Origin of the sequence: Massilia sp. IC2-477 (genome assembly GCF_020707265.1) — a bacterium.
Taxonomy (GTDB): Bacteria; Pseudomonadota; Gammaproteobacteria; order Burkholderiales; family Burkholderiaceae_D; genus Telluria.
Genome location: NZ_JAJFEQ010000001.1, coordinates 1 through 225,669, shown reverse-complemented (window position 1 = coordinate 225,669; position 225,669 = coordinate 1). Strand labels below are relative to the sequence as shown.

The 225,669-nt window shown below is 65.3% G+C and carries 214 protein-coding genes, 1 other RNA gene and 1 pseudogene; 96 read left to right on the top strand and 120 right to left on the bottom strand.

Annotated elements, in window-relative coordinates; translation table 11 throughout:
- The first annotated feature begins 233 nt into the window (after positions 1–233).
- The 7 genes from LK542_RS01085 to LK542_RS01055 all read left to right on the top strand — a co-directional run bounded on the left by LK542_RS01085 (position 234) and on the right by LK542_RS01055 (position 5,529).
- Positions 234–1,649, top strand: coding sequence for a PLP-dependent aminotransferase family protein (locus tag LK542_RS01085; protein WP_374040104.1), 1,416 nt, complete (start codon positions 234–236; stop codon positions 1,647–1,649).
- A gap of 7 nt (positions 1,650–1,656) precedes the next feature.
- Complete coding sequence (locus LK542_RS01080; RefSeq protein WP_227810482.1) at positions 1,657–2,289, top strand: TetR/AcrR family transcriptional regulator; 633 nt, start codon at positions 1,657–1,659, stop codon at positions 2,287–2,289.
- Between the two features lie 28 nt (positions 2,290–2,317).
- Positions 2,318–2,881, top strand: a complete 564-nt coding sequence (locus tag LK542_RS01075; protein ID WP_227810481.1) for a GNAT family N-acetyltransferase — start codon at positions 2,318–2,320, stop codon at positions 2,879–2,881.
- Positions 2,882–2,892: 11 nt separating this feature from the next.
- Entirely contained in the window at positions 2,893–3,495 is a 603-nt protein-coding gene (locus LK542_RS01070) for an energy transducer TonB (RefSeq protein WP_227810480.1), read from the top strand.
- A gap of 127 nt (positions 3,496–3,622) precedes the next feature.
- The gene (locus LK542_RS01065; RefSeq protein WP_227810479.1) at positions 3,623–3,874 is read left to right on the top strand and encodes a hypothetical protein; all 252 of its coding nucleotides are present in this window, start codon (positions 3,623–3,625) and stop codon (positions 3,872–3,874) included.
- A gap of 3 nt (positions 3,875–3,877) precedes the next feature.
- A complete protein-coding gene (locus tag LK542_RS01060; protein ID WP_227810478.1) occupies positions 3,878–4,768 on the top strand; it encodes a sensor histidine kinase in 891 nt (296 codons plus the stop codon).
- Positions 4,768–5,529 carry a LytTR family DNA-binding domain-containing protein gene (locus tag LK542_RS01055; protein WP_227810477.1) on the top strand — a complete coding sequence of 254 codons (762 nt, stop codon included), beginning with the start codon at positions 4,768–4,770 and terminating at the stop codon, positions 5,527–5,529. The genes LK542_RS01060 and LK542_RS01055 overlap by 1 nt, the downstream gene beginning before the upstream one ends.
- A 4-nt stretch (positions 5,530–5,533) precedes the next feature.
- Here the strand turns inward: LK542_RS01055 and LK542_RS01050 are convergent, their stop codons facing one another.
- From LK542_RS01050 to xapA, 12 genes are all read right to left on the bottom strand, one after another.
- Complete coding sequence (locus LK542_RS01050; protein ID WP_227810476.1) at positions 5,534–6,202, bottom strand: DUF2076 family protein; 669 nt, start codon at positions 6,200–6,202, stop codon at positions 5,534–5,536.
- A gap of 111 nt (positions 6,203–6,313) precedes the next feature.
- Positions 6,314–6,970: an SH3 domain-containing protein gene (locus tag LK542_RS01045; protein ID WP_227810475.1), complete on the bottom strand. Its 657-nt coding sequence runs from the start codon at positions 6,968–6,970 to the stop codon at positions 6,314–6,316.
- 39 nt (positions 6,971–7,009) lie between these two features.
- Positions 7,010–7,768 (bottom strand): hypothetical protein, encoded by a 759-nt coding sequence (locus LK542_RS01040; protein ID WP_227810474.1) that lies wholly within the window; start codon positions 7,766–7,768, stop codon positions 7,010–7,012.
- A 127-nt stretch (positions 7,769–7,895) separates the two neighbouring features.
- Positions 7,896–8,633: a hypothetical protein gene (locus tag LK542_RS01035; RefSeq protein WP_227810473.1), complete on the bottom strand. Its 738-nt coding sequence runs from the start codon at positions 8,631–8,633 to the stop codon at positions 7,896–7,898.
- Position 8,634: 1 nt separating this feature from the next.
- Entirely contained in the window at positions 8,635–10,032 is a 1,398-nt protein-coding gene (locus LK542_RS01030) for a hypothetical protein (RefSeq protein WP_227810472.1), read from the bottom strand.
- Between the two features lie 9 nt (positions 10,033–10,041).
- A complete protein-coding gene (locus tag LK542_RS01025; protein WP_227810471.1) occupies positions 10,042–12,945 on the bottom strand; it encodes a type VI secretion system Vgr family protein in 2,904 nt (967 codons plus the stop codon).
- A gap of 152 nt (positions 12,946–13,097) precedes the next feature.
- A complete protein-coding gene (locus LK542_RS01020; RefSeq protein WP_227800144.1) occupies positions 13,098–13,502 on the bottom strand; it encodes a cytidine deaminase in 405 nt (134 codons plus the stop codon).
- A gap of 8 nt (positions 13,503–13,510) precedes the next feature.
- Positions 13,511–14,833, bottom strand: coding sequence for a thymidine phosphorylase (gene deoA / locus LK542_RS01015; RefSeq protein ID WP_227810470.1), 1,323 nt, complete (start codon positions 14,831–14,833; stop codon positions 13,511–13,513).
- Positions 14,834–14,961: 128 nt separating this feature from the next.
- Positions 14,962–17,340, bottom strand: a complete 2,379-nt coding sequence (locus tag LK542_RS01010; RefSeq protein WP_374040103.1) for an aldehyde dehydrogenase family protein — start codon at positions 17,338–17,340, stop codon at positions 14,962–14,964.
- 18 nt (positions 17,341–17,358) lie between these two features.
- A complete protein-coding gene (deoC, locus tag LK542_RS01005) occupies positions 17,359–18,315 on the bottom strand; it encodes a deoxyribose-phosphate aldolase (RefSeq protein ID WP_227810469.1) in 957 nt (318 codons plus the stop codon).
- The gene (locus LK542_RS01000) at positions 18,312–19,505 is read right to left on the bottom strand and encodes a phosphopentomutase (protein WP_227810468.1); all 1,194 of its coding nucleotides are present in this window, start codon (positions 19,503–19,505) and stop codon (positions 18,312–18,314) included. Before LK542_RS01000 ends, deoC begins: the two co-directional genes overlap by 4 nt.
- A gap of 18 nt (positions 19,506–19,523) precedes the next feature.
- Positions 19,524–20,366 carry a xanthosine phosphorylase gene (xapA, locus tag LK542_RS00995; protein WP_227800139.1) on the bottom strand — a complete coding sequence of 281 codons (843 nt, stop codon included), beginning with the start codon at positions 20,364–20,366 and terminating at the stop codon, positions 19,524–19,526.
- 286 nt (positions 20,367–20,652) lie between these two features.
- Here xapA and LK542_RS00990 point away from each other — a divergent pair, with 286 nt between their 5' ends.
- Genes LK542_RS00990 through LK542_RS00980 form a run of 3 tightly spaced genes read left to right on the top strand, consistent with a single transcriptional unit; the run spans position 20,653 to position 23,616 of the window.
- A complete protein-coding gene (locus LK542_RS00990) occupies positions 20,653–21,792 on the top strand; it encodes a PfkB family carbohydrate kinase (RefSeq protein WP_227810467.1) in 1,140 nt (379 codons plus the stop codon).
- Between the two features lie 2 nt (positions 21,793–21,794).
- A complete protein-coding gene (locus LK542_RS00985) occupies positions 21,795–22,703 on the top strand; it encodes a pseudouridine-5'-phosphate glycosidase (protein ID WP_227810466.1) in 909 nt (302 codons plus the stop codon).
- Positions 22,704–22,716: 13 nt separating this feature from the next.
- The gene (locus LK542_RS00980) at positions 22,717–23,616 is read left to right on the top strand and encodes a LysR family transcriptional regulator (RefSeq protein ID WP_227800136.1); all 900 of its coding nucleotides are present in this window, start codon (positions 22,717–22,719) and stop codon (positions 23,614–23,616) included.
- Here LK542_RS00980 and LK542_RS00975 read toward each other — a convergent pair whose 3' ends face one another.
- Positions 23,617–23,826: a hypothetical protein gene (locus LK542_RS00975; RefSeq protein ID WP_227800135.1), complete on the bottom strand. Its 210-nt coding sequence runs from the start codon at positions 23,824–23,826 to the stop codon at positions 23,617–23,619.
- Positions 23,827–24,037: 211 nt separating this feature from the next.
- Here LK542_RS00975 and LK542_RS00970 point away from each other — a divergent pair, with 211 nt between their 5' ends.
- Positions 24,038–24,445, top strand: a complete 408-nt coding sequence (locus tag LK542_RS00970; protein WP_227800134.1) for a hypothetical protein — start codon at positions 24,038–24,040, stop codon at positions 24,443–24,445.
- Positions 24,446–24,594: 149 nt separating this feature from the next.
- Here LK542_RS00970 and pcp read toward each other — a convergent pair whose 3' ends face one another.
- From pcp to LK542_RS00950, 4 genes are all read right to left on the bottom strand, one after another.
- On the bottom strand, positions 24,595–25,239 hold the full coding sequence (gene pcp / locus LK542_RS00965) for a pyroglutamyl-peptidase I (RefSeq protein ID WP_227810794.1): 645 nt from the start codon (positions 25,237–25,239) through the stop codon (positions 24,595–24,597).
- Positions 25,239–26,192, bottom strand: a complete 954-nt coding sequence (locus LK542_RS00960; RefSeq protein WP_227810465.1) for a DUF979 domain-containing protein — start codon at positions 26,190–26,192, stop codon at positions 25,239–25,241. Before LK542_RS00960 ends, pcp begins: the two co-directional genes overlap by 1 nt.
- Entirely contained in the window at positions 26,189–26,893 is a 705-nt protein-coding gene (locus LK542_RS00955; protein WP_227810464.1) for a DUF969 domain-containing protein, read from the bottom strand. Before LK542_RS00955 ends, LK542_RS00960 begins: the two co-directional genes overlap by 4 nt.
- 70 nt (positions 26,894–26,963) lie before the next feature.
- Positions 26,964–27,266 carry a YciI-like protein gene (locus LK542_RS00950; RefSeq protein WP_227800131.1) on the bottom strand — a complete coding sequence of 101 codons (303 nt, stop codon included), beginning with the start codon at positions 27,264–27,266 and terminating at the stop codon, positions 26,964–26,966.
- A gap of 160 nt (positions 27,267–27,426) precedes the next feature.
- Between LK542_RS00950 and LK542_RS00945 the strand changes: the two genes are divergently transcribed.
- The 7 genes from LK542_RS00945 to LK542_RS00915 all read left to right on the top strand — a co-directional run bounded on the left by LK542_RS00945 (position 27,427) and on the right by LK542_RS00915 (position 34,702).
- The gene (locus LK542_RS00945; RefSeq protein WP_227810463.1) at positions 27,427–27,969 is read left to right on the top strand and encodes a DUF2231 domain-containing protein; all 543 of its coding nucleotides are present in this window, start codon (positions 27,427–27,429) and stop codon (positions 27,967–27,969) included.
- A 118-nt stretch (positions 27,970–28,087) separates the two neighbouring features.
- On the top strand, positions 28,088–29,071 hold the full coding sequence (locus LK542_RS00940; RefSeq protein WP_227810462.1) for an alpha/beta hydrolase: 984 nt from the start codon (positions 28,088–28,090) through the stop codon (positions 29,069–29,071).
- A 363-nt stretch (positions 29,072–29,434) separates the two neighbouring features.
- Entirely contained in the window at positions 29,435–30,436 is a 1,002-nt protein-coding gene (locus tag LK542_RS00935) for a BMP family protein (RefSeq protein WP_227800128.1), read from the top strand.
- Between the two features lie 124 nt (positions 30,437–30,560).
- Positions 30,561–32,090, top strand: coding sequence for an ABC transporter ATP-binding protein (locus tag LK542_RS00930; protein WP_227810461.1), 1,530 nt, complete (start codon positions 30,561–30,563; stop codon positions 32,088–32,090).
- Positions 32,087–33,178 (top strand): ABC transporter permease, encoded by a 1,092-nt coding sequence (locus tag LK542_RS00925; protein WP_227810460.1) that lies wholly within the window; start codon positions 32,087–32,089, stop codon positions 33,176–33,178. Before LK542_RS00930 ends, LK542_RS00925 begins: the two co-directional genes overlap by 4 nt.
- Positions 33,179–33,184: 6 nt before the next feature.
- The gene (locus tag LK542_RS00920) at positions 33,185–34,150 is read left to right on the top strand and encodes an ABC transporter permease (RefSeq protein ID WP_227800125.1); all 966 of its coding nucleotides are present in this window, start codon (positions 33,185–33,187) and stop codon (positions 34,148–34,150) included.
- A gap of 198 nt (positions 34,151–34,348) precedes the next feature.
- Positions 34,349–34,702: a hypothetical protein gene (locus LK542_RS00915; protein WP_227800124.1), complete on the top strand. Its 354-nt coding sequence runs from the start codon at positions 34,349–34,351 to the stop codon at positions 34,700–34,702.
- 71 nt (positions 34,703–34,773) lie between these two features.
- Here the strand turns inward: LK542_RS00915 and LK542_RS00910 are convergent, their stop codons facing one another.
- The 10 genes from LK542_RS00910 to puuE form a co-directional block, all read right to left on the bottom strand.
- Entirely contained in the window at positions 34,774–35,634 is an 861-nt protein-coding gene (locus LK542_RS00910) for a MipA/OmpV family protein (protein ID WP_227810459.1), read from the bottom strand.
- 256 nt (positions 35,635–35,890) lie between these two features.
- Positions 35,891–36,952 (bottom strand): S1/P1 nuclease, encoded by a 1,062-nt coding sequence (locus LK542_RS00905; protein WP_227810458.1) that lies wholly within the window; start codon positions 36,950–36,952, stop codon positions 35,891–35,893.
- A gap of 20 nt (positions 36,953–36,972) precedes the next feature.
- On the bottom strand, positions 36,973–38,712 hold the full coding sequence (locus LK542_RS00900) for a bifunctional UDP-sugar hydrolase/5'-nucleotidase (protein WP_227810457.1): 1,740 nt from the start codon (positions 38,710–38,712) through the stop codon (positions 36,973–36,975).
- Positions 38,713–38,819: 107 nt separating this feature from the next.
- Entirely contained in the window at positions 38,820–41,192 is a 2,373-nt protein-coding gene (locus tag LK542_RS00895; protein ID WP_227810456.1) for a TonB-dependent receptor, read from the bottom strand.
- Between the two features lie 476 nt (positions 41,193–41,668).
- The gene (locus LK542_RS00890; RefSeq protein WP_227810455.1) at positions 41,669–43,162 is read right to left on the bottom strand and encodes an adenosine deaminase; all 1,494 of its coding nucleotides are present in this window, start codon (positions 43,160–43,162) and stop codon (positions 41,669–41,671) included.
- A 177-nt stretch (positions 43,163–43,339) separates the two neighbouring features.
- A complete protein-coding gene (gene guaD, locus LK542_RS00885; protein ID WP_227810454.1) occupies positions 43,340–44,650 on the bottom strand; it encodes a guanine deaminase in 1,311 nt (436 codons plus the stop codon).
- Positions 44,650–45,741, bottom strand: a complete 1,092-nt coding sequence (gene xdhC, locus LK542_RS00880) for a xanthine dehydrogenase accessory protein XdhC (RefSeq protein WP_227810453.1) — start codon at positions 45,739–45,741, stop codon at positions 44,650–44,652. The genes guaD and xdhC overlap by 1 nt, the downstream gene beginning before the upstream one ends.
- On the bottom strand, positions 45,741–48,083 hold the full coding sequence (xdhB, locus tag LK542_RS00875; protein ID WP_227810452.1) for a xanthine dehydrogenase molybdopterin binding subunit: 2,343 nt from the start codon (positions 48,081–48,083) through the stop codon (positions 45,741–45,743). Before xdhB ends, xdhC begins: the two co-directional genes overlap by 1 nt.
- A 10-nt stretch (positions 48,084–48,093) precedes the next feature.
- Complete coding sequence (gene xdhA, locus LK542_RS00870) at positions 48,094–49,554, bottom strand: xanthine dehydrogenase small subunit (protein WP_227810451.1); 1,461 nt, start codon at positions 49,552–49,554, stop codon at positions 48,094–48,096.
- Between the two features lie 117 nt (positions 49,555–49,671).
- Complete coding sequence (gene puuE / locus LK542_RS00865; RefSeq protein ID WP_227810450.1) at positions 49,672–50,613, bottom strand: allantoinase PuuE; 942 nt, start codon at positions 50,611–50,613, stop codon at positions 49,672–49,674.
- Positions 50,614–50,718: 105 nt separating this feature from the next.
- Between puuE and uraH the strand changes: the two genes are divergently transcribed.
- The 9 genes from uraH (at position 50,719) to LK542_RS00820 (ending at position 60,554) form a co-directional block, all read left to right on the top strand.
- Positions 50,719–51,072, top strand: a complete 354-nt coding sequence (gene uraH, locus LK542_RS00860) for a hydroxyisourate hydrolase (protein ID WP_227810449.1) — start codon at positions 50,719–50,721, stop codon at positions 51,070–51,072.
- A gap of 64 nt (positions 51,073–51,136) precedes the next feature.
- Positions 51,137–52,948 (top strand): DUF4153 domain-containing protein, encoded by a 1,812-nt coding sequence (locus LK542_RS00855; RefSeq protein ID WP_227810448.1) that lies wholly within the window; start codon positions 51,137–51,139, stop codon positions 52,946–52,948.
- A gap of 38 nt (positions 52,949–52,986) precedes the next feature.
- Positions 52,987–53,544, top strand: a complete 558-nt coding sequence (locus tag LK542_RS00850) for an ATP-dependent Clp protease proteolytic subunit (RefSeq protein ID WP_227800111.1) — start codon at positions 52,987–52,989, stop codon at positions 53,542–53,544.
- Positions 53,545–53,730: 186 nt separating this feature from the next.
- A complete protein-coding gene (locus tag LK542_RS00845; protein ID WP_227810447.1) occupies positions 53,731–54,993 on the top strand; it encodes a hypothetical protein in 1,263 nt (420 codons plus the stop codon).
- Between the two features lie 10 nt (positions 54,994–55,003).
- A complete protein-coding gene (locus tag LK542_RS00840; protein ID WP_227800109.1) occupies positions 55,004–55,411 on the top strand; it encodes a hypothetical protein in 408 nt (135 codons plus the stop codon).
- 68 nt (positions 55,412–55,479) lie between these two features.
- A complete protein-coding gene (locus LK542_RS00835) occupies positions 55,480–57,042 on the top strand; it encodes a methyl-accepting chemotaxis protein (protein WP_227810446.1) in 1,563 nt (520 codons plus the stop codon).
- 190 nt (positions 57,043–57,232) lie between these two features.
- Entirely contained in the window at positions 57,233–57,394 is a 162-nt protein-coding gene (locus tag LK542_RS00830) for a hypothetical protein (protein WP_227810445.1), read from the top strand.
- Between the two features lie 182 nt (positions 57,395–57,576).
- A complete protein-coding gene (pilB, locus tag LK542_RS00825) occupies positions 57,577–59,304 on the top strand; it encodes a type IV-A pilus assembly ATPase PilB (protein ID WP_227810444.1) in 1,728 nt (575 codons plus the stop codon).
- A 14-nt stretch (positions 59,305–59,318) separates the two neighbouring features.
- Positions 59,319–60,554 carry a type II secretion system F family protein gene (locus LK542_RS00820; RefSeq protein WP_227810443.1) on the top strand — a complete coding sequence of 412 codons (1,236 nt, stop codon included), beginning with the start codon at positions 59,319–59,321 and terminating at the stop codon, positions 60,552–60,554.
- A 58-nt stretch (positions 60,555–60,612) separates the two neighbouring features.
- Here LK542_RS00820 and LK542_RS00815 read toward each other — a convergent pair whose 3' ends face one another.
- Positions 60,613–61,515: a LysR family transcriptional regulator gene (locus LK542_RS00815; RefSeq protein ID WP_227810442.1), complete on the bottom strand. Its 903-nt coding sequence runs from the start codon at positions 61,513–61,515 to the stop codon at positions 60,613–60,615.
- Between the two features lie 101 nt (positions 61,516–61,616).
- Between LK542_RS00815 and LK542_RS00810 the strand changes: the two genes are divergently transcribed.
- The 4 genes and pseudogenes from LK542_RS00810 (at position 61,617) to LK542_RS00795 (ending at position 65,820) form a co-directional block, all read left to right on the top strand.
- Positions 61,617–62,045 carry a TerB family tellurite resistance protein gene (locus LK542_RS00810; protein ID WP_227800098.1) on the top strand — a complete coding sequence of 143 codons (429 nt, stop codon included), beginning with the start codon at positions 61,617–61,619 and terminating at the stop codon, positions 62,043–62,045.
- 32 nt (positions 62,046–62,077) lie between these two features.
- Positions 62,078–63,063 (top strand): annotated as a pseudogene (locus LK542_RS00805) (TerC family protein).
- A gap of 210 nt (positions 63,064–63,273) precedes the next feature.
- Positions 63,274–64,758, top strand: a complete 1,485-nt coding sequence (locus tag LK542_RS00800) for an MFS transporter (RefSeq protein WP_227800096.1) — start codon at positions 63,274–63,276, stop codon at positions 64,756–64,758.
- A 24-nt stretch (positions 64,759–64,782) separates the two neighbouring features.
- Positions 64,783–65,820: a glycoside hydrolase family 43 protein gene (locus LK542_RS00795; RefSeq protein WP_227800095.1), complete on the top strand. Its 1,038-nt coding sequence runs from the start codon at positions 64,783–64,785 to the stop codon at positions 65,818–65,820.
- On the opposite strand, the gene LK542_RS00790 is transcribed toward LK542_RS00795, so the two are convergent.
- Entirely contained in the window at positions 65,817–66,302 is a 486-nt protein-coding gene (locus tag LK542_RS00790; RefSeq protein WP_227810441.1) for a type II secretion system protein, read from the bottom strand. The genes LK542_RS00795 and LK542_RS00790 overlap by 4 nt on opposite strands.
- 147 nt (positions 66,303–66,449) lie before the next feature.
- On the opposite strand from LK542_RS00790, the gene udk reads away from it, so the two are divergent.
- On the top strand, positions 66,450–67,091 hold the full coding sequence (udk, locus tag LK542_RS00785; protein WP_227810440.1) for a uridine kinase: 642 nt from the start codon (positions 66,450–66,452) through the stop codon (positions 67,089–67,091).
- Positions 67,092–67,103: 12 nt separating this feature from the next.
- On the opposite strand, the gene LK542_RS00780 is transcribed toward udk, so the two are convergent.
- The 4 genes from LK542_RS00780 to LK542_RS00765 form a co-directional block, all read right to left on the bottom strand.
- Positions 67,104–68,651 (bottom strand): alpha-N-arabinofuranosidase, encoded by a 1,548-nt coding sequence (locus LK542_RS00780; protein WP_227810439.1) that lies wholly within the window; start codon positions 68,649–68,651, stop codon positions 67,104–67,106.
- A 34-nt stretch (positions 68,652–68,685) separates the two neighbouring features.
- A complete protein-coding gene (locus LK542_RS00775) occupies positions 68,686–69,477 on the bottom strand; it encodes an SDR family NAD(P)-dependent oxidoreductase (RefSeq protein ID WP_227810438.1) in 792 nt (263 codons plus the stop codon).
- Positions 69,478–69,538: 61 nt separating this feature from the next.
- Complete coding sequence (locus LK542_RS00770) at positions 69,539–71,923, bottom strand: glycoside hydrolase family 3 N-terminal domain-containing protein (RefSeq protein WP_227810437.1); 2,385 nt, start codon at positions 71,921–71,923, stop codon at positions 69,539–69,541.
- Positions 71,924–71,936: 13 nt separating this feature from the next.
- Positions 71,937–74,888 carry a TonB-dependent receptor gene (locus LK542_RS00765; protein ID WP_227810436.1) on the bottom strand — a complete coding sequence of 984 codons (2,952 nt, stop codon included), beginning with the start codon at positions 74,886–74,888 and terminating at the stop codon, positions 71,937–71,939.
- A 359-nt stretch (positions 74,889–75,247) separates the two neighbouring features.
- On the opposite strand from LK542_RS00765, the gene LK542_RS00760 reads away from it, so the two are divergent.
- Entirely contained in the window at positions 75,248–77,452 is a 2,205-nt protein-coding gene (locus LK542_RS00760) for an alpha-glucuronidase family glycosyl hydrolase (protein WP_227810435.1), read from the top strand.
- Positions 77,453–77,506: 54 nt separating this feature from the next.
- On the opposite strand, the gene LK542_RS00755 is transcribed toward LK542_RS00760, so the two are convergent.
- A complete protein-coding gene (locus tag LK542_RS00755) occupies positions 77,507–78,766 on the bottom strand; it encodes an SGNH/GDSL hydrolase family protein (protein ID WP_227810434.1) in 1,260 nt (419 codons plus the stop codon).
- 95 nt (positions 78,767–78,861) lie between these two features.
- Between LK542_RS00755 and LK542_RS00750 the strand changes: the two genes are divergently transcribed.
- Entirely contained in the window at positions 78,862–80,229 is a 1,368-nt protein-coding gene (locus LK542_RS00750; RefSeq protein ID WP_227810433.1) for an enolase C-terminal domain-like protein, read from the top strand.
- Positions 80,230–80,373: 144 nt separating this feature from the next.
- On the opposite strand, the gene LK542_RS00745 is transcribed toward LK542_RS00750, so the two are convergent.
- Positions 80,374–81,756 (bottom strand): hypothetical protein, encoded by a 1,383-nt coding sequence (locus LK542_RS00745; RefSeq protein WP_227810432.1) that lies wholly within the window; start codon positions 81,754–81,756, stop codon positions 80,374–80,376.
- A gap of 236 nt (positions 81,757–81,992) precedes the next feature.
- On the opposite strand from LK542_RS00745, the gene LK542_RS00740 reads away from it, so the two are divergent.
- The 4 genes from LK542_RS00740 (at position 81,993) to yacG (ending at position 84,540) form a co-directional block, all read left to right on the top strand.
- On the top strand, positions 81,993–82,865 hold the full coding sequence (locus LK542_RS00740; protein ID WP_227810431.1) for an A24 family peptidase: 873 nt from the start codon (positions 81,993–81,995) through the stop codon (positions 82,863–82,865).
- Between the two features lie 2 nt (positions 82,866–82,867).
- The gene (gene coaE, locus LK542_RS00735; RefSeq protein WP_227800083.1) at positions 82,868–83,497 is read left to right on the top strand and encodes a dephospho-CoA kinase; all 630 of its coding nucleotides are present in this window, start codon (positions 82,868–82,870) and stop codon (positions 83,495–83,497) included.
- A gap of 93 nt (positions 83,498–83,590) precedes the next feature.
- A complete protein-coding gene (zapD, locus tag LK542_RS00730) occupies positions 83,591–84,346 on the top strand; it encodes a cell division protein ZapD (protein WP_227800082.1) in 756 nt (251 codons plus the stop codon).
- A gap of 11 nt (positions 84,347–84,357) precedes the next feature.
- Positions 84,358–84,540 carry a DNA gyrase inhibitor YacG gene (yacG, locus tag LK542_RS00725; RefSeq protein WP_227810430.1) on the top strand — a complete coding sequence of 61 codons (183 nt, stop codon included), beginning with the start codon at positions 84,358–84,360 and terminating at the stop codon, positions 84,538–84,540.
- A gap of 156 nt (positions 84,541–84,696) precedes the next feature.
- Here the strand turns inward: yacG and LK542_RS00720 are convergent, their stop codons facing one another.
- The 3 genes from LK542_RS00720 to argJ are packed head-to-tail and all read right to left on the bottom strand — an operon-like array spanning position 84,697 to position 87,233.
- Complete coding sequence (locus LK542_RS00720) at positions 84,697–85,107, bottom strand: NUDIX domain-containing protein (protein WP_227810429.1); 411 nt, start codon at positions 85,105–85,107, stop codon at positions 84,697–84,699.
- On the bottom strand, positions 85,100–85,990 hold the full coding sequence (locus LK542_RS00715) for an ATP-binding protein (RefSeq protein ID WP_227800079.1): 891 nt from the start codon (positions 85,988–85,990) through the stop codon (positions 85,100–85,102). Before LK542_RS00715 ends, LK542_RS00720 begins: the two co-directional genes overlap by 8 nt.
- A 4-nt stretch (positions 85,991–85,994) precedes the next feature.
- Positions 85,995–87,233 (bottom strand): bifunctional glutamate N-acetyltransferase/amino-acid acetyltransferase ArgJ, encoded by a 1,239-nt coding sequence (argJ, locus tag LK542_RS00710; RefSeq protein WP_227810428.1) that lies wholly within the window; start codon positions 87,231–87,233, stop codon positions 85,995–85,997.
- Positions 87,234–87,581: 348 nt separating this feature from the next.
- Between argJ and LK542_RS00705 the strand changes: the two genes are divergently transcribed.
- The 3 genes from LK542_RS00705 (at position 87,582) to LK542_RS00695 (ending at position 90,482) form a co-directional block, all read left to right on the top strand.
- Positions 87,582–88,313, top strand: a complete 732-nt coding sequence (locus LK542_RS00705) for a transglycosylase SLT domain-containing protein (RefSeq protein ID WP_227810427.1) — start codon at positions 87,582–87,584, stop codon at positions 88,311–88,313.
- Positions 88,314–88,339: 26 nt separating this feature from the next.
- Positions 88,340–89,344, top strand: coding sequence for a peptidoglycan-binding protein (locus tag LK542_RS00700; protein ID WP_227800076.1), 1,005 nt, complete (start codon positions 88,340–88,342; stop codon positions 89,342–89,344).
- A 115-nt stretch (positions 89,345–89,459) separates the two neighbouring features.
- Positions 89,460–90,482: a MerR family transcriptional regulator gene (locus tag LK542_RS00695; protein ID WP_227810426.1), complete on the top strand. Its 1,023-nt coding sequence runs from the start codon at positions 89,460–89,462 to the stop codon at positions 90,480–90,482.
- Between the two features lie 22 nt (positions 90,483–90,504).
- Here LK542_RS00695 and LK542_RS00690 read toward each other — a convergent pair whose 3' ends face one another.
- The gene (locus LK542_RS00690) at positions 90,505–90,990 is read right to left on the bottom strand and encodes an Lrp/AsnC ligand binding domain-containing protein (RefSeq protein WP_159696317.1); all 486 of its coding nucleotides are present in this window, start codon (positions 90,988–90,990) and stop codon (positions 90,505–90,507) included.
- Between the two features lie 111 nt (positions 90,991–91,101).
- Between LK542_RS00690 and LK542_RS00685 the strand changes: the two genes are divergently transcribed.
- Positions 91,102–92,391: a D-amino acid dehydrogenase gene (locus tag LK542_RS00685; RefSeq protein ID WP_227810425.1), complete on the top strand. Its 1,290-nt coding sequence runs from the start codon at positions 91,102–91,104 to the stop codon at positions 92,389–92,391.
- A gap of 7 nt (positions 92,392–92,398) precedes the next feature.
- Positions 92,399–93,502, top strand: a complete 1,104-nt coding sequence (gene alr / locus LK542_RS00680; RefSeq protein ID WP_227810424.1) for an alanine racemase — start codon at positions 92,399–92,401, stop codon at positions 93,500–93,502.
- 66 nt (positions 93,503–93,568) lie between these two features.
- Here the strand turns inward: alr and secA are convergent, their stop codons facing one another.
- The 3 genes from secA to LK542_RS00665 form a co-directional block, all read right to left on the bottom strand.
- Entirely contained in the window at positions 93,569–96,352 is a 2,784-nt protein-coding gene (secA, locus tag LK542_RS00675) for a preprotein translocase subunit SecA (RefSeq protein WP_227800072.1), read from the bottom strand.
- Between the two features lie 160 nt (positions 96,353–96,512).
- Positions 96,513–97,703, bottom strand: a complete 1,191-nt coding sequence (locus LK542_RS00670) for a hypothetical protein (protein ID WP_227810423.1) — start codon at positions 97,701–97,703, stop codon at positions 96,513–96,515.
- Positions 97,704–97,706: 3 nt separating this feature from the next.
- The gene (locus LK542_RS00665; protein WP_227810422.1) at positions 97,707–99,113 is read right to left on the bottom strand and encodes an MBOAT family protein; all 1,407 of its coding nucleotides are present in this window, start codon (positions 99,111–99,113) and stop codon (positions 97,707–97,709) included.
- Positions 99,114–99,263: 150 nt separating this feature from the next.
- On the opposite strand from LK542_RS00665, the gene LK542_RS00660 reads away from it, so the two are divergent.
- The gene (locus LK542_RS00660) at positions 99,264–99,731 is read left to right on the top strand and encodes a DciA family protein (RefSeq protein WP_227800069.1); all 468 of its coding nucleotides are present in this window, start codon (positions 99,264–99,266) and stop codon (positions 99,729–99,731) included.
- Positions 99,732–99,775: 44 nt separating this feature from the next.
- Here the strand turns inward: LK542_RS00660 and lpxC are convergent, their stop codons facing one another.
- The 5 genes from lpxC to ftsZ form a co-directional block, all read right to left on the bottom strand.
- Positions 99,776–100,711 (bottom strand): UDP-3-O-acyl-N-acetylglucosamine deacetylase, encoded by a 936-nt coding sequence (gene lpxC, locus LK542_RS00655; RefSeq protein ID WP_227810421.1) that lies wholly within the window; start codon positions 100,709–100,711, stop codon positions 99,776–99,778.
- A gap of 51 nt (positions 100,712–100,762) precedes the next feature.
- Positions 100,763–101,605, bottom strand: coding sequence for a DMT family transporter (locus tag LK542_RS00650; RefSeq protein WP_227810793.1), 843 nt, complete (start codon positions 101,603–101,605; stop codon positions 100,763–100,765).
- Positions 101,606–101,640: 35 nt separating this feature from the next.
- Positions 101,641–102,090 carry a GNAT family N-acetyltransferase gene (locus tag LK542_RS00645; RefSeq protein WP_227810420.1) on the bottom strand — a complete coding sequence of 150 codons (450 nt, stop codon included), beginning with the start codon at positions 102,088–102,090 and terminating at the stop codon, positions 101,641–101,643.
- Between the two features lie 46 nt (positions 102,091–102,136).
- Complete coding sequence (locus tag LK542_RS00640) at positions 102,137–102,640, bottom strand: peroxiredoxin (RefSeq protein ID WP_227810419.1); 504 nt, start codon at positions 102,638–102,640, stop codon at positions 102,137–102,139.
- Positions 102,641–102,855: 215 nt separating this feature from the next.
- Entirely contained in the window at positions 102,856–104,052 is a 1,197-nt protein-coding gene (gene ftsZ, locus LK542_RS00635; RefSeq protein WP_227800066.1) for a cell division protein FtsZ, read from the bottom strand.
- On the opposite strand from ftsZ, the gene LK542_RS00630 reads away from it, so the two are divergent.
- Positions 103,963–104,187 carry a hypothetical protein gene (locus LK542_RS00630; protein WP_227800578.1) on the top strand — a complete coding sequence of 75 codons (225 nt, stop codon included), beginning with the start codon at positions 103,963–103,965 and terminating at the stop codon, positions 104,185–104,187. The genes ftsZ and LK542_RS00630 overlap by 90 nt on opposite strands.
- Positions 104,188–104,226: 39 nt before the next feature.
- On the opposite strand, the gene ftsA is transcribed toward LK542_RS00630, so the two are convergent.
- Genes ftsA through mraZ form a run of 14 tightly spaced genes read right to left on the bottom strand, consistent with a single transcriptional unit; the run spans position 104,227 to position 119,992 of the window.
- Complete coding sequence (gene ftsA, locus LK542_RS00625) at positions 104,227–105,459, bottom strand: cell division protein FtsA (RefSeq protein WP_227800065.1); 1,233 nt, start codon at positions 105,457–105,459, stop codon at positions 104,227–104,229.
- A gap of 13 nt (positions 105,460–105,472) precedes the next feature.
- Positions 105,473–106,294: a cell division protein FtsQ/DivIB gene (locus LK542_RS00620; protein WP_227800064.1), complete on the bottom strand. Its 822-nt coding sequence runs from the start codon at positions 106,292–106,294 to the stop codon at positions 105,473–105,475.
- Between the two features lie 6 nt (positions 106,295–106,300).
- Positions 106,301–107,305 carry a D-alanine--D-alanine ligase gene (locus LK542_RS00615; RefSeq protein WP_227810418.1) on the bottom strand — a complete coding sequence of 335 codons (1,005 nt, stop codon included), beginning with the start codon at positions 107,303–107,305 and terminating at the stop codon, positions 106,301–106,303.
- Complete coding sequence (murC, locus tag LK542_RS00610; protein ID WP_227810417.1) at positions 107,292–108,680, bottom strand: UDP-N-acetylmuramate--L-alanine ligase; 1,389 nt, start codon at positions 108,678–108,680, stop codon at positions 107,292–107,294. The genes LK542_RS00615 and murC overlap by 14 nt, the downstream gene beginning before the upstream one ends.
- Positions 108,677–109,753 (bottom strand): undecaprenyldiphospho-muramoylpentapeptide beta-N-acetylglucosaminyltransferase, encoded by a 1,077-nt coding sequence (gene murG, locus LK542_RS00605; RefSeq protein WP_227810416.1) that lies wholly within the window; start codon positions 109,751–109,753, stop codon positions 108,677–108,679. Before murG ends, murC begins: the two co-directional genes overlap by 4 nt.
- Positions 109,750–110,967 carry a putative lipid II flippase FtsW gene (ftsW, locus tag LK542_RS00600; protein WP_227800060.1) on the bottom strand — a complete coding sequence of 406 codons (1,218 nt, stop codon included), beginning with the start codon at positions 110,965–110,967 and terminating at the stop codon, positions 109,750–109,752. Before ftsW ends, murG begins: the two co-directional genes overlap by 4 nt.
- On the bottom strand, positions 110,967–112,478 hold the full coding sequence (murD, locus tag LK542_RS00595) for a UDP-N-acetylmuramoyl-L-alanine--D-glutamate ligase (RefSeq protein ID WP_227810415.1): 1,512 nt from the start codon (positions 112,476–112,478) through the stop codon (positions 110,967–110,969). Before murD ends, ftsW begins: the two co-directional genes overlap by 1 nt.
- A 4-nt stretch (positions 112,479–112,482) precedes the next feature.
- Complete coding sequence (gene mraY / locus LK542_RS00590; RefSeq protein WP_227800058.1) at positions 112,483–113,652, bottom strand: phospho-N-acetylmuramoyl-pentapeptide-transferase; 1,170 nt, start codon at positions 113,650–113,652, stop codon at positions 112,483–112,485.
- A gap of 1 nt (position 113,653) precedes the next feature.
- Positions 113,654–115,021, bottom strand: coding sequence for a UDP-N-acetylmuramoyl-tripeptide--D-alanyl-D-alanine ligase (murF, locus tag LK542_RS00585; RefSeq protein WP_227810414.1), 1,368 nt, complete (start codon positions 115,019–115,021; stop codon positions 113,654–113,656).
- Positions 115,021–116,553 carry a UDP-N-acetylmuramoyl-L-alanyl-D-glutamate--2,6-diaminopimelate ligase gene (locus LK542_RS00580; RefSeq protein WP_227810413.1) on the bottom strand — a complete coding sequence of 511 codons (1,533 nt, stop codon included), beginning with the start codon at positions 116,551–116,553 and terminating at the stop codon, positions 115,021–115,023. Before LK542_RS00580 ends, murF begins: the two co-directional genes overlap by 1 nt.
- A complete protein-coding gene (locus LK542_RS00575; RefSeq protein WP_227800055.1) occupies positions 116,553–118,328 on the bottom strand; it encodes a penicillin-binding protein 2 in 1,776 nt (591 codons plus the stop codon). Before LK542_RS00575 ends, LK542_RS00580 begins: the two co-directional genes overlap by 1 nt.
- On the bottom strand, positions 118,325–118,597 hold the full coding sequence (gene ftsL / locus LK542_RS00570) for a cell division protein FtsL (protein ID WP_227800054.1): 273 nt from the start codon (positions 118,595–118,597) through the stop codon (positions 118,325–118,327). The genes LK542_RS00575 and ftsL overlap by 4 nt, the downstream gene beginning before the upstream one ends.
- The gene (rsmH, locus tag LK542_RS00565; protein ID WP_373889524.1) at positions 118,594–119,577 is read right to left on the bottom strand and encodes a 16S rRNA (cytosine(1402)-N(4))-methyltransferase RsmH; all 984 of its coding nucleotides are present in this window, start codon (positions 119,575–119,577) and stop codon (positions 118,594–118,596) included. The genes ftsL and rsmH overlap by 4 nt, the downstream gene beginning before the upstream one ends.
- Positions 119,564–119,992: a division/cell wall cluster transcriptional repressor MraZ gene (gene mraZ, locus LK542_RS00560; RefSeq protein ID WP_159696337.1), complete on the bottom strand. Its 429-nt coding sequence runs from the start codon at positions 119,990–119,992 to the stop codon at positions 119,564–119,566. Before mraZ ends, rsmH begins: the two co-directional genes overlap by 14 nt.
- A 474-nt stretch (positions 119,993–120,466) precedes the next feature.
- Here mraZ and LK542_RS00555 point away from each other — a divergent pair, with 474 nt between their 5' ends.
- Entirely contained in the window at positions 120,467–121,417 is a 951-nt protein-coding gene (locus LK542_RS00555) for an AAA family ATPase (protein ID WP_227810412.1), read from the top strand.
- A gap of 2 nt (positions 121,418–121,419) precedes the next feature.
- Here the strand turns inward: LK542_RS00555 and LK542_RS00550 are convergent, their stop codons facing one another.
- The 5 genes from LK542_RS00550 to rnpB all read right to left on the bottom strand — a co-directional run bounded on the left by LK542_RS00550 (position 121,420) and on the right by rnpB (position 124,728).
- Complete coding sequence (locus LK542_RS00550) at positions 121,420–121,686, bottom strand: hypothetical protein (RefSeq protein WP_227810411.1); 267 nt, start codon at positions 121,684–121,686, stop codon at positions 121,420–121,422.
- Between the two features lie 202 nt (positions 121,687–121,888).
- Positions 121,889–122,149: a hypothetical protein gene (locus tag LK542_RS00545; RefSeq protein WP_227810410.1), complete on the bottom strand. Its 261-nt coding sequence runs from the start codon at positions 122,147–122,149 to the stop codon at positions 121,889–121,891.
- 47 nt (positions 122,150–122,196) lie between these two features.
- Complete coding sequence (locus tag LK542_RS00540; protein ID WP_227810409.1) at positions 122,197–122,733, bottom strand: DUF6622 family protein; 537 nt, start codon at positions 122,731–122,733, stop codon at positions 122,197–122,199.
- 128 nt (positions 122,734–122,861) lie between these two features.
- Positions 122,862–124,349 (bottom strand): glycerol kinase GlpK, encoded by a 1,488-nt coding sequence (gene glpK / locus LK542_RS00535; protein ID WP_227810408.1) that lies wholly within the window; start codon positions 124,347–124,349, stop codon positions 122,862–122,864.
- Positions 124,350–124,389: 40 nt separating this feature from the next.
- Positions 124,390–124,728, bottom strand: an RNA gene (gene rnpB, locus LK542_RS00530) — RNase P RNA component class A.
- 146 nt (positions 124,729–124,874) lie between these two features.
- Between rnpB and LK542_RS00525 the strand changes: the two genes are divergently transcribed.
- Positions 124,875–126,578 (top strand): thiamine pyrophosphate-binding protein, encoded by a 1,704-nt coding sequence (locus tag LK542_RS00525; protein WP_227810407.1) that lies wholly within the window; start codon positions 124,875–124,877, stop codon positions 126,576–126,578.
- Positions 126,579–126,677: 99 nt separating this feature from the next.
- Here LK542_RS00525 and LK542_RS00520 read toward each other — a convergent pair whose 3' ends face one another.
- A complete protein-coding gene (locus LK542_RS00520) occupies positions 126,678–126,869 on the bottom strand; it encodes a hypothetical protein (RefSeq protein WP_227800046.1) in 192 nt (63 codons plus the stop codon).
- A gap of 250 nt (positions 126,870–127,119) precedes the next feature.
- On the opposite strand from LK542_RS00520, the gene ftsY reads away from it, so the two are divergent.
- The 4 genes from ftsY (at position 127,120) to rpoH (ending at position 131,287) form a co-directional block, all read left to right on the top strand.
- The gene (gene ftsY / locus LK542_RS00515; RefSeq protein ID WP_227810406.1) at positions 127,120–128,277 is read left to right on the top strand and encodes a signal recognition particle-docking protein FtsY; all 1,158 of its coding nucleotides are present in this window, start codon (positions 127,120–127,122) and stop codon (positions 128,275–128,277) included.
- Positions 128,278–128,283: 6 nt separating this feature from the next.
- The gene (locus LK542_RS00510; protein WP_227810405.1) at positions 128,284–128,961 is read left to right on the top strand and encodes a cell division ATP-binding protein FtsE; all 678 of its coding nucleotides are present in this window, start codon (positions 128,284–128,286) and stop codon (positions 128,959–128,961) included.
- Positions 128,958–129,872 (top strand): permease-like cell division protein FtsX, encoded by a 915-nt coding sequence (gene ftsX / locus LK542_RS00505; RefSeq protein WP_227810403.1) that lies wholly within the window; start codon positions 128,958–128,960, stop codon positions 129,870–129,872. Before LK542_RS00510 ends, ftsX begins: the two co-directional genes overlap by 4 nt.
- A 524-nt stretch (positions 129,873–130,396) precedes the next feature.
- Entirely contained in the window at positions 130,397–131,287 is an 891-nt protein-coding gene (gene rpoH, locus LK542_RS00500; RefSeq protein ID WP_227800042.1) for an RNA polymerase sigma factor RpoH, read from the top strand.
- Positions 131,288–131,344: 57 nt separating this feature from the next.
- On the opposite strand, the gene LK542_RS00495 is transcribed toward rpoH, so the two are convergent.
- Positions 131,345–131,959: a hypothetical protein gene (locus LK542_RS00495; protein ID WP_227810402.1), complete on the bottom strand. Its 615-nt coding sequence runs from the start codon at positions 131,957–131,959 to the stop codon at positions 131,345–131,347.
- 213 nt (positions 131,960–132,172) lie between these two features.
- Here LK542_RS00495 and yghU point away from each other — a divergent pair, with 213 nt between their 5' ends.
- The 6 genes from yghU (at position 132,173) to LK542_RS00465 (ending at position 137,284) form a co-directional block, all read left to right on the top strand.
- Entirely contained in the window at positions 132,173–133,009 is an 837-nt protein-coding gene (gene yghU / locus LK542_RS00490) for a glutathione-dependent disulfide-bond oxidoreductase (RefSeq protein WP_227810401.1), read from the top strand.
- Between the two features lie 103 nt (positions 133,010–133,112).
- Complete coding sequence (locus LK542_RS00485) at positions 133,113–133,592, top strand: VOC family protein (protein WP_227800039.1); 480 nt, start codon at positions 133,113–133,115, stop codon at positions 133,590–133,592.
- 324 nt (positions 133,593–133,916) lie between these two features.
- Complete coding sequence (locus tag LK542_RS00480; RefSeq protein ID WP_227810398.1) at positions 133,917–134,504, top strand: exopolysaccharide biosynthesis protein; 588 nt, start codon at positions 133,917–133,919, stop codon at positions 134,502–134,504.
- A 238-nt stretch (positions 134,505–134,742) separates the two neighbouring features.
- Positions 134,743–134,958 carry a hypothetical protein gene (locus LK542_RS00475; RefSeq protein WP_227810397.1) on the top strand — a complete coding sequence of 72 codons (216 nt, stop codon included), beginning with the start codon at positions 134,743–134,745 and terminating at the stop codon, positions 134,956–134,958.
- A 68-nt stretch (positions 134,959–135,026) separates the two neighbouring features.
- On the top strand, positions 135,027–136,748 hold the full coding sequence (locus LK542_RS00470; protein WP_227810392.1) for a GMC oxidoreductase: 1,722 nt from the start codon (positions 135,027–135,029) through the stop codon (positions 136,746–136,748).
- A 26-nt stretch (positions 136,749–136,774) separates the two neighbouring features.
- Positions 136,775–137,284, top strand: coding sequence for a gluconate 2-dehydrogenase subunit 3 family protein (locus LK542_RS00465; RefSeq protein ID WP_227810391.1), 510 nt, complete (start codon positions 136,775–136,777; stop codon positions 137,282–137,284).
- Positions 137,285–137,302: 18 nt separating this feature from the next.
- Here LK542_RS00465 and LK542_RS00460 read toward each other — a convergent pair whose 3' ends face one another.
- From LK542_RS00460 to pstS, 4 genes are all read right to left on the bottom strand, one after another.
- The gene (locus LK542_RS00460) at positions 137,303–137,866 is read right to left on the bottom strand and encodes a manganese efflux pump MntP family protein (RefSeq protein WP_227810390.1); all 564 of its coding nucleotides are present in this window, start codon (positions 137,864–137,866) and stop codon (positions 137,303–137,305) included.
- Positions 137,867–137,926: 60 nt separating this feature from the next.
- Positions 137,927–140,620, bottom strand: coding sequence for an EAL domain-containing protein (locus LK542_RS00455; protein ID WP_227810389.1), 2,694 nt, complete (start codon positions 140,618–140,620; stop codon positions 137,927–137,929).
- 73 nt (positions 140,621–140,693) lie between these two features.
- Positions 140,694–141,338 (bottom strand): response regulator transcription factor, encoded by a 645-nt coding sequence (locus LK542_RS00450; RefSeq protein WP_227810388.1) that lies wholly within the window; start codon positions 141,336–141,338, stop codon positions 140,694–140,696.
- A gap of 57 nt (positions 141,339–141,395) precedes the next feature.
- Positions 141,396–142,424, bottom strand: coding sequence for a phosphate ABC transporter substrate-binding protein PstS (pstS, locus tag LK542_RS00445; protein ID WP_227800031.1), 1,029 nt, complete (start codon positions 142,422–142,424; stop codon positions 141,396–141,398).
- 189 nt (positions 142,425–142,613) lie between these two features.
- Here pstS and LK542_RS00440 point away from each other — a divergent pair, with 189 nt between their 5' ends.
- The 5 genes from LK542_RS00440 to LK542_RS00420 all read left to right on the top strand — a co-directional run bounded on the left by LK542_RS00440 (position 142,614) and on the right by LK542_RS00420 (position 148,154).
- The gene (locus LK542_RS00440) at positions 142,614–143,018 is read left to right on the top strand and encodes a hypothetical protein (RefSeq protein ID WP_227810387.1); all 405 of its coding nucleotides are present in this window, start codon (positions 142,614–142,616) and stop codon (positions 143,016–143,018) included.
- 16 nt (positions 143,019–143,034) lie between these two features.
- A complete protein-coding gene (gene ggt / locus LK542_RS00435) occupies positions 143,035–144,777 on the top strand; it encodes a gamma-glutamyltransferase (RefSeq protein WP_227810386.1) in 1,743 nt (580 codons plus the stop codon).
- A gap of 133 nt (positions 144,778–144,910) precedes the next feature.
- Positions 144,911–146,155 carry a diguanylate cyclase gene (locus LK542_RS00430; RefSeq protein WP_227810384.1) on the top strand — a complete coding sequence of 415 codons (1,245 nt, stop codon included), beginning with the start codon at positions 144,911–144,913 and terminating at the stop codon, positions 146,153–146,155.
- Between the two features lie 48 nt (positions 146,156–146,203).
- The gene (locus tag LK542_RS00425) at positions 146,204–147,163 is read left to right on the top strand and encodes a hypothetical protein (protein ID WP_227810383.1); all 960 of its coding nucleotides are present in this window, start codon (positions 146,204–146,206) and stop codon (positions 147,161–147,163) included.
- A 100-nt stretch (positions 147,164–147,263) separates the two neighbouring features.
- Positions 147,264–148,154, top strand: coding sequence for a bile acid:sodium symporter family protein (locus tag LK542_RS00420; protein WP_227800026.1), 891 nt, complete (start codon positions 147,264–147,266; stop codon positions 148,152–148,154).
- 7 nt (positions 148,155–148,161) lie between these two features.
- Here the strand turns inward: LK542_RS00420 and LK542_RS00415 are convergent, their stop codons facing one another.
- Genes LK542_RS00415 through LK542_RS00405 form a run of 3 tightly spaced genes read right to left on the bottom strand, consistent with a single transcriptional unit; the run spans position 148,162 to position 150,709 of the window.
- Positions 148,162–149,541 (bottom strand): hypothetical protein, encoded by a 1,380-nt coding sequence (locus tag LK542_RS00415; protein WP_227810382.1) that lies wholly within the window; start codon positions 149,539–149,541, stop codon positions 148,162–148,164.
- 23 nt (positions 149,542–149,564) lie between these two features.
- Positions 149,565–150,314 carry an ATP-binding cassette domain-containing protein gene (locus tag LK542_RS00410; protein ID WP_227810381.1) on the bottom strand — a complete coding sequence of 250 codons (750 nt, stop codon included), beginning with the start codon at positions 150,312–150,314 and terminating at the stop codon, positions 149,565–149,567.
- Positions 150,311–150,709 carry a GntR family transcriptional regulator gene (locus LK542_RS00405; RefSeq protein WP_227810380.1) on the bottom strand — a complete coding sequence of 133 codons (399 nt, stop codon included), beginning with the start codon at positions 150,707–150,709 and terminating at the stop codon, positions 150,311–150,313. The genes LK542_RS00410 and LK542_RS00405 overlap by 4 nt, the downstream gene beginning before the upstream one ends.
- Positions 150,710–150,908: 199 nt before the next feature.
- Between LK542_RS00405 and LK542_RS00400 the strand changes: the two genes are divergently transcribed.
- Entirely contained in the window at positions 150,909–152,795 is a 1,887-nt protein-coding gene (locus tag LK542_RS00400) for an ATP-binding protein (RefSeq protein ID WP_227810379.1), read from the top strand.
- 144 nt (positions 152,796–152,939) lie between these two features.
- On the opposite strand, the gene LK542_RS00395 is transcribed toward LK542_RS00400, so the two are convergent.
- From LK542_RS00395 to LK542_RS00380, 4 genes are all read right to left on the bottom strand, one after another.
- Entirely contained in the window at positions 152,940–153,524 is a 585-nt protein-coding gene (locus LK542_RS00395) for a TerD family protein (RefSeq protein WP_227800021.1), read from the bottom strand.
- Between the two features lie 27 nt (positions 153,525–153,551).
- The gene (locus LK542_RS00390; RefSeq protein ID WP_227800020.1) at positions 153,552–154,247 is read right to left on the bottom strand and encodes a TIGR00266 family protein; all 696 of its coding nucleotides are present in this window, start codon (positions 154,245–154,247) and stop codon (positions 153,552–153,554) included.
- Positions 154,248–154,301: 54 nt separating this feature from the next.
- Positions 154,302–154,877, bottom strand: a complete 576-nt coding sequence (locus LK542_RS00385; protein WP_227800019.1) for a TerD family protein — start codon at positions 154,875–154,877, stop codon at positions 154,302–154,304.
- A gap of 234 nt (positions 154,878–155,111) precedes the next feature.
- Positions 155,112–156,158 carry a DUF475 domain-containing protein gene (locus LK542_RS00380; RefSeq protein WP_227800018.1) on the bottom strand — a complete coding sequence of 349 codons (1,047 nt, stop codon included), beginning with the start codon at positions 156,156–156,158 and terminating at the stop codon, positions 155,112–155,114.
- Positions 156,159–156,290: 132 nt separating this feature from the next.
- Between LK542_RS00380 and nhaR the strand changes: the two genes are divergently transcribed.
- The 7 genes from nhaR (at position 156,291) to LK542_RS00345 (ending at position 163,258) form a co-directional block, all read left to right on the top strand.
- On the top strand, positions 156,291–157,199 hold the full coding sequence (nhaR, locus tag LK542_RS00375; protein ID WP_227810378.1) for a transcriptional activator NhaR: 909 nt from the start codon (positions 156,291–156,293) through the stop codon (positions 157,197–157,199).
- A 60-nt stretch (positions 157,200–157,259) separates the two neighbouring features.
- The gene (locus tag LK542_RS00370; protein WP_227800016.1) at positions 157,260–158,606 is read left to right on the top strand and encodes a hemolysin family protein; all 1,347 of its coding nucleotides are present in this window, start codon (positions 157,260–157,262) and stop codon (positions 158,604–158,606) included.
- A gap of 107 nt (positions 158,607–158,713) precedes the next feature.
- Positions 158,714–159,517 (top strand): alpha/beta fold hydrolase, encoded by an 804-nt coding sequence (locus LK542_RS00365; RefSeq protein WP_227810377.1) that lies wholly within the window; start codon positions 158,714–158,716, stop codon positions 159,515–159,517.
- A 3-nt stretch (positions 159,518–159,520) separates the two neighbouring features.
- Positions 159,521–161,086 carry an ATP-binding protein gene (locus tag LK542_RS00360; protein WP_227800014.1) on the top strand — a complete coding sequence of 522 codons (1,566 nt, stop codon included), beginning with the start codon at positions 159,521–159,523 and terminating at the stop codon, positions 161,084–161,086.
- Positions 161,087–161,174: 88 nt separating this feature from the next.
- Entirely contained in the window at positions 161,175–161,390 is a 216-nt protein-coding gene (locus LK542_RS00355; protein ID WP_227810376.1) for a hypothetical protein, read from the top strand.
- Between the two features lie 9 nt (positions 161,391–161,399).
- Positions 161,400–161,822 (top strand): HIT family protein, encoded by a 423-nt coding sequence (locus LK542_RS00350; RefSeq protein ID WP_227810375.1) that lies wholly within the window; start codon positions 161,400–161,402, stop codon positions 161,820–161,822.
- Positions 161,823–162,502: 680 nt separating this feature from the next.
- A complete protein-coding gene (locus LK542_RS00345) occupies positions 162,503–163,258 on the top strand; it encodes a TerC family protein (protein ID WP_227800010.1) in 756 nt (251 codons plus the stop codon).
- A gap of 18 nt (positions 163,259–163,276) precedes the next feature.
- Here LK542_RS00345 and map read toward each other — a convergent pair whose 3' ends face one another.
- The 3 genes from map to LK542_RS00330 all read right to left on the bottom strand — a co-directional run bounded on the left by map (position 163,277) and on the right by LK542_RS00330 (position 165,114).
- A complete protein-coding gene (gene map, locus LK542_RS00340) occupies positions 163,277–164,044 on the bottom strand; it encodes a type I methionyl aminopeptidase (RefSeq protein WP_227810374.1) in 768 nt (255 codons plus the stop codon).
- Positions 164,041–164,283 carry a ParD-like family protein gene (locus LK542_RS00335; protein ID WP_227800556.1) on the bottom strand — a complete coding sequence of 81 codons (243 nt, stop codon included), beginning with the start codon at positions 164,281–164,283 and terminating at the stop codon, positions 164,041–164,043. The genes map and LK542_RS00335 overlap by 4 nt, the downstream gene beginning before the upstream one ends.
- Positions 164,284–164,355: 72 nt before the next feature.
- Positions 164,356–165,114, bottom strand: coding sequence for an alpha/beta hydrolase (locus tag LK542_RS00330; protein WP_227810373.1), 759 nt, complete (start codon positions 165,112–165,114; stop codon positions 164,356–164,358).
- 125 nt (positions 165,115–165,239) lie between these two features.
- Between LK542_RS00330 and LK542_RS00325 the strand changes: the two genes are divergently transcribed.
- Positions 165,240–165,794 (top strand): DUF2975 domain-containing protein, encoded by a 555-nt coding sequence (locus LK542_RS00325; protein ID WP_227810372.1) that lies wholly within the window; start codon positions 165,240–165,242, stop codon positions 165,792–165,794.
- On the top strand, positions 165,794–166,030 hold the full coding sequence (locus LK542_RS00320) for a helix-turn-helix transcriptional regulator (protein ID WP_227810371.1): 237 nt from the start codon (positions 165,794–165,796) through the stop codon (positions 166,028–166,030). The genes LK542_RS00325 and LK542_RS00320 overlap by 1 nt, the downstream gene beginning before the upstream one ends.
- Here the strand turns inward: LK542_RS00320 and LK542_RS00315 are convergent.
- The 6 genes from LK542_RS00315 to LK542_RS00290 all read right to left on the bottom strand — a co-directional run bounded on the left by LK542_RS00315 (position 165,985) and on the right by LK542_RS00290 (position 171,398).
- Positions 165,985–167,106, bottom strand: a complete 1,122-nt coding sequence (locus LK542_RS00315; protein ID WP_227810370.1) for an AI-2E family transporter — start codon at positions 167,104–167,106, stop codon at positions 165,985–165,987. The two genes, LK542_RS00320 and LK542_RS00315, sit on opposite strands and share 46 nt — an antisense overlap.
- A gap of 193 nt (positions 167,107–167,299) precedes the next feature.
- Positions 167,300–167,890: an SCO family protein gene (locus LK542_RS00310; RefSeq protein ID WP_227800004.1), complete on the bottom strand. Its 591-nt coding sequence runs from the start codon at positions 167,888–167,890 to the stop codon at positions 167,300–167,302.
- 3 nt (positions 167,891–167,893) lie between these two features.
- The gene (gene cyoE, locus LK542_RS00305; protein WP_227810792.1) at positions 167,894–168,787 is read right to left on the bottom strand and encodes a heme o synthase; all 894 of its coding nucleotides are present in this window, start codon (positions 168,785–168,787) and stop codon (positions 167,894–167,896) included.
- 68 nt (positions 168,788–168,855) lie between these two features.
- The gene (locus tag LK542_RS00300; RefSeq protein ID WP_227810369.1) at positions 168,856–169,992 is read right to left on the bottom strand and encodes a heme A synthase; all 1,137 of its coding nucleotides are present in this window, start codon (positions 169,990–169,992) and stop codon (positions 168,856–168,858) included.
- 52 nt (positions 169,993–170,044) lie between these two features.
- The gene (locus LK542_RS00295; RefSeq protein ID WP_227810368.1) at positions 170,045–170,662 is read right to left on the bottom strand and encodes a cytochrome C oxidase subunit I; all 618 of its coding nucleotides are present in this window, start codon (positions 170,660–170,662) and stop codon (positions 170,045–170,047) included.
- Complete coding sequence (locus LK542_RS00290; protein ID WP_227810367.1) at positions 170,631–171,398, bottom strand: SURF1 family protein; 768 nt, start codon at positions 171,396–171,398, stop codon at positions 170,631–170,633. The genes LK542_RS00295 and LK542_RS00290 overlap by 32 nt, the downstream gene beginning before the upstream one ends.
- Before the next feature lie 33 nt (positions 171,399–171,431).
- On the opposite strand from LK542_RS00290, the gene LK542_RS00285 reads away from it, so the two are divergent.
- Positions 171,432–171,632, top strand: a complete 201-nt coding sequence (locus tag LK542_RS00285) for a twin transmembrane helix small protein (protein WP_159696392.1) — start codon at positions 171,432–171,434, stop codon at positions 171,630–171,632.
- 138 nt (positions 171,633–171,770) lie between these two features.
- On the opposite strand, the gene LK542_RS00280 is transcribed toward LK542_RS00285, so the two are convergent.
- From LK542_RS00280 to LK542_RS00250, 7 genes are all read right to left on the bottom strand, one after another.
- Entirely contained in the window at positions 171,771–172,628 is an 858-nt protein-coding gene (locus LK542_RS00280) for a cytochrome c oxidase subunit 3 (RefSeq protein WP_227810366.1), read from the bottom strand.
- A 59-nt stretch (positions 172,629–172,687) separates the two neighbouring features.
- Positions 172,688–172,909 carry a DUF2970 domain-containing protein gene (locus LK542_RS00275; RefSeq protein ID WP_227810365.1) on the bottom strand — a complete coding sequence of 74 codons (222 nt, stop codon included), beginning with the start codon at positions 172,907–172,909 and terminating at the stop codon, positions 172,688–172,690.
- A complete protein-coding gene (locus LK542_RS00270; protein ID WP_227799998.1) occupies positions 172,910–173,488 on the bottom strand; it encodes a cytochrome c oxidase assembly protein in 579 nt (192 codons plus the stop codon). It abuts the gene before it with no gap.
- 1 nt (position 173,489) lies between these two features.
- The gene (locus LK542_RS00265; protein WP_227799997.1) at positions 173,490–173,600 is read right to left on the bottom strand and encodes a cytochrome oxidase small assembly protein; all 111 of its coding nucleotides are present in this window, start codon (positions 173,598–173,600) and stop codon (positions 173,490–173,492) included.
- Positions 173,601–173,602: 2 nt separating this feature from the next.
- Positions 173,603–175,216, bottom strand: coding sequence for a cytochrome c oxidase subunit I (gene ctaD, locus LK542_RS00260; RefSeq protein WP_227810364.1), 1,614 nt, complete (start codon positions 175,214–175,216; stop codon positions 173,603–173,605).
- A 28-nt stretch (positions 175,217–175,244) separates the two neighbouring features.
- Positions 175,245–176,432, bottom strand: coding sequence for a cytochrome c oxidase subunit II (gene coxB, locus LK542_RS00255; protein ID WP_227799995.1), 1,188 nt, complete (start codon positions 176,430–176,432; stop codon positions 175,245–175,247).
- A 343-nt stretch (positions 176,433–176,775) separates the two neighbouring features.
- Positions 176,776–177,693: a methyltransferase domain-containing protein gene (locus LK542_RS00250; RefSeq protein WP_227810363.1), complete on the bottom strand. Its 918-nt coding sequence runs from the start codon at positions 177,691–177,693 to the stop codon at positions 176,776–176,778.
- Positions 177,694–177,754: 61 nt separating this feature from the next.
- On the opposite strand from LK542_RS00250, the gene LK542_RS00245 reads away from it, so the two are divergent.
- The 3 genes from LK542_RS00245 (at position 177,755) to LK542_RS00235 (ending at position 179,690) form a co-directional block, all read left to right on the top strand.
- On the top strand, positions 177,755–178,489 hold the full coding sequence (locus tag LK542_RS00245) for a ComF family protein (protein WP_227810362.1): 735 nt from the start codon (positions 177,755–177,757) through the stop codon (positions 178,487–178,489).
- A gap of 18 nt (positions 178,490–178,507) precedes the next feature.
- Entirely contained in the window at positions 178,508–178,978 is a 471-nt protein-coding gene (gene trmL / locus LK542_RS00240; protein WP_227810361.1) for a tRNA (uridine(34)/cytosine(34)/5-carboxymethylaminomethyluridine(34)-2'-O)-methyltransferase TrmL, read from the top strand.
- 148 nt (positions 178,979–179,126) lie between these two features.
- Positions 179,127–179,690 (top strand): PEP-CTERM sorting domain-containing protein, encoded by a 564-nt coding sequence (locus tag LK542_RS00235; RefSeq protein WP_227810360.1) that lies wholly within the window; start codon positions 179,127–179,129, stop codon positions 179,688–179,690.
- 7 nt (positions 179,691–179,697) lie between these two features.
- Here the strand turns inward: LK542_RS00235 and LK542_RS00230 are convergent, their stop codons facing one another.
- The 6 genes from LK542_RS00230 to soxR form a co-directional block, all read right to left on the bottom strand.
- Positions 179,698–180,660 carry a fasciclin domain-containing protein gene (locus LK542_RS00230; protein ID WP_227810359.1) on the bottom strand — a complete coding sequence of 321 codons (963 nt, stop codon included), beginning with the start codon at positions 180,658–180,660 and terminating at the stop codon, positions 179,698–179,700.
- A 157-nt stretch (positions 180,661–180,817) separates the two neighbouring features.
- Positions 180,818–182,938, bottom strand: a complete 2,121-nt coding sequence (locus LK542_RS00225; RefSeq protein WP_227810358.1) for a prolyl oligopeptidase family serine peptidase — start codon at positions 182,936–182,938, stop codon at positions 180,818–180,820.
- Positions 182,939–183,007: 69 nt separating this feature from the next.
- Positions 183,008–183,412, bottom strand: a complete 405-nt coding sequence (locus tag LK542_RS00220; RefSeq protein WP_227810357.1) for a YgiW/YdeI family stress tolerance OB fold protein — start codon at positions 183,410–183,412, stop codon at positions 183,008–183,010.
- Positions 183,413–183,471: 59 nt separating this feature from the next.
- Positions 183,472–184,830: an ATP-binding protein gene (locus LK542_RS00215; RefSeq protein WP_227810356.1), complete on the bottom strand. Its 1,359-nt coding sequence runs from the start codon at positions 184,828–184,830 to the stop codon at positions 183,472–183,474.
- Positions 184,823–185,485, bottom strand: coding sequence for a response regulator transcription factor (locus LK542_RS00210; protein WP_227799986.1), 663 nt, complete (start codon positions 185,483–185,485; stop codon positions 184,823–184,825). Before LK542_RS00210 ends, LK542_RS00215 begins: the two co-directional genes overlap by 8 nt.
- Before the next feature lie 58 nt (positions 185,486–185,543).
- Entirely contained in the window at positions 185,544–185,996 is a 453-nt protein-coding gene (gene soxR, locus LK542_RS00205; RefSeq protein ID WP_227810355.1) for a redox-sensitive transcriptional activator SoxR, read from the bottom strand.
- 76 nt (positions 185,997–186,072) lie between these two features.
- Here soxR and LK542_RS00200 point away from each other — a divergent pair, with 76 nt between their 5' ends.
- Entirely contained in the window at positions 186,073–186,522 is a 450-nt protein-coding gene (locus tag LK542_RS00200) for an ester cyclase (RefSeq protein WP_227810354.1), read from the top strand.
- Here the strand turns inward: LK542_RS00200 and LK542_RS00195 are convergent.
- Complete coding sequence (locus LK542_RS00195) at positions 186,519–187,355, bottom strand: metallophosphoesterase (RefSeq protein ID WP_227810353.1); 837 nt, start codon at positions 187,353–187,355, stop codon at positions 186,519–186,521. The genes LK542_RS00200 and LK542_RS00195 overlap by 4 nt on opposite strands.
- A 129-nt stretch (positions 187,356–187,484) precedes the next feature.
- Between LK542_RS00195 and LK542_RS00190 the strand changes: the two genes are divergently transcribed.
- Positions 187,485–188,054 carry a hypothetical protein gene (locus LK542_RS00190; RefSeq protein WP_227810352.1) on the top strand — a complete coding sequence of 190 codons (570 nt, stop codon included), beginning with the start codon at positions 187,485–187,487 and terminating at the stop codon, positions 188,052–188,054.
- Positions 188,055–188,057: 3 nt separating this feature from the next.
- Here LK542_RS00190 and LK542_RS00185 read toward each other — a convergent pair whose 3' ends face one another.
- Positions 188,058–188,534 carry an adenylyltransferase/cytidyltransferase family protein gene (locus LK542_RS00185; protein WP_227810351.1) on the bottom strand — a complete coding sequence of 159 codons (477 nt, stop codon included), beginning with the start codon at positions 188,532–188,534 and terminating at the stop codon, positions 188,058–188,060.
- Positions 188,535–188,542: 8 nt separating this feature from the next.
- Positions 188,543–189,727 (bottom strand): PilT/PilU family type 4a pilus ATPase, encoded by a 1,185-nt coding sequence (locus tag LK542_RS00180; protein WP_227810350.1) that lies wholly within the window; start codon positions 189,725–189,727, stop codon positions 188,543–188,545.
- Between the two features lie 160 nt (positions 189,728–189,887).
- On the opposite strand from LK542_RS00180, the gene LK542_RS00175 reads away from it, so the two are divergent.
- Positions 189,888–190,829, top strand: a complete 942-nt coding sequence (locus LK542_RS00175) for a hydrogen peroxide-inducible genes activator (RefSeq protein ID WP_227799979.1) — start codon at positions 189,888–189,890, stop codon at positions 190,827–190,829.
- Positions 190,830–190,968: 139 nt separating this feature from the next.
- Here the strand turns inward: LK542_RS00175 and LK542_RS00170 are convergent, their stop codons facing one another.
- From LK542_RS00170 to LK542_RS00160, 3 genes are read right to left on the bottom strand one after another with little or no spacing between them, the layout of a single operon-like run.
- Complete coding sequence (locus LK542_RS00170) at positions 190,969–191,451, bottom strand: YaiI/YqxD family protein (RefSeq protein WP_227810349.1); 483 nt, start codon at positions 191,449–191,451, stop codon at positions 190,969–190,971.
- Positions 191,452–191,503: 52 nt separating this feature from the next.
- A complete protein-coding gene (locus tag LK542_RS00165) occupies positions 191,504–192,073 on the bottom strand; it encodes a PEP-CTERM sorting domain-containing protein (protein ID WP_227810348.1) in 570 nt (189 codons plus the stop codon).
- Between the two features lie 27 nt (positions 192,074–192,100).
- Positions 192,101–193,603 (bottom strand): PhoX family phosphatase, encoded by a 1,503-nt coding sequence (locus tag LK542_RS00160; RefSeq protein WP_227810347.1) that lies wholly within the window; start codon positions 193,601–193,603, stop codon positions 192,101–192,103.
- Positions 193,604–193,786: 183 nt separating this feature from the next.
- Between LK542_RS00160 and ubiA the strand changes: the two genes are divergently transcribed.
- The 4 genes from ubiA to LK542_RS00140 are packed head-to-tail and all read left to right on the top strand — an operon-like array spanning position 193,787 to position 195,675.
- Positions 193,787–194,641 (top strand): 4-hydroxybenzoate octaprenyltransferase, encoded by an 855-nt coding sequence (gene ubiA, locus LK542_RS00155; RefSeq protein WP_227799975.1) that lies wholly within the window; start codon positions 193,787–193,789, stop codon positions 194,639–194,641.
- 44 nt (positions 194,642–194,685) lie between these two features.
- The gene (locus LK542_RS00150) at positions 194,686–195,006 is read left to right on the top strand and encodes a YqjD family protein (RefSeq protein ID WP_227799974.1); all 321 of its coding nucleotides are present in this window, start codon (positions 194,686–194,688) and stop codon (positions 195,004–195,006) included.
- Positions 195,007–195,008: 2 nt separating this feature from the next.
- Entirely contained in the window at positions 195,009–195,386 is a 378-nt protein-coding gene (locus tag LK542_RS00145; protein WP_227799973.1) for a phage holin family protein, read from the top strand.
- Positions 195,376–195,675 (top strand): hypothetical protein, encoded by a 300-nt coding sequence (locus LK542_RS00140; protein ID WP_227799972.1) that lies wholly within the window; start codon positions 195,376–195,378, stop codon positions 195,673–195,675. Before LK542_RS00145 ends, LK542_RS00140 begins: the two co-directional genes overlap by 11 nt.
- Before the next feature lie 26 nt (positions 195,676–195,701).
- Here the strand turns inward: LK542_RS00140 and proC are convergent, their stop codons facing one another.
- Together proC and LK542_RS00130 are read right to left on the bottom strand one after the other, a co-directional pair.
- A complete protein-coding gene (gene proC, locus LK542_RS00135; protein ID WP_227810346.1) occupies positions 195,702–196,520 on the bottom strand; it encodes a pyrroline-5-carboxylate reductase in 819 nt (272 codons plus the stop codon).
- A 9-nt stretch (positions 196,521–196,529) separates the two neighbouring features.
- The gene (locus tag LK542_RS00130) at positions 196,530–197,231 is read right to left on the bottom strand and encodes a YggS family pyridoxal phosphate-dependent enzyme (protein WP_227810345.1); all 702 of its coding nucleotides are present in this window, start codon (positions 197,229–197,231) and stop codon (positions 196,530–196,532) included.
- 80 nt (positions 197,232–197,311) lie between these two features.
- Between LK542_RS00130 and LK542_RS00125 the strand changes: the two genes are divergently transcribed.
- The 5 genes from LK542_RS00125 (at position 197,312) to LK542_RS00100 (ending at position 202,799) form a co-directional block, all read left to right on the top strand.
- Complete coding sequence (locus tag LK542_RS00125) at positions 197,312–198,355, top strand: type IV pilus twitching motility protein PilT (RefSeq protein WP_227810344.1); 1,044 nt, start codon at positions 197,312–197,314, stop codon at positions 198,353–198,355.
- 8 nt (positions 198,356–198,363) lie between these two features.
- Positions 198,364–199,500 (top strand): PilT/PilU family type 4a pilus ATPase, encoded by a 1,137-nt coding sequence (locus tag LK542_RS00120; RefSeq protein ID WP_227799968.1) that lies wholly within the window; start codon positions 198,364–198,366, stop codon positions 199,498–199,500.
- A gap of 311 nt (positions 199,501–199,811) precedes the next feature.
- Positions 199,812–200,279 carry a chemotaxis protein CheW gene (locus tag LK542_RS00115; protein WP_227810343.1) on the top strand — a complete coding sequence of 156 codons (468 nt, stop codon included), beginning with the start codon at positions 199,812–199,814 and terminating at the stop codon, positions 200,277–200,279.
- Positions 200,280–200,301: 22 nt separating this feature from the next.
- Positions 200,302–202,014, top strand: a complete 1,713-nt coding sequence (locus LK542_RS24865; RefSeq protein ID WP_307728848.1) for a methyl-accepting chemotaxis protein — start codon at positions 200,302–200,304, stop codon at positions 202,012–202,014.
- Positions 202,015–202,157: 143 nt separating this feature from the next.
- A complete protein-coding gene (locus tag LK542_RS00100) occupies positions 202,158–202,799 on the top strand; it encodes a hypothetical protein (protein ID WP_227810342.1) in 642 nt (213 codons plus the stop codon).
- A gap of 40 nt (positions 202,800–202,839) precedes the next feature.
- Here LK542_RS00100 and LK542_RS00095 read toward each other — a convergent pair whose 3' ends face one another.
- On the bottom strand, positions 202,840–205,185 hold the full coding sequence (locus LK542_RS00095) for an outer membrane beta-barrel family protein (RefSeq protein WP_227810341.1): 2,346 nt from the start codon (positions 205,183–205,185) through the stop codon (positions 202,840–202,842).
- Positions 205,186–205,317: 132 nt separating this feature from the next.
- Positions 205,318–209,220, bottom strand: coding sequence for a DUF4214 domain-containing protein (locus tag LK542_RS00090; protein ID WP_227810340.1), 3,903 nt, complete (start codon positions 209,218–209,220; stop codon positions 205,318–205,320).
- Between the two features lie 168 nt (positions 209,221–209,388).
- Here LK542_RS00090 and LK542_RS00085 point away from each other — a divergent pair, with 168 nt between their 5' ends.
- Positions 209,389–209,871 (top strand): glutathione peroxidase, encoded by a 483-nt coding sequence (locus LK542_RS00085; RefSeq protein WP_227810339.1) that lies wholly within the window; start codon positions 209,389–209,391, stop codon positions 209,869–209,871.
- A gap of 110 nt (positions 209,872–209,981) precedes the next feature.
- On the opposite strand, the gene LK542_RS00080 is transcribed toward LK542_RS00085, so the two are convergent.
- From LK542_RS00080 to LK542_RS00055, 6 genes are all read right to left on the bottom strand, one after another.
- On the bottom strand, positions 209,982–212,021 hold the full coding sequence (locus tag LK542_RS00080) for a glycoside hydrolase family 97 protein (RefSeq protein ID WP_227810338.1): 2,040 nt from the start codon (positions 212,019–212,021) through the stop codon (positions 209,982–209,984).
- 116 nt (positions 212,022–212,137) lie between these two features.
- Positions 212,138–212,452, bottom strand: a complete 315-nt coding sequence (locus LK542_RS00075) for a hypothetical protein (protein WP_227810337.1) — start codon at positions 212,450–212,452, stop codon at positions 212,138–212,140.
- A 131-nt stretch (positions 212,453–212,583) separates the two neighbouring features.
- Complete coding sequence (locus LK542_RS00070) at positions 212,584–212,964, bottom strand: hypothetical protein (protein WP_227799960.1); 381 nt, start codon at positions 212,962–212,964, stop codon at positions 212,584–212,586.
- A 119-nt stretch (positions 212,965–213,083) separates the two neighbouring features.
- A complete protein-coding gene (gene glcF, locus LK542_RS00065; protein WP_227810336.1) occupies positions 213,084–214,304 on the bottom strand; it encodes a glycolate oxidase subunit GlcF in 1,221 nt (406 codons plus the stop codon).
- Between the two features lies 1 nt (position 214,305).
- Positions 214,306–215,352: a glycolate oxidase subunit GlcE gene (gene glcE / locus LK542_RS00060; protein ID WP_227810335.1), complete on the bottom strand. Its 1,047-nt coding sequence runs from the start codon at positions 215,350–215,352 to the stop codon at positions 214,306–214,308.
- A gap of 2 nt (positions 215,353–215,354) precedes the next feature.
- Positions 215,355–216,848 carry an FAD-linked oxidase C-terminal domain-containing protein gene (locus LK542_RS00055; RefSeq protein WP_227810334.1) on the bottom strand — a complete coding sequence of 498 codons (1,494 nt, stop codon included), beginning with the start codon at positions 216,846–216,848 and terminating at the stop codon, positions 215,355–215,357.
- A 91-nt stretch (positions 216,849–216,939) separates the two neighbouring features.
- On the opposite strand from LK542_RS00055, the gene LK542_RS00050 reads away from it, so the two are divergent.
- A complete protein-coding gene (locus tag LK542_RS00050; RefSeq protein ID WP_227810333.1) occupies positions 216,940–217,494 on the top strand; it encodes a cob(I)yrinic acid a,c-diamide adenosyltransferase in 555 nt (184 codons plus the stop codon).
- A gap of 4 nt (positions 217,495–217,498) precedes the next feature.
- Entirely contained in the window at positions 217,499–218,197 is a 699-nt protein-coding gene (locus tag LK542_RS00045) for a 2OG-Fe(II) oxygenase (RefSeq protein WP_227810332.1), read from the top strand.
- A 108-nt stretch (positions 218,198–218,305) separates the two neighbouring features.
- Here LK542_RS00045 and dxs read toward each other — a convergent pair whose 3' ends face one another.
- Genes dxs through LK542_RS00030 form a run of 3 tightly spaced genes read right to left on the bottom strand, consistent with a single transcriptional unit; the run spans position 218,306 to position 221,301 of the window.
- Positions 218,306–220,177, bottom strand: coding sequence for a 1-deoxy-D-xylulose-5-phosphate synthase (gene dxs / locus LK542_RS00040; RefSeq protein ID WP_227810331.1), 1,872 nt, complete (start codon positions 220,175–220,177; stop codon positions 218,306–218,308).
- Positions 220,178–221,065 (bottom strand): polyprenyl synthetase family protein, encoded by an 888-nt coding sequence (locus LK542_RS00035; RefSeq protein ID WP_227810330.1) that lies wholly within the window; start codon positions 221,063–221,065, stop codon positions 220,178–220,180.
- Positions 221,062–221,301, bottom strand: a complete 240-nt coding sequence (locus LK542_RS00030) for an exodeoxyribonuclease VII small subunit (protein WP_227799952.1) — start codon at positions 221,299–221,301, stop codon at positions 221,062–221,064. Before LK542_RS00030 ends, LK542_RS00035 begins: the two co-directional genes overlap by 4 nt.
- 334 nt (positions 221,302–221,635) lie before the next feature.
- Between LK542_RS00030 and LK542_RS00025 the strand changes: the two genes are divergently transcribed.
- Genes LK542_RS00025 through LK542_RS00005 form a run of 5 tightly spaced genes read left to right on the top strand, consistent with a single transcriptional unit; the run spans position 221,636 to position 225,497 of the window.
- Complete coding sequence (locus tag LK542_RS00025) at positions 221,636–222,736, top strand: aromatic ring-hydroxylating dioxygenase subunit alpha (protein WP_227810329.1); 1,101 nt, start codon at positions 221,636–221,638, stop codon at positions 222,734–222,736.
- Between the two features lie 3 nt (positions 222,737–222,739).
- Positions 222,740–223,660, top strand: coding sequence for a DMT family transporter (locus tag LK542_RS00020; RefSeq protein WP_227799950.1), 921 nt, complete (start codon positions 222,740–222,742; stop codon positions 223,658–223,660).
- An 8-nt stretch (positions 223,661–223,668) separates the two neighbouring features.
- Positions 223,669–224,523, top strand: a complete 855-nt coding sequence (locus LK542_RS00015; RefSeq protein WP_227810328.1) for a sulfurtransferase — start codon at positions 223,669–223,671, stop codon at positions 224,521–224,523.
- A 47-nt stretch (positions 224,524–224,570) separates the two neighbouring features.
- On the top strand, positions 224,571–225,122 hold the full coding sequence (locus LK542_RS00010) for a hypothetical protein (RefSeq protein ID WP_227810327.1): 552 nt from the start codon (positions 224,571–224,573) through the stop codon (positions 225,120–225,122).
- A gap of 6 nt (positions 225,123–225,128) precedes the next feature.
- Positions 225,129–225,497: a Fur family transcriptional regulator gene (locus LK542_RS00005; RefSeq protein ID WP_227810326.1), complete on the top strand. Its 369-nt coding sequence runs from the start codon at positions 225,129–225,131 to the stop codon at positions 225,495–225,497.
- Positions 225,498–225,669 lie beyond the last annotated feature (172 nt).

Below are 225,669 nucleotides of genomic sequence, written 5' to 3'. Positions count from 1 at the left end.
GCCTGTACAGTCCGGGCGCCTCGAAAAACCTGCTGCGCGTTGCACTGGCGGTCTGCGATGCTCGCTGTACTCCTCGTACAGCTGCGCTTCTCGACCACCATTGCTGCCGCTCGCGACGGTTTTTCGAGGCGCCCTTCAACCCCGTGGATGGAGTGGTGGCGATGGAAGAAGCTGTGTTAACAGAGGTCATTCCTTGTAAAACCTTGCGATCTGCCGCCAGTATGGCACCCGGTGTGGCGTGGCCACTACTCGGTATCGACCGGAACCGGCGCGGCAGCCTGGTCGACCAGATCGTCGCGACTATCTCGACGATGGTAAACGAGCGCCAGCTCGGTGCCGGTACGAAAATGCCCTCGGTTAGACAATTCGCAAAGTGCAATGGCGTCAGCACATTCACGGTGGTCGAAGCCTATGAGCGCCTGCTGCAGCTGGGGCTGCTTTCCTCGCGCCGTGGGTCAGGTTTCTTCGTGGCGCGCAGCCTGCCCCAGGCGCCGTGCGCACCAGCTGCCAGCCAGCCCAGCCTGCAATCCGAGATCGACGCCCTCGCCCCCGACCTGTACAGCGGCCAGGCTGAAACCCTGCCGGTGGGCGCCGGCTGGCTGCCGCCCGAGTGGTATGGCGAAAACACGATCCTGGACGCCGTGCGCCACGCCATGAAGATTCCGGCCAGCCGCCTGCGCGGCTATGGCCACCCGCTCGGCTTTCCCTCGCTGCGCCAGCACCTGGCCGCCACCCTGTCGAGCGAGCTGTTCCCCGTCGAGCCCGACCAGCTGCTGCTCACCAACGGCGCCACCCACGCCTTCGACCTGGTGCTGCGCACGCTGACGCGCCCTGGCGACGTGGTGCTAGTCGAAGATCCCGGCTACAGCAACCTGCTGTCGCTGGTGCGCCACCACGGCTGCATCCCGGTCGGGATCGCGCGCGGCGAAGCCGGCCTGGACATGGAAGAGCTGGCGCGCCAGGCCGCGCTGCTGCATCCGAAACTCATGTTCGTCAACACGGTGCTGCAGAATCCGCTCGGCACCTCGCTCTCGCAGGCCCAGGCGCACCGGCTCCTGGGGCTGGCCGAGCAGTTCGATTTCTGGCTGGTGGAAGACGACATCTACCGCGAACTGGCGCAGCCCGGCGAGGCCTCGCTGGCGGCGATGGACGGCTTGCGCCGCGTGATCCGGGTCGGCAGCTTTTCCAAGACCCTGTCGCCGGTGCTGCGCGTGGGTTCGCTGTGCGCCTCGCGCTCCCTGGTGCCGGAACTGCTGCGCGTGAAGATGGTGGCGGGCCTGACCACATCCGAGATCAACGAGCGCGCCGTATTCCACGCCATCGGCACGCGCGGCTACCGCCGCATGGTCGAGCGCCTGGCGAGCCAGCTCGATGACGCCCGCGAGCGCACCCTGGACGCCCTGCGCGGACTGGGCATGGCGCCGCTGGCGCAGCCGCGCGGCGGCATGTTCGTCAGCGCCGGCTGGGACGATCTCCCGACGGCCGCACGCAATGGCCGCACGATCGCCGACGCCGCCCTGAAGTGCGGCATCCTGCTGGCGCCTGGCGAGTTCTTCACCCAGCGCGAAGCGCAGGGCATCTGGTTCCGTTTCAACGCCGCCTACGCGGCCAACCCGCAACTGCTCGAGTTTTTGCGCGCCCAGCGCTGAGGACAGCATGGACATTCACGTCAACGACAGCAGCACGCGCCGCGACAAGCTGGAAAACGCGATCCTCGGCGCCGCCACTCGCCTGTTCGCCGAGTGCGGCTTCGAAGGCACCAGCATCGCCGCCGTCGCCGAGCGGGCCGGCATCTCGAAGCAGAACCTGCTCTACTACTTCCCGACCAAGAACGCCCTGTACCAGCGCGTGCTGGACGACGTGCTGGACGACTGGCTCGAGCGCATGGCCCACCTGGCCGATCCAGCCGCCGAACCCGCCGACGTGCTGCGCGCCTATGTGGCGGCCAAGCTGCGCTTCTCGCGCGAGCAGCCCTGGGCCTCGCGCGTGTATGCGATGGAAGTCATCGGCGGCGCCAAGTTCTACGGCGACCAGATCCGCGCACGCGTGGTACCGCTGCTGCGCCGCGACATCGAGGTGTTCGAGGGCTGGATGGCAGACGGCCGCATCGCCCGCGTCGACGCCACCCACCTGCTGTTCGCGCTGTGGGCCATGACCCAGTCCTACGCCGATTTCTCGGCCCAGATGGCGCTGGTGCTCGACAAGCCGGAACTGGACGCGGGCGACTTCGAGCATGCGCAGCAGCTGATCGGCGACATGGTGGTGCGGGCGGTGGTCACATCTGTCTGAGCTCGGCGGCAGTGCTATCATCTTCGTCATGTCGAGCTACCCAACCCCCATCCTGACTACCAGCCGGCTCACCCTACGTCCCATGACGATGGAGGATGCCGCCGACCTGTTCGCCGTGTTTTCCGACCCGGCGGTGGTGCGCTACTGGAGCGCTCCGACCTGGACGTCGATCGCGTTCGCCGAACAGAACATCGAGCGCGCGCTCGAGAGCTACCGCGAACAGTCCGAGGTGCGTTTCGGAATCGAGCTTGCCGAAACCGGACAGCTGATCGGCACCGCCAATCTGCACCATTTCTTCCCGCAGAACCGGCGCTGCGAAATCGGCTACGCCCTCGGCAGCGCCTATTGGGGCAAGGGCTTCGCAAGCGAAGCGCTGGAAGCGGCCATCGATTACGCCTTCCACGAACTGCGTCTGAACCGCATCGAAGCCGACATCGACCCGCGCAACGCCGCCTCGGCGGGCGTGCTGGAACGGATGGGCTTTCGCAAGGAAGGCTACATGCCCGAGCGCTGGTTCGTGCATGGCGAGATGGCCGACACGATCAACTATGGACTGTTGCGCAGCTACTGGGACGAACGCGGCCGCCGCTAGGGCGACACCTCATGAAAGACTTCGCTCTCGCCCTGCTGGCTGTTGCGGCCCTCCCCTGTGCTTCGGCTCAGATGATGGAAGGCGACACGGTGGTGTACCCAAGGGACGCCGCCTATCCCGCCGGCCTGGCTGAGCGCGGCGTGCAGGGCCGCGCCGTGGTGCGCGTCACGGTCAGCCCGGCAGGCAAGGCCGCCGCCGCCGCGATCACCGAGTCCTCGCGTTCGCCTGAACTGGACAAGGCCGCGCTGGCGCTGGCCCGCAGCTTTCCGTACACGCCGCCACAACCGAACGTGGCGCCGGCACAAGTCCTGGTGCCGATCCGCTTCAGCAAGGACAGCATGGCTGACCTGCCGCGCAAGACCTGCGCGGATTTCAATATCGACAAAGCCTGGTTCATGGCCACCTTCCCCGAGCTGCAAGCCAGCGACATGGAGGTAGTGAAGATGGCAAGGGATGCGCTGATCTTCACCCTGCCCGGACCACAGCAGATGCCCTACGCGCAACACAGCAGCGCCGTCGCGGCCACCGCCATTGCCGCATGCGCAACACAGCCTCGGGAAACCCTGTTCGGCAAGATGCAGCGCGAAGCAGCGAAGCTCCCTCCAAAGCAATAAGGGCCCGACCGTTTATCGGCCCTTCTTACCGTCAAAACCGGGATTTCGACCGTTCGTCGGATTGCCATGGCGCATTGCAGGCTGCAGGCCTACAGTGGCGTCATCGACTCAACCGAAGGACGCACACATGAAAACCTCCCGCTTCGATTCGTTCACGACCGACTTGAAAGACATCGCCCGCAAGACCAACCGCGCCTTGCGCACCGGCGCCCGCACGCTGGCGGCCCTGCCCTGGCCCTCGCTGCTGGCGGTCTCGATCGGCCTGGCGCTGATCCTGAGCATCGTCCCGCTCGCGCTCACCCTGTTCGTTGGCTTCCTGCTGCTGAAATTCGTCGCCGCGGCCCTGTTCGGCCGCCGTCCGGCCCAAATCGTGGAGTAAGCCATGGTCGCCGCCCCGATCAACCGCGCACTCGACTTCGTGCGCGAGGCCGTCAGCGAAGCCAGCGCCCTGTGGTGGGGCTTCTTCGACTGGCTGGCCCTGGTCGAGTGGCGCAAGCTGTACGTGACCTGGTTCCTGGCTTTCGTCTTCGGCATCTCATTCAACCTGACCGAACCGGCGGTGTGGTTCATCCTGCTGTCCTTCGGTGTCAAGGTCCTGGCCGGCGGCAAGCGCCGCGCCGAGCTGACGGCACGCGAAGCGTCCGACAAGGCCAATGTGGCCACCCTGGAGCGCCGCCTGATGGAAGCGAAGATGGCGACGCTGCAGGCCCAGGTCGAACCGCACTTCCTGTTCAACACGTTGGCGCTGATCGGCCAGCTGATCGAAACCGACCCGAAGGAAGCGGCGCGCGTTCACGCGCACCTGATCGAATACCTGCGCTCCTCGCTGCCGCAGATGCGCGCAGGTGGCGGCGGCACGCTCGGCAAGCAGGTCGAACTGTCGCGCGCCTACCTGGCGATCATGCAGGCGCGCATGAAGGAACGCCTGACGGTGCGCTTCGAGGTGCCGGACTTCCTCGGCAGCTCGCCCTTCCCGCCGATGATGCTGCAGACCCTGATCGAAAACTCGATCAAGCATGGCCTGGAGCCGAAGGTGGCCGGCGGCACCATCACGGTGCGCGCCCACGTCGAAGTCGCCACGCTGCACGTCGACGTGTGCGACGACGGCATCGGCATCGACGTCCATGCCGACGAAGGCGTGGGCCTGGCCAACATCCGCGAGCGCCTGGCCCTGCTGTACGGGAAGGATGCCGAACTGGTGATCGAAATGCCGCCGGGCGGCGGCGCCTGCGCCTCGATCCGCCTGCCCTACCGCATGACGGAGTTCGACTGATGACTGTCACTGCCCTGATTGCCGATGACGAAGCGCCGCTGCGCGACCAGCTGCGCGCACGCCTGCACGAAGCCTGGCCCGAATTGCGCATCGTGGCGGAAGCAGCCAATGGCGCGGAAGCGCTGGCGCTGGCCGCGCAGCACAAGCCTGACATCGCTTTTCTTGACATCCGGATGCCGGGCATGGGCGGCATCGACGCCGCGCGCCAGCTCTACGACCGCTGCCACATCGTGTTCGCCACCGCCTACGACCAGTACGCGCTCGACGCTTTCGAGCAGGGCGCGATCGACTATCTGCTCAAACCGGTGACGCCGGCGCGCCTGCAGACCACCTGCGAACGGCTGCGCACGCGCCTGAACCGCAAACCGCAGGACATCGGCGCGCAGCTGCTCGAGCTGGGCACGCTGCTCAAGCAGGGCGGCGCGGCCAAGCCGAATTACCTGCGCTGGATCCAGGCCCAGGTGGGCGGCAGCCTGCGCATGGTCAGCACGCGCGAGATCCTGTATTTCCAGGCCGACGACAAGTACACCTGCGTGCAGACCGCCACCACCCAGCTCCTGATCCGCAAGACGCTCAAGGAACTGGCGGACGAGCTGGACCCGGACGAATTCTGGCGCATTCACCGCTCGACTCTGGTACGGGTCGATGCCATCGCCGAGGTTTACCGCGACCTGCGCGGCCGGCAGATGTGCAGGCTGCGCGACTTCCCGGGCGAGCTGGAGGTGAGCCGCAATCACGGCCACCTGTTCCAGCAGATGTAAGGGTTCAGCCGAACAGGCCTTCGTCAGAACCGTCGCCGTCGAAGAAGCCGCCGCTACCTTCGGAACCGAGGTCGTCGGCGAGCAGACTGTCGCCGCCGCCGATGTCGCCCAGGCCGGCCTGGTCGGCCAGCGAACTGCCGGACAGGTCGCCGCCGCTCAAGCTCTCCCCGCCCAGCAGATGGGCGCCGCCTGCGTTGCCGTCGTGGTCATGGAACAGGTTGTCGAGACCGTGGAACAGGAAGCTGCCCGCTGCCACGCCCGCCGCCGTCGCCGCGATCGACCCGAGCAGCCCGCCGCCTCCCCCACCGCGCAGGAAACCACCCATGCCGCGGCTCATCGAGCCCGGCATGGCGTGCTGGTAATGCATGTGGTGGGATTGCGGATGGCTGACCTGGCGCCGGCTGCCCCAGGAATACGGGTCGAGGAAGCCGCCGCCGCTGCTCTGGTTCTGATGCTGGTGCAGCTGGTTTTCGAGCGCGGCAATCTGGGCGCGGGCGCTGTCCAATGCCTGATCCATCAGCAGCGCACGCTGGACCAGCAGGTAGGCGGCATCGGGCTGCTGCGCAACTGCACGCTGGATGAGCGCGTCGGCTTCAGGGTCTTTCTGGATGCCTCGGGCCTGGATGAGCTGGCCGAGGAAGTCATGCAGTTTTTGAATGTCGGATGGGCTCATGGTGGCGCTCCTCATCGAAAAAGTGGTCACTTCTGCATGTTGTGTGCTTGGCAGCGATTTCAAGGCCAACGCACTAGGATGGGCGATAACCGGAGAGAGCCGTCGAGGTGCTTACGGCTGAACCGTATCAGACTTTCTGATCCATCCCATAGTCTCCCTTTTCCCATTGTCGTATCGAACAAAATACCAGTCAGGCCGTTCTTTATACACGTAGACTACGTCGCCTCGGACCAAGTACGCGTTCTTCAATAAAGTACTCACAGGTTCACCGTAGAGCTTAGCTTTTTTCGTGCTGATCACATATACACCGATCCAGTCGCCGGAATTCTGAACGTTCATACTTACAACGAATTCGTCTCCGATTTCTCGCTCCGGCGAAGCGAGCACAAAAGGAAGAATCCAGTCACATTCGCCGCCTAACGATTCTGTATGGAACTTCAAAACAGGCTCATTCCTTTCTATTTTGATAGAAGTTCGCTGGTCGGATTGAGGCGCGTCTTCGCGCACCCTTGTTCCTGCTAAATATTTCACCGACAATTCATTTGCACTACCTTTGAATGCCATCTTGCACTCATCCGTCCTTCCAGGAGCTGTCCTGAGTGCTACCAGATAGCCACTAATGACTTTGGTTGTTGGGTTGAACCCATATGCCAAGAATGGGTTATCCAAGAAATCCCCTTTCGCGGAGCCGGGAAACCCTGACGCGAATGCTTGAGCGCCGGTACACGAAATAAGTATTGCAATGCTTAATGATCCAAGGTTATTCATCTCTTCTCTGCCTGCGATTTCAGTTCGTCCATCCAAACTTTATGAATTTGTAATACCTCTATCTTGAGGCTTAAGACGGTTCGCACGAAATATTTTCCTGTCTAAAGCCTTATGCTTGCTTACCACGTCTACCAACACTTCCTTCCCTGTCGCACGCCGGATTTTAGCGGGATAGAGGTAACAAACTAGATAGCCTCGAAAAGAAAAACCGAAACTCATCCAGCTTACAGGAACCATTGCAACCACAAGAAAAGCATGCGTGAATGGAATTCCCGTAAATTCTCGAACGCTGCGCGTCATCGGCATCAACGCTAACGCAAGCACAATGAATATCGCAAAATATCTATCACGCGGCATTTGCGTAAATTTGTAATATTTATCAAGAAGATATTGGTCTCCATTACGCATATAATAAACGCCATTCAGCTCTTCTTCATACAAGACCTCGCGCAGCGCGTCGTTCTCAAATGCGTCCTTGTACAAGGCCGAAAACTTTCGACACCACACTACGTGGCTGATGACATAAAACGCTAGCACAAATAACTTTAGCCATAGCGCGAGGCTTCCGTATATCATCAAGGCTAATAAAGGAACGATGGCAAAGAGCGAAATACTCGCACCGAACATTAGCGATATCCCGTAATATTTCGTTCGCCAATCCCAGCGCAGAGCGAACGATAAGAAGGCCAGAAGCAGCGAAATCGCCAAGACTAGAAAAACTAACCGCGCGACTGGATTTGCTGTAAGTGGAATGTGTGGTGCAGCACCATAAGCGAGAGGCAGAGTGACAAAACTCATGAGAAACGGAAGGCACGCGCAGATGCCGACGAGCCTCGATGGGCGCATCCCTTTTGGGTTGATATCATCTAAATTTCTCAAAATGGGGAAGTTACTTCCACATGTCGCGCGGTCATAGTGAAACGCTTTAACTTGTTTTTCCGGGAAATGCTAGCCTAAGAACTTTATCGTTTTTTCTCTCAAGCTCACTCAAAACCGAGAGTTGACCAATCGCAATCCCTACGATCTGCAAGATTGTTGCGATAACAATCAAGGACGGGATACTCCAGGCAAATATACTGAAGATTGGAAAAACCTTCCTAAGTGTGAATCCAGCGAGCATCGATATGACCAGCGATGTCGACACAACTGGATCCATTTTTGCTGGAATTCCAGGGATGTAGATTGAGGCTGATAATTTCAAGCTTTCTATGATTCTGTTCCAATCGATCACGCCTTGGCCTGCCTTGTAGTGTCGATCTAGAATCCGCTCACCTTTCTGCCCCCATTGCTCGCGAAACTTACTGACTCCCTCCGCAACGTTCGCATAAAAAACCACAAATGAAAAAAGGCATAAAATCGATTTTCCAATGACACCGATCGAACCAGCCCAAAATATCGGAAGCACTAAACACATCATCAACCATAAGACACCAAATCCAGCCGAAATATTAAACATTATCAGGGCTCGCACCCGATCTTCGCTCCTTGAAAAAAGCACAATCTGAATAACCAGGGCGCCTACGGTTATCGGAACACTGAAGTATAAGAAGGATAGCGCAGCACTATCTCCTCCAAATTTTGCGGTGATTGCCCATCCTCCAAGGGTCGCGCCTGCCGACAAGAGCGCAGAAAAATAAATTCTAGAGACGGATCTGCTTAACATGTTATCTCGCCAATTCAGCCACTGATTGCTTGATTTTGAAGGCGTTGTCCAGTTTATCGACTGCATACGCTGCTGCGATATAGCCGCCAACCACTACTAGAACTACTGCAGCAACAGGTACGGCTACTCCGCCGGCTAGAGCAGTCAGCCCTGCTACGCTGATTGCTGCAATAGCGCTACCAATCGCCGCAGTCGCCCCAGCCTTCGCAATCGAGACACCAGCGCGGCCGAGAAACTCGGATAGGTCCCTGCTGCCTTTTTCATCAACGTAGACGTTGTGCGCATCGACAAACAGATCGATGATCGTCCCCACAACCTGTATTTTTAAACCGCCTTTAAAATTATTGACCGTCGTCAACATAATGCGACGCGCGCCGCCAAATCGCGCCATGCCCGTCCTTCCGAAGCCGCCATCAAGGAATTTGGTCGCTTCGGATCCTAGGGCAGCGCTCTTATGGACGGTTTTGGACGTTTTTATGAGACCGGCGGATTCAGCAAGAAACCTCGATATGGGCTTCCCTTTCAGTATCGCCTTATATGCACCTTTCGTTTTCTTCTCAATACGGACAACCATTGAAAGCTTGTCCAGAGTTCTCAAATTCTCCTGAAGATAGCCAGCAGTTTCCTTGAACTCATTACTTGTAACAAAGGAGCTCCCAGCAATGGCCGTCGCTGTGGCAGCCAGGGCATCAATAAGTTTCGAATCGTCACGCGTTTTGTCAGAGATCGTAAAAACCTGACTCGGGGTACCTGTCACCGCGCCGCTCTCGAGCTGCTTCAAAACCTCCGGACGAATCTCCTGCTGTTCTACATCGACAACCGCTACATACTCCGCTATCTCTGGAGGTTCGGGAGTATAGGAATAGTCGAAGCGGCTGCGCCCTATGTCAGTGAGAAGTGGCAGTTTTGGCTCGAGCGAAGAGAAAATGCTTAATTGGGGTTGCGCCACTCCTAGGGGGTCAGCTGCGGTACAGGAGAAGCTCTCTTTTCTTGCCCCGATTGCAACTAACAGAGGCTCAGGCTTTTCTTTAGGATCGCTTCCATAGCGTGAGGAGTCGAGTATGGATACCTCATATCTTCCGATAACGGCACCATCGGCGCTAAGAACAAGATGCCCTTTGAAGTCTCGCCCCACCCAAAGGTGAAACCGCTCGCCATCGAGGAACAGCGCGGTCTTCAACAGTTTCTTTTCTCTCGGACTATAAAATGCTGACTGCGACTCGACGGTATAAATGGCATTGCTCTTAAGATTGATATCGAAAAAGACATCGCGGTGCTTGCGCAAAATGACTTTTACGTTGTCGGCCGAGCGCCAGCACTGCACACGCTCTCCAGGCAGATCAATACATACCTCTTGCGCCGTCGGCTTCGATGTGGAACCTGTGTTCTTAGCACCCATTCACTGGCCTCACTTGCGTCGCGGCTGATTTGCGCCAAACGGCCCTAGCGGGACGTTCTTGATCACTGCCTTCCCACTCCCATCCAGTACAGCCTTTTTCTCTGAACCAGAGGAGAACGCCAAGCTGATTGGCTCATCGGTGAGAGCATTGCCATCGGCATCGACATACTCGATCTCAAGGTCACGCTTTATGTTGAGCTCGGACACTTTCATAGCTAGCTCCGGGCTGGATACACTGACCGGCCCAGCCAGCTCTTTCTTACTCGCCTTGAACTCCACATTCCCCGGCGCGTGCACCTCGATGTTCCCCCCTTCCAGCTTGATGTAGGCCCCCTGTGCAGTCAGCAGCACATGTTTCTTCGGCGCCGCAATCGTCACCGATTTCGTCACGCTGGCCACCGTGATCTTCTTGTCCGCCGTCAGTCGCGTCGGTCCAGACTGGCTCTGGCAGCTCAGCTTCCCGCTGGCCGCGTGCAACTTGATCCCCACCTCCTGATTCGGCTTATCCTTATTGGTCGCTTTCCCGTACGTGAACAAGCTGATGCCCTTCGCAACCAGCATGGACGAACTTCCCTGCGCGACCATGTTGATGTCCTGTCCCGCCACGATGGAGCTGCTGGTCCCCGCCGACAGCACGGCATCCGCCGGCGTAGTCACCACAATCCCTGCTGGACTCGACAATTGCAGCTGCGGCTCGCTGAACGCCGCCGCCCCGCCTTCTTCTGCAGCGATCACCTCCGCGCTGTGGCGCATCTCCTTGATCGCTGCGATCTCTTCCGGCGCCGGCTCCCCCTCGAGCTTGGCGTTATGCTTCTGCGCCAAACCAGCCATGTCCACCTGCAGCTGATGGCTCTCCTCGATCTGCGCCACCGCTTCGCGCGCATCGAGTTGGCTGCCGCTGGCGCCTGCTCGAGCATCCGTCGACAGCAGCATGCCCTTCCCAGCCCGCATCGCCAGGCTGTGCGCGGTCTTCAGCTCGGCGCCGAAACCGACCGTCGCCAGACGTTCGTTATCGGTCTGGTGCACCAGATGCCCCAGGTTCAGCTCGGCCGTTCCCTGATGTACCTTCATGTGACACTGCAGCGCGATACGCGCCCGCCCCGGACTGTCATCGAACACCAGTTGGCTGTAGGCCCCAGTGCCGGACTGGCTGTCGCCCATGCTCTGCGACTTGAACCCTGACAGCACGGCCGCATGACCATGTCCCCCGCCCTCGCCGGGGAACCATGGCGGCGCATTTCCGGTCATCGCACCAGGGCCGCTCGCCACCTGGTTGTGCTGCGCATCCGGCTGCCCGCGCCCGTTGTACAGGGCGCCAATAACCACCGGCCGGTCTATGTCCCCTTCGATGAAATCGACCAGCACTTCCTGTCCCACGCGCGGCACCATGTTGCTGCCCCAATTGGCGCCGGCGACCGGTGTCGCGATCCGCACCCAGGTCCCGGCCGTGTCGTCGCCGGGCGCGCCGGTATGGCCCTCGGCTGACGGATGCGACATGCGGCTGTGGCTCGCCGCACCGCGCTGCCAGTGGAACTGCACCTTGATGCGGTGATCCCGGTCGGTGTGGACCACCGCCCCCGGCGGACCGACGACAATCGCGGTCTGCTGCCCGCGCACAGTCGGGCGGGGATGCAGGAAGCGTCCGTGCTCTTCCTGCCCGGTGCTGCGATACGGGACGCTGGCGGGCATGGCTTCGATCCGGTTGCGGTACAGCGGCCGTTCGCCGTCGAGCTGTCGCGGGATCCTGAGCTCGGCGTCGTGCGCACCGATGCCGGCGACCGGGCCGCGTCCCAGCAGCTTCTCGACCGTCTGCAGCATGTCCGCGGTGAGGTTGTTATGCATGAGGTGCCGGGCGCCGACGATGATGAAGCGGCGCGCATCGTCGCCGTCGAGTGCGTCGAACCGGGCATGTCCGTGCAGCGTGAAGCTGGTGCCCGGCGCGAAGCTGCGCACGGTGCCCGCGGCGACGTGGAGCTGGCGTGCGGCCTCGCAGGCCTGAATCTGGTTTTCCGCGAGCCGCTCGCCCTGCTCACGCATCTCCCAGGCGTACACGCCAGGCGCGTCGCGGCTGAGCAGCAGGTCGCCTGACACGTCGGCACCGGAGGCCGAGACCTGACGCTGGCGTACCGTGCGATAGTCCCAGCTCCCCAGCTCGATGGCATTTGTCAGCAGGCGCGATTCGGTGCGCCAGCGGTCGATGCTGTCGGCCTTCATGACGGCGCCGGGCCGCGTGAAGTCGACATCCGATTGCAGGTTCGGCTGGAACGCCCCATTGTGGTCGGCGATCACCATGGTGTGCTGGCCGAGCGTGGCGCTGTCCGCATCGCCTTCATGCTCGAAGAAGTAGAACAGCCCCTCTTCGTGCATCAGGCGCTCCACAAAAGCCAGGTCGCTCTCCTGATACTGCGTGGTCAGGCTGCGCTTCGGATAGATGCTGCGGTCGGCGATCTCCAGCCGCCATTGCGGCGCCAGCCTGGCCCGTCCCGCATAGCTGCCGAACACGACGTCCAGGATGTCGAACACCGACATGTCCTGGAAGATGCGGCTATCCCGGCCCAGCGCCAGAAAGCCGGTCCACGGTTCCAGCGTCAAGGTATAGCGCACGAAGCCGCCGTTCGCGCCGCTCATCTCCATCGTGCTGACGTAGCCGTGGAAGGGCCGCAGCACGCTCGTGTCGGCGGTGAGCAGCTCAAGCAGCGCCGGCTGCCCGACCAGCGATTTCAGCGGAATGCCGACGTCCGTAGAGAGCGCGTCGATGGCGAAGCGGAAGCCGCGGCTGATCCCCTCCTCGCCGCGCATGCATTCCGCCAGCAGTTCGGTGCCGAGCGGCGTCGTGAGCCTGAGCAGGCGGGTGTCCTGCGTGTAGCTACCAAAGGCAGCCAACAGGCTGGCAATCTGGGCGTGTTCCAACATCGTTTCCTCCCACGCGATGCAACGCGATCAGGCGATTACACGCCCGGATCGCACATCTGCTTTTGAGGAAGCTCAGTCTGCTTGCTGTTCGGAAAACAAAAAAGCGCTGCCGTGTTGCCACGTGCAGCGCTTCGTGATCAGAGAGTGAGGTCTCAGGTGTTCAGGTCGCGGCCGCCGAAGGCGTTCGGCAGTTGTTCCGCGGCGGTGGTCTCGAACACGTCGCCCTTCAGGTTGGTCAGCACCACCGGCAGCGCATTGCCGCCCAGTTCCAGGATCACCTGGCGGCAGGCGCCGCAGGGAGCGATCGGGCCGTCGGTTTGGCCGATCACCGCCAGCGCGGTGAAGTCGCCCGGCTGGTAGCCCTGGGCGATCGCACTGAAGAAGGCGGTGCGCTCGGCGCAGTTGCACAGGCCGTAGGACGCGTTCTCGATATTACAGCCGCGGAAAATGCGGCCGTCCTTGCATTCCAGGGCCGCGCCCACCTTGAACTTCGAGTACGGGGTGTAGGCCAGTTCGCGCGCGGCGCGCGCTTCGTCGATCAGTTTTGCGTATTTCATCTGGGGCCTCAAGGACGGATGGTCTTGTAGATCATCGGCTCGGCAGCCGGCTTCGCGGCGCCGATCTGGTAGGCCGCCTGCACCTGGCGCACCGCCCGCTCGGCAGCCTCCACGGAGCGTGCGTGAACCATCGCCAGCGGCTGGCCGACGGCGATGCTGTCGCCCAGTTCGACCAGGTTGGTGAAACCGACGGCGAAGTCGATCGAGTCCTGCGGACGCACACGGCCGCCCCCCAGGGCCACCACGGCCAGGCCCAGGCCACGGGTGTCGACCGAGCTCGCAAAGCCTGCCTGCAGGCTCGGCGCCGGCACAATGACCGGCGCGGTTTCCAGGTGCGCGTCCGGCTTGTCCATCAGGTCGGCCGGGCCGCCCAGGGCGCTGACCATGCGCGCGAAACGCTCGGCCGCTTCGCCCGAATCCAGCGCCGCCTGCAGCTTGGCGCGGGCTTCGCCATCGTTCGCGGCGATACCCGAGATGACCAGCATCTCGGCGCACAGCGCCATCGTCACTTCGTGCAGGCGCGCGGGGCGCGACTTGCCGGTCAGGTAGTCGATGGCGACGCGCACTTCGACGGCGTTGCCGGCGGCGTGGCAGAGCGATTCGTTCATGCCGGTCAGGATTGCCGAGGTGCGGGTGCCGGCGCCATTGCCGACGTGGACGATGCTCTCGGCCAGCTCCACCGACTTTTCATAGGTCGGCATGAAGGCGCCGCTGCCGACCTTCACGTCCATCACCAGCGCGTCCAGGCCGGCGGCCAGCTTCTTCGAGAGGATCGAGCCGGTGATCATGGCCACCGATTCCACGGTCGCCGTGGTGTCGCGGATGCTGTAGAAGCGCTTGTCGGCCGGCGCCAGCTGCGCGGTCTGGCCGATGATGGCCACGCCCACGTCTTTCACCACCTTGCGGAAGGTGTCCGGATCCGGCACGGTGCTGTAGCCGGGGATCGAATCGAATTTATCGAGGGTGCCGCCGGTGTGGCCCAGGCCGCGGCCCGAGATCATCGGCACGTAGCCGCCGCAGGCGGCGATCATCGGGCCGAGCATGAGCGAAACCACGTCGCCGACGCCGCCGGTCGAGTGCTTGTCGACCACGGGGCCCGGCAGGTCCAGGGATTTCCATTCCATCACCAGGCCGGAATCGCGCATCGCCAGCGTGAAGGCGACGCGTTCGTCCATGGTCATGTCGTTGAAGTAGACGGCCATCGCGAGTGCGGCGATCTGGCCTTCGGTGGTGCTGCCGTCCGGGATGCCGCGCACGAAGAACTGGATCTCTTCGGCGCTCAGGATGCCGCCGTCACGCTTTTTGCGGACGATTTCTTGGGGGAGGAACATATCAAACCTTTTCTATAACGTAGGGTGGGCGGGTCTCCCGCCCACGCGGTGATAGTTGGCATCTGCCCCACCGCGTGAGCGGCAAAGCCGCCCACCCTACCAATGCGCCATGCAAGCGCTAACGATACTTAAACGCCGTACGGAATCCAGACGTTCTTGACTTGCGAAGCGTGCTGCAGCACGGTGCGGCCGCAGGCCTGCTTCGCATCGAACCAGTCACGGCCCTTAGCGCCGCCGACCCAGGTGCGCTTGAGCGATTCAGCCGACAGGCGTTCCACTTCCGCGCAGCCTTCCGCCGAACCATCATGACGCCACACCGCATCCACGTCCGAGTGCGACGCCAGCGTGCGCGCCAGTTCGGAAGCCGAACCAGTGACGATGTTCAGCGCACCACCCGGCAGGTCCGAAGTATCCAGCACCTGGTACAGGTCGGTCGCCGACAGCGGTGCGGCCTCCGACGGTACAGCCACCACACGGTTGCCCAATGCCAGCGCCGGGGCGACCAGCGAGATGAAGCCCAGCAGCGGGTTCTCGTTCGGGCAGATGATGCCGATCACGCCGACCGGTTCGTTCAGGGCCACGGTGATGCCGTGCATCGGCGGCTGGTGGGCCTGGCCGTCGTACTTGTCGCACCATGCGGCCCAGTAGAACAGGCGCTCGATCGAGGCCTGGACTTCGCGAGCGGCGTCTTTCGCACCGGTCTGCGCGGCGATGCGCTGGGCGAATTCGTCGGCGCGGATCGCCAGGTTCTCGGCGATGTAGTACAGCACCTGGGCGCGGTTGTGCGCGGTGGCCTTGGACCAGCCGGATGCCTTGTGCGCCGCTTCCACCGCGTTGCGGATGTCCTTGCGATTGCCTTCGCCGACGTCGGCCAGGAAGGCGCCGTTGGCGCCGTTGATCGCGCGGCTGTAGGCGCCGTCCGGGCGCGCCTGCTTGCCGCCGATGTACAGCTTGGCGGTGCGGTCGACGGCAAACGGGCTGCCCTCTTCCGATGCCTTGACGCGGCCCTTTTCAGGCGCCACCGGCGCGGCCGGGCGTGCATCTTCCGACAACGGGGTCAGGTATTCGTACATGCCCTCTTTGCCGCCTTCGCGGCCGAAGCCCGATTCCTTGTAGCCGCCGAAGCCGCAGGCTGCGTCGAACTGGTTGGCGGTGTTAATCCACACCACACCGGCCTTGATCTGCGGCGCCACGTCCAGCGCCAGCGAGATCGATTCCGACCACACGCAGGCGGCCAGGCCGTACACGGTGTTGTTTGCCAGCTGTACCGCTTCGCTCGGGGTGCGGAAGCTCATCGCCACCAGCACCGGGCCGAAGATTTCGGCTTGCGCGACGGCGGCCGAGGTCGAGGCGCCGGTGATCAGGGTCGGCAGGTACCAGGAACCGGCGGTCGGCGCTTCGCACGAAGGCTGCCAGATTTCGCAACCTTCGGCGCGTGCCGATTCCACCAGACCGTGGATGCGCTGCTGCTGGATCGGATCGACCAGCGCGCCGATGTCGTTCGATTTATCCAGCGGCGAGCCGACGCGCAGGTTCTGCATGCGTGCCTTGACCTTGGCGATGAAGCGGTCATACACCGATTCCTGCACCAGCAGGCGCGAGCCGGCGCAGCAGACCTGGCCCTGGTTGAACCAGATCGAATCGACCAGGCCTTCGACAGCGGCGTCGAGGTCCGCATCGTCGAACACGATGAAGGGCGACTTGCCGCCCAGTTCCAGCGACAGCTTCTTGCCGGTGCCGGCCGTCGCCTTGCGGATGATGCGGCCGACTTCGGTCGAGCCGGTGAAGGCCAGCTTGTCGATGCCCGGGTGGTTGACGATGGCTTCGCCCACGGCGCCGTCGCCGGTGACGATGTTGACCACGCCCGCCGGCACGCCGGCCTGCTGGCAGATCTCGGCGAACAGCAGTGCGGTCAGCGGCGTGAACTCGGCCGGCTTGAAGACGATGGTGTTACCGGCGGCCAGCGCCGGAGCGATCTTCCATGCCAGCATGAGCAGCGGGAAGTTCCACGGCACGATCTGGCCGACCACGCCCACGGCGCGGTAGTCGGCGAATTCTTCTTGCTGCAGCTGGGCCCAGCCGGCGTGGTGGTAGAAGTGGCGCGCGGCCAGCGGCAGGTCGGCATCGCGGGTTTCGCGGATGGTCTTGCCGTTGTCCAGGGTCTCGAGCACGGCGAACAGGCGCGAGTGCTTCTGCAGCAGGCGCGCCAGCGAATACATGATCTTGGCACGGCCATGGCCGCCCAGCGCCACCCAGCCCGGCTGCGCGCGGCGTGCGGCCTGCACGGCGCGTTCCACGTCGTCCGCGGTGGCTTGCGTCACTTGCGCCAGTTCGCTGGCATCGGCCGGGTTGTTGGTGGCGAAGGTGGTCGCAGCTTCCGTCCATGCGCCATCGATGAACAGGCCAAAACGGCGTCCATGCTGGTCCAGCCACGCATTCGCTTCCTTGGTGCTTTCTGGTGCGGGGCCGTAATCCATAGTCTGAAGAATCTCTTTAATAGTTGGCATGACGAATCCGTTGCTGTTTTATGGTTGCGCGTGGCGATGGGCGGCCGAGTAGTTGCCGGTCACGTAGTGTTCGAGCTGGCGTTCGATGTCGGTCATCAGGCTCGAGGCGCCGATGCGGAACAGGTGCGGCCGCAGCCAGTCGTTGCCGAGTTCTTCCTTCATCACGGTCAGGTACTGCAGCGCGGCCTTGGCAGTCGAGACGCCGCCGGCCGGCTTGTAGCCGACCTGGAAGCCGGTCTGCTCGTAGTAGTCGCGGATCGCGCGGGTCATCACCAGCGACACCGGGATGGTGGCGTTGACGCCCTCTTTACCGGTCGAGGTCTTGATGAAATCGGCGCCGGCCATCATGCAGACCATCGAGGCCTTGGCCACGTTGTCCAGGGTGACGATGTCGCCGGTGGCAAGGATCGCCTTGACGTGCGCTTCGCCGCAAGCCTGGCGGTAAGCCACCATCTCGTCGTACAGGGCTTGCCAGTTGCCGGTCAGGACGTGCTGGCGGGTGATCACGATGTCGATCTCGGTCGCACCGGCGGCCACCGACAGTTCGATCTCGCGCAGCTTGGTTTCCAGGCTGGACAGGCCGGCCGGGAAGGCGGTCGACACCGCAGCGATCGGCAGGCGGCCCTGCAGCACCTTCACGGCCGGCCCGATCATCTCGTGGTACACGCAGACGGCGCCGGTGGTGAGCGATTCCAGGCCGAGGGCCTGCATCAGGTCGGAACGCAGCGGGCGCATCGCCTTCATGCACAGGCGCTCGACGCGGCCCGGGGTGTCGTCGCCGCCCAGGGTGGTCAGGTCCATGCACTCGACGGCGCGCACCAGCCAGGCAGCCTGGTATTCCTTCTTGACGGTACGACGGTTCGCCAGGCTGGCGGCGCGGCGGTCGGCCGCGTTGCGGTTCACCTTGACGTGCTTGACCAGGCCGAGGTCGAGGCCGACGGCGGTGTTACGTTTGAAATCCAGGGGCTGGGTCATAGCAGTGCGGTTCCGTTCGAAAGGGGTTTGACGCCAAGGTGCTTGGCAAGGGTTGCGCCAATATCAGAGAAGGTATTCGCGGTCGGCAGTTCCTGCGGGGCGACGTTCGGGCCGAAGAAGATCATCGGGATGTGCTCGCGGGTGTGGTCCGAGCCCGGCGCGGTCGGGTCGCAGCCGTGGTCGGCGGTGATGACGACCAGGTCGCCGTCCTTCAGCTTCGCCATGAATTCCGGCAGGCGCGCGTCCAGCTCGTGCAGCGCATTCGAGTAGCCGGCGACGTCGCGGCGGTGGCCGAAGTGCATGTCGAAGTCGACGAAGTTCACGAAGGTCAGGGACTTCGACGACGCGGTGTCGGCCACTTCGACCAGGCGATCGAACAGGGCCATGTTGTCGGCGCCCTTGATCAGCTGGGTCACGCCCTGGGCCGCGAAGATGTCGCTGATCTTGCCCAGTGCGATCACCTCGCCGCCCGCATCCTTCACGTGATCCAGCAGCGTTGGAGCGGTCGGCGGCACGGCGTAATCGTGGCGGTTGCTGGTGCGCTTGTATTTGCCGTTCTCGCCCAGGAAGGGACGCGCGATCACGCGGCCGATGTTGTAGGGCTTGACCAGTTCATACGCCGCTTCGCAGACTTCGTACAGGCGCTCGAGGCCGAAGTGCTCTTCGTGCGCGGCGATCTGCAGCACCGAGTCAGCCGAGGTGTAGAGGATCGGCTTGCCGCTGGCGACATGCTCGTCGCCGAGTTCGTCGATGATGGTGGTGCCCGAAGCGTGGCAGTTGCCCAGCCAGCCCGGCACGCCCGTCAGCGCTTGCAGCTTGTCGGTCAGCTCTTTGGGGAAGGACGGCACGGTCTTCGGGAAGTAGCCCCAGTCGAACAGCACCGGCACGCCGGCGATTTCCCAGTGGCCGCTCTGCGTGTCCTTGCCGGTCGACTGCTCGCGCGCGACGCCCCAGGCGCCCTGGAAACCGTCGCGCTGGCTGAAGCCCGCGGCCCATTCGCCGCTGGCCTTGTGCGCGGCTGCGGCCAGGCCCAGGCGCTCGAGGTTGGGCAGCGACATCGGCTTGCCCTCTTTCGCGGCCCAGGCAGCGATGTGGCCGAAGGTATTGGCGCCTGCGTCGCCGTACTTGTCGGCGTCGGGCAAGGCGCCCAGGCCGAACGAGTCAAGCAGGAGGATGAATGCGCGTGACATGGGATCTCGCTAAAGGGTTTAAGCGGCGCTGCGCGGGGTCGAACCGAAGCGCTCGATGAAGGAATGGATCAGGGTGACCAGGTCCTTGGCCGCGATCGCGGCGTACTTCAGGGTCTGCTCGTGCGACAGCGGGAACGGGCTCAATCCCTCGGCCAGGTTGGTAATCGCCGAGATGCCGGCGACCTTCAGGCCGCAGTGGCGCGCCGAAATCACTTCCGGCACCACCGACATGCCGACCACGTCGGCGCCGAGCGCCTTGAATGCGCGGATTTCGGCGGCCGTTTCGAAGTTCGGGCCCGGGCAAGCCAGGTACACGCCTTCGTTCAGGGTAATGCCCTTGCTTGCTGCGGTTTCCTTGATCAGGGCGCGCAGCTCGGCGTCGTAGGCGTTGGCCATGCTGAAGAAGCGCGGGCCGAAGCGTTCGTCGTTCGGGCCGGCCATCGGGCTGCCCGGCAGCAGGTTGATGTGGTCGTTCAGGACCACGACACTGCCCGCATCCACTTCAGGGCGCAGTGAGCCGGCGGCGTTCGTTACCAGCAGCATTTCGCAGCCGATCAGCTTGAAGGTGCGCACGGCCGAGGTCATGACGTTGGCGCCGTAACCTTCGTAGAAGTGGCCGCGGCCCTTCATGCACACGACCGGCACGCCAGCCAGGGTACCCAGCACCAGTTCGCCGGCGTGGCCATGCACGGTGCTGATTGGGAAGCCCGGCAGGTCGGCGTAGCTGATCGAAACGGCATCAAGCATCTGCTCGGCCAGCACGCCCAGGCCGGAGCCCAGGATCAGTGCAGCGCGCGGTGCGAAACCGGGCTTGCGGGCCTTGATGACTTCTGCTGCTTCGAATGGGGTATTGCTGAACATGGTCGTCCTTGTGTGCGGAATCGGGAGATGGTGTGAGGAGGCTGGACACAGCTTTGCTACAGAACAGTAAGCAAGGGGCACATATCAGCCGGAATATTATAACTATGCATGAGGGCGAATATGTATGGCAAATACCATTTTTCTTGTCGATTTATTGGTTTAAAAAATAAATCAAACGGTGTATTGTTGACATGCAGATACAGCACACCAAGATTGTTTTGACAGTTGCAAAACATTTACCTAGTATCGATAAACATTTGTTTATCGGAAACCTCCGCCGACGACCGTGACCGAGCTGCCCAAAAAAGAACAGTTGTACGAGTTGATCCGCGCGAACCCCTTCATTTCGCAGCAGGACCTTGCCACCCAACTGGGCTTGTCGCGCTCGGCGGTAGCGAACTACATCGCCACCCTGGTGCGCGAACGCCGCATCCTGGGACGCGCCTACGTGCTGCCGGACCAGCGTCCGATCCTGTGCATCGGCGCCTCCAACCTGGACCGCAAGCTGCGCACCCTCGACAGACTGGTGCTCGGCACCTCGAACCCGGCCAGTCAGGATGAATCCTTCGGCGGCGTGGCGCGCAACATCGCGGAAAACCTGGCGCGCCTGGGCGCCCCCACGGCCCTGATCACGGCGGTCGGCAATGACGCTTCCGGCCGCGCCCTGCTCGCCCATGCCGAGGACGCCGGCATCGACACCCGCGGCGCACTGCGCCTGGACGGCGTCGCCAGCGGCGCCTATACCGCGGTGCTGGACCAGGACGGCGAGATGGTCGTGGCGCTGGCCGACATGGCGCTGAACGACCGCCTGAACCCCGCCTTCCTCGCCACCCGCCAGCAGCAGCGCGCCAGCGCCGCCCTGGTGGTGGCCGACCTGAACCTGCCGCGTGACAGCATCGCCGCCCTGCTCGACGATTCGGTGCGCGACGGCGTGCCGCTGGTGCTGGTGGCGGTGTCGGAGCCGAAGATGGCGCGCCTGCCGCACAACCTGCTCGGCCTGCGCCTGCTGATCCTGAACGAAGGCGAGCTGGCGGTACGCGTCGGCCGTGAATTGGACAGCGACGCCGCCATCGGCGCCGCCTGCGTCGAGGTGCAGCGCCAGGGCGCGCAGGACGTGGTCGTCACACGCGGCGCGCGCGGCGTCATGTATACCTCCCCCACCGGCGTGATGCGCCTGGACGCGCCGTCAGTCGACGTGGTCGACGTCACCGGCGCGGGCGACGCCTTTGCCGCCGCCGTCGCCTGGTCGCTGCACAGCGGCAGCGAAGGTGCCAGCGAAGGCGCGGACCTGGGCCTGGCCTGCCGCCGCGGCCTGCAGTTGTCCGCCCTGACCATCGAATGCGAGCAGACCGTCTGCCCGGCGCTCGAACCCGGCCAGCTGGACGTCCCGTCTGCCATCCCCCTCAACGAATCCGTACTGGACTGAGCATGCAATCCTTCCTCCTGTTCTCGCCCGAAGTGGCAAGCGCGCGCGCTAGCGGCAAACCCATCGTGGCGCTCGAATCGACCATCATCTCGCACGGCATGCCCTATCCGCAGAACGTGCAGACCGCACGCGAAGTGGAAGACGTGATCCGCGCCGCCGGCGCGGTGCCGGCCACCATTGCCATCATCGACGGCAGGATCTGCGTCGGCCTGTCCAACGAGCAGCTGGAGCTGCTGGGCTCCTCGCCCGACGCCATGAAAGTCAGCCGCCGCGACCTGGCCTACGTGCTGTCGCAGAAGCGCCTGGGCGCCACCACCGTGGCCGCGACCATGATCTGCGCCCAGCTGGCGGGCATCGAAGTCTTCGTCACCGGCGGCATCGGCGGTGTGCACCGCGGCGCCGAGACCAGCTTCGACATCTCGGCCGACCTGCAGGAGCTGGCCCACACCAGTGTGGCCGTGGTCTGCGCCGGCGTGAAATCGATCCTGGACATCGGCCTCACCCTCGAATACCTGGAAACCCACGGCGTGCCGGTGCTGAGCGTCGGCCAGCCGGGCTTCCCGGCCTTCTTCACGCGCGAGAGCGGCTTCAAGGCCGACTTCCAGCTCGACACGCCGGAAGAACAGGCAGCTTTCATCCGCACCAAGTGGCAGCTCGGCCTGGCCGGCGGCGTGGTGGTGAGCAATCCGGTGCCAAGCGAATCCGCCATGCCGACCAAGGAGATCGACACCATCATCAGGCTGGCCCTGATCGAGGCGGACCAGCAGGGCGTGAAAGGCAAGGCGGTCACGCCCTTCCTGCTCGGGCGCATCAAGGAACTGACGGAGGGCCGCAGCCTGGCGACCAACATCGCGCTGGTCAAGCACAACGCCCTGGTCGGCGCGCGCCTGGCCGTGGCGCTGAACGCCTGATCGTTCACGCGCCATGTCGATCGACCTGAAACAGCTGCGCTACTTTCTCGCGGTCGCGGAAGAAAAAAGCTTTTCGCGCGCCGCCGAGCGCCTGCACATCTCGCAGCCGCCGCTGAGCCAGCAGATCATGAAGCTGGAAAGCGAACTCGGGGTGCGCCTGTTCACCCGCACCACGCGCAGCTTCGAGCTGACGGTGGCGGGCAAGGCCTTGATGACGGAAGCGGCCGAGCTGCTGGCCAAGATGCGCATGACGATCGACACCATCCGCCAGATCGACCGCGGCGAAGTGGGCCGCTTGCGGGTGGGCATCGTCGGCTCAGCGATGTGGGGGCCGATCCCCGCCCTGCTCGAACGCTTCCAGAGTCAATATCCGCGGGTGACCTGGACCATCCACGAGCTCGGGCCGAACGACCAGTGGGAAGCGCTGCGCGCCAGGCAGATCGACGTCGGCTTCTGGCGCGAACCGCGCATCGAGGGGGACGTGCTGAAACAGGCCGGCCTGCGCCAGGACCTGTGCTTCCAGGAGAACGTGTGCGTGGCGATCAACGAGAAGCATCCGCTGGCGCAGCAGGATGCGATCGAGCTGACCGACATTGCGAGCGAACCGATGCTCACCCTGCACCTGGACCAGTCGGCCGAGCCGCGCTACCTGATCCAGTGCTGCGTCAACGCCGGCTTCCAGCCGACCATCTTCCAGGAAGCGGCCGAGCCGCAGACCCTGCTGGCCATGGTCGGCGCGGGCCTGGGCGTGGCGCTGCTGCCGCAAACCACCAGCCGCATCGGCTGGCCGGGCGTGCGCTTCCTGCCGATCCGGACCGATCCGCCGTCGGCGAATCTCTATATAGCCTATCCGGTGGAGGGCGATGCGCCGGTGGTGCGGGCCTTCCTGAACATCCTGTTCCCGGAAGAGTAATTACTGGCGCTTGATCTCGACCGCCACCGTGCTGAGCGAGGCGATCTGGTGGCGGCGTTCCACCGGGCGGGTCAGTACCCGCATCGTGACTTCGAGCGGCACGCCCATTTTCGCCAGCTCGGTAGCGGCGCGGGGACGGCCTTCGCTGGCCGCCTCGTGGATGGCGGCGTCGATGAGCAGTGCAGTCTTGTAATCAGTTCGTCGGTCCATTGATTGATCCTAACATTCCCCTAGCCTGCACTCCAAGGCAAACCCTTTTAAGAGAACCAATCACAACACCCGATCCCATAAATTTTGTTACTGAGGCAATTATTTCTTTATTCTGCGTTACTTCGCGCACCGTTCTCGGCAGCCTACTAGTGCAAACTCTTGTCAAAAGATGAACAACAACCTGAACAAAACCTTTTACAAGGAGCACACCATGAAAACCACCGCTACCCTCTCCGCCCTGATGCTGGCTGTTGCTGTGATGGCCACCGGTTGCAAGAAAGCCGACAACGATCCAAGCACCGGTCCTGCCCAGGAAGCCGGCGCCGCGATCGACGCAACCGCAGCTGCTGCTGCCCAGAACACCAAGGAAGCCGCACAGAACGTCGAAAACGCAACCGAAAACGCTGCTGCACGCGTCGACGCCGCTGCTGACCGCGCTGGCGAAAACATCGAGCAGGCTGCCGACAAGGCCGGCCAGAACATCAAGGAAGCCGGCGCCGAAGTGAAACAGGAGTCGAAGGAAGCCGCCGCTGAAGTCAAGGCTGCTTCGGACAAGGTCGGCGACAAGACCGGCGCCGCCCTGGAGCGCGCTGGCGAGAAACTGCAGGAAAAGCGTTAATTCCTGAAGTACTGAAGTAGGAGCGTCTAACAAAACCCCGAGGGCAAGGCGCAGCGTCGAAGACAGTACGCTAGTACGGCGAGACGATGCAACGCAGTCATCGGGGGAATTGTTAGGCGCTCAAGACGTGGCGCAGCCCGGCGGGCGACTCAGTGGGTCGCCCCGCCGGCCTGCGCCACGTCGCGTTCCACCCTGGTCGCTGTCTCCACCGCCGTCATGATGCCCAGGATGATGTCGTCCAGCGCCATCGCCGGCGGATCGTCCGGCCGCTCCTCGACCTGCTCCGGCAGGTAGGGCACGTGGATGAAACCCGCCTTCACCGGCTTGCCCGCCGTGTGATGCATCAGCCCATAGAACACGTGGTTGCACACGAAGGTGCCCGCGGTCTGCGACACTCCCGCCTTCAAGCCCTTTGCGCGCATCTTCGCCACCATCGCCTTGATCGGCAGGGTGGTGAAGTAGGCCGCCGGTCCGTCGGCGCGGATGGCGCGGTCGACCGGCTGCTGGCCGGCGTTATCGAGGATGGACGCGTCGTCGATGTTGATCGCCACCCGCTCCACCGAGATCTCGGCGCGCCCGCCGGCCTGGCCGACGGCGATCACGATGTCGGGCTGCAGCTCGTCGACCAATGCGGCCAGCACGCGGTTGGCCTCGTCGAACACGCAGGGCAGCTGGCGCGCTTCGACCCGAAAGCCCTCGCCGCTCCAGCCTTCGAGCGCGCGCACGGCCTCCCAGGCCGGGTTGATTGACGCCTTGTTGAAGGGTTCGAAACCAGTGAGCAGGACAGTTTTCATCATTGGTTCATCAGGAAGTACAAGAGGAAGATGTTCGCCACCAGCAGCGGCAGCGCGGTCGGGATCTGGGCCCGGATCACGGCATTCTTGTCGGGCAGCTCGAGCAGCGCGGCCGGCACGATGTTGAAGTTCGCCGCCATCGGCGTCATCAATGTACCGCAATAGGCGCTGAACATGCCGATCGCCGCCATCACTGCAGGGTTGGCGCCATACACGCCGACCAGCACCGGAATGCCGACGCCGCCCGCCATCACGGGGAAGGCGGCGAAGCCGTTGCCCATCACGATGGTGAACAGCGCCATGCCGATGCAGAACACCGCTACCGCGACGAAGCGCGAATCCAGGCCGATATAAGAGGTGCTCACGTGGGCCACCGCCTTGCCCACCCCGGCCTCGGTGAACAGCAGGCCGAGCACGGCCAGCATGTGCGGCAGCACCACGGCCCAGCTCATCGCATCGACCAGGCGCCGCGCTTCGCGCACGCCCTGCAGCGGGGTGGAACGCGTCAGCCAGCAGGCGGCAAGCAGCGCCACCAGCGCGGCGATGCCGAGGCTGACCAGGGTCAGGTGCTTCTGGTCGAGCAGCGGCAAGCCGCCTACCTGCACGTCCTTGAAGACGGTCGCGCCCAGCATGGTCACCAGCGGCAGCAGCAGCGCCGGGATGAACAGGCGGTTGCCCAGGCGCGCGCTGGCGGCGCGGCGTTCTTCTTCCGGCAGCACGGCCGCCTTGCCGGCGGTGACACCCTTGAAGCCGGCGACCAGCGCCATCAGGATCATCAGGGCGCCTACCAGCGCAGGCGGCAGGAGCTCGCCGGCCAGGTAGAGCAGCGCGTACAGGCCCCAGAACAGCGCGGTGCTGAAGCGGCGCGGATTGCTGCGGTCGACCAGGTTCATCGCGGCCACCGCCACGAACAGCAGGCCGACCAGCACATAGAAGTGTTCGAGCGTGATCATGCCGCCTTTTCTCCCGCGGTCATCTCGCGGCGGATGCGCGCGTCTAACCTACGCAAGTTCCAGGCGTGGATGATGAAAGCGCTGACCGCGGTCGGAATGCCCCACAGCGCGATGTGCAGCGGGTTCACCTCGATGCCCTCGGCGTTCAGGATGGTCTGCATCAGCACGATGGCGCCGAAGGCCACGAAGATGTCTTCGCCGAAGAACAGGCCGACGTTGTCGGTGGCGGCCGACATCGCGCGGATGCGGTGGCGCAGCGCGTCGGGCAGGCTGCCATAGCGGGTTTCTGTCGCGGCTTCGGCCATCGGCGCGACCAGCGGACGCACCATGTTCGGATGGCCGCCCAGGCTGGTCAGGCCGGCGGCGGCCGACGTCTCGCGGGCGAACAGGTAGACAATCAGGAGCCGTCCGGCGGTAGCCGACTTCACCTTCGCGATTGCCGCCTGCGCGCGTTCGCGCAGGCCGAAGCGCTCCAGCAGGCCGATGGTGGCCAGCGGTAGCAGCAGGATCAGCGGCAGGTTGCGTGTCTTCACAAACGCGGCGCCGAGCGAAGCAAGGATGGCTTCTACCGGCATTGCGGCGGCCAGGCCGGTGACGCCGCAGGCGGCGACCACCACCAGCACGGGATGCGCGCGCAGCAGGAAGCCCGCGACGATGACCGCGACACCCAGCAGCGGCCACAGGTTGACGGCAGTTTGCATGAACTCTCCGGCTCAGTTGAAAGCCGGGCAATCTTACCGCAAGTCTAGTCCGAATTTACTATTGGAAAGCTCAGCCGGGACGGACCGGGTTGAAGGCGTCGTCGCCGACCACCGTGTTCCACTGGCGTACGTGGAAGGCGCGCACCAGGCCGTGGGTGACGTAGGGGTCCTTGGCGGCGAACATCTGCACCGGTTCGGGCGTATCGCAGCTGAACATCAGGACGGCGTGGTCGCTCGGGTCGGCCAATGCGCCGGCAATTACGAGCTCGCCGCGCTGCTGCGCTTCCCAGGCCAGCTTCAGGTGCTCGTCGCGGAACTCGCCGCGGCGTTCGAGGTAATCGGGGGCGAGGTCATACATGAGCAGATAGTGCACGAGATCTCCGAGGGTAGGGGCCCGTTGGGCGGAATATCGATCTTACTTGATCGCGGCGAACCATGGCGGCGCTTGTGTCGGGCTCTGGCCCAAGCGTGCGTTCCCCTCCTCCGGCCTATGCCACACTCATCCCGACAGCAACCAACGCATGGAGCACGCCATGAACAAGATCACCATTGCCGGCCAACCTCTGCATTCGGTCCTGAGCGCGGCGCCGGCCATTCTCATTCCCTTCGGTTTCATCCTCGACGCCATGCATAGCGCCACCGGCGACGAGGACTATGCGAAAGCCTCCTACCTGAGCATGGGCGCGGGCATCGTCGGCGGGCTGGCGGCCAGCGTGGCGGGCGTGGCCGACTACGTGGCCGAGAAGCCGCAGGCGGCCGAGGCCAAACGCGAAGGCCAACTGCATGCTGCGCTGACCGGTGCGGCCCTGCTGGTAGGCGCGGCCAACCTGGTGCTGCGGCGCCAGGGCAGCCATGCCCGTGGCGGCTCGCTGGCCCTGACGGCGCTGTCCGCGGCGGGCGTGTTGGCGTCGGAATACCTGGGCAAGCGCATGTCGACGGACACGGGCACGGGCGGCACCGAACACGCCGAAGCGGGCGTCCATACCGACGCCGACAAGGTCCGCATCGACCATACGGTGACCGACGTCGAACAGTACGTCACCGCCGGCCCATCGACGAAACACGCGCCGGAGTAAGCACCTTTCCCTGCTTGCTGTTGTAATAAGCCAACTGTTCCGCTACTCAGCAGTAACGCTATCCACTGAGCGAAGTGCCGCACAGAACAAACGTTCGCGGCAGGGGTAGACTGGAACCATGGACACTTCAAAGAAAATGGCAGCGGGGATTACGGGTTTCGCCAGCTTTCTCTGGTTGACCCTGACGGCCGCCGTGGCGGCCAATCAGCGCCGCCTCGTGTTCAACCCCTGCATCACCCCGGAAGTGGAAAGCCCGCGCAGCACCGGGCACCGCACCCGTCCGATCGTCCTGCGCGCCAAGGATGGCACCCGCCTTTGCGGCTGGCTGCTCACGCCCCTGGTGCCGGGCCCGCGTCCCGCCGTCATGTACTTCGGCGGCCGCTCCGAGGAAGTGTCCTGGGTCGCGCGCGACGCCGGCAAGCTGTTCCCCGGCATGACCGTGCTGGTCATGAACTACCGCGGCTACGGCCAGTCGCACGGCGTGCCGGAAGAAATCAACATGATCGAGGACGGCTGCACCCTGTTCGACTGGCTCGCCGCCCTCGGCCAGGTCGACGCCGCCCGCATCGCCGTGGTCGGCCGCAGCCTGGGCTCGGGTGTCGCGGTGCAGGTGGCCAAGGAACGGCCGGTGCACTCGGTGGTCCTGATCACCCCCTACGATTCGATCCTCGCGATCGCCAAGCGGCGCTTCCGCGTGATGCCGATCGAGTACATGCTGCGCCACCGCTTCGAGTCGATCAAGTACGCGCCCTCGCTCAAGGCCCCGACCTACGTGCTGCGCGCGCTTGAAGACGACGTGGTGCCGCACTCGCACACCGACCAGCTGGTGCAGAAGCTGGCCACGCTGGTGGGCGACGACACCGTACCAGGCTCGGACCACATGAACATCCCCTACCTGGAAGCGACCCAGGCCCTGATCGCCAGTTTCCTCACGCGCCAGTTCGCCAAGCCGGCCGCCACGCCGCAACTGCCGGCCGGCGACGCGCCGCAGGTCGTGGCCGAAGTGGGCAAGGAAGTCGGTCCCAAGCCGGAGCCCGTTGCCACGACTACCCTGCCTGCGACCGCATCCGCCGACGATGCATTGAGCGCAATCGCAAAATAATCCCGCGTTTTGGCGGCACTTATATTTCCTTGGAATAAATTGCCAAGTAAAATGGTATTTGTCATCAAACTGTCGCTTGATGCATATTTGACAGGCTGAGCTGCGAGCATTCAGATTCCTGAGAAAGCGCGGCGTCGCGGCGGTGTTCGCCTCCGGGCCTGTTGCAATCAAGCTACATGCAGCAAGGCCTGTCGAGAGAATCACCACCGCGATACAAATCGTAACCCCTCGGGCGCCGTCCGGCTGACACAATGCGCATCGCATTGCCAGGCTCTACGGCGCCGTTGGCGATGCAGCTTGCGCAGCCCGTTCCTCGCCTACGGTTGGGCCGGGTACAATACCGAAATTCCAGGAGCCTCATTCATGAAATTCAAGCAACTCACCATGACCATTGCGGCGCTGTGCGTCGCCGGCAGCGCAGCTGCAGCACCGGCCGCGCCGAAGCTGGGCATGGTCTACGATGCGGGCGGCAAGTTCGACAAATCGTTCAACCAGTCGGCCTTCGAAGGCCTGCAGCGCTTCACCAAGGAAACCGGCATCAAGGTGCTCGAAGTCCAGGCCAACAGCGACACCCAGGCCGAACAGGTGATGCGCGGCCTCGCACGCAAGAAGGTCGACCTGATCGCGGCGATCGGCTTCTCGCAGACCCAGGCAGTGCAAAAGGTCGCCAAGGAGTTCCCGAACGTGCGCTTCGTGCTGATCGACAGCATCGCGCAGGGTAACAACATCAACTCGGTGATGTTCAAGGAACAGGAAGGCTCCTACCTGGTGGGCGTCGCCGCCGCCATGGCCTCCAAGTCGAAGAAGCTGGGCTTCGTCGGCGGCATGGACATCCCGCTGATCCGCGCTTTCGCCTGCGGCTACAGCCAGGGCGCCAAGGCCCAGTTCCCGAAAGTCGAGATCATGCAGAACATGGTCGGCACCACCGCAGCGGCCTGGAACGATCCGGCCAAGGGCGGCGAGCTGGCGCGTGCGCAGTTCGACCGCGGCGCCGACGTGGTGTTCGCGGTGGCCGGCGGCAGCGGCATGGGCGCGCTGCAGATGGCCAAGACCAAGGGCAAGCTGGCGATCGGCGTCGACTCGAACCAGAACTACCTCCACCCGGGCAACATGCTGACCTCGATGGTCAAGCGCGTGGACAACGCCATCTACGAATCCTTCATGGCGCAAAAGAACGGCACCTGGAAGGGTGGCGTCACCTACAAGGGCCTGAAGGAAGGCGGCGTGGACTGGGTCCTGGACAAGGACAACCGCGCAGTCGTCACGCCGGAGATGGAAAAGCGCGTGAACGCTGTGCGCACCGACATCATCAACGGCAAGATCAAGGTCGTCGACTACCGTACCGCAGGCAGCTGCCCGGTCTGATTCACCTATCCCCATGAAAAAGCGCGCCGCGCCGGTCAACCCGGTCCGGCGCGCTTTTGAATGAAATGCAGGCTTTTTATTGCGCATCATCGATGCGCACCACCAACCATTTACTCTGATCGCAATGCAGCCAGCCGTAGAATTTCGCAACATCAGCAAGGCCTTCGGGGCCGTGCAGGCGAACGCTGACGTCAGCTTCCCGATTGCCAAAGGCTCGATCCACGGTGTGATCGGCGAGAATGGCGCGGGCAAGTCCACCCTCATGAGCATCCTGTACGGCTACTATCACGCCGACAGCGGCCAGCTCCTGATCAACGGCCAGGAGCGCCACATCCGCTCCTCGCAGGAAGCGATCGCGCTCGGCATCGGCATGGTCCACCAGCACTTCATGCTGGTCGAGAACATGACCGTGCTGGACAACGTGATGCTCGGCACCGAGGGCGGATTCAAGCTGGCTGCCAAGCGCAAGGAAACCGAAGCGAAGCTGCGCGAGATCTGCGCGCGCTACCGCCTCGATGTCGACCCGCTCGCCACCATCCACGACCTGTCGGTGGGCGCCCAGCAGCGCGTCGAGATCCTCAAGCAGATCTACCGCAGCGCCGAGATCCTGATCCTGGACGAGCCGACCGCCGTCCTCACCGCCCAGGAAACCGCCTCGCTGTTCGAGATCCTGCGGCTGTTCAAGGAACAGGGCAAGACCATCATCCTGATCACCCACAAGCTGGGCGAGATCATGGAGATCACCGACCAGGTGACCGTGATGCGGGCCGGCCGCGTGGTCGGCGCGGTGAGCACCGCCGAGACCTCCAAGGAGCAGCTGGCCAACATGATGGTTGGCCGCCCGATCGAGGGCAACCTGCCGCGCAAGCCCTTCAATCCGGGCGCGCCGGTGCTGCAGGTCTCGAACCTGCAGCTGGAAGACAAGCAGAAGGTCAAGCTCCTGGCTGACATCGACCTCACCGTGCGCGCCGGCGAGATCGTCGCGATCGCGGGCGTGTCGGGCAACGGCCAGAGCGAACTGATGGAAATCCTGTCGGGCATGCGCCTGCCGACGTCGGGTCGCGTCGAATTCCTCGGCAAGGAACTGCCCTATGCCGGTCGCTCCAACGCCGACGGCCTGCCGGCCGAATTCCGCGACCTCGGCATCGGCCACGTGCCGGAAGACCGCCTGCGCGATGGCGTGATCAAGGATTTCTCGGTCATGCAGAACACCGTGTTCGGCTACCAGGACCGCGTCACCAACAAGATGGGCCTGTTCGACTTCGAGGCCATCGCCAAGCGCTGCGCCCACCTGCTGGAAGCCTTCGACGTCCGTCCGAAGAACCCCGACCTGCGCATCGGTCTTCTATCGGGCGGTAACCAGCAGAAGGTCGTGATCGCGCGCGAAGTGTCGGCCGCACCAAAACTGATGCTGGTCGGCCAGCCGACCCGCGGCGTCGACATCGGCACCATCGAGAGCATCCACACCCAGCTGCTGCGCCTGCGCGACGAAGGCGTCGCCATCCTGCTGGTGTCGACCGAGCTGGAAGAAGTGCGCGCGCTGGCCGACCGCATCGTGGTCGTCTCCGGTGGCCGCATCACCGGTGAACTGAATGTTGAAGAATTCGATACCACCCGCATCGGCCTGCTGATGGGCGGGATGCACAAATCATGAAAACAACTGAACTCCCACGCTGGGCATCCGGCTTCGTCCTGCCCATCCTGAACCTGTTGTCGGCATTGCTGGTTGCGGCCCTGGTGATCCACCTGCTGGGCGAAAGCCCGGTCGAGTCGATGCAGATCCTGATCAACAGCGCCGTCATCAATCCGGAAGGCCTGAGCTACACGCTGTTCTACGCTTCCACCTTCGTGTTCACGGGCCTCGCGGTCTCGGTGGCGATGAAGGCGGGCCTGTTCAACATCGGCGCCGAAGGCCAGATGTACCTGGGCGGCTTAGGGCTAACCCTGGCGATGCTCGCATTCGACGCCTCGCTCTCGCCCTGGCTCCTGATTCCGCTGGCGATGATCGCCAGCGCCGTGTTCGGCGCCGGCTGGGCCTTCCTGCCCGGCTACCTGCAGGCCAAGCGCGGCAGCCACGTGGTGGTCACGACCATCATGTTCAACTTCATCGCCGCCAGCCTGATGAACTTCATCATCGTGAAGTACCTCATCCCCGAGGGCGACCAGAATCCGGCCAGCCGTACCTTCAGCGAAGCATCCTGGATGCCGCGCCTGTTCGACTGGTTCCCATCGATGGGCGATACCCCGCTGAACATCTCCTTCGTGCTGGCGATCCTCGCGCTGGTAATCTACGGCCTCGTGATGTCGCGCTCGAGCTGGGGCTACAAGCTGCAGGCCACGGGCCTGAACCAGCACGCCGCCCACTACGCCGGCGTGCGCATCAGCCGCACCATCATCGTCGCGATGCTGATCTCGGGCGCCCTGGCGGGCCTCGCCGCCGTCAACTCGATCCTCGGCTCGACCCACTACCTGAGCCTGAATTTCCCGGCCGGCGCCGGTTTCGTCGGCATTGCGATCGCGCTGATGGGCCGCCAGCATCCGGTCGGCATCTTCCTGTCCTCGGTGCTGTTCGGCGCCCTGATCCAGGGCGGCTTCGACCTGTCGCTGGAAAAGCCGAACATCCCGCAAGAGACCTTCATTTTCATTCAAGGCCTAATCATCCTGTTCTGCGGCGCGATGGAAAACCTGTACGCGCCGGCGGTCCTGAAACTGATCAATGCAACTAAGGCTCGTAAAGGTTAATACGCCATGGAAGACTTCCAGTTCGCCAGCATCGTCGTCTCGACGATCCGCAATGCGCCGGTCCTGATTTTCGCGGCCATGGCCGGCCTGTTCGCCGAGCGCAGCGGCGTGATCGACCTCGGCCTCGAGGGCAAGATCCTCGCCTCCGCCTTCGTCTCCGCCGGTGTTGCCTACTCCTACCAGGACCCGTGGCTCGGCATCGCCGCCGGCATGCTCGCCTCGGTCGCCCTGGCGCTGGTGCAGGCCTTTGTCGCCATCACCCAGAAGGGCAACCAGCTGGTGGCGGGCATGGCGATCAACATCGCCATGAGCGGCCTGACCTTCGTGGTCGCCCAGTACTTCTTCCAGCAGGGCGGCCGCACGCCCGACCTGGGCGAAGCGCGCCTGGCCGACGTGATCCTGCCGGGCACCGCCGCCATGGACAGCATCCCCTTCATCGGCTGGCTGTATGGCCACGTGATCGGCGGCCATTCGGTACTGGTCTACCTTGCCTTCCTGCTGCTGCCGGTGGTGCACTGGACCCTGTACCACAGCCGCTTCGGCCTGCGCCTGCGCGCCTGCGGCGAGAACCCGCATGCGGCCGATGCTGCCGGCGTGTCGGTCCAGAAGACGCGCTACACGGCGATGCTGATTGCCGGCGTGCTGTGCTCGTTCTCGGGCGCCTATCTGTCGATTGTCCAGAGCGGCTTCTTCCTGCGCGACATGTCGGCGGGCGCCGGCTACCTGGCGCTGACCGCCATGGTGTTCGGTAACTGGCGTCCGCTGCACACGGTGCTGGGTTGCCTGATGTTCGGCTTCTTCGGCGCGGTGCAGATCCAGATCGAAGGCGTGGACCTGCCGGTCGTGGGCCGCATCCCGGGTTCGCTGATCCAGATGATCCCGTATGTGCTGACCGTGGTTGTGCTGGCCGGCCTGATGGCCAAGTCAGTGGCGCCCAAGGCGCTGGGACGACCCTTCGTCAAGTCACGCTGAGTTTCAGTAATCTTAAGAATGGCCTGCTTCCGCAGGCCATTTTTTTTGCTTCAAGCCAGCGCCTGTTGCCATGGTTGTTAGCAAATGTGACTACCGTAAGCCTTTGTAAAGGCCGTCAACAAGGCTCATCGGCGAGCCGTTGATTGCTTAGGTGACACGATAAACGTACGCCAGAACCGAACCGGAAAGGATTTATCCATGAAGAAAGCACTTGCTACCCTGATCGTCGCTCTGTCGGCTACCTCGGCATTCGCCCAGACCACCTCGCCTACGACCGCAACCCCGGCCACCCCGGCGACTCCGGCCACCGCCGCTACCCCAGCCGTGCCGGCTACCCCGGCAACTTCGGCAGATACCGCCGCCTCGACCACCGATACCTCGGGCGGCACCGGCGCCACCTCGGCAACCGCGGCTTCGCCGGCTACTGCCGCAACCCCGGCCACCCCGGCGACCCCGGCCACTCCGGCAGACAAGACCGACACCAAGCAGGACAAGCAAGCCAAGCACGACAAGAAGTCCTCGCACAAGGACAGCAAGTCAACCGGCAAGTAAGCCATCACCGACCCGGGAAGCCGCGCGCTCTCCGGGTTTTCATGGGAGCGTCGTGCGGCCCCGCACGGCGCTTACTGGATCGCCGGATCCACCGTCTCCGCCCCGCTGGCGCGGCGGCTGGAACGCTTGAAGGTCCACATCACCCCTATTCCTCCCGACACCCCGCTGTCCTTCACATGCAGGGGACTGTCGCGGTTTGCCGCTCCCTTGTAGCTTTCGAAACGCAGATAGCCGAACACCCGCAGGTCCTCGTCGATGCGGCGCGAGCCGAACAGGCCCAGGCGCGTTGCCATCAGGCCGGAATCGGCCAGGTACGCGGGCCGGAGGGCCTTCGCGTACTGCGGCGCCACCTCGTAGAAGTGGCGGTTGATGCGGCGGTCGCCCAGCACGACGGAGAGATTCGTTTCCAGCGTCCATAGTCCGCGCTCGCCCGCCATCTCGTAGGCCAGGCGCGGCTCGAAAGTGGCGCCCCGATGGTGCAGGCCGCCGCGCGCCTCGATCACGGCGCGCAGCGGGAATTCGGCGCGCAGGCGGCGATTGTTGCCGAGCTCAAGTAGGCGCAACTTCAGGCGCGGACCGAATTCGACCAGCGGGCCCAGGTCCGGCATGCCGGCGCGCTCGTCGACATCGTCCGAGTCCGAGGGCAAGGCGCCGGCAAAGCCGACGTCGAGTTCGGCCCGGTCGCTGCGGAACACGCGCGCGTTGACGCCGGAACGGTCGGCGCGCAGGATCTCGCCGCGGTAGACGATGTTGGGGAAGACCAGCAGGCGCGATTCGCGCTCGTCGGAACCCGGATAGGACGGAGTCGAGATGGCGGCGGCGCCGACGCCGATTTCCCACAGGGGGAGCTTGCGCTCGGGGCTGGTCTGGGCGCTGGCGGCGCTGGAGAGGATCAGGCAGCCGCAGCAGGCGGCCTTAAGGAGAGGGCTCATGGTCTTGGCGTAGGTTCCGGTGAAGCGGATTCTATCCAAGACCAGGGAGTGGACGCGCCGCGCACGCTGAGCAGCGTCAGCTTTGATGAAAGTCGCCTGCTCGTAAACGTCATCCCGGCGAAGGCCGGGATCCAATTCTGTAGCACAGTGTGAACGTCACTCTGCGCAGCGAACTTGGATCCCGGCCTGCGCCGGGATGACGGTCTTACTTCTGGCGGTGCAAACTACTTTTGCGGTCTGAGGAAGCCGCCGACAATCAACCCTTGTCCGGGAAAATCGCCTGCAGCACCGCCGCCAGGTTGTACCCGCCCTTGATCAGCTGGGTCTTCGCAATCGCCGAGCTCGGCACTGGGTAGTTCTGCGGCACTTCCAGTGCGAAGGTGTAGTAGGTCTCGCCCTTCTTGCTGGTCTGCGGGGTCAGCTTGCCCGGCACCACGTCCTGGTAGGCCAGCTTGGCCACCACCAGGGCGTCGTCCGCCCACTGGTAAGGCCAGGTGATCGGGTCGCCCTTGGCCTTGGCCACCTGCGGGTTGCCGGCGATGGCCGCGTCCGCGAACTGTTCCGGGGTCCTGGTCTTGATGCGGCGGAAGGCGTAGTCCACCGTGGTGCTGTCCCAGTACGAGTGGAAGGGCTTGGTCAGGGCCTTGGGGACGCCTTCGCGCACCGGGGCCGGTTCGCCTGGGCCGATCAGGCCATCGGCCAGCGCGCTCACCTTGGCGTCGTCCAGCAGCAGGTTGTTGCCGCCGCGCGAATCGAAGATCGCGGTCTCGTCGACCTCGGCATGGGTTTTCGGCACCACGAACTTGCCGTCCTTGCTCACAAAGGCGGCGCCCACGTGCAGCGGCTGGTGGATGTCGCCGGCGAAGTGGGTCAGCAGGATCAGGGCCTGGCGCTTGGTGAACTTGTGCGGGTTCAGGGCTGGGTCGGTCTTGCCCTGCAGGACCGCGATGCACTGCTTCAGGGTCTGGACGATGTCCACGTCGGCCGTGCCGACGCCGTGGTCATGGTACTTCTCGAGCTGGAACGGAACGTCGGTGTAGTGGTACTCGCTGTGCTTGGGATTGCCGCCCACGTAGTCCACCATCTCCTGGGTCTGCGGGCCGCAATAGCTGCCCTTGACGCAGTCGGCCCAGTTGGCGATCGACTCGAGCGATTCGCCCGGCAGCAGCAGGGCCTGGATCTGCTTCTGGGCGTTCGAGCCCTTGAGCAGCTTGTCGGCGATGGCGCCGACGGCGCGGTGGCCGTCACGGCCCCAGGCCGCGGCGTCGAACGATACAAAGGCGCCGGTCAGCGCGAGTACACAGGCGAGTTTTTTCATGGTCATCCTTGGTTGAAGGCTCATTGGGCCTTGATGATGCGTGGCGCGCTCGGGGCCAGCGCGGCGCCCTGCCCCTCGGTCTTGCGCAGGTAGTCGGTAAAGGCGTCGAGGTCCATCAGGCCAGTCTCGAGGCGATTGCTGCCCTTGGCGAATTCGGGGAAGTTGTCGCCGCCTTCGGCCAAGAAGTTATTCGCGACGATGCGGTAGGTCTTGTTCGCTTCCAGCGGCTTGCCGTTCAGCGTGACGGCGGTGACGCGGCTGCCGGCCGGGCGCTTCTCGTCCCAGGTATAGCTGAAGCCATTGGACACCTGCAGCATCGAGCCGTTGCTGGATGCCGAACGCCACTGCTGCTCGAGCAGGGTGCGGATCTGGGCGCCGGTCAGGTCCATCACCACCAGCGTGTTCCCGAACGGGAGCACGGCCTGGGTCTGGCCGAAGGACGCGACATTGTCCACGCCCGCTTCCAGGTCCTTGCGGATGCCGCCTTCGTTCATGAAGCCGATCTGGGCGCCCAGGTTGCGGGTCGCGGCCAGGACGGCGTCGGCGATCAGGTTGCCGAGCGGCGCTTCGCCGGCCTCGTTCTGCTTTTTCAGCACCGGCGCCGCGGCCAGGCGCGCCACCGGGCGATTCAGGGCCGCGCGGCTGCTTTCCTTGACCTTGGCGATGAAGGCGACCATCTTTTCGTCGGCCGGGAAGTCGCCCGCTTTCATCAGGACGTTCTCGACCTTGATCTCGCCGACGCTGCCCACGCCCTTCTGCACTTTCATGGCGATGCGGGTCAGCAGGTGGCCATAGGACGAGGCCTGGGTCACGGTACGGCCGTCGACCTTGCACAGGTAGCCCTCGTGGGTGTGGCCGGTGATGACCAGCTTGATCTCCGGATCGAGCTTTTTCACGATGTCGACGATCGGGCCTTTGAGCTGGCTGCAGCCGGGAGTCATCGCGCTTTCCTTGGTACTTCCGCCCTGGTGCACCAGGGCCACGACCACGTCGGCGCCCTCACGGCGCATGGCGGGAATGGCGCGGTTGATGGCCGCCGCCTCGTCGCCGAATTCCAGGCCGGCGATCCCGGAGGCCATCACCACCGAGCGGGTGTCCTGCAGCACCACGCCGACCAGGCCGACCTTGATGCCCTTGGCTTCGATGACCCTGAAGGCCGGGATGAAGGGCTGGCCGGTGGCCTTGTCGACCACGTTGCCGGCCAGGTAGGTGAAGTTCGCGCCGCGGTAATCCTTGGCCATCTGGCAGGCCTTGTCCGGACGCGGCGAATCGCAGCCGCCGTGCTGCTGGCGCAGCAGTTCCTTGCGGCCGGCATCGAATTCATGGTTGCCGACCGCGGACACGCGCAGGTCGAGCATGTTCATCGCCTCGATGGTGGGCTCGTCGCCCCACAGCGAAGACATCGCCGGGCTGGCGCCGACCAGGTCGCCCGCGGAGACGAACAGCAGGTCCTTGTCCTGCTTGCGCCAGGCCTGCAGCGCGGCTGCCACCGCCTCGGCGCCGCCGGCGCGAATCGGGCTCGCCTTGCTGCCGTCAGCGTTGGTCGGGGTGTAGCGGCTGGGTTCCAGGTTGCCGTGGAAGTCGTTCAGGGCAACCAGGTTGATCGTGACAGGGTCGTTCGCAACCGCGTTGCGGCCCGATTGCGTGGAATAGTTGGCGACGGCGCCGAGCCAGGTACAGCCGGAGACAGCCAGGGGAAGCGCAAGCGCCAGCGCGACACGGGAAAGCCGTGCCGGGGCACGCGGGAAGTCGGTCGTCATATCGATGTCAATACTGGAGGTTGGATGTAAAAACAGGCCCTTGCGGGCCTGTTCGGTACTGCACGCTACGCCTGCCGCGTGAGGCAGCGGCAGGCATTGTAGCGTTATTAGATGTCCACCGACAGGGTGACCGACGCGAAGCGCGGTGCGCCCAGGTAGTAACGCAGGGTGCCGACGCTGGTCACGCCCGGGAACGGGGTGGTGTTGTTGACAGTCGACGACGACGGGTTGCGATACTGCTTGTTGGTGATGTTGCTGATGTTGAACTGCAGCTTCGGACGCTTGAAGACACCCCAGTTGTCGAAGGTGTAGCCAGTATCGAAGCCGTAGGTGGTGTAACCCGGTGCCCACTCGTCGTTCACCAGGGTGCCTGCCTGGCGGCTGGTTGCCTTGGCTTTCACGCGGGCGTAGAACGTGCCCTGGGTGTATTCCAGCGACAGGCCGGCCTTCAGCTTCGGCGTCAGCGGCATTTCCTTGCCGGCGGTCGGCAGGGTACCCGTGGCGCTCACGCGCAGGTTGTCTTCGATCTTGCTGCGGGTGTAGCCGAACGAACCGTAAGCTGCCCAGCCGTTGATCGGAGTGTTGCCCAGTTCGATCTCGAGGCCGTGGTTCTTCACGTTGCCAGCGTTGGTGTAGCTGCTGGTGTTGGTGATCGGGTCGAACGCGGTCGCCTGGCGGTTCTTGAAGTCGACGTAGAACGCGGTCACGGTCGCGATCAGGTTGTTGCTCTGGTGGCGGTAGCCGATGTCGGTGTTCCACGAGGTCTCTTCCTGCACGTCGCCGCGCAGGGTCGCCTGGTTACCAACCAGGGTCACGTTGGTGCCGACGTTGCTGAACACGAAGTTCGGCGGGGCTTTCATGTTCTTCGCCACCGACGCGAACAGCTGGTCGTCGTTGGTGATGCGGAAGCGGGCGCCCAGCTGCGGCAGCACGTCCTTGTACTTCTTGACGATGTTGTAGGTCGGGTTCTGGTTGCCTTCGCTCGCGAAGTTGGTGAAGTCACGCTCGATGTTCGGCGTACGCAGACCCAGGTTCAGGGTCAGCTTGTCGTCCATCATCGTGATCGTGTCCTGGATGAAGAACTGGTACGCGGTCGAGATGGTGTCCCAGTCGCGGCTCATGAACAGCGAACCGTCCGGACGGCGGATCTGGTAGATCTGCAGGTACGGATCGTACGGACGGCCGTCGGCGGTCACCGGGACCATCGGGCCGGTCTGACGGTGCTTGGCGCGCTCGTACCAGAAGCCACCCAGGATGTTGTGGTTGTTCCACTGGTAGTTCAGCGACGAAGTGATACCCGGACGCTTGGTGTCGGTGTGCGACGCGTTCGCCATGATGATGGTGTCGAGCGTATCGCCGTCGCCGTTCAGGTCGACCGATGCGCCGAGGCGGTTGGTCGTGGTGTTCAGGAAGCTGCCGCTTTCGCGCTGGACGCGCTGCTGCAGGCCACCGTTACCGAAGCCATACCAGAAGTACGGCAGCACTTTCAGGTCGAGGTTTTCGCTCAGGCGGAACTTGGCGGTTGCCGAAGCAATCGCGTTCTTGAACGGGTTGATGTACAGGCCGTGGTACAGCGGGGTCTGGGTAGCTTCGGTCTGGGCAGTGCCTGCACGCGGGGTCAGGTGGCCGACGAAGTAGTCGCTAGTGTCGTAGTAGTAACCACGGGTGTTGATTTCGGTCAGCGTCAGGTTGTTGATGCTGTTGTTCAGCGCTTCGTTCCACAGCAGGGTGGCGTGGATGTAGTTGAAGCGATCCCAGTCGTAGTTGAAGCCGGCGTCGATGTGGTTACGCTCTGCCTTGCCCTTGCCCTTCCACTTGTCCGACATGGCGCGCGAGAACGACACGAACAGCTTCGAGCGGTTGTCCGGCAGAATGCCGCTGTCGTAGCGGACGAAGGACTTGAACATGTCCAGCTGGCCGAAGGTCTGCATCACGCGCACGCGCTGCTTGTTTTCCGGGTTGCAGGTGTTGATGCCGAAGTTACCGCCGGTCGCGCCGACCTGCGGCGAGTCGACGTCGGTCGAACCCTGGGTCACGAACTGCGAGCAGGTGTTTTCCTGGTCAACGTATTCTTGCGGGTACACCGAGAACGAACCCGAGTCGTTCACCGGCACGCCGTTGATGGTGGCGCCGATCTGGTCGCTGTTGAAACCGCGCAGGGTCAGGCCGCCGCCGAACAGGCCGGTTGCATCGTGGTTGTAGCTGTTCACTGCCGGCAGCAGTTCCAGTGCCTCATAGGCGTTGCCGGTCGGGCGCTGCTTTTCCAGTTCCGCTGCGGTGACGGTCGAACGCGCTTTCGGCGCTTCTTCGAAGACCATCAGACCCATACCCAGTTTCTTGCCGGTGATAACAACTTCCGAACGAACCTGGCCTTCGTCAGACGTTGCCGTCTGGGCTTGGGCGACGCCGGCGCATGCCAGGCATGCCAGCGCGATCGCGCTCAGGCGCAGCTTCGGTTGTTGGTTAAAAGCGGATTGCATTCAAAACTCCCCTAGAGTGTCATTATGAAAACTACAACAGCAAGTGCTACACCTGCATGAATTCTTGCCAAAAGTTCTAGACTTTTGCAGCGGCATGGCAGTGTAAGGTCTGAATATGTCCGGTTGATGACGCCACCGGAGTCACGATGAGGCGTGGACCAAGTAGAAAAAAAGTCTTTCCTAAATAGTCACTCGCCGACTATGCATGAGTGCATCTAGCGTGACAAATACCATTTCGCTTACAAATTTATACGTATTTCGTATAAGTCCCCGTGGCTGTCCCGTGTCGGTTGTCCGCAACACGGAGTTCACCTGTGGAAATTGCTGCGGCGCGATTATAAGAGGACTAATTCAGCAGCGAAACGAATTAATTTGTAAATCCGTTTTGCCAAGGAGATGGATGGGCAATGTGTAGCGCGGTGGCCACACATTGCCCTTTTGGAAGAGGTTGGCACTGTCAAGTGCCGTTTTTTTGATCAGCGCTTGGCTGCGGGGGCGCTGCGGGCGAGTTCGGCGATCCGGGCTTCGAACGCCGCGAAACGCTCTTCCAGCTGACGGGTCAGGCGTTGTTTTTCTGCTACCGACAGAAAGGCGTAGCGGATGCTGTTGTACGAAGTGCGCTTCATTTCCGCGTAGTCCGGCTTGTAGCGGCTGGCGAACAGCACGTACTCGTTCGACAGGGTGTGACGGGTCACGCCGGCGTCGTCGGTCGAGATCACGTAGGGCACGCCATATTTACGGTACAGGGTGATCGGGTGGTTGGCCCCTTCGATGCCGCTGATAAAGGCATTCGAGGTCAGGTTGATCTCGACCGGGATATCGTCCTTGCGCATCTTCGCCATGATGGCCGGGGCATTGGTCTCGTGCGCCAGGTCGATGCCATGGCCGATGCGATTGGCGCCCGCAACCACCAGGGCCTGGTCGATGTGGAACTTCAGGCCTTCCGGCGGCACGTCGCCCAGCGCCAGCTCGCCGGCATGCATGGCGATCTTCACTTCCGGATAGCGCGACTTCAGGAAGCGGAACATCTTCATGTGCAGCGCGTAGTCGCGCATCGACACCATGGTGCTTTCCTGGCCGACGATATTGACGCCGACGATCTTGTCGCTCATGGCCGCGGCCTTGAAACCCGAGACCATCGACGAGAACACCTGCGAGGGGTTCAGCAGGCGCAGCACATAGGTCTGGTAACGCATGGTGAAGCGCTCGTCGTCGATGCCTTCGGCCGACTCGTGAATCTTGTTGACGAAGTCTTCAAGGGACTTGCGGAAGCCGGCGTCCTGCTCCAGCACCGCCAGCCAGGCGCCCATCTGGGCTTCAAAAGCCTTGTCGTCATTGGCGTTCTGCCAGGCCTGGGTGTCGAACTCCTTGTTCACGACGAAGGGCGACATCTTGAACATGGTCTCGATGTAGCTGACGTTTTCCGCAATGGCGCGCTTCTTGAGTTCCTGCAGGCCTTCGCGGAAGTTCGCGTTCGAGACCGGGCCAAAGAAACCGAAGGTCTGGAAGAACAGACGGTCCGGCGGCGGCTGGATCGCGCCGTGGTTGTTGAAGTCCTTGTTCGACCAGCGCTGCAGCAGTTCGCGGTAGGTGTAGTCGTCGGCATACACTTCGCTTGTGGACAGGCAGTTGCGGTCCTTGGCCGGCTTGGCGCGCTCGGCCTCGACGACTTCCTTCCTGGTCTCGATCTGGTAGGTCTGCTTGTTGACGCAGTAGCCCTGCTTGTCGAGGAAGTCGACGTACTGCTCGGCGTAGACCGAACCCGAATAATGGTGGTGCAGGTCGCCACCCTTGGGCATCTGGGTGAAGAACAGGGTCAGTTCGGACAGCTTCGGCTCGCCGGCGATCAGGCTGGCGTAGTGGCGGGCGGTGGCGGCTTCGTTCGCGGTCGACGCCGGGCCTTTGGCCAGGGCCGGGGCGCCGGCGACAGCCAGGGCCAGCAGGACGCTGCTGGTCAGTTTCTTGTACATGGGTGTGACTTTCTGGTGCGGTGGACCGCGCAACTCTATACGGTTGAGTTGGCCTTTGCAATATGGCACGTAGGGTGGGCGGGTCCCCCGCCCACGCGGTGATAGCTGGCGGCGAGATCATCCGGCACGATGGTGGAGCCCTCGACAATCACCGCGTGGGCGGTCAAGCTGCCCACCCTACGCGCTGCGGCGATGAACGAGGGCGCCGCCCGAATAGGTCGCCTTGACCGCACGGTCGTCGCCCAGCAGCGCCAGCGCGAACAGCAGCTCCTCGAGTGACTCCAGCTGCGCCGTGCGGCGCGCCAGCAGCGGCGTGGCCTTCGGGTCGAGCACGATGAAGTCCGCTTCCGCACCCGGGACAAAGCTGCCGATCGTGCCCTCCAGGTCCATGGCGCGCGCCGCGCCCAGGGTGGCGAGATAGAACATGCGCAGCGCAGGCAGGTAGCTGCCCTTCAGGCGCGCCACCTTGTAGGCTTCGTTCATGGTCTGCAGGATCGAGAACGAGGTGCCGGCGCCGACGTCGGTGCCGAGCGAGAGCAGCGCGTTCGCCCCATCCGCCTTTTCGAAGTCGAACAGGCCGCTGCCGAGGAACAGGTTGGAGGTCGGGCAGACCGCCACGGCGCTGCCGGTGGCCGCCATGCGCGCGAAGTCTTCGTCGTCGAGCCAGATGCAGTGGCCGAACAGCGCGCGCGGGCGCATCAGGCCAAAGCGCTCATACACGTCCAGGTAGCTGCGCGACTGCGGATGCAGTTCGCCCACCCACTTGCACTCGTCCTTGTTTTCCGAGACGTGGGTCTGGATGAAGGTGTCGGGCCAGGCCTTCGCCAGTTCGGCGGTGGCGCGCAGCTGGGCGTCGGTCGAGGTCGGGGCGAAGCGCGGCGTGATCGCATACAGCTGGCGCCCGCGCTTGTGCCACTTTTCGATCAGGGCGGCGCTGTCACCCACGCTGCCCTCGCAATCGCGCAGGAAATCCGGGCAGTTGCGGTCCATCAGCACCTTGCCGGCCACCATGCGCAGGTTGCGCGCCTCGCTGGCCTCGAAGAAGGCGTCGACCGATTGCGGATGCACGGTGCAGTAGACGACCGCGGTGGTGGTCCCGCAGCGCAGCAGTTCGTCGAGGAAGAACTCGGCGGTCGCACGGGCGTGCGCCGGGTCCTCGAAGCGGCGCTCGGTCGGGAAGGTGTAGGTCTCCAGCCAGGGCAGCAGGCCCTCGCTTGGCGAGGCAATCATGTCGGTCTGCGGGTAATGCAGGTGGGTGTCGATGAAGCCCGGGGTGATGAGCTGGCCACGGTAGTCGTGCGGCGTCACGCCGTCAGGCAAGCTGCCGATCAGCGCAGCATAATCGCCGGCGGCCTTGACGCGGCCATCCTCGACCACCAGCAGGCCGTCTTCGTGCCAGGCGTGGGCATCGCCGTGGAATGCCGGGTCGGCGTGAAAATGCAGCAAGCTCGCACGATAGGCTTGCACGTTGTGAGGTGCGGTGGACATCAGTGTATTTCCGTTGAAACTTCAATTGGGCGGGCTGCCGCTTCCCATACGGTGAGCAGCTGGGCCGCCACGGAGGCCGCGATCACGGCCGGGGCCTTGCCCTCGATGCCGGGAATGCCGACCGGGCAAACCATGGTGGCGAGGCGCGCATCATTGACGCCGCGTTCGCGCAGGCGGTGCTCGAACTGGCGGCGCTTGGTAGCGGAGCCGATCAGGCCGAACCAATCCTGGGCGCCGGGGCGGGACAGTATCGCGTGCGACAGGCTCAGGTCAAGGGCATGGCTGTGGGTCATGACCAGAAAGGTGGTGCCCTGTGGTGCGTTTTCAACAAGCGCTTCGGGCGTGTCGGTCGCTTCGACCGTCACGTTGGCCGGCATGGCGGCCGGGAACAGGTCCTCGCGCTCGTCGACCCAGGTCACGCGGCAAGGCAGCTCGGCCAGGGCGCGCACGATGGCGGCGCCGACATGGCCGGCGCCGAACAGCATCAGGTGGGCGCGCGGGGCGAGGACAGCGTCGGCCAGCCAGAGACGGCCTGCGTCGTCCTGGAAGACGTGGGTGCCCTGGGTGCGATCAAAGGCAGGGGCCTCGCCGCAAGTGAGCTGGCGCCCGCTTCCGTCGAATATACCCGTAGGGTGGGCGGCTTCGCCGCCCACGCGGTCAACTGGCGGACGCACAGGCTGTCCCTCATCTTTCGCCGACCGCGTGGGCGGGTGACCGTGATCTGGTCCACTGGACCAGATCACCCCTACACAAACCACCCGCCAGGTGTCCTCATTGCGCCGACTGTCGAGCAGTGACAGCTGCTGCGCATCGGCAAACTCGAACGCCAGCCAGGCGATACCACCGCAGCACTGTCCCAGCTTTGGCCCCAGCGGAAAGCGTTCGACGTGCGCGGCCCCGCCCTGCTCCAGCATCGCGCGCGCCATCTCCAGCGCCCGGTGCTCCAGGTGGCCGCCGCCAATGGTGCCCCTGAAACCCTGGGCATCCACCAGCATGCGGGCACCCGGCTCGCGCGGGACGGAACCCTCGACGCGGGCGACCGTCACCAGCACTGCCGGCGCGTGCAGCTCGGATGGAAGCCAATCGCTCATCAGGCACTCGCCGATTCGACGTAGGCCACCGCCTTGAGGATTTCCTCACAGGTGGCCGGCGCGTTCAACGGCGGATTCACGCGATGGCCGCCCACGCTCGAGATGGCATCGCGAATCGCAAAGAACACCGAGAACGGCAGCAGCAGCGGCGGCTCGCCCACCGCCTTGGAGCGGTGGATGCTGTCGGCGACATTGCGGTTCTTGAAGAGGCGCACGCGGAAGTCTTCCGGGCAGTCGGAGATACCAGGAATCTTGTAGGTCGACGGCGCGTGCGTCATCAACTTGCCCGCCGGGTTCCACCACAGTTCTTCGGTGGTGAGCCAGCCCATGCCCTGGATGAAGGCGCCTTCGACCTGGCCGATGTCGATCGCCGGGTTCAGCGAGTTACCGGCGTCGTAGAGGGTGTCGGCGCGCAGCAGCTTCCATTCGCCGGTGAGGGTGTCCACCACCACTTCCGACACCGCGGCGCCGTAGGCGTAATACGAGAAGGGATTGCCGTTCATGGTCTTCGGATCCCAGTGCAGGCCGGGGGTGGCATAGAAGCCGTCCGACCACAGCTGCACCCGCGCCAGATAGGCCTTGGCCACCACTTCGCCGAAGCGCAGCGCCTGGCCGGCCACGAAGACGGTGTCGTCGGCGAAGCGCACCTCGGACGGCTCGCCGCCGAACTGCGAGGCCACGAACGCAGCCAGGCGCTCGCGGATCTTGCGCGCGGCGTCCTGCGCCGCCTTGCCGTTCAGGTCCGCGCCGGTGGACGCTGCCGTGGCCGAGGTGTTGGCGACCTTGCTGGTATTGGTGGCGGTGGCGCGCACACGCTCCAGGTCCACGCCCAGCTCGTGCGCGATCACCTGCATCACCTTGGTGTTGATGCCCTGCCCCATCTCGGTGCCGCCGTGGTTCACGAGGATCGAGCCATCCACGTAGACGTGCACCAGCGCGCCGGCCTGGTTCAGGTGGGTGACGTTGAAGGCGATGCCGAATTTCACCGGGGTGAGCGCCAGGCCCTTCTTCAGCACCGGGCTGCAGCGGTTGAATTCGTTAATTGCGGTACGGCGGGCGCGGTAGTCGCTGGTCTGTTCCAGCTCGGCCACCAGTTCGTGGATCACGTTGTCGACCACCGCCTGGCCGTAGGGCGTGACGTTGCGATCGGCCTTGCCGTAGAAATTCAGGCGCCGGATGTCGAGCGGGTCGCGGCCCAGATTGCGGGCGATCTCGTCGATCACGTATTCGATCGCGATCGCACCCTGCGGCCCGCCGAAGCCGCGGAAGGCGGTGTTCGACTGGGTGTTGGTCTTGCCGCAGGCGGCGCGGATCTCGACGTCGGAGAGGTAATAAGTATTGTCGAAGTGGCAGACGGCGCGCGTGGCCACGGGGCCGGACAGGTCGGCCGAGAAGCCGGCGCGCGTGACCATGTCGACTTTCGCCGCAACGATGCGCCCTTCCCCGTCGTAGCCGACTTCGTACTCGTAGTGGAAGCAGTGGCGCTTGCCGGTGACGAGCATGTCGTCGTCGCGGTCGGCGCGCAGCTTGACCGGGCGGCGCAGGTGGGCGGCCGCGATCGCCGCGCCGGACGCCCACAGCGCCGACTGCGATTCCTTGCCGCCGAAGCCGCCGCCCATGCGGCGGCACTCGACCACCACGTGGTGCGAATGCAAGCCGAGCGCGTGCGCGACCACGTGCTGCATTTCGCTCGGATGCTGGGTCGAGCAGTAGACATGCATGCCGCGGTCCTCTCCCGGGATCGCATAGGCGATCTGGCCTTCGAGGTAGAACTGTTCCTGGCCGCCAACGTACAGCTCGCCTTTCACGCGGTAGGGGGAAGAGGCAAAAGCGCTTTCGGCATCGCCGCGCGCGAGGCGCATCGGCGGCAGCACATACGATTGCGCGGCGCGCGCCGCCTGCGGCGTGAGGATGGCCGGCAGGTCTTCGTACTCGACCTTCGCCAGTTTCGCGGCGCGGCGCGCGTTGTCGTGGCTGTCGGCGACGACGATGAACATCGGCTGGCCGACGTACTGGACCAGGCCGTCGGCCAGGATCGGGTCGTCGTGGATGATCGGGCCGCAATCGTTGGTGCCCGGGATGTCGCGCGCCGTCAGGACCGCGACCACGCCGCGGCTGGCGCGCACGGGTTCCAGGTCGATGCCGAGGATGCGCGCATGGGCGTGGGAGGACAGGCCGAGTGCCGCGTGCAGGGTGCCGGCAGTCTCAGGGATGTCGTCGGTATAGGTGGCCTGGCCGAGCACGTGCAGTACGGCGGATTCGTGCGGCCGCGCGCGGCCGACTTCGGTCCACGCAGTGTCCAACTGCCTTGCGTCGAGGATAGGGATGCCTGCGTCGTTCATGTCGCTCTCCTCAACCGGCCGCGAAGGCATTGACCGCCGTTGACGGCAGCGGATTGTCGACGCGGGTCTCGAGCCAGAAGCGGCGCAGCAGGTTCTGCGCCGCCTGCATGCGGTAGCTGCTGGAAGCGCGCATGTCGCTCAAGGGGGCGTAATCCTGCGCCAGCATGCTCATGGCCGCGCGCATGGTGGCCTCATTCCAGGCCTCGCCGACCAGTGCCGCTTCGGCTTGCGCCGCGCGCTTGGGCGTGGCCGCCATGCCGCCAAACGCGATGCGTGCGCTGGCGATGCTGTCGCCATCGAGCGTGATGGCGAAGGCCGCGCACACGGCCGAAATGTCCTGGTCGAAGCGCTTGGCCAGTTTATAGGTACGCATCCGCAGCCCCTCACGGCGCAGTGGGATGCGCAGGCCCTGGACGAATTCGCCGGCCTGCAGGTCTTTCTGCTGGTAGCCGAGATAGAAATCTTCCAGCGCCAGCACGCGCTCGCCCGCAGCGCCGCGCAGCACCACCTGGCTGCCCAGGGCGATCAGCCAGGGCATCGAGTCGCCGATCGGCGAGCCGTTGGCGACGTTGCCGCCCAGGGTGCCGGCGTTGCGGATCGGGAGCGAGGCGAAGCGCTGCCACATCTCCGACAGCTCGTCGGGGTAATGGCGGCAGATGGCGGCGTAGGCGTCGTTCAGCGTGACGCCGGCGCCGATCTCGAGCATGCCGTCGCTTTCCGCCACGACCTTCAACGCGTCCACCTGGCCCAGGTAGATGATGTCGTTCAGCTCGCGCATGTGCTTGGTCACCCACAGGCCGACATCAGTGGAACCGGCCAGCAGCAGCGCGGCCGGGTGTTCGGCGCGCAGCTGGACCAGTTCGTCCAGCGTGCGCGGGATGTGGAAGCGTCCGCCCTTCGCTTCATAGCTGAAACCATGGGTGCGCTGAAGCAGCTGCAGACGTTCGGCCAGCGCGGCGCGGTCAAAAGCAGCCGGCGGCAGCTCGACCATGCGCCGGGCAGCATCGATGATCGGACGGTAGCCGGTGCAGCGGCACAGGTTGCCCGACAGGGCGTCGTCGATCTGGCAGCGCGTGGGTGCGCCATCCTGTTTCAGGTACATGCCCCACAGCGACATGGCAAAGCCCGGCGTGCAGAAGCCGCACTGGGAACCGTGGCACTCGACCAGCGCCTGCTGCACCGGGTGCAGCGAACCGTCCTGCTGCTGCAGGTCTTCCACCGTGAACAGGGCCTTGCCGTCGAGCGTGGGGGTGAACTGGATGCAGGAATTGACCGCCTTGAGTTCGAGCTGCCCGCCTTCCAGCGAGCCGAGCACCACCGTGCAGGCGCCGCAGTCGCCTTCGGCGCAGCCTTCCTTGGTGCCGGTGCAGTGCAGGTCTTCCCGCAGGTGCTGCAGGATGGTCTGCGTGGGCTGCGCATCGCGCACTTCCCGCAGGGCGCCACGGTAATAGAATCGGATCGGCTCGGACATGGTGTTCTCATTCTCAGGCAAGGGCGGAAGGCTAGCACCCAAAGGCATTTCATTTATAAGACAATCTATATATTACTTATCAATATATTCGTATATCTTATGAATCCTTCCACGCTTTCATTTTAGGAAAGGATGCACGCTTTTCCAGTGCCGGGCGATGTCGATGCGGCGCGAGATCCAGACGCCCTCGTGTCCTTGCACGTAATCGAGGAAGCGCGCCAGCGCCGCGGCGCGCGCCGGCCGTCCGACCAGGCGGCAGTGCAGGCCGATCGACAGCATCTTCGGCCGGTCCAGGCCGTTCGGGTCGCCTTCCACGTACAGCACGTCGAAGGCATCCTTTAGGTAGTCGAAGAACTGGGTCCCCGAATTGAAGCCCTGCATGGCGGCGAAGCGCATGTCGTTGGTGTCGAGGGTATAGGGCACCACCAGGTGCGGCACCGTTTCGCCCCCGCTCACCGCCACCTCCTGCCAGAACGGCAGGTCGTCGCCGTAGTGGTCGGCGTCGTAGGCGAATCCGCCGTGTTCGACCACCAGGCGGCGCGTGTTGGGCGAGTCGCGTCCCGTGTACCAGCCGAGCGGCGCTTCTCCGGTGAGCTCGCGGATGATCTGCACCGCTTCCTGCATGTGGGCACGCTCGGTGGCCTCGTCCACGTTCTGGTACGAGATCCAGCGCAGGCCGTGGCAGGCGATCTCGTGGCCCAGTTCGCGGAAGGCGCTCACCGCCTCCGGGTTGCGCTTGAGCGCCATCGCCACCCCGAACACCGTCAGCGGCAGCCCGCGCTCTTCGAACAGGCGCAGCACCCGCCACAGGCCGGCGCGCGAGCCGTATTCATACAGCGACTCCATGCTCATGTGGCGCATCGGGAAGGCTTGGGCGCCGATGATCTCGGATAAAAAGGTCTCCGAGGCCGGGTCGCCGTGCAGCACGCAGTTTTCCGCCCCTTCCTCGTAGTTCAGCACGAACTGCAGGGCGACCCGGGCGCCGCCGGGCCAGCGGGCATGGGGCGGCGTGCGGCCGTAGCCAACCAGGTCGCGCGGATAGTTCTGGTAGGTGTCCATGAGCGTCATAGAAAAGGAGGTATATCGGCGATCATATATTGCAGGAAGCACAACGGTATATGATTCGTCGCATACTCCGACTCATCCTTCACATATGGGAGCCGCATGGGCAAACTTTCCACCCACGTCCTCGATACCGCCCATGGCCGCCCGGGGGCCGGCGTGCGGGTCGAGCTGTATGCCTTTGCCGCCGGCGGGCGCACCCTGATCAAGACCGAGCTTACCAACGGCGACGGCCGCTGCGGCGCCCCGCTGCTGGAAGGCGATCTGATGCGCCCGGGCCAGTACGAGCTGGTGTTCCACGCCGGCGACTATTTTGCCGCCCAGGGCGTGGAACTGCCCTCCCCCCGTTTCCTCGACCGCATCACGATCGCCTTCGGCATTGCCGACAGCGCGCAGAACTACCACGTGCCGTTGGTGATGACGCCCTGGTCCTATTCCACTTACCGGGGCAGCTGAGCAAAACTATCGCCGGCCGGGTTGAACCGCAGTAATATTTACTGAACAACAACCAGGAGCCGCCATGCACGCAGCCGCCCTCGAGACGCCCGACCTGGCCCCGCGGCCGGGACTTGCCGCCACCCGCATCGCGATCGGGCTGGTCCAGGGCCTGCTTCTCTATTTCCTGTACCGCGCCGGCATGGAACTGCACTGGCCGGCGACGGTGCCGCGCCTGTTCGTGCCCCTGCTCCTGCTGTGCGTGCTGGCGCCGGTCATCGCCATCAGCGGCCTCGGGCAACTGACGCGGTCTCAGTTGCTGCTGTGGACCGCGGCCGCGGCCGCCATCATCGTCATTCTCGCCTTCCACGACGTGTGGCGCATGGAGGGCGCCTGGCGCCCGCCGGCGCCACCGAGGCCGCGCGCACCGGAGCCATCGTCGCAACTCAACCTTGCCCTGGTCGGCGGCCTGTTCATCGCCCATGCCATGGTGCTGGCCGGCGCACTCGAGCGGCGCCGCATCGTCTCGTACGGCGCCTATTTCGAGACCGCCTGGAAGCTGGGCGTGCAACTGGCTTTCAGCGGCCTGTTCGTTGGCGTCACCTGGCTGGTGCTGCACCTGGGTGCCCAGCTCTTCCTCCTGATCAAACTCGATTTCCTCAGCAAGGCGATCCGGGAATCCTGGTTTTCCATTCCCGTCACCACCTTCGCCTTCGCCACCGCCCTGCACCTGACCGATGTGCGTCCGGGCATCGTGCGCGGCATCCGCAACCTGCTGCTGGTGCTGCTGTCCTGGATCCTGCCGGTGCTGACGCTGCTGGTGGCCGGCTTCCTGGCCAGCCTGCCGTTCACGGGGCTGGAACCGCTGTGGGCCACGCGCAGCGCCGCCGCCTCCCTGCTCGGGGCGGCGGCCGCCTTCGTGGTGCTGATCAACGCCGCCTGGCAGAACGGCGCAGTCCAGGTCGCGCGGCCGATCGCGCTGGCGGCCCGTGCCGCCTCGCTGCTGCTGGTGCCGGTCACGCTGCTCGCGATCTACGCCCTTGCCCTGCGCGTGCAGGACCACGGCTGGACCGAAGACCGCGTCGTCGCCGCGGCCTGCCTGCTGGTGGCCGCCTGCTATGCAGGCGGCTACGCGGCCGCCGCGCTGCGCAAGGGCTGGCTGCCGACCCTCGCCGGAGTCAACATCGCGGCTGCCTTCATGGTCCTGGCTGTGCTGCTGGCCTTGTACACGCCGCTGCTCGACCCGGCGCGCCTGTCGACGGAGGACCAGCTCGCGCGGCTGGCGTCGGGCCGGGTGTCGGCAGCGCGCTTCGACGTCGGCTACCTGCACTTCGATGGCGCGCGCTACGGCGCCGAAGCGCTGGCCCGCCTCGATGCGCAGGGCGGGGCCGCACTGCGCGAGCGTATCGCGGCGGTGCGCAAGCTGCAGAACCGCTATTACCAGGGACTGCTGGCCAACGCTCCCGACCTGGCCGCCAACCTGCGTATCTGGCCCGAAGGTACCCGCCTGCCCGACAGCTTCAGGGCGATCAACTGGGTCGATCTGGCCGTCGGCCCGAACCTGCCCGACTGCCTGCGCCTCCGGGGCCGGACCTGCGATGCGCTGGTACGCGACGTGATTGGTGATGCGCGGCCGGAAGTGCTGCTGTTCGGCGACGATGCCTGGAATTCGGTGATCGCAAGCGAGGAAGAAGGCGGCCGCTGGCGTATCGCCGGCCGCATCCGCGCGGTATGTCCGGCATACCGCCAGGCCCTGCGCGAAGGAAAGCTCAGCGCCGTGCAGCCGCTGCGTCCCGAGCTGGAAGTCGCGGGACGGCGCATCCGGGTCGACTGGACGGCGGAAGACGCCCCCTGTCCGCCTGAAGCGACCCCTCAGCCGGACGCGCCGCCGAAGTGAATCTTGCTATGCTTGGGCTCACCACGTCGGGAGAGCCCATGGCATTGCATATCGTTCATTTCATCGGACCGATCAACCACAATTCCGCCAGCGCCATCCGCAACAACTGTCTGCAGGCGCTGCAGAACGGCGCAACCGAGATCGAACTGCACATGTCGAGCGAAGGCGGCAACATGACGGCCGGCTTCGCGCTCTACTTCTTCCTCAAGTCGCTCCCGGTACCGCTCACCACCCACAACATCGGCAGCGTCGAATCCGTCGCCGTCGTGATCTTCCTGGCCGGGCAGAAGCGCTATGCCTGCCCCGGCACGCGCTTCCTGATCCACCCGCTGCACTGGGGCTTCGGCAGCCTGGTCGCAGCCGACCACTCGCGCGTGTCCGAGTGGCGCGACTGCCTCGATTTCGATGCCGAGCGCTATGGGCGCATCTTCCTCGAAGCCACCACCGAAGCGGGTTCTCCAACTGACATCCGCAGCAACCTGACGGGCAATGCGCGCATCTTCGACGCCGAGGAAGCGGTCAAGGCCGGCATCGTGCATCGCGCTCAGCAGGCTCAACTGCCGCCTGCAGGAAACACTTGTCATTGGTGGAATTAATTCTGACAACATGCTGTTTCAGAACCGCAACAATTGAAGAGAATAAATAGAACTTTGTCACTAATTGTAATCATTATTGTTGATGTAAATATTGCTCGCTGGATAGAATGATTTCCAGTTTTCACGGCGCTGCATGTTTGCTGCCTTTTCAGCGCCGCCCTTCCCGAGCAGCTTTACGCAACAAGAATGATGATGAAGAAAAGTGTGATTGCTTGTCTGCTGGCGCTTCCGCTGGCAGTCTCGACGGCCTACGCGCAAGACGGCGCAGGCTTCCCCGCCGTGAAAGTCAGTGGCTTCGGAACCGGCGCCCTCACCTACGCCGACAGCGACAAAGCCGAATTCGCCCGCCCGAACCAGGCCAGCGGTTCGTCCAAGGACTACCGTACCGGCATCGATTCGAACCTCGGCCTGCAGGCCGACCTGCCGGTCAACAGCTGGCTGTCCTTCACCGCCCAGGGCCTGGTGCGCCGTGACGCCGAAGACAGCTACGGCGCCGAACTGAGCTGGGCCTTCGCCAAGGCCAAGCTCGCGGACAACCTGAGCCTCCGCGTCGGCCGCGTTGGCCTGCCGGTCTTCATGATCTCCGACTACCGCAACGTCGGCTACGCCAACACCATGCTGCGTCCGCCGGCGGAAGTGTATTCGCAGGTGCCGTTCAACAGCGTCGATGGCGCCGACATCACCTGGCAGCACGGCTTCGGCGACACCACCGTGACCTCGCAGCTCGCCTACGGCAAGGTGAAAGCTCCCCTGACCGGCGGCATCCACGCCCGCGGCAAGAAGCTGGCCGCCCTGAACATCAGTGCCGAACACGGCCCGTTCACCGTCCGCGCCGGCCACGCAACCGGTGAGATCACCATTGCCGATTCGACCTCGCTGAACACCCTGGTCGGCGGCCTGCGCGCAGCCGGCACCGGCTACCGCTTCCCGCAGCTCAATACCCTGGCCGGCGAAATCGAACCCAAGGAAAAGCGCGCTACCTTCAGCTCGCTCGGCCTGTCGATGGACTGGAACAACGTCGTCGTGCAAACCGAATTCGCCAAGCGCAAGACCAAGGCCTACATCAACGACACCAGCGCCTGGTACGTGATGGGCGGCTACCGCATCGGCAAGTTCCTGCCCTACGTCACCCACGCCAACCTGAAGATCGACAGCGCCATCGTGAACACCGTGCCGGCAACCTGCCCGCCGGGCTACCCGGCCGCATGCACCCCGACCCTGCAGCAGCTGGGCGCCGGCGTGCGCCGCCTGCCGAACTCGGGCGTCGGCCAGGGCGAGCAGTCGACCAATTCGATCGGCGTGCGCTGGGACTTCGCCAGCTCGGTCGCGCTGAAGGCGCAGATCGACCGCGTCAAGCCGAAGAACGGCACCGGCCTGTTCGTGGCCGCGCAGCCGGGCTTCAACGACACCGTGACCGTCGGCGCCATCGCCCTCGACTTCGTGTTCTAAGGAGCGAGCCATGAACAAGATGATTGCAAGCCTGTTCACCATCGCCGCCATCGGCGCCTCGGTCCCCGCCATGGCCGAAGTGGTCGTGGTGGTCAACAAGAGCGCCGCCGAAAGCACGATGAGCAAGGAGCAGGTCGCCCAGTTCTTCCTCGGTAAGTCCTCGAGCATGACCCCGATCGACCAGGCCGATGCGAGCCCGGTCCGCGCCGAGTTCTACAAGAAGGTGGCGGACAAGGATGTCGCCCAGGCCAAGGCACTGTGGTCCAAGCTGGTGTTCACCGGCAAGGCCACGATGCCGAAGGAGGTCGCCGACAGCGCCGCCGTGAAGGCCGCCGTCGCCGCCAACCCGAAGGCCATCGGCTACATCGACAAGGGCGCAGTGGACGGCAGCGTCAAGGTCGTCTACACCGCGCAGTAAACCGTAACAGCTAGCACCCGCCGCCGGCATCACGCCGGCGGCGGTTTATGCATTCTGGAGACATCACAATGAGCATCAAGCGCAGGATCTGGGCACTGCCCGTCATTTCCGCCATTATTTTCGGCCTTGGCGCCGGCGCCAGCGCGATGATCGCGAACGGCGCACTGAACTCGATCACCACGACCGCCAGCGTCGATTATCCGGTGCTCGATGCCTCCAAGGCACTCATTCTCGACGTGGCAGCCATTACCGACGGGCTGCAGGAAGCTGTCGCCGAAGGCGACAAGGAGAAAGTCGGCCAGATGGGCGCGGAAGCGGACAAGCTGCGCGCCAAGCTGGAGAAGTTCAAGCAGATCCCGGGGCAGGCTGAAGTCGGCGCGCGCCTGGGCAAGGAATTCGACGCGTATTACGCGCCGGCCCTGTCGGCCGCGCGCATCATGCTGGAAATGGAAGAAGGCGATCCGCAGGCCGTGGTCGGCAAGATGCAGTCGACCCTCGCCACCCTGAATGGCGACCTGGCCAAGGTCAACGAAGCGGCCCAGCGCCAGTTCGCGGCCGGCATCGAGGCCAGCAAGCACAGCGTCAACCAGGTCGTGATCTCGATGATCGTCACCGCGCTGGTCGTCATCGCCATCCTGGCCGTGGTGTCCTGGTTCGTGGTGCGCACCATCTGGCAGCAGCTGGGTGGCGAGCCTGAATATGCGCGCGAGATCGCGCAGGCCGTGGCAGCCGGCGACCTGTCGACCGAGATCCGGGTAGAAGCCGGCGACACCGGCAGCCTGCTGGTGGCGCTGAAGGAAATGCGCGGCCGCCTGTCGACCCTGGTGGCCGAGATCAAGCAGTCGGCCGACACCATCGCCAATGCCAGCTCGGAAATCGCGAGCGGCAACGCCGACCTGGCGCGCCGCACCGAATCCCAGGCCGCGAGCCTGGACCGCACCACCCGCTCGATGGAAGAACTGACCGGCGCCGTGCGCGAGAACGCGACCGCCGCCACCCAGGCCAACACACTGGTGGAAACCGCGACCAGCATCGCGACCCGCGGCGGCGAAGTGGTCGGCGGCGTGGTCACGACCATGGGCGACATCAACAGCTCGGCCAAGAAGATCGTCGAGATCATCTCGGTCATCGACGGCATCGCCTTCCAGACCAATATCCTGGCGCTGAACGCCGCGGTGGAAGCGGCGCGTGCCGGCGAACAGGGCCGCGGCTTCGCGGTCGTCGCAGGCGAAGTGCGCAACCTGGCCCAGCGCTCGGCGGCGGCGGCCAAGGAAATCAAGGAATTGATCGGCGACTCGGTGTCCAAAGTGGAAGCCGGCAGTGCGCTGGTGGACGAAGCCGGCGTGACCATGGGCCAGATCGTGGAATCGGTGCGCAAGGTGCAGACCATCATGGCCGAAATCAGCGCCGCCGGCGCCCGCCAGAGCGCCGGCATCGACGACATCGGCCGCGCGATCGGCAGCATCGACGAGATGACCCAGCAGAATTCGGCGCTGGTGGAAGAAGCGTCGGCAGCGGCGGAATCGCTGACGGACCAGACCACGCAGCTGACGCATGCGCTGTCAGTGTTCAAGCTGGAGGCGGCGCAGGCGGTTGTTTCCGGTGGCACCAAGCGTCTGGCGCTGCGTTGATGTAGATAAGTCCGTAGGGTGGGCGGCTCCACCCTGCATCCGGGCACACCGGTAACGCTGGCGCCGCCCACGCGTTCAAGCGGCCGGTGAATAGCCGTTCTCGCTGCTCACGGGAGATTTGAACGCGTGGGCGGCGTCAACGTCACCGATCAATCGCGTCGATGGGTGGAGCCGCCCACCCTACGGCTGGTTGCTGAAGCACACCCACCGCTTCCTGTTCCTGGTGGTGATCGCGACCACCCCGCTCAAGGTCGGCGCCTGCGCTATCGAGGTAGTGCAGCTGAAGAACCAGGCCGTGAAACAGGTCAAGCTGCTGCGCCCCGACCCGTCAAGACGCTCCCTTGTCGCCTGAACCATAATCATTGTCGGCCCGCTCACACCCGTTGTAGAACGGGCCATAAAAGGCGTCACGACAGGCTGTCTTCGTGGCGCATACGCATCTCCCAAGGTCGGAATCCTTTACAAATTTGATGCCTGTAGGCATCATCCAAAGAATCCTTCCCGGGTAAATCCCCTTTTTCGGCCTCGTTTTCTATGGCAGCAGTTCTCCCCAACACGATCACTGGCGCGCCCCTGTCGGGGCTGGCGCGGGCGCTCGTGCAGGCGAACCGTTTGAGCGCCGCCCAGGCCGATGCGCTGCACAAGAAGGCGTCCCTTGATAAGACCGCCTTCATCGATGCCCTGCTGGAAAGCGGCATCATCGATTCCGCCAGCCTGGCCGCCTTCTGCGCCGACACCTTCGGCTACCCGCTGCTCGACCTGTCGAGCTTTGCGCCGGACGCCATTCCCAGCACCGCCATCGACGCCAAGCTGATGCAGGCGCAGCGCGTCATCGCCCTGGCCAAGCGCGGCAACAAGATGTCGGTGGCCTTATCGGATCCGACGAATATCCAGGCCCTGGACCAGATCAAGTTCCAGAGCGAGTCCTCGGTCGAGCCGGTGATCGTGGCCCACGACGTCCTGCTCAAGCTGCTGGGCAGCCTGGCCAAGAGTGCCGAAGCAAGCCTGAACGACCTGGTGGGCGAAGAAGGCGAGATCGAATTCGCCGACGACGACGCGCAGCCGGTCGCGCCGCCCGAAGCCACCAGCGACGTCGAGGACGCGCCGATCGTGCGCTTCCTGAACAAGATTCTGATGGACGCGGTGCAGCTGGGCGCCTCGGACATTCACTTCGAGCCCTACGAGAAGTACTACCGCATCCGCATGCGCGTGGACGGCGTGCTGCGCGACCACGCCACCCCGCCGCTGTCGATCCGCGAAAAGCTGGTCTCGCGCATCAAGGTGCTGGCCAAGCTCGACATCTCGGAAAAGCGCGTGCCGCAGGACGGCCGCATGCGCCTGATCGTCGGCCCGACCCGCACCATCGACTTGCGCGTTTCCACGCTGCCCACGCTGTTCGGCGAAAAGACCGTCATGCGTATCCTCGATGCCACCCAGGCCCAGATGGGCATCGACGCGCTCGGCTACGAGCCGGAGCAGAAGGAACTGCTGCTGGACGCGATCACGCGCCCGTACGGCATGGTGCTGGTGACCGGCCCCACCGGCTCCGGCAAGACGGTGTCGCTGTACACCTGCCTGAATTTGCTGAACAAACCGGGCATCAACATCTCGACCGCGGAAGACCCGGCCGAGATCAACCTGCCGGGCGTGAACCAGGTCAACGTCAACGACAAGGCCGGCCTCACCTTCCCGGTGGCGCTGAAGTCCTTCCTGCGCCAGGATCCGGACATCATCATGGTCGGCGAGATCCGCGACCTGGAAACCGCGGACATCGCGATCAAGGCCGCCCAGACCGGCCACATGGTGTTCTCGACCCTGCACACCAACGACGCGCCCTCGACCCTGACGCGCCTGATGAACATGGGCGTGGCGCCCTTCAACATCGCCTCGTCCGTCATCCTGATCACGGCGCAGCGCCTGGCGCGCCGCCTGTGCAACTGCAAGCAGCCGCTCGAGACCTCGCGCGAGGTGCTGCTCGCGGCCGGCTACCGCGAGAGCGACCTGGAAGGCGACTGGAAGCCCTACGGTCCGGTGGGCTGCGACCGCTGCCTCGGCTCGGGCTACAAGGGCCGCGTCGGCATCTACCAGATCATGCCGATCACCCCGGCGATCGAGGCCCTGATCCTCACGCACGGCAACTCGATGCAGATCGCCGAACAGGCCGAGAAGGAAGGCGTGAACTCGCTGCGCCGCTCCGGCCTGATGAAAGTAAAACAGGGGCTCACCAGCCTCGAAGAAGTGCTTGGCTGCACCAATGAATAGGAACGAGTGACGATATGGCAAGCCTCCTCCCCACGAAAAGCCAGGGCGGCGCCCAGGTCAAGGAAAAGGTCTATGCCTGGGAAGGCAAGGACCGCAGCGGCAAGACCGTGCGCGGCGAACTGCGCGCCGGCGGCGAGGCGATCGTCAACGTCACCTTGCGCCGCCAGGGCATCCTGGTCACCAAGGTCAAGAAGAAGGCCTACCGCAGCGGCCGCAAGATCACCGAGAAGGACCTGACCCTGTTCACGCGCCAGCTGGCCACCATGATGAAGGCCGGCGTGCCGCTGCTGCAGGCCTTCGACATCGTCGGCAAGGGCCACGCCAATCCCTCGATGTCCAAGCTAATCATGGACCTGCGCAACGACGTCGAGACCGGCACCAGCCTGAACAACGCCTTCCGCAAGTACCCGCTGTATTTCGATGCGCTGTTCTGCAACCTGGTGGGCGCCGGCGAACAGGCCGGCATCCTGGAAGACCTGCTCACGCGCCTGGCGATCTACAAGGAAAAGACGCTGGCGATCAAGGCCAAGATCAAGTCGGCCCTGATGTACCCGATCTCGATCATCGCGATCGCCTTCGTCGTCACCGCGGTCATCATGATCTGGGTGGTCCCCGCCTTCAAGGAAGTGTTCAAGAGCTTCGGCGCCGACCTGCCGGCGCCGACCCTGATGGTGATGGCGATCTCGGAATTCTTCGTGGCCTGGTGGTACGTCATCTTCGGCGGCCTGTTCGCCGGGCTGTACTTCTTCTTCCAGTCCTGGAAGCGATCCAGGAAGATGCAGCAGGCGATGGACCGCATCCTGCTGCGCCTGCCGATCTTCGGCGCCGTGATCCGCAAGGCCACCATCGCGCGCTGGACCCGCACCCTGTCGACCATGTTCGCGGCCGGCGTGCCGCTGGTCGAAGCCCTCGACTCGGTCGGCGGCGCCTCGGGCAATGATGTCTACCTGGAAGCGACGCGCAAGATCCAGACCGAAGTCAGCACCGGCACCAGCCTGACCATCGCGATGCAGAACGTGAACGTGTTCCCGAACATGGTGATCCAGATGGTCCAGATCGGCGAAGAATCCGGCTCGCTCGACGCCATGCTGGGCAAGGTGGCGGACTTCTTCGAAGAGGAAGTCGACGAGGCGGTGGCTGGCCTGTCCTCGCTGATGGAACCGCTGATCATGGTGATCCTGGGCGTCCTGATCGGCGGCCTGGTGATTGCGATGTATCTGCCAATCTTCAAGCTGGGGGCGGTGGTGTAAGGCTGCGGGCCTGCTGTCCTGCCCGACGGGCCGGTCACATGACCGGCCCGTTTCTTTTTTAGGCCGGGTCCTGCGTGAAGACGCGCCCTGCCGCATCGAGGATACGGCGCACCGCCGGATGCCCTTCGCGGCGCTCGACCGACACGGCATAGAAATGCTCGACGATGCTGTCGATGGTGCCCACTGCCACCAGGCCGTTTTCCGCCTGCACGCTGCTTGACAAGACCGTGGGTGCAACCATGAAGCCGGTGCCGGCGCAGGCGAAGGATTTCAGCAGCGCGCCGTCGTCGAATTCGCCGACCGTGATCGGACGCAGGCCGTGGGTCTCGAACCAGCTGCCCAGCTGGCTGTGAATGGCGGCGTCCTGGCCCGGCAGCAGGAAGGGTGCGTTGCGCAGACACTCGGGGAAGCGCCCGGGCCAGGCTTTGCACAGGTCGGGATGGCCGAATACGGTCAGCGTGCTGGAGCCGAGCAGCCGCGTATGGCCGCGCACCGCACCGCCGGTCGGCAGGCCCTGGTCGGAGATGACGAGGTCGAGCTTGTGCGCGGTGAGATCCACCACCAGGTCCTCGAAGCGGCCTTCGCGGCAGATCAGGCGCATCGCCAGGCCGGCGTCGCGCGCCGGCTGCAGCAGGCGGAACACCAGGTTCTTGGCGATCATGTCGCACACGCCCACCCGCAGCGTCTCGTCTCCCTTGAACACGCCGCGCCGCACCGCCTGCTCCAGCTCGTTGCCGAGGTCGAAGATCTGTTCCGTGTAGCGCAGCACGGTCTTGCCGGCCTCGGTCAGCTCCAGCACCCGCCCCTTCTTCTGGAACAGCTCTTCGCCCAGCTGGTCTTCCAGCACTTGCAGCTGCATGCTGATCGCCTGCGCCGTCACGTGCAGCTGCTCGGCGGCGCGCGTCACCGTGCCTTGCGTGGCAACCGCGTGAAAGTAATGCAGGTGCTTGTAGTTGATCATGAAAACCTCAATAAAACTTACGCATCACTAAAGATTAATCGATTTTACTTTAGTTTTGTGCGCTCCTATAGTGGATTCACTTTCCACTCAACGAGGTCAACATGCACGCTTATCCCGCCAATAGTCCTGAAGCCGTCAGCCGCATCTTGGCCCTGTCCATGATCGTCGATGGCCATGTCAGTCCGTCCGAAGTGCACGCCATGCACCGCGCTCCCTTCCTCGAGCAGGTCAAGGTCGATGACGACACCTTTGATCGCACCCTGCGCGAATTGTGCGAAGACCTGCTCGATGCAGCGTCCAACCGCCGTGCCGGGGTGGTCGAGATCGATCCGAAGCTGCTGGACGCCTTACTGCTCGACATCCGCGATCCGCTGCTGCAGATCTGCCTGTGGAAGACCATGGTCGACATCGTCCAGGCCGACGGTCACCTCGACGGCCGCGAGACCACCCTGGTGCGGCGCGCCGCCCGCGCCTGGTTCGGCCAGGACCGCGCCGAGGATTCCTTTTCCACGGCGGCGCTGAGCACCTGAGTCCAGCCCATCCAGACTAAACGGAGGACATCATGGAAATGCTCAATGCACTCTGGCTCGGCACACCGGCCTGGACCTGGCTGGTGTTCCTCGCGATCGTCGTCATCCTGCTGGCCTTCGACCTCGGGGTCCTGAACAAGAAGGACCACGTCATCGGGGTCAAGGAAAGCCTGAAGCTGTCCGCGCTCTACCTGAGCGCGGGCCTGCTGTTCGGCCTCTGGGTCTGGCATGAACTCGGCGGCGAGAAAGGCATGCACTTCTACACCGGCTTCCTGATCGAAAAGAGCCTGTCGCTGGATAACATCTTCGTGATCTCGCTGATCTTCGCGACCCTGGCGATCCCGCCGCTGTACCAGCACCGGGTGCTGTTCTGGGGCATCGTGGGCGTCATCGTCACGCGCGGCATCATGATCGGCGCCGGCACGGCCCTGGTGGAAAGCTATTACTGGACCCTGTACATCTTCGGCGCCTTCCTGGTCTTCACCGGCATCAAGATGTTTTTTGTGGATACCAGCAGCGACGATATCAAGGAAAGCAAGGTGCTGTCCTGGCTGAAGCGCCACCTGCGCGTCACGCCTGAACTGCACGGTAACCACTTCCTGGTGCGCCAGCCCGACCCGAAGGCGCCCGGCAAGACGCTCCTGTGGGCGACGCCGCTGTTCCTGGCGCTGTGCATGGTCGAGATCACGGACGTCGTGTTCGCGGTCGACAGCGTGCCGGCGATCTTCGCGATCACCAGTGACCCGTTCATCGTCTACACCTCGAACATCTTCGCAGTGCTGGGCCTGCGCGCCCTGTATTTTGCGCTGGCGGCGATGGTGGCGCGCTTCCACTACCTGAAGTATTCGCTGGCCGCAGTGCTGGTGTTCATCGGCTCGAAGATCTTCCTGGGCGACTTCGTCTTCGGCGGCAAGGTGCCGGCCGGGCTGTCGCTGGCGATCACGGTCTGCTCATCGCGTCGGGCATCCTGTACTCGCTGTGGAAGACCCGCAAGGACCCGCCGGCCGTGGCGGGCTGACATCCCTTGCCGAAGCACGAGGGCGCGCCATCACGGCGCGCCCTTTTTTATTGTCCAAGCATTTCTGCCGCTTGCCTTATGGGTTGACTCCGTTACAAGCCTCAGCCATACTGGACTTGATGATAGCGCAATCATTTTGTGGTAAAGGATGATAGCCGGTCAGGCCGGGCAGGGACATGCCCGTACAAGTACAACGACGAGTGAGACACCATGAGCAATCCGAGCACCACGCCTTCGCGGCTGGGGGTGGTCGAGAAGCTTGGCTACAGCCTGGGCGACCTGGCCGCCAACCTGATCTTCCAGACCCTCCTGACCTTCATCGCCTTCTTCTACACCGACGTGTACAAGGTCCCGCCAAGCGCGGCGGCCTCGATCATCTTCGTTGGCGGCATCGTCGGCGCCTGCTTCAATCCCCTGATGGGCCTGCTGGCCGACCGCACCCACACCCGCTGGGGCAAGTTCCGCCCCTGGATCCTGTGGACCTCGATTCCTTTCGGCCTTACCGCGCTGCTGGCCTTCAGCACGCCCGACCTGGGCGAGCGCGGCAAGATCATCTACGCCCTGCTCACCTACATCATGCTGATGCTGGTGTACTCGGCCAATAACCTCCCCTATTCCGCGCTGAGCGGGGTCCTGACCGGCAATATGGCCGAACGCAACAGCCTGTCGGCCTACCGCTTCACCGCCGTGATGGTGGCCCAGTTCATCATCCAGGTCCTGCTGCTGCCGCTGGTGCTGATCCTGGGCGACGGCGACAAGGCGCGCGGCTTCGAGAACACGATGACCGTATTCGCCATCGTCGGCACCATCTTCTTCCTGGTTACCTTCTTCACGACCCGCGAGCGCATCGTGCCGGCGCCGTCGCAGCGTTCCAGCATCGGCCAGGACATCGTCGACCTGCTCGGCAACCGTCCCTGGGTGGTGATGCTGGTGCTGACCATCCTGGTGTTCGTCACGCTGGCGCTCAAGGGCGGCATGTACGTCTTCTACTTCAACTCCTACCTGGACGAAGCCCGGCTGGCCGCCTTCCTGGAAGGGATCGGCTTCAACGCCTTCATCGGCGGCCTGAATGCGCTGCTGGCCGGCCTTGGCCTGACTGCCTTCCACTGGCCGAAGGACGCCGCCACCTCGGGCTTCAGCCTGTTCAACGCGGTCGGCATCATCATGATGATCGTCGGGATCGGCTTTTCCAAGCCGCTGGCGGACCGCTACGGCAAGCGCGATGTGTTCGGCGCCGCGCTGCTGGTCTCGACACTGTTCCTGCTGGCCCTCTACTTCTTCCCGCCCACCTCGATCGCGCCGGTGTTCCTGTGCCAGCTGCTGCACGGCTTCTTCTACGGCATCACGATCCCCCTGCTGTGGGCGATGATCGCCGACGTCGCCGACTATTCGGAGTGGAAGAACAACCGCCGCGCCACCGCCCTGCTGTTCTCCGCCATGATCTTTGGCCTCAAGGCGGGCCTGTCCATCGGCGGCGCCCTGGTCGCCGCCCTGCTGTCCCACTACGGCTACGACGCCGCGCTGCCCGCCCAGTCTCCCGAAACGGCAAACGGCATCCTGCTGTCGGTGAGCATCTGGGCCTCGATCCCCTTCCTGCTCGGCGTGGCCAGCCTGGCCCTGTACGGCATCCGCAGGAACGTCGAGCTGCAGATCGAGCGCGAACTCGGCGAACGGCGCGCTTCGGCCCAAACCTGATCCCTTAACGACAACAGGCTAGTCATGTCCGAAATCATCGACAAGGAAAACGTGCGGGCGCTGAAGGCGCGCGCCATCTCGGCTCCGCTGGTGGAGCACATCTATACCGCCGACCCGTCGGCCCACGTGTTCGACGGCCGCATCTACATCTATCCCTCGCACGACATCGAAGCCGGCATTCCGTTCAACGACAACGGCGACCACTTCGCGATGGAGGACTACCACGTGCTCTCGCTCGCGCACCCCGGCGCCGAAGCGGTCGACCATGGCGTGGCCCTGCACGTAAAGGACGTGCCGTGGGCGGCGCGCCAGATGTGGGCGCCGGACGCGGCCTGCAAGGATGGCAAGTACTACCTGTACTTCCCGGCCAAGCGGCCGGACGGCATCTTCCAGATCGGCGTCGCGGTCGGCGAGCATCCCGCCGGGCCCTTTGTGGCCGAGCCCACACCCATCGAAGGCAGCTATTCGATCGACCCGGCCGTGTTCGAGGACGGCGACGGCGCCTTCTACATGTATTTCGGCGGGATCTGGGGCGGACAGCTGCAGCACTACCGCGACAACGTCCACGACCCAGCCAATACCGAGCCGGCACCGGACCAGGAAGCGCTGGCGCCGCGGATGGCGCGGCTCACGGCCGACATGAAGGGGTTCGCGGAAGCACCGCGCGCGGTGCAGATCCTCGACGAGCATGGCGAGCCCCTGCGCGCCGGCGACCACGAACGCCGCTACTTCGAAGCGCCGTGGCTGCACAAGCACAAGGGCAAGTACTATTTTTCTTACTCGACCGGCAACACCCACCTGCTCTGCTATGCGGTCGGCGACAGCCCCTACGGCCCCTTCACCTACCGCGGGACGATCATGACGCCGGTGATCGGCTGGACCACGCACCACTCGATCTGCGAGTTCGAAGGCCGCAGCTACCTGTTCTACCACGACAGCAGCCTGTCGGAAGGCGTGACCCACCTGCGCAGCGTGAAGATGACCGAGCTGCACTACGACGAAGCGGGCGATATCGTGACGATTTCGCCTTATGGAGAAACTGGGGAAGCTGGAGAAGCCTAGGCGCAGGTGTCGGCGCTCGCGCCGTCGCCGAGACTGATGCGCGGCACCGGCCTGGCGGCCGATGCCTGTTCGTAGATCAGGAAGCAGTGGGCTGCCTTCGGTGTGCCGGCGATCGCCCTGGGCACCAGCGTCATCGCGCCGGCCTGGGCGAGCACCACATAATGCGCGCCCAATCCCGCCGCCTCTGCCGTTGCCTGGCTTGCCGCTGGATAGCCGTGCGCCAGGGTCACCGCGCTGTCCTGGAAGCTTTGCGTGGCCTGCCCGTTGATCAGGAACTTTGCATGCGCCATTGTCGCAACGCTAGCCAGCGCTCCCCGCGCATTGTCGAGCGCAGCGTAGCGTGCTTCGCCAGTCAGGCCGACCATCCTCGGCAGTGCGGCAGCGGCCAGGGTGCCCATGATGGCAATGACGGCAGTCGTTTCGATCAGGGTGAAACCGCCTTCTCGAGAGCGTGGCCAGGCGCCGGTTCGGTTCGATTTCATATAAAAATGTTAACAATCGATGGCGCATCCTAAACCGAAAATCCGGCAGGCGGCGCTCGCTTGCGTAACCAGCGCGGGGCCGGCGAAAGCGTGGCTCCCGCGCACCCCGCCCTGTCGGTTCGGCCGCCGCTCCGGTATCATGCGGGGATGAATCAGATTTCCTTCCAACCGTTTGTCATTGGCGTCGCCGGCGGAAGCGGCAGTGGCAAGTCGACGGTGACCCAGCAGGTGCTGGCTTCGTTTGGCGCCGAGATGGTGTCGGTGGTGATGCAGGACGATTACTACCGCGACCAGTCCGACCTTACCCCCGAAGTGCGCCGCAAGCAGAACTACGACCATCCGCAGGCCTTCGACTGGCCGCTGCTGGTGGAGCACGTCCAGGCCCTGCGCAATGGCGAAACGATCCAGATGCCCGAGTACGACTTCACGGTCGACAACCGCTCCAGCAAGACCATTCCCGTCAAGCCGGCCCCGGTGATCGTGATCGAAGGCCTGTTCGCGCTGTATGACGCCGACCTGCGCAAGATGATGTCACTGAAGATTTTCGTGGACACCGCCCCGGACGTGCGCTTCATCCGCCGCATGCAGCGCGACATCGCCGAGCGCGGCCGCACGATGGAGAGCATCGTCAACCAGTACCTGGAAACGGTGCGCCCGATGCACAAGCAGTTCATCGAGCCGACCAAGCGCCACGCCGACGTGATCCTGCCCCACGGCGCCAACGGCCCGGCGGTCGACGTCATCACCACCAAGGTGGCCAGCGTCATCGGCCAGCTGCAACGTCCCTGAGGCGCCCGCCCGTCAGGGCTCGAGCGCGACCACCAGTACCGACTTGGCCGGCAGCGTCAGGCGCAGCTTGCCCTCGCTCGCGCTTGCCCGGTAGGGTTGGGGCGTCACTGCCTGCGGCTGGCGGAAGCTATTGTGGGCGTCCATCGCCTCGGCGGTCAGCACCTGCCCCACGGCGCGCGAGGCCTGCTGGCCGATCACCTGCAGGTCCACCTGCCGCGCCTCGCGCGGATGCGGATTGACCATCGCGACATGCACCTTGCCGTCCCTGGCCCGGGCGGCCGACACGCTCAGCCCGGGGACGCTGGTCGCGCCCAGCACGTAGGGCTGGTCCCGCTCGACCGTCGCCGCCAGCGAGACCGCCCCCTGGAACGGGACGTACATCCGGAACGCGTGATAGGTCGGCGTCAGCAGCATCCGGTCCTTGTCGGTCAGGATCATCGCCTGCAGCACGTTGACCATCTGCGCGATGTTCGTCATGCGCACGCGCTCCGCGTGGGCATGGAAGAGGTTGAAGTTCAGCGCCGCCACCACCGCGTCACGCAGCGTGTTCTGCTGGTACAAGAAGCCCGGGTTGCTGCCCTCTTCGACGTCGTACCAGGTTCCCCATTCATCCACGAACAGGCCGATTTTCTTCTGCGGGTCATTACGGTCGAGGACCGCGACGTTGCGCTTGATGTAGTTCTCCATCTCGAGCGTACGCGCCAGCGTCGAGATCCATTCCTCTTCGGGGAAGCCGGTCGCCGCTCCCTTGCGCTTCCAGTCTCCGGTCGGCAGCGTGTAGTGGTGGAAGCTGATGCCGACCGTTCCCTCGGGGGCATCCTTGCTGAGGAGATCGGTCCATTTGGTGTCCTCGCCGTTGCTGGTGCCGCCGCTGGCGATGATCCCCGGCTTGAGATGGGGCGGCGCCTTCAGGAAGGCGGCCGTGTTGCGGTACAGGTTCGTGTAGTGTTCGGGACGCATCTGGCCGCCGCAGCCCCATGCTTCGTTGCCGACCGCGAAATAGGCCAGCTTGAAGGGCTTGTCGCGGCCATTCTTGCGGCGCAGCTGGGCCAGGCTCGACTTGCTGTCCGAGGTCATGTACTCGAGCCACTCGGACATCTCCTGCACGCTGCCGCTGCCGAGGTTGCCGTTGACATAGGCATCGGCGCCGATCTGCTCGACCAGGTCGAAGAACTCGTGCGTGCCGACGGCATTCGATTCTTCGACACCGCCCCAGTTGGTATTGACCCTGACCGGGCGCCGTTCGCGCGGGCCGATGCCTTCGCGCCAATGGTATTCGTCGGCGAAGCAACCGCCCGGCCAGCGCACCAGCGGCACGTGCAGGTCGCGCAGCGCGCCCACCACATCCTTGCGCCAGCCGCGGACATTCGGAATCTTCGACGAGCTGCCTACCCACATCCCGCCATACACGCCGCTGCCCAGGTGTTCCGCGAACTGGCCGTACACGTCCTTGTGGATGGCGGCGCCGGGGCGGGTGGTATCGACTGTCACGCTGAGCTGGGCCCAGGCCGGGGCGGCGAGCATGCCGAGCGCGAGGATGCAACTACGGAAGCGTTTCATGGGTTCTCCTGTTCAAAAGCCGGCAAGCGGGTGTTCATGCACCGTACCAGCCCGCATCGACGAAGTATTCGCGTCCGCTGCAGCGGCGCCCGTTGTTCGAGGCCAGGAACAGGGCCAGCGCCGCCACGTCCTCCATCTCGACGCGCTCCGGCAGGCACTGGCCGGCCAGGATGCGCGCCTCTTCTTCCGGGTTGTGCCAAAGGGCCTGCTGGCGCGGCGTGCGCACGGCGCCCGGCACCACGGTGTTGGCGCGGATGCCGTGCGGGCCGAGCTCGCGCGCCAGCGCACGCGTCATGCCCTCGATCGCGGCCTTGGCGGTCATGTACAGCGACAGCTGGGTGTGCGGGATGTGCCAGGAGATCGAGCCGAAGTTCAGGATCACGCCATCTCCGCGCTGCTTCATGCCCGGAATCACCGCCTGGCTGGCAAAGAACTGGTGGCGCAGGTTGACGTTCATCCGGTTTTCCCAATACGCCGGGGTAATGTTCCCAATCTCGTGGCGGTCGTCGTTGGCGGCATTGTTGAGCAGAATGTCGATGCCGCCTGCCTGTTCCTCGATGGCGGCGAGGGCGCGCGCCAGCGCGTCCAGGTCGGTCAGGTCGCAGCGCACGAAGCGCGGTGCGTGCGCTGCGCCGGCCAGGCGTGCTTCCAGCTCGCGCGAAGCGCTGTCGGCGATATCGAGGAACCAGACCTGCGCGCCCTGCCCGGCAAAGGCGGAGGTCAGCTCGCTGCCGATGCCGCTGCCGCCGCCGGTGATGACGACACGCTTGCCCGCCAGGTCCGGATAGGTGGCGTAGGTAAATGGATGTGATCTGTTTTCAGGCATGGAATTCTCTTGGCTGTCTTGTAGTTGAGCGGCGGCGCCGGCCGACAGCAGGCCGCGCCCCTTATGCCACCGTCAGGGTCGTCTTCTTCAGGTCGACACTGTTCGGCCCGGCGAAAATGGTGAAGGTGCCCGGTTCCACGACGCGCTTCATGTCGGTATTGAAGAAGCACAGGTCGGAACGCCCGATAGCGAAGCTCAGCACGCGCGCCTCGCCCGGCGCCAGGCTCACGCGCTGGAAGCCCTTCAGTTCCAGCAGCGGACGGGTCACCGAGCTGACGTCGTCGCGGATGTAGAGCTGCACCACTTCGTCGCCGCGCAGCTTCCCGACATTGCGCACCTCGACCAGCGCGCGGGTGCTGCCATTCATGCCGATCCAGCTGTGCTCCAGCCTCGGCGCCGAGATCTCGAAGCGCGTATAGGACAGGCCGAAGCCGAACGGGAACAGAGGTTTCGTGCTGCCGTCGATGTAGCCGCGCCGGCTACTCGGCTTGCGGCTGTAGTGGATCGGCAGCTGGCCCGGCTCGCGTGCGATCGACACCGGCAGCTTGCCGCCAGGGTTGGCGCGGCCGAACAGCAGGTCGGCCACCGCATGGCCGGTTTCCTGGCCCAGGTACCAGCATTCCATCAGGGTCTCGGCGCGTTCGGCCAGGTAGTTGACCGACAGCGGGCGCCCGTTCAGCAACAGCACCACGGTCGGTTTGTTCAGCGCGAAGATGGCGCGCGCCAGGTCGTTCTGCTGGCCCAGCAGGTCGAGGGTGCTGCGGTCGCCCAGGTGGGTGTCGGCCCAGGCTTCGCGCGCCGTCATCTCGTTGTCGCCCAGGACCATGACGATGGTGTCGGCCGATTTGGCCGCTTCCACCGCCTCGGCGATCAGGCGGGCGTTGACGTCTGGCGGCGTGAAGCGGATCTCGTCCTTGCCCGGGTTGCGCTCCTCGGTCAGGCGCACGCCTTCGGCATACGCCAGCGTGAAACCGAGCTCGCCCGCGGCGCGCTGCAGGCCCTCGTGGATCGACACCACATGGCGCGGTTCGTTCGAATAGCCGCCCAGCGGCGTGTCCTTGGCATGGGCGCCCAGCAGCAGAAGCCTGCCCACCTTGGTCGGCTGCAGCGGCAGGAGGCCCTTGTCGTTCTTCAGCAGCACCGCGCTTTTCACCGCCGCCTCGCGCGCCAGCGCCAACGCTTCCGGGGTCGCCGTCAGCGCGTCGGCGCGGTCCGCGTCGACGTAGGGGTTCTCGAACAGACCGGCGTCGAACTTGAAGCGCAGGATGCGGCGCACCACGGCATCGATCTCCTTCACGGAGACCTGGCCTTCGCGCACCAGCTCGGCCAGCCTGAGGTAGCCCAGCGGATCCGGCGTCTCGATGTCGACGCCGGCCTTGAGCGCCCGCAGTGCCGCCTCCTTGGGTGAGGACACCAGGCTGTGGCGCGTGATCAGTTCATTGACCGCCATGTAGTCGGAGACGGTCAGGCCCTTAAAGCCCCATTCCTCGCGCAGCACTTTGGTGAGCAGCCAGCGGTTGGCATGCGAGGGCACGCCGTCGATCTCGTTATACGAGGGCATGACGGCGGCGATCCTGGTCTCCCTGATGATCTTCTCGAAAGGCGGGAAGAAGTCCTCGCGCAGGGAGCGCTCGCCCAGGTTGGCCGGCCCGATGTTGGTGCCGCTTTCGGGCTGGCCGTGGCCGGTCATGTGCTTCAGGGTGGCATACACCTTGTCCTGCGCCAGCGGCAGCGCATCGCCGGAAAAGCCCAGCACCGCGGCCTTGCCCATGACGCCGCACAGGTGGGGATCCTCGCCATAGGTTTCCTCGAAGCGCCCCCAGCGCGGATCGCGCGCCACGTCGACCACCGGCGCCAGCGCGATGTTGGCGCCGCGCGCCCGCATTTCGCGCGCCGCCACGGAGAAGATGCGGGTGATCAGCGCCGGGTCGAAGCTGGACGCCAGCGCGATCGACTGCGGGAAGCTGGTGGCCTCGCGCGCCGCGTAGCCGTGCAGGGCTTCCTCGTGCATCAGGAGCGGGATGCCGAGGCGGGTCTGCTCGACGGCCCATTTTTGCACCGCGTTCACGTAGTCGGCGGTCTCGCGCGGGCCGCGATGCCGCACCCGGCCGGTGTCGCCGGCCACGCCGCTCTTGCCCACCTGGCGGTCGGACGGGCGGCCCAGCATGCCCATCCCGTGCGGCCAGGCCGCCGCCATCTTCTCCGGCGCGAAGCTGGTGTCGGCGTTCTGCACCTCCACCTTCTTCTGCCACAGGCACTGCATCTGGGCGATCTTCTCGTCCAGCGTCATGCGGCGCAGCAGGTCCTCGACGCGAGCGCTGACGGGCGCCCCGGCCTGCCGGTACAGCGGCTGGCCTGCCGCCGGCGCGGCGCCGGCCGACGGCAGTGCCGCCATGCCAGCCAGGGCGCCGGCCGCGGCGAGGAACTCCCTGCGCTCGATAGCCACGCGCGCCCTCCGCTCAGAACTTCGCGCGCAGGCCGACCGCGATGGTGCGGCCCGGCTTGTAGCTGGTGAAGGTCGCGTTCGGGAACTGGAAGTAGGTGCGGCGCACCGTGTCCGTCGCGTTCACCACGTCGAAGGTCAGAGTCGGCAAGCCGTCACGGTCGAGCAGTTTCTCCAGGTCGAACTGCGACGAGAAGTCGAGCTGCTTGAAGTCGTCGCTGTACAGCGCCGCCGCGGCGATGCCGTTCTGGTTCAGGCCGGAGACCTGGCTGCCCTGCGAGTAGGTGTGCGACAGGCGCGCCATGAAACCATGGTTCTCGTAGTAGAGCTGGAAGTTGTTGCTCTTCTTCGGCACGCCCAGCGCCACGAAGCCCTGGGTGCCCTCGCCCGTCGCCTTCTGGTCGATCAGGGTCAGGGTTTCCGAGAAGCCGAAGCCGCGCCACGGCAGCAGGCGGTCGAGCGGCTGCACCCAGCCCAGTTCGAGGCCGGTCACCTTCAGCTGGCCGCCCGCATTGCGCTGCGAGGTCATCACCACGGTGGCCGAGTTCGGGCCGCCGCGGGCGTCGAGCGCCTGCTGCTGGGTCGGGGTCAGGCTGTCGTAGGTGACGCCGTACTGTGCCAGGTCGGTGAAGGGCAAGGTGTTGTTCTGGTTGACCGTGAAGCCGTTCAGCTTCTTCTGGAAGACCGTGGCGGCCACGTAGCCTTCGCGGCCGGTGTACCACTCGATGCCGAGGTCCAGGTTGTCCGAAATGTAGGGCGCCAGGTTGGGCGCGCCCAGGCTGCCGATGTCGGCCGACGGGTTCGAGAAGTTGATGCCGGGGCGCAGGGCTTCCGGATTGGCGCGCGTCATCGAGCGCGAAGCCGAGGCGCGCAGCACCAGGTTCTTGGCCAGGTCGAGCGCGGCGCTGGCCGACGGCAGCGTGTTGCTGTATTCCTTGTCGACGTAGACCCACTGGTTCACGTTCGGGAACGGGGTGGCGCCGGCCGGCAGGTTGGCATTGCGCGGATCGGCCACCGAGTTGTAGGCGCCCACGCTCTGCTCGGTGCGCACGTAGCGCACGCCGGCGTTGTAGCGCAGCTGCATGCCGGCCAGCTGGGTGACGCCGTCGGTCTGCAGGAACACGCCCTTGGTCTTCTCCTGGATGAAGCCGGTGGCCGCGCCGGTATTGGCCGCGCCCGTGATCGGGGCCTGCTCGAGCAGCTGCTGGTAGTTGGTGTCGCCGGCGAAGCGCTGCCAGTCGACCTCGATCAGGCCGTTCGGGCCGCGCCGCAGGTAATCGCCGACGCGCGCGCCGATGGTGCCGGCGCCCTGGCAGCCCGCCACGTTGCCGCAGATGAGGTTCTGCCACGCGGTCGAGTTGTCGCGCGCGGTGATGCGGCGCAGGATGTCGTCATAGGCAAAGCCGCCCTTGATGCTGAAGGCGCGGTCGCCCCAGGTCAGGTCGGAGCGCACGCCCTTGGTGCTGGTCTCGCGCACTTCCTGCTGCAGGTTGACACGCGCGCCGTTGGCGGTGTCGAGGCGGTAGTTGGCCGGGTTGCTGATATCCAGCGAGCTGACGATACTCGGCACCGCGCCGTTGGTGAAGGTCACGGTGTTGCCCGAATTGACCGCGGTCACCGGCAGCACGGTCGGCGACTCGCGCGTGAACTCGGACTTGGTGTAGTTCAGCTGGGCGTTGAGCTTGAGCCTGTCGCCGATGTCCCATTCCATACCCGGGTTGATGCCCTTCAGGCGCACTTCCTCCATGTAGGGACGGTATTCGGCGAAGAACTGGGCATTGGCGAAGGTGCCGCTTTCGACCACGCAGCCGGCGTTGCAGTCGCTGCGGTCGACCTTCAGGTTGAGCGGGATGATGGCGCCGTTGCGGCCGATCCAGTTGGTGTCGATGCGCTGCAGGTCATTGTCCTTCTCGCTGTACATCGTGTCGACGTAGAAGCGCAGGCTGTCGCTCGGGCGGAATTCGCCGGACACGATGGCGGTGACCTTGTCCTTGTCGCCGTACTGCGCCATCTGGCGGCCCAGGCGCGGGATCAGGGCATTGTCGATCTGGCCGATGTTCAGGCCCGGGTTGCGCGCCAGCAGGAAGGCCTGGTCGATCGCGGCGCCCGGGGTCAGGCCGTTGCCGGCATTGCTCGGCACCGTGGCCGGAATGGTCCAGTTGCCGCCGCCGGTGTTGTTGCGGGTCGGGCTGCTGCTCTGGGCCGCGGTCAGGTTGGGGTTGGTCAGGCCGATGGTCTCGTAGCCGGTGGCCTGCACCCTGGACTTGCTCCAGGCGACGCCGCCCAGGATGCCCCAGGTATTGTCGAAGGTCTTGCTGGCCAGGACCGAACCCTTGTTGCCCCACTTGCCGGCGACCTGGTTGCGGGTACCGCCGACGTTGGCGGCGACGTAGGCGCCCTTGCGGTCGAACGGGCGCGCGCTGCGCATGTCGACCACGCCGGCGGCGCCGCCTTCGAGCAGCGAGGCCGCCGGGCTCTTGCTGACGGTGAGCTTGGTGAACAGGTCGGTCGGCAGCAGGTCGAGGTCGACCTCGCGGTTGGTGTTCTGGCTGTCGGTGCTGCCGGTGGAAGCGACTGCGATCGGCGCGCCGTTGAGCAGGACCTTGGTGAAGCTGGTGCCCAGGCCGCGGATCTGGATATTGACGCCCTCGCCCGTGATCTCGCGCGAGACCTGCACGCCCGGAATGCGGTTCAGCGATTCGGCAATGTTCGTATCGGGGAATTTGCCGAGGTCTTCGGCGAAGATCGAATCCTGGAAGCCGGTGGCCTCGCGCTTGGCGCGCGCCGAGGTCTCGAGGCTGCCGCGATAACCGGTCACCTGCACGGTCTGGATCGGGCCCTGGCTGGCCGGCGCGGATGTCTCTTGCGCATAGGCTGCCGAGACCAGCCCGGCAAGAATCGTCAGTTGAAGAAGGCGGCCGCCGGTATGACCGGGGCGCAGGAACGTGCTGCCTCGCTGCTGGTGCATGGATTGTCTCCTAAATATTTTTATGCAACATGTTGTGGGCGATACATACAACATTCCAATAACATAAATGTTATCGCAATCATTTCAGTCTAAACGGCAAGTTTCAGACCTGTCAACGAAAATCTGGCAAGCGGCTGGACCAAATTTGACAAGCGTTCATGCCACATTGTTAGCGCGAACAAGACGGAGCGTGAAACACCCCGATGGTTGTCGGCGATCGTGGACTAGGCATGCATTTCGCTGCTGTCATTACAGGGCGAATCTACAAGAAACCATTTTCTATTTGAAAAAGTTTGCGCTAACATCGTAGCTCGACAGGCCTGGCGTACGACCAGCCGACAATTACCAAGGAGACTAGCTTGCAGCCTTCCCTCCCATTTGCGCTGGTGCGCATGCTGGCAGCATTGCTGCTGGGCGCCCTGTTCGCAGCCAGTGCGCACGCCGACGAAGATGGCTACCAGCTCTGGTTGCGCTATCGCCCCCTGCCCCCGGCCGCGGCGCTGTCCGCGCGCACTGTGGTAAGCCTGGCACCCGAGACCCCGACCGTGGCCGCCGCCCGCGCCGAACTGCTGCGCGGCCTGGGCGGCATGCTGGGGCGTCCGCTTCAAGCCGCCGCCAGCATCGGTCCCGCCAGCGTGGTCCTGGCGCGCCTCGACCGCCTGCCCGCGGGACTGCCGCCCTCCTTGCGCACCTCGCTCGACCAGGTCGGGCCCGAGGGCTACCTGCTGGCCCGTACCACGTCGAACGGCCGGCAACTGACGCTGGTCGCGGCCAGGTCGGACATCGGCCTGCTGTACGGCAGCTTCGCCCTGCTGCGCGGCCTGCAGGACGGCAGCGCAGCGGGCCTGGCGCGTGCGCCGCTGGTCTCGAACCCTGCGCTGCCGCTGCGCGTGCTGAACCACTGGGACAACCTGGACCGCAGCGTGGAGCGCGGCTACGCCGGGCAATCGATCTGGAACTGGTGGGAGCTTCCCGCCATCATCGATCCGCGCTACCTGGACTATGCGCGCGCCAACGCCTCGCTCGGCATCAACGGCACGGTGCTCAACAACGTCAACGCCAAGGCCGAGGTGCTGAGCCCCGCCTTCATCGCCAAGGCCGCCGCCGTGGCGAAGGTCCTGCGCCCCTACGGCATCCGGGTATTCCTGTCGGTGCGCTGGTCGACGCCGCTGGACCTGCGCGAGACCGCCAGCGCCGATCCGCTCGACCCGGCGGTGGCCGCCTGGTGGCGCCGCAAGACCGACGAGATCTACCGCAGCATCCCCGACTTCGGCGGTTACCTGGTGAAGGCCAATTCGGAAGGACAGCCCGGGCCGCAGGACTACGGCCGCAACCACGTCGACGGCGCCAACATGCTGGCGCGCGCGCTGGCGCCGCACGGCGGCACGGTGATGTGGCGCGCCTTCGTGTACGAGCCGCCGGAAGCGCGCAAGCGCAAGGGACAAGGCGACGATCCGAAGCACGACCGCGCCGCCCATGCCTATGACCAGTTCAAGCCGCTGGACGGCAAGTTCGACCCCAACGTGCTGGTGCAGGTGAAGAACGGCGCCATTGACTTCCAGCCGCGCGAGCCCTTCCACCCGCTGTTCGGCGCCATGCCGGACACGCGCCTGATGATGGAATTCCAGATCACCAAGGAGTACCTGGGCTTCGCCACCCACCAGGCCTATCTCGGCCCGATGTTCCAGGAGACCCTGCGCGCCGATACCCGCGCCGGCGGACGCGCGCTGAGCGTGGCCCAGTCGCTGCAGGGCGTCCAGAAAGGGCGCGTCGGCGGCATCGCCGGCGTGGCCAACATCGGCAGCAGCCGCAGCTGGTCCGGCTCGGTCTTCGACCAGGCCAACTGGTATGCCTTCGGACGCATGGCCTGGGACCCGCTGCTGGACGCCCGCGCCGTCGCACGCGAGTGGGCGGCCCAGACCTTCGCCGCGGATCCGCGCGTGCTCGATCCGGTGCTGGCCATGATGATGGCCTCGCGCGAAGCCGTGGTCGACTACATGACCCCGCTCGGCCTGCACCACCTGATGGACACCGGCCATCACCACGGCCCCGGCCCTTGGGTCGACAACCTGGAACGCCCTGACTGGAACCCGGTCTACTACCACCGCGCCGATCGCGACGGCATTGGTTTCGACCGCACGGCGCGCGGCAGCAATGCGGTAAGCCAGTATGCGCCGGAAGTGGCGCGGCGCTTCTCCGATCCCGCCACCACCCCGCCCGAGCTGCTGCTGTGGTTCCACCACCTGCCCTGGGACTACCGCATGCCTTCCGGCCGCAACCTGTGGGAAGAGCTGGTCGCCCGCTACGACCGCGGGGTAGCCGAAGTGGAACGCATGCAGGAGCGCTGGAACAGCTTGCGCCAGGTAGTCGACGCGCAGCGCTGGAACGATACCGCCCAGCGCCTGGCCCAGCAGCGCGCGGAGGCGCAGTGGTGGCGCGACGCCTGCCTGGCTTACTTCATGCACGTCTCCGGACGTTCGCTGCCGGCCGGCGCCAGGCCGCCCGCGCAGACGCTCGAGTATTACCGCGCGCTGCGCTTCCCCTACGCGCCCGGCAACGGCTGATTCCACCTGCCCTGGTCGCGGCGGCCCTGGCCGCCGCGACGCCGCGTGCTCGTCCTAGCGCCGGCACTGGCCCAGCATCTCCAGCGGCACGGCCTGCGCCATCGCCCGGTAGCCGGCCATGTTCGGATGCAGCCCATCGTTGTCGTACTCCTTGCGAATACGGTCGGGCCGGGTCGGATCGCGCAGCGCCGCATCGAAGTCGATCACCCCGTCGAACGTGCCCGAGCGGCGGATCCAGTCGTTGTAGGCCAGGCGGTCCTGTTCGTTGTCCTTCTCCGGGTGGTAGTACTCGCTCCCGCCATAAGGCGTGATGGTGGCGCCGATCACGCACACGCCGCGCGCCTGGGCGCTGGCCGTCACCTGGCGCAGGGCTTCCTGCATGTCGGCCAGCAGCTGCCGGCGCATGGCGGGACTGTCCTCGGTGTTGCGGTGCTGGGTGCCGAAGTCGTTCACGCCGATCAGGACGATCGCATGCCGTACGCCGGGCCGCGCCAGCACGTCGCGCTCGAAGCGCGCGGCCAGGTTGGGGCCCAAACCGTCGCGCAGCAGGCGTCCGCCGCCGATGCCGGCGTTGACCACGCCCACCGAATGCATGCCGGCCGTGCGCAGGCGCAGCGCCAGCGCATCCGTCCAGCGCAAATTGGTGTCGGGTGCGACGCCGTAGCCGTCGGTGATCGAGTCGCCGATCGCCACCACCGCGTGCGCACCTGGTGCGGCTTGCACCTCGACCCCGGCCAGCTGGTACCAGCGCGCGAAGCTCACCGCCCCCGGCAGCTCGGCCTCCGCCAGGCGCCGGCCTTTGGCCATGAAGCTGGTGGCGCGCGAACCCGGATGGGCGGTCTGGCGCGCCGGCTCTTCCGTGAAATGCATGGACACCGCCAGATCCGCGCCGGCCGCATGCTTGAACAGCACCGGGTCGCTCAGGTATTCGGCGCCGGCGGGAATCGTCACCGAAGCGGCGCCGCCGAAGCGCAGCTCGCGCGCGCTGGCGGGATCGATCGTGGCGCGTCCTGGTCCGCTCGCAAGCGCCACGCTGGCGCCGCTGATGACCAGCGGCGCGCTGCCGAAGGCATTGCTGAAACGGACCCGCAGGCGCTCGCCGCCGAGCGACACACGCAGCACCTGGCGCAGGGTGGCATCGCGCCAGTCGGCGGCCGGCAAGGCGTCCTTGCTCTCCGGCGCGAGCTGGGCCGTGCCCCAGGAAGCCACCCAATGCTCGCCGATGGCGGGACTCCCTACGGTGCCGCAGGCGGCCAGCAGGCCGGGCAGGATGGCGAGGGCAAGGGCCCGTGCCGGAATCGTTTGACGCGCCATCGGGTTTCCTTCAGACTGGTTATGTTTGCGCAATCATTTTATTTTAGAACAATGTTACGAGCAAGCCGCGCTTGTTCGCCAAGGAGACCCGACCGATGATGCCGATCCAGCGAAACACCAGCCCTACCGTCACGAGCATGCGGGTCATTCCGGTCGCCGGCTACGACAGCATGCTGCTCAACCTGTGCGGCGCCCATGCGCCCTTCTTCACCCGCATCCTGGTCCTGCTCGAGGACAGCGCCGGCAATGTCGGCATGGGCGAGGTGCCAGGCTCGGACGGCATCCTGCGCGCGCTGGAGCGGGGCGCGGCGCTGGTGGTGGGCAGCGAGATCGGCAAGTACAACCGTACCCTGAACGCCCTGCGCGCCGCCATCGCCGGTCCCAGCCACCAGGTGACCTCGAGCGCCGAAGCGGCGGTCCTGAAGCAGCCGCACGAAATCAACCTGCGCCTGGAAAACGTGATCACGGCGGTCGAAGCCGCCCTGCTCGACCTGCTCGGCCAGCACCTGGGCGTGCCAGTCTGCGAGCTGCTCGGCAGCGGCCAGCAGCGCAGCCACGTGCCGATGCTTGCCTATCTGTTCTACATCGGCGACCGGCGCCGCACCGACCTGGCTTACCTGGCCGGCAGCGGCGGCAGCGACTGGTACGGCCGCCGCACCGAGGAAGCGCTCACCCCGGAACAGATCGCCGACCTGGCCGAGGCCAGCGTCGACAAGTACGGTTTCCGCGACTTCAAGCTCAAGGGCGGCGTCATGCGCCCCGAAGAAGAGATCGCGGCGGTGGCAGCGATCAAGCGCCGCTTCCCGGATTTGCGCGCGACGCTCGATCCGAACGGCGCCTGGTCGCTCGCCGAGGCGATCGCGGCCTGCCGTGGCCAGGGTCACATCCTGGCCTATGCCGAAGACCCCTGCGGACCGGAGAACGGCTATTCCGGTCGCGAGATCATGGCGGAATTCAAACGCGCCACCGGCATCCCGACGGCGACCAACATGGTCGCCACCGACTGGCGCCAGATGGCCCATTCGCACCTGCTGGGCGCGGTCGACATCCCGCTGGCGGACCCGCACTTCTGGACCATGCAGGGTTCAGTCCGGCTGGCCCAGCTGTGCCACGACTGGGGCCTGACCTGGGGCTCGCACTCGAACAACCACTTCGACGTGTCGCTGGCCATGTTCACCCATGCCGCCGCCGCGGCGCCCGGCAAGATCACTGCCATCGACACCCACTGGATCTGGCAGGAAGGCCAGGAGCGCCTCACACGCGAGCCCTTGCAGATCGTCGGCGGCCAGGTCGCGGTGCCCGAACGGCCGGGGCTGGGCATTGAGCCGGACATGGCGCGCATCGAACAGGCGCACCAGCTGTACAAAAAGATCGCCACCGGCGCGCGCGACGATGCAATGGCCATGCGCTATCTCCTTCCGGAGTGGACCTACGACCCGAAGCGGCCAAGCTACGCGCGCTGAAGCAGGTGTAGGGTGTTCGTCATTCAGTCCACTGGACTGAATGACCGCCGAACGCGCGTTCAAGCGATGCATGAATAGTTGCTCGACTATGCATGAGCCTGCTGAACGCGCGGTCGGCACAGCCGACCACCCTACTACGCTGATTCAGCGCAGCGCCGCCTGCAGCTGGCGCGCCATCCTTCCCACCAGGGCGCGCCACAGGTAGCCGCCCATCTTGAGCGGCCGGCGCCGGTCAGCGCCACGCCGACCCATGCGCTGGGGCAGGAAAAAGCGCCCGAAGGTCGACAGCCCGCTGCGCCGCAGCGTCCAGAAGCAGCCGCCGGCATACACGGTATCGAAGCCGTCCTCGGCGCGCAGCAGCTGCAGGGCCGTGCCCGAGAACATCGCCACGTGGGCGGCGCGCTGTTCGCCATCCATGCGCGGCCGCAGCCGGAAGCCGTGGCGGTAGGACAGCTCCACGGTCTGGCGCAGGTCGGGCAGGTGCAGCACGAGCGGTCGCAGCGGACCGACCGCTTCCAGCAGCCGCGGCAGCACGTGCATGCCGGCCGTCACCCGCTCGCAATAGCGCGCGAACGCCGCCTTCAGTTCGCCCAGCGAAGCTTGCGGGGGACGCGGCAGCGGCGGCGGGCGCTTGCGCCAGCGCTCGGTCCAGTGTTCCAGCGCCCGCTCGTGCACGGCCGCCAGCGTGCCGGGTGTGTCGCGCTGCAGGTCGATGCTGGCGCCGGGCGGCAGGAAACGCACGACCCCGCGCACGCCGTCCAGGCGCGAGGCCTCCAGCAATTCGCGCGGCGCCATCCGGCCGCCGTTGAGCCAGACGTTGTCGGCCCGCGCAAAGCGGGCAAACGAGGCGATCGGCAGCACCAGTTTCGGCCGGAAGCGTTCGACCTGCGCCGCCAGGCGTTCCACCGCAGCCTTGGCCGCCCCCTCGCGCAGCGCGAACTGCTCCGGGTTGCCGCACCAGCCCATACTGCCGAAACCGGTGAGCAGCAGGTCGATGCGCGAAGTGGCCTTGCCGATGCGCGGTGCCGCGGCCTGGCACTCGGCCGCCGTGGCAAGGGCACGGTCGCCCAGGTTGAGGATGCTGCGCCCGGCGCAGTCGATCAGGCAGGCGGTGTCGCCGTCGCCGTTGGCCAGTGCGGTCAGGCGCAGGTCGCCGGCCAGCGCCACCGTGACGCCGTCCGGACATTCGGCCAGCGGCAGGCGCAGGCGGCGCAGTTCTTCACCGATGCGCATGTCGCGCCCGGGCCGGTAGAGAAAGGTGGCAATGCCGCGAAATTCGGAGCGGAAGCGCCGCAGGAAAGGCAGCGGGAAGTGGTCCGGCTGGGCGCGCGAACACCATATATAGACGGGCACGCCGGCCGCATTGAGCGTTTCCAGCAGGGCGGCATTTCTGCTGGAGTCGTCCACCAGGCTCCAGGCGTCGTCCAGTACCGGGCCTTCGAGCCAGGGATCGCAGACCAGGAGCGCAGCCTCGGTACGCACCATGAAGCAGGCATGATTCAGGAAAGTGAATGTTGCGCGGGGCATTGCAGGCACCATGGCGGCGGCCGAAAAGCGGCCAATGAGGTGCAGCGTAGCCGCGCGCCGGGATCACGGCATGATCCGTCACAATCGTGCGCCAGCACTGTGCCGGCCGTAAAAGCCACGCATGGCGGCAGAAACTTCGCCAAATTGCAGGAAATCTCTACAATAAGATTGACGTAAAGCATCTTTTTTACCGAAACTAGCTGTTATTGCCCGCTTTCTGACCGGACCCTGCCGCCATGCCCCTGGAATCCCTGCTGTTCGCCCCACCCGCCACACTCAGCGCCACCCTCGTGGCCGCCCTGTTCGGGCTGCTCGTGGGCAGCTTCCTGAACGTGGTCATCCACCGGATTCCGCAGATGATGCAGCGCGAGTCCGACAACTACGTGGCCCAGGAAAGCGGCAAGGAGCCTCCCCATACCGACCGCTACAACCTGATGGTGCCCCGCTCCGCCTGCCCGCACTGCGGGCACCAGATCACGGCCATGGAAAACATCCCGGTGATCAGCTGGCTCGCATTGCGCGGCAAGTGCCGCAAGTGCAAGGCGCCGATCTCGCCGCGTTATCCGGCCGTCGAACTGCTCACCGGCGTGCTCGCAGGCGTGCTGGTCTGGACCTTCGGCAGCGGCCTGGCGGGCCTGGCCACGCTGCTGTTCCTGTTCCTGCTGGTCGCCATGACCTTCATCGACATCGACACCCAGCTGCTGCCGGACGACCTTACCTATCCGCTGCTGTGGGCGGGCCTCTTGGTGAACCTGCACGGCACCTTCGTTCCGCTGCAGGACGCCGTGATCGGCGCCGCCGCCGGCTACCTGGTGCTGTGGGCCGTGTACTGGCTGTTCAAGCTGGTGACCGGCAAGGAAGGCATGGGCTACGGCGACTTCAAGCTCCTGGGCGCCCTTGGCGCCTGGCTCGGCTGGCAGATGCTGCCGACCATCATCCTGCTGTCCTCGGTGGTGGGCGCACTGGTCGGCATCAGCCTGATCGTGTTCGCCAAGCGCGGCCGCGACAAGCCGATTCCCTTCGGTCCCTACCTGGCGGCGGCCGGCCTGATCGCCCTGCTCTACGGCGCCGGCATCAGCGCCGGGCTGCAGACCGTCGTCACCGGTTGACAATGGACGCGCCGCATAAGCTCGCCTTCTCGGTCGGCCTCACCGGCGGCATCGGCTGCGGCAAGACGACCGTGGCCGACATGTTCGCCGCGCTCGGCGCCTCGGTCATCGACACCGACCAGATCGCGCACGCGCTGACTGCCCCGCACGGCGCGGCGATGCCGGCCCTGCTGTCGGAGTTCGGCGATGACTTCGCCACGCCCGACGGCGCCCTCGACCGCGCCAAGATGCGCGCCCTTGTATTTACGGACGATACCGCCCGCGCGCGCCTGGAGGCGATCCTGCATCCGCGCATCCGTGACGCCACCGCGGCCGCCGCCGCCATCGCTACCGGCGACTACGTGATCTTCGTCGTGCCCCTGTTGATCGAATCCGGCACCTGGCGCCAGCGCGTGACCCGGGTGCTGGCGATCGACTGCCCGGAAGAGCTACAGGTGGCGCGGGTGATGGCCAGGAGCGCCATTTCCGAGGCCCAGGTCCGCGCCATCATGGCGGCCCAGGTGTCTCGCGAACAGCGTCGCGCGGCGGCTGACGATATCATTCTGAACGACGATGGACTGGACGCGCTGCGCCCGCAAGTGGAGGCTTTGCATGCGCTGTATTTATCCCAGAGTAAATCTAAGCAAAACTAAATTGAATTAAGTCAATGCGGGATTTGTAATTTTGCGCAGCATGGTTCAGAATCACGGGGTTGCTCGCCAGCCTACATTCAGAGGAATGTCATTTTGATCGTCTACGAATATCCTTTCAACGAGCGCATTCGCACGTTGTTGCGGCTGGAAGACCTGTACGACAAGTTCAAGTTCTTTGTGCAACAAGAGCACCCGATGCAGCATCACGTGGCCCTTGCCACGATTTTCGACATGCTGGAAGTGGCCGGCCGCGCCGACCTGAAATCCGACCTGCTGCAGGAACTCGAGCGGCAGAAGCAAAGCCTGCTCTCCTACCGCAGCAATCCGAACGTCGCCACCGAAACGCTGGACGCCGTGCTGGCCGAGCTGGACGCCGTCAGCGGCGCCCTGGTAGCTAGCCAGGGCAAGACCGGTCAGAACGTGCGCGACAACGAGTGGCTGATGAGCATCCGCGGCCGCACCATCATCCCCGGCGGCGCCTGCGAATTCGACCTGCCGTCCTACTACGCCTGGCAGCACCACTCGGCCGAGCAGCGCCAGGCCGACATCCTGGGCTGGTTCGCGCCGCTGGCGCCGCTGTTCGAAGCGCTCGCGCTGGTGCTGCGCCTGCTGCGCGACTCCGGCGGCCCGGTCAAGATGATCGCCACGGGCGGCAGCTACCAGCAGATGCTGCAGGGGAAGGTGTACCAGATGCTGCGCCTGTCGATCGACGATTCGCTTGGCGCGATCCCCGAGATCTCGGCCAACAAGTATATGCTGTGGGTGCGCTTCACCACCCATGATGGTGACTGCAAGCCGAAGGCACTCGAAGAAGACGTGCCCTTCAACCTCACCCTCTGTAATTTTTGACTGGTATTGACATGACTGTTGTAGCCTGCCCGACCTGCGGCAAGAAGGTCGAATGGACCCCGGCGAACAAGTATCGCCCGTTCTGCTCGGAGCGTTGCAAGCAGATCGACCTGGGGGCCTGGGCCGAAGAGAAGTATACGATTCCTGGGGCGTCGACGAATGATCCGCAGGATGATAAGCCGGCCGATAACTAAGCAACAGCGGCAAGACCCATGCGCTGTTCTTTCCACTAACTTGAAGACCGTCGTTCCGGCGTAGGCCGGAACCCAATTTGACGTTCGTGGCGTATCACCAAAATTGGATCCCGGCCTTCGCCGGGATGACGTTCCATCGCAGGTGGTCCTAATGAGTTAAAGCTGGTATCTCACACGATCCAGCCACTCCAGCAACGGAATGGTCGCCGGCAACAGCGGACTGACGCTATACCCACCCTGCCACGCGAACGCCTGCCCCTCGAGGCTTTGCGGCTCCCCTTCCCACTCGCGGCAGATGTAGAAGTAGAGGCGCACGTGCGCGTGCTCGTACACGTGCTCGACGCAGCACCAGGCCTCGCCGCTCAGCACCCGCACGCCGAGTTCTTCGACGAACTCGCGCTGCAGCGCGTGGAAGATGTCCTCGCCCTGCTCCACCTTCCCGCCCGGGAATTCCCAGTAGCCCGCATAGGGCTTGCCTTCGGGGCGCTGGCCGAGCAGCACGTCGCCGTTCGCGCGCATCAGGATGCCGACCGCGACGTCGACCGGTTTTGCCTTCACTTCACTCATGAGTCTCTTCATCCGGCAGCCTGCCGGCATAGTCCTTCGCAAATTGCCAGGCCACACGGCCCGAACGCGAGCCGCGCTGCAGGGCCCACTGCAGGGCCTCGGGGCGTGCGCCCTCGATTTGCTGCGGGGTGCAGCCGTAGCTGGCCAGCCAGTGCGCCACGATGTCGAGGTAGTCGTCCTGGCGGAACGGGTAGAACGACAGCCACAGCCCGAAGCGCTCGGACAGCGAGATCTTCTCTTCGACCGTCTCGCCCGGATGCAGGTCGCCGTCGTCGCCATGCGTGTAGCCGGCATTGTCGGACATCTTTTCCGGCATCAGATGGCGCCGGTTCGAGGTCGCGTAGATCAGCACATTGTCCGAGGCCGCCGCGATGCTGCCGTCGAGCGCCACCTTGAGCGCCTTGTAGCCCGCCTCCCCCTCCTCGAAGGACAGGTCGTCGCAGAAGACCACGAAACGCTCGGGGCGTCCCGCCACCAGCTCGACGATGTCCGGCAGGTCGGCCAGATCCGCCTTGTCGACCTCGATCAGGCGCAGGCCCTGGTCGGCGAAACCGTTCAGGCAGGCCTTGATCAGGGACGACTTGCCGGTGCCTCGCGCGCCGGTCAGCAGCACGTTGTTGGCCGGGCGGCGCAGCACGAACTGGCGGGTGTTCTGCTCGATCTGGCGCTTCTGCGCGTCGACGTGCTGCAAATCTTCGAGCCGGATGGCGGAGGCATGCAGCACCGGCGCCAGGTACTTGCCACCCCCATTGACCCGTTTGCGCCAGCGGAAAGCGAAGCTGCGCTTCCAGTCCGGCTCGCGCGGCACCGCCGGCGGCAGCACCGCTTCGACCCGCGCCAGCAGGGCCTCGGCGCGGTGAAGGAACTGCTCGAGTGGCGTCATTGGATCAAGAGCGGTAGTCGGCGTTGATCGACACGTAGTCGTGCGACAGGTCGCAGGTCCAGACCGTGGCGGTGGCCTCGCCGCGGCCCAGCGTCACGCGGGTCGTGATCTCGGACTGCTTCATGACGCGCTGGCCGTCTTCTTCCTTGTAATCCGGATTGCGCCCGCCGGCCTTGGCCACCCACACGTCGTCCAGGTAGAGGTCGAGTTTGGTGGTGTCGAGGTCGTCCACGCCGGCGTAGCCGATCGCGGCCAGGATACGGCCCAGGTTCGGGTCCGAGGCAAAGAAGGCGGTCTTGACCAGCGGCGAGTGCGCGATCGAGTAGGCGATCTTGCGGCACTCTTCGACGTCGCGCCCGCCCTCCACCGTGATGGTCATGAACTTGGTGGCGCCTTCGCCGTCGCGGATGATCTGCTGCGCCAGGTTGCGCGAGATGTCGGTGACGGCCTCCTTCAGTGCTTCGTATTCAAGGCCGGATGCGGCGTCGATCGCCAGGCTGCCGGCGCCGGTGGCGACGATGATGAAGGAATCGTTGGTCGAGGTGTCGCCGTCGATCGTGATGCTGTTGAAGGAGTGGTCGGCCGCATGCTTGACCAGCTCGTCGAGCACCGGTTGCGCGACGCGCGCGTCAATTGCCAGGTAACCGAGCATGGTCGCCATGTTCGGCTTGATCATGCCGGCGCCCTTGCTGATGCCGGTCATGGTGACCGCGTGGCCGCCAATGGTGACAATACGCGAGGCCGCCTTCGGCTGGGTGTCGGTGGTCATGATCGCCTCGGCGGCGTTGAACCAGTTGTCCGCCTTCAGCTTGCTCACCGCTGCCGGCAGGCCCGCGACGACCTTCTGGATCGGCAGCTGCTCGAGAATGACGCCAGTGGAGAACGGCAGCACCTGCTGCGCGTCCAGGCCGAGCAGCTTGGCGACTTCCGCGCAGGTGGCCTGCGCATTGGCCAGGCCCTGCTCGCCGGTGGCGGCGTTGGCATTGCCGGTGTTGACCACCAGCGCACGGATCGGCTTGCCGCCGCTCTGCACGGCCGCGAGATTGGCCTTGCTCACCTGGACCGGCGCGGCACAGAAGCGGTTCTTGGTGAACACGCCGGCCACGGTGGCGCCTTCAGCCAGCCGCATGACCAGCAGGTCCTTGCGGTTGGGCTTCTTGATACCGGCTTCGGCATAGCCGATCTCGATACCGGCGACGGGTTTCAGGTCGGCTGCGACTGGCAGGGGGGAATTGACGGCCATGGCGATCTCATGAAAGAAAAGATAGGTAATCCGATATTGTACTGCCAGCGGCGTCCACGGCGAGCAGGCCTGTCCGGCGCGGGTTTTGCGCCCGCATGTATGCCGATCGCATAAGTCGATAACCTGCGCTCACACCTCCTTAATCGGCGTGTATGTACCGACTTTCAGTGGCACCTTGCGCACGATTCATTTCTACCGAAATATTGTTCTAAATCAAACGCTTAGCGTTTGCTCATCCGCAGTGTGCATATACTCGACAGGCCCGGAAACGACATGTTTTTTTGCAGGATCCTGGCGCCTTTCCCGGCCTTAGTCGGAGTCATTCCAACAACAATCTGGAGACAAACAATGAAACCAAGCGTCAAGGCGCGATTGCTGGTCGCGCTATGTGCAGCACTTGCGGGAGCGGCCGCATCGCCACTCGCCTTCGCCGACGGCAAGCCGGTCGAGCTGACCGTGTCGGCGAAACAGTACAAGCAGTATTTCAAGGAAGCCTCGAACGAGTTCAACGTGCCGGTCGAACTGCTGCAGTCGATCGCCTACGCCGAAACGCGCTGGCATCCGCACGTCCCCAAGGGCAAGCTGAAGAAGAACGGCGAACCCGAGGTCGAGGTGGAATCGCACGAGGGCATGCCGATCAGCTACGGGATCATGGGCCTGCGCGACGACAACCACTTCGGCCACTCCCTGCGCGAGGGCGCGGCCCTGATCCGCGTGACGCCCGAACAGGCGGCGTCGGACACGCGCTCCAACATCCGCGCCGCCGCCGCCCTGCTCGCACAGTACGGCGCCCGCAAGAACAAGGCCTTCCCGCTCGAGGACTGGGAAGCCGCGGTGGCGCGCTACAGCGGGATCCCGCAGCCCGAGATCGCGAAGATCTACAGCTACGAAGTGCTGACCGCAATCCGCCAGGGACGTCGCAGCGACAGGTTCGAAATCGACCAGAAGCACGTCGAGATGGAGAAGGTCTACGGCAAGGACAAGCTGCGCAAGCTGTCCGCGCGCCGCATCACGATCGAAACCGGCACGCCCGATCCGAAGATTTCGGCGCCGGACTTCGCAGCCACCCCGAACAAATAATAACGAGCAGAATACGGAGACAATCTATGAAGACCTTGATGCGCAGCCTACTCGCAGGCCTGTGTTTCGTCGCGTCGGCCCAGCCGGCGCTTGCGTCGACCGACTACCCGCCGGCCATCTGGAACCCGGCCGCCAGCTGCAATTATTCCGCCCGCACCGCCGCGGTCAGCCACGTGACCGTGCACACCACCCAGGGCTCCTACGCGGGCTCGATCTCCTGGTTCCAGAACTGCAGCGCCGGCGTCAGCGCCCACTACGTGATCCGCTCTTCGGACGGCCAGGTGACCCAGATGGTGCGCGAGGCCGACAAGGCCTGGCACGTGGGGAACTCGAACGGCTACACCATCGGCATCGAGCACGAGGGCTACATCGCCAACCCGTCCGCCTGGTACACCACCGCCATGTACAACGCCTCGGCAGCGCTGACCAAAGACATCCTCGCCTCGCGCGCGCTGGCGCAGAAGGTCTACGATGGCAGCAGCGGCTGGAACGCGGTACCGTCGGACTCGCTGTACAACGTCAAGGGCCACGTCAACTACGCGAGCCAGAGCCACACCGACCCGGGTTCGGGCTGGGACTGGCCACGCTACAAGTCGCTCGTGGCCGGCAGCAGTTCGGGCGGTGGCACCACCGCTACCTGGCCCCTGGTCCAGTACGGGAACACCGGCGAACGGGTGCGCACCATCCAGTACCTGCTGCAGCAGTGGGGCTATACGCTCACGGTGAACGCCAGTTTCGACACCGCGACCCAGAACGCGGTCAAGAACTTCCAGTCCTCGCACGGCCTGGGCGCGGACGGCATCGTCGGCAACGCCACCTGGCCGGCGCTGGTGATCCTGACCCAGCAGGGCGATTCGGGCGCCAAGGTGCGCGCGGTGCAGAGCCAGCTCAACGAGAGCGGCGCGGGCATCACGGTGGACGGCGCCTTCGGGCCGGCCACGGCAACGGCGGTGAAGAACTTCCAGACTTCGAAGGGCCTGAGCGCCGACGGGGTCGTCGGTGACAACACCTGGAACAAGATGGTCTGGTAGTGCTCCCGGGACCTGCCTGCCCTTATCATGGCTTGCAGGTCCGACAAAGCGCTTGACCCTCACGCAAGGTGAGGCTCCAGAGTAGCGCTACGCATGAAGAACAGGGAGAAGCTCGATGCTGAAAGTGGGAGAACTCGCGGCGCGCGCCGGCCTGACGGTCCGCACGCTGCACCATTACGACAGCATCGGGCTGCTCTCGCCTTCTGCGCGTTCCGATGCCGGCTACCGGCTCTATGACCGCGACGACGTGGCGCGCCTGCAGCAGATCCAGGCACTGCGCGCGTTCGGCATGGCGCTCAGCGACATCGGGGCTTACCTGGACAGTCCGGAAGCCTCGCCGCTGGCCATCGTCGAGCGCCAGCTCAAGGCCCTTGACCAGCAGATCGCCGAAGCCGCGCAGATGCGCGAGCAGCTGCTGCGCCTGCGCTCACGCCTGGCCGCCGGCGACGAAACGGACATGTCCATCTGGCTAACCACTCTGGAGCAGATGACCATGTACGAAAAATACTTTACGAAAGAAGAACTGGCGCGCCTGCCGCTGTACCAGAACCCCGCGGCGCAGGCCGAATGGCGGGAACTGGTCGCGCATGCGCATGGACTAATGACGAAAAACGTGGCGCCCGGCTCGCAGGAAGCGAACGCCTTTGCCGTGCGCTGGCTGGAACAGCTCGAACGCGACACCGGCGGCAACCCGGCCTTCGTCCTGCAGCTGACCGCCATGACCTCACAAGACCCGGAAGTGCAACAGCAAACCGGCATGTCGCCCGCGCTGCAGGCCTATATGCGCTCGGTGCTCGCGGAACTGCGCTTCACGATCCACGCGCGCTACCTGCCGGCGGAAACCGTCGAGCGCATGCGCCGCCACGAAGCCGCACACGCGGACGAGTGGATCGTGCTGGCGACCCGGATCCGCGCATGTCTCCAGCTCGACCCCGAGGCCCGATCCATGGAAGCCCGGCAGCTCGCGCGCAGCTGGTTCGGGCTGTTCACCGACATGGTGGGCGACGATCCGGAAGTGATCGCGCAGTTCCGCCTCGCCACGAGGTCGGAGCCGCTGCTGCGCCTGGGCACGGGCATCGGTGACGAGGTCATCGAGTTCCTGCGCAAAGCCATGGAAAACCTGCACGCCCAGGCTTGATTGGCGGGGAACGCGGCGTTGCTCAGCGTGGGATCGACAGCGCCAGCGTTTCCTTCAGCTCTTCCATCACCACATAGCTCTTCGATTGGCCGGCGTCGGCCACATGCAGGATTTCGCCCAGCAGGCGCCGGTATTCCGACATTTCCGGAATGCGCGCCTTGATCAAATAGTCGAAGTCCCCAGATACGAGGTGGCACTCCATCACCTCGGGAATGCCCAGCATCGCACGGCGGAAACGGTCGAAAGCCTTTTCCGATTTCTGGTGCAGCGTGATCTCCACGAACACCAGGATCTGCAGGCCCATGGCCTGGGGATTCACGCGCGCGTGGTAGCCGGTGATGACACCGTCGCGCTCCATGCGCTTGACCCGCTCGATGCAGGGCGTCAGCGACAGGCCCACCTGTTCGGCCAGGTCTTTCATGACGATGCGCGCATCGTCCTGCAGGACCGACAGGATGTGGAGGTCGATCTTGTCGAGGACGCGGTTGGAATTCTTCTGGACGCGCATGAATTTTCACTGAAAACGTGTGTAATAACAGAAACCATTATTCCATTAGCGGCGGTAATATGGCAATCTTTTCTAAATCCCGCATCATTTACTTCAGGACCTGGGCATAACATGCGCGTTCTCGTATTGGGCAGCGGCGTGGTCGGCGTGACCACCGCTTACTATCTGGCCAAGGCAGGCCACGACGTCACCGTCATCGACCGTCAACCCGGCCCTGCCCTGGAGACCAGCTTCGCCAACGCCGGCCAGATCTCGCCGGGCTATGCCTCGCCCTGGGCGGCGCCGGGCATTCCGCTGAAGGCCGCGAAATGGCTGTTCCAGAAGCACGCGCCGCTGGCCATCCGTCCGGACGGCTCGCTGTTCCAGTTGCAGTGGATGTGGCAGATGTACCGCAACTGCACGGCTGACCGCTATGCGGTGAACAAGGAGCGCATGGTGCGCCTGGCCGAGTACAGCCGCGATTGCATCCGCGAACTGCGCGCCCAGACCGGCATCGAATACGAAGGCCGCAGCTTGGGCACGATCCAGCTGTTCCGCACCCAGCAGCAACTCGACAGCGCCGCCAAGGACATCGAAGTCCTGAAGCAGGCCGGCGTGGAATACGAACTGCTGCTCGGCCATGACCTCGGCAAGGCCGAGCCGGCGCTGGGCACGCACGGCACCCTGGTGGGCGGCCTGCGCCTGCCGAACGACGAGACCGGCGACTGCCAGCTGTTCACCACGCGCCTGACCGCGATGGCGCGCGACCTGGGTGTGCGCTTCGAGTTCGACACCGACATCCAGGCCCTCGACATTGCCGGTGGCCAGATCACCGGTGTGCGCACCGCCAGGGGCACGCTCATGGCCGACCGCTACGTGCTGGCGCTGGGCAGCTATTCGCGCCTGCTCCTGAAAGACCAGTTCCAGCTGCCGGTCTATCCGCTCAAGGGCTACTCGATCACCGTGCCGATCACGGATGAGAGCCGCGCGCCCGTATCGACCATCCTGGACGAGACCTACAAGATCGCTGTCACCCGCTTCGAAGACCGCATCCGCGTCGGCGGCATGGCCGAGATCGCGGGCTACAGCAAGGCCCTGAACCCGGCGCGCCGCGAAACCTTGGAGATGGTCGTCAACGACCTGTTCCCGGGCGCCGGCGACACCCGCCAGGCCTCGTTCTGGACCGGCCTGCGCCCGATGACCCCGGACAGCACCCCGGTGGTCGGCGCCACGCCGCTGCGCAACCTGTTCGTCAACACCGGCCACGGCACCCTGGGCTGGACCATGGCCTGCGGCTCGGCCAGCGTCATCGCCGACCTGGTGAGCGGCAAGCAGCCGGCCATCCGCGCCGACGACCTGGCGGTGTTCCGCTACGCCGGCACGCCGCAAGGCGCCGCCGCCCCCGAACTGGTCAAGGCGTAAGCGTTCGATGGCAGATTCCGTGGATGCGTCCCGCGCCGGGGCGCGGCTCACGATCGACCTCGGGGCGATCCGTGACAACTACCGGCTGCTGGCCGGGAAGGCCAAGGGGGCCTGCGCGGCCGTCATGAAAGCCGATGCCTACGGCCTCGGCATGGAACAGGTGGCGCCCGCGCTGGCGCTGGAAGGCTGCCGCGTCTTCTTCACCGCCCACCTGGACGAAGGCATCCGCCTGCGCCAGCTGGTGCCGGACGGCTGCGCCATCTACGTGCTGCACGGCCCGCCGCCGGGCACGGCGACGGATTTCTTCCAGTACGACCTGCGTCCCGTGCTGAACGACCCAAGCCAGGTGCAGGAATGGCGGCAGCTGGCGCGCAAGCTCGGGCGCGTGCTGCCGGCCGCGATCCAGGTCGATACCGGCATGTCGCGCATGGGCATCGCACCAGGCGACCTGATGGCATTGTCGGGGGAGAAGGACTGGCTCGCCGGCATCGAGCCCACCCTCGTGATGAGCCACCTAGCCTGCGCCGACGAGCCGGGCCATCCGCTCAACGACACCCAGCGCCGCCGTTTCGACAGCATGCGCGAGCTGTTCCCCGGGATACCGGCGAGCCTCGCCAATTCCTCGGGCGTGTTCCTCGGATCGGCCTATCATTACGACCTGCTGCGTCCAGGCGCAGCCCTGTACGGCATCAACCCGCAGCCGGGCATGGAGAATCCCCTCAAGCAAGCCGTGTCGCTGCACGCCCGCATCGTGCAGGTGCGCACGGTGCGCGAGGGCGACGTGGTCGGCTACGGCGCCTACCACCTGGTTCCGAGCGAGCGCCGCATTGCGACTGTCGCGGTGGGCTATGCCGACGGCTGGCAGCGTTCGCTGTCGGGGCGCGGCTTCGCGTTTGTCGACGGAGTCGCGGCGCCCTTTGTCGGACGGGTGTCGATGGACAGCATCACGCTGGACGTCACGGGCATCGCGCCGGAACGCGTGGTGCCGGGGGCGGAGGTGGAGCTGATGGGCGAGCACCAGCCGGTGGATGAAGTCGCCGCGCTGTCGGGGACGATCGGGTATGAGGTGCTGACGCGCCTCGGCAGCCGCTTCCATCGACGCTACGTTTGAACATGCAGACATGAAAAAACGGCCGGGTTACACACCCGGCCGTTTCCGTTTACACGCTGCAGCAGCTTACGCCAGCTTGCCGTGGCACTGCTTGAACTTCTTCCCGCTGCCGCACGGGCACGGATCGTTGCGGCCGACCTTCACACCCATGTAGGTGCTGTGGTCTTCCGCCGCCACCGGCGCCGCCCCGCCGCCCACCGGGTTCGGGTTGAGCAGCTCTTCCGGCGCGGCCGAGGGGTTGAAGTCGGCGTGCTGGTAGTTGACGTTTTCCAGGTGCGACAGCTGGGCCGCCATCGCGGCTTCGGCCGCTTCGACTTCCTCGCGGGTCTGGATGCGGACCGTCATCACGGTGCGGATCACTTCGTTCTTGATCATGTCCAGCATGTTGCTGAACAGCTCGAAGGCTTCGCGCTTGTACTCCTGCTTCGGGTTCTTCTGCGCATAGCCGCGCAGGTGGATGCCCTGGCGCAAGTGGTCCAGCGCCGCGAGGTGCTCGCGCCAGTGGGTGTCCAGGCTCTGCAGCATGACGTTGCGCTCGAAGCCGCCGAAGGACTCGGCGCCGACCACCGCCACCTTGGCGTTGTACGACTCTTCGGCAGCCTTGAGCACGCGCTCGAGGATGTCGTCGTCGTTCAGGTTCGGGTCGTCCACCAGCATCTTTTGCAGCGGAATGCTCAAGCCCCATTCGGCGCCCAGGACCGACTCCAGCGAGGCGATGTCCCACTGCTCTTCCACCGACTCGGCCGGCACGTACTGGCGCACCAGGGCCGTGAACACGCCCACGCGCAGCGAGGCGATCAGCTCGGCCATGTCGACCGACTCCAGCAGCTCGTTACGCTGGGTGTAGATCACCTTGCGCTGGTCGTTGGCGACGTCGTCGTATTCCAGCAGTTGCTTACGGATGTCGAAGTTGCGGGCTTCCACCTTGCGCTGGGCGGTCTCGATGGAACGGGTCACGATGCCCGCTTCGATCGGCTCGCCTTCCGGCATCTTCAGGCGTTCCATGATGGCGCGCACGCGGTCGCCGGCGAAGATACGCAGCAGCGGGTCGTCCAGGCACAGGTAGAAGCGCGAGGAACCCGGGTCGCCCTGGCGGCCCGAACGGCCGCGCAGCTGGTTGTCGACCCGGCGCGATTCGTGGCGCTCGGTACCGATGATGTGCAGGCCGCCGGCGCCCACCACGTGGTCGTGCAGCGATTGCCATTCGTCGCGCAGCTGCGTGGCCTGCGCCGCCTTGTCGGCGTCCGACAGCTCGGCATTCGCCTCGATGAGCTGGATCTGCTTCTCGACATTGCCGCCCAGGACGATGTCGGTACCGCGGCCCGCCATGTTGGTGGCGATGGTGATCATCTTCGGACGGCCGGCCTGGGCGATGATTTCCGCTTCACGGGCGTGCTGCTTCGCGTTCAGGACGTTGTGCGGCAGGTTGGCCTTGTTCAGGATGCCGGACAGGAGTTCCGAGTTCTCGATCGAGGTGGTACCCACGAGCACCGGCTGGCCGCGCTCGTAGCAGTCGCGGATGTCGTTCAACATCGCGTTGTACTTCTCTTCGGCCGACTTGTACACCTGGTCCTGGCGGTCCTTGCGCTGCGACGGCTTGTTCGGCGGGACCACCACGGTCTCCAGGCCGTAGATCTCCTGGAATTCGTAGGCTTCGGTGTCCGCCGTACCGGTCATGCCGGCCAGCTTGGTGTACATGCGGAAGTAGTTCTGGAAGGTGATCGAGGCCAGGGTCTGGTTCTCGTTCTGGATGCGCACGCCTTCCTTGGCTTCCACGGCCTGGTGCAGGCCGTCCGACCAGCGGCGGCCCGTCATCAGGCGGCCGGTGAATTCGTCGACGATCACGACTTCATTGTTCTGCACCACGTAGTGCTGGTCCTTGTGGTACAGGACGTGGGCGCGCAGCGCCGCGTACAGGTGGTGGACCAGGGTGATGTTGGCGGCGTCGTACAGCGACGCGCCTTCCGGCAGCAGGCCCCATTCGGTCAGGATGGCTTCGGCCCGCTCGTGGCCGCTTTCCGTCAGCAGCACGGTGTGCGCTTTCTCGTCCTTGGTGTAGTCGCCCGGGACTTCGATCTTGCCCTTGCCGTCCGGGGTTTCTTCGCCGATCTGCAGGGTCAGCAGCGGCGGCAGTGCGTTCAGGCGCTGATAAAGGTCGGTGTGGCTCTCGGCCTGGCCCGAGATGATCAGCGGCGTACGGGCTTCGTCGATCAGGATCGAGTCGACCTCGTCGACCACGGAGAAGTTCAGGCTGCGCTGCACGCGTTCGCGCACGTCGTAGACCATGTTGTCGCGCAGGTAGTCGAAGCCGAATTCGTTGTTGGTGCCGTAGGTGATGTCCGAAGCGTAGGCTTTCTGCTTGCTGTCGTGGTCGAGCTGCGACAGGTTCACGCCGGTGGTCAGGCCCAGCCAGCCGTACAGGCGGCCCATCGACTCGGCGTCACGCTGGGCCAGGTAGTCGTTGACGGTAATGACGTGCACGCCCTTGCCGGACAGGCCGTTCAGGTAGACCGGCAGGGTTGCCATCAGGGTCTTGCCCTCACCCGTACCCATTTCGGCAATCTTGCCCTGGTGCAGGACCATGCCGCCGATCAGCTGGACGTCGAAGTGGCGCATCTTCATGACACGCTTGGCCGCCTCGCGGCACACCGCAAACGCTTCCGGCAGGATGTCGTCGAGCGTCTCGCCCTTGGCCAGGCGGTCCTTGAATTCCGGCGTCTTGGCCTGGAGTTCGGCGTCCGACAGCTTTTCCATCTGGGGCTCGAGCGCGTTGATCTGGCGCACGGTCTTTTGGTATTGCTTGAGCAGACGCTGGTTACGGCTGCCGAAAATCTGGGTCAGGAATGACATTGCTGTGTTCTAGAAAATTACGCCGCAAAAAGAGCCAGGGCGAGCACTACATGACTCGCCGAAGACCGCCTATGGCAAAAAGCTACTGATTTTATCATGCGATCCGGCCACACTTGAGGGCGACAGTTCAGATAACAAGATGTTACCAAGCCGACATTTATTATTTTTGTTGCTGTATTGACAGATTCTTCAGGTCGTACTCGATGCGGTCGGACAGCACGGTGGCGTCATGATAAAGGAACAGGACTTCATCTCCGCTTCCCGGTACGAACAGCAGCTTGCGCAGCTGCGCCATCTCGGCGGGGTCGAGCCGCGCCATATTATTGGTCGACACATAGACCACTTCGCGGTGGTAGCGCGAGAACATCGGGGCGCCGGCATTGCCGAAGGAGTCGGCCAGCACCACCAGGCGCGGTCCCAGTCCCGGGGCCGAATTCAGGAAGCGGCCGACGTCGCCGAGCTTTTCCATCGCCGTCTTCGCCTCGGGGAAGCAGTCGGCGCCGCGGCAGGGGCTGATCGTGGTGCCGCCGAAGTTCGGGTCGTCCGTCATGCTGTCGTGCTGGATGCCGGGGAACAGCCAGCCGACGTCGGACGGCGACATCCGCTGCACCAGCGGAATCGGGGTGGTGTTCGCACCGCGGCCCCAGAAGCGTTGCTCGGCCAGGCCGGCCACGGCCGCGGCGCCGGAGGCGTTCCAATGGAAGAAGGTCTTGGGGAAGAATTCGACGCGGTCGCGCATGGCCCGCATTTCGCTCAAGGGGAAATAAACCAGTTCGCGTGCCTCGGGCGCCAGCGCCGGCGAGGCCAGGATGCGGCGCAGCGGCACCGCGTCCGGGCGGCAGCGCTCGGCCTGCCAGGGCTGCATCTGTTCGCTGTACACCACCGGCCCCGACGGCACGATCAGCAATCTGGCGGCAATGCCCTGGGCCTTGAAGGTGGCGATGAAGCCGTTGATCTGCTGGACGATCTCGGGCTCGCGCCTGAATTTCCAGCCGCAGGCGACCAGCGCCGTGTAGGGCTCTCCCCTGCCGCGGTCATTGTGGGCGGCCAGGAAGATCCGTCCCTCGCGTCCCATCATCATCTGGTTGGTCGGGAAGCGGCCGAACAGGTCATGGTACAGGCGTGCGTTGAACGCGACCATCTGCGAACGCCAGCCGAAATGGTCGTTGACCCAGGCTTCGGCCGCGGCCGGCCAGGCGCGCGCATCGCTCCAACTGTGCGGCACGCTTGGCGCGGCCGCCAGTGCGCGCTGTTCGACGCTATCAAGGCTGGGCCAGGCGAAGGTGGCGACCAGCGGCAAGGCCAGGAGACCGGTAATCACCAGTTTGGCGGCATGTCGGAAGATCTTCATGGCTCAGAACCGGTAATAGAGGAAGGGATTGTAGGTGCCGCCCGCCAGGCTGCAGGCGCACAGGGCGACGCAGGCCACGGCCAGCGGCAGCCTGGTCCAGCGGCCCGCCATGAGGGCCGGCGGGGTGCCGCTCGATGCCACCGGCGCGCGGCCGGTCGGCATCACGGCAAACGCCAGGCCGACCGCGAGCGCCACCAGTTCGAGCGAGGCGATCTCGGCCTGCCACGGATGGCCCGATGGGTTGGCCGAGCTACCCGCCAGGGCCGCAAAATAACTCAGTGCGGCATCCATGTCGGCCGCGCGGAACCAGACCCAGCCCAGCATCGCCACGGCCAGCGTCCATGCCTGCGCCAGCGGCCAGGGCAAACGGTCCAGCAGCTTGCGCAGTCCCATGCGCTCGACGATCAGCCAGGCGCCGTGCCAGGCGCCCCACACCACGAAGGTCCAGGCCGCGCCGTGCCAGAGGCCGCACAGCAGGAACACGAGGCCCAGGTTGAACCAGGTGCGCACCGGGCCGCGGCGGTTGCCGCCGAGGGGGATGTACAGGTAGTCGCGGAACCAGGACGACAGGCTGATGTGCCAGCGCTGCCAGAACTCGGTCAGCGAACGCGCCGAATACGGGCGGTCGAAATTGGGCGGGAAGCTCAGGCCCAGCATGTGCCCGAGGCCGATCGCCATGTTGGAATAGCCGGCGAAATCGTAATAGATCTGCAGGGTGTAGCACAGCAGGCCGAGCCAGGCGGTCAGCGCGGACAGCTCGGCGTGGTCGGCGCCGAACAGGCGGTCGGCGGGAAACGCCAGGGTATTGGCGATCAGGACCTTCTGCGCCAGGCCAAGCGCGAACAGCTGGAAGCCGGCCAGCAGGCGCTCGTTCGACAGCACGCGTTTGCCCATCTCGTCGGCCACCTGGCGGTAACGCACGATGGGGCCGGCAATCAGCTGGGGAAACAGTGCCTTGTAAGTGGCGAAGCGCAGGAAGCTGGACTGGGCCGCGACTTCGCCGCGGTACACGTCGACCAGGTAGGAAATCCCCTGGAAGGTGAAGAAGGAGATCCCGAGCGGGAGCGTGATGTGCGGCACCGGCAGACCGGCCGCGAGCGCGCTGTTGATCGCCTCGGCCAGGAAGCCGGCGTACTTGAACCAGATGAGCAGGCCCAGGTTGGCCGAGACACCCGCCGTCAGCCAGATCCGTGCGCTGCGCCGGTCTGCGGCGGCACCGGCCAGCGCCAGGCCGACACCGTAGTTGAGGGCGGCCGACAGCAGCAGCAGCGGCAGGAAGCGCGGTTCGGCCCAGCCGTAGAACACCAGGCTGCCGATCAGCAGGACCGCGTTCTTCCAGGGCAGCAGGTAATACAGGGAGAGGAAAACCGGCAGGAAAAAGAACAGGAAGATGATCGATGAGAACAGCATCTGGCGTAGGCGTGAGGCGACAGCGGCGCGCCATCGAATCGAGGCATTATAAAAACTATATTACCCACACGCAAGCTTGTTACCGTGGCATTGCAAACGCCATCCACTATGGTAAGGTGCGCCCATCACGCATTCGCCTTCCCTCATCACGTGCACATCTACGGTACCAAGAACCGGCAGACATCGATCGTCGCGACCGATTTCCTGCGCAAGAACGACCGCATGGCCAGCCTGCTGCCTGCGGCGATGCGCATGGCGCGCCTGCAGTCCGACTGCGCCGCCATCCTGCCCGTCCTGGCCGGCAATACCGACGTGATTTCGTTCCAGGACGGCGTCCTGGTGCTGGCCGTGCCCAGCTCGGCCGTGGCGGCGCGCATGAAGCAGATGCTGCCCAAGCTGCAATCCTCGCTGGCAGGGCGCGGCTGGGCGGTGGAATCGGTCAAGCTGAAGGTGCAGGTGGGTCGCGCCATGCCGGACGACAAACCGCAGATGCGCACCCTGGAGTTGCCGAAGACGGCGGTGCAGGCTTTTGAAGAGCTGGCGGAATCGCTCGAGGAGACCAGCCAGAACAAGGATCTGGTGGCGGCGCTGCGGCGCCTGGCGGAGAAGCGTAAGTAGGGTCCGGGGCCGGCCAGGCAGACCCTCAAGAACCTATATAGGCGCTAAGTCTGCGCCCATTCCCGCGTCATCTGCCGCAGATACGACGGCGGCGCCTCGCCCAGCGAATCGAACTCCACCCACTCGTAGGCATCCGTTTGCGCCAGCAGCTTGCGCAGCAGTTCGTTGTTGAGTGCGTGCCCCGACTTGTGGGCGGTGTAGCTGGCCAGCAGCGGGTGGCCGACGATGTACAGGTCGCCGATCGCATCCAGGATCTTGTGGCGCACGAACTCGTCTTCGTAGCGCAGGCCGTCCGCATTGAGGATGCGGTACTCGTCCATCACGATCGCGTTTTCCAGCGAGCCGCCGCGCGCCAGGCCCATGCCGCGCAGGGTTTCGACGTCCTGCATGAAGCCGAAGGTGCGGGCGCGCGCCACGTCGTGCACGTAGGAGACGTCGCCGAAGTCGACCGCGGCGCGCTGCATGGTGCCGTCCACGGCCGGGTGGTTGAATTCGATGAAGAAGTCGAGCTTGAAACCGTCGTAGGGCGACAGGCGCGCCCACTTTTCGTTCTTGCCCTCGCCCTGGCGGATCTCCACATCCTTCAGCACGCGGATGAAGCGCTTCGGTGCGTCCTGCTCTTCCAGGCCGGCCTGCTGCAGCAGGAACACGAAGGAAGCGGCCGAGCCGTCCATGATCGGGATTTCTTCGGCCGTGACGTCGACGACCAGGTTGTCGATGCCCAGGCCGGCGCAGGCCGACATCAGGTGCTCGACGGTGGAGACGCGCGCGTTATCCTTGATCAGGACCGTGGCCATGCGGGTCTCGCCGACCACGTCGGCTGCGCTCGGAATCGCGACGATCGGGTCGTAGTCGACGCGGCGGAAGGTGATGCCGGCGCCGGGCGGCGCCGGACGCAGGGTCAGTTCGACCTTGGTGCCCGAGTGGACGCCGACACCGGTGGTGCGCACGACCTGCTTGATAGTTCTTTGTTTCAACATGAAAACGATTATAGCCCACGCCTCCGGGCCTTGCTGACCGCTCGCCGGCTTCTACGGGTGGTCCGACTCGACGTGGACTTTTTCGTGGCGAATCAGATACATACCGCTGCCGATGATGATCGCCGCACCCAGCAGGGTCCAGCCGTCCGGCAGGGTTTGCCACAGCAGCCAGTCGAGGCAGACCGCCCAGGCCAGGGCCGTGTATTCGAAGGGCGCGACGCTCGAGGCGTCGCCCTTGGCGAAGGCTTCGGTGATCGCTAGCTGGCCGATGAAGCCGGTGAGCGCCAGGCCCAGCAGCAGCGGGATGTCGCCGGTGCTCATGCCCACCCAGCCGGGCGCCGCCAGCGCGGTCGCACCGATCGACATCATCACCATCAGCCAGAACACCATGTACTCGCTGCGGTCGGTCTTCGCCAGCACGCCGACCGTGATCGCCGAGATCGCGTACATCGCGGCGGCGCCCAGCACGGCCAGGCCGCCGATGGTGAGGAAACCGGCGCCGCTGGGGCGTAGCACCACCAGCACGCCGGCCAGGCCGACCCCGATGGCGATCCAGCGCGCGGCGTCGACGCGCTCCTTGAGGAACCACACCGACAGCGCGGTGATGATCGACGGCGCGATGAAGAAGATCGTATAAGCCTCGGCCAGCGACAGCTTGCGGATGCCGAAGGCGAAAAAGCTCAGCATCGCGATGCCCAGCACCGCGCGCAGCAGGTGCAGCGGCCAGCGGATGCGCAGGATGCCGCCGTAGCCGACCTTGATGCCGACGTAGATGGCCACCAGCGGCAGCGAGGTGAGCGAGCGCAGCGCCGCCACCTGGATCGCCGGGTAGCGCTGCGACAGCAGCTTCATCACCGTGTCCATCAGCGCGAACATGAACACGGCCAGCACCATCGCGTAGATGCTGTACAGGTTACCTTGAGGACGCTTCAAAGGCGTTTTTCCATGAAGAGGCTGAGCGGATCCGGCTGGTACTCGCCGAAAGGCTCGATGCGCACGAAACCGCTGCGCTCGTACAAGCCGATCGCCTCCGGCTGGTGGATGCCGGTCTCCAGCTTCAGGGACTGCAGGCCGGACATGCGCGCGAACATGGTCAGCTGCTCCAGCAGCTGGCGGCCGGTGCCGCGCCCACGGCCGGCATCAATGACGTACATGCGCTTGACCTCGCCGTAGCCGCCGCGGTTGACCAGCGCCGCGCAGCCGACCGCTTGCCCGCCGACGTCGCGCGCGACCAGGAACAGCACCTCGCCCGTCATCAGGGAAGCGATGTCCATCAGGTGATTCGATTCGGCCGGGTACAGCGCGGCGCAGTAGGCGTCGAGCTTGTCCAGCATGGCCCGTACTTCGGGCTGGTCGGGGGTTTCGGTATTGATGATCATGTGACAAAAAACGGCGCCGCGGCGCCGTTTGCAGGGAGTAGTTCGATCAGCCCAGTTGTTCCAGCATCTTCTCGGCGCTCGAGACTTCGAAGCCGGCGGTTTCCACGTTCAGCCCCTTGACGACGCCGTCTTCGACCAGCATCGAGTAGCGCTTCGAGCGGGTGCCCATGCCGTGCTTCGAGAAGTCGGCGTCCAGGCCCAGGGCCTTCGAGAACGCGCCGTTACCATCGGCCATCATGCGCACGATGCCGGTCGATTTCTGGTCGCGGCCCCAGGCGCCCATCACGAAGGCGTCGTTGACCGAGATGCACCAGATCTCGTCCACGCCCTTGGCGCGCAGCGCGTCGGCGTTCTGGACGTAACCCGGCACGTGCTGGGCCGAGCAGGTCGGGGTGAAGGCGCCCGGCAGGCCGAAGATGACAATCTTCTTGCCCTTGACGAGGTCTGCGACCTGGAAGGTATTCGGGCCGAGCGAGCAGCCTGCGGTTTCGGTTTCGATGAATTCCGACAGGGTGCCTTCCGGCAGGCGGTCGCCGATCTGGATGGTCATGGGTGCTCCTTCAGTGTTTTTGATAATCTCGCAATTATCGCCGAAGTCAGGTGAGTCTGCAGAACCAGCTTTCGTAGGGTGGGCGGCTATGCCGCCCACGCGGTGATACGCATCAGTGCCAGGGATCGGCAGCCGCGTGGGCGGGAAAACCCGCCCACCCTACAAAGCAAAAGGGCCAGCTTGCGCTGGCCCTTCCCTATTCAACTGATTCTGAATCAGTCAGCCTGCTTACGCAGGAACGCCGGAATGTCGTAAGTCTCGACACCGTTGCGCTGCATTGCCTGCACCTGCTCGGATGCCTGCTCGCGGCGCCATACGGCCGGCTGCTTCATGCCGCCCATGGCGTCGCCGCCTGCCTGGCCCATGGTCAGGCCGCCGGCGACTGCCGAGGAACCGGACATCATCGGCGCATTGTAGGTGCCGGTCTTGAGCACCTGCTGCGGCTGCACCAGCTGCATCTTCTTGTTCTTGCCCAGGCCGGTCGCGACCACGGTCACGCGCAGCTCGTCGCCCATCGCGTCATCGTAGGCGATGCCCTGTGCGATCGACGCGTCCGGAGCGGCAAAGGCGCGCACGGCGGCCATGACTTCCTTGATCTCCTTGCCTTTCAGGCCACGGCTTGCGGTCACGTTGACCAGCACGCCCTTGGCGCCCGACAGGTCGATACCGTCCAGCAGCGGCGAAGCCACGGCCTGTTCGGCGGCGATGCGCGCGCGGTCCACGCCCGACGCGGTCGCGGTGCCCATCATGGCCTTGCCCTGCTCGCTCATGATGGTCTTCACGTCGTTGAAGTCGACGTTGATGTGGCCCGGGACGTTGATGATCTCGGCGATACCGGCAACGGCGTTGTTCAGGACGTCGTCGGCGTGCTTCATCCAGTCGAGCATCGACTCGTCTTCGTAGATGTCTTCCAGCTTCTCGTTCAGGATGACGATCAGCGAATCGACGTGCTTGCTCAGCTCTTCCAGGCCCTGCTCGGCGACCTGCATGCACTTGTCGCCTTCGTAGGAGAACGGCTTGGAGACCACGGCCACGGTCAGTGCGCCCATGGTCTTGGCGACTTCGGCGACGATCGGTGCGGCGCCGGTACCGGTGCCGCCGCCCATGCCGGCTGCGATGAAGACCATGTGCGCGCCGCGCAGTGCGTCTTCGATGCGCGAACGGGTCTGCTCGGCCAGCTGGCGGCCGACTTCCGGACGCATGCCAGCGCCCAGGCCCGATTCGCCGATCTGGATGATGTTGTTTGCGCTCGACGCGGCAAGTGCCTGCGCATCCGTGTTAGCGGCGATGAACTCGACACCGGACACACCTTTGGTGATCATGTGCTGAACCGCGTTGCCACCGGCGCCGCCGACGCCGACAACTTTGATAACGGTTCCCAGTGCTGCGTTATCGACCATATCGAACTCCATATCGAACTCCCAATTTTCAAGATGCCGCTTCCGTTTCAGGCCTGGTGCCAGGCCCCTGGCAGAGCCCTGAAACCGGAAGTAGCGATTGTATTTAAAAAATCTTTACCCGTGAACGTTTTGTTGCTGTCGTACTGAAAAAAGTTCGTGCCGTGATGCGAATACCAATGCCCTTCTTTAGAAGTTCCCCGCTATCCATTCCTTCATGCGTTGCCAGACTGCCTTCACCGAACCATCCTGACGCGTGACGATGTGCCCGCGCAGGTACTGCTTCTTCGCTTCCAGCAGCAGGCCGAGCACCGTGGCGTAGCGTGGGCTGCGCACGACGTCGGCCAACTGGCCGCGGTAGTCCGGCGTGCCGAGGCGCGCCGGTTTGAGGAAAATGTCTTCGGCCATTTCGATCATGCCCGGCATGATCGAACTGCCGCCGGTGAGCACGATGCCCGACGAGAGCACGCCCTCGTAGCCGGACTCGCGCACCACCGTGTGGACCATCGCGAACAGTTCTTCGACGCGCGGCTCGATCACGGCCGCCAAGGCCTGGCGCGACAGCGCGCGCGGGCCGCGGTCGCCCAGACCCGGCACTTCCAGGGTCTCGCCCGGATCGGCCAGCACCTGCTTGGCCACGCCATAGCGGATCTTGATGTCCTCGGCTTCGCCGGTCGGGGTGCGCAGCGCCATCGCGATGTCGCTGGTGATCTGGTCGCCGGCGATCGGCAGCACGGCGGTGTGGCGGATCGCGCCGTCCGAGAACACCGCGATGTCGGTGGTGCCGCCGCCGATGTCGATCAGGACCACGCCGAGTTCCTTCTCGTCCGGGGTCAGCACGGCGTCGGCCGATGCCATCGGCTGCAGGATCAGGTCCGAGACCTCGAGCCCGCAACGGCGCACGCACTTTACAATATTCTGGACCGCGGACACCGCACCGGTGACGATGTGCACGCGCACTTCCAGGCGGATGCCGCTCATGCCGATCGGCTCGCGCACGTCTTCCTGGTTGTCGACGATGAATTCCTGCGGCACGGTGTGCAGCAATTGCTGGTCGGTGGGGATGTTGACCGCCTTGGCGGTCTCGATCACGCGCGCCACGTCGGTGGCGGTGACTTCCTTGTCCTTGATCGCAACCATGCCGCTCGAGTTGAACGAACGGATATGGCTGCCGGCGATGCCAGCATAGACATTGCGGATCTTGCAGTCGGCCATCAGCTCCGCTTCTTCGAGCGCGCGCTGGATCGACTCGACGGTGGCCTCGATGTTGACGACCACGCCTTTCTTCAATCCTTTCGACTCGTGCTGACCGAGGCCGATCACCTCGTGGCGTCCATCGGACATCACTTCGGCCACGACCGCCACCACCTTCGAGGTGCCGATGTCGAGGCCGACGATCAGGTTCTTCGCGTCTTTTGTCATTGCTGTTGCCTGCTTATGTTTGCTTGGTTGTTTTGTTGGGTTGATTCGGTTTCTTCTTTGCCGGCTTCACCGGTTTCGACGCGTCTTCCGGCACTGCCAGCGCCGCCGAGGACAGCGCCAGGCCGTTCGGGTAGCGCATGTCGATGGTGTCGATGCGCCCTTCCTGCAGCCGCGCGACCAGCTGCGGGTAGACGCCCACCAGCCGCTGCACGCGCTTTTTCAGCGTATCCCGGTCCTGCTCGCGGCCCAGGGCCACGCTCATGCCGTTGTCCAGCCTGACGGTCCAGGCATAGCGCTCCGACAGCGACAGCGCCTGCGGCGCCAGCTTGACCGGCGCGAACCAGGAGCGCAGCTCGGTGAAGCGGGCCAGCACATCCTTCTCGCTGCCCTTGGGGCCGTCGAAGGCCGGCAGCTCGTGGTCGTCGTCGGCCTCGGCCAGGTTGGCGGTAAACACGTCGCCCTTGACCGACAGCAGGCGGCCTTCGCCCCAGGTGCCGAGCGCCTCGTGCTCTTCGACCTCGACGATCAGCTGGTCCGGCCACTCGCGGCGCACCGTGGCGCGGCGCACCCAGGGCACCGTCTCGAACGTGGCGCGCACCTGGTCCAGGTCCGTGGTGAAGAAATTCCCGCGGATCTTGCCGATCACGCCATTGCGCACCGTGAGCTCGTTCACGTGGCGCAGCGGCAGCTGGTACATGCTTTCCACCGTCACCGCCTTCAGCGAGAACATGGGACGCTGCGACAGCCACCACACGCCGGACGTGATGCAGGCGAGCACCACCAGCGCCACCAGGCTGCTGGCGGTCGTGTTGAGGGCGCGGGGGTCATGCCACATGCGTGCTTAGCCCTTTGCCTTTGCCATCTTCAGGCGCGCCGACGCCAGGATTTCCAGGCACAGGTCTTCGTAGCTGATGCCCACCGCGCGCGCCGCCATCGGCACCAGCGAGTGCGAGGTCATGCCCGGCGAGGTGTTCACCTCGAGCAGGAAGGGACGCATGTCCTCCTTGCGCACCAGCACGTCCACCCTGCCCCAGCCTTCGCAGCCGAGCGCACGGTAGGCGTTCACGGCATGGCGCTGGATCTCTTCCGTCAGGGCCGGGTCCAGCTGCGCCGGGCAGTGGTACTGCGTGTCGTCGGTGAAGTACTTGTTCTGGTAGTCGTAGTTGCCTTCCGGGGCCACGATCTCGACGATCGGCAGGGCGCGCGCGTTCTTGCCGGTGCCCAGCACGGCCACGGTGAATTCGCGGCCGGTGACGAATTCCTCGGCCAGCACGACCGGGTCGAAGCCCATCGCCAGCTCGACTGCCGCCTTCAGCTCGTCGGCCTTGTTCACCTTGGTGATGCCGATGGTGGAGCCTTCGAGCGGCGGCTTGACGATCAGCGGCAGGCCGAGCGCCACCAGCACCTCGTCGAGGTCGGTGGTCGGATCGATCGACATGTAATCCGGGGTCGGGATCTCGTCCATCTTCCAGATCTTCTTGGTGGTGATCTTGTCCATACCGACGCTGGACGCCATCACGCCGCTGCCGGTGTACGGAATGCCGAGCTGCTCGAGCGCGCCCTGCAGGCTGCCGTCTTCGCCGTAGCGGCCGTGCAGCGCGATGAACACGCGGTCGAACTTCTGTTCGGCCAGCTCGGCCAGGCTCTGGGTGCCCGGATCGAAGGCATGGGCGTCGACGCCGCGCGATTTCAGGGCATTCAGCACGCCGGTGCCGGACATGATCGACACGTCACGCTCGGCGGAGCGGCCGCCGAACAGCACGCCAACCTTGCCGAAGGCGGCCGGGTCGAAGGTGGCGAGGTTAGAGTTCACCTTGGTAGCGTTCACTGTATTAAGCCTTTGCATTGGTGAGTTGGTGCGGGACGCCGCTGATCGAGCCGGCGCCCATGGTCATGACGACGTCGCCGTCGCGCACCGCATTCAGGATGGCGGCGGGCATGTCGGCGATCGTCTCGACAAAAATCGGTTCCACCTTGCCGCCGGTACGCAGCGCGCGCGCCAGGGCGCGGCCGTCGGCGGCCACGATCGGCGCTTCGCCGGCCGGGTAGACGTCGGCCAGCAGCAGCACGTCCGGGGTCGCCAGCACTTTCACGAAATCTTCGAACAGGTCGCGCGTGCGGCTGTAGCGGTGCGGCTGGAAGGCCAGCACCAGGCGCCGGCCCGGGTAGGCGGCGCGCGCGGCGGCCAGGGTCACCTCGGTCTCGACCGGATGGTGGCCGAAGTCGTCCACCAGGGTGAAGCTGCCGCCGCCCGGGATCGCCACCTCGCCGTAGCGGGTGAAGCGGCGGCCGACGCCGCTGAAGTTCTGCAGGCCCAGGTTGGTCTGCTCGTCGCTGATGCCGATCTCGCGCGCGATCGCGATCGCCGAGCAGGCGTTCAGCACGTTGTGCATGCCGGGCTGGTTCAGCACGAACTTCGCGTCCGGGTAGCCCTGCTGGCGCACGGTAAAGTGCATCTGCACGCCTTCGGCATGGGCGTCAAAAGCGCGCACTTCGGCGTCTTCCGAAAAGCCGTAAGTGGTCACCGGCTTGGTCACCTGCGGCAGGATGGCGCGCACGTGCGGGTCGTCGATGCACAGCATGGCGCGGCCGTAGAACGGCAGGCGGTGGGTGAAGTTCACGAACGCCGCCTTCAGCTTCTCGAAGTCGTGCTCGTAGGTGTCCATGTGGTCGGCGTCGATGTTGGTGATCACCTCGATCATCGGCGACAGGTTCAGGAAGGAAGCGTCCGACTCGTCGGCCTCGGCCACGATGTAGTCGCCCGAGCCCAGCTTGGCGTTGGCGCCGGCCGCGGTCAGGCGTCCGCCGATCACGAAAGTAGGATCCAGGCCGCCTTCGGCCAGCACCGAGGCCACCAGGCTGGTGGTGGTGGTCTTGCCATGGGTGCCGGCGATGGCGATGCCGCGCTTCAGGCGCATCAGTTCGCCGAGCATGATCGCGCGCGGCACCACCGGCACCTTGGCGGCACGGGCGGCCATCACTTCGGGGTTGGCTTCGTTGACGGCGGTCGAGGTCACGACCACGTTGGCGCCCGTGACATGTTCGGCCGAGTGGCCGGTGAACACGCGGGCGCCCAGTTCGGACAGGCGCTGGCTGGCGGCATTGCTGGCCAGGTCCGAGCCCGACACGTTGTAGCCGAGGTTGAGCAGCACTTCGGCAATGCCGCTCATGCCGCTGCCACCGATACCGACGAAATGGATGTTCTTGATCTTGTGTTTCATTGTCCCGCCAGTCGTTCGAGTTCTCTAGCGATCGCTTCGTTCGCGTCGCGCTTGCCCACGCCGTAGGCCGCCTGCGCCATCGCCAGGCAGTCTTCACGGGTCGTCGTTTGCAGCAGGCTTGCCAGCCGCTGCGGATTCAGTTCGCCCTGCGGCAGGTGGATCGCCGCTTTCTGTTCGTGCATCCAGATCGCGTTGTCGCGCTGGTGGCTGGTGGTGCTGGCAACGAAAGGCACCAGCACGCTGGCCACGCCGGCCGCGGTCAGTTCCGACACGGTGATGGCGCCGGCGCGGCAGATCACCAGGTCGGCGTTCGCATAGGCGGCGGCCATGTCGTCGATGAAGTCGACCACGTTGGCGGATACGCCGGCCTGCGCATACGCAGCGCGCAGGGCGTCGATGTTCTTCTTGCCCGACTGGTGGGTCACGATCGGACGCACGCCCGGATCGATCGTCGCCAGGGCTGCCGGCACGCTGTCGTTCAGCACTTTCGCACCCAGGCTGCCGCCCACCACGAGAATGCGCAGCGGACCGCTGCGCCCCCCGAAGCGCTCGCCCGGTTGCGGCAGGTCGAGGATTTGCTGGCGCACCGGGTTGCCGGTGACGACGGCCTTGCCGGCCGCCTTGCCGAAATCGGCCGGGAAGCCGAACAGCACGCGGTCGGCCATCGGCGCCAGGGTCTTGTTCGACAGCAGCAGCGCCGCGTCGGCATTCACCAGCGCCAGCGGAATGCCGCGCGAACGCGCCATCATCCCGCCCGGAACGGTCACGTAGCCGCCCATGCCCAGCACCACGCTCGGCGCGCGCCGGCCAAGGTAGCGGCGGCAGGCGACGAATGCACCCAGCATCTTGAAGGCGCCCTTGACGGTGTGGGCCAGGCCCTTGCCGCGCAGGCCGGCGAAGTCGATGCTGTCCATCGGGATGCCGGCTTTCGGCACCAGTTCGGTTTCCATGCCGTGCGCCGTACCCAGCCACGACACTTCCCAGCCGCGCGCGCGCATGGTCTGCGCGATCGCGATGCCGGGGAAGATGTGGCCACCGGTGCCGGCCGCCATGATCATCAGGCGCTTGGTCATGTCCGCCCTCCCCGCATGCGCACCCGGTTCTCGTAGTCGATCCGCAGCAGGATCGCCAGGCCGACGCAGTTGAACAGCACGCCCGAGCCGCCAAAGCTCATCAGGGGAAGCGTCAGGCCCTTGGTCGGCAGCAAGCCCAGGTTCACGCCCATGTTGATGAAGGTCTGGGCGCCGATCCAGATGCCGATCCCTTTTGCCGCCAGGCCGGCGAAGATCTGGTCCAGGGCGATGGCCTGGCGCCCGATGTCGAAGGCGCGTTTCACGAGCCAGTAGAACATCGCGATCACCACCAGCACGCCGGCCAGGCCGAGTTCTTCGCCGATCACGGCCATGATGAAGTCGGTGTGCGCTTCCGGCAGGTAGAACAGTTTTTCCACGCTGCCGCCCAGGCCCACGCCGAAGAACTCGCCGCGGCCGAACGCGATCAGCGAGTGCGTCAACTGGTAAGCCTTGTCCAGCGCATGGCCATCGGCCCACGGGTCGAGGTAGGCGAACATGCGCGCGCGGCGGAACGGCGACAGCGCGATGATCGCGCTGAAGATCAGCACCAGCAGCGCGCCGATGCCGCCGAACCAGACGATGTTGATCCCGCCCAGGAACAGGATGCCCATGGCGATGCAGACGATCACGCCGAAGGCGCCCAGGTCCGGCTCCATCAGCAGCAGGCCGCCGACCAGGCCGATCGCCACCATCATCGGCAGGAAGCCCTTGGTCAGCTTGTGCATGTACTCCTGCTTCCTCACCGTAAAGTCGGCCGCGTACAGCACCGCCGCGATCTTCATGATCTCGGAGGGCTGCAGCAGCATGACTTTCAGCGGGATCCAGCGGCGTGCGCCGTTGACGGAGTGGCCGATGCCCGGAATTAGCACGATCGCCAGCAGCACCAGGGTCCCGATGAACATCATCGGCGCCCATTTCTGCCAGACGGCGACCGGCACCTGGAACACGACAGCGGCCGCGGCCATCGAGACGGCGATGTACATCATCTGGCGGTACAGGAAGTATTCGTTCTTGTCGTTCAGGTAGGCGAACTTGGGCGAGTCCGGCAGCGCGATCGAGGCCGAATACACCATCACCAGGCCGAACATCATCAGCAGCACGGTGACCCAGACCAGCGGCTGGTCGTAGTCCATCATCTTCGACGGACGGCTGCGCGCCGCGATGCTGGCGTCGCTGCTCGATCCGGAAAACTTGAATGGAATCTGGAAGGCCATCAGATCTCCTGCCCCTTCTCCAGCGCGATGTCGCGCACCGCATCGACGAACACCTGCGCGCGGTGCGCGTAGTTGGTGAACATGTCGAGGCTGGCGCAGGCCGGCGACAGCAGCACCGCGTCGCCCGCGCGCGCCAGGCCGGCGGCGCGGCGCACCGCGTCCGGCAGGCTGGGGAAATCGAAGGCCGGCACGCCGGTCGGTTCGATCGCGGCCTTGACAGCCGGGGCGTCGCGGCCGATCAGGAACACGGCGCGCACGTAGCGCGAAGTCGGCAGCGCCAGCGGCGTGAAGTCCTGGCCCTTGCCGTCGCCGCCGGCGATCAGGAGGATCTGCTGGTCTTCACCCTGGAAAGCCTTGCCCAGGCCTTCCAGTGCGGCGACGGTGGCGCCGACGTTGGTGCCCTTGCTGTCGTCATAGAAATCGACGCCGTCGATGCTGGCGACCAGTTCGACGCGGTGCGGCTCGCCCGCGTATTCGCGCAGGCCGTGCAGCAGCGGCGCCAGCGGCAGGCCGCAGGCGCGGCACAGGGCCAGCGCGGCCAGTGCGTTGGAGGCATTGTGCAGGCCGCGGATCTTCAGTGCGTCGGCCGGCATCAGGCGGTTCACGGTCACTTCCACGGGCGGAGCGATCTCGCCCTTCTTCAGTTTCTTCGGCGGCTCGTCGTCGAGAGCGACCGCATTGGCCAGCCACAGCACACCGCGTTCGCTGACCAGGCCGAAGCTGTTCGGCGTGTCAGGTTCGCCGGTGCCGAAGGTAGTGGTTGGCGTATCGACTGCGCCCATGCGCATCACGATGGCGTCGTCGCGGTTCAGCACGCGCACCGTGTCGGCGCCGAAGATACGCGCTTTGTCGGCGGCATAGGCTTCCATGCTGCCGTGCCAGTCGAGGTGGTCCTGGGTCAGGTTCAACACCGTGGCGGCATCGGCCTGCAGGCTGAAGGTGGTGTGCAGCTGGAAGCTGGACAGCTCGAGCACCCAGGCCTGTGGCAGTTCATTGTTGTCGAGGACTTCGCGCAGCACGTCGAGCGCCGCCGGGCTGATGTTGCCGGCCACGCGCGTGCTCAAGCCGGCGCGGCGGCACAGCAGGCCGGTCAGGCTGGTGACGGTGGTCTTGCCGTTGGTGCCGGTGATCGCGACGATCTTCGGCGCGTAGGCCTGTTCGGTGCGCAGGTGCGCGAGTGCCTGCGCGAACAGTTCGATCTCGCCCCACACCGGGATGTTGCGCTCGCGCGCCGCCGGGGTGATGTCGGCCAGCTCGCGGTTCGGCGCCAGGCCCGGGCTGACGGCCACGAAGTCCATGCCGTCGAGCAGCGCCGCGCCGAACACGCCGGAGGCGTCGCCGGCGACGAAATCCGCGTTCGGCACCGCCTGGCGCAGGGCGAACAGGCGCTGCGGCTCGGTGCGCGTGTCGGCGACGCGCACGCGCGCGCCGCAACGGGCCAGCCATTGCGCCATCGCCAGCCCGGATTCACCCAGGCCCAGCACCAGTGCGGATTTGCCTTCGTAGTTCATCGTGTCAGCGCAGCTTCAGGGTAGACAGGCCCACCAGGACCAGCATCATGGTCACGATCCAGAAGCGGACCACGACCTTGGTCTCCTTCCAGCCCTTTTGTTCGAAATGGTGGTGCAGCGGCGCCATCAGGAACACGCGGCGTCCGGCGCCGTAGCGCTTCTTGGTGTACTTGAACCAGCTCACCTGGATGATCACCGACAGGGTCTCGGCAACGAACACGCCGCCCATGATGAACAGGACGATTTCCTGGCGCACGATGACGGCGATGGTGCCGAGCGCGCCGCCCAGCGCCAGCGCGCCGACGTCGCCCATGAACATCTGCGCGGGGTGCGCGTTATACCAGAGGAAGGCCAGGCCCGCGCCCGCCATCGCGCCGCAGAAGATCAGCAGTTCGCCGGCGCCCGGGATGTAGGGGATGAACAGGTACTTCGCAAAGGTCACGCTGCCGGTGAGGTAGGCGAACAGGCCGAGGGCGCCGCCCACCATCACGGTCGGCATGATCGCCAGGCCATCCAGGCCGTCGGTGAAGTTCACGGCATTCGAGGAACCCACGATGACGCAGTAGGTCAGCGCGATGAAGCCCCACACGCCCAGCGGATAGCTGATCGACTTGAAGAAGGGAACGATCAGGTCGGCCTTCGGCGGCAGGGTCATCGAGAAGCCCGACTGGACCCAGGCGTAGAACAGCTGCAGCACTTCCCACGGGTTCGCGGCCGAGACCGAGAAGGCCAGGTACAGGGCCGATGCGATGCCGATCAGCGACATCCAGAAATACTTTTCGCCCGAACGCATGCCTTCCGGGTCCTTGTAGACCACCTTGCGGTAATCGTCGACCCAGCCGACGGCGCCGAAGCCCATGGTCACGACCAGCACCGGCCAGATCAGGCGGTTCGACAGGTCGCACCACAGCAGGGTCGAGATGCCGATCGAGATCAGGACCAGCACGCCGCCCATGGTCGGGGTGCCATGCTTGGCCAGGTGGGTCTGCGGACCGTAGGTGCGCACGGCCTGGCCGACCTTCATGGCGGTCAGCTTGCGGATCACGGCCGGGCCGCAGAGCAGGCCGATGGTGATCGCGGTGATGGTGGCGAAGACGGCGCGGAACGTGATGTAGTTGAACACGCGCAGCGGACCGATGTAGTCCTGGAAGTATTGGGCGAGCCAGAGAAGCATGTCAGTGGGCGTCTTTCATAATCGTTTGTCCGGTCAGGTGCTGGACCACGCGTTCCATCTTCATGAAGCGCGAGCCCTTCACCAGCACAGTCGCTGTCGTATTGCCGCCCAGAGTTGAATCCAGTGCTGCCAATAAATCGTCGAACTGCTCGTAATGCCGTGCTCCCGACGCGCTCATGTGTTGAGCGAGCGCACCGGTGGCGAGCACGTGTTCGATGCCACGCGTCTGAGCGTAAGCACCGACTTCTTCGTGAAACTCTTTTCCTTGCGTGCCGACTTCGCCCATGTCGCCCACCACCAGGATGCGCGGCGCCGGATAGGCGGCCAGCACGTCGATCGCGGCGCGCATCGAGTCGGGGTTGGCGTTATAGGTATCGTCGATGACGGTCGCGCCGTTCGCGGCCTGCTTGCGCTGCAGGCGGCCGCCGACCGGGGCAAAGGCTTCGAGGCCGCGCACGATGGCGTCCTGCGCGATGCCCGCCGCCAGGGTGCTGGCGATCGCGGCCAGCGCGTTGCGCACGTTGTGGTCTCCCGCGGCGGCCAGCCTGACCGTGAAGCGGGCGCCGCTGGCAGTCACGTCCAGGTCGTTGCCGAAGCCGGTCGAGGTGTAGGTGGCGCGCACGTCGCAGGCGTCGCTGAGGCCGAAGGTCAGCACGTCGCAGGGGGCCAGTTCGCGCCACAGCTCGGTATAGGTATCGTCGCCCGGGAACACAGCCACGCCGCCGGCCGGCAAGGCCTGCAGCACCGAGCCGTTCTCGCGCGCCACCGCTTCCACGGTGTGCATGAATTCCTGGTGCTCGCGCTGGGCGTTGTTCACCATCGCGACCGTGGGCGCCGCGATGGCGGCCAGGCGGGCGATTTCGCCCGGATGGTTCATGCCCATCTCGATGACGGCCGCGCGGTGTGCGGCGCCGAGGCGGAACAGGGTCAGCGGCACGCCAATCTCGTTGTTCAGGTTGCCCTGGGTGGCCAGGCGCGTGTCCTCGCCGAAGGCGGCGGCCAGGATCGAGGAAATCATTTCCTTGACCGTGGTCTTGCCGTTCGAGCCGGTCACGCCGATCACGGGAATCTCGAACTGGGTGCGCCAGAAGTTGGCGATGCGGCCCAGCGCTGCCAGGGTGTCCGGGACCACGATGGCCGGCAGGGTCCAGCCGTCCGGCAGCTGGTGCACCACGACCGCGGCCACGCCGCGCGCGGCGACCTGGTCGAGGAAGCTGTGGGCATCGAAGGTCTCGCCTTTCAAGGCGACGAACAAGGCGCCAGCGGGCGCCGTGCGGCTGTCGGTCGAGACGCCTTCGAAGGCGACCTCGCCACCCACGAGCCGTGCGCCCGGAATCGCCTGAACGAGTTGTGCGAGCGTGCCGCGCATCAGTGAGTCCTCATCATGGTGAGCCGCGCGGTCAATGCCAGCGAAGCATGGTCGGCATCGGAGAACGGAATCTTCTTGCCCTTGATTTCCTGGTAGGGCTCGTGGCCCTTCCCTGCCAGCAGGATCACGTCCTGCTTGCCGGCGTTCTTCACGGCCAGCAGGATCGCGGTCGCGCGGTCTTCCACTGCCTGGTCGTGCTTGTCACCGCGCTTATCCATCCCCGCCACGATCTGGGCGATGATGTCCGCCGGCTCTTCGCTGCGCGGGTTGTCGCTGGTGACCAGCACGTGGTCGGCCGCCTGGGCGATCGCGCCCATCTGCGGACGCTTGCCCGGGTCGCGGTCGCCGCCGCAGCCGAACACGCACCACAGTTCGCCGCCGCGTTCACCCGCCACCTGGCGCAGGGCCTGCAGGGTCTTTTCCAGCGCGTCCGGGGTATGCGCGTAGTCGATCACGACCATCGGCGCATCCTGGCCGCCGATCCGCTGCATGCGGCCGGGGGCCGGCACCAGGGCCTCGATGGCTTCCACTGCATTCTTCAGGGCCACACCCTTGGCCAGCAATGCGCCCAGCACCGCCAGCGCATTGCTGACGTTGAAGTGGCCCACCAGCTGGGTCTTCACCAGCGCGTTGCCTGCCGGGGTGTCGACGCTGAATTCGGTGCCCGCATGGCGGCTGCGCATGTTCGAGGCGCGCAGGATGCCGACGCCCTCGATGGCCGGCTGTTCGGCTTCGCTTCTCAAGGTATAGCCGGTGACCGGCAGCGCCGCAAAGTTCTTGCGCAGGTGCGCGACCAGGCGCAGGCCGGCCGGGTCGTCCAGGTTGACCACGGCGTTCTTCAGGCCTTCCCACTCGAACAGCTTGACCTTGGCCGCCTCGTAGTTCTCCATGGTTCCGTGGAAGTCGAGGTGGTCGCGGGTCAGGTTGGTGAAGATGGCGACGTCGAAGTGCATGCCGGCGGCGCGGTCCTGGACCAGGCCGATGGACGAGGCTTCGATCGCCAGCGCCGTCGCCTCCTGGGCGCGCAGCTCGCCCAGGGTCTGGGCCAGCAGCACCGCGTCCGGCGTGGTGTAGCCGGTGGCATCGAAATTCGGTTCGCCCTTGCCTTTGACGATACCGACGCCCAGGGTGCCGATCACCGCGGCGGTCTCGCCGAGGCGTGCCAGCGCCTGCCCGGTCCACACCGCGCAGGAGGTCTTGCCGTTGGTGCCGGTGACGGCCACGGTAAACATGCCCGCATCCGGCTTACCCAGCACGCCATGGGCGATCGGGCCCGCGTTCTTCTTCAGGTTGGCGACCGCGAGATGCGCCACGTCGTGCGCGTCATCCCAGCGGTAATCGTTCTCTTCGTAGACGACGGCGGCCGCGCCGGCGGCGATGGCGGCGGCGATGTGGCGGCGGCCGTCCGCGGCCTCGCCCGGATAGGCGAAGAACACGTCACCCTTCCCAACGCGGCGGGAGTCGGAAACGAGTCGGCCGCCTGGGGCGGCGGCACGGATCCATTGGCAGATATCGTTCAGGCTCATCGCCATCACAAGCTCTCCTCTACCGGTTCGTCCGGGATGATGATGTCGGTGATCGATGAGTCGGGCGGCACGTTCGCGGCCCGCAATGCGTTGGCCGCCAGGTCGGCGGCGGTCGGCGCCGCGACGCTGCCGCCTGTTCGCAGGGCGCCGCGCGGGTTGTCGATCATGACCGCGATGACGAAGCGCGGTTTCGACATCGGCGCGATGCCCACGAAATAGCCGATATTGTCGGTGCGCGAATAGCGGCCGTTGACGATCTTTTCGGCGGTGCCGGTCTTGCCGCCGACGCGGTAGCCCGGCACCTGCGCCTTGGAGGCGGTGCCTTCCGGGCTCACCACGGATTCGAGCATGGTGCGCACCTGGGCCGCGGTCTTCGGCGAGATCACCTGCTGGCCGACCGGCTTCTCGTCCACCTTCAGGAAGGAGAGCGGAATGATGTCGCCATTGCGGGCGAAGATCATGTACGAGCGCGCCATCTGCAGCAGCGACACCGACAGGCCGTGGCCGAAGGCCATGTTGGCGTATTCGATCGGCTTCCACGATTTCCACGGACGCACGCGGCCGGCGGTGGCGCCCGGGAAGCCGAAGCGCGGCGCCTGGCCGTAGCCCAGCTTGGTGTACATCTCCCACATTTCCTGCGGCGGGATCATCTGCGAGATCTTGACCACGCCAATGTTCGAGGACTTCTGGATGATGCCGCCGACGTTGCGCACGCCGTAGTTGTGGGTGTCGCGGATGCGCTTGCCCGTCACCACCATGTAGCCGGGGTTGGTGTCGAACACGGTGTCCGGGGTGATGCGCCTGGTCTCGAGGCCGAGCGCCACCGTCACCGGCTTGATGGTGGAGCCGGGTTCGAAGGTGTCGGTGATGACGCGGTTGCGCAGCTGGGCGCCGGTCAGGTTCGAGCGGTCATTCGGGTTGTAGGTCGGGTAGTTGGCCATGGCCAGCACTTCGCCGGTCTCGACGTCGAGCACCACGGCGCCGCCGGCCTGCGCATTGAACTTCTCGACCGCGTTCTTCACGCTGGTGAAGGCGATGTACTGCAGCTTGCTGTCGACCGACAGGGTCAGGTCCTTGCCTTCGTGCGGCTCGCGGAACATGCCCAAGTCTTCGGCGATGTGGCCGAGGCGGTCGCGGATCACGCGGCGGCTGCCCGGCACGCCCATCAGCGCCTTCTGGTGGAACAGCTCCATGCCTTCCTGGCCCTTGTCCTCGACGTTGGTGAAGCCCACCAGGTGGGTCATCACTTCGCCCTGCGGGTAGTAGCGCTTGTATTCCTTGCGGGTGTCGATGCCGTCGATCTTGAGCTTTTCGATCTGCTCGACCGCGTCCATCTCGACCTGGCGCTTCAGGTAGACGTAGGTGCGCTTCGGATCGAGCTTGGTGCGCAGTTCGGACTGCGGCATCTCGAGCAGGCGCGCCAGCTCGGCCAGCTTGTCCGGCGATTCCTTCAGCACCTCCTTCGGGAAGGCGGCCACCGCCTTCACCGGCAGCGAGGAGGCCAGCACCTGGCCGTGGCGGTCCGTGATCTTGCCGCGCGCGGCCGGCAGTTCGACCACGCGCTCGTAACGGCTCTTGCCCTGCTTTTGCAGGAACTGGGTGGACACGCCCTGCAGCCACAGCGCGCGTGCGGCGAGCACGACGAAGGCCGAAAACAGGACGAACAGCACCAGGCGCGAACGCCAGTTGGGGACGTTCACGGCCAGGACCGGGCTCTTCGAGAAAGCCACGCCCTTGGAGGCGGCCACGCGCGGGACAGCTCGGCGTTCGACGCGGCTCATTTCGCGCCTTCCGTCAGGTATTGGGTACGGGCCGGCGTCAAGGGTGCCATGTTCAGGCTGGTGCGCGCGATCTGTTCGATGCGTTCGTTCTTGCCGAGGGTGGACTGGTCGAGCTGGAGCTGGGTCCAGTCGACCTCCAGCTGGCGCGCGTGCTGGTTCAGGCGCTCGAGCTCGATCAGGAGGTGGCGTCCCTGGTAGCGGGCGTTCACGACCGACAGCGCGCAGCCGACCACGGCCGCCGTCAGGAGGATGTTCAGCTTGACGCTCACGCCTTGGCTCCCAGGCGCTCAGCCACGCGCAGCACCGCCGAGCGGGCGCGCGGGTTGGCGTCGACTTCCGCGTCGGACGGCTTGGTCTTGGTGATCAGTTTCATCAATGGCTGCGGCAGATCGGCGGCGCGGATCGGCAGCCGGCGGTCCGGCTGCTCCACTTTCGCCTTGGACGCCAGGAACTGCTTGACCATGCGGTCTTCCAGCGAGTGGAAGCTGATCACGGACATGCGCGCCCCGGGGGCCAGCATCGCGTACGCGGCGCTCAGACCTGCTTCGAGGTCTTCAAGCTCTTTATTGATGAAAATCCGGACAGCCTGAAAGGTCCTTGTGGCCGGATCCTTGCCTTTTTCCCGGGTTTTGACCGCGTCTGCCACGATTGCGGCAAGCTCTCGTGTGGTCGAAATTGGCTGGATTGCGCGGCGAGCAACAATCGCCTTTGCAATCTGGAAAGCAAACCGTTCTTCTCCATAATCCCGAATAACCTTTTCCAGTTGTTGTTCCGACGCGGTGGCCAGCCATTCGGCCGCCGACATCCCGCGCGTGGTATCCATGCGCATGTCGAGCGGGCCATCCTGGCGGAAACTGAATCCGCGCGAGGCGTCGTCCACCTGGGGCGACGAAATACCAAGGTCCAGCAAGATGCCGTCCACCTGGCCGATGCCGCGCGCGGCCAGCGCGTCGAACATCGTGGCAAAACTGTCATGCACGATCGTGAAGCGGGGATCCCCCACCTGCTCCGCGGTCGCGATCGCCTGCGGGTCCTTGTCGAAGGCCACCAGGCGGCCCTGGGGGCCGAGTCGCGACAGGATCAGGCGGCTGTGTCCACCGCGGCCGAAGGTGCCGTCTATATAAGTACCGTTGGCGCGCTCACCCGTCAGGTTGAGCGCGTCGACTGCTTCATCCAGCAGCACCGTGCGATGCTGAAAAGCTCCAGGCACCGTGTTTGTTTCCGTCATCGGCGCCTCAGAAGGAGAAATTGGAAAGGACATCGGGCATGCCGCCGGCAACAGCCTCGGCTTCGCTTTCGGCAAGCTTGGCGGCATCCCAGATTTCGAAATGGGTGCCCATGCCCAACATCATGACTTCTTTCTCCAGACCCACGGCGGCACGCAACTCGGGCGAAATCAGCACCCGGCCTGCGCTGTCCAACTCGACATCGCACGCGTTACCAAGGAAAATGCGCTGCCACGCCCTTGCCGACATCGGCCAGGAAGCGATCTGCTCGCGATGCTGTTCCCACACCGGACGGGGGAAGAACAGCAGGCAGCCGTGCGGATGCTTGGTCAGCGTCATTCGGCCCTCGCACTGGACCGCAAGGGCGTCACGATGCTTCGCCGGGATCGACATCCGGCCTTTTGCATCGAGATTGATCGCTGACGCGCCCTGGAACACGTATTTACCTAGCTTGGAGAATTATCAATTTAGAATTTTTTAGCCGCTTGGGGTTCCAAAAACCTCCCACAAATCGACACTTTTTCACACTGTTTCCCACTTTATTGGAATCAATGTTGGTGGTCAAGCGAATTCACGCTTGGCAAATCCTAATTTGTCTAATGAAACCAATGACTTAGCGGCTTCTATTGAGAGAAGGTCAAGGTAAAATGTCTCGTAAATCAGTCACTTAGGAAACTGATTGAAGGTTGGACCTCACTTGTACTGACAACATTTCTTCTTGATCAATATCACGTCTTGACGTTGTGTTTTCTTATGAAAATTTAAGTTTCCTCGCAGAATTGGGTACTTTGGGATTGGCGGGGCTCGGCTGGAAGCGTTAGGATCGAGGCAAGACAATGACCCGTCCTGCATACGGCCCGCTCGGCAGGATGGAGCAGCCTGGATGGGAGCGGGCCTGCCAAGGAGACAGTCGTGAGCATCACCCTCGCCCGTACCTGCGCGGTCTACGACCTGATCGAAGTTCAGGAAGCGCTCGACCGCAGCCGCGGCCGCTCCCCGGAGCTCGAAGCCTTTTACGAGCGCATGCTGGAGACCGGGGCCGACCGCTTCGTCACCAAACCCTCATCGATCGACGCCCTCGATCCCCTGTTCGAGGAATGCCCCAATTTCGACGAAGTCCTGGACGACCTGGCGCGGTACCTGGCATTGGCGCATGCGGGCAACCGCGGCTTCAATGTCATGCCGATCCTGCTGCTCGGCGGGCCCGGCGTCGGCAAGACCCACTTCGCCCGGCGCCTGGCGCGCGTGATGCAGACCGAATGCGAACTGATCAGCATGAACGCCCTGTCGGCCGGCTTCGTCATCACCGGCAGCTCGGCCAGCTGGCGCGGCGCCAAATGCGGCAAGGTGGCAGAGCGCCTGGTGCGCGGGCAGTACGCCAATCCCGTGATCGTGCTGGACGAAGTGGAAAAGGCGAGCGGCTCGACCCAGTCCGATCCGCTCGCCGCGCTGTATCAGCTGCTGGAACCGGAGACCGCCAGCACCTTCCGCGACGAGTTCATCGACGTCGAGATCGACGCCTCGCAGATCTTCTGGGTCCTGACCGCCAACTCCACCGAAGGCATTCCCCACCCGCTGCTCAACCGCATGGCGGTCTACGAGGTGCCGACGCCGACGCCTGAGCAGGCGGCCGGCATCGCCCAGCGCATGTACGCGGGCCTGCTGGACGAACTGAACCTGGCGGCCTTCGATGCGCGCCTCGGGGACGTGGTGCTGGACAAGCTGGTGACGGTGTCGCCGCGCGACCTGCGCAAGACCCTGCTCGACGGCCTGGGCCATGCGGTGGCCGCGGGACGCGAACACGTGCGCGCGGACGATATCCGGATCAGGGCGACGCCGGGCAAGGGGCGGATCGGATTCTGATCCTAGCCGCCAGGTCCCTTGTGCCGGTTGCGCCGGAAAAAGGGGCCCGGCGGCTCGCCCTTCCTTGCGCAGATGAAGATCAGGAGGTCAACGAGACAGAATACATGGAAGAGATACCAGCCCGGACTGTCGGGCAGGTAGAAGATCGCGCCCGCGACCAGCAGCACGAAGAAGCCGACGAACACCACCCAGCCCTGCCAGGTCAGCGGCAGTCCCCATCCCCATCCATACCCCGGCGGCTTGGCCGGGAACCAGTATTTTTTCTCCATGCCTGCATCATGCCACCGGCGGCATCAGCGCATGCTATCGAATGTTCACGGAGGCGAAAAAAAGCGCCCCGCATGGGCGGGGCGCAAGGGGAAGCCGTGCTGACGTACCAGGCCTGATGTCCCGGAACGATGAAACCATTATGCCCGCCGATGCCGTCCGACAGAAGTGCCGGCCGGGCGATTCCCCCATCCCTGGGGGCGCTCAGCTCAGGTAAGCCTTGAGTACCGCGGCGCTGCGGTCCATGCCTTCCTTCAGGCGCTTTTCGGCGTGCAGCGCATAGTCGCCTGGCGAGGCGCCGCCCTGGCTGGCCGCTTTCGCCGACATCGCCTTGGCCGCGATGCCGAGGGCGACGACGGCCTGGTCCCAGGTCAGGCCCGAGGCCAGCGCGTCTTCGACCACCCGCGCCGCGAGCGTGCCGAGTTTGTCGATCAAGCGGGGATCGGTATCTCCCAGTTTCAGCATGCTGCTCTCCATTGCCCTGGCGGCACGGAGCGCCGCCTGTGCCGGGATCATACGGCATCGACCATGGCGGGCTGCGCACCATTGCACTGCTGCCCGCGCAGGACGCGACGGCTCGCTGCCCGGTCGCATGCCAGCTGGCCCAGGAAGTAGCCATTGCACAGCCCGAGCAGACCGCAGCTGGCCAGCGCAAAGCCGGTGCTGGCGGCCACCTGCGGCCGCACGACCTGCACCACCGCCATCGCATACTTGATCACGAAGATGGCCAGCATCAGCAGCAACGGCGTCCAGCTGCCGCGCATGCGCAGGCTGCCCGGCGCCACGCCCGCCTCGACGCGGCTGCCGCCGAAGTTCCAGCACTGCAGCGCGACCGCGGCGCTGCCGGCGAGCCAGGCCACCATGGCGACCGACGCCAGGCCGTAGCGCGCGCCGATCGACTGCAGCGACAGCACCAGCATCAGCACCGGGATGATCGTCATGCGGGTCATGGTGATGTCGCGGTCGCGCGCCGCCAGCACCCCGCGAAAGACGAGGAAGGCGAGGATGGCCCAGACGTAGACCGGGGTGCGGGTGAGAAATTGGGACATGGATGGCCTAGGTGAGTTGAAGATGTCCTCACCTTAGCGAGCCTGCATTCCGCACGCGGCGGCTTGTGACGAATGGCGTCCCTGCCGGCGCCAGATGCATATCGGCAGCGCCAGTCACACGCCGCCGCCTACTCGTGCGCCCAGCCTTTCGCGTGCTCCACCGCCCTGCCCCAGCGCGCCATCAGTTCCTCGCGGCGGCCGGCATCCATGCGCGGCTCGAAGCGGCGCTCGACCTGCCACTGGCGCGCGATCTCCTCGACGCTCTCCCAGTAGCCGACCGCCAGCCCGGCGAGATAGGCCGCGCCCAGCGCCGTGGTTTCAGTGACGCGCGGGCGCAGTACGGGCACGCCCAGCAGGTCGGCCTGGAACTGCATCAGCAGGTCGTTGCGGGCCGCGCCGCCGTCGGCGCGCATCTCGGTAACAAGGCAGGCGGCGTCCTTCTGCATCGCCACCAGCAGTTCGGCGCTCTGGTAGGCGATCGCCTCCACCGCGGCGCGCGCGATGTGGCCGGCGCCGGTCCCGCGCGTCATGCCGACGATGGTGCCGCGCGCGTAGGGGTCCCAGTGCGGCGCGCCCAGTCCCGTAAAGGCCGGCACCAGCATCACGCCGCCGCTATCCGGCACGCTCATGGCGAGCGCCTCGACGTCCTGCGACTGCGTGATGATGCCGAGGCCATCGCGCAGCCACTGCACCGTGGCGCCGCCCATGAAGACGCTGCCCTCGAGCAGATAATCGGTGGCGCCGTTCACGGTCCAGCCGACGGTGGACAGCAGGCGGTTATGCGAACTTGGTGCCGCGGCGCCGGCGTGCATCAGCATGAAACAGCCGGTGCCGTAAGTATTCTTGACCAGGCCCTTGCGGTGGCAGGCCTGGCCGAAGGTGGCGGCCTGCTGGTCGCCGGCGATGCCGGCGATCGGGATCGCCGCGCCGAACCATTCCTGCGCCGCCAGCCCCACTACCTCGGCACTGGCGACGACTTCGGGCAGCAGGCTGGCGGGAATGCCGAACAGGGCCAGCAGCTCTTCGTCCCAGCGCAGCGTGTGCAGGTTGAACAGCATCGTGCGCGCCGCATTGCTGGTGTCGGTGACGTGGCGTCCGCACAGGCGGTAAACCAGCCAGCTGTCGACGGTGCCGAAGGCCAGCTCGCCGCGCTCGGCCCGGGCTCTGGCGCCCGGCACGTGCTCGAGCAGCCATTGCAGCTTGGTGGCGGAAAAGTAGGCGTCGACTTCGAGGCCTGTGCGCGCCTGGATGCCTGCTGCGCATCCCTCTTCGCGCAGGCGGTCGCACACGGCGGCGGTACGGCGGTCCTGCCAGACGATGGCGCGCGCCACCGGCTCGCCGCTGGCGCGGTCCCACAGCACCGTGGTTTCGCGCTGGTTGGCGATACCGATGGCGGCGACCTGGGAGCCATCGATACCGGCCTCGCGCATGACCTCGCGGGCGCAGGCAAGCTGGCTGTGCCAGATGTCGAGGGCGTCGTGCTCGACCCAGCCGGGCTGGGGGAAGTGCTGGGGATATTCGTGCTGGCTGCTCGCGACCGGCAGGCCTGCCCGGTCGAACAGGATGGCGCGCGAGCTGGTGGTGCCCTGGTCGAGGGCAAGGATGTATTTCTGCATCGTCGTCTCGCGAGGGCGGTCCCTGAGGGACTCTGAATTCAAGTAAAGCAGGCCGATAGGCCGGATTCTGTGTAGTGGTCTCCCTTGCGGGACGCCCCTATGACAGCCATTCCTCTAGGCGCTGGATTACTCCAGCGCTCAAGCTTCCTACCCGCACGCTCCGCGAGCAACATCAACGCGTGCCTATTTGGAATTGCTCCAGGTGGAGGTTACCGCGTTTCACCGTAACTTAATACGCTCGTCTCTGTGGCCCTATTCCTCGCCTTATACCTTGCGGCTTTCAGCGGACGGCCGTTAACCGTCACCCCGCTCTGTGGAGTCCGGACCTTCCTCCCGCCCTCACCCGAAGATGAGGACCAGCGACTGTCTGGCCTGCTTCACGGCGAACATTGTAACCGATCGGGCCCGGGTAACCTATCGCCTTGCGGCCACGTTTCTGAAATTTCGTGTCGCCATTTCAAAATCCTTGCCCACCTCATCCACATAAAATGCTCGGATAACAAACCTGCAAGGATGACCGACACCATGACGCACCCTTCCCGCACCGGCGGCCAGATCCTGGTCGATGCGCTCCATACCCACGGCGTGGACACCGCCTTCGGCGTGCCCGGCGAAAGCTACCTCGACGTACTGGATGCGCTGCACGATTCGGATATCCGCTTCGTGATCAACCGGCAGGAAGGCGGCGCGGCGTTCATGGCCGAGGCCTACGGCAAGATGACCGGCAAGCCGGGCATCTGCTTCGTCACCCGCGGCCCCGGCGCCACCAATGCCTCGATCGGCGTGCACACGGCCTACCAGGACTCGACCCCGATGATCCTGTTCATCGGCCAGGTCGGCAGCGACTTCATCGACCGCGAAGCCTTCCAGGAAATCGACTACCGCCGCATGTACGGCCAGATGGCGAAATGGGTCACCCAGATCGACCGCGCCGACCGCATCCCCGAATACATCGCGCGCGCCTTCCAGGTCGCCACCAGCGGCCGTCCGGGCCCGGTGGTGCTGGCGCTGCCGGAAGACATGCTGGTGACCACAGCGGCCGTGCTTGACGCGCGCCGCTACCAGCCGGTGCAGGCCGCGCCTTCGCAAGCGCAGATCGCGCAGCTGCGCGCCATGCTGGCGGAAAGCAAACGCCCGATCGTGCTGCTGGGCGGCGGCTCCTGGACCGACGAAGCTTGCGCCGACCTGGCCCGCTTCGCCGAAGCCAACCGCCTGCCGGTGGGCTGCACCTTCCGCTTCCAGGACCTGCTGGATAACGCCCACCCGAACTACGTGGGCGACGTCGGCATCGGCATCAACCCGAAACTGGCCGCGCGCGTAAAGGAAGCGGACCTGGTGATCGCCATCGGCCCGCGCCTGGGCGAGATGACCACCAGCGGTTACTCGCTGCTTTCTTCTCCGGTGCCGCGCCAGAAACTGGTCCACATCCACGCCGATCCGGAAGAACTGGGCAGCGTGTACCAGGGTGAACTGATGATCGCCAGCGGTCCGGCGCAGGTGTGCGCCATGCTGGCCGCCATGGAACCCGTAGATGCGTCGGCCTGGGCCGGCACGGTGGAAGAAGCGAAGGGCGAACTGGCCGCGTGGCAGGCGCAGCCGCCCATCTTCCGCGACGGCAGCGCGCCGCTCGACCTGTGGCAGGTGGTGCAGGAACTCATGCAGCAGGCGCCGCGCGACACCATCATCACGAACGGCGCCGGCAACTACGCGACCTGGGCGCACCGCTTCTACCGCTACGGCGGCAAGCGTACGCAGCTGGCGCCGACCAACGGCGCCATGGGCTATGCGGTGCCGGCCGGCGTCGCAGCCAAGATCATCGACCCGCAGCGCACCGTGGTGACCTTCGCCGGCGACGGCGAATTCATGATGACCGGACAGGAACTGGCCACCGCCGTCCAGTACGGCGCCGGCGTGATCATCCTGGTGTTCAACAACAATATGTTCGGCACCATCCGCATGCACCAGGAACGCGACTACCCGGGCCGCGTGTCGGGCACGACCCTGCACAATCCGGATTTCGCCGCGCTGGCGCGCGCCTATGGCGGCCACGGCGAGGTGGTCGAGAAGACCGAGGAATTTGCGCCTGCGCTGCAGCATGCGCTGGCGCATGCGAACGAGCGCCAGCTGCCGGCCGTGATCGAGCTGCGCTACGACGGCAACCTGATTACGCCGAACGCGACGCTCGAGACCATTCGCAAGACGGCCGCCGCGGCGAAGGCCGGCCAGTAATCCGTAGGGTGGGCGGGAATGTAGTCCAGTGGACTACATTCCCGCCCACGCGTTCAACGACGGCATGAGCAGACCGCGTGGGCGGCGAAGCCGCCCACCCTACTGCCCCAGGCCCAGCTCGGCCGGCAGTGGAATCGGATGGTCGAAGAAACTGACCTGCTCCGGATTGGTCAGGAACAATGCGACGAGGGCGATGAACGCCCACACGATAATGTTGCGCATGTTCGCAGCACCGCCATCCGTGGCGTTGTCGCCATAGATGAGACGCTTCAGAAAGTTGGTGATTTTCACGGTGTGCCCCGTTGTCTTTTGTGGTTTTCTCTCTGTGTTCAAATTTAACGCAAGTCGCCGCCGTTTTCCAGAACCGCACTGTTGAGTAGCCTGCCGGTTTCAGCAATAACGCAACAAACAGTTCCTTCGATGCATCTTCGAGCGTCGTGACGGGTGCTCGGGGGAAGCGACTTGCTGCTCTGGTAAAATATTCGCTACTTTTTTCATCGCCGGCTGACGCCGGCATCGTGCGCAGGATTCGCCCCCACATATGTTTAGTTTCTTCAAGAGAAAGAAGCCTGAGACCGAGGTTCCGGAGCCGAGCCAGGCCGCGCCGGCTCCGGCGGCCGCGTCGGCGCCGATGTTCGTGCCCGGCAGGCTGGACGCGCCGCCGAGCCCAGCTCCGGCGCCAGCGCCGGCGCAGGCCCCGGTGCCGACGCCTGCCCCGGCTGCACCGCCCGCTTCCGTCGCGGCCGATATCGGCGAGCTGTTCCCCGAAACCGCCGAACGTCCCACGACCGACGCCGAAAAGAAGCAATCCTGGATGGCGCGCCTGAAGGCCGGCCTGTCCAAGACCTCGAGCAACCTGTCGCTGCTGTTCGTCGGCGCCCGCATCGACGAAGACCTGTACGAGGAACTCGAATCAGCGCTGCTGATGTCGGACGCCGGCATGGACGCCACCCAGCACCTGCTGGACTCCCTGCGCCGAAAGGTCAAGGAAGACAAGCTGCTGGACGCGGCCCAGGTCAAGGCGGCGCTCAAGGCGCTCATGATCGAACTCCTGAGCCCGCTGCAGAAGCCGCTCGAACTGGGCCGCCATGAACCGCTGGTGATGATGATCTCCGGCGTGAACGGCGCCGGCAAGACCACCACCATTGGCAAGCTCGCCAAGCACATGCAGCGCTTCGACCAGTCGGTGCTGCTGGCCGCGGGCGACACCTTCCGCGCCGCCGCGCGCGAGCAGCTGATGGTTTGGGGCCAGCGCAACAACGTCACCGTGATCTCGCAGGCCTCGGGCGACCCGGCCGCCGTCGCCTTCGATGCGGTCCAGTCGGGCAAGGCGCGCGGCGTCGACGTGGTCATGGTCGATACCGCCGGTCGCCTGCCGACCCAGCTGCACCTGATGGAAGAACTCAAGAAGATCAAGCGCGTCATCGGCAAGGGCATGGAAGGCGCCCCGCACGAGACCCTGCTGGTCATCGACGGCAATACCGGCCAGAACGCGCTGGCCCAGGTCAAGGCTTTCGACGATGCGCTGCAGCTCACCGGCCTCGTGATCACCAAGCTGGACGGCACCGCCAAGGGCGGCGTGCTGGCCGCGATCGCACGCACCCGCCCGGTGCCGGTGTACTTCATCGGCGTGGGCGAGAAGCTGGACGACCTGCAGCCGTTCAATGCCGAAGAATTCGTCGAAGCGCTGCTGGGTTGAAGGCCGATGATCGAATTCCAGTCCGTCTCCAAACAATATTCCCCTGACGCGTATGCGCTGCGCGACGTGTCCCTCAACATCGCCAAGGGCGAGCTGGTCTACCTGGCCGGCCCGTCCGGCGCCGGCAAGTCGACCCTGATGAAGATGGTGGCCGCGGTCGAGCGCCCGACCACCGGCGTGGTGACCGTCAATGGCCAGGACATCGGCCGCATCAAGAAGGCCGGCATTCCTTTCCTGCGCCGTAACCTGGGCCTGATCTTCCAGCACCAGCGCCTGCTCAACGACCGCAACATTCTCGGCAACGTGATGCTGCCGCTGCTCGTCACCGGCGCGCCCAAGGGCCAGGCCGAGCAGCGCGCCCGCGCCGCGCTCGACAAGGTCGGCCTGCTGGAACGGGCCAGGGCGATGCCGCTGGAACTGTCCGGCGGCGAGCAGCAGCGCGTGGCGATCGCGCGCGCCATCGTCAACCGCCCGCAGATCATCCTGGCCGACGAGCCGACCGCCAACCTCGACCGCGTGGCGGCCGACAAGGTGCTCGACGCGCTGCGCGCCTTCCACGCCGTGGGCGTGACCTGCGTGATCTCGACCCACGACGAGCAGGTGCTCGAGAGTGCGCAAGCGCGCGTGATCCGCCTCGAACATGGCCAACTGCTCAGTACAGCCTATCCTGGAGGCGCCGTATGAGCCCGTGGGTCCGCCAGCACCGCTTCGCCTTCGGCGCCGCGCTGTCCACCGTGCGCAAGGCGCCGGGCAGCTTCCTGTTCAATGTGCTCGTGGTCGCCTTTGCCCTGATGCTGCCGTTTGCCGGCATCACCCTGCTCGACAACGTGCGGCCGCTGTCCGAACAGCTGTCGGTCGATCCGGAAATCAGCCTGTTCATGAAGGCGGACGCCACGCGCGAGCAGGCCTCCAGCCTGCAGCCGCAGATCCGTTCAATTCTCGCTCAAGCCGGCAAGTCCGAGATCGCCTTCGTGCCGCGCGAAAAGGCGCTGGCCTCGCTCAAGGAAAAGAGCGGACTGGGCGACGTGCTGGACACGCTGGGCGACAACCCGCTGCCGGACAGTTTTGTGATGAAGCTCGCCGGCAGCGGCGCGGCCACCCAGGTCGACGCCATCACCGAGCAGCTGCGCGCCCTGCCCGGCGTCGACACCGTGCAGGTGGATTCGGCCTGGGTCAAGCGCCTGGCCGCCCTGCTGCGCATCTTGCGCCTGGCCCTGCTGCTGCTGGCGGTGACGCTGGGCGTGGTGGTGATTGCGGTGGTGTTCAACACCATCCGCCTGCAGGTGCTGACGCAGAAGGAAGAGATCGCCGTGTCCAAGCTGCTGGGCGCGACGGACAACTTCATCCACCGCCCCTTCTATTACACGGGCGCCCTGCTCGGCCTGTGCGCGGGCGCGGTGGCGCTCGGCGCGGTGATGCTGGCGCTGCATCCCCTGAACGGCGCGATTGCCGAGTTTGCAAGGCTGTATGCCTCGGAATTCCAGCTGACGCCGCTCGGCGCGCTGGAAACGGCGGGCGTGCTGGCGATCAGTGCCGGCCTCGGGCTGATCGGGGCGATGCTGTCGGTGCAGCGGCACCTGGCGCGCGTGCAGTAATCAAGCTGGCGTAGACCGCGTGGGCGGGAGACCCGCCCACCCTACCACCTGGGTACTGTAGGGTGGGCGGGTCTTCCCGCCCACGCGGTCAGTCATCATTAAGCGACCCACAGAAAGGCTCAGCCGACCCTCCCTACGTTCAGACGGGTTGAATTCCTACAGAGCGTCCCCAACGAACGTGCGCCATCCAACAGAAGGCCGGTCCTCGCGCCTTTAACCTGTCTCTAACACGTTTTCCAGCTGTTTATGGCTCACTTTTGAGCTGAATCAACCAAATACAGGTCGCCTGCTCTACAGTGGAATCGCCAGGATTTTGATTCCCAAAGGCAATACTTTAGCCAAACTTAATCGATTTCGACAAATCGATGGCTTGCCTAGCACTCACCCATGGAGAGTGCTAATATATGTCTCGAAGAAAGCGAAATCAAGAAGAGCATCCAGTAACAAGCGGTAACGCTGGTGTCACGCGGCATGTGTCCGTGGCACATTGGGGATGCAGCAAGATTACTATAAGGGAAATGAACATGTCCGCACAATCCGCATTGGTTCCTGCCGGCAGTCGCGCCCTGAATCTGGGTTTCACCGGCAATCTCGGCAATATTGACGCCTATATCTCGGCCGTCAATCGCCTGCCGATGCTGACCCACGAAGAAGAGATCTCGCTGGCCAAGCGCCTGCATGAAAAGAATGATCTCGATGCCGCCCAGAAGCTGGTCCTGTCGCACCTGCGCCTGGTCGTGTCGATCGCGCGCGGCTACCTCGGCTACGGCCTGCCGCACGCTGACCTGATCCAGGAAGGCAACATCGGCCTGATGAAGGCCGTCAAGCGTTTCGACCCGAACCAGGGCGTGCGTCTCGTCTCGTACGCGATGCACTGGATCAAGGCCGAGATGCACGAATACATCCTGAAGAACTGGCGCCTGGTGAAGGTCGCGACGACCAAGGCCCAGCGCAAACTGTTCTTCAACCTGCGCAGCAACAAGCAGGGCCTGGACACCATGACCCCGAGCCAGGTGGACGAGCTGGCGAAGATGCTCGACGTCAAGCGCGAAGAAGTGATCGAGATGGAAACCCGCCTGTCGGGCCGCGACATCGCCCTCGAATCGCCGACCGACGACGAAGACGACAAGTTCGCGCCGATCGCCTACCTGTCCTCGGAACAGCAGGAGCCGACCCGCGTGCTGGAAGCCGAGCAGGTCGACCGCCTGCAGTCGGAAGGCCTCGAGACTGCCCTGGGCAAGCTCGACCCGCGTTCGCGCCGCATCGTCGAAGCGCGCTGGCTGGCCAACGACGACGGCTCGGGCGCCACGCTGCACACGCTGGCTGAAGAGTTCGGCGTGTCGGCCGAGCGCATCCGCCAGATCGAATCGGCAGCGCTCAAAAAGATGAAGGGCGCGCTGGCGGCTTACGTGTAAGCTGGCTTAGCCAACAAAAAACCCGCTGCGGCGGGTTTTTTCTTTTCTGGCGTCGGCTCAGTGTGTGAGCTTCGCGGTTTTCTCCTGCTCCTCGACCAGCAGCTTCTCCAGCCCTTTCAACATGCTGTTGGTCGCCTCGTGGGTCGAGTTGACCTGCGTGAGGACGCGATAGACGCTGCGTGCGTCGATCTCACCCAGCTCGAAGCTGCTGAAGGTATTCGCTACCTGCGTGTAATCCATGAAGCTGGTACCCCGGTTCGCGAGCACCTGCTGCGTATCGCGCATGTTCGCGTACTGCATCGCGTAATGCTTCAGCCTTTCGGTCTCGACGTAGGTGAGGGCCTGGTTGGCCACGGCGACGTCCCAGGCCTCGCGCTGGATCGAGGGCGAGAACATGTTGACGCCGAAACGTCCTCCGCCCCCCTCCACCGCGAGCTGGACGGCCTCCTTGTCGGCCTTGCCGGCCTTGATGTTGGCCAGCAGGATTTCTTTCATCTTCGCCGTCTTGTCGATCTGCTGCTGGTTCTGCTTGATGACCGAGCGCACCTCGGCCAGGTTCGCAGCCAGCTCGGCGTCGATATTGCGGATTGCCTCGTGCGCCCGGTGGTTCTGGTGGTAGCGGTGCACGCCGTTTTCCAGCGCCAGGGCTGTGATGATACTGACGACGATCATGATGTACTCGCCGGCGAATTCCTTGAACGAGTGGGATTTGGGTACTTCTACATGCCTGGCGTTTCCGTGGCAATAAAGAACAGCCAACCATAGCATGCCTGCCCGCCGCCGTATCCACCCGATCCCCTTTTGATGCGCAGCGCATGAAGCAACGCGTTCCGCACGCCCCCGCTAGAATGAATGCTTTCATCCGGCATGTTCAAGGAGACCCCGATGACCGAACCCTACGTCCCACCCGCAGTCTGGACCCCGCCCGCTTCCAGCGGCGGTACCTTCGCCAACATCAACCGCCCGGTCGCCGGCCCCACCCACGAGGCCGAGCTCCCGGTCGGCAAGCATCCACTGCAGCTGTATTCGCTGGGCACGCCAAACGGCATCAAGGTCACCATCATGCTGGAAGAGCTGCTTGCGCTCGGCCTTGGGGACGCCGAGTACGACGCCTGGCTCATCAAGATCAATGAGGGCGCCCAGTTCTCGAGCGGCTTCGTCGACATCAACCCGAACTCGAAGATCCCGGCCATGGTCGACCGCAGCGGCCCGCAGCCCGTACGCGTGTTCGAGTCCGGCTCGATCCTGGTCTACCTCGCGGAAAAGTTCGGCGCCTTCCTGCCGAAGGACGGCGTGGCGCGCGTGGAAACCTTCAACTGGTTGTTCTGGCAGATGGGTTCGGCGCCTTTCGTGGGCGGCGGCTTCGGCCACTTCTATGCCTATGCACCGGAAAAACTGCAGTACCCGATCGACCGCTACGCGATGGAGACCAAGCGCCAGCTCGACGTGCTGGAGCGGCAGCTGGCGAAGCATCGCTTCGTGGCGGGCGACGAATACACGATCGCCGACATGGCGATCTGGCCCTGGTATGGCGGCATGGTGCGCGGCGAGCTGTACGAGGCGGGCGAATTCCTGTCCGTGCACGAATACCAGCACGTGCGCCGCTGGGCCGACGAGATCGCGGCGCGTCCGGCCGTGATCCGCGGGCGCAAGGTCAACCGCGTGCGCGGCAAGCCGGATGAACAGGTTCCCGAACGTCACGATCCTTCCGACCTGGACTGATCTCCCGTAAGCGGGACCCGGACAGGTGACGACGGGGGGCGCGATTGCGTTATGCTGGCGCGCGACGTTCCCGAACGATGTGCCAACGATTGGAGACATGCCCATGGTCAGCAAAAACACGATCTGCCTCTGGTTCAACGGAACGGCGCTGGAAGCGGCACAGTTCTATGCGGCAAACATCCCCGACAGTGCGGTCGGCCAGGTCTTCCGCGCACCCAGCGACTATCCGGCCGGCAAGAAGGGCGACGTGCTGACCGTCGCCTTCACTGTGGCCGGCATCCCCTGCATCGGGCTGAACGGCGGCCCGGTCTTCCCGCACACCGAAGCCTTTTCCTTCCAGATCGCGACCGACGACCAGCAGGAAACCGACCGCCTGTGGAACGCCATCGTCGGCAACGGCGGCCAGGAGAGCGCTTGCGGCTGGTGCAAGGACAAGTGGGGCCTGTCGTGGCAGATCACGCCGCGCGTGCTCACCGAGGGGATCGCCGACCCCGACCCCGACGTGGCAAAACGCGTCTTCGAGGCCATGATGACGATGCGGAAGATCGACGTCGCCGCGATCGAAGCCGCCCGCCACGGCTGAGCTGCTTTCCATGCCATGCTCGTCTATGCGTCCGAGGTCAGGAAGATGACATGATGGAACTCTGGTAAGCTCTGCTCCCTGTACCAGGAAACAGAAGGGGTGGAATTCGTCTCCTGTCCGGCTGGGCGGCGCGATTGCCCTTGTAGCGGCGCACCTCATCAGACGAACATACACGATTTAATCGGACGGCCCGCCTCTCCACTATACTATTGCCGATCTTTAAGCCAACGGCAGCACCGCCGCTGGCCCAACGCCATATTCATGTACAAGCAACACGAAAAAACACCCATGCAAGGTGAACCGATCTTCAAGAAGGTCCGCGGAATGGTCCGCTCCCTGCCGCCTGGCGGCATCACCCTGAGCGAACTGATCTACCGGGTCGGCAACGAAGGCCTGCTGATCCTGACCGCCCTGCTTACCCTGGTGTTCCTGATTCCGGTATCGATCCCGGGTGTCAGCACCGTATTCGGCGCTGCGATCCTCCTGATCGGCATCAGCCGGCTGTTCGGGCGCGAACTCTGGGTCCCGGCAAAACTGAAGCACCGCATGATCTCCACCAGCAAGCTGCGCCCGGCGCTGCGCAAGGCGCTGCCCTGGCTGTACCGGATCGAACGCGTCTGCAAGCCCAATCGTATCCAGTGGCTGGTGGCAAACGGCCCGATCCAGCACCTCAACAATGCCGGCCTGATCCTGGGCGCTGTGCTGCTGATGATGCCCTTCGGCCTGATCCCCTTCAGCAATACCTTCCCTGCGGTCGCCCTGTTGTTCCTGGCAATCGGCCTGCTGCAGCGCGACGGCGTCAGCGTGCTGCTGGGCCACATCAGCAACGTCGTCACCATCCTGTATTTCACCCTGCTCATCGGCGGCGGCGGCCTGGCGGTGCGCGAAGTCTTCAACCGCATGGCCGGCTGAACCTTCCTCCTCATTCGGCGGGCTGGAACATTCCAGCCCGTTTCCGTTCCGGTGCCCGCACGCAAACCCTTGCTAAACATGCAGACCGGCACTAACGGCTGTCCCAACAACGCGCAATGCCACACATGCAAGTTTTGCAGATAAGCCACTGAAAACATCAAGTTGGCACGCACTCTTAAGAATTTACTTTAAGTGCATTTACCGCTCTGCTAGCATCCTTCGCTGGCATGGAGGACACATGGTTGAGCAAAGCAGAAACGATGCACGCACCGATGTTGTGACGGCGGGCCAGGTCGACGAAGGCCTGAAGTTGTGCGCCCGCTATGGCATGCACCCTGCCCTGCTGTTCATGGAACAGGTGGGCGTGCCGCGCCAGGTGGCCCTGCGCGTCCTGTGCTCTCCCGAACACTTCCGCCAGCGCGACCGCCGCCGGCATCCCCGCCCCGCACGCTGAGGCCTCGGCCTGGAAAGGCTGGCAGAATCCACTTTTCGTGAAGGCAACGAGGCCGTACACTTCACGTGATGAACACGATCCCAGCCTCTCCTGCCGCGCCCGCACTCAATATCAAGGCAGCTGCCGAGCAGACTTACGATGCCATCGTGATTGGCTCGGGCATCAGCGGCGGCATGGCGGCGAAGGAATTGTGTGAACTGGGCTTGCGCACCCTGGTCCTCGAGCGGGGCCGTACGGTGGAACACATCAAGGACTATCCGACTGCGCTGAGCGCGCCGTGGGAGCTGCCCCACCGGAATCAGCTGAGCCGCAAGACGCGGGAAGACAATCCGATCGCCAGCCGCCATGCCTCGTTCCAGGAAGCGACCGAACACTTCTTTGTCAAGGACAAGGAACACCCGTATGTGCAGACACGCCCCTACGACTGGATCCGCGGGTACCAGCTAGGCGGGCGTTCGCTGACCTGGGGGCGCTGGACCCAGCGTTGGAGCGAGCAGGATTTCGAGGCCAACGCCAGGGAAGGCATTGCCGTCGACTGGCCGATCCGCTACCGCGACCTCGCCCCCTGGTACAGCCACGTGGAAAAATTCGTCGGCGTCAGCGGCAACCGCGATGGGCTGCCCCAGGTACCGGACGGCGAATTCCTGCCGCCGATGCAGATGACCCCGGCCGAACAGCACTTCAAGCGCCAGCTCGCCAGGCATTATCAGGACCGTCACCTGGTCATCGCGCGCATGGCCAACCTGACCGTGCCGCACCTCGGACGCGGCAGCTGCCAGAACCGCAACCTGTGCGTGCGCGGTTGTCCATTTGGCGGCTACTTCAGCAGCAACAGCGCAACCCTGCCGGCAGCAGACCGGACCGGCCTGCTGACCATTCGCCCGGACTCGGTGGTCGAATCCATCATTGTCGATCCCGCCAGCGGCAAGGCGAAGGGCGTGCGTGTCATCGACGCACACACCAGGACCGGTACCGAGTATTTTGCGAAGCTCGTGTTCGTCAATGCTTCGACCCTGAACACGACGCTGATCCTGCTGAACTCCACTTCCAGCCGCTTCCCGCGGGGGATGGGCAATGATAGCGGCGAACTGGGACGCAATCTGATGGACCATAACTGCAATGCCACGATCCGCGCCGAGCTGCCGCTGTTCCAGGACCAGTACTACCAAGGGCGCCGTCCCGGAGGCGTGTATCTGCCGCGCTTTCGCAATCTCGGGGCCGACCGCAGCAGCGCCTTCCTGCGCGGCTTCGCCTACCAGGGCAACAGCACGCGCACGCCCCAAGCGATGCCGCCAGGCCTCGGGGCGGAGCTCAAGCAGGCCTTGCGCGATCCCGGTCCATGGCAGATCAGCATGCGCGGCATCGGCGAATGCCTTCCCTATCACGGCAACAAGGTCAGCCTGAGCCCGACTTTGCGCGATGCCTGGGGCATACCATTGCTCGAGGTCGACGCAGCGTTCGGCGACAACGAGCATGCGATGACCCGCGACATGCTCGCCGCCGGCGCCGACATGTTCGAACGTGCAGGCTTCACCAACATCACGACGCACGAAGCGCACGACAACATGGGGCTGCGCAACCACGAAATGGGCACGGCGCGCATGGGCCGCGATGCCCGCAGCTCGGTGCTCAACGGCCATAACCAGGTATGGGGCGCCCCGAATGTCTTCGTCACCGACGGCGCCTGCATGACGTCGAGCGGAACAGCGAATCCTTCGCTCACCTACATGGCGCTTACCGCAAGGGCCGCGCATTTCGCCGTGGACCAGCTCAAGAAGGGGGAGCTGTGAGCTGGCCGGGGACCAGCCGCCGCCGCATGCTGCTGTCTACGGCGCTGGGCGGCATCGGCCTCCTTGGCGGCTGCAGCCTGCCGGCCCGGCGGCGCGACGCACGACGAAACGCGCTCGGGGCACGCGACGTGCTGCTGCTCGACGAGCTGGGCGAGACCATCGTGCCGGCCACGCCCGGCCTTGGCGGCGCGCGCGCGGCCGCCATCGGCCTCTACATGATCGCCACGGTCAACGCATGCTGGCAGCGAGAGGAGGCGCAAGCATTCGTCCGGGGCCTCGATGCGCTGGAGGCAGCGTGCGCCCACGAGCATGGGAAGGGCTTCACCACGCTGACGGACGCGCAGAAGCTCGGCTTCCTGACCCGCTGGAGCGTCGACCCGGCGGGCGCCGGAATGGTCGCCATGCTCAAGCGCCTGACCGTGCATGGCTACCTGACGTCGGAACTTGGGGCTACCCAGGCCCTGCGCTACGATCCGGTACCGGGCAGTTATCGCCGGATCCGGTACGCAAAGGGCGACAGGCGCTGGGCCACGTAGCGACTTTCGACACGCTTCCTAGTGAGTCAGGTGCTCGATCAGGATGGTCGTCCCCACCAGTACCAGCACCACGCCGCCGATGCGCTCGGCATTGCGTCCCACGGCCGCGCCCAGGCGGCGCCCGAGCAGCACGCCGATCGTGACCATGGTGGTGGTGGCGATGCCGATCGCGATCGCCGCGTGCACGATCGAGACGTCGACGAAAGCCAGCCCGACCCCGACCGCCATCGCATCGATGCTGGTGGCGACCGCGGTCAGCACCAGCACCAGGAGATTCTGCGAGCCGCCCTCTTCTTCCTCCTCCTCGTCCTTCCCGAAGGAGAGCCAGATCATGCGCGCGCCCAGGCCGAGCAGCAGCACGAAGGCGATCCAGTGGTCCCACTGGCGGATGGCGTCGGCGGCCAGCGAGCCGAGGGCCCAGCCGATCAGGGGGGTGATGGTTTCGATGCAGCCGAACAGCAGGCCAATCCGGAGCGCCTGCGGCAGGCCGGGCTTGCGCAGGGCGGCGCCCTTGGCGATCGCCGCGGCGAAGGCGTCGGTCGACATCGCCAGGGCAAGGAAGATGAGAGCGGTGAAAGTCATGCAGGGTTCCAGTCGAGCGCGAGACGATACCACATCCTGCGCGGCCGTCCCAGCCTTCGGCTAGCCCCCGGCCGGCACCCCCGCGCTGGACGCGAGAAGGAAGCGCTGCGCCATCATGGCCTGCATATCGGGCGCCGGCACCGGGCGCGCGATGTAGTAGCCCTGCACCTCGTTGCAGTCGAGCGCGCGCAGGATGTCGAGCTGCTCGGCGGTCTCGACGCCCTCGGCCACCACCGACATGCCGAGCGCGTGCGCCATCGACACGATCGCCTGGAAGAACACCTTGCCCTCCTTCGAGTTGCCCAGCTCCATGGTGAAGGCGCGGTCGACCTTCAGCACATCCATGCGCAGGCGCTGCAGCTGCGACAGCGAAGAATAGCCGGTGCCGAAGTCGTCGACATGCAGCTTGACCCCGAGCGCGCGCAGCGCGGCCAGCTCCGCCAGGATCTCTTCGTGGTCGCCCATCATCGCCGACTCGGTGATCTCGACTTCGATCAGGCTGGCCGGGATGCGGTGGCGCGCCATCGCGCTGCTGAGGTGACGCTGCACGCCGCCTCGCAGGAACTGCTTGGGCGAGACGTTGATGGAGACCGGCACCAAGACGATGCCGGCCTCGCGCCAGGCGGCCAGCTGGGCGCAGGCCTTGTCGATCACGAGGTCGCCGATGCGGCGGATCAGGCCTGTGCTTTCCGCCAGCGGAATGAATTCGCCGGGCGGCACCAGGCCCAGTTCCGGATGCTGCCAGCGCACCAGGGCTTCCATGCTGAGCAGCTCGCCGCTGCGGGCGTCCACGCGCGGCTGGTAGTAGAGCAGGAACTGGTCGCGCTCGATCGCTTCCAGCATGCGCTGCTTCAGGCGCGCGCGCGAGTTCAGGCTGTTCGACAGGGCCGGGTCGAAGAAGCGGTACTGGCCCTTGCCCTCGTTCTTCCCGGCATACATCGCGATGTCGCTGTGGCGCACCAGGGTCTCGGCGTCCTGGCCGTCGCGCGGATACATGCTGATGCCGATCGAGGCGCCCACCGCATGCAGTTCGTCGGCGATCAGGAAGGGCACGGCGAAGGCCTCGACGATGCGCGCCGCCACCGAGGCGGCCTGGCGCTCGCCCTCGCAGGGATGCAGCAGCACCAGGAATTCGTCGCCGCCGAAACGCGCCACCTGGTCGCTCGGGCGCAACAGCGACAGCAGGCGCCCCGCCGCGGATTTCAGCAGCTGGTCGCCGACCGCGTGGCCGTGGCTGTCGTTGACGTGCTTGAATTCGTCCAGGTCGATGAACAGCAGCGCCAGGCCGGCCTCGTTGGCGCGCGCCTGCGCCAGGATGTCCGGCATCGCGTTCAGGAAGGCGTGGCGCGTGGCCAGGCCGGTCAGCACGTCTTCGTTGGCCAGGCGCTCGAGCTGGTTCTCGTGGGCCTTGCGCTCGCTGATGTCCTGCAGCGTCACCGCCAGGCCGTTCCCGACCCGCACCAGGCGCCGCCTGCCCCAGCTGATGTTCAGGCGGTTATCCAGCGGCATCCGGCGGTCGTCCTCGTAAAAGCCGGTTTCCATCGCCTTGCGGTAGGTGTCGAGCAGGGCTTCGCCGAACAGCGCGCTGTCGATCTGCGACAGGCTGCTGCCCACCAGCGTGGCGCGCGTCATCCCGTAGAAGAAGGCGCCGCGCTCGTTGCAGTCGACGATGCGAAAGTCGGCGATGCTGCCGTCGCGCGCACGCACCGCGGCCGCCATGTAGAAGCCGTCGTTGCCGCTTTCGGTGGCGGTACGGTAGGCGCGCTGCACCTGTTCCTGTTCGCGTTCGCGCAGTACCGCGCGCCGCGCCAGCACCGAGCCCACGGCGCCCAGCAGCAGCAGGCAGGCGCTGATGGCGATCGCGCGGTCGCGGCCGTCGGCCCAGGCGGCGGCGCTTGGCGCCAGGGCCGCGCCGTGCGACAGCGCGACCAGGGCCACCAGCGGGTAGGCGCTCGAGTGGCGCCAGCCGAGCACGCGCGCCTGGCCGTCGGCAAAGCCCACGGCGCCGTCGCCCCCGACCAGGCGCACGCCCCGTTCGCTCGACCACAGGCTGTCGTCGGCCGGCAGCAGCCGCTTGCCGGCGTCGAGGAAGGCGGCGCCGTCGCTGCGCTGCTCGGTGCGCAGGCGTCCTTCACGGTGGGCCAGCGCCACCACGCCGCCCATTCCCAGCGTGGCCGGGCTGACGAACGAGGTGAAGTAGCGCGCGTCGACCGCCATCAGCACGATGCCGTCGAATTCGTCGTCGCGTGTGTCCAGGCGGCGCGTGAACAGCACCAGCTCGCCCGGCTCGGCGAAACCTGCCGGCGCGGCGCCGATGCGCAGGGCGGTGGAGATGTGGTTGCGGTGCTGGACGAAATAGGGTCCGGCGGAGAGGTCGCTGCCGATCAGCGCCGGCCGGGTCGAGGCCCTGACGATACCGCTGCGATCGACGATCGCGACCGCGCGAAAGGCGCCGTCGGTGAACATGCCGTCGCGCCGCAGTTCGTCGAGCAGGCCGGCGTCCCTGCCCTTCTCCCAGCTGAACTTGAGCTGCATGGTGACCTGGTCCATCTGCCCGACCGAGCGCGTGATGTACTGCTCGTAGGCTTCGGCATAGGCGCTGGCGTCCTTGCGCGCCTGGCTCTCGGCGCGGGCGTGCTCGGCATCCGCGCGTACGACGGTGGCAGCCCACAGGGCGGCCGCCAGCAGCACGGCCAGGGCCGGCCAGATGAAGACGAGGAAGCGGTTGGTGCGGGAAGCGACGTGGATGCTCATACAAGCTATTTCAACTAGGCAAAATTTCCGCCAGTCTAAATAGCCAAGATGTCATCTTCGTGACATTCGACCTTCAGGCGGGCGACAGCATGTAGCCGGCTCCGCGCACGGTCTTGATCACCGACTTGGCGCGGCCCAGCGCCTTGCGCAGGCGCAGCACGTGGACGTCCACGGTGCGCTGGTCGAGGGTCTCGTGCGACTCCCACAGGTGCTCGAGCAGCTGGGCGCGCGAGAACACCTGGCCCGGGTGGCACAGCAGGAAGCGCAGCAGGCGGTATTCGGCGTGGCGCACCTCGACCTTGTGGTTGCCCACCCGGACGCTGCAGCTGAGCGGGTCCAGCACCAGGCGGCCGGAACGCAGCAGGCGCTCGTCGGGCGCGTCTTCGGGCAATGGCTGGGGAATGAATTCGGCGACCGGCGCCGGGGCCGGCGTCCTGCGTTCGTCTTCGCCGCATTCGGCCGCCAGCAGGATCACGGGCCGGTCGCGCAGGCGGCGCTCGCCGCGCAGGCGCGCCAGCAGGCGCATGCCGCCTTCCTGGCGCAGCATTGATTCCTGCAGCAGCAGCTCGGGGCGCTCGCGCCCGATGAAATCCCAGGCCTGCGCCAGGCTCGGCACGCTATGCCAGATCCACTCGTCTTCGTGCAGCGAATACTTGAGCAGCTCGGCGACGGCCGGCTTGTCGTCGACGACCAGGACGATCGTGTTTGCCGTAGTCATGGGAATCCAATGAAAATCCGGCGGCCAGGCCGCCGGAATCGTGGAGAGATCGAAGGATCAGTAGACCGCCTTGCCCGATGCATCCTTCAGCTGCGACTTCCAGTTGGCCTGCACCAGCTTGACGACCGATGCCGGCATCGGCACGTAGTCCAGCTCGGCGGCAGCCGGAGCGCCGTTCTTGAAGGCCCAGTCGAAGAACTTCACGACTTCGGCACCCTTCGCGCCATCAGCCTGGGTCTTGTGCATCAGGATGTACGAGACGCCGGTGATCGGCCAGCTCTGCTTGCCCGCCTGGTCGGTCAGCACCACGCCGAAGCCCGGGGTCTTGGTCCACTCGGCGCCGGCGGCGGCGGCCTTGAAGGCGTCGTCGTCAGGCTGCAGGAAGACGCCGTCCTTGTTCTTCAGCTGGGTGTGCGACAGCTTGTTCTTCTTGGCGTAGGCCCACTCGACGTAGCCGATCGCGCCCTTGATGCGCTGCACGTTCGCGGCCACGCCTTCGTTGCCCTTGCCGCCCACGCCCACGGCCCACTTCACGGTGGTGCCGGCGCCGACGCTGGTCTTCCACTCCGGACTGGTCTTCGACAGGTAGTCGGTCCACAGGAAGGAGGTGCCCGAGGAATCGGCGCGGTGCACGACGGTGATGTCGGCGTCCGGCAGCTTGACGCCCGGGTTCAGCGCGGCGATCGGCTGGGCGTTCCACTTGGTGATCTTGCCCAGGTAGATGTCAGCCAGCACCGGACCGGTCAGCTTCAGTTGGCCCGGGGTGACGCCGTCGACGTTGACCACGGCGACCACGCCGCCCATGATGGCCGGGAACTGCATCAGGCCCGATTCATCCAGCTCTTCGGCTTTCAGCGGCATGTCCGATGCGCCAAAGTCCACGGTCTTGGCCTTGATCTGCTTGATGCCCGCGCCCGAGCCGACCGACTGGTAGTTCAGGCCGTTGCCGGTGGCAGCCTTGTACGACTCGGCCCACTTGGCGTAGATCGGATACGGGAAGGTCGCGCCGGCGCCGGTCATGTCGGCGGCGAAGGAGGTCGACATCACGAGTGCGGCTGCTGCGCCGGCAAGGATCTTCTTGAACATTGGCTTGTTATTCCTATTCCTGGTTGAGGGATGTGTTTTGGACCACGCAGCAAAGTCTAGTGCGCGAATATGACCGGTTTATGACCTCGCGGATAACATCGGGGTGACATGGCGATGCGTGCACGCGCGACCACACACGACAGGTTTGCTATGATGGAGATTCCAAAAATACAAGCCGATGGACATCGCATGCACACCCTGCTCCGTGTCGTCACCCTCGGCTGCGCCGGCCTGCTCCTGAGCGCCTGCGCGGCCACCAAGGACCGCCTGCCCGAAGCGCGCTACACCCTGGCGCCGCAGCAGGTGTTGCCGCTGGCCGAGCGCCTCACCATCACCTACGAAGGCGCGGAAGACAGCCGCTGCCCGGACAATGCGCGCTGCATCTGGCCGGGGCGCCTGGCCTACCGCTTCACGATGCGCATCGGCAGCGTGGCCCAGGCCTTCTACTTGGTGCAGGGCCAGCCGGGCTACATGTCGCCGGCCCTGCGCGGCTCGCGTATCGAGCTCGACCACCTGACGCCGCCCCCGCCGCGCGGCATGGCGGGCAGTCCGCCGCCTTCCTATCCAGTGACCTTCAATATGTACGCGCAATAAGCGCCGGGGACGCGCCATGAAGAAAGCGACGCTGCTCGCCTGCGGGCTCAGCTTGTCCATCGTGCTGGGCCCCGTGCTCGCCAGGACCCCGGTGGCCACCGGCACCGGCGGCGCCGTCGCCACCATCAGCGAGCAGGCGTCGAACTCGGCCCTGCGCATCCTGAACGGGGGCGGCAATGCCATCGACGCGGCCGTGGCCGCGGCGGCGACACTGGGCGTGACCGACCCGTTCAGCTGCGGCATCGGCGGCGGCGGCTTCATGGTGATCTACCTGGCCAAGGACAAGCGCGTCATCACCATCGACCACCGCGAGACGGCGCCCGCCGGCTTCACCCCTGCCGCCTTCCTCGAGAACGGCAAGCCGGTCGACTTCGAGAGCGTGGTGGCCAGCAGCGCCTCGGTCGGCGTGCCGGGCACGGTGCGCGGCTGGCACGAAGCCTTGACGCGCTACGGCAGCATGGATTTCAAGAAGGTGCTGGCGCCGGCGATCGAGGTGGCCGACAAGGGCTACCAAGTCACTGAAATTTTCTCTCATTTAACGGCCCAAAATGAAAGGAAATTTCAGCTCTATGCGCCGACCAGCGCCCTGTATCTGCGGAACGGCAAGGCCGTGCAGCCGGGCACCCTGATCCGCAATCCCGGCATGGCCAGGGCCTACCGCGAGATCGCCCAGGGCGGCGTGAAAGCCTTCTACGAAGGGCCGATCGCGCGCGCGATCGTCGAGGCCGTCAACAAACCGCCGTTTGCACCCGGCAAAAGCGCGCGCACGGGCCGCATGAGCATGGCCGACCTGGCCAACTACGAAGCGCGCATCCGCCAGCCGCTGCGCAGCACCTACCGCGGCTACGAGATCTACGGCATGCCCCTGCCCAGCAGCGGCGGCGCCACCGTGGCCGAGGCGCTCAACATCCTAGAGGGCTTCGAGCTGTCGCGCATGCCGCGCGCCCAGGCCGAGCACCTGTACATCGAGGCCAGCCGCCTCGCCTTTGCCGACCGCAACGCCTACCTGGCCGACCCCGAATACATCGACGCGCCAGTGGCGGGACTGCTGTCGAAGGAATACGCGGCCCAGCGCAGGAAACTCATCAACCAGCGCGCCGGCCGCAGCGCCGCGGCGGGCGATCCCTACGGCTACCAGCACGACCAGAGCGTGCCGCTGCGTCCGCAGTCGCACCGCCTGCAGCTGGAAAACGCCCACACCACCCACCTGACGGTCTCGGACAAGGACGGCAACGTGGTGTCCTACACCTTCACCATCGAATCCTGGGGCGGCAGCGGCATCGTGGTGCCCGGCTACGGCTTCCTGCTGAATAACGAGCTGACCGATTTCGACTTCAGCGGCCCGCACCCGAACGTGCCGGAAGCCGGCAAGCGCCCGCGCTCGAGCATGGCGCCCACCATCGCCCTGAAGGATGGCAAGCCGGCCTTCACCATCGGCAGCCCGGGCGGCTCGACCATCATCACCACGGTGCTGCAGACCATCTTCAATTACATCGACCTCGGCATGCCGATGGACCAGGCGGTGAACGCTCCGCGCATCTCGGAGCGCAACGGCGAGGCGACCTCGATCGAGCCGGGTTTCGCCGGCACCGAACAGGCACGGGCGCTGGCGCGCTTCGGCCACCGCTGGGAAGCCGACCCGGAAGAAATCGGCGCCGCCAACGCCCTCGTGTTCAATCCGGACGGCACCGTGACCGCCGTCAGCGAAGGCAAGCGCCACGGCGTCGGCACGGCGCTGGTGCAGCGCCGCGGCCATTAAACGCCGGGGCGGACGGACCACTGTTGGGCATTGTGTACATGTTCAAAATCTTTCATGGCTGGAAGAACAAGTTCATGTAGGAATGATCTTACATTGGGATAACATATGGTAATCAGCACACCTGCTTACCGTTATGCCCACGCCCTACGCCGTGCCTGCCCTGCCCATCCGCCGGAGCGCCGCCACCCTGGCCGTCGCGCTCGCCATCATCCTGGCGATGAGCATCTTCTTCGTGCGTGAAGTGGTCGACCTGCGCCAGGCCATGGGCGCCCTGCGCCAGAACGATGCGGCGCGGATCCAGGTCCGCAATGTGCTGCTCAACCTGCTCAATGCCGAGACCGGGCAGCGCGGTTACCTGCTCACCGGCGACCCGGCCTATCTCCAGCCCTACCAGCTCGGACGCGACAGCGTGCGCGAGCACCTGCAGCAGGCCGAACAGTCCGGCTACCAGGACCCGCAATTCCTGGCCAGCGTGCGCAAGCTGGCCCTGATCAGCGAGAGCAAACTGGAAGAACTGGAACGCACGGTGCAGCTCAGGAAGCGCGGCGACCCGGAGGCTGCCATGAACATCGTGCGCGAAGGCTTCGGCCGCCAGAAGATGCTGGAAGCGCGCCAGCTGATCCAGGACGAAGTCGCCCGCCTGCGGGTGGCGCGCGACACCATCATCGACGGCTTCAACGAACGCCTGCTGCGCGCTGCGGCGATCCTGGTCGTGATGCTCTCGACCGTGGTGGCGATGGCCCTGCACGCCTGGCGCTCCTTGAGCGCGGCGGCGCGCCGCAACAATGAACTGGCCAAGCGCCTGGCCATGGAAGCCTCGCACGACGTCCTCACCGGCCTGCCGAACCGGCGCTTCTTCGACCGCTGGGCGCGCCGCCTGGTGGCCAGGAGCCTGCGCAGCGCCAAGCCATTCACCCTGCTGGCGATCGACCTGGACCGCTTCAAGGAAGTCAACGACACCTACGGCCACGGCGTGGGTGACGAGGTGCTCAAGGAAGTCGCGCTGCGCTTCCAGGGGGCGCTGCGCGGCGGCGAATTCCTGGCGCGCCTGGGCGGCGACGAATTCGTGGTCCTGATGGAAGGCGACATTTCGCGCAACGAGGCGACCAGCATCGGGCGGCGCCTGATCGACAGCCTGTACCCGGCCCTGCACCCGAGCACGGCCGACAACGCGGTCGGCGCCAGCATCGGCGCCGCCGTATTCCCCCACAACGGCACCGACCTGGAAGGCCTGATGCAGGCCGCCGACGACGCGCTGTACGCCTCCAAGCACGGCGGGCGCGGCATGCTGTCCTTCGCACGCGTCGAGCCCGGCATGGCCGCATCCCTGCCCGCCGACACCCAGGGCGCAACCCCCACGGCGGGGGCTGTTTTCTAGCGCGGGGCTGCCCTACAGTTTCAGCCGACCCCACTCTTCCGGATCGGTATGAAACACTCCTTCTCCCTCGCGGCCGCGCTGGCGGCCTGCCTCGCGGCGCAGCCCGTGTCGGCCAACGACTTCCTCAATAATCTGGCAAAGCAGGCGGTGGGCACGGCGGTGCAATCGCTGGCCAACCAGATGACGGCGAAACCGGCCACGACCCCTGTCGCACCTGCAGCGGCCAGGGCCCCGTACGTGCGCGCCGGCAGCACGCCGCAGCGCATGCGCCTCGAGGACGGCACCGTGTTCTACGCCGACTACATCGTCGACTACTGGAGCCGGCCGGACGCCGATACCCGCGGCAGCACGCCGGATACCGACGCCCTGGGTTATATCCGGCCCGTGTCGGGGCAATGGAGCGGCGTCAAAAAGCAGCCGGAATACGCCGCGCTGCAGCGCAAGCTGGAACGCATCATCGGGCGTGTGCTGGAACAGCCCGCGCTGGTAAACATCCGCGGCGCCAGCCTGGGCTGGATTCCTTCGTTCGGATATGAAAGCGGGGGACCGATTCCGGCCAGCATGTCGCTGATCGCCTATCCGATCACCCTCGGCGACAAGGACACCCAGCGCTTCCCGGACGGCACCTATCACACCCCGGGCGAGGGGCCGGTCCTGAGGATCACCGTCAACAACCCGGAAGAGATCGGCTCACGCGTGTCCTCGGGCAGCTACAAGGGCATGACGGTGCTGCGCTACGGCTACATGTTCGTGATCGCGAATACCGAGCGGCCGAGCCACGTCGACGACGGCCACGGCCGCAAGGTGGTCAACCCGGACCTGCTCGACAAGTCGCGCCCGCGCTCGGACATCCAGTTCATGACCGTCTACGTGGGCGCCGCCGGGCCGACCATGAGCAACCTGACGCACAAGCGCGTCGAGCCGACCAGCAATGCCGGGCGCCTGTTCGGCACCCTGTACAACACCGACTGGCGCGCCATCCTGGAAGAAGCCAACACCATCCGTTGACGCTTTTTTACCGCTTCGCTCAGCAGCTGCTCTACACTGTCATTACGGCAGGCAGTGCGGCATGCGCTGTCGCCGATACCAACAATAACGGAGACAACGCATGAGCAACTTCATCACCCTGCTGCCCACCCTCCTGATCGGCGCGCTGGCGCTGATCATGTTCGGGCTGGGCCTGTCACTCACCCTCGGCGACTTCCGCCGCCTGCTGGGCCACCCGAAGGCCGTGGTCCTGGCCCTCGTGCTGCAGGCCGTGGTGCTGCCGGCGATCTGCTACGGCCTGATCGTCGGCCTGGGCGTAGCGCCGGTGTACGCCGTCGGCCTGATGCTGCTGGCGGCCTCGCCCGGCGGCGTATCGGCCAACCTGTTCAGCCACCTGTTCGGCGGCAACGTGGCAATGAACATCTCGCTCACCGCGATCAACACGGTGCTGTCGATCGTCAGCCTGCCCCTGATCGCCAACTTCGCCATCGACACTTTCGCCCGCAGCGGCCAGGTGGTGCCGATGCAGACCGCCAAGGTGGTCGAGGTGATCGTGATCGTCCTGATCCCGGTGGCGCTCGGCATGTTCGTGAAAAGCCGCGCACCCGCATTTGCCGCGCGCATGGACAAGCCGATGAAGCGCTTCTCGATGGCGGTACTGGCCCTGCTGGCCGTGATCGCCATCGCCAAGGAGTGGAACGCCATCACGACCTCGTTCGCCTCGATCGGCCTGGCCGTCATCCTGTTCAACATCGCCAGCCTGGGCCTGGGCTACTACGTGCCGCGCCTGCTCGGCCTGGACAAGCCGAACGCGATCGCGATCGGCTACGAGATCGGCATCCACAATTCGACGCTGGCGATCTTCGTGGCGGTGTCGGTGCTGGGCGACTTCCAGCTGATGCTGCCGGCGGCGATCTACTCGGTCAGCATGTACGTGTTCGCCACCGCCTTCGGCCTGCTGGTGCTGGGCAGGAAACAGCAGGCCGCGGCAACGGCGCCCACCTCCGCCTGAGCGGCATTCACGCAAGTCGCCCGGCCGGGAAGGCGCAGGGCGATGCGCGCATCGTGCGCAGGCCGCGCGCCACTGCGAACAGGGTCGTCGCGATGCCGAGCACTGCGGCGACTGCCATCACCGGCAGGCCCGTAGCCCGGCCGATCGGGAAGGCAAGCAGCAGATCGGCCGTAAAGAACAGCAGTAGCAACAGGATGCCCGCCACGCTGGACAGGTTTCTGCCGGCGTGGTCGCGCAGCGGCAGCGCGACCATCGGCAGGGCCAGGCAGCAGATGCCCGCCAGGCGCAGCACTGCCTCGCCATCCGCACCGCCGAGCGCCAGCAACAGCAGGCCGGCAGCACTGGCCAGCAGCCAGCCCCCCAGTGCGCGCTGCACCAGGAAACGGCCGAGCCGGCGGTTGAAATCGGCGCTCGTGGCTGGCGCGGTCGGCGCCAGCCGCGCCAGCGCCTGCTCCGCCGGATTGCTGTCCGCCAGCTGTCCCAGGCGCAGGCAGAACGAGAGCGGCACGAACAGCAGGACCGCGGCAAACATCCAGCCGATGCCGCGCACCACCTCGGCATCGACCCGCCAGGCTGTAAGCAGGCCGACGCAGCCCAGGACCAGCGCCAGGATGCCTGTTCCGACCGCCATCTCGGCCGGGTGGTGGACAGGACCGAGCGCGTGCAGCAGCAGGCGCCGGCCGTCGCGGCGGGCGCTGTCGCGGCGCAGCGCGGCGGCGTACCAGCCCCGGGTATTGAAACCGCCCAGTTGCGCGACCAGGGGATCGCGCTTGGCGGCGGTATCCGTCCAGCGGGTGCGCCGCGCCTCCATGCTCCAGTGCCGCTCGCCGCCCTGCGGAAACATGGCCCGCACGGCCACCACGATCACGACGGCATAGACCGGCAGCGACAGCAGGATGACGATCGGATGCGACAGCGCGCCCGTCAGTCCCGACAGCTTGCCCGCGAAACCGGCGCACAGCCCTCCCACGACGACGATCGTGGTGCCCGCCGGATGGCCGGCCGCGGCAAGGCCCGTTCCCATGGTGATGAGCACGACCCAGAACAGCGCTGCGCCCAGTTGCGTGGTGCTGGTATAGGGCGCGCTCGCGATGCCGGCAAGGCCGGCGAAGCACACCAGACAGGACAATTCGACCAGGCGCCGGCGCGCCTGCGGCACCAACCGGGCGTTGGCCGGGTTGTTGAGTTTCACCGCGCCGGGCATGAAGCGCCAGGCCCAGTTCATCAGGAGGATGACGCAGGCCGCGCACCAGAAAAAGGCGAGCGCCGTGCGTGGGCCCTCTTTGGCCGCCGCTGCGCCGACGGCGATCACCACCAGACACAGGCAGCAGCCGATCAAGCGTGTCGATCGCGGCTCCGCATGCGTCACCGCGGCCTGCCACAGCATCCGGTACTCCCGCAGGCGCGCCTTCATTTGGTCACCTCGATGAACAGGTCCTCCAGGCTGACCGGTTCGGCGCGGGTGCCGCCCGTGACCTTACGCGCGCCTTCCAGCAGATCGTCGAGCTGGCCCTGCAGCGCAATGCGGCCATCCTTGAGGAAGGCGACGTCCAGCGCCACCCGTTCCAGGTCGGTCAGGATGTGGGTCGAGAACAGCACCGTGGTGCCGCGCTCGATCACGCCGTCCACCAGCTCGGACAGAAACGCGCGCCGCCCCGCCGGATCGAGCGCGGACACCGGCTCGTCCAGCACCAGCAGTTCCGGGTCGTGCGCCAGCGCGCGGATGATCGACAGGCGCTGCTGCTCGCCGCCCGACAGGCGCCCGATCGGCTTGTTCAGCAGCAGCGCGTCGAAGCCCCAGCGCTCCAGCAGGGCCTCGACCTTGACCGTGTTCCAGCGCGGGTACATGGCCTTGAAGTAGTCCAGCATCTGCAGGGGCGTCATCCACTCGAACAGGTTCGGTTTCTGCGGCACGTAGCCGATGCGGGCGCGGTTGGCGTCGGACAGCGCCGCCACGTCCGCGCCGAACAGGCGCACGCTGCCCGCATCCGTTTCGCGCAGGCCGAGCAGGCATTCCATCAGCGTCGACTTGCCGGCGCCGTTACGGCCCAGCAGGCCGACCACCTGCCCCTGCCGGATCTCCCAGTCAAGGCCGTTCAAGACGATGGCGCCGCCGAAGTGCTTGGCCACGCCGCGCATCTGGATGATGGGTGGAGTCACGATTGTTCCTTCAGGATGTGGGTGAAAAGGGAAAGCACAGTGGCGGGATCGAGTTCGAGCTCGCGCGCTTCGCGCGCGGCGCGTTCCAGAGTCGGGCGCAGCAGCGCGCTGCGCTCTGCCTCGCTGCGCACGCTGCGCGGACGCTCGGCCACGATCATGCCGAGGCCGCGCCGGCGCGCCAGCAGGCCCTCGTTCTCGAGCAGGCTGTAGGCCTTGGAGACGGTCATCGGGTTGACCGCCAGCGCCGAGGCGACCTCGCGCACCGAAGGCAGCTCGTCGCCCGGCGCCATCTGGCCGCCGGCCACCAGGCGCCGTACCTGCTCGACGAGCTGGCGGTAGATCGGTTCGGTCGAGCCGGGCGTGATCGAGAAAAGCTGGGATGTGTGGGTCGCCATCGCGGGTCTGGTGTATGGGGTCTGCGTATATGTGTATTAATCGAGTAATACACTATCGCCGCACCCCTTGCCTGTCAAGCAATCGGCGCAAAATATGCCGTGCGGATATATCCCACCGCAAACAAAACTATGACATGATGCGCACGCCGGCCTTGCTGCATTGCCGCTTGCGCTTCACCCACAAACAAGAAAAAGACCCATGTCCTCCAGCCCAGATGCAGCCCTCGCGGCCGCCCCCCACGCCTACCCCGAGCTACGCTTCCGGGAACTGTTCGAGCAGGCCCCGGTCAGCCTGCAGATCCTCGATCCGGAGGGCTATACGGTGCAGGTCAACCGGGCCTGGGAAGCGCTCTGGCACATCTACGAGGGCAGCGAGCTCAAACGCTACGTGCTGAGCCGCGAGTACAACGTGCTGCGCGACCCGCAACTGGTCGAGAGCGGCATCAGCGCCTACCTGGCGCGCGCGTTGGCCGGCGAATCGGTCGAAGTCCCCGCCATCCATTACGACACCGCGGCCCTGGGCCAGCCGGGCCGCGCGCGCTGGGTCACCGCGCGCGCCCATCCCATCAAGGACGGCGCCGGCCGGGTGGTCGAAGTCATGCTGATGCACGAAGACATCAGCGCGCGGGTCGAAGCCGAGACCGCGCTGCGCGAACGCGAGGAGCGCTTCCGCACCCTGGCCATGGCGACCTCGCAGATCGTCTGGACCAATACCGCGGACGGCCGGGTGCTCGAGGATTCGCCGTCCTGGCGCGCCTTCACCGGCCAGAGTTACGAGGAATGGTGCGGCCTTGGCTGGCAGGATGCCCTGCATCCGGACGACCGCGCGCGCGTGGCCGAGATCTGGGCCGCCTGCGTGGCCACGCACAGCGTGTTCGAGACCGAATACCGGCTGCGCCGCGCCGACGGCGTGTACCGCTGGACCGCGGTCAAGGGCATTCCCATCCTCGGGCCTGACGGCGCGGTACGCGAATGGGTCGGCGCCAACCGCGACATCCACGACAGCATCACACAGCAGGAAGGCCTGGCCGAGCGCCTGGGACGCGAGCAGCGCCAGTCGGCCCTGCTGGCCAAGGTGGCCAACGCCGCGCGCACGCTGCACACGGCCTTGCGCAGCGAGGACATCGCGGACGCGCTGGCGCAGGAAGTCGGCGCCATCCTCGAATGCGCGCAGGTCGAGGTGTCGCTCGACGCCGGCGACGACTGCACGCCTGCGGGCCCTGGCGCGCTGGCGGTGCCGCTGGTCGACCGCAAGGGCCGCAGGATCGGCTGCATCCGGGTCGCCGGCAAGCACAAGGGCGACTTCGACGAGCAGGACGAAGCCATCCTGGTGCAGCTGGCGGCGATCGCCGCCACCGGCTTCGCCAACGCCCAGCTGTACGGGTCGCTGCGCGATCAGGACCGGCGCAAGGACGAGTTCCTCGCCATGCTGGCGCACGAGCTGCGCAACCCGCTGGCGCCGATCGCGTCCGCCGCCGAGATACTCCGGATCGCCGCCAATCCCGAACGCATCCGCGCGTCGAGCGAGGTGATCACGCGCCAGGTGCGGCACATGACCTCGCTGGTGAACGATCTGCTCGACGTGTCGCGCGTGACGCGCGGCCTGATCAAGCTGGACCGCACCCTGGTCGGCATCGAATCGGTGGTGGCCAGCGCGGTGGAGCAGTCGCGGCCCCTGGTGGCTGCGCGCGGCCATGCGCTGTCGCTCGAGGTGGCGCCGGAACTGGCCGGCGCGCAGGTCGAGGGCGACGCCACGCGCCTGGTGCAGGTGATCACCAACCTGCTCAACAACGCCGCCAAGTACACCCCGAACGGCGGCGCCATCGACCTGCGCGCAACGCGCGACGGCGCGCGCGTGCAGCTGTGCGTGGTCGACAACGGCATCGGCATCGACGCCGCCCTGCTGCCCCACGTGTTCGACCTGTTCACCCAGGCCGAGCGCACGCCCGACCGCTCCCAGGGTGGCCTGGGCATCGGACTGGCGCTGGTGCGCACCATGGTGGCCTTGCATGGGGGCGAAGTGCAGGTGCACAGCGAGGGCAGCGGCAAGGGCTGCACCTTCACGGTCTGGCTTCCACTAGCGTAGGGTGGTCGGCTCTGCCGACCGCGCGTTCAACCATAAGCAGAGTTGTCGAACCGAATCCGTCAGTCGGACGCGCGGTCGGCGAAGCCGACCACCCTACAAAAAAAGAGCCGGGCAAGCCCGGCTCTCGTTACATCTAGCGATGGATCACAGGTGCGGCGTGATCAGCGGCATCAGGTCGTCGAAAGTACGGCCGGAGCCGTTCTCGCCGATCGCATGCATCTTCCACTCGCCGTTGTGCTTGTACAGCTTGGCCATGATCTGGGCCGTGTGGGCGCCCTGCACCGACAGGTTGAAGCGCGCCACTTCCTGGTTGTTGCCGGCGTTGATCAGGCGGCAGTAGGCGTTTTCCACGGTCGAGAAGTTCTGGCCCGTGAAGCTGTTCACGGTGAACACCAGCGACTTGACGGTGGCCGGGACGCGCGACAGGTCGACGCTGATCTGTTCGTCGTCGCCGTCGCCCGCGCCGGTGCGGTTGTCGCCGGTGTGGGTGATGCTGCCGTCCTTGCTCTTGAGCTGGCGGAACCAGACCACGTCGACCGGACGGTTCGATTCGTCGAACAGCACGACCGAGGCGTCCAGGTCGACCGGCTGGCCGGCGCCGCCGCCGAAGCCGAAGAAGCCCTTCGACTTGGCCACGTCCCAGCCCAGGCCCATCGTGACCCGGCTCAGCGCACCGCCGGCTTCCTTGTCCAGCGAAATCTTTTGACCCTTTTGCAGATTCACTGCCATGTCATTCTCCTAGTAGTTAGACGTCGTTCAGCGCGCCGGGGCCTGCATCCAGGCCTTGAATGCCATCCGGTTGCGCGAGCATACATAGACTTTGCCTTTGCCCGAGAAGCGGAGCACCATGCCCTCGCCGCTCGTCTGGCTGTTGATCAGGTTGCCCAGGAAGCCACTGTTCTGACCGGTCGTGACCGAGATCTCGTAGCGCAGCCCGCTGTCCCAGCACACCACGTGCGAGTTGTCGATGATCGCGTCCTTCCCCGGTTCGACGTCCAGCATCGACATCGAGCCGAAGCCCGACACCACCACCTGGCCGCTGCCCGTCGTCTCGGTCACGAAGAAGCCGCCGCTCTGCGCGAACAGGGCGTTGCCCAGGCTCTGGGTGCGGACCTTCAGGTCCACGCCCGAGGTGGCGGCGACAAAGGCGCCGTCACTGATGATGTACTGGTTCGGACCGCAGTCGATGGTCTGCATCGCGCCCGGCAGGGTCGGCGACAGCAGGCAGTCGCCGTCGCCGCGGGTCGCCTCGATGTGCTGCTGGAAGAAGGACTCGCCGTTGGCAAAGGTGCGCATCAGCGCGCTGCCGAGGCCACCCTTCATCTTGCCCTTCAGGTCGAGCGTCGATTCCATCATCACCATCGCATCCGATTCGCAATAGATGGTTTCGCCGCGTCGCATCGAGACATGCAGGAAGGGATCGACGTCCCCGGTCACGGTAAATACTGGCATGAGGACTTCCTTTCGTGGGCGGCCCGCGCCATGTGCGCGAGCCGCGAGCAATGATTAAACGTTGACGCCGTAGTTGCGGGCCAGCGGACCGAGGCCGCCGTTGAAGCCCTGGCCGACGGCACGGAACTTCCATTCGGCGCCGTTACGATACACCTCGCCGAAGATCATCGCCGCTTCGGTGGAGCTGTCTTCCGACAGGTCGTAGCGCGCGATCTCGCTGTTGTTGGCGCCGTTGACGCAGCGGATGAAGGCCTTGCCGACCATGCCGAAATTCTGGCGGCGTGCTTCGGCGTCGTGAATGGTCACGCCCAGCACGACCTTGTCGACGTCGGCCGGCACCTTGGACAGGTCGATGTTCACGGTTTCGTCGTCGCCCTCGCCTTCGCCGGTGCGGTTGTCGCCCGAGTGGACCACCGAGCCGTCCGCCGACTTCAGGTTGTTGTAGAAGATGAAGTCGCTATCCGAACGCACCTTGCCCTGCGAATTGAGCAGGAACACCGCGCCGTCGAGGTCGAACGCTGCGCCGTCGGTGGCGCGGGTGTCCCAACCGAGGCCGACCTTCAGATTGGTCAGGCCAGGAGCTTCTTTCGACAGGTTGACGTTGCCGCCTTTTTGCAGACTGATTGCCATGATTGTGACTCTCCTAAAGTTGTACTGCTTGAACACCGGGGTATCACGCGTGACGAGCTGGTGTTCTGCCGCTCGTCGCGCGGTTCGTTGCGCCGCATTGCCGTTGTAGGGTGGGCGGCTATGCCGCCCACGCGGTCAACCAGCGCATGCGTTACTACTCAACTCTTACTTTCACTGCGTGGGCGTTCGTCATTCCGGGCATTGCCCGGAATGACCCCGCCCACCCTACGCTGCTTACGCAGGCAGTGCCGCGTGCTTCCGCTTGTGCTTGATCGAGCTCCACAGCGAGGCCAGGATGAAGGCCAGGCCCACACCGCCGGTGATCAGCTCCGGCACGTGCATGTGCATACTGACCAGCATGATCACAGCCAGGATACCGATCGCGTAGTGCGCGCCGTGCTCCAGGTAGACGAATTCGTCGAGCGTGCCCTGGCGCACCAGGTAGACCGTCATCGAACGCACGAACATCGCACCGATCGCCAGGCCCAGCATGATGATCACGACATCCTGGGTGATCGCGAAGGCGCCGATCACGCCGTCGAAGCTGAACGACGCGTCGAGCACTTCGAGGTACAGGAAGCCGCCGATACCGCCGGTCTTGACCATGTTGCCCACGCCGCTGCTCTCGTCCGACTCGCTCTTCTCGAGCAGGCTGGAGATCATGTCGACGCCGATGTACACCAGGATGCCCCATAGGCCGGCGACCAGCACGATCATCTTCTGCGCTTCCGCGATCCAGCTGGTCGAGTACAGCAGCGCGCCCAGCGCGACCAGCACCGAGATCGAGGACACCTTGCCCAGCGAACCCAGCTTGCGCTCGATGTTGCCCAGCCAGTGGACTTCCTTCTCGTCATCCAGCAGGAAGTTCAGGAACACCAGCAGCAGGAACATGCCGCCGAAGGCCGCCACTTCCGCGTGGTGGTTGGTCAGGTGCGACGAAAACTCCTTCGGATTGGTCAGCGCCAGGTTCCAGACGTCCATCATGCCCAGGTCGGCCGCTACCGCGACGATCACCAGCGGGAATACCAGGCGCATGCCGAACACGGCAATGATCATGCCCAGGCCCAGGAACAGCTTGAGCCAGAACTCGTTCCAGCCCTTCAGGACCGAGGCGTTCACCACCGCATTGTCGAACGACAGCGAGACTTCCATGACCGACAGGATGGCGGTCACGCCGAGCGCGGTGACCATGCCGGCGACGCCGCCATGGTCGTACCCCCACCAGCCTGCCAGGCCCATACAGACGGCGGTCACGATAAATGACCACGTAAAGTGCTTCATGTTTGGTTTTCCCCTTGTTGAGTATTTTCGATAAAACTTCGTTGTTGTTGAAACGACAGACGCAGTGTAGAGTTTGTGTGCGTCTTAAAAAAGCGAAGATATTCGAAGAATTACTTCATAAAAACCGAAGCAATGAACCATAGTCCCCCGAATTTCCGCCACCTCTACTACTTCTGGGTGGTCGCCAAGGAAGGCAGCATCACGCGCGCCGCCGAGCGCCTCGGACTGGCGATCCAGACCGTCAGCACCCAGCTGGCCCAGCTGGAACAGTCGATGGGCAAGGCCCTGTTCACCCAGCAGGGGCGGCGCCTCAATTTAACCGAGGCAGGCCGCCTTGCCTTGTCCTATGCCGACCAGATCTTCCTTTTGGGGGAACAGATGCAGGAAGCGCTGGCTGAATCCGACAGCGCGCGCACCCGCCTGACGGTCGGCATTTCGGACTCGCTGCCCAAGCTGACCGCCTACCGCCTGCTGGAAATCGCCACCCAGCTGCCGCGCCCGGTGCGCCTGGTGTGCTACGAGGGCGAATTCGAGGAACTGCTGGCCGACCTGGCCCTGCACAAGCTGGACGTGGTGCTGACCGACCGCGCGGTGCGCTCCGGCACCACCCTGCGCGTGTTCAGCCACCTGCTCTCCGACAGCGAGACCATTGTGGTGGGCGCGCCCAGCCTGGTGAAGGACTGGGGCGGGGACTTCCCGCGCTCGCTGAACGGCGCGCCGTTCCTGCTACCGACCCGCAATAATGCCCTGCGCGGGAAGATCGACGAATGGTTCGAGCTCTCCGGCGTGCGGCCCGACGTGGTCGGCGAATTCGAGGACAACGCCCTGCTCAACACCTTCGGGCGGCGCGGGCTCGGCCTGTTCTTCGCGCCCTCCGCCCTGGTCCACGACGTCGAGGAGCAGTTCGGCGCGCTGCCGGTCGGACGGGTGCCGCAGGTGCGCGAACACTTCTATGCCATCTCGAACGAACGCAAGATCAAGCATCCGGCCGTGGAAGCCATCCTCTCCGCGGTTCACCAGGGAGTCCTCGCTGGCACATAAGGCAGGCATGAGCGGTACAATGGGTGTCGGCTATTGCCATTTTTTAACTTAATCGCTTCAATGGAAAACTTTTTATTCGTCGTTCTCGCCCTGTTCCTGGTGGCGCTGAACGGCTTCTACGTGGCGGCTGAATTCAGCATCGTCACGTTGCGCAAGACCCGCGTTCGCGCCATCGCCAAGACCTCCGGCCTGCGCGGACGCATCCTCGGCAAGGTCCACGACAAGCTCGACGCCTACCTCTCCGCCTGCCAGCTCGGCATCACCCTCGCTTCGCTGGGCCTGGGCTGGGTTGGCGAACCGGCCTTCGCCAGCCTGCTCGAACCCGTCTTCGCCATGCTGGGCGTGACCTCGCCCGAACTGATCCACGGCGTGTCCTTCGTGGTCGCGTTCTCGGTGATCTCCTTCCTGCACATCGTGGTCGGCGAGCTGGCGCCGAAGTCGCTGGCGATCCGCATTCCGGAAGTGGTGGCGCTGTGGTGCGCGATCCCGCTGTACGCCTTTTACTGGGCCATGTACCCGGCGATCGCCCTGCTCAACGCCAGTGCCAACATGGTGCTGCGCGTCGCCGGCCTGGCCGGCAGCGGCAGCCACGAGACCCACTACTCCACCGACGAGCTGAAGCTGATCCTGCGCAGCAACACCAACACGCCGGGCGAAAAATTCACCAACGACGAGCGCAACATCCTGGCCCAGTCGCTCGACTTCAGCCAGCTGGCGGTCTCCGACCTGATGCGGCCGATCAACGAGGTGAGCGCGCTGTACGCCAGCCGCACGCTGGAAGAAAACATGGAGACGGTGCGCCGCAACCGCTTCTCGCGCTACCCCTACTTCGACGAGGAAGGCGAGGAAGTGCTGGGCGTGATCCACCTGAAGGACCTGTTCTTCGCCCAGCAGGCCGGCCGCACCATCCTTGATCTGACCCAGCACCTGCGCCCCGTGGAGACGATCTCGGCGCGCACGCCGGCCCAGGACATCTTCCGGCGCTTCCGCAGCGGCGCCCCGCACTTCGCCCTGATCGGCGAAAAGGGCAAGCGCCCGGTCGGCTTCATCACGCTCGACAACCTGCTGGGCGCGATGGTCGGCGAGATCCGCGACGAGTTCCGCATGAACGAGAACGACTGGATGTCGCAGCCCGACGGCACGTATATCGGCAAGGCCAGCCTGCCGATCTTCTCGCTCGAGCGCCTGCTCGGGATCGACATCGACAACGAAGAGATGGGCCTGGACGACGTCGAATCGGTGGGCGGGCTCCTGATGGCCAAGCTGGGCGATATTCCCAAGCAGGGACAGCGCATCGACTTCCCGCAGTTCGACGTGGTAGTGAAAAAGATGAACGGACCGCGCATCCTGCTGGTGAAGGTCTACCCGAAGCTGGAACGCATCGATGCGGACGACGAGCACGACTGAAACGTTTCCAGCATCAAGTTCTCACAAAGTTGTTGCGTTTGCAATATTCATAGAGCATACTGCGGATTGACGTGATTCCCCAGCGGTAGCAACCACGAGGAGCGCAGATGTCCGTGCAAGTCCGCAACAACGTCCATGTCAGCGGCAACGGCGGGGCCACCATGGTGTTCTCCCACGGCTTCGGCTGCGACCAGACCATGTGGCGCTACCTGGCCCCCGCCTTCGGCGAGCGCTACCGCGTCATCACCTACGACCTGGTCGGCAGCGGCCGCTCCGATCTCTCCGCCTATGACCACGCGCGCTATGCCACCCTCCATGGGTACGCGGACGACCTGCTCCAGATCCTCGACACCTGCGCCACCGGCCCGGTGATCCTGGTCGGCCATTCGGTGAGCGCGATGATCGGCATGCTGGCCACCATCAAGGCTCCCGAGCGTTTCCTTGCCCAGGTCATGGTGGCGCCATCCGCCTGCTACATCAATCATCCCGGTTACGTGGGCGGCTTCGAACGCGAGGACATCGACGAACTGCTCGAGACGATGGAAGCGAACTACCTCGGCTGGTCGAGCAGCCTGGCGCCCGCCATCATGGGCGCGCCCAACCGCCCCACCCTGCGCGAGGAGCTCGCCGACAGCTTCTGCCGCAACGATCCCGACATCGCCAAGCACTTCGCGCGCGTCACCTTCCTGTCCGACCACCGCGCCGACGTGCCGGCATCCACGACGCCGGCCCTGGTCCTGCAATGCAGCGAGGACCTGATCGCACCGCGCAGCGCGGGCGACTTCCTGGCCCGTCACCTGCCCCGTTGCGAGCTCCATGTGATCGACAACATCGGGCACTGCCCGCACATGAGCGCCCCCACCGCCAGCACGCGCGCGATCGACGCGTTCCTGGCCGCCACCCTGGACTGAAACATGGATAGCGCCGCGATCCCCGCCGACGCGCTGTACGATGACGCCCCTTGCGGCCTGCTGCTGGCCGACGCCGACGGCCTGCTGCTGCGCGCCAACGGCACCGCCTGCGGCTGGCTCGGCTTTCAATTGTCCGAGCTGGCCGGCATCGTGCGCATCCAGGACCTGATGACCGTGGGTGCGCGCCTGTTCCACCACACGCATTGCGTACCGCTGCTGCAGGTGCGCGGCTCGGTGGCGGAACTGCAGATCGACCTGCGCCACCGCGACGGCACCCGCCTGCCGATGCTGGTGAATATCGTGCGCCGCATCGTGGACGGCCAGGTGCGCGACCAGTGGGCCCTGTTCATGGCCACCGAACGCCAGTCCTACGAGCGCGAGCTGCGCAACGCGCGCCGCGCCGCCGAGGAAGCGCTGGAAGCGCGCCGCGGCGCCGAACTGCAGCTGCAGTCGCTGAACGCCGCGCTGTCGGCGGCCGACCGGCGCAAGGACGAATTCCTGGCCACGCTGTCGCACGAGCTGCGCAACCCGCTGGCGCCGCTGCGCAGCGCGCTGGAGGTGATGCGCCACCTGCCGGCCGATGGCGGCGGCCACGCGCGCCTGCTGTCGGTGTTCGACCGCCAGCTGCACCACCTGACCCACCTGGTGGACGACCTGATGGAAGTCTCGCGCATCACCCAGGACAAGATGGAACTGCGGCGCGAGCCGCTCGACCTGACGGCGCTGGCCCGTGCCGCCGTGTGCGACACCGCCGGCCTGATGGAACAGGCCCACCACCGGCTCGAGGTCGAGCTGCCGCCGCAGCCGGTGCTGGTCGACGCCGACCCGACGCGCATCAACCAGGTGCTGGTCAACCTGCTGACCAATGCCGCCAAGTACACGCCGGACGGCGGCCGCATCGCGCTCACGCTCGCCATCGAGGACGGCGAAGCGGTGCTGGCGGTGCGCGACAACGGCATCGGCCTGCCGCCGCAGGCCCTGCAAACGGTATTCGACATGTTCTCGCAGCTGGAGCCGGCCCTGGAGCGCTCGCGCGGCGGCCTGGGCATCGGGCTGTCGCTGGTGCGCGGCATCGTCGAGCTGCACGGCGGGCATATCGCCGCCGCCAGCGAGGGCGAAGGCAAGGGCAGCTGCTTCACGGTGCGCCTGCCCTTGCTATTCGACGCAGCGCTGCCGGAACCGACCGCGGCGCCGACGCCGCCCCCGGCGCGCATCCTGGTGGTGGACGACAATGCCGACGCCGCCGAGATGCTGCTGATGGCGCTGGAGCTGTTCGGCTGCGAAGTGCGCGCCGCCCATAGCGCCAGCGCGGCGCTGGAACTCGCGCAGGAATTCGCACCGGAAGTCGCCCTGCTCGACATCGGCCTGCCCGACCTGAACGGCTACGAGCTGGCGCGGCGCCTGCGCGAAACCGAGACCGGCCGCAAGATGCGCCTGATCGCGGCCACCGGCTGGGGCCAGGAAAAGGACCGTCAGCGCGCCTTCGACGCCGGTTTCGACCATCACCTGACCAAGCCGATCGACTTCGAGCGGCTGCGCAGCGTGCTGGGGCCGGGCACGGCCGGCTGAAGCTGCCCGGCGTGACAATGTGCTCATTTTCGGGCGCCTGCGCGTGCTATCCTGAACTTCCGGTCCGTTTTCGCTTGTTACAGCACCTGTGAAGATCATCCATTTTCCCCTCCGCGTCCAGCTGGCGTTCTACGCTTTCGCCCTGAGCTTCTCCAGCGCGGCCATCAAGTGCTTTTCGCTGCTGAGCGGCCTCGCGTTTCCGACCGCTTTCTACATCGCCGGCGGCATCGTCAGCGTGGTCATCTTCTGGCTGTTCTTTGCCCTGATGCTGAGCGTGATGTGCTGGCCGGACGAGCGCACATAAGGACGACCCATGGACTACGACAACAACAACCCGTTCGCACGCATCCTGCGCGGCGAGCTGCCTTGCGTGAAGGTCTACGAAGACGAGCTGACGCTCGCCATCATGGACATCATGCCGCAGGCGGAAGGTCACGTGCTTGTGTTGCCGAAGGAGCCGGCGGCCGAGCTGTTCGGCTTGTCCGACGAGGCGGCGGCTGCCTGCATCCGCACCACCAAAAAGGTGGCGACGGCGGTGAAGGCCGCCATGGGGGCGCCGGGGGTCATGGTCGCCCAGCTCAATGGCAGTGCAGCGGGCCAGACTGTGCCGCATGTGCACTTCCATGTCATCCCGCGCGAACAGGCGGCCGTGCTCAAGCCGCATGCGGCTGTAGCGGCGGATGTCGAGCAGCTGCGCCAGATCGCGGCCCGGATCATTGCCGCCTTGCCGGCCTGATTCTCGGCAGACTGCATGAGACGGACACTTGTTGCACGGACGCTTTCGCTCATCTGCCACCCGGCTTTGCTCACCCCGGTCGCAGCCATATTGAGTGTCTTGACGAAGAGTGGATCCAAACCTGCGCTTCCACTGCTCATCCTTGTCTCTCTCTTCCTGGGTGTCAGCGTGGTCACCTACAGCTGGATTCAGGTACGGAGCGGACATTGGCGACATGTCGATGCATCCGTGCCACGAGAGCGCCGCCAGCTGCATACGGTCCTGTTGCTGCTGTTTCTCGGAGTGGCAGCAGTGCTGTGGGTAGCTGGTCAGCCTCTCCGCATGGTCCTGGGCACCGCCTGTTGTGGCCTGCTGATCGTACTCGCCTGGTTATGCCGCGATCGGCTAAAGGTGTCGCTCCATGCGAGTTTTGCGATATTCGCAGCAGCTTTACTTTGGCCTGATATGGCCAGCACTACCGTTGTCCTGCTTCTCGCATTGGCCGTGTCCTGGTCGCGTCTCGTCCTTGGCCGTCATACGCGACAAGAAGTCGTTGTCGGCTTGCTGTCAGGCGGCATGACCGGCTTGGCGTTCAACCTCGTTCCAGCCGCTTAGAGCGCACGGGCCGATCCAGCACTCACAGACGAAAACGTCACCAGGCCGCAGGCTGCTACCATGGCGTTTTTCACAAGGGAGCGATAATGGAACTGCTGGCCGACCCGAACGTCTGGATTGCCTTCCTGATGCTGAGCGCCCTCGAGATCGTCCTCGGGGTCGACAACATCATCTTCATTTCGATTCTCGTCGGCCGCCTCCCGCCGGAAATGCGGGACAAGGCAAGGCGCCTGGGCCTGGGCTTCGCCATGGTGTCGCGCCTGCTGCTGCTGTTCTCGCTGAGCTGGGTGATGGGCTTGACGGCAGATCTCTTCAATGTGTTCGGCCAGGGCATCAGCGGACGCGACCTGGTGCTGCTGTTCGGCGGCCTGTTCCTGCTCTACAAGGCCTCGCACGAGATCTTCGTGGAGGTGGAAGCCAAGGACGCGGCCGGGCCGCAGGACGTGGCCGGCACTGCCGCCGCGGCCGCGGCGACCAACAAGCTGTTCTGGAGCATCATCGGCCAGATCGCCGTGATCGACATCGTGTTCTCGCTCGATTCGGTCATCACCGCGGTCGGCATGGTGGACCACATCGCCGTCATGGTGGCGGCCGTGATCTTTTCCGTGCTGGTGATGCTGGTGGCGGCCAAGCCGATCGGCGAATTCGTCGACCGCCATCCCTCGGTGAAAGTACTGGCCCTGGCCTTCCTGGTGATGGTCGGCATGGCGCTCACGGCGGAAGCCTTCGAGGCCGACATCCCGAAAGGCTACATCTACGCGGCCATGGCTTTCTCGCTGGTGGTGGAGGGCCTCAATATCCGTGCCCGCGCCAAGCGCAAGGCCTTGCCGCCGCGGATCTGACAGGGGACGGTGCCGGCTTCAAGCCGGCACCGTTTCCCCGGGCCGCAAGGTCAGCACCTTGACGCCGCTGCGCGTCACGGCGACCGTGTGTTCGAACTGGGCCGACAGTTGCCCGTCGACGGTGACCACCGTCCAGCCATCGTCTTCGGTACGTACGGCATGGCGTCCCTGGTTGAGCATCGGCTCGATGGTGAAGGCCATGCCTTCGCGCAGCACCAGGCCGGTCCGGGGCCGCCCCCAGTGCAGCACCTGCGGCGCTTCGTGCATCTCGCGGCCGATGCCGTGGCCGCAGTATTCCCGGACGATGGAGTAGCCATGCTTGCGCGCATGGCGCTCGATCGCATGGCCGACGTCGCCCAGCCGGGCGCCGGGACGCACGGCGCGGATGCCCTTCCACATCGCTTCATAGGTAGTCTTGACCAGCTTCCTGGCTGCCGGCGACACCTCACCCACAAGGTAGGTCTTGCTGGAGTCGGCAATGTAGCCGTTCTTCTCGAGGGTGATGTCGAGATTGACGATGTCGCCGCTTTGCAGGATGTCGCTGTTTGAAGGCACGCCGTGGCAGACCACCTGGTTGCGCGAGGCGTTCAGCGCATAGGCGTAGCCGTACTGGCCCTTGCTGGCAGGCCGCGCCTGCAGGTCTTCGACGATGTAGCGGTCGACCATATCGTTGACCTGCATGGTCGACATGCCGGCCAGGCTCTGGCGGTCCAGCCAGGCGAACACCTGCGCCAGCAGCCGGCCCGACTCGGCCATCAGCGCGATCTCTTCCGGACGCTTGATCATGCGGCCGATACCTTGACTGCTTCAGGCACGCCTCCGGCCACCCTCACCTTCTCCGGGGCGACCCCGGCAGCCTTCAGTTCGCGCGCGACAAGCTCGTTGAAGCTCAGCGTCGGGTTCATTTCGCACAGCATGCCCACCTTGATCCAGAACGCCGCCTGCGCATTGATCGAACGGCAGGACACGCTGCTCGCCTTGCGGATCTGGTCATGCACTTCGTCGTCAATATTTACAATACCCATCATACACTCCATATATATTCCATATATGGATTATATACTGAACAGGCGAGGTGGCAAGCAGCCGGGCCCGGCTCACAAGGCCTGGACGAAGCTGCAGTACGATGCGATGGCGCCCTGGCTGTGCAAGGCATTGTTGTGGCCCGCCTCATCGAGCATCAGCAGGCGTTTGTTCTTGTGCGGAATGGCGTCGAATACCCGCTTCCCCATCCATGACGGTGTCTGATCGTCCTTGCCTGCGGCGACGACCAGGGTCGGCGCCGTGATGCGGCTGGCGGCGATGCGATTGTCGACCTGCTGCAAGGAGGCTTGCATGTCGATCTGCACGAAAGGCTTCGCGTACCAGGGGATCTTCGACCTGGCCAGTTCGGTCGCGCTGGTTGCGGTCGTCTCCAGCACCGTTCCCAGGACCGGCCGCGCCTGCGCCACATAGGCAGCCATGAAGCTTCCCAGCGACTGTCCGTGGACCACGACACGGCCGGGATAACGCGTATTCAGGGCATCGAACACCGCAAGCGCATCGGCCTTCATGTTCTCGACATCCGGTGCACCCTTGCTGCGCCCGTAGCCGCGGTAATCGAAGACGGCGATGTTCGTGTCGCAGCTTGAGAGCAGCCCCAGCAGCGACTCCGCATGCTGGTCCAGGTGGAACATGTTGCCGCCGAAGTAGAGCACGGTGGTGCGCGCCTGCGCCCGTTCGGCAAGGATGCCCTGCAATTGCACGCCATCCTGGGCGGGAACCGCCAGTTCGCTGACGGTATTGCCGGCAAAGCGTTTCTGGATCACCGTGCCTGCCGGGTCCGGCCGGATGAAATGACGCTCGGTGATGCGCATCTGCGCGCATCCGGACAGGACAGCACAGCCGAAAATCGTTATTGCGAGCAAGCCAATACGCATCATGTCTCCTGTTATACTGATCGTTATGGGTTAATTAATTACTATAAAACGATAATAAATTAATGTTTAACGATAAGTCAACAAGGCCCTACATCCTCCTCGTCCGTATTCTTGCAGGCTTGCTGGGTCTGCTGCAGCTTGCCTACTTCCTGCTGTCGTGGTGCTTCCCCGAGGCCTCGCAGCTTGGCCCGGTCTCCGTCGTGTTCTATCCTCGCGGAATGGAGCCCGGTTCGGTCGCCGGACTGACCCAAGGGATGCGCTGGACCGGCATCCTGCTCGCGCTGCCGGCACTGCTGCTGCTTGGCTATGCCCTGCTGCGCCTGGACCGCATGCTGAGGGCCTGCACCGCAGGCCGGATGTTCGCGCTGTCCACCGTCGCGCACATGAAGGCCTTCATCGGCTGCGTGCTGGCTTCGCTGGCGCTGGGTATCGTCGAGCCGGTGCTGCGCACGCTCGTGTGGCGCCACGGGTTCGGCGATCCTGCCAAGGGTTTTTTCAGTGTGGGCGTCTCGTCCGAAGAACTGACGCTGCTCCTGATCTGCGCGCTGTTTTTCGTGGTCGCGTCCCTGATGCACGAGGCGCGCCGGATCGCCGAGGAAAACGAGGGCTTCGTCTGATGGCAATCGTGCTGCACCTGGATGTCCTGCTGGCCCAGCGCAAGATCAAGTCGAAAGAGCTGGCGGCCTATGTCGGCATCACGGAACAGAATCTCAGCCTGCTCAAATCGGGCAAGGTGAAGGGAATCCGCTTTTCGACGCTCGAGAAGATCTGCGAGCGGCTCGCGTGCCAGCCCGGCGACATCATCCGCTACGAACCTGGCGCTCCCGTCTCCGAGGATGGTCCCGAGATGTAGGGCTGGTCCCGGGCCTCCGGGTCCTGGCGGATGACGCGGTCGGGCGTACCAGTCCAGTCGGTCATCAGGGAATAGCCCACCGCCAGCAGGGTCGGCCCGATGAACATGCCGACGAAGCCGAAGGCAATCACCCCGCCCAGCACGCCCAGCAGGGTGAGCAGGAAAGGCAGGCTGCTGCCGCGGCTGATCAGCATCGGACGCACGATGTTGTCGACGCCGCTGATCAGGACCGTACCCCAGATCACCATGAAGATTGCCCAGCCGGTTTCGTGCTGCATGAACAGCCAGAAGGCCGCGCCGCCCCAGATGATGGGCGGACCGACCGGGATCAGCGACGACACGAAGATCAGCACCGACAGCAGCGGCACCGCCGGCACACCGGCGATGGCGAAGCCAATTGCCGCCACCAGCGCCTGCGCCAGCGCGGTGCCGAGCAGGCCGTACATGACGCCGCGCACGGTCTGGCTCACGGTATGCGAGACCGATTCGGCGCCCTCGCCCATCACGCGGCGCATGGTCACGGCCACCACCTCGAGCAGGGCCTTGCCGTCGCGGTAAAAGAAGAAGCTCACGAATGCCGCCAGGCTGAGCTGGACCACGCCGGTGCCCAGCATCAGGCCGCCGGCCAGCAGGTAGCGCCGCGCCGGCTCCAGCATGCGCTGGGCCAGGGCGATCATTTCTTCGCGGCTGGCGACCAGCTTGCGCAAATAGGTATCGGCCGCCTCGCCCACCAGCGGGATGTCGCGCACCCAGGGCGGCGGCATCAGCTCGCGGTGTTCGATGGCGGCGCGCAGGTCGGTGAAGCCGTGGGCGACGTCGTCGGCCAGGTTATAGGCCACCATGGCCAGCGGGATGATGATGAGCAGCGTGAGCGACAGCGTCATGGTCAGCGCCGCCAGCGTACGGTGGCCGCGCATGGCGTCCTGCAGGCGCAGGTAGAGGGGCCAGGATGAGATCACGACGCAGGCCGCGAACAGGATCGCGGCCAGGAAGGGCTTGAGGACCCAGAGACAGCCGAGCGTCAGCAGAACGACAATGGCGATGCGGGTGTAGTTCCTGCCTGGTCGTTGTTCCATGCCGTCCCTGTTACGTGATGTTTACACCATCATAGCAGCAGACGAAATATGGATGACTTAGGAAAGGCTTACAGACGTAGGGTGGGCGGATCCTCCGCCCACGCGGTGATCGATGGCAGCAAGATCATCCGGAACGAAAGCGGAGCCCTCGCGTATCACCGCGTGGGCGGAATCCGCCCACCCTACAAAAGATTTACAGCAGCTGGCGCAGGTCGGCGGCAATTGCACCCGGTTCGCTCTCGTGGCGCACCAGCAGGCGCACCCTGCCCTCGCGGTCGAACACGTAGCTGCCGGTCATGTGGTCCACCGTGTAGTTCTTCGGATCGTCGCCGGAGGGGCGCTTGGAGTAGAACACCTTGAATTCCTTGGCCGTGCGGGCCGTGGCTTCCTGGTTGCCGTACAGGCCGATAAAGCTGGGGTGGAAGGCCGGCACGTAGGCGGCCAGCAGTTCCTGGGTGTCGCGCTCCGGGTCGAGCGTGACGAACAGCACCTGCACGTCTTTGCTCGACGGGCCGAGGTCCTTCATCACGGTGGCCATCTTGGCCATGGTCGTGGGGCACACGTCCGGGCATTGCGTGTAACCGAAGAACAGCAGCACCACCTTGCCGCGGAAGTCCTGCAGCGTGCGCGGCTTGCCGGTATGGTCGGTCAGCGAGAAGCCCTTGGCGTAATCGAGGCCGGTGATATCGGTGTTATTGAAGGCGGGGGCCTTGGTCGACAGCTTGTCGCAGCCGGCGGCCAGCACCGCCGCGCCCAGAATCAGCGCGCTCAGCAGTTTTTTCATGGCTCAGAACTTGAAGTAGTGGTCGACCAGCAGTGCGGCGAACAGCAGGGACAGGTACACGATCGACCAGGTAAAAGCGTTGCGTGCGGCCATGTCGCTGTAGTTCTTATGCACGCGCCAGGAATGGCGCAGGAAGACGGCGTTGAGCACGACGGCGGCGGCCAGGTAGATCAAACCGCTCATGCCGACGGCGAAAGGCAGCAAGGTGGTAGCGGCCAGCGCGATGGTGTACAGCCACACCTGCAGGCCGGTGTACTGCATGCCGTGGGTGATCGGCAGCATCGGCAGGCCGGAGCGGGCGTAGTCCTCGCGGCGGTACATGGCCAGCACCCAGAAGTGCGGCGGGGTCCAGACGAAGATGATGAGCACCAGCAGCCAGGCTTGCATCGGCACGTCGTTGGCGACGGCCGCCCAGCCCAGGGCCGGCGGCATGGCGCCCGACAGGCCGCCGATCACGATGTTCTGCGGCGTGGCCGGCTTGAGCAGCATGGTGTAGATGAAGGCATAACCGACGAAGGTCACGAAGGTCAGCCACATGGTGAGCGGATTGACGAAGGCATACAGGATATACATCCCGAGCCCGCCGATGATCGCGGAGAAGATGATCGTCTGGGTGCTGGTGAGCTCGCCCATCGCGGTCGCGCGGCGGGCCGTGCGCGCCATGCGCGCGTCGATCTCGGCCTCCACCAGGCAGTTCACGGCAAAGGCGGCGCCGGCCAGCAGCCAGATGCCGGCGGTGCCGGCGACCAGCACCTGCCAGCCGGGGAAACCGTCGGTGGCGAGGAACATCCCGATCACCGCGCAGAACACGGCCAGTTGCGTCACCCGTGGCTTGGTCAGGGCCCAATACTGGGAAACGCGGCTCGGGGGTTTGTGGAGGGCGGTCTGGGTCGTCATCAATGGGGTGCTGGCTGGCTCGGAGCGCGGCGGCGCCGCGCTGGTCATCACGCCTTGCATCGCGCGCTTCATCTCGCGGCCGGGTTCAGGCGATTTACGTCGATTTGCTGCTTTACCCGGTAGTTTAACATGGTCACCAGCAGGACCAGCAGGGCCGCCCCCGCGTTATGCATTACAGCAATGGCGAGCGGGAAGTCGAGGTAGACGGTGGCGATCCCGGTCAGCAGTTGCACGAACAGCACAATGGCCAGCCAGCGCGCGTGTTTCGCCAGCCAGGCGTGGCGTCGCGCACGCCAGATCAGCAGACCGAGCACGGCGACGACGACGATGGCGAAGTTGCGGTGCACCCAGTGGATCGCTACCAGGGCCGAGAACGGCAGGTAGTGGCCGGCTGCCGTCTTGCCGAGCTCGCGCCACAGGTGGAAGCCATGCTCGAAGTCCATCTCCGGCACCACACGGCCGTCGCACAGCGGGAATTCATCGCAGGCCAGGGTGGCGTAGTTAGTGCTCACCCACCCGCCCAGCGCGATCTGCGCGGTAACAACCACGGCGGCCAGAATGGCAAGCGTACGGATGCCACGCAGCCCGGCGCTGTCGTTTTGACGGTCGCTGCTCGGCTGCGGCGGATGCATCAGGAAGTCTTCGCGCCCGCCGAGCCAGGCAAGCAGCGCCAGCAGGCCCATGCCCAGCAGCAGGTGGATGGTGACGATCACCGGCTGCAGCTTGAGGGTGACGGTCCAGGCGCCGAAGGCGCCCTGGATGCAGACGAATACGAACAGCGCCAGCGGGATGCCGGGCTTGAAGGCCTGCGCCCTGGTCTTGCGCCACTGGACGATCGCGGTGATCAAGAGGGCCATGATGATCACGCCGATGCCCATCGCCAGGTAGCGGTGGATCATCTCGATCCAGGCCTTGACCCTGGTGACCGGGCCAGTCGGCATCAGGGCCTCGGCCGCCGCGATCTGCTCGTGCGCGAGGAAGGGGTTGGCCATGCCGTAGCAGCCCGGCCAGTCCGGGCAGCCCAGGCCCGAGTCGGTCAGGCGGGTGAAGCCGCCGAACACGATCAGGTCGAAAGTCAGGAAGACCGCGACCCAGACCAGCTTGCGGAACTTGTTCGGGTCCGAGGACATCCAGACCATCGACAGCGGCAGGATGGCCACCAGCAGGCCCATCAGGGCCAGTTGCAGCAGGGAGGAAGCTTCCATTGTTGAGTAAGACTTGTGTGTTGATACGTCGGGCCGTCGCTACGGCGGCCGGTCAGCCGATCGCCGATGCCTTGAGCAGCTTGGCGATGTCCTTGTAGACCTTGCGCGGGTCCGGATTGGCCGGGAAGCGCATCATCAGATTGCCCAGGGGGTCGATCAGGTAGATGTGGTCGGCAGGCGTGGTGCCCTGCTCGGCCGGCAGCCACTTGGTCACGGTGTCCTGGGGCGCGCGCAGCAGGTGCATGCCGTCGTAGTTACGGATCGTCATGGTGTCGAGCGGCTGATTGTCCGTCACCAGCCAGACGCGCTCCATGCGATCCATGTTCTTGCCCTGCATCAGGCGCCACTGGCGCATCGCGAACAGCTGTTTCTGGCAAGCCTCCAGGCATTCGCCGCCGCCCACCTTCAGCATGATCCACTTGCCCGCATACTGCTCCAGCTTTTCCGGGCGGCCGTCGAGCGTGGCCGTGGCCATGGCCGGAATCGGCCGGGTGCGCGGGTCGATCAGGGCGCCGTAGTTGGTGCGGCCGCTGGGCTTGATGACGTAATACGTCAGGTAGGATAGGATCAGCGGCGACGCGCAGACCATCAGCACGGCGAACAGCTTCCAGCGCCCCGAGCGGCGCGCCTTGACGGGGTCAAGGGCTGCCTGCGTCGCTTGTTTCTGCATTACGTTTTCCTGCATCACGTTGTTTTGATCCACTTCGGAATCCTGTTATCACAAAAAAGAGCAGCGCCATCGCCGCCAGCGCATACCACTGGAAGGCGTAGCCGCGGTGCTTGTCGATCCCGCTCGAGGGCGAAGGCCACACACGCAGCAGGCTGTCGCCCGGCTGGTCCGGGCCAGTCTGCTGCACGAAGAATGGCTGCAGCGTCAGGCCCGTCGCCCTGGCGGCCGCCTGCGGCTCGATGTTCTGGACGATGGCCCTAGGCACCAGCGGCGCAGCGGCGCCCAGGTCCATCACGTGTCCTGCCGAGGCCATGACGATGCCTTCGATACGCACGGTGCCGGCGGGGGTCGAATAGGCCGGCAGCTTGCCGTATTCCGCTTCGCGCGGCAGCCAGCCGCGCATCACCAGCACATGTGTGTGCGACCCGGCGATTTTAAACGGCATCACGAGATAGTAGCCAGGCCGGCCGGCCATCGGGCGGTTGGCCAGGAACAGCGGCCAGTCGGCCACGAACTCGCCGGTAACGGTGACGCGGCGGTATTCCAGCGCGCTCGGCGGGGTGAGGCTGGGGCCGAGCGCCACCGGTGCTTCGGCGGCCCGTGCGGCGAGCTTTTCCTGTACAGCCAGTTTCTGCGCGGCCCTGCCCTGCTGCCAGTTACCCAATGCAATACCCAGCAAGGCAAGGACCAAGGCGGCGATGAAAGGAATGGGGCGAAAATGGAAGGGGAAGCGCATTACAATGAAGCCTCAACTTTTCCCGGGCCGACCATGAAACTGTTTGTTGCCATTGCCTTTATTTTGATCCTTGCCAGCCTCGGTTCGGCCCTGTTCTTCCTGATGCGCGACAAAGGGCAGAGCAACCGGACGGTGCATGCGCTGGCGATGCGGGTCGGCCTGTCCATTACCCTGTTCCTGTGCCTGCTCGGCGCCTACAAGATGGGCTGGATTGCGCCGACCGGGATTCGCTGAGCAGCTGCCGTTAACGTAGGGTGGGCAGGTCTCCTGCCCACGCGTTCAGTGAACCTATGCGAGCCACGGTGCATCCATTCGCCCGACAGTTGAACGCGTGGGCGGGAGACCCGCCCACCCTACGAAATTGATCCTTCTTTACAGCCAGTACACGACGACGTACAGCCCCAGCCACACGACGTCAACGAAGTGCCAGTACCAGGCCGCGCCTTCGAAGCCAAAGTGGTTGTCCGCCGTGAAGTGGCCCTTGAGCACGCGGTACAGGATCACCGACAGCATGATCGCGCCCATGGTCACGTGGAAGCCGTGGAAGCCGGTCAGCATGAAGAAGGTCGAGCCGTAGATGCCCGAGGTCAGCTTCAGGTTCAGTTCCGAGTAGGCGTGCATGTATTCATAGACCTGGAAGCCCATGAAGACCGCGCCCAGCAGGATGGTGGCGGCGAGCCAGAACGCGGTCTTGCCGCGGTGGCCGGCGCGCAGCGCGTGGTGCGAGATGGTCAGGGTGACGCCCGACAGCAGCAGCAGCGCGGTGTTGATGGTCGGGATCGGGAACGGGCCCATGGTCTGGAAGTTGTCCACCACGCCGGCCGGGCCGGTGTTGCCCCAGGTCGGCGCGAAGTCCGGCCACAGGATCTTGTGGTCGAGGTCCGACAGCCAGGGCATGGTGACGGCTCTAGCGTAGAACAGCGCGCCGAAGAAGGCGCCGAAGAACATCACTTCCGAGAAGATGAACCAGCTCATCGACCAGCGGTAGGAGGTGTCGATGCGCTTGCCGTACATGCCCGATTCGGATTCGCCGATGGCGTCGCCGAACCAGAAGTACAGCACCACCAGGGTGGCGGCGATGCCGGCCAGGCACACTGCCGGGCCCCACGGGGCGCTGTTGACCCAGCCCGACGCGCCGGCCATGGTCACCAGCAGCGAGAGGCCGGCGAACATCGGCCAGCGCGATGGGCCTGGCACGAAATAGTAGGGCACGGTTTGTGGCGAACTCATTTTCATCTCCTCAATCTACTCTTTAAATTTTCGGGTGATTCTTTGTGTCGCTAAATTCTCTACTGCGATACCGCGAAGCGCACCACCAGCACCAATACGCCGATGAAGATCGCCGCCCCGATCAGCCCGGCAATGATCAGGTGCACCGGGTTCAGGTTGGCGGCGTCCTGTTCGTAGTCGCGGCGCTTGCGCACCCCGAAGAACGACCAGAACACGGCCTTCATCGTGGCCAGGAAACTGGCAGGCCGTTTGTGCACCTGCTGATGCGGTTGGTCTTCCATTTACTGCACTTTCGCCGCACCGTTCGCCGCGGTTTGCAGTCCGCCGCCGATCTCGAAGAAGGTGTACGACAACGTGATGTTCTTCACTTCGCGCGGCAGCGCCGGGTCGATGAAGAAGACCACCGGCATCTGGCGCGCCTCGTTCGCCTGCAGGGTCTGCTCGCGGAAGCAGAAGCACTCCACTTTCTTGAAGTGCGGCGTGACGACCTGCGGCGCGTAGCTCGGGATCGCCTGTGCCTTCATCGCCCTGCCCTGCTTGTTGACGACCTCGTAGGTGACGGTGACCAGCTCGCCCGGGTGCACCGAGATGCTGCTCTGGGTCGGGCGGAAGCGCCACGGTCCCTGGGCATTGCCGTCCAGCTCGACGACGATGGTGCGCGTCTTGTCGACCTGGGAATTCACGGGCGCCTCGACGAAGTCGCCCTTCTGCGTCAGCACGTTAATGCCCAGCACTTCGCAGATCTGGCGATACACCGGCACCAGCGCGTAACCGAAGCCGAACATCATGACCGCCACCACCACCAGTTTGCCCAGGGTGGAGCGGTTCAGGCGCCTGATTCGGCTGCTCAGCGGCGTCATCTCAGCTCAGCCAGGTGAACTTGACGAACACGCTGGCGAAGAACAGCAAGGCGATCCCGCCCAGCACCAGCGCGGTCTTCAGGTTGCTCTTCTTCTGCGCTTGCTTGTCCATGATTACTTCACCAGCGGCGGGGTTTCGAAGGTGTGGAACGGCGCCGGGCTCGGCACGGTCCACTCCAGGCCTTCCGCGCCTTCCCATGGCTTGGCTTCCGCCTTCTTGCCGCCGCGGATGGTCGGCAGCACGACGAAGAACAGGAAGTAGACCTGCGACAGGCCGAAGCCGAAGGCGCCGATCGACACGATCATGTTGAAGTCGGTGAACTGGGTGGCGTAGTCCGCATAGCGGCGCGGCATGCCGGCCAGGCCCAGGAAGTGCATCGGGAAGAAGGTGACGTTGAAGGTGACCAGGGAAGCCCAGAAGTGCACCTTGCCGCGGAATTCCGGATACATGTGACCGGTCCACTTCGGCGCCCAGTAGTAGAAGCCGGCGAACAGCGCGAACAGCGAGCCCGCCACCAGCACGTAGTGGAAGTGCGCCACCACGTAATAGGTGTCGTGGACGATGATGTCGATCGGCGTCACGGCCAGGATCAGGCCGGTGAAGCCGCCCATGGTGAACACGAAGATGAAGCCGACCGCGAACAGCATCGGCGTTTCGAAAGTCATCGAACCTTTCCACATGGTCGCGACCCAGTTGAACACCTTCACGCCGGTCGGCACGGAGATGAGCATGGTGGCATACATGAAGAACAGCTGCGCGGTCACCGGCATGCCGGTGGTGAACATGTGGTGGGCCCAGACGATGAAGGACAGGATCGCGATCGAGGCGGTCGCGTACACCATCGAGGCGTAGCCGAACAGCGGCTTGCGGGCAAAGGCCGGGATGATCTGCGACACGATGCCGAAGGCCGGCAGGATCATGATGTAGACCTCGGGGTGGCCGAAGAACCAGAAGATGTGCTGGTACATCACCGGGTCGCCGCCGCCGGCCGCGTTGAAGAACGAGGTGCCGAAGTGGCGGTCGGTCAGGGTCATGGTGATGGCGCCAGCCAGCACCGGCATCACGGCGATCAGCAGGAAGGCGGTGATCAGCCAGGTCCAGCAGAACATCGGCATCTTCATCAGGGTCATGCCCGGAGCGCGCATGTTCAGGATGGTGACGATGATGTTGATCGAGCCCATGATCGACGAGGCGCCCATGATGTGCATGGCGAAGATCGCCATGTCCATGCCCGGGCCCATCTGGGTCGACAGCGGCGCATACAGGGTCCAGCCGGCGGCGGTGGCGCCGCCCGGCGAGAAGAAGGAACCCGCAAGCAGGATCGCCGCCGGCGGCAGCAGCCAGAACGAGAAGTTGTTCATGCGCGCGAAGGCCATGTCGGACGCGCCCACTTGCAGCGGGATCATCCAGTTGGCGAAGCCGACGAAGGCCGGCATGATCGCGCCGAACACCATCACCAGGCCGTGCATGGTGGTCAGCTGGTTGAAGAACTCGGGGCGGAAGAACTGCAGGCCCGGCTGGTACAGCTCGGTGCGGATCATCAGCGCCAGCACGCCGCCCGAGAGCAGCATGATGAAGGAGAACCACAGGTACAGGGTGCCGATGTCCTTGTGGTTGGTGGCAAACAGCCAGCGGCGGTAGCCGTGCGGATGGTCGTGCGCGTGATCGTGGTCGTGCGCGTGGCCGTGATGATCGTCGTGTGCGTGATCGATGGTGCTGGTAGTCATGTCGATATCCCTGAAGCTAAATAGCTAATCACTTGCTGCGCGCAGCCAGCACTTCTGCCGGTTGGACGATATTTTCCGCAGCCTTGTTCGACCAGGTGTTGCGGGTATAGGTGATGACGGCGGCGATCTCGGTGTCCGAGAGCTGCTTCCACGCCGGCATCGCCGACGGGTAGGCCGGGGTATCCTGGCCGTTGAGCAGCACGTCGACCTGGTGCGCCTTGGCGCCCAGCACCACTTGCGAGCCTTCCAGCGGGGCAAACGCGTTCGGCACGCCCTTGCCGTTGGCCTGGTGGCAGGCCACGCAGTTGGCGTTGTAGACCTGCTCGCCGCGGGTCTTCAGTTCATCGATGGTCCAGACCTTGTTCGGGTCATCGGCCAGGGCGGCCATTTTCTTCTTCTCGCCGGCGACCCAGGCGCTGTAGTCCTCGGCGGACACCACACGCACGACGATCGGCATGAAGGCGTGGTCCTTGCCGCACAGCTCGACGCAGTTGCCGCGGTAGACGCCGATCTTGTCGGCCTTGAACCAGCCGTCGCGCACGAAGCCGGGGATGGCGTCCTGCTTGATGGCGAAGGCCGGGATGGTCCAGGCGTGGATCACGTCATTGGCGGTGAACACCATGCGGATCTTCTTGCCGACCGGGACGACCATTTCGTTGTCGACTTCCAGCAGGTAGTTTTCGCCCTTCGCGGCGGTGGCTTCTTCGCCCGGCAGGCCGATCTGGGCGCGCGGGGTGGACAGGTTCGACAGGAAGGAGATGCCCTCGCCTTCGCCGGTCAGGTAGTCATAGCCCCATTTCCACTGCATGCCGGTGGCTTTGATGGTGATGTCGGCGTTGGAGGTATCCTTCAGCGCGATCACGGCCTTGGTGGCCGGGAAGGCCATGAAGATGACGATCAGGAAGGGAACGATGGTCCAGGCGATTTCGACAGCGGTCGATTCGTGGAAGGTGGCTGCCTTGTGGCCGCGCGATTTGCGGTGCTTGAACACCGAATAGAACATGACGCCGAACACGCCGATGAAGATCGCCAGGCAGACGTACATCATCCAGTTGTGCAGGCCGTAGATATAGCTGCCGAGCTCGTTGACCGGGGGCTGCATGTTCAACTGGTGTTCGACCGGCCGGCCCGTGATTTCCGGAGCCGCCCATGCTGGGATGCCGGCCGTTGCTGCGAGGCCGAACATCCAGGCCCCAAGTCGCGATGCGTATGTCATGTTGTCCCCAACCACCCAAAATAAAAATATTTTTAACGGTCGGCAGCTCCATGAACGAACTGCCGCCGCTCCGAAACGTAATTCGCAGAAAGGTCCATACCATACCGCGAAATTGCGCTGCGGAAACGGTGGGAAACCTACGCGCCAGTGGTCGGTAGCTTCGTGCTACCCGCCGCCGGCGGCTCTGCTGATGCTGCAATTCATTTCAAATTATTTCTATTCTTGCGCCCGGATTGCTGCTTTTTTCAGCGTTTTCCTCGTCCAGACGACAAAAATAGCCACTGATTATAATCAAACCAGTAATTTTTATTCAAGGAAAATCGGGCGGTGCTGTTGCTGTGGGTTACTGAGGCTTGCGCGGCTGGAAACGCACGATCGCCTCCCCTGCCGCCGTGGTCTTCGGTGCCGGACGGAAAGCGTGGCCATAGATGACCTCGAAGGTCAGCGTCAGCTTGCCGTCGGGGCGGCGCCCGGCCTCGAGGGCATCGAGCATGCGTCCCCAGGCCGCCCGCCCGATCAGCCCGCGGCGGCGCGTGGCCAGCGGGTTACCGCCCAGGGCGCGCACGTCGGCCAGCAGGGCCGCCGCCTTGTCGTAGGTCACCGTGATGCGCTCCATGTCCATCACCGGGGTGGAAAACCCAGCCTCCACGAGCTGGTCGCCGAAGTCATGCATGTCCACGAAAGGCAGCGTGTGCGGCGTTTCGTCCAGGGCGGCAAAGGCGGTGCGCAGCTCGGCAAAGGTATCAGGGCCGAAGTTCGAGAACATCAGCAGGCCGTCGACGCGCAAGCTGCGGCGCCATTCGGCGAACACGCGGTCCGGTTGCGGATGCCAGTGCAGCGCCAGGTTCGACCACAGCAGGTCGAGCGAGTTCGTCCCGAATGGCAGGTTGCCGAAGTCACCGCACAGGATGTCGACGCCGGCCTTGGCCGGCAGCAAACGGCTGAGCATCTGGTTCAGCGAGCGGGTCGCGGGCGCCGGCGCCTTTGCCGCCAGCGCCATGGCGGGCGCGGCATCGATGCCCAGGATCTGGGCCGCGGGATAGGTCTTTTGCAGCAAGGCCAGGTCGGCTCCGGTGCCGCAGCCGGCGTCGAGCACCTGCTTGGGCGCGATCTTGACGAGTTGCAGGCGCTCGTGCATGCGCTGGGCGATCTCGCGGCGCAGGAAGTCGGAAGGGGCGATGCGGCCGGGCTGGGCGAACAGGGAGCGGACGCGGTCCAGGTCGATGGGCGCGCTCATCCGGGAGGGTTGCGGTGAAGCCATGGTGGTGATGCAGACAAGTGAGATAATGGCGGAGTGTACATGCTCCCGTGGATTCGAGCTGATGCCGCTGCTGTCCTCCCCCTTGCGTTGGCCGGGTTCGCTATTGCGGGCCCTGCTGCCGTGCAGCTGCGTGCTGTGCGGCGCGACGGGAGATGCGCCGGTTTGCCCGGCCTGCGCCCACGCCCATACGCGCGAGCTGCGACCCCGCTGCCCCTGCTGCGCCAACCCGGTCGGCCCCCAGGATAGCGGGCGCCGCTGCGGCGCCTGCCTGGCGGATAGCCCGGCCTTTGACGCCACGGTCATTGCCTGCGACTATGCCGACCCGGTCGACCGCCTGGTCCTGCAGCTGAAGTTCGGCGCCCGGCTGGCACTGGCGCCCTGGATGGCGCGCCGCCTGCGCGACGCCATCCTGGCCTGCGAAGGCCTGGCCCTGCCGGATCTGCTGTGCCCGGTGCCGCTGGGGCCGCGCCGCCTGGTCGAGCGCGGCTACAACCAGGCGCTCGAGCTAGCCCGGCCGCTGTCGGGTGCCCTCGGGATTGCGCTGGCGCCGCGGCTGCTGGTGCGGCAGCTGGAGACGGCGGCCCAGTCCGGCGTGGCGCCGGGCGAACGGCGCCGCAACGTGCGTGGCGCCTTCGCCGTCGCGGACGATGCGCAAACGCTGGCGGGACGGCATGTCGGCGTGGTTGACGACGTCATGACCAGCGGCCATACACTCGATGAACTGGCCGGCGTGCTCAAGCGCGCCGGCGCGGCGCGCGTCACGAACCTGGTGTTCGCCCGCACGCCACCCCCTTGAATATAGAAGGAGAAGCACTTGTTCCATGTCGTCCTGGTCGAACCGGAAATCCCGCCGAATACCGGCAACGTCATTCGCCTGTGTGCGAATACCGGCGTGCAGCTGCACCTGGTCGAACCGCTCGGCTTCCCGCTCGACGACGCCAAGATGCGCCGCGCCGGGCTGGACTATCACGACTACGCGACCATGAAGGTGCACAAGAACTGGGACGCCTTCCTGCTCGATGCGAAGCCGGATCCGACGCGCATGTTCGCCCTCACCACGCACGGCTCCTCGCCGTTCGCCGAGGCCAGCTTCCGGCCGGGCGACGTGTTCGTGTTCGGCGCCGAATCGCGCGGCCTCGACCCGGCCCTGCGCGAGCGCTTCCCGCCGACCCAGCGCATCCGCCTGCCGATGCGGCCGGACAACCGCAGCCTCAACCTCTCGAACACGGTGGCGGTGGTGGTGTACGAAGCCTGGCGCCAGAACGGCTATGCCGGTGGCGCCTGAGCGGACTCAACAGTGTTACATCAATGTCGCGCAAGAACGACACATTGTGAATATTTCCACAAGATAGCGCGACAGTATCGGGCGAACAGGAGTACGCTGGTTCCATGCAGTTTTTGATCGGCGCCCCTGTTTTTGCTCGAGGTTTTACATGAAGAAGTTACTTTCCACCGGCGCCCTGCTCCTGTGCTGCACGGCCGCTCATGCCGACCCCACGGAGTCCATTTCCTGGGGCTTTTCCTTCAACGGCTTTTACGACAGTGTATCGGACAGCTTCCTGCCCGACGAGATCATCTCCGGCTCGTTCAAGGGCAATGACCTGGACAGTGACGGCGTGCTCGAAAAAGGCGAACTGCTGTCCCTGGTCGTGGGCGAGCTCGATTACATCGCCTGCGCGTCCACCAGCAACGATTACTACCAGTGCGGGGCAAGCAGTTTCGCGTTCTCGCCCGATGCCGGCCTGCACTTCAGCGTCGGCAGCTATGGGCAGGATCCGGAAGGCTGGGTCGGCGGCGGCCGCCTGATCACCACCGGCGACCAGCACTATGCCTACGACTTCAACCCCAACATGACGACCGAGCGCCACCTGTACTGGACCAGCGACACGCGCCTGAGCATGATGTCGCAGGCGCCCGAGCCGCACACCTGGGCGATGCTGGCGGCCGGCCTGCTCGGCCTGACCTGGCGCGTGCGCAGCCAGGCCCGGCGCGCCTAGCACCTTCTTACAGGGTGGGAATCAGGACCTTGTCGACGACGTGGATGACCCCGTTGCTGGCCCTGACGTCGACCGCAATGATCTTCGCCGGGGTTGCCGTGGTGTCGCGGATCGTGGGCGGGGTGCCGGCGCTGATCACGATGTTCTGGCCGGCCACCGTCGCCACCGGCGTGCCGAACGGGATCTGCGTGGACAGCACCTGGCCACTCACAACGTGATAGGTGAGCACGGTACGCAGCTGGGCGGCGCTCAGGTTCTGCGGCGCCGCTGCAAATGCGGCATTGTTCGGTGCGAACACGGTGAACGGGCCGGCCCCACTCAGCGTCCCCTGCAGGTTGGCGGCGACCACCGCGCCAACCAGTGAGCTGAACTGCGGATTGGCCTGCGCCATCTGGACAATGTTCAGCACCCCCGGCGGCACCAGTACCTTGTCGATGGCGTGGATCACCCCGTTGCTGGCCGGGACATTGGTGGTCGTAACGTTCGCCACCGTCAGGGCCGCGTCGGTAATCTTCACGCCGCCCGTGAAATCGAAGTTCAGCCGGGCCGGCGCGCCCGCATAGGTATAAGCGGTGGCCTGGGTGGCGCCGCCCGCGCTCAGGTCGGCGGCCAGCTTTTTACTGCCCAGCACGTGGTAGTTCAGGATGCTTTGCAAGGCGGCCGGCGGCAGGGCATTCACCATGGCAGTGGCGTCGGCGAAGCCCAGGCGCGTGGCCAGAGCGTTGAAGGCCTGGTCGCTCGGCGCGAACACCGTCAGCTGCGCAGCCGGATCCGACAGGGTGCCGGCGATGCCGGCCTTGGTTGCCGCGGCTACCAGGGCCGTGTAGCCGCCCTCGCTCGCGACCTGGGCAAGCGTCTTTTGCTGGGGCAGCGGGATGTCGTCGTCATCGTCGTCCCCGCCGCAACCGCTCAGGGACACAGACAGGGCCAGCGTTGCCAGCCCCAGCTTCAGGAAAGCGCGCACGTTCATGATGTTCTCCGGGTGAGTGATAAAAGCGGTTCATTGCCGCTCCTTCGGCAATGCCGTCCCGGATAATTATCGCGCCATGACCCGCATTTTCGGTTCGCGCACGACTCAATATCGGTTCATTATGAGAACAAACCGATATGAGTCGGTTCAAGCGGGCTTACTTGCCCCTGGTCTGCGCCAGGATGAAGGCATAGGTATCCGCCGCCTCCGCATCCTGCTGGGCACGGGTCGAGCCCATGCCATGTCCCGCATCAAAATCGACCCGCAGCAGCACCGGCTTGCCACTGGCGCTGGCCGCCTGCAGGCGCGCCGCCATCTTGGCCGGGTGGAAAGGCGCCACGCGCGGGTCGGTCACGCCGGTGGTGAGCAGCACGGCCGGATACTTGCCGCCGTCCTTTACCGCCTGGTAGCTGTCGATGCTCTTCAGGGCTTTATAGCCGGCCTTGTCGCGGATCGCGCCCCACTCCCCTTCTTCCCCATAGCCGTTCTGCTCCGCCACGTAGCGCAGCGGGTTGTGCCAGCCCACGCCCGAGACCACGGCCGCGAACAGGTCCGGACGCTCGGTCAGCGCCATGCCGGTCGGGATCCCGCCCGCCGAGCGGCCGCCGATGGCGGTGTGCGCCGGCGCCGTATAGCCTTCCTTGTGCATGTCCTCGACCACCGCGATCAGGTCGCGCCAGGTGTTCGGCTTGTTCTCCAGCTGGCCGGCGCGGTGCCAGTCGCGCCCGTACTCGCCGCCGCCGCGCACGTTGGCGAAGCCGACGATGGCGCCCTGGTCGATCAGGGCCAGCGAGCGGTTCACAAACGAAGGCGTATAGGCCGCGGCGCCATAGCTGCCATAGGCCGAGATGAAGGCCGGGTTGCGGCCGTCCTTTTTCAGGCCCTTTCGGTACACCAGGCTGTAGGGAATCTTCGTCCCGTCCTTCGCCGTGGCGAAGCGGCGCTCGGTGGTGTAGGCGCTGACGTCGATCGGCGGCTTCGGCGTCAGGCCCGTGTCGGTCACCTTGCCGGCGGCGTCGATGCTCCAGATGCCGGTCGGGGTCAGCCAGCCGGACAGCAGCATCAGTACCCCCGGCGTATTCGGGTCGGCGGCGAGCGTGCCCACCGTGCCGTCGAACGGCAGCGCAATAGTCGCCAGCTTGCCGTTGGCATCCAGGCGCAGCACGCGGCCGATGCCGCCGTCCATCGCGCGCAGGTAGAGGCCATCCTTGGCGCGCAACATGCCCTGGATGACCAGGCCGGACTCGGCCACCACTTCGCGCGCACTCCCGAGCGCCGGCGACTGCGCGGCAACCTTGACAATACGTCCGCGTGGATGCTTCAGGGTCGACAGCAGGTAGAGTTCGTCGCCGTGCACTTCGGCGCTCGTCACCTGGTCGGCGAAGTCGGTCACGTGGGTCCAGCGCGCCCTGCCCTTGAGCACATCCTGCAGCGGCGCGACCAGGAAGCGCTTTTCCTGGCGCACGTCGGTGATCATCAAGACGGCGTGGCGTGAATGCGGGGTGGCGAACACGTAGGGCGACTGGTTGCTTTCGTACTTGACGGCGCGGTCCAGGCCGCGCGCCATGAGGATGCGGTCCTTGGCCGGATCGTCGCCGACGCGGTGGAAACGGACACGCGAGTTCAGGTAGCGCTCCGGCGTGTTGACCTTGCCGGTCAGCTGGTTGTAGAAGAAGCCCGAGCTGTCCTCGAGCCAGCTGGGGTAGGCGGCCTGGGTATTGGCGATGCGCTCGGGCAGGATGGCGCTGCTGGCGACATCCATGATGTGCAGGACCGAATCCTCGCTGCCGTCCTTCGACAGGCCGTAGGCCAGCTTGCTGCCGTCGGGCGACGCGACCCACCAGTCCAGCGAATAGTGGCTGGTGGCGGTGTCGAGCGTGGTCGGGTCGACCAGCATCCGGCTCTTGCCGTTCTCCTGCACGAACAGCTTGTGATTGTTGGCGCCGGCCGGGCGCTGCTGATAGAAGCTGCGGGCGCCGGCGCGCTGGATGTCGGCCACCGCGGTGACGTCGCCGGAGAGCTGCTGGATGCGCGCCAGCAGCTCACCGCGCAGCGGCAGCGTGTCGAGCACCGAGCGGGTATGAAGGTTCTGGTTCTTCAGGAACGGCAGCCAGTCCGGGTCCTTGTCGTTTTCCATCCAGCGGTAGCGATCCACCACCTTTTCGCCGAAATGGGTATCGGTAACGGGTTCGACCCGGGCCACCGGTGGGGCTGCCGCTGCGGCGGCAGTCAGGGCGGCCAGGACGACACCGCTGAACAGACGAATCAGGCCAGACATGGGTTCTCCTCAGAAATATTGTCTTTCAATATTGCCATGGATCACCCAGATCTGGGAGCTTTAGCTGGCTTATTTGCCCACGACCTTCATCTGCTTCACCTCGAAGCTCGATTCGCCGAAGGTCTCCTTGTCGAATTCGCCGGTCAGCTCGACCACCGTGTTCTGGTCGACCTGTACGCCGGCAGGAAAGTGTTCGGCCTCGATCTCGACGGTGATCTTGCCGCTCGCGTCGGCGAATTCGTAGTCGTCGCCGCCCTTGTGGCTGAGCAGCTTGCCCTGCAGGCGCGCCTGCTGGTCGTCCTTGCCCTTGTCGAGCAGGTCCTTGGCCTTCATCAGCGGCACGCTGGTGGGGCCGGTATAGCCGGACGGCGCCGCCTTGGTCGAGGGCCCGGTATAGCCGGTCGGCTGGGCGATGGCGAAGGCCGGTGCGGCCAGCACGGTGGCGATGCAGGAAATCTGGAAAAGGCGTTTCATGAATGGCTCCTTGTGGGTTGCTGTGGACGCCATTACACCCAGCCGACATTAACCCGATCTTAAGGAACTGCCGGCCACTCCAGCGCTACGCCCAGTCCGCGTCCGCCCAGGCCGGTGCCGAAGCGCAGTTCGATGCCGTGCAGCTCGGCGATGCGGCGCACGATCGACAGCCCGAGTCCGCTGCCGCCCTCTTCCTGGCCGAGCACCCGGAAGAAGCGCTCCGTCAGGCGCGCCATGCTGGCGGCGTCGACGCCGGGGCCGTCGTCGCAGACCGAGATCCGGGCGCGTCCTGCATGGCGGGTGGCCGCGACCTCGACGCGGCTGCCGGCCGGGCAGTAGCGCAGCGCATTGGCGACCAGGTTACGCAGCACGATGCCCAGCATCTGGGGATTGGCCTCGACCCCATCGATGCCGCTGTGGAGATCGAGCACGATGCCGCGCCTTGCCGCCTCGTCGGCGAATTCTCGCCCCAGCTCCTCAAACAGGGGCCGCAGCGCGACCGGCTCGCGCGCCAGCTGGGCCTGCGCCAAGGGATCAAGGCGCGCCAGGGTCAGCAGGCTGTCGACCAGGGCGGTCAGGCGTGCGACGTCCTGGCGCAGCTTCATGAACGAGGCCGCGAGCTCCGGATGCCGGCGCTGCAGCAGCTGCACGTGCATGTGCAGGCCAGCCAGCGGGGTACGCAGCTCGTGGGCGGCATCCGCCGTGAAGCGGCGCTCGGCCTGCAGCGCCGCATCCAGGCGCCCCAGCACCTCGTTCAGGGCGCCGACGATGGGCAGCAGTTCGCGCGGCTGGCCCGCGACCTCCACCCGGGCCAGGTCGTCCGGCGTCTTGGCCGCGATCGCCGTGGCGGTGCGGCGCAGCGGCGCCAGCACGCGCCCGGTCAGCCACCAGCACAGCAGCGCCAGCAGCAGCAGGAAGCCGAGCACCGGCAGCCACAGGGCCTCGGCCAGTTCTTCCAGGATGTCGAAGCGCTTGGCGGCGCGCTGGCCGACCTGGACTTCGAAGCGGCGCGCCTCGTCGCGCACCACGAACACGCGCCAGCGCTCGCCGTCGACGCGCAGGTCGGCAAAACCATGCTCGTCTTCGAAGCCAGCGACGAAGGGACGCGCCGGCGCATCAGGCGTGCGCTGCAGCACCTTGCCGCCCGCCACGACCTGGTACTGCATGTCGACCCTGCGCACCTCTTCCCCCTGCGACGGGCGCGGCGGCAGCGGCGCCAGCAGGCCGCGGGCATCGAGGTCGGTGGTGGCCGCCATCAGCATGTAGGCCGACTCTTCGAGCGCATCGTCGAACACTTCGCCGGTCTCTTGCCAGGCGATCGCGGTGAGCGTGCCCAGGCTGGCCAGCCACAGCACGGTGCTGGCAGCCAGGATCGCGGCCAGCAGGCGCCGCCGCAGCGACCACGGCGCCTTAGGCATCTTCCTTCAGGCGGTAACCGAGCCCGCGCACGGTGACGATGCTGTCGCTACCAAATTTCTTGCGCAGGTTGTGGATGTAGACCTCGATGGCATTGCTCTCGACTTCCTCGCCCCAGCCATACAGGCTTTCCTCGATCTGGGCGCGGGTGACGATGCCGTTCCTGCGCTGCAGGAGCGCGAGCAGCACGTGGTATTCGCGCGCGGTCAGCGCCACCGGCTGGCCGTGCAGGCTGGCCTGGCGGGACTCGAGGTCGAGCGCGATGCCGGCGTGTGCGAGCACGTTGCTGGCCTGGCTGGCGCCGCGCCGTACCGCGGCGCGGATGCGGGCCGACATCTCTTCCAGCTCAAAGGGCTTGACCAGGTAATCGTCGGCGCCCAGGTCCAGCCCTTCGACCCGGTCGGACAGCGCGTTGAAGGCCGTGATCAGGATGACCGGCACGGTGTCGCCGCCGGCGCGCAGGCCGGCCAGCAGGGCGTCGCCGGACAGGCCCGGCAGGCCGCGGTCGAGCAGCACGCAGTCATAGCGGTGGGTCGCCAGCGCCGTCTGCGCCGAATCGCCGCGCCGCACCCAGTCCACCGCATGGCCGTCCAGACGCAGCCAGGCCTGGATCGTGTCGCCCAGCGAGGTGTCGTCTTCGGCCAGCAGGATGCGCATCCGGGTTCCTTGTAAGTAGAGGTGCGCCCATCTTGCCACGGACGCGGCAGGGCCGGCGCTACAGCAGCTGCGGCCCGCTGCCCTGGTCCGACAGGGAATCGAGCGGATTGCGCAGCCGGCAGGCCTCGATCGACAGGCAGCCGCAGCCGATGCAGTCATCCAGCTGGTCGCGCAGGCGGGTGAGCTGGGCGATGCGCGCGTCCAGCTCGCCGCGCCACAGGCGCGACAGGCGCGCCCAGTCGGCAGCGGTCGGCGTGCGCCCTTCCGGCAGCGAAGCCAGCGCTTCCCCGATCGCGGCCAGCGGAATGCCGATCCGCTGCGCCACCTTGATCACCGCCACCCGGCGCAGCACGTCGCGGCCATAGCGGCGCTGCTGGCCGCTGCTGCGCACGCAGTGGATCAGCCCCTTGGCCTCGTAGTAGTGCAGGGTCGACACCGGCACGCCGCTGCGCCGCGCCACCTCGCCCACCGTCAGCTGCTTCCCAATTTCCGCAGGGTCCAGTTTCGCCATGTTTTTCCTCTTGACCTCAAGTTAACTTGAGGTTTTACACTCGCCTGCACCGATTGACAAGCCCGAGGAGAAAACGATGATGGCAGCCTTGACGACTGCGCACAGCAACAAGAAGCTGGTTCGCACCCTGTACGACTGGATCAATGCGAGGAAGCTGGACGAGATGCAGGCGCTGATCGCGCCGGATTTCACGGGGCCGCGCGGCGAGCGCGGGCCGGCTGAATTCCGGGCCGGTATCGAGACCGTGCTGACCGGCTTTCCGGGCGTGCGCTTCGAGCTGCACGACGTGTTTGCCGAAGATGACCGGGTGGCGGTGCGCTGGACTTTCCGTGCGCCGCACGACGGGCGCTTCGCGGGCCTGCCGCCGACCCACGCACTGGTGACCCAGGAAGGCAATGTGATCTACCAGCTGCGCGAGGGCCAGATCGTGCGCGCCTGGGTACAGGTGGACCGCCTGGGCGTGCTGCAGCAGATTGGCGCCCTGCCGCCTTCGTTCGCCGACAGCCGCGCCGCGCGTCCGATCTAGGCGCGGCCGGATTCCTGCAGCATGTCGGCCACCACCTGGGCGGTAGCGCCATCCCAGTGCGCCAGCACGCGCTGCGGCACGCGGCCGAAGATGCTGGCCAGGCCGCTGCCGTCCCAGCGGTGCAGCGCAAAGGCGGGCTCGCCCTGCTCCACCAGCGGGCGGCCGTCCGGCTGCGCGGCATCCATGGGGGTGAAGGCCAGGCTCAGGTCGGACGACGAAGACGGACAGGTCGCGACCTGCCGTCCCTGCCAGCGAAACACGCCGCCCAGGTGCACGTGGCCGGTGCAGATGGCGGCAATCGGCGCGCCCTGCAGCGCGGCGTCCAGGCGCGCGATCCACGCTTGATCTGGTCCCGGGTCGATCCACGGCAGGCCGACGTCGACCGGCGGATGGTGCAGGAAGACCAGCGCCGGCTTGTTGCCGCCATCCTGTAGCGCCTGGCGCAGCCACCCTGCGCGCGACGCGCAGAAGGCGCCGCCATGGCGCCCCTCTTCCAGGCTGTCGAGGACGACCAGGCGCAAGCCGCCGAGATCCGTCACGCCCTGCACGAAACCTTCCGTGAAATGGCTGTCGCCGAACACGCTGCGGAAGTGCGCGCGGTCGTCGTGGTTCCCCAGCGCGAAGCGCACAGGCTGCGGCCACGCCGCCAGTGCCTCCTGCAGCTGCCGGTAGCTCTCGATCGCCCCGTCGTCGGCAAGGTCGCCGCTCAGCACCAGCAGGTCGGGCAGCGGGCGCAGCGCGGCCAGGTGGGCGAGCACGCGCGTAAAACGGGCCAGGTTCGGATGGGCAGGGTCCGCATGCAGGTGCAGGTCGGTGACTTGGGCGATCAGCATGCGGACTCCTTGTGGATGTGCGGAAGCGCCACAGTTTCCGATAAAGTCGGGCGCAGAAAGTTTCCGTGTGGCATCAGATTATATAATCCCTGCTCCGCTTGTCCTTGGATCTGTCGCACCATGTCTTCCATGTTGATCTCCCGCGCAGCCACCTGCGCCCTGTTCCTCACTCTTGGCGCGTCAAGCGCCGCTCAGGACGCCGCTCCCGAGCAGACCGTCCGCAGCACGGCCCGCATCCGCCTGTTCGGCCAGAACGGCGTGCTGGTCGACTTCTACCAGAACAGCAACTGCGTCGGCGGCAACGCGCAGAAGACCCGGGTGTCGGGCGGCGCGGGCGACGCCTTCTCCTCCTTGTTCGGCCGTGCCAGGAACACCTCGATCGGCATGAAGGACACCCCGAATACCGAGAACCTGTTCAGGCGGGACGGCGTGGCATCGAAAGCCTACTTCCGCGAATACGAGATCCCGGCCGACCAGCCGGTATCGCTGCGCATGGCCTTCCAGAGCGGCCCCGGCGTTGGTGTCCGTTGCAGCAATCTCGGCGGAACCTTCACGCCGGCAGCCGGCAAGGATTACGAAGTCGCCCTCGAGCGCCAATCGGGCCAGTGCGTGGCCGTGGTCCAGGAAATCCGCCAGGACGAGGCGGGCAAGGTGACGATGCAGGACGTCCAGACCGCCCCGACGGCGGACTGCAAATAAGGCCTACCCGGCCCGCACTTTCTTCAGCAGCTTGGTGGTCGAGCGGTCATGCTCGAAATCGATGGCCACGGCGCGCCCGCCGTAGGCCAGCACGGCCTGCCCTTCCGGGATTTGCGTCATGTCGTAATCGCCGCCCTTGGCGTAGATCTCGGGCCGCGCTTCGAGCACCACTTCGAGCGCGGTGTCTTCGCCGAAGTCCACCACCAGGCTGACCGACTCCAGCGCCGCCAGCACCGCCATCCGGTCGGCCAGCCCATTGAGCGGGCGGTCATCGCCCTTGCCCAGGCGCTTGACCGAGGCGTCGGTATTGGCCGCCACCACCAGCGAGGCGCCCAGTTCGCGCGCCTGCGCGAGATAGGTCACGTGGCCGCGGTGCAGGATGTCGAACACCCCGTTGGTCAGCACCACCGGCTTGGGCAGTGCGGCGATACGCTGCGCCAGCTCGGCGCGCGTGCAGATCTTGTTTTCGAATGGGGCCATAAAAATTCTTAAGTAGTAGGTGCGTCGTCTTGCGGTTCTGCCTCGATCGCCATCGAGAGCTCGCTGGCGCGGCCGGCAGCGCCGTCCGGGCCCTTGCGCTCGCCCGAGAGTTTGATCTGCAGGCGCAGGCCGTTGGCCGAGTCGGCGTTGCGGATCGCTTCGTCGTAGCCGATGTAGCCCTTGTTATAGAGCTCGTACAAGGCCTGGTCGAAGGTGCACATGCCGAGCTCGCGCAACTTGTGCATGATCTCTTTGATATTCTGGAAGTTCCCCTTCAGGATCATCTCGCTGATGGTCGGCGTGTTCAGCAGGATCTCGATGGCCGCCTTGCGGCCCTTGCCGTCTTCCGTCCGAATCAGGCGTTGCGAGACCACCGCACGCAGATTAGACGACAGGTCCATCAGGAGCTGGTTGCGGCGCTCTTCCGGGAAGAAGTTGATGATGCGGTCCAGGGTCTGGTTCGCATTGTTGGCGTGCAGGGTGCCCAGGCACAGGTGGCCGGTCTCGGCAAAGGCGATCGCGTGTTCCATGGTCTCGGTGTCGCGGATCTCGCCGATCAGGATCACGTCCGGCGCCTGGCGCAGGGTGTTCTTCAGGGCGTTGTGCCAGGAATGCGTGTCCACGCCCACTTCGCGGTGCGTGACCAGGCAGTTCTTGTTCTTGTGGACGTACTCGACCGGGTCTTCCACCGTGATGATGTGGCCAGCCGAATGGCTGTTGCGGTAGTCGATCATGGCCGCCAGCGTGGTGGACTTGCCGGAGCCGGTGCCGCCGACCACCAGCACCAGGCCGCGCTTGGTCATCACGACCTCTTTCAGCACTTCAGGCAGGTCGAGCTTCTCGAAATTCGGGATCTCGGATGCGATGGTACGCACCACCATGCCCACGCTCTGCTGCTGCACGAAGACGTTGACGCGGAAGCGGCATACGCCGGGCAGCGAAATCGCGAAATTGCACTCCATCTCGGCCTCGAACTCCGCACGCTGGCGCTCGTTCATCAAGGAAAGGGCCAGGGCCCGCGTGACCTCGCCGGACAGGCGCTGCTGGCTCAGGGGCTTCATGGCGCCCTGGTGCTTCATGCTGGGAGGGAAATCGCTGGAGATGAACAGGTCCGAACCGCCCTGATGGTGCATCACCGTCAGCAACTTGTGGATATAGGCCTGGGCTTCCGCCGGGCCGAAGGTCGACGACATGGGGTTCCTCTTGAGAACGCGGGTGAAAATCCTGCGAGGCAATTATATCGACTATGATTCGCCCATCGTTCCACTTTTATGAAATCCTGGCTGACTAAATGCCAACATTGTGTCAGGATGACCGGTAAAGACAGCCGTGACATCCTGGGACCCGTAGCCTATGACACTGACCGAGCTGAAATACATCGTCGCCGTCGCGCGCGCCAAACACTTCGGCCATGCCGCCGAAGCCTGCTTCGTTGCCCAGCCTACCCTTTCCGTCGCCATCAAGAAGCTCGAGGACGAACTCGGCGTCACCTTGTTCGAACGCGGTGGTTCCGAAGTCTCCGTCACGCCCCTGGGCGCGCAGATCGTGGCCCAGGCCGAGCGGGTGCTGGAGCAGACCGCGGCCATCAAGGAGCTGGCGAAACAGAACAAGGATCCGCTGGCCGGCCCGCTGCGCCTCGGCGTGATCTACACCATCGGACCCTACCTGCTGCCGCCTTTGGTCAAACGCCTGATCGACACAGTGCCGCAGATGCCGCTGGTGCTGCAGGAGAACTACACGCACAAGCTGCTCGAACTGCTGCGCCAGGGCGAGCTCGACGCCGCCATCGTGGCCCTGCCGCTGCCCGAGCACGGCATGTCGATGCAGACCCTGTACGACGAACCCTTCGTGGTGGCGATGCCGCGCTCGCACCCCTGGGCCAAGCGCAAGGAAATCCCGGCCGACGACCTGAAGCTGGAAACCATGCTGCTGCTGGGCGCGGGCCACTGCTTCCGCGACCAGGTGCTGGAAGTGTGCCCGGAGATGGCGCGCTACTCCTCGCCGGGCAATGGCATGCAGCGCACCTTCGAAGGCTCCTCGCTGGAGACGATCCGCCACATGGTCGCGAGCGGCATCGGCCTGACCGTGCTGCCGCGCGCCTCGGTGGCCGACATGCACGACCCCAACGGTCTGCTCACCTATGTCCCCTTCGCCCACCCAGCCCCCTCGCGCCGCGTGGTCATCCTGTGGCGCAAGAGCTTTACGCGGCGTGCTGCCATCGATGCGGTGGCCCAGGCCGTTGCCGAATGCAAGCTGCCGGGTGTGGAGATGGTGACGCTGGAAGCCGCGGCCTGAGCAGGCCGTAGGGTGGGCGGCTCCACCCGACGATCTGCCGGACGCTTGCATGAACGCCGCCCACGCGGTCAAGCGGCTCAAGAAAGCCGTTTCGTCTGCTCTTCAGCCTGTGAACGCGTGGGCGGCATTAACGCCAACCTTATTCGACTTCCCCGGTGGAGCCGCCCACCCTACGGGGGAGCGACCGGGCCAGCTGGCGGTCCAGCGCATTGGCAAAATTCTGGCGGTCGGCCTGGCTGAAAGCGGGCGGCCCGCCGGTATCGACGCCGCTGCCGCGCAGCTCTTCCATGAAGGCGCGCATGGTGAGCTGCTGGGCGATGGTGTCCTTCGTGTACCACTCGCCGCGCGGATTGAGCGGCAGCCCGCCCTTGTCCAGTACCTGCGCCGCCAGTGGAATATCTCCCGTCACGACGATGTCGCCGCTTTGTACGCGCGCGACGATCTCGGCGTCGGCCACATCGGGCCCGCTGGGCACCTGCAGGGCGCGGATGAAGCGCGAGCCGGGCACCCGCATCAGCTGGTTGGCCACCAGCGTGACTTCGATCTGCAGGCGCTCGGCCACGCGGAACAGGATGTCCTTGATGACGCCCGGGCAGGCGTCGGCATCGACCCAGATGTGCATTGTTCAGAAGGCTTGTCGGAAAACTGCATTGTACCGGCAAGCCCCCTGCTTCTCAGTCTTGCTTGCGGCGGCGTGCGGCCATCAGGCCGGCCATGCACAGCATCGGCAGCAGCAGCGCCGCGGTCGAGGGCTCCGGCACGGTGGCGGTGATGCTGAAGCTGTCGCCGGCACGCAGGCCGCTGGTGGCCAGCAGCCAGTCCTGGCCGCCGCCCAGCACATTACCGAACTGGAACTCGGCATATTCCGGACGGCCGAAGCTGATGCCGGTCGCGAAGGGGCTGGCATCGATCCGGCCCACCGTGCCGAAGCTCGGGGTCACGCTGCCCGGGGCGCCGGTGAAGCTGATGCCCTGCAGGCTGAAGGTGAAGCGGCTCAGATCCGCGCCGGCCAGGTTGCGCACCAGGGCGTTGAAGGCGAGCGGACCTTGCAGGTCGGCCTCTTCCAGCACGAAGTTCAGGGTGCTGCCGCTGAAATCTGCCAGGTCGAGGTCGAAGGACACCAGGCCAGTGCCGCTGTAATCGGTGACGAGGTTCGAGCCGGTGCTGGTGGTCAGGACCACGGCGTTGGCGGCGCAGGACAGGGTCAGGCCTGCAAGCACGGTAAACAGTTTAGTGAGTTTCATGAGAAAAGCTCCGAATGAGTAAAGGTCTTACAACGGGCCCTTGGCCCAGGGACCGGTAATCGCGAAGGTCACGCCCGGGGTCTGGATGTTGACGAACAGGTAGCGGCCGGTCGGGTCGAAGCAGGCGCCGGCGAATTCGTTGCCGCGCTGGTCGCCCGCGAGCGAGCCCAGCTTGCCAGCGCCCTGCAGCTGGGCGCTGGTCAGATTGATGTTGTTCTTGGCGAAGATGTAGGCGTCGCCCTGGCCGGTGATACCCATCAGGCGCTGGCCGAAGCCGAAGGGGTCGGTGGCGGCGGTCGAGGCGTCCTCGCAGATCAGGATGGCGTTGCGCGGGCTGACAGTCAGGTTGTCGCCCATGTTGCCCACCAGCTGGCTCGGGCTCGAGTAGATGCACTTGAGGCGCTGGGTTGCCAGGTCGAGCTCCCAGATGCTGCCGCGCTGGACCGCGCCGCCCGAGGTATCCATCACGTACATCTTGCCCTGGGCGTACCAGATGCCCTCGCCGCGGTTCATGCGCGCCGCGCCCTGCACCCAGCCCTGCACGAAGGGGCCGGCCGCACCCGTGATGCGCACGCCGCTCGGGCCCGTGGCGTCGCCGCGGTTGGCGTCCGGGTCGGCGATGCTGACCCATTCCAGCTCATACACCGAGTCCACTGGCACGTTGGCCAGGTTGGCGTTGTTGATGCCCTTGACCTTGGCCATCTGCAGCACGCCGCCCATGGCCAGGCTGCCTGGGGCACCGGTCTTGATGTCCGGGACGTAGCGGTAGAAGCCCGACTTGCCGGACGAATCCTCGGTCTGGTAGACGATGCCGGTACTTGGATCGACGGCGGCAGCTTCGTGGGCGAAGCGGCCCATGCCGATGATCGGCTGGCCGGTGGTGAGCGCCGGGTCGGCATGCACTTCGAACACGTAGCCATGCTTCTTGCCGGCGGTGCCGACGGCGTCCGAGCCGACTTCCTCGCAGGTGAGCCAGGTGCCCCAGGGGGTGATGCCGCCGGCACAGTTGGTCTGGGTGCCGCCCAGGCTCGGGGTCATGCTGACCCAGTTACCGTCGCGGAACAGCAGGTTGGTGGTGCCGCCGCCGAACTTGTTGGTCGAGCCGCCGCCGGTGGTGCCGCTGTCGTAGACGCCGACCGCGTTCAGGAAATTGCTCGGCGAGGTGCCGCCGATCTCGTGGTTACGGACCAGCACCAGCTCGGTGCTGCGGCCGACCTTGCGCGTCAGGACCACGCCCATGCCGTCGTGGCCGCCGGGGCAGGTCTTACCGTCGGTCATCAGGTCGCCGCGCCAGCCGAAGCTTTTATAGGTGAAGCCGGCCGGCAGCTGCAGCAGCGGCAGGCCGGTCGTGATGTCGTTGACCGGGGCGATCGCGCCGTAGGGGCTGTCGACCAGGGTGGTGGCGCCGTTGGCGGCCATGGCCTGCTGCGACTGCAGCGCGGCGAAGGCGCCGACGAAAGGGAGCGCGGTGGAGCCGGCCAGGCCCTTGAGCAGGTTGCGGCGGGTGGACGAAATGTGCTTGTCAGTCATGGGTACATCTCCGAATGGATGATCGAGAGGGGGAGCCGATGCATTTAAACAAACAAAAATGTCGGCTCCATGACAACAAAATGGCAACTTTCCGAATCCGACGAGCAGGGCCGCCTCTCGCGCCAAAAGGCTTTAGAATCCCTGTCTTCTGCTCAACAGTTCTTGCCTGACAAGACCAACCCCATGAACAAGCTGGCGCTCTACTTCCGCCTGGTCCGTGCCGACAAGCCGATCGGCATCCTCCTGCTCCTGTGGCCGACCCTCTGGGCCTTGTGGATGGCCTCTGGCGGGGTGCCGGATTGGCAGGTGCTGGTGATCTTCGTGCTCGGCACGGCGCTGATGCGCTCGGCCGGTTGCGCCATCAACGACTACGCCGACCGCGACTTCGACAAGCACGTCAAGCGCACCGTCGACCGCCCGCTCACCGCCGGCAAGATCCGCGGCTGGGAAGCGGTGATGGTGGCGGCGGTGCTGTCGCTGATCTCCTTCCTGCTGATCCTGCCGCTCAACACGCTCACCAAGCAGCTCTCGGTGGCGGCCCTGATCGTGGCCGGCACCTACCCCTACTTCAAGCGCTTCTTCGCCATTCCCCAGGCCTACCTCGGCATCGCCTTCGGCTTCGGCATCCCGATGGCCTTCGCCGCCGTGCAGGGCACGGTGCCGGCGGTGGCCTGGTGGCTCCTGGTGGCGAACGTGTTCTGGGCGGTCGCCTACGACACCGAGTACGCGATGGTCGACCGCGACGACGACCTCAAGATTGGCATCCGCACCTCGGCCATCACCTTCGGCCGCTTCGACGTGGCCGCCGTCATGCTGTGCTACGGCGCGGCGCTGGCAATCGACCTGGTGTGCGGCTGGTACCTGGGACTGCGCTGGTGGTTCGTGGGCGGCATCGTGGTCGCGGCCGGCATCGCCCTCTACCACTACACCCTGATCCGCCACCGCGAGCGGATGGCCTGCTTCAAGGCCTTCCGCCACAACAACTGGCTGGGCGCCGCACTGTTCATTGGTGTCGCACTCGACTATGCAATCAGGTAATATTGCACAAAAGGCATTCAACACCCACTTCACGAGGCCCTACCATGATGGAAAAGATCCCTACCCAAACCGGCACCCGCGAGCAACTGATGTCGGACCTGAAGACCGTGATCCAGGACGCCGAAGCCTGGCTGCGCAACGGCGGCAACCTGACCGGTGAGGAGCTGAAGGCGGCCAAGGCCAAGTTCGAGCAGACCCTGTCGACCGCCAAGGAAAGCCTGGGCGAGTACCAGCAGACCGTGGTCGAGAAGACCAAGGAAGCAGCGCGCGTCACCGACGAATACGTGCACGAGAACCCGTGGAAGTCGGTGGGCCTGGGTGCCGCCGTCGGCGTGGTCGTCGGCATGCTGATCGCGCGCCGCTAATCATGAGCATCAAGGCGGCAGCTGGAAGGATCGTGGCCAACGTGCTCGACCTGGCGCGCACGCGCCTCGAGCTGGCCGCCATCGAACTGCAGGAAGGCGCGCACCGCCTGCTCGGCTATCTCGTCTGGGCCCTGGCCGCGGCGGTGCTGGGACTGTTCGCGCTCGGCCTCGTCATCCTGTTCGTGCTGGTACTGTTCTGGGACACGCACCGCCTGGCGGCGGTGGGCGGCATGGCCGTCCTGTTCATCCTGGGCACCCTGTTCGCCGTGACGAAACTGCGCGCCGGCCTGGCCGCACGTCCGCCGATGCTGCCGGCCACGCTGGCGGAATTGCGCAAGGACGCCGCGGCCCTGAAGGGAGAAGAGGCCAATGGCATCTGAATCCACCCTCGCAGCGCGGCGCGAAGCGCTGGTGGCGCGCTGCGCCGACCAGCGTGCACTGCTGGCGTACGACGTCGCCACGCTGTCCTCGCCCGATACGCTGGGGCTGATTCCGGCCTACGCGCTGCGCCATCGGAAGACGGCGCTGATCGTGGGCGGCGTCGCAGCCGGTCTGTTCCTCACCAAACCCAAGTGGGCGGTGGGCAGCGTAACGGCGGTGGTCTCGGCCTACAAGCTGGTCCAGAGGCTGCTGCCTGTGCTCAGGTGGCGCGGCTTCGAAGTGCACTGAACGCGTGGGCGGGGAACCCGCCCACCCTACGAGTCCTTACCTAACTCGTCGCCCAACTCGCGTCCACGCGCCGCGGCGGCCTTCATGGCCGCGACGATCGCTTCCTTCACGCCCGACTCCTCCATGCTGCTGATCGCCGCATGCGTGGTACCGCCTTTCGAGGTGACGCGCTGGCGCAGGGTTTCGACCGGGTCGCCCGACTGCGCCGCCAACTGGGCCGCACCGGTAAACGTGGCCACGGCCAGCTGCCTACCCTGCTCCGCATCCAGGCCCATCTCCAGGGCTGCCTGCTGCATCGCTTCCAGGAAGTAGAAGACATAGGCCGGGCCGCTGCCCGACACCGCCGTCACCGGATCGATCAGGGATTCTTCCTTCAGCCACACGGTCTGTCCGACCGCGCGCATCACCTTGTCGGCAGCCTGGCGCTGGACTTCGTCCACTTCGCTGCCCGCCACCATGCCCGTGATGCCCATGGCGATCAGGGCCGGCGTGTTCGGCATCGAGCGCACGATACGGGTGTAGCCGCCCAGCCAGCGGCCCAGGTCGGCGATGCGGATGCCGGCCGCGATCGACAGCACCAACGGCTGGGCGCCCAGCAGGGGCTTGAGGCTGGCCGCCACTTCGCGCATCTGCTGCGGCTTTACCGCCAGTACCACCACGTCGGCGGCGCCGACCTGCACGTCGATGGTCGAGGCCGTGCTGACGCCGTACTGGCTCGCCAGGCGCTCCAGCGCTTCCGGGTTCGGGTCCACCACGTGCAGGCTGCCGGCGCCGGTGAGTTGGCCGGCCAGGCCGGCGATCAGGGCCGTGGCCATGTTGCCGCCGCCGATGAATGCAATCTTCATGTACTTCCTTTATTCGTAATGGCGGGCGCCGAAGATGGCGCTGCCGATGCGCACGATGGTCGCGCCTTCCGCGATCGCGGCTTTGAGGTCGCCCGACATCCCCATCGACAGGGTGTCGAGGGCCAGGCCGCTTTTTTGCAGTCCCTCGTACAAGCCACGCAGGCGGGCAAAGGCGGCGCGCTGCTCGGCCTCGATGGTCGTGGGTTCGGGAATCGCCATCAGCCCGCGCAGGCGCAGGTTGGGCAGCGCGGCCACCTGGCGCGCGAGTTCCGGCAGCTCGGCCTCGCTCGCGCCGCTCTTGCTCGCTTCGCCGCTGATGTTCACCTGCAGGCAGATGTCGAGCGGGCCCAGTTCCGGCGGGCGCTGTTCGGACAGGCGCTGGGCGATCTTCAGGCGCTCCACCGTATGCACCCACTGGAAGCTGGCCGCGATCGGACGCGTCTTGTTGCTCTGGATCGGGCCGATGAAATGCCAGCTGACGGGTGTTTCCGGTTGCAGGCGCGCCACTTCCTGCATCTTGTCGAGGGCTTCCTGCAGGTAGTTTTCGCCGAAGGCGCGCTGTCCCGCAGCCATCGCCTCGACCACGGCCTCCGCAGGGAAGGTTTTGGAAACGGCCAGCAGCTGGACCGTTTCGCGCCCCCTGTTGGACGCAGCGCAAGCGGCCGCGATTGTCGCTTCGACAGCTTGCAAGTTCTCGGCGATTATGGACATAATGATTTTCTGTAGGAAATATTTTGAGTCGAGACGAGGACCTTCGCCTGGGCTCCATTCACGCTCTGGATTATAAGACAATGGACATTTCGGAACTCCTCGCCTTCTCGGTCAAGAACAAGGCCTCGGACCTGCACCTCTCGGCCGGGCTGCCGCCGATGATCCGCGTGCACGGTGACGTGCGCCGCATCAACCTGCCGCCGCTCGAGCACAAGGACGTGCACGGCATGATCTATGACATCATGAACGACGGCCAGCGCAAGCAGTACGAAGAAGTGCTTGAGTGCGACTTCTCGTTCGCGATTCCGGGCCTGGCGCGCTTCCGCGTCAATGCCTTCAACCAGGAGCGCGGCGCGTCCGCGGTGCTGCGTACCATTCCGTCCAAGATCCTGTCGCTGGAAGAGCTGAATGCGCCGAAGATCTTCGCCGAACTGGCCCTGAAGCCGCGCGGCCTGGTGCTGGTGACCGGTCCGACCGGTTCCGGCAAGTCGACCACGCTGGCGGCGATGGTGAACCACCTCAACGAGAACGAGTACGGCCACATCCTCACCATCGAGGACCCGATCGAATTCGTGCACGACTCCAAGAAGTGCCTGATCAACCAGCGCGAAGTCGGCCCGCACACCCTGTCGTTCAACAACGCGCTGCGCTCGGCGCTGCGTGAAGACCCGGACTGCATCCTGGTGGGCGAGCTGCGCGACCTGGAAACCATCCGCCTGGCCCTGTCGGCGGCGGAGACCGGCCACCTGGTGTTCGGCACCCTGCACACTTCCTCGGCCGCCAAGACCATCGACCGTATCGTCGACGTGTTCCCGGCGGAGGAAAAGGAAATGGTGCGCGCGATGCTGTCGGAGTCGCTGCAGGCCGTGATCTCGCAGACCCTGCTCAAGACGAGGGATGGTTCGGGCCGCGTGGCGGCGCACGAGATCATGATCGGCACCCCGGCGATCCGCAACCTGATCCGCGAAGCGAAGATCGCGCAGATGTATTCGAGCATCCAGACCGGCAGCAACGTCGGCATGCAAACGCTCGACCAGAACCTGACCGACCTGGTGCGCCGCAACGTGATCTCGAGCGCCGCGGCCCGCGCAGCTGCAAAAATCCCCGAAAACTTCCCAGGCTAAGGACTGGCATGGAACGCGACCAGGCATCCAAATTCATGTTCGACCTGCTGCGCCTGATGACCAGCAAGGGCGGGTCGGACCTGTTCATCACGGCCGGCTTCCCGCCAGCGATCAAGATCGACGGCAAGATGACGCCGGTGTCGAGCCAGGCCCTGACCGGCAGCCACACGGCCGACCTGGCGCGCGCCATCATGAACGACAAGCAGGCCGCCGGCTTCGAGCTGACCAAGGAATCGAACTTCGCGATCAGCCCGGGCGACCTGGGACGCTTCCGCGTCTCGGCCTTCATGCAGATGGGCTGCGTCGGCATGGTGCTGCGCGTGATCACCACCACCATCCCGAAATTCGAAGACCTCGACCTGCCGGAAGTGCTGAAGGACGTGATCATGACCAAGCGCGGCCTGGTCATCATGGTCGGCGCCACCGGCTCCGGTAAATCGACCACGCTGGCGGCCATGGTCGGCTACCGCAACGAGAACAGCTACGGCCACATCATCACGATTGAGGACCCGGTGGAGTTCGTGCACCCGCACCGCAACTGCGTGATCACCCAGCGCGAAGTGGGCGTGGACACCGACAGCTTCGAGGCAGCGCTGAAGAATTCGCTGCGCCAGGCGCCGGACGTGATCCAGATCGGCGAGATCCGCGACCGCGAGACCATGGAGCATGCGATCGCGTTCGCGGAAACCGGCCACCTGTGCCTGGCTACCCTGCACGCCAACAGTTCCAACCAGGCCTTGGACCGCATCATCAACTTCTTCCCCGAAGAGCGTCGCCAGCAGCTCCTGATGGACCTGTCGCTCAACATGAAGGGCCTGATCTCGCAGCGTCTGGTCCCGAAGAAGGAAGCCAAGGGTCGCGTGGTGGCGATGGAGATCCTGTTGAACTCCCCGCTCATCTCCGACCTGATCTTCAAGGGCGATGTCCACGAGATCAAGGAGATCATGAAGAAGTCGCGCGAGCTGGGCATGCAGACCTTCGACCAGGCCCTGTTCGACCTGTACGAGGCGGACAAGATCAGCTACGAAGATGCGCTACGCAATGCCGATTCCGTGAACGACCTGCGCCTGAACATCAAGCTCAATTCCAAACACGCCAAGAACCGCGATTTCTCGGCCGGGATGGACCACCTCGGCATCGTCTGATCCTGGCCTTGCCAGACCGCGAACGGGGCGCCACGGCGCCCCGTTCGTTTTGCGGCACCGTGCCCGACAATCTGACAATGACTGTTGTAGGTTTGTAACAGATTCAAAGAAAACCTAAATTGGCCCGACCACTTACATCGGCATATTTACGAGAAGATCAGGGTGAATTGCACCATTTTGGAATAAAAATGCACCAAATACGTTCACAATAGTGACACGTGGTCACAAATGTTTCTACTTGGAACTAATTATCGTCATTGATATCGTTGCGTCGAGTGCCGTCATTCGCCGGCTCGCTACCCAATCGACACATGACCATTAAAGAAACGACCCTTGAAGCCCTGGCATTCACGCTCGGCCAGGAAGAGTACGGTGTCGACATCCTGAAAGTGCAGGAAATCCGTGGCCAGGATCCGGTTACCCGGATCGCCAATGCCCCGGAATTCGTGAAGGGTGTCGTCAACCTGCGCGGCGTGATCGTTCCAATCATCGATCTGCGCATGCGCTTCGGCATGCCGGTCCCGGCCAAGGGCGCAGCCGATGTCGTCATCGTCCTGAATATCGCCAACCGGGTGATCGGCATGATGGTCGACGGCGTCTCCGACGTGGTCCGTCTCGGCTCCGACGACATCCGTCCGGCGCCGCAGATGGGCAGCGCTTTCGAGACCGACTTCCTGCTCGGCCTCGGCACCATTGACGAACGCATGCTGATCCTGCTCGACATCGAGCGCCTGCTGTCGTCGGAAGAACTCGGCCTGGTCGAAGGCCTCGCCGCATAACAATTATATTTACGGAAACAACATGTTTAATCGAATGAAAGTCGGTACCCGACTGATCGCAGGCTTCCTGGTCCTGACCCTGCTCGGCGCCATCGTGGCCGCCATCGGCATCTTCAACATGTCGAAGATGAACGAGCGCACCAAGGCGCTGTACGAAAAGGAGCTGCTCGGCATCTCCTACGCCAAGGAAGCCAACATCAACCTGATCTACGTCGGCCGCACGCTGCGCAACGTGATGCTGGCCTCGTCCGACCAGCAGCGCCAGACGGCACTGGCCAAGCTGGAAGCGGACAGCGGCCTGCTCAAGTCCAACCTCGACAAGGCGCGCCCACTGTTCTACTCCGAAAACGGCAAGCGCCTGTTCGCCCAGGTGGAAGCCGACGTGAACGAGTACCAGGCGCGCGTTGCGCAGGCCGTGGCCCTGGTCAAGACCGACGCTCTGCAGGAAAGCCGGGCCTCGATCGACTACCTGTTCGGCACCGTGGCGCCGGCGGCCAACGCGGCCGACAACCGCATGACCGAGCTCAGCAAACTCAAGGAGCAGAATGCCGTCGCTGCCGCCGAGGACGCCGCCTCGCTGTACCAGTCGAGCCGCACCATGATGCTGCTGCTGGTGCTGGGCAGCGCGGCGGTCGGTGTCGGCCTGGGCGTCCTGATCACGCGCAGCCTGACCCGCCAGCTGGGCGGCGAACCAGCTTATGCCGGCGACATCGCAAGCCGCATCGCCGGCGGCGACCTCACAGTCGAGGTCGCACTGCGCGATGGCGACAAGTCGAGCATGCTGTTCGCCATGAAGCGCATGCGCGACAGCTTGGCACAGATCGTCGGCGAAGTGCGCCATGGCACCGACGCCATCGCCTCGGCCTCGAGCCAGATCGCCACCGGCAACCTCGACCTGTCTTCGCGCACCGAAGAGCAGGCCAGCTCGCTGGAAGAAACCGCGTCCTCGATGGAAGAACTGACCTCGACCGTCCAGCAGAACGCCGACAATGCGCGCCAGGCCAACGGTCTGGCCGCCACCGCTTCGGAAGTGGCCGGGCGCGGCGGCATGGTGGTCTCGCAGGTGGTCGATACCATGGCCTCGATCAACGACTCGTCGAAGAAGATCGTCGACATCATCGGCGTCATCGACGGCATCGCCTTCCAGACCAACATCCTGGCGCTGAACGCGGCGGTGGAAGCGGCGCGCGCCGGCGAACAGGGCCGCGGCTTCGCAGTGGTAGCGTCGGAAGTGCGCACCCTGGCGCAGCGCTCGGCCGCGGCGGCCAAGGAAATCAAGGTCCTGATCGACGATTCGGTGAGCAAGGTCGATGTCGGCGCCAAACTGGTCGACCAGGCCGGCGCTACGATGGACGAGATCGTCGACAGCGTACGCCGCGTTACGGACATCATGGGCGAGATCAGCTCGGCCAGCGTGGAGCAGACTTCGGGCATCGAGCAAATCAACATGGCGATCAGCCAGATGGACCAGGTGACCCAGCAGAACGCTTCGCTGGTGGAAGAAGCCGCAGCGGCGGCCGAATCGCTGCAGGATCAGGCCGGCAAGCTGTCCCAGCTGGTGTCGGTGTTCAAGCTCGACGCGCAGGCACAGGCGCGCAGCGTGGCCGCCCCGGCGCCGCGCGCCAGCGTCGCCACCCGCCTGGTCGCGCCCGCCGTGCGTCCGGCAGCGCGTCCGGCAGCGCGCAAGGCGGCTCCGACGGCCGAGGTGCGCGACGAGGAATGGGAAACCTTCTAAGCCGCCCGTCATCCCCCTCCGCCGCGTGCGTCCTGCACGCGGCCAGTGCGGCCGCTATGCCGGCCGCATTCTTTTTTCCGCTTTCACTGCCCGCCGGTCTGAGTTGCTAGAATTTAACTTTTGACCACGCTTCGGAGCAGCCTTTGGAACACGAAAGCCATCACCACCACCATCCCCACGGCACCGGCCTGCGCTGGCTCGACATCACCCTCGGCGTCGCCGCCGGCGTCGTCTCGCTGGTGTCGCTCTGGCTGGGCCTGCACTCGGCGCACTCGATGGAGCAGCTGGTGGCGTCGAACAGTTATCCCTACCTCGAAATCGGGCGCTCGACCCACGTGATCCCGCAGAACGGCGCCGAATCCGAGATCCGGCGCAAGTTCGAATACGAGCTGCTCAACGAAGGCATCGGCCCTGCCCGCGTGGAATGGGTGGAACTGACGTACAAGGACAAGCCGATGCGCGACATGCAGGCGCTGGTTGAGGCCTGCTGCAGCAAGGACGCGAAGGGCAATGGCCTCCACACGCGTGGCAACGTGTCGAACGCGCTGATCCGGCCGGGAGCATCGCTGGTCATGATGTCATGGGTCGAGCCGAATACACCGAGCGTCCAGTTCGACGGCCTGCACGAGGCGATGAAGCACATCGACCTGTCCGCCTGCTACTGCTCGGTATTCGACGAATGCTACGAACGCAGGAATGACGGGACCAAGCCGAAGCCGGTCGAGCAGTGTACCCCGCCAAAGGTGACTTTCCAGCCGACCTTCCAGCGCAGTACGGCACAATGAAAAAGGGTGGCCTCTCGGGGCCACCCTTTTTTGTACGGCCTTAGCGGCCGGGGCCGATGAACACCGGGCCGCCGGCGCCCGGACCACCTGGACCGCCAGGACCGCCCGGCCCCATGAACATCGGACGGCGATTGCCGCCGGCGTTACCGAAGCTGCCAAAGCGGTAGGACAAGCCGACATAGGCCATGCGGCCGCTGCCGCGGCGCACGCTGTACTCGCGCAGGCGGTCGGTCTCAGTGATGGTCTCGGTCTTCTGCGAATCGAACAGGTCGTTGATGTTGACGACCAGGCTCAGCGCCGGGGTCAGCGTGCGGCGGTAGTTGAAGTCCGCGGTGCGCACCGGCTGGCGGTAGCCTTCGCCGAACAGGGTCTTGCCTTGTGCGTTGAGCATCAGGGCGAAGCTGTTGGCGCGGTCCATCTGGTAAGCGATGCGCGCGCGGCCACTGATCGAGGTGGCGCTGCGCTTGTCGGCGTTCACGCTGCCCAGCACGTCCTGTTCGGCGTAGCCGACGTTGCCGTTCACGTTGATCATCAGCTTCTCGGTGGCGCGGCCGCTGAAGTTGAACTCGATACCGCCGGAACGGGCGCTGCCGGCGTTCTCGCGCGTGGTCAGGAGCACGTCGTTGGCCAGCACGAAGCGACGCTCCTGGATCAGGTCGGAGTCGCGGCGCGCGTACAGGCGCACGTTGGTGTCGACCTTGCCCAGCTTGGTCTCGACGCCCAGCTCCAGCGAGTCGGTATTGGTCGGCTGCAGGTTCGGGTTACCCGAGGAGATGTTCAGCTCGTCGCGATAGATCACGAAGGGGTTCAGTTCGCCCGCGCCCGGACGGCGGATACGGTGCGCATAGCTGAGGCGCAGCGTGGTGTCGTCCGACAGGCCATAGGTGACGAAGGCGCTCGGGATCGCGTCGAAGTAGTGATTGCTGACCCGCTGGCCGGTGGTGACCTGGTTCATGTCCAGGTCCGCATATTCGGCGCGCAGGCCACCCAGCACGCCCCACTTTTCGTTGACGCGCCACTGGTAGCTGCCGTACAGCGCGTAGGTGGTGTCGTCGAGTTCGAAGCGGTTGGTGCGGTTGCGATTCACACTCTCGGCGCCGGTACTGCCGTTGATGTCGAAGTAGGCGTTGTCGAAGGTGCTGCTGTTGCGCGCCACCTTGTAGCCCATCTTGAATACGCCGTGCGCACCCGGCAGCTCGTAGTCGCCGGTGAAGTCGGCGATGCGGGTGTCGGTCAGGTAGGCCTGGCGGCTGTCGGGCGCGCCGGCGCTGGGCGGTCGCACGGTATAGGTGTTGCCGTAGCGTGAGGCGGTATCACCGTCGGTGCCGGAGAGGCGCAGGTCCAGCTTGAAGATCTCGCCCGGGGCGTCGCCCTTGTGGTCGAGGCGTCCGCCCAGGCTGTAGTTGCGGTTCTTCGATTCGTTCAGGCCTCGGCGCAGGTATTCGTTGTCGATGATGCCGGCGGCAGTGGTGCTGCGGTAGCGCTGCGAGGATTCGTTCTCGTTCTCGTTCTGCGAGAAGCTCGCGGTGGCGCCGACCACGTCCTTCTCGCCCCAGTTATAGGTCATGCCGGCGTTGAAGCCAGTGGCCTCCATGCGGTTGACGCCTTCCGTCACCTGGCTGGACGGCGAGATCGCGCCGGTGACCGGGTCAATGCGCTCGCGCCGGGTCTCGCCGCTGCTCTCGCGCTTGTCCTGGCGGCGGAACACGGCGCCCTGCACGCTGTAGCGGCCGCTCGTGTAGCTGCCGAAGCCGGAGGTGTTGTAGCGCCCTTCAGTACCAACGTTGCCGTTCAGGACCGCGAAGCCACCCGGGCTGCGCTCACGCCGCATCACCAGGTTGATGATCGGACCGCCGCCACCTTCGTTGCCGAACTGCGCGCCCGGATTATTGATGACTTCCACCGAGTCCAGATCGGCCGCCGGCAGCGCGGCGATCGCAGCAGCGCGGTTCTCGCCCTGCATCATCGCCGACGGCTTGCCGTCCACCAGGATCTGCACGTTCTGGCGGCCGCGCAGCGTGACGTTGCCGTCGGCGTCGACGGCAACCGCCGGCACCTTGTTCAGGGTATCAGCCACGCTGTCGTTCGAGGTTGCCGGATCGGCCTTGACGTCATAGGTCTGGCGGTCGATGCGGTTCTGGGTTTTGGTGGCGGTGACCGTCACAGTGGCTTCGACGGCCGGCGCCTGGGCCGGGGCCTGCGCCTGTCCCTGCGCCGGTGCTTGTGCCTGCACGGGCGCACCGGCCGGCTGCTTTGGCTGTTCCGGCGCGGTGGGCGCCTGTTGCGCGCCTGCGGCGAGCGGGACCAGCAGCGTGCCCGCGACGAGATGCGCGATCAGGCGGCGGCGGGGATGGCGGAGATGGACGACTTGGTGGTGGGTAGACATGAAAGAAGCTCGGCAGTAAGGGCGACCGCGATTCTCTCATGCCAAGTTCTTAATGTTTGTAACAAAAGATAACAAGCATGGTCTTGCGCGAAACGTGCATGCATATGCATACACGCGCCGCGCGCCCGATCGTCAGCCGTAGGGCTGGTAGGGGATGCCGTCCGCAATCAGGCTTGCCACGGCGTCGCGGTTCTCGGTGCTCTCGCTGAAGTACACCAGCACGTCGCGCAGGCCGAGCACCCCGGTATCGAGCAGCTTGACCCAGTAGTCGAATCCGGCCTGCTCGGGCGCGCGGTGGAGGACGTTCTGGTACAGCCGTCCGACCAGGTCGGCGTTCGACGGCGCCGTCCCGTACAGGGTCTTGAATTCGTCGGACGATGCGAAGCCCGCGGCGATGGCCTGCGAGGATGCGCCGCGGTCGATCACGCCGATCCAGTAACCGAGGCCGGGGAGGTCGGCCGGGCGGTCGAAGGCCGCCCGGTACAGGCGATAGGCCTGGCCGGCGGCGCCATCGATGTCCAGCGCCAGGTCGACGTCGTCGAAATCGAGCCGTTCGATGCCGCTCAGGGTATCGGTGCCGTCGGACCCGCCCCCGGCGCGGCGGTCGGCGAGCTGGTAGCCGTCGCCCGCACGCACAAGGCCGTAGTCGGCGCGCTTGCCCGACAGCGAGACCGTGTCGATCCCCTCGCCGCCGGACAGCAGGTCATTGCCTTTTCCTCCATTGAGGATGTCGTTGCCGCTGCCGCCTTCCAGCGTGCCGCGGTCGGCCAGCGACAGGCGGTCGTTGCCGGCGCCGCCGCGCAGCACGTTGACGCCGGCGCCGTAGGCCGACAGCAGGTCGTCGCCGTCACCGCCGTCGAGGGTGTTGTCGCCGCTGCCGTCGAGCAGGGTGTCGTCTCCGGCGCCGCCGAACAGGCTGTCGTTCCCATCGGCGCCGTCGAGCCAGTCCTTGCCGGCGTCGCCGTACAGGCTGTCGTTGCCGGTGGCGCCAAAGAGCTCGTCGTCCCCGTCGCCGCCACGGATCGTATCGTCCAGGCGCTTGCCGGTCAGCTGGTCCCTGCCGCCCGTGCCGAGCAGCTCCAGGCCGCCCGTGCTGCCGTCCGGGCGCGCGCCCTCAGCGAAATTGGCCCCGCTGAACGCAGCCAGGCTGGATCCCTCGAACACGATGCGCGTCTCGAAGGCCTGCGGGCCTGCGCCGTCGCCGTCGTGCTGGAGCATCACGCGGCTGCCGTCCTGCACCAGGCGCAGGCCGCCGCCCGGTGCGAACGGATTGCCGGTGGTGGTCGAGGGCACCAGCGAAAAGACGTCGACCCAGTCGCCGCCGGCGCCGGCCTGGAAGTCGGTAATGGTCAGCACCGGCAGCGCCGAACCCTGGAACACGATGCGGTCGCTGCCGGCGCCGGTGGCGAGCGTCGCGGCGCGTGAGCTGAAGTGGCTGCCGACGACCGTGATCAGGTCGTTGCCGGCGCCGCCATCTACCTGCATCGCGGTGTCGAACTTCCTGATCGCACCGAGTTCGAGCCGGATCGTGTCGTCGCCAGCGCCGCCCGCCACCCTGTCGGCCGTGACGCCGGCCTCTATCGTGTCGTCGCCCTCGCCGCCGTCGATCACCGTGCCGCTCGCAGACTGGTTGTCGTTGCCGCCGCGGATACGGTCATTGCCGGCGCCGCCCTCCAGCAGGTTGACGCCGTAGTAGTCTTCGATCACATCGTTGCCATCGCCGCCGAACAGCCTGTCGTTGTCGCTGCCGCCGTCCAGGGTGTCGTTGCCGGCGTCGCCGTACAAGGTATCGTCGCCCGCACTGCCACGCAGCAGATCGGCGCCGCCGTTCCCGTGCAGCAGATCGTCTCCGAGGCCGCCATCGATCTGGTCTCCGGCCCCGCTCTCGTCGCCGCCGTCGATCGTGTCGCGGCCGGCACCGCCCTGCAGCAGGTCGGAGCCGGGGCCGCCGCTGATGGTGTCGTCCAGCATGGCGCCGATGAGCGTATCGGCGCCGGCGGTCCCGGTCAGGACCATGCCGCGGTTCGAGCCATCCGTGCCGAAACCACCGGTGAAACTGGCCGCGCCCAGGGCGGCGGGGGCCACGCCGGCCAGGGTGAACGCCAGCGTGAAGCCGAAGCTGTTGCCGGCCGCGCCGTCGCGGTCGAGATAGATGAGGGTATTGCCGCCCTGCTCGCGCGCCGACAGGTAGCCGAGGGCGCCGAAGGGATTGCCCGACACGTTCGACGGCAGCAGCTCCAGCAGGTTGAGCCGGTCGCCGCTGCCGAAGTCGGTGATGGTCAGGCCCGGCTGGACGGTGCGGATGACGAATTCGTCCGCCCCGCTGCCGCCGCTGGCGCTCAGGGTCACCATGCGCTGCGGATCGGCGTACCCGGAAAACTCGATGCGGTCGTCGCCATCGCCGCCGGCGATGCTCACCGCATGCGCCGGGTGCCAGGTCCGCCAGTCCACATAGAAGCGGTCGTTGCCGGCGCCGCCCGCCAGGGTGTCGTTGCCGCTGCCGCCGAACAGCGTATCGTTGCCGTCGCCGCCTTCGAGCAGGTTGGTGCCGGAGGAGCCGGCCTCCAGGACATCGTTGCCCTCGCCTCCCAGCAGGCGGTTGTCGCCGTCGCGGTCGACCAGGCGGTCGTCGCCCGCGCCGCCCTCGAGCAGGTCCTGGCCTGCGCCGCCGTCGATGTGGTCGTTGCCGCCGTTGCCGTACAGTTTGTCGTCGAGGGTCGTTCCCTGCAGCATGTCGTCGCCGGCGCCGCCCTGGATGGTGATGCCGACAGTGCCGCCCTGCGGATCGAAGGCGCCGACGAAGTTGGCGGCGCCCAGCTGCGCGGGCTGGACGCCCTTGAGCTCCAGCACGGTGATCCAGGTCGCACTGGTCGCGCTCAGTTTCACCTGCAGCAGCGTGCCGCCGTCGGCCGCAGCCAGCCGTGCGACGCCGGTCTGGAACGGATTACCGCTGAAGGGCATCAGTTCGGTGATGTCGATCCGGTCAGCCGAGGTGAAATCGAGCACCGTTGCATAGCGCTGCTGCGACTCGTTGTACATGCGGGCCAGCGTGTAGACGTCGGCGCCGGCGCCGCCGGTGACCAGGAGCTGTCCGCTCCCGTCCATGTGCAGCAGGAAGCGGTCGTCGCCGTCGCCGCCATCGGCGCTGGTGGCGGCGGCCTCGCCCAGCGCGCCGTAGATGGTGAACTGGTCATTGCCGCCGCCGCCGATCAGCGTGCCGCCTGCGCTGGTCAGGCGGTCGTCGCCGGCGCCGCCGTCCAGCAGGCCGGTAGCCTGGTTTTCGAAGGTCAGGAAATCATCGCCGGCGCCGCCCAGCAGGCGGTTGACGCCCGGGCCGGAGTCGGTGAGCGTGTCGCGGCCGTCGCCGCCTTCCAGCACGTCGTCGCCCCCATCGCCGAACATGACGTCGTCGCCACTGCCGCCGTACAGTTTGTCGTTGCCGCCGCCGCCGCTGAGGCGGTCGCGCCCGGCGCCGCCGCTCAGGGTGTCGTTGCCCTCGCCGCCACTGAGCATGTCGCCGTCGCTGTCGTCCGGCTCGTCGCCGCCGTTCAGCGCATCGTCGCCGCCATAGCCGTACAGGGTGTCGGCGCCGCCGCCTCCGGACAGGGTGTCGGCGAGCTCGCTGCCGTGGACCATGTCCGCCCCGTCGGTGCCATTGAACTGGATGGCGGTGGGACTCAGGCCGGTGCGGAAGCTGGCAGGCGAGGGATAGCCCTGCACGTAGAAATTACCGGCCAGGTCCCTGATGGCGGTACTGCTGAATTCAATGCTGTAACTGGTCCCGTACTGCAGCGCCTGTGGCGGCTTGTAGGTCAGGGTGTCGCCGGACAGGGTGACATACGGGCTGCTGGCGAGCACCTCGGTCCGTACCGTGCCGCCCTGGGTGCGCAGGATCAGGGTGCCGGTCCCGAACTGCACCGCCTCGTTGAAGCGGATGACGAAGCTGCCGTCAGCCGGGCTGCCGTCGCGCGGCGCCTGCATGATGTAAGGTCCGAAGGTGTCGACGGCGGCGGAACTGGCGAGATGTGTGGACATGGCGGGCAGGGTCGGGCCGTGCTGGACAGTAGGGGAGCGTTCAAGATTATCAGAGCGCCCAGGACGAAACTACACACATTTCCACCATCCCGCCGATAGCGTCGCAGCGCGGCGACATCGGCAGGCTTGGCGTATACTTTTCACATCAATCCACCATGAAAGTTCGGCATGAACGTCTTTGATTTCCAGGCAAGCGCGCTTGACGGCAAACCGGTCGACCTGGCGGCCTACCGCGGCAAGGTGCTCCTGATCGTGAACACCGCCAGCGCCTGCGGCTTCACACCGCAGTACAAGGGACTGGAAGAGCTGTACCGCCAGTACGGCGAGCGCGGGCTGGTGGTGCTGGGCTTCCCCTGCAACCAGTTCGGCAAGCAGGAACCGGGAACGGAAGCCGAGATCGGCGCCTTCTGCGAGAAGAATTATGGCGTGAGCTTCCCGATGTTCGCCAAGGTCGATGTCAATGGCGAAGGCGCACACCCTCTGTTCAAGCACCTGAAGGGCGAGAAACCGGGGGTGCTGGGCACGGAAGCGATCAAATGGAACTTCACCAAGTTCCTCGTCGCGCGCGACGGCGAAGTGGCCAAGCGCTACGCGCCGCAGACGGCGCCAGACGAGATTGCGGGCGACATCGAGAAGCTGCTGGCCCTCTGAACGTCTTTGGAACGTAGGGTGGTCGGCTTGTCCGACCGCGCGTTCAAGCAGCTCTGCCGCAGTCGTGATGCGAACCGGAGTTGAACGCGCGGTCGGCGGAGCCGACCACCCTACGGCTGGGGCGTCAGGCGGATCGCCTGGCCGCCGCCCGGCGCAAGCCGCAACTGCAGCGTATCGGCCGCCGTGACGGTTTTCTTCTCGACCACCAGGTCGAAGCGGCGCTCGGTACGGTAGTCGGCCGCGTCGCCGTCGCGGTAGATTTCCGCGGTATAGCGCCTGCCCTGCTCGAGGAAGTCGAGCGGCAGCGCCAGCGTACGCGCCTGGGCGTCGGTGACCGCGCCCACGTACCAGTCCTGGCTCGCACGGTCCTTGCGTGCGATGGTCACGTAGTTCCCTACCTCGCCGTTGATCACGCGGGTCTCAAGCCAGTCGGTCGGCACGTCGCGGATGAACTTGAAGGCGGCCGGGTACTTCGCATAGTTCTCCGGCAGGTCGGCCGCCATCTGGATCGGCGAATAGATGACGACGTAATTGGCCAGCTGCTTGGCCTGGGTCGAATTGAAGGTCTTGCCGTCCGCGCCCACCAGGCTCAGGACACCCGGGGTGTAATCCATCGGCCCGCTCAGCATGCGGGTGAACACCAGCTTGGCCTCGTGGTCCACGCTGTTGGGCGGATTGCCCCAGGCGTTGTATTCGACGCCGCGCGCGCCTTCGCGCGTGAGCCAGTTCGGGTAGGTGCGGCGCAGACCGGTGTCCTTCACCGGTTCGTGCGTGTCGATCGAGAGCTTGTATTTCGCGGCCTCGGTGACGGCTTTCAGGAAGTGGTTCACGCCTTCCTGCGAATCGTAGTGGCCGTAGCGCGGCTTGCCGTCGCGGCCGGTGAACAGCGCCGTTCCCGCCTCGTGCACATAGCCCGACTTGATGCTGTCCACGCCCAGCTTCGCGTACAGCCGGTAGGCGCCGTCCATCTGCTTTTCATAAGCGACGATATTGGCCCCGGTCTCGTGGTGGCCGATCAGGCGCACGCCCTTCGATCTGGCGTAAGAAGCCAGGCCAGGCAGGTCAAAATCGGGATACGGCTGCGTAAAGCTGAAATCGGCGCCGCCGTGGCCCCAGTCGCTTTCCCAGCCCTTGTTCCAGCCCTCGACCAGCACGCCGCGGAAACCGTTCTGCGCCGCGAAGTCGATGTATTTTTTCGTGTTGGCGGTATTGGCCGCATGCTTGGGGCCGGCGTTCCAGGTGCCGCTGTTCAGGTGCATCTGCCACCAGACGCCGACGAACTTCGAAGGCTTCACCCAGGACACGTCGCCCAGCTTGTTCGGTTCGTTCAAGTTGAGCACCAGGTCCGACATGTACAGGCCGGCCGCATTGCTTGCTATCTGCATGGTGCGCCACGGTGTGCTGAAGGCGCCCTTGCGCACCACCGCCGGGCCGCTCGGCGACGGCGCCAGCATGGCGCGCAGCTTCTGGCCGTCGACCTTGCGCAGCCACATGGTGGCGTAGTCGACCAGCGCCGCTTCATGGAAGGCGATGTGGGTGCCGTCGTCCAGGCGCAGGGTGAGCGGCGTGTTGGCGATGCCGATTTCCTTGAGCGGCGCCTTGCGGATCTCTTCTTCAAGACCCGGCAGTTCGCCGGCCGGGATCCACCAGGCGGTGGCCGGCTGGGCCACAGTAAATTCGGTCAACTCATCCAGGATCTCGACGTTGGGCAGCTGCTTCTGCGCCGGGAATTCATAACGGAAGCCGACGCCGTCGTCGTAGATGCGGAACACCACCGTGAGCTGGCGTCCGGCGCGGTTCTTCTGCTCCAGGTCGACGCGCAGCTCGCGATAACGGTTGCGTACATACTTTCGCTCGCCCCAGGGCTGCTCCCAGGTGCTGTCATGCTCGCTCACGACTTGCTTGCGCAGGCTGAAGCCGCCATCGAGCTTGTGCGCATTGGCCAGGTTGAAGCCGAGGCGCGACGGGGCGATGATGTCCTTGCCCTGGCGTTTGACGCCGTAGGCGAGCTTGCCCATGCCGTCGAGCTGCACTTCCACGCTAAGGACATTGCCGGGCGATGCCGCACTGGCGATGAGCTGCTGGGCCCATGCCGGCAGGGCCAGCAGGCAGGATGCCGCAATCGTGAGGGCAAAGCGGTGGACGTGCATGGAGTCTCCTTGTCTTTATGGGGCTCACCGTAGGAAAACTACCCTCTATACGGCTGAGCACCACATAGTAAGACAAAAAGATGTAACTCGACTACCAGCGCAAGAAAACAGTGGAATTAGCGGGTCTGGATCCAGGCCGCGCCATGGGTGGTGCAGCCGCGGTTGACGTTGTCCAGGAAACGGATCGCTTCCGCTTGCGACACGCCCGGCGGCATGAGCGGCACCAGCGAGCCATCTTCGGTGACGCGGTCGAGCCCGTAGGCGATGGCGCGCGAGACGTCGCGCGCCAGCTTGCCGTCGCTGTTGTACAGGGCGTCGTAGACGCCGACGGCTTCCCAGACCGGGACCAGGCCGGGCGTGGTGGAATCTTCGAAGACGACGGCGGGCGGCATGCCCTCGTCTTCACGAACGAGCTGAAAAATGAAGCTCATGGCAGGACTTCACGGACGGATGGGGAATACATGGGCATGTTCACGGAGAACGGCGAAATGCAGGCGCGTGGACGAAAGCACGAGTATAGCGCCGCCCGCGCATGCGCGTCGCCGGCAGCCGGCTCCCGGATTCAAACGCCGGCCGCGTCGCCCGTGAATGCCGCCATGTACAGCAGAACGAAAGCGATGACCGCGACGACCGCGTGCACCACCACGATCGCCTTTGGCATCGGCTGCTCTTTCAGGTGATAGTGCAGGTTCAGGACCACGCCACCGATCGAGGCGCCCAGGAACAGCAGCAGCGACAGGAGCGCCGTGCCCGGTGCATCCAGCGCAAAGATCGCATACGCAAGCAAGGTCACGCCGGCAGCCGCCAGGAAACCGTGGCCCATGGCGAACGATGAGGGCGGATTCCTGCCGCTCGAAAACCGGATCCAGCCCATCACGATGCCACCGAGGGCGGTAAGGGCGAACAAATACGTCGAGATCTGCAGCATCCTGATTGCTTCCATCCTGCTCTCCTGTTCTGTTGGTGATACGGCTTGTCGGTACACCACGATAGACAAAAGAGCAAAAGCGCCGCACACGCTTGCGCGCGCGGTCATTCGGGGCACGCCCGGGACGAGGTGACTCAGGTGAGCGCGCGGTCGATCAGTTCGATCCAGTGCGTGACCGGGGTATCGGTGCCCGATTGCAAGTGGGTCATGCAGCCGATGTTGGCCGAGACGATTTCGTCCGGACTGGTGGCTTGCAAATTGGCCAGTTTGCGGTCGCGCAGTGCGTGCGCGATCTCCGGGTGCAGCACCGAATAGGTGCCCGCCGAGCCGCAGCACAGGTGGCTGTCGGCGCACAGCTGCACGTCCACGCCGGCGGCGCGCAGCACGCCTTCGACCTTGCCGCGGATCTGCTGGCCGTGCTGCAGGGTGCAGGGCGGGTGGTAAGCCACGCGCTTCGCGATCTTCCCCTTCAGCTTCGCCCCGAGCTGCTCTTCGAACTCGGGCATGATCTCGGACAGGTCGCGCGTGAGCATCGAGATGCGCGCGGCCTTGGCGGCGTAGGCTTCGTCGTGCGCCAGCAGATGGCCATATTCCTTGACCGTGACGCCGCAGCCGGACGCGGTCATGACGATCGCCTCCACCTGCTCCACGTAGGGCCACCAGGCGTCGATGTTGCGGCGCATGTCCTCCAGGCCGCCCTGTTGATCGTTCAGGTGGTAGCGCACGGCGCCGCAGCAGCCCGCTTTCGGTGCGGTGAGCAGCTGCACGCCGAAGGCGTCGAGCACGCGCGCGGTGGCGGCATTGATGTTCGGACCCATGGCCGGCTGCACGCAGCCCTCGAGCACCAGCATCTTGCGCGCATGCGAACGGGTGGGCCAGGCGCCAGGTGCGCGCGCGGGCTGCAGCTTGTCCTGCAAGCCTTTCGACAGCACCGGCCGCGCCAGCACGCCCGCCCTGAACGCGGGCTTGAAGAGCGCCGTGCGTGGCAGGAATTCCTTCAACGTGGTGCGCTCGACGCGGTCCTTCAAGGGCCGCGCCACGCGCTCCTCGACCACGCGGCGGCCGATGTCGGCCAGGCGGCCGTACTTGACGCCGGACGGACAGGTGGTTTCGCAGTTGCGGCAGGTAAGGCAGCGGTCCAGGTGGAGCTGGGTCTTGCGGGTGGGTTCGGCGCCTTCCAGCACCTGCTTGATGAGATAGATGCGGCCGCGCGGGCCATCGAGCTCGTCGCCCAGCAGCTGGTAGGTCGGGCAGGTGGCGGTGCAGAAGCCGCAGTGCACGCAGGCGCGCAGGATCGCTTCGGCTTCCATGCCGTCGGCGGTGCCCTTGATGAAATCGGCGAGATTGGTTTGCATGTCAGTACATTCGTCCCGGATTGAAAATGTGGGCCGGATCGAAGGAAGCCTTGAGTCGTTCGTGGATGCGCGCAAGCGCGGGCTGGAGCGTGTCGAACACGCCCACGGATTTGTCGCCACCGCGGAACAGGGTCGCATGGCCGCCCACGGCCGCCACGCTGCGCCGGATGGTGGCGGCATCGAGCTCGCTACGCAGCCAGCGCTGGGCGCCGCCCCATTCGATGAGTTGCACTCCGCCGAGCACGATCGCGCCGGTCGTGGACGGCACCGACAGGCGCCACAGCGCATCCTCGCCGCCGAAGAAAGGCAGGCGCTGCTCGCGCAGCTCTTCCCAGCAGGAGGCGGCATGCTCGACGACCTCGCCGCCGATCAGGCGCACGGCCGCATCGACCGCCGCCTGGGCGCCCGACAGGCGCAGCAAGAGTACACCGCTGTGCCAGAAGCTGGCGGACAGAGGTAGCGGCTGGCCGCCCCACTCGTTGAGCCGGCGGATCGCGTCGATCTCGCTCATCTCGAGGCGCAGCGTGGTATCGGCAAGAGGCCGCGGCAGCACCTTGACCGACACTTCCAGCAGCAGGCCGAGGGTGCCGAGCGAGCCGGCCAGCATGCGCGCCACGTCGTAGCCGGCCACGTTCTTCATCACCTGGCCGCCAAAGGAGAGCACGTCGCCCTTCCCGTCCAGCAGTTTGGCGCCCAGCACGAAGTCACGCACGCCGCCGCCATAGGCGCGGCGCGGGCCGGCCAGGCCGGCAGCAATCGCCCCGCCCAGGGTTGCGTTCTCGCTGAAATGCGGCGGCTCGAAGGCCAGCATCTGGTTCCGTTCTGCAAGCACGGCCTCGATCTCGCTGAGCGGCGTACCGCAGCGCGCCGTGATCACCAGTTCGGTGGGCTCGTAGTCGACGATGCCGCGGTAGCCGCGCGTGTCGAGGATCTCGCCCTCCAGGCGCTGGCCGTACCAGTCCTTGGATCCGCCGCCGCGGATGCGCAAGGCCTGCTTGTCGGCTGCGGCGGCGCGCACCCGTTCCTGGAATTGTTCGATCGATTGCATGTTCAGAAGCGCGGGAGTTCAGGGAACGGCAGTTCGCCGCCGTGCACGTGCATCTTGCCGAATTCGGCGCAGCGGTGCGGCGTCGGGATCGCCTTGTCCGGATTGAGCAGCGTGAAGGCATCGAAAGCGCGCTTGACCGCGAAGAAGGCGTCCAGCTCCTTGCGGTCGAACTGCACGCACATCGAGTTGATCTTCTCCATGCCCACGCCGTGCTCGCCGGTGATGGTGCCGCCCACTTCGACGCACAGCGCCAGGATCGCGGCTCCGAACGCTTCGGCGCGCTCGAATTCGCCCGGCTGGTTGGCGTCGAACAGGATCAGCGGATGCATATTGCCGTCGCCCGCGTGGAACACATTGGAGCAGCGCAGGCCGAAGGTCTTTTCCATGTCCTCGATGCCTTGCAATACCCGCGCCAGCTGCTTGCGCGGGATGGTGCCGTCCATGCAGTAATAGTCCGGCGAGATGCGGCCGGCCGCGGGGAAGGCGTTCTTGCGGCCGGACCAGAAGCGCATGCGCTCGGCCTCGCTCTGCGACACGGCGATGGCGGTGGCCCCTGCCCCTTCGAAGACCGCCTTCATGCGTTCGATTTCTTCCGCCACTTCCAGCGCGGTGCCGTCGGCCTCGCACAGCAGGATGGCGGCGGCGTCCGTATCGTAGCCGGCGCGCACGAACGGTTCGACCATGCGCACCGAGGTGCGGTCCATCATTTCCAGGCCGGCCGGGATGATGCCGGCCGCGATGATGCTGGCCACCGCGTTGCCGGCGGTGAGGACGTCGCCGAAGGAGGCCATCACGACCTGCGCCACCGCGGGCTTGGGGACGAGCTTGACCGTAACCTCGGTGACGATGCCGAGCATGCCTTCCGAGCCGATGAAGACGGCCAGCAGGTCCAGGCCCGGCGCATCCAGCGCCTCGCTGCCCAGTTCGATGATCTCGCCTTCGATGGTCGCCACCCGCACGCGCAGCACGTTGTGCACGGTCAGGCCGTATTTCAGGCAGTGCACGCCGCCGGAATTCTCGGCCACGTTGCCGCCGATGGTGCAGGCGATCTGCGAGGACGGGTCGGGTGCGTAGTACAGGCCGTACTGGGCCGCCGCTTCCGAAATGGCGAGGTTGCGCACGCCCGGCTGGACCACGGCGGTGCGCGAGTACGCATCGACGCGAACGATGCGGTTCAGGCGCGCAGTGGAGATGACGACGCCGTCAGCGATTGGCAACGCCCCACCCGACAGGCCGGTGCCGGCGCCGCGCGGCACGATCGGCACGCGGAGTTCGCGACAGGTGTTCAGGATCTGCAGCACCTGTTCTTCGCTGGTAGGCAGCGTGACGACCATCGGCAGCTGGCGATAGGCGGCCAGGCCGTCGCATTCATAGGGACGGGTGTCTTCGGGGTCGGACAGGACGACGTTATCGGGCAGGCGCGCACGCAGCGCGGCGGCGACCTGCGCGCGCCTTCCGGCGAGGTTCTCGGTGGGTGCGGACGTGGTAGCGCTCATTCTTGAATTGTAGGCAAAAATTGAGCACAAGCGCCGCGATTATCGTATGCTCGCCCTATCGTTTTTTTAACATATTGCATAAGGTTACATCATGGGCAACCGACTCTCCAAAATCTCCACCCGGACGGGCGACGACGGCACCACCGGCCTGGGCGATGGCAGCCGCACCGTCAAGGACAGCCCGCGCATCCATTCGCTGGGCGAGGTCGACGAGCTCAACTCCTTCGTCGGCCTGCTGCTGTGCGAGGAGATGCCGGCGGACCTGCGCGAAGAGCTGGTCTCGATCCAGCACGACCTGTTCGACCTGGGCGGCGAGTTGTGCATCCCCGGCTACGAGATGATCAAGGACGAGCACGTGGCGCGCCTCGACAGCCTGCTGGCGAAATACAACGCCGACCTGCGGATGCTGAAGGAATTCATCCTGCCGGCCGGCTCGCGCGCCGCCTCGCTGGCCCACGTATGCCGCACCGTGTGCCGCCGCGCCGAGCGCAGCATCGTGGCGCTGGGGCATGCCGAGGACATCCGCCCGCATCCGCGCGAGTACGTCAACCGCCTGTCGGACCTGATGTTCGTGCTGGCGCGGGTACTGAACCGCTTCGCCGGCGGCAGCGACGTGCTGTGGCAGCACGAGCGCAAGCGGGGATAAACCCATGGAAGACTTCATCGGGATCTACGACAAGGCCCTCACTGCCGAGCAGTGCGACGCGGTCCGCGCACGCTTCGACGCCAGCGATAAGGTGGCGCGCGGCCGCACCGGCAACGGGGTCGACGTCAGCAAGAAGGACAGCTACGACCTGACCATCAACGGCCACCCGGAGTGGGACGACGTCGGCGCCCTGCTCACCCAGACCATGGCACGCCACATGGCGCAGTACATGGACCGGTACCGCATGCTCCTGATCGGCGCCCTGTCGCCGCAGGTGGCGCACCCCGCGACCGGCGAGCCGGTGACCCTGTCCCTGGCCAACTTCGACGAATTCGGCACGCCGAACATCATGGAGCTGATGCAGTCGATCTACCGGGTCGGCCATGTCAACCTGCAGAAGTACCTGCAGGGAACCGGCGGCTACCACCACTGGCATTCCGAAATCTACCCGCAAAACCCGAGCTGCGAGACCCTGCACCGGGTGCTGCTGTGGCAGTTCTACCTGAACGACGTGGAAGATGGCGGGGAGACCGAGTTCCTGTACCAGAACCGGAAGGTGGAAGCGCGCAAGGGGCGGCTGATCATTGCGCCGGCGGGGTTCACGCATACCCACAAGGGGCATGTTTCGCGCAGCGGGGACAAGTATATTGCGACCTCGTGGATTTTGTTCCAGAGAGCCGAGACGCTATATGGTGGTTCGTAGGGTGGGCGGATTCTCCGCCCACGCGGTGACAGTTAGCGAATGAAGTGCCGAACAGGCTATTCTTGCGCCAGTTGACCGCGTGGGCGGCATAGCCGCCCACCCTACGGGTTAGGTATTGTTGACTACCAGGCGCGGTTCGCCCGCCGCAAACCGCTGACGGATCGACGCCGCAATCCCCTTCGCATCCAGCCCAACGGACGCCAGCAGCGCCGCCGGATCGCCCTGGTCGATGAACTTGTCCGGCAGGCCCAGGTTCAGCACCGGCTTGGCGATGCCTGCCGCGGCCAGCGCTTCCATCACGGCACTACCCGCGCCGCCCATCACGCAGCCCTCTTCCACCGTCACCAGGTAGTCGTGCTCCTTCGCGAGGCGTTTGACCAGCTCCACGTCGAGCGGCTTCACGAAGCGCATGTTGGCGACCGTCGCGCCCAGCTCTTCGCCGGCGGCGATGCTCGGGGCCACCATCGAACCAAAGGCCAGGATCGCAATGCCCTTGCCTTCGCGGCGGACTTCACCCTTGCCGATCTCGATCGACGTCAGCTCCGGCTGGATCGCCGCACCCACGCCGGCGCCGCGCGGATAGCGCACCGCCGCCGGGCCAGGGTAATGGTAAGCAGTGGTCAGCATCTGGCGGCATTCGTTCTCGTCCGACGCGGCCATGACGACCATGTTCGGGATGCAGCGCAGGTAGGCCAGGTCGTAGTTGCCGGCGTGGGTGGCGCCGTCGGCGCCCACCAGGCCTGCGCGGTCGAGCGCGAAGGTCACGTCCAGGTTCTGCAGCGCCACGTCGTGGATCAGCTGGTCGTAAGCACGCTGCAGGAAGGTCGAGTAGATCGCCACGACCGGCTTCAGGCCTTCGGTGGCGATACCGGCGGCGAAGGTCACCGAGTGCTGCTCGGCGATGCCAACGTCGAAGTAGCGCTCCGGGTACTCCTGGTGGAAGCGCACCATGCCCGAACCCTCGCGCATCGCCGGCGTGATGCCGACCATGCGGCGGTCACTGGCCGCCATGTCGCACAGCCAGTTGCCGAACACTTCGGTGTAGGTGATCTTGCTCGGCGCGGTCGCCGCCTTGATGCCTTCCAGCGGATTGAACTTGCCGGTGCCGTGGTACAGGATCGGCTCGGCCTCGGCCAGCTTGTAGCCCTGGCCTTTTTTCGTCACGACGTGCAGGAACTGCGGGCCCTTGAGCTTCTTGATGTTCTCCAGGGTCGGGATCAGGGAATCCAGGTCGTGGCCGTCGATCGGGCCGATGTAGTTGAAGCCGAATTCCTCGAACATGGTGGCCGGGACCACCATGCCCTTGGCATGTTCTTCGAGCTTGCGCGCGAGATCCAGCACGGGGCCGGGCAGCACGCTGCGGCCGACGTTCTTGGCGGCGGCGTAGAACTGGCCGCTCATCAAACGCGCCAGGTAGCGGTTCAGCGCGCCCACCGGCGGCGAGATCGACATGTCGTTGTCGTTCAGGACCACCAGCAGGTTGCAGTCGTCCTCGACGCCCGCGTTGTTCAGGGCCTCGAAGGCCATGCCGGCGGTCATCGAGCCGTCGCCGATCACGGCGATCGCGTGGCGGTCTTCGCCCTTCAGCTTGGCCGCCTTCGCCATGCCCAGCGCGGCCGAGATCGAGGTCGACGAGTGCGCGGTGCCGAAGGTGTCGTAGATGCTTTCGTCGCGTTTCGGGAAGCCCGACAGGCCGTTCAGCTGGCGCAGGCTGGGCATGCGTCCGCGGCGGCCGGTCAGGATCTTGTGCGAATAGGTCTGGTGGCCCACGTCCCACACGATGCGGTCGTGCGGGGTGTTGAACACGTAGTGCAGCGCGATGGTCAGTTCGACCGTGCCCAGGTTCGAGGACAGGTGGCCGCCGGTCTTGGACACCGAGTCGAGCAGGAACTGGCGCAGCTCGGTGGCGAGCGGGGTCAGTTGCGTGCGCGGGAGCTGGCGCAGGTCCGCGGGGTCGTTGATGGTCTCTAGCAGGTTCATTTATGCCTTCCGCTGCACGATGAGGTCCGCGAGTTCGCGCAGCCGCAGTGCTTGTTCTCCAAATGGCGCCAGCGCTTCGTGCGCTTCACGCCGCAATTGCTCGGCCAGTTCCTTCGATTGGTCCAGCCCAAGGATCGACACATAGGTCGGCTTGTTGTCCGCCGCGTCCTTGCCCGCGGTCTTGCCCAGCGTGGCCGAATCGGCCGTCGCATCCAGCACGTCGTCGACCACCTGGAAAGCCAGGCCGATCGCCTTCGAATAGGCGCCCAGGGCTTCCAGCTCGATGACCGACAAGTCCTTGCCGCACAGGGCGCCCAGGATCACCGACACGCGCAGCATCGCGCCTGTTTTAAGCTGATGCATGCGCTCGAGTTCCTCGCGCGTGAGCGCCAGGCCCACGCTGTCCAGGTCGATCGCCTGGCCGCCGCACATGCCGGCGGAGCCAGCCGCTTCGGCCAGCAGGCGCAGCATGGTGACCTGGCGGCTCGGCGGCAGCGTGTCGATGCCGGCCAGGACCTCGAAGGCCTGGGCCTGCAGCGCGTCGCCGACCAGCAGCGCGGTCGCTTCGTCATAGGCGACGTGCACCGTCGGCTTGCCGCGGCGCAGATCGTCGTCGTCCATGCAGGGCATGTCGTCGTGCACCAGCGAATACACGTGGATCATCTCGACGGCGGCGGCTACGCGGGCCAGCGCCTGCGCATCGCCGCCGAACAGGGCGCCGCTGGCATAGGCCAGCAGCGGACGCACGCGCTTGCCGCCGCCGAGGGCGGTGTAGCGCATCGCTTCGTGCAGCTTGTGCGGCACCGTGGCGGACGCCGGCAGCAGGGTCTCGAGCGCGCGCTCGACCTCGGCCTGCACCTCGCGCATCCAGGTGTCGAACGCCGTCATTGATCGCCCTCGCCTTCGGCCGAGAAGGGTTTCAGCATGTCGCCTTCCAGTACCTTCACCTGGGACTCGACCTTTTCCAGCTGGGCGGCGCAGTATTTCACCAGCTCGGAGCCGCGCGCATAGGCGGCCACCGACGCTTCCAGCGGCAGCTGGCCGGACTCCATCTGCGACACGAGCTGGGCAAGCTCGGCCATCGCGCCTTCGAACGACTCGGGCGCATTCGTATTGTTTGACATAGCGTTTTGCTTATATAGGCGCAAGGGTGCGCCAAGGGTCGGTCCAATCGCGTATTTTAGTCCAATCCTTCCCCTCAAGGGGCGCACATTGCATCATCCGCAACTTGCTTGTGTGAAACCTTTTACGGCAAAGCGCCCTCCTGGATGAAATCCGTGATTTTTCAACAACTTATTTGCGCGATCCGGTCGCTCGCGCGCGATGGCCCCTGACCGTCCAGTCTGTTTCCGGGGTATAATCTCCGGTTCTGTCCGAAATACCGTATTCCTCTTCTCAAAATACTGGTCTTTGGATTCTTTCTCTTCTTTGGTGGTACTTGATTAAAGGGGGGTTGGGATGTCCGATCTGGCTACCCACGCCAAGCTGGCGCGCTCGTGCGCGCAGCTTCCGGTAGATGTCTACTTTGACAATGCGCTGATGCAGCGCGAGCTGCAGCAACTGTTTCACAAGGGCCCGCGCTATGTCGGCCATGAATTGATGGTGCCGGAGGTAGGCGATTTCGCGACACTTGCATCCGAAAACGAAGGCCGCATGCTGGTCCGCAACGCGGGCGGCATCGAAGTGCTGTCCAACGTCTGCCGCCACCGCCAGGCGCTGATGTTCAATGGCCGCGGCAATGCGAACACCATCGTGTGCCCGCTGCACCGCTGGACGTACGACCTGAAGGGCCAGCTGATCGGCGCTCCGCATTTCCCGGAGACGCCGTGCCTGAACCTGTCGAAGACGCCGCTGCAGAACTGGAACGGACTGCTGTTCGAGCAGAACGGCTATGACGTCATGGACAAGCTGAAGAACATGGAGGTCACCCGCGACCTCGACTTCAGCGGCTACATGTTCGACCACGTCGAGATCCATGAGTGCGACTACAACTGGAAGACCTTCATCGAGGTCTACCTGGAGGATTACCACGTCGAGCCCTTCCACCCGGGCCTGGGCAACTTCGTGTCCTGCGATGACCTGAAGTGGGAATTCGGCCGCGACTACAGTGTCCAGACCGTGGGCGTGAACCGCGCGCTGCAGAAGGCGGGTTCGCCGGCGTATAAAAAGTGGCAGGAACAGGTCCTGAAGTTCAACAACGGCCAGCCGCCCAAGTACGGCGCGATCTGGCTGACCCTGTACCCGAACATCATGGTCGAGTGGTACCCGAACGTGCTGGTGGTGTCGACCCTGTGGCCGATCGGCCCGCAGAAGACCCGCAACGTGGTCGAGTTCTACTACCCCGAGGAGTTCGTGCTGTTCGAACGCGAGTTTGTGGAAGCCGAACGCGCCGCCTACATGGAAACCGCGGTCGAGGATGACGAGATCGCGCTGCGCATGGATGCCGGCCGCAAGATTTTGCTCGAACGCGGCGTCAACGAGGTGGGACCCTACCAGTCGCCGATGGAAGACGGAATGCAGCACTTCCACGAGTGGTACCGAAGCAAACTCGAGCTTTAACTGATGGCTTCACTCTGGATGCTGTTTGCCAGCTTTGCGTTCGCCGCCATGGGCGCGGGCGTGAAGCTGGCCTCGGAGTTCTACTCCACCTCGGAACTCGTGATGTACCGTGGCCTGATCGGCACCTTGGTACTCTTCATGATCGTCCGCCACCGCGGCGGCACCTTCAGGACCGTCTTCCCCAAGGAACACATCTGGCGCAGCGTGGTCGGCGTGATCTCGCTCTGGCTGTGGTTCTTCGCCATTACCCGCCTGCCGCTGGCGACCGCCGTCACCCTCAACTACATGGCCCCGATCTGGATCGCCGCCTTCATGTTCGGCGTCGGCTGGTGGCGCGGCACCAAGATGCCCGAATGGCCGCTGGTGCTGGCCATCGCCATGAGCTTCTTCGGCGTGACCCTGGTGCTGCAGCCGGCCATCGAGAGCGAGCAGTGGCTGGGCGGCCTGGCCGGCATATGCTCCTCGGTGATCTCGGCCATGGCCTACATGCAGGTGCGTAAGCTCGGCCAGATGGGCGAACCCGAATACCGCGTGGTGTTCTACTTCTCGCTGACCACGGCGCTCGCCGGCCTGCTGGGCGTGCTGGCGGGCGACGGCCCGAAGGGCGCGGTGTTCCAGAGCCATACCCTGGGGAGCGGCATCCTGCTGCTGGGCATCGGCGTCACCGCCCTGATGGCCCAGATGGCGATGACGCGCGCCTACCGCGTCGGCAAGGTGCTGGTGGTGGCCAACCTGCAGTACACCGGCATCGTGTTTTCCAGCCTGTGGGGCCTGGCCCTGTGGGGCGACAGCTTCGACTGGCACGTCTGGCTCGGGATCGGCGTGATCCTTGCGTCCGGCGTCGCCGCGACGTTCTACAATACACGCAGCACGGCCAAGGGCGCCGTGGTCAAGGACACCGATCCGATCGCCAGCGAGACTTGAGGAGCGACATGTACACGACACTGATTTCGGCGCAAGACCTGGCCGCACACATCGACGACCCGGACTGGGTGCTGGTCGACTGCCGCCACGACCTGATGAACCTGGCCGCCGGGCGCGATGGCTACGCCATCGGCCACCTCCCCGGCGCGGTGTTCGGTGACATCGAGACCCAGCTCTCGGGCGCCAAGAACGGTCCGGACGGCGTGTTCCGCGGCCGCCATCCGCTGCCGGAAAAGGAGCTGCTTGCCGAGACCCTGCGCGGCTGGGGCGTCAGCGACGGCTCGCAAGTCGTGGCCTACGACGCCCACGGCGGCATGTTCGCCGCGCGCCTGTGGTGGCTGCTGCGCTGGCTCGGCCACGAAAACGTCGCGGTGCTGGACGGCGGCATGGCCGCCTGGCAGGCGCTCGGCAAGCCGCTTACCACCGAGGTGGCGGCTAAGCCGCGCGGCAGCGTGACGGTGCGCGCGCCCTTCGTGCCGACCGTGACGGTGGCGGAAGTGCTGGACAATGTCGACAAGGGCGAGCGCATCGTGATCGACGCGCGCGCCAGCGACCGCTTCCGCGGCGAGAACGAAACCATCGACCCGGTCGGCGGCCACATCCCGGGCGCGAAGAACCGCTTCTTCAAGGACAACCTGCAGCCGGACGGCCGCTTCAAGGATGCCGCGACGCTGCGCAGCGAGTTCGCGCCGCTGGTCGATGATCCGCAGCGCGCCATCATGCAGTGCGGCTCGGGCGTGACGGCTTGCCACAACCTGCTTGCCCTGGCGGTAGCGGGCATGCCCGGGGCGGCCCTGTATCCCGGCTCGTGGAGCGAATGGGTCGGCGACCCGACCCGCCCTGTCGCCACGGGCGATGCGTGAGCGAGGGCACATCAATGAAAAAAGCAGCAGCAAAGGATAACGCGACAATGTCGGACCAGGACAAGAACAACGCCGGCGCACCCGCGCTGGACATCCCCGAATCGGTAACAGCCGCACTGAGTGGCTGGGTACAACAGGTCGCCGAGCAGACCGCCGGACCGGTGCGCGAGGCGCTGGCCGAAGCCGAAGCCGATGCGGCCTCCCTGCGCGAAAGCGGCGCGGCTTTGGAAGCCGCACGCGACCAGGCGCTGGCGGCATCAGCCGAGCACGAAGCCGAGATCGAACGCCTCACGGCCGAACTGCGCGACGCGCGCCAGGTCGCCACCGATGCCCTGGTGAGCAAGGCCAAGGACCAGCTGGCGATCGACGGCAAGGACCGCCAGCTGGCCGACCTGCGTGCCCAGCTGGAACGCAACGTCGCGGCCCAGGCGAGCGAGTCGGATGCCCGCCTGGCCGCCGAGATGGAGCTGGTCGGCGCCACCACCGCGCGCGATAACTTCGCCAACGAAGTGAAGTCGCTGCGCGCCCAGCTCGACAAATCCTACGCCGAGCGCAGCGCCCTGCGCACCGAGCTCGAAGCGCTGCGCGCGAAGAAGTAAGCGGCCATGGAACGCAACACGCGCCAGCGCAAGGCGATCCACCAGTGCATCGAGGACGCCGGCCGTCCGCTGGCGCCGCAGGAGATCCTCGAGCACGCCCAGACCGTGGTGCCGGGGATCGGCATGGCGACCATCTACCGCAACATCAAGTCGATGCTGGAAGCGGGCGAGATCACCACGGTGTCACTGCCGGGCGGCGGCGACCGCTACGAGATCGCGGGGCATGGACATCACCACCATTTTCACTGCCGCGCGTGCGACAAGGTGTATGAGGTGCATGCCTGCCCGGGCGACATGCAGAAGCTGACGCCGGATGGCTTCGTGCTGGAGTCGCATGAGCTGACGCTGTACGGCTTGTGCAGCGCTTGCCGTTAACACTGACGTGACGCTTTTGTAGGGTGGGCGGGGTAATTTCGGGCAATGCCCGGAATTACGAATGCCCACGCGTTCAAGTATCGCCAGCACCCCACCGCGCGGTCGGCAAAGCCGACCACCCTACGAACTACATTCCTTGCAGTAGCGGTGATTGCGCAGGTGCGCCGCCAGC

Excerpts from the sequence above, each read along its gene's own strand:
- LK542_RS01080 (WP_227810482.1), top strand. The coding sequence starts at position 1,657 with ATGGACATTCACGTCAACGACAGCAGCACGCGCCGCGACAAGCTGGAA.
- LK542_RS01075 (WP_227810481.1), top strand. The coding sequence starts at position 2,318 with ATGTCGAGCTACCCAACCCCCATCCTGACTACCAGCCGGCTCACCCTA.
- LK542_RS01070 (WP_227810480.1), top strand. The coding sequence starts at position 2,893 with ATGAAAGACTTCGCTCTCGCCCTGCTGGCTGTTGCGGCCCTCCCCTGT.
- LK542_RS01065 (WP_227810479.1), top strand. The coding sequence starts at position 3,623 with ATGAAAACCTCCCGCTTCGATTCGTTCACGACCGACTTGAAAGACATC.
- LK542_RS01060 (WP_227810478.1), top strand. The coding sequence starts at position 3,878 with ATGGTCGCCGCCCCGATCAACCGCGCACTCGACTTCGTGCGCGAGGCC.
- LK542_RS01055 (WP_227810477.1), top strand. The coding sequence starts at position 4,768 with ATGACTGTCACTGCCCTGATTGCCGATGACGAAGCGCCGCTGCGCGAC.
- LK542_RS01050 (WP_227810476.1), bottom strand. The coding sequence starts at position 6,202 with ATGAGCCCATCCGACATTCAAAAACTGCATGACTTCCTCGGCCAGCTC.
- LK542_RS01045 (WP_227810475.1), bottom strand. The coding sequence starts at position 6,970 with ATGAATAACCTTGGATCATTAAGCATTGCAATACTTATTTCGTGTACC.
- LK542_RS01040 (WP_227810474.1), bottom strand. The coding sequence starts at position 7,768 with ATGAGTTTTGTCACTCTGCCTCTCGCTTATGGTGCTGCACCACACATT.
- LK542_RS01035 (WP_227810473.1), bottom strand. The coding sequence starts at position 8,633 with ATGTTAAGCAGATCCGTCTCTAGAATTTATTTTTCTGCGCTCTTGTCG.
- LK542_RS01030 (WP_227810472.1), bottom strand. The coding sequence starts at position 10,032 with ATGGGTGCTAAGAACACAGGTTCCACATCGAAGCCGACGGCGCAAGAG.
- LK542_RS01025 (WP_227810471.1), bottom strand. The coding sequence starts at position 12,945 with ATGTTGGAACACGCCCAGATTGCCAGCCTGTTGGCTGCCTTTGGTAGC.
- LK542_RS01020 (WP_227800144.1), bottom strand. The coding sequence starts at position 13,502 with ATGAAATACGCAAAACTGATCGACGAAGCGCGCGCCGCGCGCGAACTG.
- deoA (WP_227810470.1), bottom strand. The coding sequence starts at position 14,833 with ATGTTCCTCCCCCAAGAAATCGTCCGCAAAAAGCGTGACGGCGGCATC.
- LK542_RS01010 (WP_374040103.1), bottom strand. The coding sequence starts at position 17,340 with ATGCCAACTATTAAAGAGATTCTTCAGACTATGGATTACGGCCCCGCA.
- deoC (WP_227810469.1), bottom strand. The coding sequence starts at position 18,315 with ATGACCCAGCCCCTGGATTTCAAACGTAACACCGCCGTCGGCCTCGAC.
- LK542_RS01000 (WP_227810468.1), bottom strand. The coding sequence starts at position 19,505 with ATGTCACGCGCATTCATCCTCCTGCTTGACTCGTTCGGCCTGGGCGCC.
- xapA (WP_227800139.1), bottom strand. The coding sequence starts at position 20,366 with ATGTTCAGCAATACCCCATTCGAAGCAGCAGAAGTCATCAAGGCCCGC.
- LK542_RS00985 (WP_227810466.1), top strand. The coding sequence starts at position 21,795 with ATGCAATCCTTCCTCCTGTTCTCGCCCGAAGTGGCAAGCGCGCGCGCT.
- LK542_RS00980 (WP_227800136.1), top strand. The coding sequence starts at position 22,717 with ATGTCGATCGACCTGAAACAGCTGCGCTACTTTCTCGCGGTCGCGGAA.
- LK542_RS00975 (WP_227800135.1), bottom strand. The coding sequence starts at position 23,826 with ATGGACCGACGAACTGATTACAAGACTGCACTGCTCATCGACGCCGCC.
- LK542_RS00970 (WP_227800134.1), top strand. The coding sequence starts at position 24,038 with ATGAAAACCACCGCTACCCTCTCCGCCCTGATGCTGGCTGTTGCTGTG.
- pcp (WP_227810794.1), bottom strand. The coding sequence starts at position 25,239 with ATGAAAACTGTCCTGCTCACTGGTTTCGAACCCTTCAACAAGGCGTCA.
- LK542_RS00960 (WP_227810465.1), bottom strand. The coding sequence starts at position 26,192 with ATGATCACGCTCGAACACTTCTATGTGCTGGTCGGCCTGCTGTTCGTG.
- LK542_RS00955 (WP_227810464.1), bottom strand. The coding sequence starts at position 26,893 with ATGCAAACTGCCGTCAACCTGTGGCCGCTGCTGGGTGTCGCGGTCATC.
- LK542_RS00945 (WP_227810463.1), top strand. The coding sequence starts at position 27,427 with ATGAACAAGATCACCATTGCCGGCCAACCTCTGCATTCGGTCCTGAGC.
- LK542_RS00940 (WP_227810462.1), top strand. The coding sequence starts at position 28,088 with ATGGACACTTCAAAGAAAATGGCAGCGGGGATTACGGGTTTCGCCAGC.
- LK542_RS00935 (WP_227800128.1), top strand. The coding sequence starts at position 29,435 with ATGAAATTCAAGCAACTCACCATGACCATTGCGGCGCTGTGCGTCGCC.
- LK542_RS00930 (WP_227810461.1), top strand. The coding sequence starts at position 30,561 with ATGCAGCCAGCCGTAGAATTTCGCAACATCAGCAAGGCCTTCGGGGCC.
- LK542_RS00925 (WP_227810460.1), top strand. The coding sequence starts at position 32,087 with ATGAAAACAACTGAACTCCCACGCTGGGCATCCGGCTTCGTCCTGCCC.
- LK542_RS00920 (WP_227800125.1), top strand. The coding sequence starts at position 33,185 with ATGGAAGACTTCCAGTTCGCCAGCATCGTCGTCTCGACGATCCGCAAT.
- LK542_RS00915 (WP_227800124.1), top strand. The coding sequence starts at position 34,349 with ATGAAGAAAGCACTTGCTACCCTGATCGTCGCTCTGTCGGCTACCTCG.
- LK542_RS00910 (WP_227810459.1), bottom strand. The coding sequence starts at position 35,634 with ATGAGCCCTCTCCTTAAGGCCGCCTGCTGCGGCTGCCTGATCCTCTCC.
- LK542_RS00905 (WP_227810458.1), bottom strand. The coding sequence starts at position 36,952 with ATGAAAAAACTCGCCTGTGTACTCGCGCTGACCGGCGCCTTTGTATCG.
- LK542_RS00900 (WP_227810457.1), bottom strand. The coding sequence starts at position 38,712 with ATGACGACCGACTTCCCGCGTGCCCCGGCACGGCTTTCCCGTGTCGCG.
- LK542_RS00895 (WP_227810456.1), bottom strand. The coding sequence starts at position 41,192 with ATGCAATCCGCTTTTAACCAACAACCGAAGCTGCGCCTGAGCGCGATC.
- LK542_RS00890 (WP_227810455.1), bottom strand. The coding sequence starts at position 43,162 with ATGTACAAGAAACTGACCAGCAGCGTCCTGCTGGCCCTGGCTGTCGCC.
- guaD (WP_227810454.1), bottom strand. The coding sequence starts at position 44,650 with ATGTCCACCGCACCTCACAACGTGCAAGCCTATCGTGCGAGCTTGCTG.
- xdhC (WP_227810453.1), bottom strand. The coding sequence starts at position 45,741 with ATGAGCGATTGGCTTCCATCCGAGCTGCACGCGCCGGCAGTGCTGGTG.
- xdhB (WP_227810452.1), bottom strand. The coding sequence starts at position 48,083 with ATGAACGACGCAGGCATCCCTATCCTCGACGCAAGGCAGTTGGACACT.
- xdhA (WP_227810451.1), bottom strand. The coding sequence starts at position 49,554 with ATGTCCGAGCCGATCCGATTCTATTACCGTGGCGCCCTGCGGGAAGTG.
- puuE (WP_227810450.1), bottom strand. The coding sequence starts at position 50,613 with ATGGACACCTACCAGAACTATCCGCGCGACCTGGTTGGCTACGGCCGC.
- uraH (WP_227810449.1), top strand. The coding sequence starts at position 50,719 with ATGGGCAAACTTTCCACCCACGTCCTCGATACCGCCCATGGCCGCCCG.
- LK542_RS00855 (WP_227810448.1), top strand. The coding sequence starts at position 51,137 with ATGCACGCAGCCGCCCTCGAGACGCCCGACCTGGCCCCGCGGCCGGGA.
- LK542_RS00850 (WP_227800111.1), top strand. The coding sequence starts at position 52,987 with ATGGCATTGCATATCGTTCATTTCATCGGACCGATCAACCACAATTCC.
- LK542_RS00845 (WP_227810447.1), top strand. The coding sequence starts at position 53,731 with ATGATGATGAAGAAAAGTGTGATTGCTTGTCTGCTGGCGCTTCCGCTG.
- LK542_RS00840 (WP_227800109.1), top strand. The coding sequence starts at position 55,004 with ATGAACAAGATGATTGCAAGCCTGTTCACCATCGCCGCCATCGGCGCC.
- LK542_RS00835 (WP_227810446.1), top strand. The coding sequence starts at position 55,480 with ATGAGCATCAAGCGCAGGATCTGGGCACTGCCCGTCATTTCCGCCATT.
- pilB (WP_227810444.1), top strand. The coding sequence starts at position 57,577 with ATGGCAGCAGTTCTCCCCAACACGATCACTGGCGCGCCCCTGTCGGGG.
- LK542_RS00820 (WP_227810443.1), top strand. The coding sequence starts at position 59,319 with ATGGCAAGCCTCCTCCCCACGAAAAGCCAGGGCGGCGCCCAGGTCAAG.
- LK542_RS00815 (WP_227810442.1), bottom strand. The coding sequence starts at position 61,515 with ATGATCAACTACAAGCACCTGCATTACTTTCACGCGGTTGCCACGCAA.
- LK542_RS00810 (WP_227800098.1), top strand. The coding sequence starts at position 61,617 with ATGCACGCTTATCCCGCCAATAGTCCTGAAGCCGTCAGCCGCATCTTG.
- LK542_RS00800 (WP_227800096.1), top strand. The coding sequence starts at position 63,274 with ATGAGCAATCCGAGCACCACGCCTTCGCGGCTGGGGGTGGTCGAGAAG.
- LK542_RS00795 (WP_227800095.1), top strand. The coding sequence starts at position 64,783 with ATGTCCGAAATCATCGACAAGGAAAACGTGCGGGCGCTGAAGGCGCGC.
- LK542_RS00790 (WP_227810441.1), bottom strand. The coding sequence starts at position 66,302 with ATGAAATCGAACCGAACCGGCGCCTGGCCACGCTCTCGAGAAGGCGGT.
- udk (WP_227810440.1), top strand. The coding sequence starts at position 66,450 with ATGAATCAGATTTCCTTCCAACCGTTTGTCATTGGCGTCGCCGGCGGA.
- LK542_RS00780 (WP_227810439.1), bottom strand. The coding sequence starts at position 68,651 with ATGAAACGCTTCCGTAGTTGCATCCTCGCGCTCGGCATGCTCGCCGCC.
- LK542_RS00775 (WP_227810438.1), bottom strand. The coding sequence starts at position 69,477 with ATGCCTGAAAACAGATCACATCCATTTACCTACGCCACCTATCCGGAC.
- LK542_RS00765 (WP_227810436.1), bottom strand. The coding sequence starts at position 74,888 with ATGCACCAGCAGCGAGGCAGCACGTTCCTGCGCCCCGGTCATACCGGC.
- LK542_RS00755 (WP_227810434.1), bottom strand. The coding sequence starts at position 78,766 with ATGGCGCGTCAAACGATTCCGGCACGGGCCCTTGCCCTCGCCATCCTG.
- LK542_RS00750 (WP_227810433.1), top strand. The coding sequence starts at position 78,862 with ATGATGCCGATCCAGCGAAACACCAGCCCTACCGTCACGAGCATGCGG.
- LK542_RS00745 (WP_227810432.1), bottom strand. The coding sequence starts at position 81,756 with ATGCCCCGCGCAACATTCACTTTCCTGAATCATGCCTGCTTCATGGTG.
- LK542_RS00740 (WP_227810431.1), top strand. The coding sequence starts at position 81,993 with ATGCCCCTGGAATCCCTGCTGTTCGCCCCACCCGCCACACTCAGCGCC.
- coaE (WP_227800083.1), top strand. The coding sequence starts at position 82,868 with ATGGACGCGCCGCATAAGCTCGCCTTCTCGGTCGGCCTCACCGGCGGC.
- yacG (WP_227810430.1), top strand. The coding sequence starts at position 84,358 with ATGACTGTTGTAGCCTGCCCGACCTGCGGCAAGAAGGTCGAATGGACC.
- LK542_RS00720 (WP_227810429.1), bottom strand. The coding sequence starts at position 85,107 with ATGAGTGAAGTGAAGGCAAAACCGGTCGACGTCGCGGTCGGCATCCTG.
- LK542_RS00715 (WP_227800079.1), bottom strand. The coding sequence starts at position 85,990 with ATGACGCCACTCGAGCAGTTCCTTCACCGCGCCGAGGCCCTGCTGGCG.
- argJ (WP_227810428.1), bottom strand. The coding sequence starts at position 87,233 with ATGGCCGTCAATTCCCCCCTGCCAGTCGCAGCCGACCTGAAACCCGTC.
- LK542_RS00705 (WP_227810427.1), top strand. The coding sequence starts at position 87,582 with ATGAAACCAAGCGTCAAGGCGCGATTGCTGGTCGCGCTATGTGCAGCA.
- LK542_RS00700 (WP_227800076.1), top strand. The coding sequence starts at position 88,340 with ATGAAGACCTTGATGCGCAGCCTACTCGCAGGCCTGTGTTTCGTCGCG.
- LK542_RS00695 (WP_227810426.1), top strand. The coding sequence starts at position 89,460 with ATGCTGAAAGTGGGAGAACTCGCGGCGCGCGCCGGCCTGACGGTCCGC.
- LK542_RS00690 (WP_159696317.1), bottom strand. The coding sequence starts at position 90,990 with ATGCGCGTCCAGAAGAATTCCAACCGCGTCCTCGACAAGATCGACCTC.
- LK542_RS00685 (WP_227810425.1), top strand. The coding sequence starts at position 91,102 with ATGCGCGTTCTCGTATTGGGCAGCGGCGTGGTCGGCGTGACCACCGCT.
- alr (WP_227810424.1), top strand. The coding sequence starts at position 92,399 with ATGGCAGATTCCGTGGATGCGTCCCGCGCCGGGGCGCGGCTCACGATC.
- secA (WP_227800072.1), bottom strand. The coding sequence starts at position 96,352 with ATGTCATTCCTGACCCAGATTTTCGGCAGCCGTAACCAGCGTCTGCTC.
- LK542_RS00670 (WP_227810423.1), bottom strand. The coding sequence starts at position 97,703 with ATGAAGATCTTCCGACATGCCGCCAAACTGGTGATTACCGGTCTCCTG.
- LK542_RS00665 (WP_227810422.1), bottom strand. The coding sequence starts at position 99,113 with ATGCTGTTCTCATCGATCATCTTCCTGTTCTTTTTCCTGCCGGTTTTC.
- lpxC (WP_227810421.1), bottom strand. The coding sequence starts at position 100,711 with ATGTTGAAACAAAGAACTATCAAGCAGGTCGTGCGCACCACCGGTGTC.
- LK542_RS00650 (WP_227810793.1), bottom strand. The coding sequence starts at position 101,605 with ATGGTGCTGGCCGTGTTCATGTTCGCGCTGATGGACACGGTGATGAAG.
- LK542_RS00645 (WP_227810420.1), bottom strand. The coding sequence starts at position 102,090 with ATGATCATCAATACCGAAACCCCCGACCAGCCCGAAGTACGGGCCATG.
- LK542_RS00640 (WP_227810419.1), bottom strand. The coding sequence starts at position 102,640 with ATGACCATCCAGATCGGCGACCGCCTGCCGGAAGGCACCCTGTCGGAA.
- ftsZ (WP_227800066.1), bottom strand. The coding sequence starts at position 104,052 with ATGGAGTTCGATATGGTCGATAACGCAGCACTGGGAACCGTTATCAAA.
- ftsA (WP_227800065.1), bottom strand. The coding sequence starts at position 105,459 with ATGACAAAAGACGCGAAGAACCTGATCGTCGGCCTCGACATCGGCACC.
- LK542_RS00620 (WP_227800064.1), bottom strand. The coding sequence starts at position 106,294 with ATGTGGCATGACCCCCGCGCCCTCAACACGACCGCCAGCAGCCTGGTG.
- LK542_RS00615 (WP_227810418.1), bottom strand. The coding sequence starts at position 107,305 with ATGCAAAGGCTTAATACAGTGAACGCTACCAAGGTGAACTCTAACCTC.
- murC (WP_227810417.1), bottom strand. The coding sequence starts at position 108,680 with ATGAAACACAAGATCAAGAACATCCATTTCGTCGGTATCGGTGGCAGC.
- murG (WP_227810416.1), bottom strand. The coding sequence starts at position 109,753 with ATGACCAAGCGCCTGATGATCATGGCGGCCGGCACCGGTGGCCACATC.
- ftsW (WP_227800060.1), bottom strand. The coding sequence starts at position 110,967 with ATGGCCTTCCAGATTCCATTCAAGTTTTCCGGATCGAGCAGCGACGCC.
- murD (WP_227810415.1), bottom strand. The coding sequence starts at position 112,478 with ATGAACTACGAAGGCAAATCCGCACTGGTGCTGGGCCTGGGTGAATCC.
- mraY (WP_227800058.1), bottom strand. The coding sequence starts at position 113,652 with ATGCTTCTCTGGCTCGCCCAATACTTCCAGGACTACATCGGTCCGCTG.
- murF (WP_227810414.1), bottom strand. The coding sequence starts at position 115,021 with ATGCGCGGCACGCTCGCACAACTCGTTCAGGCGATTCCGGGCGCACGG.
- LK542_RS00580 (WP_227810413.1), bottom strand. The coding sequence starts at position 116,553 with ATGGCGATGAGCCTGAACGATATCTGCCAATGGATCCGTGCCGCCGCC.
- LK542_RS00575 (WP_227800055.1), bottom strand. The coding sequence starts at position 118,328 with ATGAGCCGCGTCGAACGCCGAGCTGTCCCGCGCGTGGCCGCCTCCAAG.
- LK542_RS00550 (WP_227810411.1), bottom strand. The coding sequence starts at position 121,686 with ATGGAGAAAAAATACTGGTTCCCGGCCAAGCCGCCGGGGTATGGATGG.
- LK542_RS00545 (WP_227810410.1), bottom strand. The coding sequence starts at position 122,149 with ATGCTGAAACTGGGAGATACCGATCCCCGCTTGATCGACAAACTCGGC.
- LK542_RS00540 (WP_227810409.1), bottom strand. The coding sequence starts at position 122,733 with ATGTCCCAATTTCTCACCCGCACCCCGGTCTACGTCTGGGCCATCCTC.
- glpK (WP_227810408.1), bottom strand. The coding sequence starts at position 124,349 with ATGCAGAAATACATCCTTGCCCTCGACCAGGGCACCACCAGCTCGCGC.
- LK542_RS00525 (WP_227810407.1), top strand. The coding sequence starts at position 124,875 with ATGACGCACCCTTCCCGCACCGGCGGCCAGATCCTGGTCGATGCGCTC.
- ftsY (WP_227810406.1), top strand. The coding sequence starts at position 127,120 with ATGTTTAGTTTCTTCAAGAGAAAGAAGCCTGAGACCGAGGTTCCGGAG.
- LK542_RS00510 (WP_227810405.1), top strand. The coding sequence starts at position 128,284 with ATGATCGAATTCCAGTCCGTCTCCAAACAATATTCCCCTGACGCGTAT.
- ftsX (WP_227810403.1), top strand. The coding sequence starts at position 128,958 with ATGAGCCCGTGGGTCCGCCAGCACCGCTTCGCCTTCGGCGCCGCGCTG.
- rpoH (WP_227800042.1), top strand. The coding sequence starts at position 130,397 with ATGTCCGCACAATCCGCATTGGTTCCTGCCGGCAGTCGCGCCCTGAAT.
- LK542_RS00495 (WP_227810402.1), bottom strand. The coding sequence starts at position 131,959 with ATGATCGTCGTCAGTATCATCACAGCCCTGGCGCTGGAAAACGGCGTG.
- yghU (WP_227810401.1), top strand. The coding sequence starts at position 132,173 with ATGACCGAACCCTACGTCCCACCCGCAGTCTGGACCCCGCCCGCTTCC.
- LK542_RS00485 (WP_227800039.1), top strand. The coding sequence starts at position 133,113 with ATGGTCAGCAAAAACACGATCTGCCTCTGGTTCAACGGAACGGCGCTG.
- LK542_RS00480 (WP_227810398.1), top strand. The coding sequence starts at position 133,917 with ATGGTCCGCTCCCTGCCGCCTGGCGGCATCACCCTGAGCGAACTGATC.
- LK542_RS00475 (WP_227810397.1), top strand. The coding sequence starts at position 134,743 with ATGGTTGAGCAAAGCAGAAACGATGCACGCACCGATGTTGTGACGGCG.
- LK542_RS00470 (WP_227810392.1), top strand. The coding sequence starts at position 135,027 with ATGAACACGATCCCAGCCTCTCCTGCCGCGCCCGCACTCAATATCAAG.
- LK542_RS00465 (WP_227810391.1), top strand. The coding sequence starts at position 136,775 with ATGCTGCTGTCTACGGCGCTGGGCGGCATCGGCCTCCTTGGCGGCTGC.
- LK542_RS00460 (WP_227810390.1), bottom strand. The coding sequence starts at position 137,866 with ATGACTTTCACCGCTCTCATCTTCCTTGCCCTGGCGATGTCGACCGAC.
- LK542_RS00455 (WP_227810389.1), bottom strand. The coding sequence starts at position 140,620 with ATGAGCATCCACGTCGCTTCCCGCACCAACCGCTTCCTCGTCTTCATC.
- LK542_RS00450 (WP_227810388.1), bottom strand. The coding sequence starts at position 141,338 with ATGACTACGGCAAACACGATCGTCCTGGTCGTCGACGACAAGCCGGCC.
- pstS (WP_227800031.1), bottom strand. The coding sequence starts at position 142,424 with ATGTTCAAGAAGATCCTTGCCGGCGCAGCAGCCGCACTCGTGATGTCG.
- LK542_RS00440 (WP_227810387.1), top strand. The coding sequence starts at position 142,614 with ATGCACACCCTGCTCCGTGTCGTCACCCTCGGCTGCGCCGGCCTGCTC.
- ggt (WP_227810386.1), top strand. The coding sequence starts at position 143,035 with ATGAAGAAAGCGACGCTGCTCGCCTGCGGGCTCAGCTTGTCCATCGTG.
- LK542_RS00430 (WP_227810384.1), top strand. The coding sequence starts at position 144,911 with ATGCCCACGCCCTACGCCGTGCCTGCCCTGCCCATCCGCCGGAGCGCC.
- LK542_RS00425 (WP_227810383.1), top strand. The coding sequence starts at position 146,204 with ATGAAACACTCCTTCTCCCTCGCGGCCGCGCTGGCGGCCTGCCTCGCG.
- LK542_RS00420 (WP_227800026.1), top strand. The coding sequence starts at position 147,264 with ATGAGCAACTTCATCACCCTGCTGCCCACCCTCCTGATCGGCGCGCTG.
- LK542_RS00415 (WP_227810382.1), bottom strand. The coding sequence starts at position 149,541 with ATGCTGTGGCAGGCCGCGGTGACGCATGCGGAGCCGCGATCGACACGC.
- LK542_RS00405 (WP_227810380.1), bottom strand. The coding sequence starts at position 150,709 with ATGGCGACCCACACATCCCAGCTTTTCTCGATCACGCCCGGCTCGACC.
- LK542_RS00400 (WP_227810379.1), top strand. The coding sequence starts at position 150,909 with ATGTCCTCCAGCCCAGATGCAGCCCTCGCGGCCGCCCCCCACGCCTAC.
- LK542_RS00395 (WP_227800021.1), bottom strand. The coding sequence starts at position 153,524 with ATGGCAGTGAATCTGCAAAAGGGTCAAAAGATTTCGCTGGACAAGGAA.
- LK542_RS00390 (WP_227800020.1), bottom strand. The coding sequence starts at position 154,247 with ATGCCAGTATTTACCGTGACCGGGGACGTCGATCCCTTCCTGCATGTC.
- LK542_RS00385 (WP_227800019.1), bottom strand. The coding sequence starts at position 154,877 with ATGGCAATCAGTCTGCAAAAAGGCGGCAACGTCAACCTGTCGAAAGAA.
- LK542_RS00380 (WP_227800018.1), bottom strand. The coding sequence starts at position 156,158 with ATGAAGCACTTTACGTGGTCATTTATCGTGACCGCCGTCTGTATGGGC.
- nhaR (WP_227810378.1), top strand. The coding sequence starts at position 156,291 with ATGAACCATAGTCCCCCGAATTTCCGCCACCTCTACTACTTCTGGGTG.
- LK542_RS00370 (WP_227800016.1), top strand. The coding sequence starts at position 157,260 with ATGGAAAACTTTTTATTCGTCGTTCTCGCCCTGTTCCTGGTGGCGCTG.
- LK542_RS00365 (WP_227810377.1), top strand. The coding sequence starts at position 158,714 with ATGTCCGTGCAAGTCCGCAACAACGTCCATGTCAGCGGCAACGGCGGG.
- LK542_RS00360 (WP_227800014.1), top strand. The coding sequence starts at position 159,521 with ATGGATAGCGCCGCGATCCCCGCCGACGCGCTGTACGATGACGCCCCT.
- LK542_RS00350 (WP_227810375.1), top strand. The coding sequence starts at position 161,400 with ATGGACTACGACAACAACAACCCGTTCGCACGCATCCTGCGCGGCGAG.
- LK542_RS00345 (WP_227800010.1), top strand. The coding sequence starts at position 162,503 with ATGGAACTGCTGGCCGACCCGAACGTCTGGATTGCCTTCCTGATGCTG.
- map (WP_227810374.1), bottom strand. The coding sequence starts at position 164,044 with ATGATCAAGCGTCCGGAAGAGATCGCGCTGATGGCCGAGTCGGGCCGG.
- LK542_RS00335 (WP_227800556.1), bottom strand. The coding sequence starts at position 164,283 with ATGGGTATTGTAAATATTGACGACGAAGTGCATGACCAGATCCGCAAG.
- LK542_RS00330 (WP_227810373.1), bottom strand. The coding sequence starts at position 165,114 with ATGCGCATCACCGAGCGTCATTTCATCCGGCCGGACCCGGCAGGCACG.
- LK542_RS00325 (WP_227810372.1), top strand. The coding sequence starts at position 165,240 with ATGTTTAACGATAAGTCAACAAGGCCCTACATCCTCCTCGTCCGTATT.
- LK542_RS00320 (WP_227810371.1), top strand. The coding sequence starts at position 165,794 with ATGGCAATCGTGCTGCACCTGGATGTCCTGCTGGCCCAGCGCAAGATC.
- LK542_RS00315 (WP_227810370.1), bottom strand. The coding sequence starts at position 167,106 with ATGGAACAACGACCAGGCAGGAACTACACCCGCATCGCCATTGTCGTT.
- LK542_RS00310 (WP_227800004.1), bottom strand. The coding sequence starts at position 167,890 with ATGAAAAAACTGCTGAGCGCGCTGATTCTGGGCGCGGCGGTGCTGGCC.
- cyoE (WP_227810792.1), bottom strand. The coding sequence starts at position 168,787 with ATGACGACCCAGACCGCCCTCCACAAACCCCCGAGCCGCGTTTCCCAG.
- LK542_RS00300 (WP_227810369.1), bottom strand. The coding sequence starts at position 169,992 with ATGGAAGCTTCCTCCCTGCTGCAACTGGCCCTGATGGGCCTGCTGGTG.
- LK542_RS00295 (WP_227810368.1), bottom strand. The coding sequence starts at position 170,662 with ATGCAGAAACAAGCGACGCAGGCAGCCCTTGACCCCGTCAAGGCGCGC.
- LK542_RS00290 (WP_227810367.1), bottom strand. The coding sequence starts at position 171,398 with ATGCGCTTCCCCTTCCATTTTCGCCCCATTCCTTTCATCGCCGCCTTG.
- LK542_RS00285 (WP_159696392.1), top strand. The coding sequence starts at position 171,432 with ATGAAACTGTTTGTTGCCATTGCCTTTATTTTGATCCTTGCCAGCCTC.
- LK542_RS00280 (WP_227810366.1), bottom strand. The coding sequence starts at position 172,628 with ATGAGTTCGCCACAAACCGTGCCCTACTATTTCGTGCCAGGCCCATCG.
- LK542_RS00275 (WP_227810365.1), bottom strand. The coding sequence starts at position 172,909 with ATGGAAGACCAACCGCATCAGCAGGTGCACAAACGGCCTGCCAGTTTC.
- LK542_RS00270 (WP_227799998.1), bottom strand. The coding sequence starts at position 173,488 with ATGACGCCGCTGAGCAGCCGAATCAGGCGCCTGAACCGCTCCACCCTG.
- LK542_RS00265 (WP_227799997.1), bottom strand. The coding sequence starts at position 173,600 with ATGGACAAGCAAGCGCAGAAGAAGAGCAACCTGAAGACCGCGCTGGTG.
- ctaD (WP_227810364.1), bottom strand. The coding sequence starts at position 175,216 with ATGACTACCAGCACCATCGATCACGCACACGACGATCATCACGGCCAC.
- coxB (WP_227799995.1), bottom strand. The coding sequence starts at position 176,432 with ATGACATACGCATCGCGACTTGGGGCCTGGATGTTCGGCCTCGCAGCA.
- LK542_RS00250 (WP_227810363.1), bottom strand. The coding sequence starts at position 177,693 with ATGGCTTCACCGCAACCCTCCCGGATGAGCGCGCCCATCGACCTGGAC.
- LK542_RS00245 (WP_227810362.1), top strand. The coding sequence starts at position 177,755 with ATGCCGCTGCTGTCCTCCCCCTTGCGTTGGCCGGGTTCGCTATTGCGG.
- LK542_RS00235 (WP_227810360.1), top strand. The coding sequence starts at position 179,127 with ATGAAGAAGTTACTTTCCACCGGCGCCCTGCTCCTGTGCTGCACGGCC.
- LK542_RS00230 (WP_227810359.1), bottom strand. The coding sequence starts at position 180,660 with ATGAACGTGCGCGCTTTCCTGAAGCTGGGGCTGGCAACGCTGGCCCTG.
- LK542_RS00225 (WP_227810358.1), bottom strand. The coding sequence starts at position 182,938 with ATGTCTGGCCTGATTCGTCTGTTCAGCGGTGTCGTCCTGGCCGCCCTG.
- LK542_RS00220 (WP_227810357.1), bottom strand. The coding sequence starts at position 183,412 with ATGAAACGCCTTTTCCAGATTTCCTGCATCGCCACCGTGCTGGCCGCA.
- LK542_RS00215 (WP_227810356.1), bottom strand. The coding sequence starts at position 184,830 with ATGCCTAAGGCGCCGTGGTCGCTGCGGCGGCGCCTGCTGGCCGCGATC.
- LK542_RS00210 (WP_227799986.1), bottom strand. The coding sequence starts at position 185,485 with ATGCGCATCCTGCTGGCCGAAGACGACACCTCGCTGGGCGACACGATC.
- soxR (WP_227810355.1), bottom strand. The coding sequence starts at position 185,996 with ATGGCGAAACTGGACCCTGCGGAAATTGGGAAGCAGCTGACGGTGGGC.
- LK542_RS00200 (WP_227810354.1), top strand. The coding sequence starts at position 186,073 with ATGATGGCAGCCTTGACGACTGCGCACAGCAACAAGAAGCTGGTTCGC.
- LK542_RS00195 (WP_227810353.1), bottom strand. The coding sequence starts at position 187,355 with ATGCTGATCGCCCAAGTCACCGACCTGCACCTGCATGCGGACCCTGCC.
- LK542_RS00190 (WP_227810352.1), top strand. The coding sequence starts at position 187,485 with ATGTTGATCTCCCGCGCAGCCACCTGCGCCCTGTTCCTCACTCTTGGC.
- LK542_RS00185 (WP_227810351.1), bottom strand. The coding sequence starts at position 188,534 with ATGGCCCCATTCGAAAACAAGATCTGCACGCGCGCCGAGCTGGCGCAG.
- LK542_RS00180 (WP_227810350.1), bottom strand. The coding sequence starts at position 189,727 with ATGTCGTCGACCTTCGGCCCGGCGGAAGCCCAGGCCTATATCCACAAG.
- LK542_RS00175 (WP_227799979.1), top strand. The coding sequence starts at position 189,888 with ATGACACTGACCGAGCTGAAATACATCGTCGCCGTCGCGCGCGCCAAA.
- LK542_RS00170 (WP_227810349.1), bottom strand. The coding sequence starts at position 191,451 with ATGCACATCTGGGTCGATGCCGACGCCTGCCCGGGCGTCATCAAGGAC.
- LK542_RS00165 (WP_227810348.1), bottom strand. The coding sequence starts at position 192,073 with ATGAAACTCACTAAACTGTTTACCGTGCTTGCAGGCCTGACCCTGTCC.
- LK542_RS00160 (WP_227810347.1), bottom strand. The coding sequence starts at position 193,603 with ATGACTGACAAGCACATTTCGTCCACCCGCCGCAACCTGCTCAAGGGC.
- ubiA (WP_227799975.1), top strand. The coding sequence starts at position 193,787 with ATGAACAAGCTGGCGCTCTACTTCCGCCTGGTCCGTGCCGACAAGCCG.
- LK542_RS00150 (WP_227799974.1), top strand. The coding sequence starts at position 194,686 with ATGATGGAAAAGATCCCTACCCAAACCGGCACCCGCGAGCAACTGATG.
- LK542_RS00145 (WP_227799973.1), top strand. The coding sequence starts at position 195,009 with ATGAGCATCAAGGCGGCAGCTGGAAGGATCGTGGCCAACGTGCTCGAC.
- LK542_RS00140 (WP_227799972.1), top strand. The coding sequence starts at position 195,376 with ATGGCATCTGAATCCACCCTCGCAGCGCGGCGCGAAGCGCTGGTGGCG.
- proC (WP_227810346.1), bottom strand. The coding sequence starts at position 196,520 with ATGAAGATTGCATTCATCGGCGGCGGCAACATGGCCACGGCCCTGATC.
- LK542_RS00130 (WP_227810345.1), bottom strand. The coding sequence starts at position 197,231 with ATGTCCATAATCGCCGAGAACTTGCAAGCTGTCGAAGCGACAATCGCG.
- LK542_RS00125 (WP_227810344.1), top strand. The coding sequence starts at position 197,312 with ATGGACATTTCGGAACTCCTCGCCTTCTCGGTCAAGAACAAGGCCTCG.
- LK542_RS00120 (WP_227799968.1), top strand. The coding sequence starts at position 198,364 with ATGGAACGCGACCAGGCATCCAAATTCATGTTCGACCTGCTGCGCCTG.
- LK542_RS00115 (WP_227810343.1), top strand. The coding sequence starts at position 199,812 with ATGACCATTAAAGAAACGACCCTTGAAGCCCTGGCATTCACGCTCGGC.
- LK542_RS24865 (WP_307728848.1), top strand. The coding sequence starts at position 200,302 with ATGTTTAATCGAATGAAAGTCGGTACCCGACTGATCGCAGGCTTCCTG.
- LK542_RS00095 (WP_227810341.1), bottom strand. The coding sequence starts at position 205,185 with ATGTCTACCCACCACCAAGTCGTCCATCTCCGCCATCCCCGCCGCCGC.
- LK542_RS00090 (WP_227810340.1), bottom strand. The coding sequence starts at position 209,220 with ATGTCCACACATCTCGCCAGTTCCGCCGCCGTCGACACCTTCGGACCT.
- LK542_RS00085 (WP_227810339.1), top strand. The coding sequence starts at position 209,389 with ATGAACGTCTTTGATTTCCAGGCAAGCGCGCTTGACGGCAAACCGGTC.
- LK542_RS00080 (WP_227810338.1), bottom strand. The coding sequence starts at position 212,021 with ATGCACGTCCACCGCTTTGCCCTCACGATTGCGGCATCCTGCCTGCTG.
- LK542_RS00075 (WP_227810337.1), bottom strand. The coding sequence starts at position 212,452 with ATGAGCTTCATTTTTCAGCTCGTTCGTGAAGACGAGGGCATGCCGCCC.
- LK542_RS00070 (WP_227799960.1), bottom strand. The coding sequence starts at position 212,964 with ATGGAAGCAATCAGGATGCTGCAGATCTCGACGTATTTGTTCGCCCTT.
- glcF (WP_227810336.1), bottom strand. The coding sequence starts at position 214,304 with ATGCAAACCAATCTCGCCGATTTCATCAAGGGCACCGCCGACGGCATG.
- glcE (WP_227810335.1), bottom strand. The coding sequence starts at position 215,352 with ATGCAATCGATCGAACAATTCCAGGAACGGGTGCGCGCCGCCGCAGCC.
- LK542_RS00055 (WP_227810334.1), bottom strand. The coding sequence starts at position 216,848 with ATGAGCGCTACCACGTCCGCACCCACCGAGAACCTCGCCGGAAGGCGC.
- LK542_RS00050 (WP_227810333.1), top strand. The coding sequence starts at position 216,940 with ATGGGCAACCGACTCTCCAAAATCTCCACCCGGACGGGCGACGACGGC.
- LK542_RS00045 (WP_227810332.1), top strand. The coding sequence starts at position 217,499 with ATGGAAGACTTCATCGGGATCTACGACAAGGCCCTCACTGCCGAGCAG.
- dxs (WP_227810331.1), bottom strand. The coding sequence starts at position 220,177 with ATGAACCTGCTAGAGACCATCAACGACCCCGCGGACCTGCGCCAGCTC.
- LK542_RS00035 (WP_227810330.1), bottom strand. The coding sequence starts at position 221,065 with ATGACGGCGTTCGACACCTGGATGCGCGAGGTGCAGGCCGAGGTCGAG.
- LK542_RS00030 (WP_227799952.1), bottom strand. The coding sequence starts at position 221,301 with ATGTCAAACAATACGAATGCGCCCGAGTCGTTCGAAGGCGCGATGGCC.
- LK542_RS00025 (WP_227810329.1), top strand. The coding sequence starts at position 221,636 with ATGTCCGATCTGGCTACCCACGCCAAGCTGGCGCGCTCGTGCGCGCAG.
- LK542_RS00020 (WP_227799950.1), top strand. The coding sequence starts at position 222,740 with ATGGCTTCACTCTGGATGCTGTTTGCCAGCTTTGCGTTCGCCGCCATG.
- LK542_RS00015 (WP_227810328.1), top strand. The coding sequence starts at position 223,669 with ATGTACACGACACTGATTTCGGCGCAAGACCTGGCCGCACACATCGAC.
- LK542_RS00010 (WP_227810327.1), top strand. The coding sequence starts at position 224,571 with ATGTCGGACCAGGACAAGAACAACGCCGGCGCACCCGCGCTGGACATC.
- LK542_RS00005 (WP_227810326.1), top strand. The coding sequence starts at position 225,129 with ATGGAACGCAACACGCGCCAGCGCAAGGCGATCCACCAGTGCATCGAG.